This window comes from Jeotgalibacillus proteolyticus (assembly GCF_002926065.1).
In the GTDB taxonomy this organism is placed as follows: domain Bacteria; phylum Bacillota; class Bacilli; order Bacillales; family Jeotgalibacillaceae; genus Jeotgalibacillus; species Jeotgalibacillus proteolyticus.
Genome location: NZ_PREZ01000001.1, coordinates 1 through 230,686, shown reverse-complemented (window position 1 = coordinate 230,686; position 230,686 = coordinate 1). Strand labels below are relative to the sequence as shown.

At 40.3% G+C, this 230,686-nt stretch carries 240 protein-coding genes, 1 pseudogene, 2 riboswitches and 2 other annotated features (1 of these 245 cut by a window edge); of the genes and pseudogenes, 174 read left to right on the top strand and 67 right to left on the bottom strand.

Annotated elements, in window-relative coordinates:
* The 55 genes from C4B60_RS01205 to C4B60_RS00935 all read left to right on the top strand — a co-directional run.
* On the top strand, nucleotides 1–3,968 hold the 3' portion of the coding sequence (locus C4B60_RS01205) for a PolC-type DNA polymerase III (RefSeq protein WP_104055907.1). Its footprint begins 352 nt before the window's first position; 3,968 of the gene's 4,320 nt are visible here — the last part of the coding sequence; its start codon lies beyond the left edge, outside the window; its stop codon occupies nucleotides 3,966–3,968.
* Between the two features lie 136 nt (nucleotides 3,969–4,104).
* Nucleotides 4,105–4,575, top strand: coding sequence for a ribosome maturation factor RimP (gene rimP, locus C4B60_RS01200; protein WP_104055905.1), 471 nt, complete (start codon nucleotides 4,105–4,107; stop codon nucleotides 4,573–4,575).
* Nucleotides 4,576–4,609: 34 nt separating this feature from the next.
* Entirely contained in the window at nucleotides 4,610–5,734 is a 1,125-nt protein-coding gene (gene nusA, locus C4B60_RS01195) for a transcription termination factor NusA (protein ID WP_104055903.1), read from the top strand.
* A gap of 15 nt (nucleotides 5,735–5,749) precedes the next feature.
* The gene (gene rnpM, locus C4B60_RS01190) at nucleotides 5,750–6,028 is read left to right on the top strand and encodes an RNase P modulator RnpM (protein WP_104055901.1); all 279 of its coding nucleotides are present in this window, start codon (nucleotides 5,750–5,752) and stop codon (nucleotides 6,026–6,028) included.
* Nucleotides 6,025–6,333, top strand: coding sequence for a YlxQ family RNA-binding protein (locus C4B60_RS01185; protein ID WP_104055899.1), 309 nt, complete (start codon nucleotides 6,025–6,027; stop codon nucleotides 6,331–6,333). The genes rnpM and C4B60_RS01185 overlap by 4 nt, the downstream gene beginning before the upstream one ends.
* 13 nt (nucleotides 6,334–6,346) lie before the next feature.
* Complete coding sequence (gene infB / locus C4B60_RS01180) at nucleotides 6,347–8,545, top strand: translation initiation factor IF-2 (RefSeq protein WP_104055897.1); 2,199 nt, start codon at nucleotides 6,347–6,349, stop codon at nucleotides 8,543–8,545.
* Nucleotides 8,545–8,823, top strand: a complete 279-nt coding sequence (locus C4B60_RS01175) for a DUF503 domain-containing protein (RefSeq protein ID WP_104055895.1) — start codon at nucleotides 8,545–8,547, stop codon at nucleotides 8,821–8,823. The genes infB and C4B60_RS01175 overlap by 1 nt, the downstream gene beginning before the upstream one ends.
* 38 nt (nucleotides 8,824–8,861) lie before the next feature.
* Complete coding sequence (gene rbfA, locus C4B60_RS01170) at nucleotides 8,862–9,209, top strand: 30S ribosome-binding factor RbfA (RefSeq protein ID WP_104055893.1); 348 nt, start codon at nucleotides 8,862–8,864, stop codon at nucleotides 9,207–9,209.
* Nucleotides 9,210–9,322: 113 nt separating this feature from the next.
* Nucleotides 9,323–10,240 carry a tRNA pseudouridine(55) synthase TruB gene (truB, locus tag C4B60_RS01165; protein WP_104055891.1) on the top strand — a complete coding sequence of 306 codons (918 nt, stop codon included), beginning with the start codon at nucleotides 9,323–9,325 and terminating at the stop codon, nucleotides 10,238–10,240.
* A 14-nt stretch (nucleotides 10,241–10,254) separates the two neighbouring features.
* Nucleotides 10,255–11,205, top strand: coding sequence for a riboflavin biosynthesis protein RibF (gene ribF, locus C4B60_RS01160; RefSeq protein WP_104056627.1), 951 nt, complete (start codon nucleotides 10,255–10,257; stop codon nucleotides 11,203–11,205).
* A gap of 129 nt (nucleotides 11,206–11,334) precedes the next feature.
* Nucleotides 11,335–11,604 (top strand): 30S ribosomal protein S15, encoded by a 270-nt coding sequence (gene rpsO / locus C4B60_RS01155; RefSeq protein ID WP_104055889.1) that lies wholly within the window; start codon nucleotides 11,335–11,337, stop codon nucleotides 11,602–11,604.
* Between the two features lie 193 nt (nucleotides 11,605–11,797).
* The gene (gene pnp / locus C4B60_RS01150; protein ID WP_104055887.1) at nucleotides 11,798–13,921 is read left to right on the top strand and encodes a polyribonucleotide nucleotidyltransferase; all 2,124 of its coding nucleotides are present in this window, start codon (nucleotides 11,798–11,800) and stop codon (nucleotides 13,919–13,921) included.
* Nucleotides 13,922–14,098: 177 nt separating this feature from the next.
* The gene (locus tag C4B60_RS01145) at nucleotides 14,099–15,340 is read left to right on the top strand and encodes a M16 family metallopeptidase (protein WP_104055885.1); all 1,242 of its coding nucleotides are present in this window, start codon (nucleotides 14,099–14,101) and stop codon (nucleotides 15,338–15,340) included.
* A 106-nt stretch (nucleotides 15,341–15,446) separates the two neighbouring features.
* On the top strand, nucleotides 15,447–15,752 hold the full coding sequence (locus tag C4B60_RS01140; RefSeq protein WP_104055883.1) for a YlmC/YmxH family sporulation protein: 306 nt from the start codon (nucleotides 15,447–15,449) through the stop codon (nucleotides 15,750–15,752).
* 17 nt (nucleotides 15,753–15,769) lie between these two features.
* Entirely contained in the window at nucleotides 15,770–16,651 is an 882-nt protein-coding gene (gene dpsA / locus C4B60_RS01135; RefSeq protein ID WP_104055880.1) for a dipicolinate synthase subunit DpsA, read from the top strand.
* Between the two features lie 24 nt (nucleotides 16,652–16,675).
* Entirely contained in the window at nucleotides 16,676–17,269 is a 594-nt protein-coding gene (locus C4B60_RS01130; RefSeq protein WP_104055878.1) for a dipicolinate synthase subunit B, read from the top strand.
* Nucleotides 17,270–17,344: 75 nt separating this feature from the next.
* Nucleotides 17,345–18,424 (top strand): aspartate-semialdehyde dehydrogenase, encoded by a 1,080-nt coding sequence (locus C4B60_RS01125; RefSeq protein WP_104055876.1) that lies wholly within the window; start codon nucleotides 17,345–17,347, stop codon nucleotides 18,422–18,424.
* 42 nt (nucleotides 18,425–18,466) lie between these two features.
* Nucleotides 18,467–19,672 (top strand): aspartate kinase, encoded by a 1,206-nt coding sequence (locus C4B60_RS01120; protein WP_167578546.1) that lies wholly within the window; start codon nucleotides 18,467–18,469, stop codon nucleotides 19,670–19,672.
* 5 nt (nucleotides 19,673–19,677) lie between these two features.
* The gene (dapA, locus tag C4B60_RS01115) at nucleotides 19,678–20,571 is read left to right on the top strand and encodes a 4-hydroxy-tetrahydrodipicolinate synthase (protein WP_104055872.1); all 894 of its coding nucleotides are present in this window, start codon (nucleotides 19,678–19,680) and stop codon (nucleotides 20,569–20,571) included.
* A 193-nt stretch (nucleotides 20,572–20,764) separates the two neighbouring features.
* Complete coding sequence (locus C4B60_RS01110; protein WP_104055870.1) at nucleotides 20,765–22,432, top strand: ribonuclease J; 1,668 nt, start codon at nucleotides 20,765–20,767, stop codon at nucleotides 22,430–22,432.
* Between the two features lie 94 nt (nucleotides 22,433–22,526).
* Complete coding sequence (locus tag C4B60_RS01105) at nucleotides 22,527–24,899, top strand: FtsK/SpoIIIE family DNA translocase (RefSeq protein ID WP_104056626.1); 2,373 nt, start codon at nucleotides 22,527–22,529, stop codon at nucleotides 24,897–24,899.
* Nucleotides 24,900–25,346: 447 nt separating this feature from the next.
* Nucleotides 25,347–26,072 carry a GntR family transcriptional regulator gene (locus C4B60_RS01100; RefSeq protein WP_104055868.1) on the top strand — a complete coding sequence of 242 codons (726 nt, stop codon included), beginning with the start codon at nucleotides 25,347–25,349 and terminating at the stop codon, nucleotides 26,070–26,072.
* A 55-nt stretch (nucleotides 26,073–26,127) separates the two neighbouring features.
* Nucleotides 26,128–27,210, top strand: coding sequence for a BMP family lipoprotein (locus C4B60_RS01095; RefSeq protein ID WP_104055866.1), 1,083 nt, complete (start codon nucleotides 26,128–26,130; stop codon nucleotides 27,208–27,210).
* A gap of 212 nt (nucleotides 27,211–27,422) precedes the next feature.
* A complete protein-coding gene (locus C4B60_RS01090; protein ID WP_104055864.1) occupies nucleotides 27,423–28,958 on the top strand; it encodes an ABC transporter ATP-binding protein in 1,536 nt (511 codons plus the stop codon).
* Nucleotides 28,951–29,994 (top strand): ABC transporter permease, encoded by a 1,044-nt coding sequence (locus tag C4B60_RS01085; RefSeq protein ID WP_104055862.1) that lies wholly within the window; start codon nucleotides 28,951–28,953, stop codon nucleotides 29,992–29,994. Before C4B60_RS01090 ends, C4B60_RS01085 begins: the two co-directional genes overlap by 8 nt.
* Nucleotides 29,994–30,950, top strand: a complete 957-nt coding sequence (locus C4B60_RS01080) for an ABC transporter permease (protein WP_104055860.1) — start codon at nucleotides 29,994–29,996, stop codon at nucleotides 30,948–30,950. The genes C4B60_RS01085 and C4B60_RS01080 overlap by 1 nt, the downstream gene beginning before the upstream one ends.
* 158 nt (nucleotides 30,951–31,108) lie before the next feature.
* A complete protein-coding gene (gene yfmF, locus C4B60_RS01075; RefSeq protein ID WP_425331138.1) occupies nucleotides 31,109–32,386 on the top strand; it encodes an EF-P 5-aminopentanol modification-associated protein YfmF in 1,278 nt (425 codons plus the stop codon).
* A 1-nt stretch (nucleotide 32,387) separates the two neighbouring features.
* Complete coding sequence (yfmH, locus tag C4B60_RS01070) at nucleotides 32,388–33,692, top strand: EF-P 5-aminopentanol modification-associated protein YfmH (RefSeq protein WP_104055856.1); 1,305 nt, start codon at nucleotides 32,388–32,390, stop codon at nucleotides 33,690–33,692.
* Nucleotides 33,685–34,404 carry an elongation factor P 5-aminopentanone reductase gene (ymfI, locus tag C4B60_RS01065; protein ID WP_104055854.1) on the top strand — a complete coding sequence of 240 codons (720 nt, stop codon included), beginning with the start codon at nucleotides 33,685–33,687 and terminating at the stop codon, nucleotides 34,402–34,404. The genes yfmH and ymfI overlap by 8 nt, the downstream gene beginning before the upstream one ends.
* Nucleotides 34,405–34,505: 101 nt before the next feature.
* Nucleotides 34,506–34,763 carry a DUF3243 domain-containing protein gene (locus C4B60_RS01060; RefSeq protein WP_104055852.1) on the top strand — a complete coding sequence of 86 codons (258 nt, stop codon included), beginning with the start codon at nucleotides 34,506–34,508 and terminating at the stop codon, nucleotides 34,761–34,763.
* 201 nt (nucleotides 34,764–34,964) lie between these two features.
* Nucleotides 34,965–35,756 (top strand): YmfK family protein, encoded by a 792-nt coding sequence (locus C4B60_RS01055; RefSeq protein ID WP_104055850.1) that lies wholly within the window; start codon nucleotides 34,965–34,967, stop codon nucleotides 35,754–35,756.
* Between the two features lie 19 nt (nucleotides 35,757–35,775).
* Entirely contained in the window at nucleotides 35,776–36,648 is an 873-nt protein-coding gene (locus C4B60_RS01050) for a helix-turn-helix domain-containing protein (protein WP_104055848.1), read from the top strand.
* An 83-nt stretch (nucleotides 36,649–36,731) separates the two neighbouring features.
* Nucleotides 36,732–37,310, top strand: coding sequence for a CDP-diacylglycerol--glycerol-3-phosphate 3-phosphatidyltransferase (gene pgsA / locus C4B60_RS01045; RefSeq protein ID WP_104055845.1), 579 nt, complete (start codon nucleotides 36,732–36,734; stop codon nucleotides 37,308–37,310).
* Between the two features lie 11 nt (nucleotides 37,311–37,321).
* Nucleotides 37,322–38,578 (top strand): competence/damage-inducible protein A, encoded by a 1,257-nt coding sequence (locus tag C4B60_RS01040; protein ID WP_104055843.1) that lies wholly within the window; start codon nucleotides 37,322–37,324, stop codon nucleotides 38,576–38,578.
* 242 nt (nucleotides 38,579–38,820) lie between these two features.
* The gene (recA, locus tag C4B60_RS01035) at nucleotides 38,821–39,864 is read left to right on the top strand and encodes a recombinase RecA (protein WP_104055841.1); all 1,044 of its coding nucleotides are present in this window, start codon (nucleotides 38,821–38,823) and stop codon (nucleotides 39,862–39,864) included.
* 247 nt (nucleotides 39,865–40,111) lie between these two features.
* Nucleotides 40,112–41,674 (top strand): ribonuclease Y, encoded by a 1,563-nt coding sequence (gene rny / locus C4B60_RS01030; protein ID WP_104055838.1) that lies wholly within the window; start codon nucleotides 40,112–40,114, stop codon nucleotides 41,672–41,674.
* A 116-nt stretch (nucleotides 41,675–41,790) separates the two neighbouring features.
* The gene (locus tag C4B60_RS01025) at nucleotides 41,791–42,591 is read left to right on the top strand and encodes a TIGR00282 family metallophosphoesterase (RefSeq protein WP_104055836.1); all 801 of its coding nucleotides are present in this window, start codon (nucleotides 41,791–41,793) and stop codon (nucleotides 42,589–42,591) included.
* A 103-nt stretch (nucleotides 42,592–42,694) separates the two neighbouring features.
* Nucleotides 42,695–42,955, top strand: a complete 261-nt coding sequence (locus C4B60_RS01020) for a stage V sporulation protein S (protein WP_104055833.1) — start codon at nucleotides 42,695–42,697, stop codon at nucleotides 42,953–42,955.
* Between the two features lie 286 nt (nucleotides 42,956–43,241).
* Nucleotides 43,242–44,786 carry a tRNA (N6-isopentenyl adenosine(37)-C2)-methylthiotransferase MiaB gene (gene miaB / locus C4B60_RS01015; RefSeq protein ID WP_104055831.1) on the top strand — a complete coding sequence of 515 codons (1,545 nt, stop codon included), beginning with the start codon at nucleotides 43,242–43,244 and terminating at the stop codon, nucleotides 44,784–44,786.
* Nucleotides 44,786–45,220, top strand: a complete 435-nt coding sequence (locus C4B60_RS01010; protein ID WP_104055829.1) for a YlbF/YmcA family competence regulator — start codon at nucleotides 44,786–44,788, stop codon at nucleotides 45,218–45,220. The genes miaB and C4B60_RS01010 overlap by 1 nt, the downstream gene beginning before the upstream one ends.
* A gap of 364 nt (nucleotides 45,221–45,584) precedes the next feature.
* A complete protein-coding gene (adh, locus tag C4B60_RS01005; protein ID WP_104055827.1) occupies nucleotides 45,585–47,105 on the top strand; it encodes an aldehyde dehydrogenase in 1,521 nt (506 codons plus the stop codon).
* A gap of 139 nt (nucleotides 47,106–47,244) precedes the next feature.
* The gene (locus C4B60_RS01000) at nucleotides 47,245–47,589 is read left to right on the top strand and encodes a hypothetical protein (RefSeq protein WP_104055825.1); all 345 of its coding nucleotides are present in this window, start codon (nucleotides 47,245–47,247) and stop codon (nucleotides 47,587–47,589) included.
* A gap of 164 nt (nucleotides 47,590–47,753) precedes the next feature.
* Complete coding sequence (cotE, locus tag C4B60_RS00995) at nucleotides 47,754–48,296, top strand: outer spore coat protein CotE (protein ID WP_104055823.1); 543 nt, start codon at nucleotides 47,754–47,756, stop codon at nucleotides 48,294–48,296.
* Nucleotides 48,297–48,481: 185 nt separating this feature from the next.
* The gene (gene mutS, locus C4B60_RS00990; protein ID WP_104055821.1) at nucleotides 48,482–51,058 is read left to right on the top strand and encodes a DNA mismatch repair protein MutS; all 2,577 of its coding nucleotides are present in this window, start codon (nucleotides 48,482–48,484) and stop codon (nucleotides 51,056–51,058) included.
* Nucleotides 51,059–51,087: 29 nt separating this feature from the next.
* Nucleotides 51,088–52,932 carry a DNA mismatch repair endonuclease MutL gene (mutL, locus tag C4B60_RS00985; RefSeq protein ID WP_104055819.1) on the top strand — a complete coding sequence of 615 codons (1,845 nt, stop codon included), beginning with the start codon at nucleotides 51,088–51,090 and terminating at the stop codon, nucleotides 52,930–52,932.
* Between the two features lie 75 nt (nucleotides 52,933–53,007).
* On the top strand, nucleotides 53,008–53,271 hold the full coding sequence (locus C4B60_RS00980) for a hypothetical protein (protein WP_135122084.1): 264 nt from the start codon (nucleotides 53,008–53,010) through the stop codon (nucleotides 53,269–53,271).
* A gap of 136 nt (nucleotides 53,272–53,407) precedes the next feature.
* The gene (locus C4B60_RS00975) at nucleotides 53,408–53,626 is read left to right on the top strand and encodes a hypothetical protein (protein WP_104055815.1); all 219 of its coding nucleotides are present in this window, start codon (nucleotides 53,408–53,410) and stop codon (nucleotides 53,624–53,626) included.
* Between the two features lie 87 nt (nucleotides 53,627–53,713).
* Nucleotides 53,714–54,277 carry a glycerol-3-phosphate responsive antiterminator gene (locus C4B60_RS00970; protein WP_104055812.1) on the top strand — a complete coding sequence of 188 codons (564 nt, stop codon included), beginning with the start codon at nucleotides 53,714–53,716 and terminating at the stop codon, nucleotides 54,275–54,277.
* Between the two features lie 168 nt (nucleotides 54,278–54,445).
* The gene (locus tag C4B60_RS00965; protein WP_104055809.1) at nucleotides 54,446–55,270 is read left to right on the top strand and encodes an MIP/aquaporin family protein; all 825 of its coding nucleotides are present in this window, start codon (nucleotides 54,446–54,448) and stop codon (nucleotides 55,268–55,270) included.
* A 12-nt stretch (nucleotides 55,271–55,282) separates the two neighbouring features.
* Nucleotides 55,283–56,773 carry a glycerol kinase GlpK gene (glpK, locus tag C4B60_RS00960; protein WP_104055806.1) on the top strand — a complete coding sequence of 497 codons (1,491 nt, stop codon included), beginning with the start codon at nucleotides 55,283–55,285 and terminating at the stop codon, nucleotides 56,771–56,773.
* Nucleotides 56,774–56,958: 185 nt separating this feature from the next.
* Nucleotides 56,959–58,638: a glycerol-3-phosphate dehydrogenase/oxidase gene (locus C4B60_RS00955; RefSeq protein WP_104055804.1), complete on the top strand. Its 1,680-nt coding sequence runs from the start codon at nucleotides 56,959–56,961 to the stop codon at nucleotides 58,636–58,638.
* Between the two features lie 16 nt (nucleotides 58,639–58,654).
* Nucleotides 58,655–59,590, top strand: coding sequence for an alpha/beta hydrolase (locus C4B60_RS00950; protein WP_104055802.1), 936 nt, complete (start codon nucleotides 58,655–58,657; stop codon nucleotides 59,588–59,590).
* 74 nt (nucleotides 59,591–59,664) lie between these two features.
* Nucleotides 59,665–60,588, top strand: a complete 924-nt coding sequence (gene miaA, locus C4B60_RS00945) for a tRNA (adenosine(37)-N6)-dimethylallyltransferase MiaA (protein ID WP_104055800.1) — start codon at nucleotides 59,665–59,667, stop codon at nucleotides 60,586–60,588.
* Nucleotides 60,589–60,639: 51 nt separating this feature from the next.
* Complete coding sequence (gene hfq / locus C4B60_RS00940; protein WP_104055799.1) at nucleotides 60,640–60,876, top strand: RNA chaperone Hfq; 237 nt, start codon at nucleotides 60,640–60,642, stop codon at nucleotides 60,874–60,876.
* Nucleotides 60,877–60,973: 97 nt separating this feature from the next.
* The gene (locus C4B60_RS00935; protein ID WP_425331144.1) at nucleotides 60,974–61,903 is read left to right on the top strand and encodes an AAA family ATPase; all 930 of its coding nucleotides are present in this window, start codon (nucleotides 60,974–60,976) and stop codon (nucleotides 61,901–61,903) included.
* A 28-nt stretch (nucleotides 61,904–61,931) separates the two neighbouring features.
* On the opposite strand, the gene C4B60_RS00930 is transcribed toward C4B60_RS00935, so the two are convergent.
* Nucleotides 61,932–62,549 (bottom strand): trimeric intracellular cation channel family protein, encoded by a 618-nt coding sequence (locus tag C4B60_RS00930; RefSeq protein ID WP_104055797.1) that lies wholly within the window; start codon nucleotides 62,547–62,549, stop codon nucleotides 61,932–61,934.
* Nucleotides 62,550–62,752: 203 nt separating this feature from the next.
* On the opposite strand from C4B60_RS00930, the gene hflX reads away from it, so the two are divergent.
* The 5 genes from hflX to C4B60_RS00905 all read left to right on the top strand — a co-directional run bounded on the left by hflX (nucleotide 62,753) and on the right by C4B60_RS00905 (nucleotide 67,928).
* Nucleotides 62,753–64,012, top strand: a complete 1,260-nt coding sequence (gene hflX, locus C4B60_RS00925; protein ID WP_104055795.1) for a GTPase HflX — start codon at nucleotides 62,753–62,755, stop codon at nucleotides 64,010–64,012.
* 11 nt (nucleotides 64,013–64,023) lie between these two features.
* Nucleotides 64,024–65,292 carry a methionine gamma-lyase family protein gene (locus C4B60_RS00920; RefSeq protein WP_104055793.1) on the top strand — a complete coding sequence of 423 codons (1,269 nt, stop codon included), beginning with the start codon at nucleotides 64,024–64,026 and terminating at the stop codon, nucleotides 65,290–65,292.
* Between the two features lie 175 nt (nucleotides 65,293–65,467).
* Nucleotides 65,468–65,863 carry a MerR family transcriptional regulator gene (locus C4B60_RS00915; protein WP_104055791.1) on the top strand — a complete coding sequence of 132 codons (396 nt, stop codon included), beginning with the start codon at nucleotides 65,468–65,470 and terminating at the stop codon, nucleotides 65,861–65,863.
* 31 nt (nucleotides 65,864–65,894) lie between these two features.
* A complete protein-coding gene (gene glnA / locus C4B60_RS00910) occupies nucleotides 65,895–67,229 on the top strand; it encodes a type I glutamate--ammonia ligase (protein ID WP_104055789.1) in 1,335 nt (444 codons plus the stop codon).
* Nucleotides 67,230–67,712: 483 nt separating this feature from the next.
* Complete coding sequence (locus tag C4B60_RS00905) at nucleotides 67,713–67,928, top strand: hypothetical protein (RefSeq protein WP_104055787.1); 216 nt, start codon at nucleotides 67,713–67,715, stop codon at nucleotides 67,926–67,928.
* A 105-nt stretch (nucleotides 67,929–68,033) separates the two neighbouring features.
* Here the strand turns inward: C4B60_RS00905 and lexA are convergent, their stop codons facing one another.
* Nucleotides 68,034–68,654, bottom strand: a complete 621-nt coding sequence (gene lexA, locus C4B60_RS00900) for a transcriptional repressor LexA (protein WP_104055785.1) — start codon at nucleotides 68,652–68,654, stop codon at nucleotides 68,034–68,036.
* A 162-nt stretch (nucleotides 68,655–68,816) separates the two neighbouring features.
* Between lexA and yneA the strand changes: the two genes are divergently transcribed.
* The 6 genes from yneA (at nucleotide 68,817) to C4B60_RS00870 (ending at nucleotide 73,130) form a co-directional block, all read left to right on the top strand.
* Complete coding sequence (gene yneA / locus C4B60_RS00895) at nucleotides 68,817–69,149, top strand: cell division suppressor protein YneA (protein ID WP_104055782.1); 333 nt, start codon at nucleotides 68,817–68,819, stop codon at nucleotides 69,147–69,149.
* A 28-nt stretch (nucleotides 69,150–69,177) separates the two neighbouring features.
* Complete coding sequence (locus C4B60_RS00890; RefSeq protein ID WP_104055780.1) at nucleotides 69,178–69,828, top strand: YneB family resolvase-like protein; 651 nt, start codon at nucleotides 69,178–69,180, stop codon at nucleotides 69,826–69,828.
* Between the two features lie 61 nt (nucleotides 69,829–69,889).
* Complete coding sequence (locus C4B60_RS00885; RefSeq protein WP_104055779.1) at nucleotides 69,890–70,123, top strand: DUF896 domain-containing protein; 234 nt, start codon at nucleotides 69,890–69,892, stop codon at nucleotides 70,121–70,123.
* A 166-nt stretch (nucleotides 70,124–70,289) separates the two neighbouring features.
* Nucleotides 70,290–72,296 (top strand): transketolase, encoded by a 2,007-nt coding sequence (tkt, locus tag C4B60_RS00880; RefSeq protein WP_104055777.1) that lies wholly within the window; start codon nucleotides 70,290–70,292, stop codon nucleotides 72,294–72,296.
* A 57-nt stretch (nucleotides 72,297–72,353) separates the two neighbouring features.
* Nucleotides 72,354–72,812: a GNAT family N-acetyltransferase gene (locus C4B60_RS00875; RefSeq protein ID WP_104055775.1), complete on the top strand. Its 459-nt coding sequence runs from the start codon at nucleotides 72,354–72,356 to the stop codon at nucleotides 72,810–72,812.
* Between the two features lie 96 nt (nucleotides 72,813–72,908).
* Nucleotides 72,909–73,130 carry a YneF family protein gene (locus C4B60_RS00870; RefSeq protein ID WP_104055774.1) on the top strand — a complete coding sequence of 74 codons (222 nt, stop codon included), beginning with the start codon at nucleotides 72,909–72,911 and terminating at the stop codon, nucleotides 73,128–73,130.
* A 227-nt stretch (nucleotides 73,131–73,357) separates the two neighbouring features.
* Here the strand turns inward: C4B60_RS00870 and C4B60_RS00865 are convergent, their stop codons facing one another.
* Nucleotides 73,358–73,699: an avidin-fold protein gene (locus tag C4B60_RS00865; protein WP_104055772.1), complete on the bottom strand. Its 342-nt coding sequence runs from the start codon at nucleotides 73,697–73,699 to the stop codon at nucleotides 73,358–73,360.
* Between the two features lie 206 nt (nucleotides 73,700–73,905).
* Between C4B60_RS00865 and C4B60_RS00860 the strand changes: the two genes are divergently transcribed.
* Entirely contained in the window at nucleotides 73,906–75,663 is a 1,758-nt protein-coding gene (locus C4B60_RS00860; protein WP_104055770.1) for an ABC transporter transmembrane domain-containing protein, read from the top strand.
* Nucleotides 75,660–77,459: an ABC transporter ATP-binding protein gene (locus C4B60_RS00855; RefSeq protein ID WP_104055768.1), complete on the top strand. Its 1,800-nt coding sequence runs from the start codon at nucleotides 75,660–75,662 to the stop codon at nucleotides 77,457–77,459. The genes C4B60_RS00860 and C4B60_RS00855 overlap by 4 nt, the downstream gene beginning before the upstream one ends.
* Nucleotides 77,460–77,538: 79 nt before the next feature.
* Here C4B60_RS00855 and C4B60_RS00850 read toward each other — a convergent pair whose 3' ends face one another.
* Nucleotides 77,539–77,727: an aspartyl-phosphate phosphatase Spo0E family protein gene (locus C4B60_RS00850; protein WP_104055766.1), complete on the bottom strand. Its 189-nt coding sequence runs from the start codon at nucleotides 77,725–77,727 to the stop codon at nucleotides 77,539–77,541.
* A 264-nt stretch (nucleotides 77,728–77,991) separates the two neighbouring features.
* Here C4B60_RS00850 and C4B60_RS00845 point away from each other — a divergent pair, with 264 nt between their 5' ends.
* Nucleotides 77,992–78,702, top strand: coding sequence for a cytochrome c biogenesis CcdA family protein (locus tag C4B60_RS00845; protein ID WP_104055764.1), 711 nt, complete (start codon nucleotides 77,992–77,994; stop codon nucleotides 78,700–78,702).
* Nucleotides 78,703–78,770: 68 nt separating this feature from the next.
* Nucleotides 78,771–79,253 (top strand): CcdC family protein, encoded by a 483-nt coding sequence (locus C4B60_RS00840; RefSeq protein WP_104055762.1) that lies wholly within the window; start codon nucleotides 78,771–78,773, stop codon nucleotides 79,251–79,253.
* Nucleotides 79,254–79,280: 27 nt separating this feature from the next.
* On the opposite strand, the gene C4B60_RS00835 is transcribed toward C4B60_RS00840, so the two are convergent.
* Nucleotides 79,281–79,709, bottom strand: a complete 429-nt coding sequence (locus tag C4B60_RS00835; RefSeq protein ID WP_104055760.1) for a DUF2621 domain-containing protein — start codon at nucleotides 79,707–79,709, stop codon at nucleotides 79,281–79,283.
* Between the two features lie 138 nt (nucleotides 79,710–79,847).
* Nucleotides 79,848–80,000, bottom strand: coding sequence for a hypothetical protein (locus C4B60_RS21320; protein WP_167578545.1), 153 nt, complete (start codon nucleotides 79,998–80,000; stop codon nucleotides 79,848–79,850).
* Nucleotides 80,001–80,217: 217 nt separating this feature from the next.
* On the opposite strand from C4B60_RS21320, the gene C4B60_RS00830 reads away from it, so the two are divergent.
* The 12 genes from C4B60_RS00830 (at nucleotide 80,218) to C4B60_RS00775 (ending at nucleotide 95,560) form a co-directional block, all read left to right on the top strand.
* The gene (locus C4B60_RS00830) at nucleotides 80,218–81,363 is read left to right on the top strand and encodes an exonuclease SbcCD subunit D (RefSeq protein WP_104055759.1); all 1,146 of its coding nucleotides are present in this window, start codon (nucleotides 80,218–80,220) and stop codon (nucleotides 81,361–81,363) included.
* A complete protein-coding gene (locus C4B60_RS00825) occupies nucleotides 81,360–84,491 on the top strand; it encodes an AAA family ATPase (protein ID WP_104055756.1) in 3,132 nt (1,043 codons plus the stop codon). The genes C4B60_RS00830 and C4B60_RS00825 overlap by 4 nt, the downstream gene beginning before the upstream one ends.
* A gap of 113 nt (nucleotides 84,492–84,604) precedes the next feature.
* Nucleotides 84,605–85,183: an SCO family protein gene (locus C4B60_RS00820; RefSeq protein ID WP_104055753.1), complete on the top strand. Its 579-nt coding sequence runs from the start codon at nucleotides 84,605–84,607 to the stop codon at nucleotides 85,181–85,183.
* Between the two features lie 84 nt (nucleotides 85,184–85,267).
* On the top strand, nucleotides 85,268–86,707 hold the full coding sequence (locus tag C4B60_RS00815; RefSeq protein ID WP_104055751.1) for a phospholipase D-like domain-containing protein: 1,440 nt from the start codon (nucleotides 85,268–85,270) through the stop codon (nucleotides 86,705–86,707).
* A 167-nt stretch (nucleotides 86,708–86,874) separates the two neighbouring features.
* Complete coding sequence (locus tag C4B60_RS00810; protein WP_104055748.1) at nucleotides 86,875–88,398, top strand: glycine betaine uptake BCCT transporter; 1,524 nt, start codon at nucleotides 86,875–86,877, stop codon at nucleotides 88,396–88,398.
* 165 nt (nucleotides 88,399–88,563) lie between these two features.
* The gene (locus C4B60_RS00805) at nucleotides 88,564–89,226 is read left to right on the top strand and encodes a lytic transglycosylase domain-containing protein (RefSeq protein WP_104055746.1); all 663 of its coding nucleotides are present in this window, start codon (nucleotides 88,564–88,566) and stop codon (nucleotides 89,224–89,226) included.
* An 11-nt stretch (nucleotides 89,227–89,237) separates the two neighbouring features.
* Nucleotides 89,238–89,924 carry a thermonuclease family protein gene (locus tag C4B60_RS00800; RefSeq protein ID WP_104055745.1) on the top strand — a complete coding sequence of 229 codons (687 nt, stop codon included), beginning with the start codon at nucleotides 89,238–89,240 and terminating at the stop codon, nucleotides 89,922–89,924.
* The gene (locus tag C4B60_RS00795) at nucleotides 89,921–91,435 is read left to right on the top strand and encodes an amidase (protein ID WP_245153837.1); all 1,515 of its coding nucleotides are present in this window, start codon (nucleotides 89,921–89,923) and stop codon (nucleotides 91,433–91,435) included. Before C4B60_RS00800 ends, C4B60_RS00795 begins: the two co-directional genes overlap by 4 nt.
* Before the next feature lie 239 nt (nucleotides 91,436–91,674).
* Nucleotides 91,675–94,386, top strand: a complete 2,712-nt coding sequence (gene acnA / locus C4B60_RS00790) for an aconitate hydratase AcnA (protein WP_104055742.1) — start codon at nucleotides 91,675–91,677, stop codon at nucleotides 94,384–94,386.
* 156 nt (nucleotides 94,387–94,542) lie between these two features.
* Nucleotides 94,543–94,677 carry an FbpB family small basic protein gene (locus tag C4B60_RS00785; protein WP_104055740.1) on the top strand — a complete coding sequence of 45 codons (135 nt, stop codon included), beginning with the start codon at nucleotides 94,543–94,545 and terminating at the stop codon, nucleotides 94,675–94,677.
* A 117-nt stretch (nucleotides 94,678–94,794) separates the two neighbouring features.
* Nucleotides 94,795–95,247, top strand: coding sequence for an acyl-CoA thioesterase (locus C4B60_RS00780; RefSeq protein ID WP_104055738.1), 453 nt, complete (start codon nucleotides 94,795–94,797; stop codon nucleotides 95,245–95,247).
* 1 nt (nucleotide 95,248) lies between these two features.
* On the top strand, nucleotides 95,249–95,560 hold the full coding sequence (locus tag C4B60_RS00775) for a hypothetical protein (RefSeq protein WP_104055737.1): 312 nt from the start codon (nucleotides 95,249–95,251) through the stop codon (nucleotides 95,558–95,560).
* Nucleotides 95,561–95,584: 24 nt separating this feature from the next.
* On the opposite strand, the gene C4B60_RS00770 is transcribed toward C4B60_RS00775, so the two are convergent.
* Nucleotides 95,585–95,878, bottom strand: a complete 294-nt coding sequence (locus tag C4B60_RS00770; RefSeq protein ID WP_104055735.1) for a HesB/YadR/YfhF family protein — start codon at nucleotides 95,876–95,878, stop codon at nucleotides 95,585–95,587.
* A 91-nt stretch (nucleotides 95,879–95,969) separates the two neighbouring features.
* Between C4B60_RS00770 and C4B60_RS00765 the strand changes: the two genes are divergently transcribed.
* Nucleotides 95,970–96,224, top strand: a complete 255-nt coding sequence (locus C4B60_RS00765; protein ID WP_104055733.1) for a hypothetical protein — start codon at nucleotides 95,970–95,972, stop codon at nucleotides 96,222–96,224.
* Nucleotides 96,225–96,284: 60 nt separating this feature from the next.
* Here C4B60_RS00765 and plsY read toward each other — a convergent pair whose 3' ends face one another.
* Complete coding sequence (plsY, locus tag C4B60_RS00760; RefSeq protein WP_104055732.1) at nucleotides 96,285–96,887, bottom strand: glycerol-3-phosphate 1-O-acyltransferase PlsY; 603 nt, start codon at nucleotides 96,885–96,887, stop codon at nucleotides 96,285–96,287.
* 130 nt (nucleotides 96,888–97,017) lie between these two features.
* Here plsY and C4B60_RS00755 point away from each other — a divergent pair, with 130 nt between their 5' ends.
* The 5 genes from C4B60_RS00755 to C4B60_RS00735 all read left to right on the top strand — a co-directional run bounded on the left by C4B60_RS00755 (nucleotide 97,018) and on the right by C4B60_RS00735 (nucleotide 101,506).
* On the top strand, nucleotides 97,018–98,325 hold the full coding sequence (locus tag C4B60_RS00755) for a purine/pyrimidine permease (protein ID WP_104055730.1): 1,308 nt from the start codon (nucleotides 97,018–97,020) through the stop codon (nucleotides 98,323–98,325).
* A gap of 83 nt (nucleotides 98,326–98,408) precedes the next feature.
* Nucleotides 98,409–99,380, top strand: coding sequence for an ABC transporter ATP-binding protein (locus C4B60_RS00750; RefSeq protein WP_104055729.1), 972 nt, complete (start codon nucleotides 98,409–98,411; stop codon nucleotides 99,378–99,380).
* A gap of 4 nt (nucleotides 99,381–99,384) precedes the next feature.
* The gene (locus C4B60_RS00745) at nucleotides 99,385–100,032 is read left to right on the top strand and encodes an ABC transporter permease (protein ID WP_104055727.1); all 648 of its coding nucleotides are present in this window, start codon (nucleotides 99,385–99,387) and stop codon (nucleotides 100,030–100,032) included.
* A gap of 119 nt (nucleotides 100,033–100,151) precedes the next feature.
* Nucleotides 100,152–101,066, top strand: coding sequence for a glycine betaine ABC transporter substrate-binding protein (locus C4B60_RS00740; protein ID WP_104055725.1), 915 nt, complete (start codon nucleotides 100,152–100,154; stop codon nucleotides 101,064–101,066).
* A 26-nt stretch (nucleotides 101,067–101,092) separates the two neighbouring features.
* Nucleotides 101,093–101,506 carry a CoA-binding protein gene (locus tag C4B60_RS00735; RefSeq protein ID WP_104055723.1) on the top strand — a complete coding sequence of 138 codons (414 nt, stop codon included), beginning with the start codon at nucleotides 101,093–101,095 and terminating at the stop codon, nucleotides 101,504–101,506.
* Here the strand turns inward: C4B60_RS00735 and C4B60_RS00730 are convergent.
* From C4B60_RS00730 to C4B60_RS00720, 3 genes are all read right to left on the bottom strand, one after another.
* A complete protein-coding gene (locus C4B60_RS00730) occupies nucleotides 101,503–103,017 on the bottom strand; it encodes a recombinase family protein (protein ID WP_104055721.1) in 1,515 nt (504 codons plus the stop codon). The genes C4B60_RS00735 and C4B60_RS00730 overlap by 4 nt on opposite strands.
* The gene (locus C4B60_RS00725; RefSeq protein WP_104055720.1) at nucleotides 102,941–103,525 is read right to left on the bottom strand and encodes an ImmA/IrrE family metallo-endopeptidase; all 585 of its coding nucleotides are present in this window, start codon (nucleotides 103,523–103,525) and stop codon (nucleotides 102,941–102,943) included. Before C4B60_RS00725 ends, C4B60_RS00730 begins: the two co-directional genes overlap by 77 nt.
* 128 nt (nucleotides 103,526–103,653) lie before the next feature.
* Nucleotides 103,654–104,004 (bottom strand): helix-turn-helix domain-containing protein, encoded by a 351-nt coding sequence (locus C4B60_RS00720; protein WP_104055717.1) that lies wholly within the window; start codon nucleotides 104,002–104,004, stop codon nucleotides 103,654–103,656.
* 150 nt (nucleotides 104,005–104,154) lie between these two features.
* Between C4B60_RS00720 and C4B60_RS00715 the strand changes: the two genes are divergently transcribed.
* The 33 genes from C4B60_RS00715 to C4B60_RS00560 all read left to right on the top strand — a co-directional run bounded on the left by C4B60_RS00715 (nucleotide 104,155) and on the right by C4B60_RS00560 (nucleotide 125,702).
* Nucleotides 104,155–104,376, top strand: coding sequence for a helix-turn-helix domain-containing protein (locus C4B60_RS00715; protein WP_167578544.1), 222 nt, complete (start codon nucleotides 104,155–104,157; stop codon nucleotides 104,374–104,376).
* Between the two features lie 70 nt (nucleotides 104,377–104,446).
* A complete protein-coding gene (locus C4B60_RS21810; RefSeq protein ID WP_280632251.1) occupies nucleotides 104,447–104,569 on the top strand; it encodes a hypothetical protein in 123 nt (40 codons plus the stop codon).
* 46 nt (nucleotides 104,570–104,615) lie between these two features.
* Nucleotides 104,616–105,122 (top strand): helix-turn-helix transcriptional regulator, encoded by a 507-nt coding sequence (locus C4B60_RS00710; RefSeq protein WP_167578543.1) that lies wholly within the window; start codon nucleotides 104,616–104,618, stop codon nucleotides 105,120–105,122.
* Nucleotides 105,123–105,345: 223 nt separating this feature from the next.
* A complete protein-coding gene (locus C4B60_RS00705; protein ID WP_104055713.1) occupies nucleotides 105,346–105,558 on the top strand; it encodes a hypothetical protein in 213 nt (70 codons plus the stop codon).
* 54 nt (nucleotides 105,559–105,612) lie between these two features.
* Nucleotides 105,613–105,954 (top strand): hypothetical protein, encoded by a 342-nt coding sequence (locus C4B60_RS21230; RefSeq protein WP_135122083.1) that lies wholly within the window; start codon nucleotides 105,613–105,615, stop codon nucleotides 105,952–105,954.
* A gap of 195 nt (nucleotides 105,955–106,149) precedes the next feature.
* Entirely contained in the window at nucleotides 106,150–107,001 is an 852-nt protein-coding gene (locus C4B60_RS21315; protein WP_104055709.1) for a hypothetical protein, read from the top strand.
* Between the two features lie 2 nt (nucleotides 107,002–107,003).
* Nucleotides 107,004–108,260, top strand: coding sequence for a replicative DNA helicase (locus tag C4B60_RS00690; protein ID WP_104055707.1), 1,257 nt, complete (start codon nucleotides 107,004–107,006; stop codon nucleotides 108,258–108,260).
* Nucleotides 108,232–108,696 carry a hypothetical protein gene (locus C4B60_RS00685; protein WP_104055706.1) on the top strand — a complete coding sequence of 155 codons (465 nt, stop codon included), beginning with the start codon at nucleotides 108,232–108,234 and terminating at the stop codon, nucleotides 108,694–108,696. Before C4B60_RS00690 ends, C4B60_RS00685 begins: the two co-directional genes overlap by 29 nt.
* A 15-nt stretch (nucleotides 108,697–108,711) precedes the next feature.
* The gene (locus tag C4B60_RS00680; RefSeq protein ID WP_167578542.1) at nucleotides 108,712–109,095 is read left to right on the top strand and encodes a replication terminator protein; all 384 of its coding nucleotides are present in this window, start codon (nucleotides 108,712–108,714) and stop codon (nucleotides 109,093–109,095) included.
* Nucleotides 109,096–109,118: 23 nt separating this feature from the next.
* Nucleotides 109,119–109,826: a hypothetical protein gene (locus C4B60_RS00675; RefSeq protein ID WP_104055704.1), complete on the top strand. Its 708-nt coding sequence runs from the start codon at nucleotides 109,119–109,121 to the stop codon at nucleotides 109,824–109,826.
* Nucleotides 109,827–110,432: 606 nt separating this feature from the next.
* A complete protein-coding gene (locus C4B60_RS21310; RefSeq protein WP_167578541.1) occupies nucleotides 110,433–110,600 on the top strand; it encodes a hypothetical protein in 168 nt (55 codons plus the stop codon).
* Between the two features lie 111 nt (nucleotides 110,601–110,711).
* Nucleotides 110,712–111,482 carry a DNA-methyltransferase gene (locus C4B60_RS00665; protein ID WP_104055700.1) on the top strand — a complete coding sequence of 257 codons (771 nt, stop codon included), beginning with the start codon at nucleotides 110,712–110,714 and terminating at the stop codon, nucleotides 111,480–111,482.
* A gap of 28 nt (nucleotides 111,483–111,510) precedes the next feature.
* A complete protein-coding gene (locus C4B60_RS00660; protein ID WP_104055698.1) occupies nucleotides 111,511–111,711 on the top strand; it encodes a hypothetical protein in 201 nt (66 codons plus the stop codon).
* Nucleotides 111,712–111,798: 87 nt separating this feature from the next.
* A complete protein-coding gene (locus tag C4B60_RS00655) occupies nucleotides 111,799–112,263 on the top strand; it encodes an ArpU family phage packaging/lysis transcriptional regulator (protein ID WP_342365022.1) in 465 nt (154 codons plus the stop codon).
* Nucleotides 112,260–112,802 carry a tyrosine-type recombinase/integrase gene (locus C4B60_RS00650; RefSeq protein ID WP_104055694.1) on the top strand — a complete coding sequence of 181 codons (543 nt, stop codon included), beginning with the start codon at nucleotides 112,260–112,262 and terminating at the stop codon, nucleotides 112,800–112,802. Before C4B60_RS00655 ends, C4B60_RS00650 begins: the two co-directional genes overlap by 4 nt.
* Before the next feature lie 271 nt (nucleotides 112,803–113,073).
* A complete protein-coding gene (locus tag C4B60_RS00645) occupies nucleotides 113,074–113,736 on the top strand; it encodes a hypothetical protein (RefSeq protein WP_104055692.1) in 663 nt (220 codons plus the stop codon).
* A gap of 169 nt (nucleotides 113,737–113,905) precedes the next feature.
* The gene (locus tag C4B60_RS00640; RefSeq protein WP_104055690.1) at nucleotides 113,906–114,124 is read left to right on the top strand and encodes a hypothetical protein; all 219 of its coding nucleotides are present in this window, start codon (nucleotides 113,906–113,908) and stop codon (nucleotides 114,122–114,124) included.
* A gap of 78 nt (nucleotides 114,125–114,202) precedes the next feature.
* Entirely contained in the window at nucleotides 114,203–114,499 is a 297-nt protein-coding gene (locus C4B60_RS00635) for an HNH endonuclease (protein ID WP_104055688.1), read from the top strand.
* Between the two features lie 77 nt (nucleotides 114,500–114,576).
* Nucleotides 114,577–114,930, top strand: coding sequence for a P27 family phage terminase small subunit (locus C4B60_RS00630; protein WP_104055687.1), 354 nt, complete (start codon nucleotides 114,577–114,579; stop codon nucleotides 114,928–114,930).
* 22 nt (nucleotides 114,931–114,952) lie between these two features.
* Nucleotides 114,953–116,647: a terminase large subunit gene (locus C4B60_RS00625; protein WP_104055685.1), complete on the top strand. Its 1,695-nt coding sequence runs from the start codon at nucleotides 114,953–114,955 to the stop codon at nucleotides 116,645–116,647.
* Between the two features lie 7 nt (nucleotides 116,648–116,654).
* Nucleotides 116,655–117,866, top strand: coding sequence for a phage portal protein (locus C4B60_RS00620; protein ID WP_104055683.1), 1,212 nt, complete (start codon nucleotides 116,655–116,657; stop codon nucleotides 117,864–117,866).
* Complete coding sequence (locus tag C4B60_RS00615) at nucleotides 117,859–118,452, top strand: HK97 family phage prohead protease (protein WP_104055681.1); 594 nt, start codon at nucleotides 117,859–117,861, stop codon at nucleotides 118,450–118,452. Before C4B60_RS00620 ends, C4B60_RS00615 begins: the two co-directional genes overlap by 8 nt.
* Nucleotides 118,424–119,878, top strand: coding sequence for a phage major capsid protein (locus C4B60_RS00610; RefSeq protein WP_104055678.1), 1,455 nt, complete (start codon nucleotides 118,424–118,426; stop codon nucleotides 119,876–119,878). Before C4B60_RS00615 ends, C4B60_RS00610 begins: the two co-directional genes overlap by 29 nt.
* A gap of 21 nt (nucleotides 119,879–119,899) precedes the next feature.
* Nucleotides 119,900–120,100: a hypothetical protein gene (locus tag C4B60_RS00605; RefSeq protein ID WP_104055676.1), complete on the top strand. Its 201-nt coding sequence runs from the start codon at nucleotides 119,900–119,902 to the stop codon at nucleotides 120,098–120,100.
* Nucleotides 120,100–120,393: a hypothetical protein gene (locus C4B60_RS00600; protein WP_104055673.1), complete on the top strand. Its 294-nt coding sequence runs from the start codon at nucleotides 120,100–120,102 to the stop codon at nucleotides 120,391–120,393. Before C4B60_RS00605 ends, C4B60_RS00600 begins: the two co-directional genes overlap by 1 nt.
* Nucleotides 120,380–120,700 (top strand): phage head closure protein, encoded by a 321-nt coding sequence (locus C4B60_RS00595; RefSeq protein ID WP_104055671.1) that lies wholly within the window; start codon nucleotides 120,380–120,382, stop codon nucleotides 120,698–120,700. The genes C4B60_RS00600 and C4B60_RS00595 overlap by 14 nt, the downstream gene beginning before the upstream one ends.
* A 16-nt stretch (nucleotides 120,701–120,716) precedes the next feature.
* Nucleotides 120,717–121,172: a hypothetical protein gene (locus C4B60_RS00590; protein ID WP_104055669.1), complete on the top strand. Its 456-nt coding sequence runs from the start codon at nucleotides 120,717–120,719 to the stop codon at nucleotides 121,170–121,172.
* Between the two features lie 26 nt (nucleotides 121,173–121,198).
* Nucleotides 121,199–121,537: a hypothetical protein gene (locus C4B60_RS00585; protein ID WP_167578540.1), complete on the top strand. Its 339-nt coding sequence runs from the start codon at nucleotides 121,199–121,201 to the stop codon at nucleotides 121,535–121,537.
* Between the two features lie 17 nt (nucleotides 121,538–121,554).
* Nucleotides 121,555–122,157, top strand: a complete 603-nt coding sequence (locus tag C4B60_RS00580) for a hypothetical protein (protein WP_104055665.1) — start codon at nucleotides 121,555–121,557, stop codon at nucleotides 122,155–122,157.
* Nucleotides 122,158–122,209: 52 nt separating this feature from the next.
* A complete protein-coding gene (locus tag C4B60_RS00575) occupies nucleotides 122,210–122,545 on the top strand; it encodes a hypothetical protein (protein ID WP_104055663.1) in 336 nt (111 codons plus the stop codon).
* Nucleotides 122,546–122,622: 77 nt separating this feature from the next.
* On the top strand, nucleotides 122,623–122,838 hold the full coding sequence (locus C4B60_RS00570; protein WP_135122081.1) for a hypothetical protein: 216 nt from the start codon (nucleotides 122,623–122,625) through the stop codon (nucleotides 122,836–122,838).
* Nucleotides 122,839–122,842: 4 nt separating this feature from the next.
* Nucleotides 122,843–125,017 carry a phage tail tape measure protein gene (locus C4B60_RS00565; RefSeq protein WP_104055659.1) on the top strand — a complete coding sequence of 725 codons (2,175 nt, stop codon included), beginning with the start codon at nucleotides 122,843–122,845 and terminating at the stop codon, nucleotides 125,015–125,017.
* Nucleotides 124,998–125,702: a distal tail protein Dit gene (locus C4B60_RS00560; protein ID WP_167578539.1), complete on the top strand. Its 705-nt coding sequence runs from the start codon at nucleotides 124,998–125,000 to the stop codon at nucleotides 125,700–125,702. Before C4B60_RS00565 ends, C4B60_RS00560 begins: the two co-directional genes overlap by 20 nt.
* Before the next feature lie 168 nt (nucleotides 125,703–125,870).
* Here C4B60_RS00560 and C4B60_RS00555 read toward each other — a convergent pair whose 3' ends face one another.
* The gene (locus C4B60_RS00555; protein ID WP_104055656.1) at nucleotides 125,871–126,497 is read right to left on the bottom strand and encodes a hypothetical protein; all 627 of its coding nucleotides are present in this window, start codon (nucleotides 126,495–126,497) and stop codon (nucleotides 125,871–125,873) included.
* A 58-nt stretch (nucleotides 126,498–126,555) separates the two neighbouring features.
* Between C4B60_RS00555 and C4B60_RS00550 the strand changes: the two genes are divergently transcribed.
* The 6 genes from C4B60_RS00550 to C4B60_RS00525 are packed head-to-tail and all read left to right on the top strand — an operon-like array spanning nucleotide 126,556 to nucleotide 134,922.
* Entirely contained in the window at nucleotides 126,556–132,318 is a 5,763-nt protein-coding gene (locus C4B60_RS00550; RefSeq protein WP_104055654.1) for a phage tail spike protein, read from the top strand.
* 14 nt (nucleotides 132,319–132,332) lie between these two features.
* Complete coding sequence (locus tag C4B60_RS21585; RefSeq protein WP_209020046.1) at nucleotides 132,333–132,797, top strand: hypothetical protein; 465 nt, start codon at nucleotides 132,333–132,335, stop codon at nucleotides 132,795–132,797.
* A gap of 33 nt (nucleotides 132,798–132,830) precedes the next feature.
* On the top strand, nucleotides 132,831–133,094 hold the full coding sequence (locus C4B60_RS00540; RefSeq protein WP_167578538.1) for a hypothetical protein: 264 nt from the start codon (nucleotides 132,831–132,833) through the stop codon (nucleotides 133,092–133,094).
* A gap of 54 nt (nucleotides 133,095–133,148) precedes the next feature.
* Nucleotides 133,149–133,463, top strand: a complete 315-nt coding sequence (locus tag C4B60_RS00535; RefSeq protein WP_104056623.1) for a hypothetical protein — start codon at nucleotides 133,149–133,151, stop codon at nucleotides 133,461–133,463.
* A 5-nt stretch (nucleotides 133,464–133,468) separates the two neighbouring features.
* Nucleotides 133,469–133,735, top strand: a complete 267-nt coding sequence (locus C4B60_RS00530; protein WP_104056622.1) for a holin — start codon at nucleotides 133,469–133,471, stop codon at nucleotides 133,733–133,735.
* A 2-nt stretch (nucleotides 133,736–133,737) separates the two neighbouring features.
* A complete protein-coding gene (locus tag C4B60_RS00525; protein WP_104055651.1) occupies nucleotides 133,738–134,922 on the top strand; it encodes an N-acetylmuramoyl-L-alanine amidase family protein in 1,185 nt (394 codons plus the stop codon).
* Nucleotides 134,923–134,961: 39 nt separating this feature from the next.
* On the opposite strand, the gene C4B60_RS00520 is transcribed toward C4B60_RS00525, so the two are convergent.
* Both C4B60_RS00520 and C4B60_RS00515 read right to left on the bottom strand, forming a co-directional pair.
* Nucleotides 134,962–136,047, bottom strand: coding sequence for a HEPN domain-containing protein (locus C4B60_RS00520; RefSeq protein WP_135122079.1), 1,086 nt, complete (start codon nucleotides 136,045–136,047; stop codon nucleotides 134,962–134,964).
* Nucleotides 136,048–136,058: 11 nt separating this feature from the next.
* Nucleotides 136,059–136,400, bottom strand: a complete 342-nt coding sequence (locus tag C4B60_RS00515) for a hypothetical protein (protein ID WP_104055647.1) — start codon at nucleotides 136,398–136,400, stop codon at nucleotides 136,059–136,061.
* A 360-nt stretch (nucleotides 136,401–136,760) separates the two neighbouring features.
* Between C4B60_RS00515 and C4B60_RS00505 the strand changes: the two genes are divergently transcribed.
* The 4 genes from C4B60_RS00505 (at nucleotide 136,761) to C4B60_RS00485 (ending at nucleotide 144,420) form a co-directional block, all read left to right on the top strand.
* Entirely contained in the window at nucleotides 136,761–137,117 is a 357-nt protein-coding gene (locus C4B60_RS00505) for a hypothetical protein (RefSeq protein ID WP_104055644.1), read from the top strand.
* Between the two features lie 1,386 nt (nucleotides 137,118–138,503).
* Nucleotides 138,504–140,477 carry a DNA topoisomerase IV subunit B gene (gene parE / locus C4B60_RS00495; RefSeq protein WP_425331136.1) on the top strand — a complete coding sequence of 658 codons (1,974 nt, stop codon included), beginning with the start codon at nucleotides 138,504–138,506 and terminating at the stop codon, nucleotides 140,475–140,477.
* 5 nt (nucleotides 140,478–140,482) lie between these two features.
* A complete protein-coding gene (gene parC, locus C4B60_RS00490; protein WP_104055638.1) occupies nucleotides 140,483–142,912 on the top strand; it encodes a DNA topoisomerase IV subunit A in 2,430 nt (809 codons plus the stop codon).
* Between the two features lie 71 nt (nucleotides 142,913–142,983).
* Complete coding sequence (locus C4B60_RS00485; protein ID WP_245153836.1) at nucleotides 142,984–144,420, top strand: alanine/glycine:cation symporter family protein; 1,437 nt, start codon at nucleotides 142,984–142,986, stop codon at nucleotides 144,418–144,420.
* 90 nt (nucleotides 144,421–144,510) lie between these two features.
* On the opposite strand, the gene C4B60_RS00480 is transcribed toward C4B60_RS00485, so the two are convergent.
* The 3 genes from C4B60_RS00480 to C4B60_RS00470 all read right to left on the bottom strand — a co-directional run bounded on the left by C4B60_RS00480 (nucleotide 144,511) and on the right by C4B60_RS00470 (nucleotide 146,198).
* Nucleotides 144,511–144,852: an ASCH domain-containing protein gene (locus C4B60_RS00480; protein ID WP_104055634.1), complete on the bottom strand. Its 342-nt coding sequence runs from the start codon at nucleotides 144,850–144,852 to the stop codon at nucleotides 144,511–144,513.
* Nucleotides 144,853–144,863: 11 nt separating this feature from the next.
* Nucleotides 144,864–145,874, bottom strand: coding sequence for a GDSL-type esterase/lipase family protein (locus tag C4B60_RS00475; RefSeq protein ID WP_104055632.1), 1,011 nt, complete (start codon nucleotides 145,872–145,874; stop codon nucleotides 144,864–144,866).
* Nucleotides 145,875–145,961: 87 nt separating this feature from the next.
* Entirely contained in the window at nucleotides 145,962–146,198 is a 237-nt protein-coding gene (locus tag C4B60_RS00470; protein ID WP_104055630.1) for a hypothetical protein, read from the bottom strand.
* Nucleotides 146,199–146,406: 208 nt separating this feature from the next.
* Here C4B60_RS00470 and C4B60_RS00465 point away from each other — a divergent pair, with 208 nt between their 5' ends.
* The 4 genes from C4B60_RS00465 to C4B60_RS00450 all read left to right on the top strand — a co-directional run bounded on the left by C4B60_RS00465 (nucleotide 146,407) and on the right by C4B60_RS00450 (nucleotide 150,916).
* Nucleotides 146,407–147,258: a gamma-glutamylcyclotransferase family protein gene (locus C4B60_RS00465; protein ID WP_104055629.1), complete on the top strand. Its 852-nt coding sequence runs from the start codon at nucleotides 146,407–146,409 to the stop codon at nucleotides 147,256–147,258.
* A 293-nt stretch (nucleotides 147,259–147,551) separates the two neighbouring features.
* The gene (gene proC, locus C4B60_RS00460) at nucleotides 147,552–148,394 is read left to right on the top strand and encodes a pyrroline-5-carboxylate reductase (protein WP_104055627.1); all 843 of its coding nucleotides are present in this window, start codon (nucleotides 147,552–147,554) and stop codon (nucleotides 148,392–148,394) included.
* Nucleotides 148,395–148,473: 79 nt separating this feature from the next.
* Entirely contained in the window at nucleotides 148,474–149,601 is a 1,128-nt protein-coding gene (gene proB / locus C4B60_RS00455) for a glutamate 5-kinase (protein ID WP_104055625.1), read from the top strand.
* A 52-nt stretch (nucleotides 149,602–149,653) separates the two neighbouring features.
* Nucleotides 149,654–150,916, top strand: a complete 1,263-nt coding sequence (locus tag C4B60_RS00450) for a glutamate-5-semialdehyde dehydrogenase (protein ID WP_104055624.1) — start codon at nucleotides 149,654–149,656, stop codon at nucleotides 150,914–150,916.
* 35 nt (nucleotides 150,917–150,951) lie between these two features.
* Here the strand turns inward: C4B60_RS00450 and C4B60_RS00445 are convergent, their stop codons facing one another.
* The 3 genes from C4B60_RS00445 to C4B60_RS00435 form a co-directional block, all read right to left on the bottom strand.
* Nucleotides 150,952–152,430 (bottom strand): dihydrolipoyl dehydrogenase family protein, encoded by a 1,479-nt coding sequence (locus tag C4B60_RS00445; protein ID WP_104055622.1) that lies wholly within the window; start codon nucleotides 152,428–152,430, stop codon nucleotides 150,952–150,954.
* A complete protein-coding gene (locus C4B60_RS00440) occupies nucleotides 152,431–152,811 on the bottom strand; it encodes a DUF1499 domain-containing protein (protein ID WP_104055621.1) in 381 nt (126 codons plus the stop codon). It abuts the gene before it with no gap.
* A gap of 123 nt (nucleotides 152,812–152,934) precedes the next feature.
* A complete protein-coding gene (locus tag C4B60_RS00435) occupies nucleotides 152,935–153,252 on the bottom strand; it encodes a hypothetical protein (RefSeq protein ID WP_104055619.1) in 318 nt (105 codons plus the stop codon).
* Nucleotides 153,253–153,338: 86 nt separating this feature from the next.
* Between C4B60_RS00435 and C4B60_RS00430 the strand changes: the two genes are divergently transcribed.
* The 6 genes from C4B60_RS00430 (at nucleotide 153,339) to C4B60_RS00405 (ending at nucleotide 159,007) form a co-directional block, all read left to right on the top strand.
* Complete coding sequence (locus C4B60_RS00430; RefSeq protein ID WP_167578537.1) at nucleotides 153,339–153,869, top strand: C39 family peptidase; 531 nt, start codon at nucleotides 153,339–153,341, stop codon at nucleotides 153,867–153,869.
* Between the two features lie 166 nt (nucleotides 153,870–154,035).
* Complete coding sequence (locus tag C4B60_RS00425; RefSeq protein WP_104055615.1) at nucleotides 154,036–155,343, top strand: homoserine dehydrogenase; 1,308 nt, start codon at nucleotides 154,036–154,038, stop codon at nucleotides 155,341–155,343.
* Entirely contained in the window at nucleotides 155,340–156,401 is a 1,062-nt protein-coding gene (gene thrC, locus C4B60_RS00420) for a threonine synthase (RefSeq protein ID WP_104055614.1), read from the top strand. The genes C4B60_RS00425 and thrC overlap by 4 nt, the downstream gene beginning before the upstream one ends.
* Complete coding sequence (thrB, locus tag C4B60_RS00415) at nucleotides 156,398–157,315, top strand: homoserine kinase (protein ID WP_104055613.1); 918 nt, start codon at nucleotides 156,398–156,400, stop codon at nucleotides 157,313–157,315. Before thrC ends, thrB begins: the two co-directional genes overlap by 4 nt.
* A gap of 134 nt (nucleotides 157,316–157,449) precedes the next feature.
* Entirely contained in the window at nucleotides 157,450–158,190 is a 741-nt protein-coding gene (locus C4B60_RS00410) for a phosphatase PAP2 family protein (RefSeq protein WP_104055612.1), read from the top strand.
* Entirely contained in the window at nucleotides 158,138–159,007 is an 870-nt protein-coding gene (locus C4B60_RS00405) for an SDR family oxidoreductase (protein WP_104055611.1), read from the top strand. Before C4B60_RS00410 ends, C4B60_RS00405 begins: the two co-directional genes overlap by 53 nt.
* Nucleotides 159,008–159,064: 57 nt before the next feature.
* On the opposite strand, the gene C4B60_RS21305 is transcribed toward C4B60_RS00405, so the two are convergent.
* Nucleotides 159,065–159,229 (bottom strand): hypothetical protein, encoded by a 165-nt coding sequence (locus C4B60_RS21305; protein ID WP_167578536.1) that lies wholly within the window; start codon nucleotides 159,227–159,229, stop codon nucleotides 159,065–159,067.
* 75 nt (nucleotides 159,230–159,304) lie between these two features.
* Complete coding sequence (locus tag C4B60_RS00395) at nucleotides 159,305–159,517, bottom strand: hypothetical protein (RefSeq protein ID WP_104055609.1); 213 nt, start codon at nucleotides 159,515–159,517, stop codon at nucleotides 159,305–159,307.
* Between the two features lie 151 nt (nucleotides 159,518–159,668).
* Between C4B60_RS00395 and C4B60_RS00390 the strand changes: the two genes are divergently transcribed.
* The 6 genes from C4B60_RS00390 to C4B60_RS21300 all read left to right on the top strand — a co-directional run bounded on the left by C4B60_RS00390 (nucleotide 159,669) and on the right by C4B60_RS21300 (nucleotide 162,686).
* A complete protein-coding gene (locus tag C4B60_RS00390) occupies nucleotides 159,669–159,950 on the top strand; it encodes a hypothetical protein (RefSeq protein WP_104055607.1) in 282 nt (93 codons plus the stop codon).
* Nucleotides 159,951–160,183: 233 nt separating this feature from the next.
* Nucleotides 160,184–160,384 carry a cold-shock protein gene (locus C4B60_RS00385; protein WP_104055605.1) on the top strand — a complete coding sequence of 67 codons (201 nt, stop codon included), beginning with the start codon at nucleotides 160,184–160,186 and terminating at the stop codon, nucleotides 160,382–160,384.
* Nucleotides 160,385–160,496: 112 nt separating this feature from the next.
* Nucleotides 160,497–160,541: riboswitch (PreQ1 riboswitch) on the top strand.
* Between the two features lie 104 nt (nucleotides 160,542–160,645).
* On the top strand, nucleotides 160,646–161,308 hold the full coding sequence (gene queC, locus C4B60_RS00380; RefSeq protein WP_104055603.1) for a 7-cyano-7-deazaguanine synthase QueC: 663 nt from the start codon (nucleotides 160,646–160,648) through the stop codon (nucleotides 161,306–161,308).
* A complete protein-coding gene (gene queD, locus C4B60_RS00375) occupies nucleotides 161,305–161,742 on the top strand; it encodes a 6-carboxytetrahydropterin synthase QueD (protein WP_104055602.1) in 438 nt (145 codons plus the stop codon). Before queC ends, queD begins: the two co-directional genes overlap by 4 nt.
* On the top strand, nucleotides 161,742–162,482 hold the full coding sequence (gene queE / locus C4B60_RS00370) for a 7-carboxy-7-deazaguanine synthase QueE (RefSeq protein WP_104055600.1): 741 nt from the start codon (nucleotides 161,742–161,744) through the stop codon (nucleotides 162,480–162,482). Before queD ends, queE begins: the two co-directional genes overlap by 1 nt.
* A 30-nt stretch (nucleotides 162,483–162,512) precedes the next feature.
* A complete protein-coding gene (locus C4B60_RS21300; protein WP_167578535.1) occupies nucleotides 162,513–162,686 on the top strand; it encodes a hypothetical protein in 174 nt (57 codons plus the stop codon).
* Between the two features lie 34 nt (nucleotides 162,687–162,720).
* Here the strand turns inward: C4B60_RS21300 and msrA are convergent, their stop codons facing one another.
* A complete protein-coding gene (msrA, locus tag C4B60_RS00365; RefSeq protein WP_104055599.1) occupies nucleotides 162,721–163,245 on the bottom strand; it encodes a peptide-methionine (S)-S-oxide reductase MsrA in 525 nt (174 codons plus the stop codon).
* A gap of 193 nt (nucleotides 163,246–163,438) precedes the next feature.
* Between msrA and C4B60_RS00360 the strand changes: the two genes are divergently transcribed.
* Entirely contained in the window at nucleotides 163,439–164,371 is a 933-nt protein-coding gene (locus tag C4B60_RS00360) for an LCP family protein (protein WP_104055597.1), read from the top strand.
* Between the two features lie 40 nt (nucleotides 164,372–164,411).
* Here C4B60_RS00360 and C4B60_RS00355 read toward each other — a convergent pair whose 3' ends face one another.
* The gene (locus tag C4B60_RS00355) at nucleotides 164,412–164,564 is read right to left on the bottom strand and encodes a lmo0937 family membrane protein (protein ID WP_209020045.1); all 153 of its coding nucleotides are present in this window, start codon (nucleotides 164,562–164,564) and stop codon (nucleotides 164,412–164,414) included.
* Nucleotides 164,565–164,715: 151 nt separating this feature from the next.
* Between C4B60_RS00355 and C4B60_RS00350 the strand changes: the two genes are divergently transcribed.
* From C4B60_RS00350 to speD, 6 genes are all read left to right on the top strand, one after another.
* The gene (locus tag C4B60_RS00350) at nucleotides 164,716–165,198 is read left to right on the top strand and encodes a GNAT family N-acetyltransferase (RefSeq protein ID WP_245153856.1); all 483 of its coding nucleotides are present in this window, start codon (nucleotides 164,716–164,718) and stop codon (nucleotides 165,196–165,198) included.
* 15 nt (nucleotides 165,199–165,213) lie between these two features.
* A complete protein-coding gene (locus C4B60_RS00345) occupies nucleotides 165,214–165,621 on the top strand; it encodes a sporulation protein (protein ID WP_104055594.1) in 408 nt (135 codons plus the stop codon).
* 99 nt (nucleotides 165,622–165,720) lie between these two features.
* Nucleotides 165,721–166,350 (top strand): metal-dependent hydrolase, encoded by a 630-nt coding sequence (locus C4B60_RS00340; protein ID WP_104055592.1) that lies wholly within the window; start codon nucleotides 165,721–165,723, stop codon nucleotides 166,348–166,350.
* Between the two features lie 210 nt (nucleotides 166,351–166,560).
* On the top strand, nucleotides 166,561–169,353 hold the full coding sequence (locus tag C4B60_RS00335; RefSeq protein WP_104055590.1) for a bifunctional diguanylate cyclase/phosphodiesterase: 2,793 nt from the start codon (nucleotides 166,561–166,563) through the stop codon (nucleotides 169,351–169,353).
* Between the two features lie 13 nt (nucleotides 169,354–169,366).
* Nucleotides 169,367–171,007: a thiamine pyrophosphate-binding protein gene (locus C4B60_RS00330; protein WP_104055589.1), complete on the top strand. Its 1,641-nt coding sequence runs from the start codon at nucleotides 169,367–169,369 to the stop codon at nucleotides 171,005–171,007.
* A 223-nt stretch (nucleotides 171,008–171,230) separates the two neighbouring features.
* A complete protein-coding gene (speD, locus tag C4B60_RS00325; protein WP_104055587.1) occupies nucleotides 171,231–172,052 on the top strand; it encodes an adenosylmethionine decarboxylase in 822 nt (273 codons plus the stop codon).
* A gap of 48 nt (nucleotides 172,053–172,100) precedes the next feature.
* On the opposite strand, the gene C4B60_RS00320 is transcribed toward speD, so the two are convergent.
* Nucleotides 172,101–172,226, bottom strand: coding sequence for a small acid-soluble spore protein P (locus C4B60_RS00320; RefSeq protein ID WP_104055585.1), 126 nt, complete (start codon nucleotides 172,224–172,226; stop codon nucleotides 172,101–172,103).
* 131 nt (nucleotides 172,227–172,357) lie between these two features.
* On the opposite strand from C4B60_RS00320, the gene C4B60_RS00315 reads away from it, so the two are divergent.
* The 4 genes from C4B60_RS00315 (at nucleotide 172,358) to C4B60_RS00300 (ending at nucleotide 175,534) form a co-directional block, all read left to right on the top strand.
* A complete protein-coding gene (locus C4B60_RS00315) occupies nucleotides 172,358–172,621 on the top strand; it encodes a YtzC family protein (RefSeq protein ID WP_104055584.1) in 264 nt (87 codons plus the stop codon).
* Nucleotides 172,622–173,346: 725 nt separating this feature from the next.
* Nucleotides 173,347–173,931 carry a DUF6241 domain-containing protein gene (locus C4B60_RS00310; protein ID WP_104055582.1) on the top strand — a complete coding sequence of 195 codons (585 nt, stop codon included), beginning with the start codon at nucleotides 173,347–173,349 and terminating at the stop codon, nucleotides 173,929–173,931.
* Between the two features lie 26 nt (nucleotides 173,932–173,957).
* Nucleotides 173,958–175,055, top strand: a complete 1,098-nt coding sequence (locus tag C4B60_RS00305; protein ID WP_104055581.1) for a metallophosphoesterase — start codon at nucleotides 173,958–173,960, stop codon at nucleotides 175,053–175,055.
* A 44-nt stretch (nucleotides 175,056–175,099) separates the two neighbouring features.
* Complete coding sequence (locus C4B60_RS00300) at nucleotides 175,100–175,534, top strand: DMT family transporter (RefSeq protein WP_104055579.1); 435 nt, start codon at nucleotides 175,100–175,102, stop codon at nucleotides 175,532–175,534.
* Nucleotides 175,535–176,037: 503 nt separating this feature from the next.
* On the opposite strand, the gene C4B60_RS00295 is transcribed toward C4B60_RS00300, so the two are convergent.
* The 4 genes from C4B60_RS00295 to C4B60_RS00280 all read right to left on the bottom strand — a co-directional run bounded on the left by C4B60_RS00295 (nucleotide 176,038) and on the right by C4B60_RS00280 (nucleotide 178,935).
* The gene (locus C4B60_RS00295) at nucleotides 176,038–176,238 is read right to left on the bottom strand and encodes a hypothetical protein (protein ID WP_104055577.1); all 201 of its coding nucleotides are present in this window, start codon (nucleotides 176,236–176,238) and stop codon (nucleotides 176,038–176,040) included.
* A 14-nt stretch (nucleotides 176,239–176,252) separates the two neighbouring features.
* Nucleotides 176,253–176,696: a hypothetical protein gene (locus C4B60_RS00290; protein WP_167578534.1), complete on the bottom strand. Its 444-nt coding sequence runs from the start codon at nucleotides 176,694–176,696 to the stop codon at nucleotides 176,253–176,255.
* A 27-nt stretch (nucleotides 176,697–176,723) separates the two neighbouring features.
* Complete coding sequence (locus C4B60_RS00285) at nucleotides 176,724–177,602, bottom strand: CvfB family protein (RefSeq protein ID WP_104055574.1); 879 nt, start codon at nucleotides 177,600–177,602, stop codon at nucleotides 176,724–176,726.
* A gap of 91 nt (nucleotides 177,603–177,693) precedes the next feature.
* Entirely contained in the window at nucleotides 177,694–178,935 is a 1,242-nt protein-coding gene (locus C4B60_RS00280; protein WP_104055572.1) for a DUF4139 domain-containing protein, read from the bottom strand.
* 138 nt (nucleotides 178,936–179,073) lie between these two features.
* On the opposite strand from C4B60_RS00280, the gene C4B60_RS00275 reads away from it, so the two are divergent.
* Entirely contained in the window at nucleotides 179,074–180,258 is a 1,185-nt protein-coding gene (locus tag C4B60_RS00275; RefSeq protein ID WP_104055570.1) for an LL-diaminopimelate aminotransferase, read from the top strand.
* A 31-nt stretch (nucleotides 180,259–180,289) separates the two neighbouring features.
* Here C4B60_RS00275 and C4B60_RS00270 read toward each other — a convergent pair whose 3' ends face one another.
* On the bottom strand, nucleotides 180,290–180,670 hold the full coding sequence (locus tag C4B60_RS00270; protein WP_104055568.1) for a PadR family transcriptional regulator: 381 nt from the start codon (nucleotides 180,668–180,670) through the stop codon (nucleotides 180,290–180,292).
* A 174-nt stretch (nucleotides 180,671–180,844) separates the two neighbouring features.
* Between C4B60_RS00270 and pepF (C4B60_RS00265) the strand changes: the two genes are divergently transcribed.
* Complete coding sequence (gene pepF / locus C4B60_RS00265; RefSeq protein ID WP_104055567.1) at nucleotides 180,845–182,668, top strand: oligoendopeptidase F; 1,824 nt, start codon at nucleotides 180,845–180,847, stop codon at nucleotides 182,666–182,668.
* Nucleotides 182,669–182,790: 122 nt separating this feature from the next.
* Nucleotides 182,791–184,614 (top strand): oligoendopeptidase F, encoded by a 1,824-nt coding sequence (pepF, locus tag C4B60_RS00260; RefSeq protein ID WP_104055565.1) that lies wholly within the window; start codon nucleotides 182,791–182,793, stop codon nucleotides 184,612–184,614.
* A gap of 30 nt (nucleotides 184,615–184,644) precedes the next feature.
* Here pepF (C4B60_RS00260) and C4B60_RS00255 read toward each other — a convergent pair whose 3' ends face one another.
* The gene (locus C4B60_RS00255) at nucleotides 184,645–185,247 is read right to left on the bottom strand and encodes an alpha/beta hydrolase (protein WP_104055563.1); all 603 of its coding nucleotides are present in this window, start codon (nucleotides 185,245–185,247) and stop codon (nucleotides 184,645–184,647) included.
* A 187-nt stretch (nucleotides 185,248–185,434) separates the two neighbouring features.
* Here C4B60_RS00255 and C4B60_RS00250 point away from each other — a divergent pair, with 187 nt between their 5' ends.
* Nucleotides 185,435–187,039: an ABC-F family ATP-binding cassette domain-containing protein gene (locus tag C4B60_RS00250; RefSeq protein ID WP_104055561.1), complete on the top strand. Its 1,605-nt coding sequence runs from the start codon at nucleotides 185,435–185,437 to the stop codon at nucleotides 187,037–187,039.
* Nucleotides 187,040–187,080: 41 nt separating this feature from the next.
* Here C4B60_RS00250 and C4B60_RS00245 read toward each other — a convergent pair whose 3' ends face one another.
* Entirely contained in the window at nucleotides 187,081–187,545 is a 465-nt protein-coding gene (locus C4B60_RS00245) for a YkvA family protein (RefSeq protein WP_167578533.1), read from the bottom strand.
* Between the two features lie 194 nt (nucleotides 187,546–187,739).
* Here C4B60_RS00245 and C4B60_RS00240 point away from each other — a divergent pair, with 194 nt between their 5' ends.
* Nucleotides 187,740–188,030, top strand: a complete 291-nt coding sequence (locus C4B60_RS00240) for a DUF3817 domain-containing protein (RefSeq protein WP_104055557.1) — start codon at nucleotides 187,740–187,742, stop codon at nucleotides 188,028–188,030.
* Nucleotides 188,031–188,078: 48 nt separating this feature from the next.
* Here the strand turns inward: C4B60_RS00240 and C4B60_RS00235 are convergent, their stop codons facing one another.
* Together C4B60_RS00235 and C4B60_RS00230 are read right to left on the bottom strand one after the other, a co-directional pair.
* Nucleotides 188,079–188,258 (bottom strand): hypothetical protein, encoded by a 180-nt coding sequence (locus C4B60_RS00235; protein ID WP_104055555.1) that lies wholly within the window; start codon nucleotides 188,256–188,258, stop codon nucleotides 188,079–188,081.
* A gap of 123 nt (nucleotides 188,259–188,381) precedes the next feature.
* The gene (locus C4B60_RS00230; RefSeq protein ID WP_039809180.1) at nucleotides 188,382–188,582 is read right to left on the bottom strand and encodes a cold-shock protein; all 201 of its coding nucleotides are present in this window, start codon (nucleotides 188,580–188,582) and stop codon (nucleotides 188,382–188,384) included.
* A gap of 365 nt (nucleotides 188,583–188,947) precedes the next feature.
* Between C4B60_RS00230 and C4B60_RS00225 the strand changes: the two genes are divergently transcribed.
* Entirely contained in the window at nucleotides 188,948–190,069 is a 1,122-nt protein-coding gene (locus C4B60_RS00225; RefSeq protein WP_245153835.1) for an AI-2E family transporter, read from the top strand.
* A 19-nt stretch (nucleotides 190,070–190,088) separates the two neighbouring features.
* On the opposite strand, the gene C4B60_RS00220 is transcribed toward C4B60_RS00225, so the two are convergent.
* Together C4B60_RS00220 and C4B60_RS00215 are read right to left on the bottom strand one after the other, a co-directional pair.
* The gene (locus tag C4B60_RS00220; protein ID WP_104055553.1) at nucleotides 190,089–190,448 is read right to left on the bottom strand and encodes a DUF1033 family protein; all 360 of its coding nucleotides are present in this window, start codon (nucleotides 190,446–190,448) and stop codon (nucleotides 190,089–190,091) included.
* A gap of 133 nt (nucleotides 190,449–190,581) precedes the next feature.
* Nucleotides 190,582–190,887, bottom strand: a complete 306-nt coding sequence (locus C4B60_RS00215) for an ArsR/SmtB family transcription factor (RefSeq protein WP_167578532.1) — start codon at nucleotides 190,885–190,887, stop codon at nucleotides 190,582–190,584.
* 298 nt (nucleotides 190,888–191,185) lie between these two features.
* Between C4B60_RS00215 and C4B60_RS00210 the strand changes: the two genes are divergently transcribed.
* Together C4B60_RS00210 and C4B60_RS00205 are read left to right on the top strand one after the other, a co-directional pair.
* Nucleotides 191,186–191,851 (top strand): 5-bromo-4-chloroindolyl phosphate hydrolysis family protein, encoded by a 666-nt coding sequence (locus tag C4B60_RS00210; RefSeq protein WP_167578531.1) that lies wholly within the window; start codon nucleotides 191,186–191,188, stop codon nucleotides 191,849–191,851.
* Entirely contained in the window at nucleotides 191,827–193,011 is a 1,185-nt protein-coding gene (locus tag C4B60_RS00205; RefSeq protein WP_104055547.1) for a toxic anion resistance protein, read from the top strand. The genes C4B60_RS00210 and C4B60_RS00205 overlap by 25 nt, the downstream gene beginning before the upstream one ends.
* A gap of 307 nt (nucleotides 193,012–193,318) precedes the next feature.
* On the opposite strand, the gene C4B60_RS00200 is transcribed toward C4B60_RS00205, so the two are convergent.
* Together C4B60_RS00200 and C4B60_RS00195 are read right to left on the bottom strand one after the other, a co-directional pair.
* A complete protein-coding gene (locus C4B60_RS00200; RefSeq protein WP_104055546.1) occupies nucleotides 193,319–195,232 on the bottom strand; it encodes a vWA domain-containing protein in 1,914 nt (637 codons plus the stop codon).
* Between the two features lie 11 nt (nucleotides 195,233–195,243).
* Entirely contained in the window at nucleotides 195,244–196,125 is an 882-nt protein-coding gene (locus C4B60_RS00195; protein ID WP_104055544.1) for an ATP-binding protein, read from the bottom strand.
* A 183-nt stretch (nucleotides 196,126–196,308) separates the two neighbouring features.
* Here C4B60_RS00195 and C4B60_RS00190 point away from each other — a divergent pair, with 183 nt between their 5' ends.
* Complete coding sequence (locus C4B60_RS00190) at nucleotides 196,309–197,106, top strand: ion transporter (RefSeq protein ID WP_104055542.1); 798 nt, start codon at nucleotides 196,309–196,311, stop codon at nucleotides 197,104–197,106.
* Between the two features lie 86 nt (nucleotides 197,107–197,192).
* Here C4B60_RS00190 and C4B60_RS00185 read toward each other — a convergent pair whose 3' ends face one another.
* The 3 genes from C4B60_RS00185 to C4B60_RS00175 form a co-directional block, all read right to left on the bottom strand.
* The gene (locus C4B60_RS00185) at nucleotides 197,193–197,654 is read right to left on the bottom strand and encodes a Rok-like winged helix domain-containing protein (protein ID WP_104055540.1); all 462 of its coding nucleotides are present in this window, start codon (nucleotides 197,652–197,654) and stop codon (nucleotides 197,193–197,195) included.
* Nucleotides 197,655–197,764: 110 nt separating this feature from the next.
* Complete coding sequence (locus C4B60_RS00180; protein ID WP_104055538.1) at nucleotides 197,765–197,968, bottom strand: DUF6501 family protein; 204 nt, start codon at nucleotides 197,966–197,968, stop codon at nucleotides 197,765–197,767.
* Nucleotides 197,969–198,381: 413 nt separating this feature from the next.
* On the bottom strand, nucleotides 198,382–198,978 hold the full coding sequence (locus C4B60_RS00175; RefSeq protein WP_104055536.1) for a DedA family protein: 597 nt from the start codon (nucleotides 198,976–198,978) through the stop codon (nucleotides 198,382–198,384).
* 224 nt (nucleotides 198,979–199,202) lie between these two features.
* Between C4B60_RS00175 and sda the strand changes: the two genes are divergently transcribed.
* A complete protein-coding gene (sda, locus tag C4B60_RS00170) occupies nucleotides 199,203–199,337 on the top strand; it encodes a sporulation histidine kinase inhibitor Sda (protein WP_104055534.1) in 135 nt (44 codons plus the stop codon).
* 150 nt (nucleotides 199,338–199,487) lie between these two features.
* On the opposite strand, the gene odhB is transcribed toward sda, so the two are convergent.
* Together odhB and C4B60_RS00160 are read right to left on the bottom strand one after the other, a co-directional pair.
* The gene (gene odhB, locus C4B60_RS00165) at nucleotides 199,488–200,768 is read right to left on the bottom strand and encodes a 2-oxoglutarate dehydrogenase complex dihydrolipoyllysine-residue succinyltransferase (protein WP_104055532.1); all 1,281 of its coding nucleotides are present in this window, start codon (nucleotides 200,766–200,768) and stop codon (nucleotides 199,488–199,490) included.
* A 27-nt stretch (nucleotides 200,769–200,795) separates the two neighbouring features.
* Nucleotides 200,796–203,618 (bottom strand): 2-oxoglutarate dehydrogenase E1 component, encoded by a 2,823-nt coding sequence (locus tag C4B60_RS00160; protein ID WP_104055530.1) that lies wholly within the window; start codon nucleotides 203,616–203,618, stop codon nucleotides 200,796–200,798.
* Between the two features lie 295 nt (nucleotides 203,619–203,913).
* On the opposite strand from C4B60_RS00160, the gene C4B60_RS00155 reads away from it, so the two are divergent.
* On the top strand, nucleotides 203,914–204,318 hold the full coding sequence (locus tag C4B60_RS00155; RefSeq protein ID WP_104055528.1) for an Hsp20/alpha crystallin family protein: 405 nt from the start codon (nucleotides 203,914–203,916) through the stop codon (nucleotides 204,316–204,318).
* Here C4B60_RS00155 and C4B60_RS00150 read toward each other — a convergent pair.
* The 12 genes from C4B60_RS00150 to dapF form a co-directional block, all read right to left on the bottom strand.
* Nucleotides 204,299–205,717, bottom strand: coding sequence for a sensor histidine kinase (locus C4B60_RS00150; RefSeq protein ID WP_104055527.1), 1,419 nt, complete (start codon nucleotides 205,715–205,717; stop codon nucleotides 204,299–204,301). The genes C4B60_RS00155 and C4B60_RS00150 overlap by 20 nt on opposite strands.
* Nucleotides 205,714–206,397 (bottom strand): response regulator transcription factor, encoded by a 684-nt coding sequence (locus tag C4B60_RS00145; protein WP_104055525.1) that lies wholly within the window; start codon nucleotides 206,395–206,397, stop codon nucleotides 205,714–205,716. Before C4B60_RS00145 ends, C4B60_RS00150 begins: the two co-directional genes overlap by 4 nt.
* A 24-nt stretch (nucleotides 206,398–206,421) precedes the next feature.
* Nucleotides 206,422–206,706, bottom strand: coding sequence for a 4a-hydroxytetrahydrobiopterin dehydratase (locus C4B60_RS00140; protein ID WP_167578530.1), 285 nt, complete (start codon nucleotides 206,704–206,706; stop codon nucleotides 206,422–206,424).
* A gap of 130 nt (nucleotides 206,707–206,836) precedes the next feature.
* Nucleotides 206,837–207,631, bottom strand: coding sequence for a tryptophan synthase subunit alpha (trpA, locus tag C4B60_RS00135; RefSeq protein WP_104055521.1), 795 nt, complete (start codon nucleotides 207,629–207,631; stop codon nucleotides 206,837–206,839).
* On the bottom strand, nucleotides 207,624–208,829 hold the full coding sequence (trpB, locus tag C4B60_RS00130) for a tryptophan synthase subunit beta (protein ID WP_104055518.1): 1,206 nt from the start codon (nucleotides 208,827–208,829) through the stop codon (nucleotides 207,624–207,626). Before trpB ends, trpA begins: the two co-directional genes overlap by 8 nt.
* A 13-nt stretch (nucleotides 208,830–208,842) precedes the next feature.
* On the bottom strand, nucleotides 208,843–209,442 hold the full coding sequence (locus C4B60_RS00125; RefSeq protein ID WP_104055516.1) for a phosphoribosylanthranilate isomerase: 600 nt from the start codon (nucleotides 209,440–209,442) through the stop codon (nucleotides 208,843–208,845).
* Complete coding sequence (gene trpC, locus C4B60_RS00120; protein WP_104055515.1) at nucleotides 209,439–210,239, bottom strand: indole-3-glycerol phosphate synthase TrpC; 801 nt, start codon at nucleotides 210,237–210,239, stop codon at nucleotides 209,439–209,441. Before trpC ends, C4B60_RS00125 begins: the two co-directional genes overlap by 4 nt.
* Entirely contained in the window at nucleotides 210,239–211,258 is a 1,020-nt protein-coding gene (gene trpD / locus C4B60_RS00115; protein WP_104055513.1) for an anthranilate phosphoribosyltransferase, read from the bottom strand. The genes trpC and trpD overlap by 1 nt, the downstream gene beginning before the upstream one ends.
* A gap of 38 nt (nucleotides 211,259–211,296) precedes the next feature.
* Entirely contained in the window at nucleotides 211,297–211,866 is a 570-nt protein-coding gene (locus C4B60_RS00110) for an anthranilate synthase component II (RefSeq protein ID WP_104055511.1), read from the bottom strand.
* Nucleotides 211,863–213,251: an anthranilate synthase component I gene (gene trpE / locus C4B60_RS00105; RefSeq protein ID WP_104056619.1), complete on the bottom strand. Its 1,389-nt coding sequence runs from the start codon at nucleotides 213,249–213,251 to the stop codon at nucleotides 211,863–211,865. The genes C4B60_RS00110 and trpE overlap by 4 nt, the downstream gene beginning before the upstream one ends.
* A 72-nt stretch (nucleotides 213,252–213,323) precedes the next feature.
* Nucleotides 213,324–213,540, bottom strand: a binding site (T-box leader).
* Nucleotides 213,541–213,571: 31 nt separating this feature from the next.
* Nucleotides 213,572–213,814, bottom strand: a binding site (T-box leader).
* 41 nt (nucleotides 213,815–213,855) lie between these two features.
* Nucleotides 213,856–214,596: a YwaF family protein gene (locus C4B60_RS00100; RefSeq protein ID WP_104055509.1), complete on the bottom strand. Its 741-nt coding sequence runs from the start codon at nucleotides 214,594–214,596 to the stop codon at nucleotides 213,856–213,858.
* A gap of 41 nt (nucleotides 214,597–214,637) precedes the next feature.
* On the bottom strand, nucleotides 214,638–215,636 hold the full coding sequence (dapF, locus tag C4B60_RS00095; protein WP_104055508.1) for a diaminopimelate epimerase: 999 nt from the start codon (nucleotides 215,634–215,636) through the stop codon (nucleotides 214,638–214,640).
* Nucleotides 215,637–215,746: 110 nt separating this feature from the next.
* Here dapF and C4B60_RS00090 point away from each other — a divergent pair, with 110 nt between their 5' ends.
* A complete protein-coding gene (locus C4B60_RS00090; protein WP_104055506.1) occupies nucleotides 215,747–216,019 on the top strand; it encodes a hypothetical protein in 273 nt (90 codons plus the stop codon).
* A 61-nt stretch (nucleotides 216,020–216,080) separates the two neighbouring features.
* On the opposite strand, the gene C4B60_RS00085 is transcribed toward C4B60_RS00090, so the two are convergent.
* The 5 genes from C4B60_RS00085 to ribD all read right to left on the bottom strand — a co-directional run bounded on the left by C4B60_RS00085 (nucleotide 216,081) and on the right by ribD (nucleotide 220,981).
* A complete protein-coding gene (locus C4B60_RS00085; protein WP_104055505.1) occupies nucleotides 216,081–217,373 on the bottom strand; it encodes an NCS2 family permease in 1,293 nt (430 codons plus the stop codon).
* Between the two features lie 169 nt (nucleotides 217,374–217,542).
* The gene (gene ribH / locus C4B60_RS00080) at nucleotides 217,543–218,013 is read right to left on the bottom strand and encodes a 6,7-dimethyl-8-ribityllumazine synthase (RefSeq protein WP_104055503.1); all 471 of its coding nucleotides are present in this window, start codon (nucleotides 218,011–218,013) and stop codon (nucleotides 217,543–217,545) included.
* A gap of 12 nt (nucleotides 218,014–218,025) precedes the next feature.
* Entirely contained in the window at nucleotides 218,026–219,219 is a 1,194-nt protein-coding gene (locus tag C4B60_RS00075; RefSeq protein ID WP_104055501.1) for a bifunctional 3,4-dihydroxy-2-butanone-4-phosphate synthase/GTP cyclohydrolase II, read from the bottom strand.
* A gap of 13 nt (nucleotides 219,220–219,232) precedes the next feature.
* Complete coding sequence (ribE, locus tag C4B60_RS00070) at nucleotides 219,233–219,883, bottom strand: riboflavin synthase (RefSeq protein WP_104055500.1); 651 nt, start codon at nucleotides 219,881–219,883, stop codon at nucleotides 219,233–219,235.
* Nucleotides 219,884–219,889: 6 nt separating this feature from the next.
* Nucleotides 219,890–220,981, bottom strand: a complete 1,092-nt coding sequence (ribD, locus tag C4B60_RS00065; protein ID WP_104055498.1) for a bifunctional diaminohydroxyphosphoribosylaminopyrimidine deaminase/5-amino-6-(5-phosphoribosylamino)uracil reductase RibD — start codon at nucleotides 220,979–220,981, stop codon at nucleotides 219,890–219,892.
* A 117-nt stretch (nucleotides 220,982–221,098) separates the two neighbouring features.
* Nucleotides 221,099–221,236: riboswitch (FMN riboswitch) on the bottom strand.
* Nucleotides 221,237–221,623: 387 nt separating this feature from the next.
* Here ribD and C4B60_RS00060 point away from each other — a divergent pair.
* Complete coding sequence (locus C4B60_RS00060) at nucleotides 221,624–222,391, top strand: J domain-containing protein (protein WP_104055497.1); 768 nt, start codon at nucleotides 221,624–221,626, stop codon at nucleotides 222,389–222,391.
* 153 nt (nucleotides 222,392–222,544) lie between these two features.
* Nucleotides 222,545–222,847, top strand: a pseudogene (locus C4B60_RS00055) (DNA/RNA non-specific endonuclease); the annotation flags it as partial.
* 151 nt (nucleotides 222,848–222,998) lie between these two features.
* Here C4B60_RS00055 and C4B60_RS00050 read toward each other — a convergent pair.
* Nucleotides 222,999–224,015, bottom strand: a complete 1,017-nt coding sequence (locus C4B60_RS00050) for an RES domain-containing protein (protein ID WP_104055495.1) — start codon at nucleotides 224,013–224,015, stop codon at nucleotides 222,999–223,001.
* 326 nt (nucleotides 224,016–224,341) lie between these two features.
* Between C4B60_RS00050 and C4B60_RS00045 the strand changes: the two genes are divergently transcribed.
* Nucleotides 224,342–224,626, top strand: coding sequence for a hypothetical protein (locus C4B60_RS00045; RefSeq protein WP_104055493.1), 285 nt, complete (start codon nucleotides 224,342–224,344; stop codon nucleotides 224,624–224,626).
* Between the two features lie 61 nt (nucleotides 224,627–224,687).
* Nucleotides 224,688–226,154 carry an ApeA N-terminal domain 1-containing protein gene (locus tag C4B60_RS00040; protein WP_104055491.1) on the top strand — a complete coding sequence of 489 codons (1,467 nt, stop codon included), beginning with the start codon at nucleotides 224,688–224,690 and terminating at the stop codon, nucleotides 226,152–226,154.
* A gap of 342 nt (nucleotides 226,155–226,496) precedes the next feature.
* Here the strand turns inward: C4B60_RS00040 and C4B60_RS21580 are convergent, their stop codons facing one another.
* The 6 genes from C4B60_RS21580 to istA all read right to left on the bottom strand — a co-directional run bounded on the left by C4B60_RS21580 (nucleotide 226,497) and on the right by istA (nucleotide 230,554).
* Nucleotides 226,497–227,243: an N-acetylmuramoyl-L-alanine amidase gene (locus tag C4B60_RS21580; RefSeq protein WP_209020044.1), complete on the bottom strand. Its 747-nt coding sequence runs from the start codon at nucleotides 227,241–227,243 to the stop codon at nucleotides 226,497–226,499.
* A 1-nt stretch (nucleotide 227,244) separates the two neighbouring features.
* Nucleotides 227,245–227,511, bottom strand: coding sequence for a holin (locus C4B60_RS00025; RefSeq protein WP_104056618.1), 267 nt, complete (start codon nucleotides 227,509–227,511; stop codon nucleotides 227,245–227,247).
* Between the two features lie 5 nt (nucleotides 227,512–227,516).
* Nucleotides 227,517–227,831, bottom strand: a complete 315-nt coding sequence (locus C4B60_RS00020; protein ID WP_104055488.1) for a hypothetical protein — start codon at nucleotides 227,829–227,831, stop codon at nucleotides 227,517–227,519.
* A 91-nt stretch (nucleotides 227,832–227,922) separates the two neighbouring features.
* A complete protein-coding gene (locus C4B60_RS00015) occupies nucleotides 227,923–228,213 on the bottom strand; it encodes a hypothetical protein (protein ID WP_104055486.1) in 291 nt (96 codons plus the stop codon).
* A 32-nt stretch (nucleotides 228,214–228,245) separates the two neighbouring features.
* Nucleotides 228,246–229,010: an IS21-like element IS643 family helper ATPase IstB gene (istB, locus tag C4B60_RS00010; RefSeq protein ID WP_104055485.1), complete on the bottom strand. Its 765-nt coding sequence runs from the start codon at nucleotides 229,008–229,010 to the stop codon at nucleotides 228,246–228,248.
* Nucleotides 229,010–230,554 carry an IS21 family transposase gene (istA, locus tag C4B60_RS00005; RefSeq protein ID WP_104056617.1) on the bottom strand — a complete coding sequence of 515 codons (1,545 nt, stop codon included), beginning with the start codon at nucleotides 230,552–230,554 and terminating at the stop codon, nucleotides 229,010–229,012. Before istA ends, istB begins: the two co-directional genes overlap by 1 nt.
* Nucleotides 230,555–230,686: the final 132 nt, after the last annotated feature.

The following is a 230,686-nucleotide window of genomic DNA, read 5'->3' as shown; positions in this document are numbered from 1 at the left end:
TATCCAATCAAATGCCGGTGGTCAACGGAAATCGGCTTGTCGTGAATGTTTCAAACGAGACAGAAGGCATGCAAATTAAAAATAAATATGCGGACATTCTTTGCCAGGCGTTCTCGAAATGGGGATTTCCAAGCTTATCCCTTCAAACTGAGGTAAACCAAAACCAATCTACTGCCGAATACGATGCGTTTGTAGAGTCCAAGAAGAAAGAAGAAGAGGAATGGGCAAAACAGGCAATTATTGAAAGGCAGAAGATGGAGGATGCCAAAGCTCAAGGGGAAGCTCCAAGTGGTCCTTTATCAATCGGATACTCTATTAAACCTGATGAACCGGTTGAAATCCGTACAATCCAGGATGAAGAAAGAAAGATTGCCATTCAAGGCCTGATATTTGATGCAGAAGTAAAAGAACTGCGCAGCGGCAGATCACTTTTAACCTTTAAAGTTACGGATTATACAGACTCTATTTTGGTCAAAATGTTCTCTCGTGACAAAGAGGACGCTGCTATTATGCATACGGTTAAAAAAGGCATGTGGGTCCGGGCAAAAGGATCGATTCAAAATGATACCTTTGTACGGGACCTCGTTATGATTGCCTCTGATGTCATGGAGATTCAACCAGATCTAAGACAGGATACAGCTAAAGAAGGCGAGAAAAGAGTTGAGCTTCATCTGCATACACCAATGAGCCAGATGGATGCGGTATCGTCCGTATCTGCTCTTGTTTCCCAAGCAAAAAAATGGGGACACGAAGCGATTGCGATTACTGATCATGCAGTGGCTCAATCTTTCCCTGAGGCTTACGCTGCCGGACAAAAAAACGGTATTAAAATTATATATGGAGTGGAAGCCAATCTTGTAGATGACGGTGTTCCTATTGCTTATAATACGGCTGACCGTTCATTGGAAGAAGCAAACTATATTGTATTTGACGTTGAGACAACAGGACTCTCTGCTGTTTACGATAAAATCATTGAGCTGGCTGCAGTCAAAATACACGGCGGTGAAATTGTTGACACCTTTGAACGCTTTGCAAACCCGCACCATCCGCTATCAGCTACGACGATTAATCTGACTGGTATAACGGATGATATGGTCAGGGATGCGCCTGAAATTGAAGACGTCTTAAGGGATTTTCACGAATGGGCAAAAGACGACATATTAGTTGCTCATAACGCCTCATTTGATATGGGATTTTTAAATGTCGGCTACCGTAGAATCGGTCTTGGCAAAGCAGCTAATCCTGTAATCGATACGCTGGAGCTGGCGAGATTTTTACATCCGGAAATGAAAAATCACCGGCTAAACACATTGGCGAAAAAATTCGATGTGGAATTAACCCAGCATCACCGTGCCATTTATGATGCTGAAGCAACTGGCTATATCCTTGTGAAAATGCTTAAAAAAGCACAGGAAAGAAGTATCTTTAACCACAACCAGCTGAATGACTACATGGGAGCAGGGGACGCTTATAAGCGGGCACGGCCTAATCATGTCACATTGCTTGCTTCAACTCAGACCGGCTTAAAAAATCTCTTTAAGCTCGTTTCGATTGCTCATTTAGAATATTTTTACCGGGTGCCCAGAATTCCGCGCTCTGTATTGCAAAAGCACCGCGATGGAATTTTGATTGGTTCCGGCTGTGATAAGGGTGAAGTATTCGAAGGGATGATGCAAAAATCGCCTGAAGAAGTGGAGGACGTTGCTTCCTTCTATGATTATATTGAGCTGCATCCTAAGGCTGCTTATAAGCATTTAATCGAACTTGAATTAATACGCGATGAAAAAAATCTTGAAGAGATTATGAAGAAGGTCTCTGATATGGCGGACAAGCTGAATCTGCCTGCTGTAGCGACTGGGAATGTTCATTATCTGAACCCGAATGACAAGGTGTACCGGAAAATTCTCATTTCGTCCATGGGAGGAGCAAATCCGCTGAATCGTCATGAACTCCCGGATGTCCATTTCAGAACCACAAATGAAATGCTTGAGGAGTTTGCATTTCTCGGTGAGAAAAAAGCAAAAGAGCTCGTTGTGGAAAACTCCAATAAGATTGCAGGACTTATAGAGGATCTTAAACCGATAAAAGATGATCTTTACACCCCGAAAATTGAAGGGGCAGATGAAGAAATGCGGAATATGAGCTACTCTATGGCCCGGAGCATTTATGGCCCGGAGCTTCCTGAAATAGTGGAAGCCAGGCTTGAAAAAGAACTCAAAAGCATCATCGGGCATGGATTTGCTGTTATTTATTTAATTTCTCATAAACTTGTTAAAAAATCATTGATCGATGGATATCTGGTAGGGTCCCGGGGCTCAGTTGGCTCATCATTTGTTGCGACAATGACGGAGATTACTGAGGTTAATCCGCTGCCGCCTCATTACGTCTGTCCTGAATGCAAAAAATCGGAATTCTTTGATGATGGTTCTGTCAGCTCAGGCTTTGACCTGGAGGATAAAGACTGTTCTGAATGCGGAATTCCGCTCATTAAGGACGGTCAGGATATCCCCTTTGAAACCTTCCTTGGCTTTAAAGGAGATAAGGTTCCCGACATTGATTTGAACTTTAGCGGTGAATACCAGCCGGTAGCGCATAACTACACCAAGGAGCTGTTTGGGGAAGACTATGTATATCGCGCAGGAACTATAGGAACGGTAGCCGATAAAACCGCATTTGGATACGTTAAGGGCTACGCAGGAGATCGTAATCTTCACTACCGGGGAGCAGAGGTTGAAAGACTGGCACAGGGATGTACCGGTGTAAAACGGACAACCGGACAGCATCCCGGAGGAATTATTGTTGTTCCGGATTATATGGATATCTATGATTTCTCACCAATACAGTTTCCGGCAAATGATAGTGAGTCTGAATGGAAAACAACGCACTTTGACTTTCATTCGATTCACGACAATTTATTAAAGCTCGATATTTTAGGTCATGATGATCCGACAGTGATCAGAATGCTGCAGGATTTATCAGGCATCGATCCAAAAACTATCCCGACAGACGATCCTGAAGTAATGAAAATCTTCAGCGGGACTCAATCACTTGGCGTTACAGAAGAACAAATTATGTGTAAAACCGGAACGCTTGGAATTCCTGAATTTGGTACAAGATTTGTGCGCCAGATGCTTGAAGATACGAAGCCGACTACTTTTTCTGAACTTGTTCAGATTTCAGGATTATCACACGGGACAGATGTTTGGCTTGGCAATGCGCAGGAACTGATTCATAACGGTATTTGTGAATTGTCAGATGTAATCGGGTGCCGGGATGATATCATGGTCTATCTCATTTACCAGGGACTTGAGCCTTCTCTTGCATTTAAAATTATGGAATTTGTTCGTAAAGGTAAAGGGCTTACGCCTGAGTGGGAAGAGGAAATGAAGAAAAATAATGTTCCAGACTGGTATATTGACTCGTGTAAAAAGATAAAATACATGTTTCCAAAAGCCCATGCTGCAGCATATGTTTTAATGGCTGTGCGTATTGCCTACTTTAAGGTTCATCACCCAATCCTTTATTACGCTGCTTACTTTACAGTCAGAGCTGAGGATTTTGATCTTGAGGCAATGGCTGCCGGATCTCAGGCGATCAGATCCAAAATAGATGAAATCAATGCTAAAGGACTCGATGCCTCACCGAAAGAAAAAAGCAGTCTGACCGTTCTAGAGCTTTGCCTTGAAATGGTTGAGCGCGGCTTTTCCTTTAAGCAGGTGGATTTATATAAATCCGATGCAAAAAACTTTATCATTGAAGGAAACACGCTTATACCTCCATTTAATGCAATTCCCGGACTTGGAACGAATGCAGCGCTAAACATTGTCGCTGCAAGGAAAAATGGAGAATTTCTTTCTAAGGAAGATCTCCAAAAAAGAGGAAAAGTATCTAAGACCATTATTGAGTATCTGGACTCACAGGGCTGCCTTGAGGGATTGCCTGATCAGAACCAGCTGTCCCTGTTCTGATCCATTTGCAACAGTGCGCAATATATGGTATTATACTTTTGGAAATACTACTGATAACTCTGACGTCGAAAGAGTGGGTGCCGCCCGCTCTTTTGTGTTGTTTCAGACATTTTTCAAAGAATAATGGAGGAAACGGATGAGTAAAATTACTGAACTTACAGAGCAATTGGCAACCCCTATTCTGGAAGATATGAACCTTGAACTTGTTGATGTTGAATTCGTAAAAGAAGGCTCCAATTGGTTTCTGCGCCTTTATATAGATAAGGAAGCCGGCGTTGATATCGAGGAATGCGGCCAGGTCAGCGAAAAGCTCAGCGAGAAGCTGGATGAGCTCGATCCGATTCAGCAAAACTACTTTTTGGAAGTCTCTTCTCCAGGAGCCGAACGGCCTTTAAAAAAGGAGAAAGACTTTGAAAGAGCAATAGGGAAAAATGTTCATGTTAAAACCTATGAACCAATTGACGGACTTAAAGAAATTGAAGGGGTACTTGCCTCCTATGACGGTTCAGCTCTTACGGTTGACGTCATGATTAAAACACGAAAGAAAACAATAACAATCCCAAAAGAAAAAGTTGCAAAAGCCAGACTTGCTGTTTCCTTTTCTTAATTAATGAAGGGGCTTGAAGGGAGATGAGAAATTAATGAGTACGGAATTATTAGATGCTCTTGTATTTCTTGAAAAAGAAAAAGGAATTGATCGTGCAGTTTTAATTGATGCGATTGAAGCTGCATTGGTTTCTGCCTATAAGAGAAACTTTAACCAGGCTCAAAACGTTCGGGTTGATCTTAACCTGGATAATGGCTCTATGAGAGTATTTGCAAGAAAAGAAGTGGTTGATGAGGTATTTGATTCAAGACTTGAAATCTCCATAGAAGATGCACAGGAAAAAGACCCGGCTTTTGAGGTTGGCGATATTTTGGAGCTCGAAGTAACACCGCGTAATTTTGGACGCATTGCAGCTCAGACAGCCAAACAGGTTGTAACACAAAGGGTGCGTGAAGCAGAGCGGGGGATCATTTACACGGAATTTGTGGACAGAGAAGATGACATTATGACTGGGATTGTTCAGCGTCAGGACCATCGCTTTATTTATGTTGCTTTAGGCAAAATTGAAGCACTTCTTCCTCTCAATGAGCAAATGCCCAATGAATCCTACAAACCTCACGACCGTATTAAAGTCTACATTACTAAGGTAGAACGTACGACAAAAGGACCTCAGATTTTTGTTTCAAGAACTCATCCGGGTTTATTGAAGCGTTTGTTTGAAGTGGAAGTGCCGGAAATATTTGATGGCACAGTTGAAATTAAATCGGTATCACGTGAAGCGGGAGACCGTTCGAAAATTTCTGTACATACAGAAAATAGTGAGATCGATCCGGTTGGCGCATGTGTTGGCTCTAAAGGCACACGCGTCCAGGCGATCGTGAATGAACTTAAAGGCGAGAAAATCGATATCGTTCAATGGTCGGAAGATCCGACGATTTTCGTTGCGAATGCGCTCAGCCCTTCTAAAGTCGTGGATGTACAGGTAAAGGAAGAGGACAAGGCAACAACCGTTGTAGTTCCTGACTATCAGCTTTCTCTGGCCATTGGAAAACGCGGTCAAAATGCCCGTCTGGCTGCTAAGCTTACCGGCTGGAAAATTGATATTAAAAGCGAAACGGATGCGCGCGAAATGGGAATTTATCCGCGTGATGACCAGCCTTTATTTACCGATGAAGAAATGGATCAATCCTTTACCTATTCGGACGATGATATCGAATAAGGGGGACAGACTGCCATGCCGTCTAAAAGAAAAGTACCGCTCAGAAAATGTATTGCAACAAACGAAATGAAAGAAAAAAAAGAAATGGTACGGATTGTCCGCTCAAAAGAAGGCGTCGTATCCATTGATTTGACAGGGAAAAAATCAGGACGCGGAGCTTACCTTTCAAAGGATAGAACCGCCATTGAAAAAGCCCGCAAAAAAAATATTTTAGCAAGCCACTTACAGGCAGCAGTAGATGATTCAATCTATCAGGAATTGCTTGAATTAGTGGAAGCGGACCAGGTCAAATGAGCCAGCCTAAATGGATGTCATTGCTTGGTCTTGCGACTCGAGCAGGAAAAGTGATTTCAGGAGAAGAATTGGTCATTAAGGAAGTCAGAAACCGCAAAGCAAAATTAGTTTTGCTAGCTGAAGATGCTTCCGGAAACACTGCCAAAAAAGTTACTGACAAAAGCCAGTATTACGGGGTACCTGTACGGCAGGTAACAGACCGATACACGCTTGGTCATTTGATTGGCAAGGATGCCCGAGTCACGATTGCGGTGATGGACCAGGGCTTTGCTAAAAAGCTGCTTGCACTGCTCGATGAATCTTAACGGGGGTGAACGAATGAGTAAAACACGTGTATATGAATACGCAAAAAAACAAAATGTCACCAGTAAAGAAGTAATCGATCTATTAAAAACGATGAACATAGAAGTAAAAAATCATATGGCAACATTAGAAGGAGAGGCGATCACGAAATTGGATGCTTCTTATAATAAAGGAAAATCAACTGCACCCAAAACTGATTCAAAAAATAAACCGGAAACTAAAACTGCTAACCGGACTCAAGGCAGCCAGCAGCAGGCCAGCCAGGCAAACCGCGGAGGCCAGGGCGGTTCTCAAAATAGAGGTCCTCAAACCGGGGGCAACAGAGGCGGACAAAACCAGGCCGCCAATAAAGGCCGTGCCGGTGGTCAGCGCAACAATAACCAAGGAAATCGCGGAGGCAAAAACCGCAACCAAAAATCAAAAACTCCTTATCAGCCAGCTCCAGTGAAACAAAAAGAGCTGCCGGAAAAGATTACGTTTGTGGAATCCCTGACTGTAGCAGAACTTGCAAAAAAATTGCACCGCGAGCCTTCAGAGGTTGTAAAAAAATTATTCATGCTTGGAGTAATGGCAACAGTTAACCAGGAATTGGATAAGGATGCAATCGAGCTTATTTGCACAGATTATGGGGTAGAGGTAGAAGAAGAAATTCTTATTGATTCTACCGATCTTGAAACGTATTTTGAGGAAGAGCAGGATGCAGACGCTCAGGTTGAACGTCCTTCGGTTGTTACGATCATGGGGCACGTTGACCATGGTAAAACAACGCTTCTTGACTCCATCCGTAAAACAAAGGTGACTGAAGGAGAAGCAGGCGGAATCACGCAGCATATTGGTGCCTACCAGGTCGAAGTGAATGATAAAAAAATCACATTTCTTGATACTCCGGGTCACGCAGCCTTCACTACGATGCGAGCTCGAGGCGCAAAGGTAACAGATATTACGATCCTTGTGGTTGCAGCAGATGACGGCGTGATGCCGCAGACTGTAGAAGCAATCAACCACGCGAAAGCAGCAGAGGTGCCGATTATTATTGCTGTTAATAAGATGGATAAACCTTCTGCAAATCCTGACCGTGTGATGCAGGAATTGACAGAGCATGGTTTAGTTCCTGAAGCATGGGGCGGAGACACCATTTTTGTACCTGTGTCTGCATTAAATGGCGAAGGAATAGACAATCTATTAGAGATGATCCTGCTTGTCGGGGAAGTCGAAGAATATAAAGCAAATCCAAAACGCCGTGCGCTTGGAACGGTTATTGAAGCAGAACTCGACAAAGGAAGAGGATCCGTTGCAACCCTTTTAGTTCAGGACGGTACTCTTCAGGTTGGAGATCCTATTGTAGTCGGCTATACCTTTGGACGTGTCCGAGCTATGGTCAATGATCTTGGCAGACGTGTTAAATCTGCAGGTCCATCGACTCCTGTTGAAATTACAGGACTTAATGATGTACCTCAGGCAGGCGACCGTTTTGTAGTGTTTGAAGACGAGAAAACCGCCCGTTCCATCGGTGAAACAAGAGCCCAGCAGGCTCTTCAGGCTCAGCGCGGAGAAAAAACACGCGTAAGTCTTGATAATCTGTTTGAGCAGATGAAACAAGGTGAAATGAAAGACCTTAATGTAATTGTTAAAGGGGATGTGCAAGGCTCGGTTGAAGCTGTCGCAGCATCACTTTTAAAAATTGCTGTAGAAGGCGTAAACATTAAGATTATTCATACTGCAGTAGGGGCTATCACAGAATCAGATATTACATTGGCAGCAGCATCAAATGCCATCGTAATCGGATTTAATGTCCGCCCGGATGCCAACGCAAAACGCGCAGCAGATGCTGAGCAGGTTGATGTACGTCTTCACCGGATTATTTACAAAGTAATTGAAGAAATTGAAGCAGCAATGGAAGGGCTTCTTGATCCGGAATTTGAAGAAAAAGTAATCGGCCAGGCTGAGGTTAGACAAACCTTTAAGGTATCTAAGGTCGGTACAATCGCAGGAAGCTATGTGATTGAAGGGAAAATTACAAGAGACAGCGGAATCCGTTTATTGCGTGATGGTGTCGTAATTTTTGAAGGTGAACTTGATACACTGAAACGCTTTAAGGACGATGCTAAAGAAGTAGCAAAAGGCTATGAGTGCGGTATTACCATTAAAAACTTTAATGACGTAAAAGAAGGCGATATTTTTGAAGCCTTCGTCATGGAAGAGATTAAACGATAATGATTGCCTATGCGGAATGCGAATTTAAAATCGAACATTCCCATTCCTTGAAGGAAAAGCGGGCTGTGCTGCAGCGCGTTCTTTCAAGGGTAAAAAGGCAGTACAATATATCCATTGCTGAAGTCGACCATCAGGATGTGTGGCAGAGAACAACAGTTGAACTTGTGGCTGTTGCTTCTTCAAAGCATGCAGCCGAAAGAGAAATTCATCGTGCAATAAAGCTGATGGAATCCTTTCCTGAATGGGAGGCTGTCTCGATTACGATCGACTTCATGTAAATGGGTATTTTACCATTTAAATGAGAGGTGAACGTTAAATGTCGTTACGATCGAACCGCGTTGGAGAGCAGATGAAAAAAGAACTCGGTGATATCATTGGACGCAAAATAAAAGATCCAAGAATTGGTTTTGTCACTGTAACAGATGTAGAAGTAACAGGCGATCTTCAGCAGGCTACCGTATATATTACGGTGCTTGGTGATGAAGAACAGCGTGAAAATACATTACGTGGACTTGCCAAAGCAAAAGGATTTATCCGATCAGAAATCGGACAGCGAATCCGTTTGCGGAAAACACCGGAGCTTTTATTTGAGTTTGATGAGTCCATTGACACAGGAAACCGGATTGAATCGCTAATTCGTGATTTAAAAGAGCGGGACCAATAACAGCAGGAGCAGCAGGCTGCCCGAATTTTCGGGTAAGAAGTGACAGTCACTTCTCGTGTCCGCTGCTCTTTTTTTATTGCTTAATCAGCTCTTAAAGAAAGGAAGAATGAAGGATGAATGGAATTCTCCCAATTTGGAAGGAGCCCGGATTAACCTCCCACGACTGTGTGTTTAAAGTCAGAAAGCTGCTAAAAATGAAAAAGGTGGGCCACACCGGAACACTTGATCCGGATGTCGATGGGGTTTTACCGATATGTCTTGGCAGAGCAACGAAGATTGCAGAATATATTACCGATTCAGGAAAGTCGTACCGTGCAGAGGTTACAATCGGAAGCTCCACTGCAACCGAGGATGCAAGCGGGGAGGTTATCAGCCGGAAGAAAGTAGAAGAAAATTTCACATATGAAGATCTCACAACAGTACTAAGCTCTTTTGAAGGTCAGATTAAACAAACTCCACCGATGTATTCAGCAGTTAAAGTGAACGGGAAAAGGTTATATGAGTACGCCAGGCAGGGAATTATGGTAGAACGCCCAACCAGGACAGTCCAAATTAACCGGATCCGACTTGTTGAAAATACATTACTGAAAAAACAACAGGAACTCAGCTTCTCAATCGATGTAGACTGCGGAAAAGGCACCTATATCCGGACACTTGCTGTAATGATTGGGGAGAGGCTTGGGTATCCGGCCCATATGTCTAAGCTGACACGCACCTCTTCAGCAGCGTTTACAAAAGAGAATTGTGTGACGTTATCACAGCTTGCAGAACTTGCAGAGGATTCTAATGCATTACATAAATACTTAAGGCCTCTTGAGGAAGGGATTTCTCAATTGAAGAATCTTACTATTAGTGATACAGTAGCAAGTAAAGTTAAGAATGGAGCTGTGCTTTCTATGCCTGAGGATTGGACTGCCGACTATGGTGAACCGGTGGTATTAACTTATCAGCAAAAAGCACTCGCTATTTATCACCTGCATCCATCCAAAGAGGGTCTTATTAAACCGGTTAAAGTTCTTTGGGTAGATTGAGAAAGGAATCATCCATGAAGGTCATCACTTTGCATCATCCCCATTCAATGAATCAGCATGATTTTCCGGAGCTATCCTTGGCGCTCGGTTTTTTTGACGGTGTTCATCGCGGTCATCAGACCGTGATTCAAACTGCAAAATCGTATGCAAGGGAGCACGGGCTAAAAACTGGAGTTATGACTTTTGATCCCCACCCTTCAGTCGTATTGAGCACGAAAAAAAAAGAAGTAGATTATCTAACTTCGATAGAACGTAAGCTTGAGCTTTTTGCAGAGCAGGATGTGGACTACGCCTTTGTGGTTCGTTTTACATCAAGTTTTGCAAGCCTTGAACCCCAGCAGTTTGCTGACCAATATCTCATTGCTTTAAACGCGGCTCACGTAACAGCCGGGTTTGATTATACGTATGGAAAATTTGGACGCGGTACAATGGAGACTCTTCCATTTCATTCACGCAATAAATTTACATGGACTGCAGTGGGAGAAATTAAGGACGAGGAAGAAAAAATAAGCTCAACCCGTATCCGCAGGATATTGAAGGAAGGAAACGTGGAAGAGGCAAATCGTCTGCTCGGTTATCACTACCAGCTTGAGGGTCTGGTCGTGCATGGGGATAAAAGAGGGCGTAAAATTGGTTTTCCAACTGCTAATATACAAATAAACCACGAACTCCTGGTGCCTTCTACAGGCGTTTATGCGGTCAGACTTTTCGTTCACGACCGCTGGATTGAGGGAGTTTGTAACATTGGCTATAAACCGACATTTAATTCCCCAGATCATAAGGTACTAACTGTGGAGACCCACTTATTTAATTTTAACGAAAACATCTATGGTGAAAAGATAAAGGCAGAATGGCATGTACGGATTCGCAGTGAGAAGAAATTCAATGGCATTGAAGAGCTGGTTGGACAAATTGAGCGCGACAAAGCTGCAGCGATAGATTATTTTAAGCAGCTGGATACATAAGTTGCAGTGTATTCTGTATTATGATATTATAGAAACGCATGATCATGAACCATTGCTTGGCAAGTCGATTACTCCAACGATTGCTCGGGAATTGGGGATTAAACTACTATTATAGGAGGGCTATTTAAAATGGCTATTACACAAGAACGTAAGAACGAACTTATTCAGGAATACCGTACTCATGAAGGTGACACAGGTTCTGCAGATGTACAAATTGCGATCCTTACTGAAGAGATCAACAACCTGAACGAACACCTGCGTACACATAAAAAAGACCACCACTCACGTCGTGGACTTCTTAAAATGGTAGGCCGCCGCCGTAACCTGTTGACTTACTTGCGTAATAACGAAGTATCTCGTTATCGCGAGCTTATCAACAAGCTTGGACTGCGCCGATAAGAATGAATGTGAAAAGCGGGACTTGTCCCGCTTTTTTATTAGCAAAAAAATATGTTGATTTTATTTTATAACGGATCATGTGATAGTAATTGTAAATCCTACATATTGAGCTTGCACAAATAGTGCTTTCATACATGAATTGAGTTTAAATAACTGGAAAAGGTAATTGCGATAATAAGAAAGGGGTTATAGTATGGATCAAGAAAAACAAGTATTCTCCATGGACTGGGCTGGCAGACAATTGTCCGTTGAAGTTGGACAATTTGCTAAGCAGGCAAGTGGAGCAGCGCTTATTCGATACGGGGATACAGTCGTTTTAAGTACAACTGTAGGATCTAAAGAACCAAAGCCTTTAGACTTTTTCCCATTGACCGTTAATTATGAAGAGCGTATGTACTCTGTCGGTAAAATTCCGGGAGGCTTCATCAAACGGGAAGGAAGACCGAGTGAGCGTGCTGTTTTAGCAAGCAGACTCATTGACCGACCAATCCGCCCGCTATTTCCTGACGGGTTTAGAAATGATGTTCAAATCACCAGTATGGTAATGAGTGTGGACCAAAACTGTTCTTCTGAAATGGCTGCTATGTTTGGGTCATCTCTTGCATTAAGCGTTTCTGATATTCCATTTGGCGGTCCAATTGCAGGTGTTACTGTTGGACTAATTAATGGAGAATTCATCATCAACCCAACGATTGACCAGCAAAATGAAAGCCAAATGGAACTGATCGTTGCAGGAACGAAGGATGCGATTAATATGGTTGAAGCCGGGGCATTTGAAATCCCTGAAGAAACCATGTTAGAAGCGATCATGTTTGGCCATGAAGAGATCAAAAAGCTGATTGCTTTCCAGGAAGAGATTGTAGCTGCAGCCGGGAAAGAAAAACGTGAAATTCCCCTTATAGGTCTTGATGAAGAAATCGTTTCACGCGTAGCCCAAATTTCTTCAGAGAAATTAAGTGCAGCAGTACAAACGCAGGAAAAGCAGGCAAGAGATGAAGCAATCTCTGCAGTGAAAAAAGAAGTGCTGGCTGTTTATGAGGAAGAAGAAGCCGAAGAAGGAACGTTAAAAGAAGTAAAAAAAGCACTTGATAAGATGGTAAAAGAAGAAGTCCGCCGTCAAATTACGCAGGATAAAATCCGTCCGGATGGACGTAAGCCCGATCAAATTCGTGCCCTGTCTTCTGAAGTTGGAATTCTTCCAAGAACTCACGGCTCCGGATTATTCACACGCGGACAGACTCAAGCGCTGAGCATTGCAACACTTGGTGCGTTAGGTGATGTTCAAATTATTGATGGACTTGGTATCGAAGAGTCTAAACGCTTTATGCACCATTATAATTTTCCGCTGTTCAGCGTAGGCGAAACCGGCCCTATCAGAGGGCCTGGACGCCGTGAAATTGGACACGGAGCACTTGGCGAACGGGCTTTAGAGAAAGTGCTTCCGGATGAAAAGGATTTTCCTTACACGATCCGTCTAGTTTCAGAAGTTCTTGAATCAAATGGCTCGACTTCCCAGGCGAGTATTTGCGCAAGCACACTAGCAATGATGGATGCCGGTGTTCCTCTTAAAGCCCCTGTAGCAGGTATTGCAATGGGTCTGGTAAAATCAGGTGAAGATTATACCATTTTGACTGACATTCAGGGAATGGAAGATCACTTGGGAGACATGGACTTTAAAGTAGCCGGGACCTCAAAAGGTGTAACTGCTCTTCAAATGGACATTAAAATTGCCGGACTTACCCGTGAGATCCTGGAAGAAGCACTTCTGCAGGCTAAAGAAGGCAGAATGCATATTCTCGATTCAATGCTTGCGACAATTCAGGAGCCTAGAGCTGAGCTTTCAGACTATGCACCAAAAATTATTCAGCTTAGCATCAATCCGGATAAGATTCGCGACGTGATCGGGCCGAGTGGTAAAAATATTAATAAAATCATTGAAGAAACAGGCGTTAAGATTGATATTGAGCAGGATGGAACAGTGTTTATCGCTTCCACCGATTCTGCGATGAATAAGAAAGCCAAAGAAATTATTGAAAATATGGTTCGTGAAGCAGTTGTAGGAGAAGTTTACCTCGGCAAAGTAAAACGAATTGAGAAATTTGGCGCATTCGTAGAAATCTTCAGCGGAAAAGATGGCCTTGTTCATATTTCCGAGCTTCAGGAAGAACGGACCAATAAGGTAGAGGATATACTTTCACTTGGAGACCAGATTGAAGTTAAAGTAACTGAAATCGATAATCAGGGCAGAGTTAACCTTTCCCGTAAAGCTGTTATTCGTGAAAAACGTGAAAAAGAAGAGAAATCAAGCCAGTCTTAATAGTACCATCACCGGTTAAGCAAAAGCTTTAACCGGTTTTTTTGAATGAATTTTCTTATCTGTTAAAAATTAAGCGAAAAACAATGAAATCATCCCATAAACGTAGTAAAATGGGATGTAGGTTTTCAGACGGAAGCAATTGTACCGTCATTGTATATTTAAATAGGAGATGTTTTAATGATTACTCGTCATACTTGCCCAAACGGATTACGTATCGTTTTAGAAAAAATTCCTACTGTCCGTTCAGTAGCAATTGGAGTATGGATCGGTGCAGGTTCTAGATATGAGAATGAAAACAATAATGGGATCTCTCACTTTTTAGAACATATGCTTTTTAAAGGAACAAAAGAACGTTCTGCACGGGAAATTGCTGAAGCGTTCGACAGCATCGGTGGTCAAGTTAATGCTTTTACTTCAAAGGAATATACCTGCTATTATGCAAAGGTGATGGATAACCATAAATCTCATGCACTTGAAGTGTTAGGTGATATGTTTTTTAACTCTGCTTTTGATGAAGGGGAGCTTGAAAAAGAAAAGAACGTTGTTTTAGAGGAAATCAAAATGTATGAGGATACACCGGATGATATCGTGCATGATCTTCTTGGAGAAGCGGTTTACAATACTCATGCATTAGGCTATCCCATTCTTGGGACAGAGGAAACAATTCGGAATTTTGATCAGAAATCATTAAAAAATTATGTACATGACATGTACACACCTGATCAGATTGTTGTTTCTGTTGCGGGAAATGTTGAGGAATCCTTCATAAACGAAATTGAAGCTCTTTTTGGATCTTATCAGTATCCGCAATCCAATAAAATCGAATTAACCAAGCCGGATTTCCATAAGCGTCATTTAATGAAGAAAAAAGAAACTGAACAGGCGCATCTTTGCTTTGGATTTGATGGATTGCCGCTTGGCCATAAAGACAGCTACAGCTTAATCGTCATGAATAACGTTCTTGGCGGCAGCATGTCTTCAAGGCTGTTTCAGGACGTACGTGAAGAGCGGGGGCTTGCCTACTCGGTGTTCTCCTATCATTCAGCCCACCGCGACAGTGGAATGCTGACTGTTTACGCAGGCACCGGTGCAGAACAGCTTGAATCACTTTATGAAACTGTTCAGTCCACTCTAACCTCGTTCAAGGATACCGGCATGACCCCAAAGGAGCTTCTTTATTCCAAGGAGCAATTAAAGGGGAATTTAATGCTTGGGCTTGAAAGTACAAATGCCCGTATGAGCCGAAATGGAAAAAATGAGCTTATGCTTGGCTACCATCGTACAATGGACGAAGTGATTGATCTGATCGACAGCGTTACACTCGATTCTGTTAAAAGAATGGCAGATCAAGTATTGACAGATGAATTTGCTGTATCCTTGATTTCCCCAAATGAAGTAAAACCTAAATCCTTTGCTTAACTAAATTATTCAATTATATAGAAATGTAACAGATCAAAACTCTAAGGTGTGAACTCATCTTAGAGTTTTTTTTTCATACAATTTAGTAAGGAAGGGGTTGAATGAAATGAAATTAAGCGAATTAAGCGGCAAGGAAATTATTCATATTCAGCGTGCAGAGCGGATGGGTGTCTTGGGTGAGACAGACGTGGAATTTGATCCGGTAACGGGAGCTGTAAAGTCTGTGCTTGTGCCGCTTGGCCGCTGGGGAGCTTTTTCAAAAGGCCAGAAGGAATTAGCGATCCCCTGGCAGTCGATCAGGACGATTGGGGATGAAATGATTTTAATTGATCAGGCTGAACATGATCAAGGGTCACAGTCAGCTCAGGTTTTACATACAATAGAACAGAAAGAAGGGCAGATAGAAGAATAGTGAAATGAGTGAGCTAGATGACAGAAACGTCAAGCTTAGAAAGCTGCAATATAGCGATTATTGGTGGAGATGCAAGGCAAAAAGAAATTGCCCACCACTGCCAGATGCATGGAGCAAATTTAATGGTGGTAGGGTTTGATCAGCTTGCCTTAACAGAACCCGGCTTTACAAAAATGGAAAGTCATGAACTACCTTATGAAGAGCTGGATGCCATTGTTTTTCCCGTTAGTGGTGTCGGGGAAGAAGGTGCCGTCCGCTCTTCGTTTTCAAGTAAACCATTGACGCTGGACCTTGATCTGTTTCGTAGGCTAAACCCTACATGCAAGCTTTTTTCAGGGATTCAAACTCCATGGCTGGACAGCTTGAATAGACCGGTAGTGTATTTAATGGAGGAAGATCAAATTGCAATTCAAAATTCAATACCGACTGCTGAGGGAGTGATCTGGCTGCTGTTGCAGCATACGGACCATACCATACACGGATCCACTATTCTTGTAACAGGGTTTGGCAGAATAGGGATTACAATTGCCAGTCGTTTGAAAGCACTAGGGGCTAAAGTTTTTGGAGGAACTGCAGACAGTGGTGAAAAAGCAAGAATGCTCGAGATGGGTATTGAGCCGGTTGACTTAAGTAAAATAGATAAAAAGCTTCATCAATGCGATGCGTGGGTTAACACTATTCCTTCAGATAAGGTGTTTCCATTAGAAGTAATCAGCAAGGTATCCCACACTTGCATCGTTATTGAGCTTGCTTCCGGTCCAAAAGCTATTGATCAATCAATCGCTGATTCCATTGGGCTGCGTTACATTGATGCTCCCAGCCTGCCGGGTATTATCGCTCCGAAAACAGCAGGTTTAATTTTGGCTTCTGCTATTATCGAGCGCCTAAGTCTTGAATAAACCATATTCATTAGGAGGACAATCATGACACTTAAAGGAAAAAGAATTGGTTTTGGGCTGACGGGCTCTCATTGTACCTATCATGAGGTATTTCCGGAGATTGAGAAACTGATTGCCCTTGGAGCGGAAGTTCAGCCAGTAGTCAGCTATACGATGCAAACGACAGATACCCGCTTTGGGGAAGGGGAAGAATGGATTAAAAAAATCGAAGAAGCTACCGGTCTAAAGAGCATTCGGACAATCGTCGACGCAGAACCGCTTGGTCCTAAAATTCCGCTGGACTGCATGGTTATCGCCCCATTAACCGGGAATTCATTAAGCAAGTTTGCAAATGCTTTAACTGATTCACCGGTTTTAATGGCTGCAAAAGCTACTCTGCGCAACGGCAAGCCGGTTGTAGTGGGTATTTCTACAAACGACGGGCTCGGTTTAAATGGTGTCAATATTATGAGGCTTATGGCAGCAAAGAATATTTATTTTGTTCCTTACGGTCAGGACGATCCTATTAAAAAACCTAATTCTCTTGTTGCCCATATGGAGCATATTGCTGAAACAATCGAGCATGCACTTGAAGGCAGGCAGGTGCAGCCTGTACTCAAAAGTGCGCCGCTAAAGTAAAAGAGATTGAGTATAGTAGACAAAAAGTGATACAATGTATTTTACGAAAACATACATTGGTGCTTTATTAGTCTAATGCGGCAATGGATACAAGCAGGAAGGGGATTTTCCGTGAAAAGTAAGGGATATCATGTAGCAATCGTAGGAGCAACAGGTGCAGTTGGTACACAAATGCTGTCGATATTAGAACAGCGCCAATTTCCAATAGAGAAATTAACATTACTATCCTCTGCAAGATCAGCAGGTCAGACACTTCGCTATAATGATCAGGACATAACAATTCAGGAAGCAACACCTGATAAATTTCAAGGGGTGGACATCGCCCTGTTTTCAGCAGGAGGAAGTATCTCTAAAAAGCTTGCTCCAGCTGCAGTTGAACATGGGGCAATTGTTATTGATAACACAAGCGCATTTAGAATGGACGAAGGAATTCCACTCGTTGTTCCTGAGGTCAATGAAAAGGATCTGCATGATCATAATGGGATTATCGCAAATCCTAACTGTTCCACAATCCAAATGGTCGTCGCACTTGAACCGATCCGTCAGGCTTTAGGTCTTAAGAAGGTTGTTGTATCAACCTATCAGGCAGTTTCTGGTGCCGGCAAAAACGCCATAGATGAAATGAAGGAGCAGTCTCAGTCTATCTTAAATAATGAGGAGCCAAAGGCACAAATACTGCCGGTTAAATCTGCTGAACGCCATTTTCCGATCGCGTTTAATGCAGTGCCTCAAATAGATGTGTTTGATGAAAATGGCTATACGTTTGAAGAAATGAAAATGATTAATGAAACCAAAAAAATTATGCATATGCCAGAATTAAAGGTTGCAGCTACATGCGTAAGACTGCCGGTTGAAACTGGTCATTCAGAATCTGTCTACATCGAAGTGGAGAAGGAAGGAAAAACAGTTTCGGATATTCATAATCTGCTTGAAAAAGCCCCAGGAATTGTGCTTCAGGACTCTCCGCAGGATCAGCTTTACCCAATGCCGAGCACGGCAGCAGGCAAGCTTGAGGTGTTTGTAGGCAGGGTGCGTCAGGATTTAGATGAAAAAAATGGATATCATATGTGGATCGTTTCAGACAATCTGTTAAAGGGTGCAGCGTGGAATTCTGTCCAAATTGCTGAAAGCTTAATTAAACTAGAACTCGTCTAATTGATTTATTCCTTCCGCTGCAAGAAAGCGAGGAGTTCTGCTTTGAGTATAATCGTACAAAAATTTGGAGGCAGCTCATTAACATCTTCTTCGCTTAGGGAACAGGCGGTCGTGCATGTTCAAAAAGCAGTTGAAAAAGGTAAAAAATCGATTGTTGTTGTTTCCGCTCAGGGCCGTTTTGGAGATCCTTATGCTACGGATACACTTCTATCGCTTATTAAGGAAAAAGGGGAAGCCATTATTCCGTATGAGCAGCAGGCGTTGTTATTAACCTGCGGCGAGGTGATCTCGGCAGTTGTTTTTTCACACGAACTGGCAAAGGCGGGCATTCCCTGCCAGGTAATGACCGGCAGGGAAGCCCAAATTATTACAGATGACCACTATCGTCACGCAGCCATTACAAAGGTGAGCGGCGATCCGTTTATTAAAGCCTTTAAAGAGGTGGATGTTGTCGTTGTCACCGGGTTTCAGGGAGTAACAAAGCACGGAAAAGTTACTACCCTTGGAAGAGGCGGAAGCGATACTACAGCATCCGCTTTGGCCTGCAGTGTTAAAGCAGATGCATGCTATATTTATACCGATGTGGAAGGGGTAATGAGCGGAGACCCGACAATCGTTGATGAACCGACTACTCTTTTATCTATTACCTATGATGAAGCTAGTCATATCGCTTATCAGGGAGCAAAGGTGATTCACCCTAATGCAGTGGAATGGGCGAAGCGATACCGAATTCCCTTGTGGGTCGGTCCATTAGCAGGCAATAAAGGAACATGGGTGGGTAAACAAAACTCCCGTCATTCACAAAATGTTATTCAGTCCATATCGGCAATAAAAAAACTTGCACAAATTCGTGTTTCAGCTTTTGATTATGATAGAATCTTTCAAATGGTTGCCCAGCAGGAAATCAGCATTGACCTGATATCGATTCATCCGCATGAAGTGCGGTTTACGATAGAAGAGAAAAATGTAAAATATGTAAAAACACTGCTCGAGGAGCAGGGCTTTCACCCTGAAGTCATCGAGCATGTGGCGAAAATTGCTTTAATCGGTGAAGGAATGAAAGGTAAACCCGGAATCACTTCTACTATTGTAACGACTCTTGCCCAGGAAAAAATACGGATTCTGCAAACAGCTGACAGCCACATGACCTTTTGGGTCCTTGTTGATGAACAATATGCTGACCAGGCACAAAAGCGCTTGCATGAACAATTTATCTTACCATCATTAACTACAAGCTTACAGGAGTGAACGAAATGAATTTTGGACGTGTTTCAACCGCAATGGCGACGCCTTTTACTCAACAGGGCGCTATTGATTTTGAGCAGACAACGAAGCTGATTAATTATTTATTGGACAATGGAACTGAATCCCTTGTCATTGCAGGGACAACAGGAGAATCTCCTACACTTAGCAGCCAGGAAAAGATTGATTTAATTAAACACACTGTAAACGCAGTAAACGGAAGAGTGCCTGTTATCGCCGGTACGGGGAGCAATAATACAGAAGGCTCAATCGAATTATCTAAAAAAGCAGTGGAAGCCGGGGCTGACGCTATTATGCTTGTTGCCCCTTATTACAGCAAACCAAGTCAGGAAGGACTGTATCAGCATTTCGCTGCCATCGCAGAAGAAGTCGATGTTCCGGTTATGATCTATAATATTCCGGGAAGATCTGCTGTTAATATTCTTCCTGAAACCATTATACGCTTATCGTTAATTGATAATATTACAGCAGTTAAAGAAGCAAGCGGCAGCCTCGATCAAATGACTGAGATTCTGTCAAACGTTAAGAAGGATTTCCTTGTGTACAGCGGTGATGACGGCTTAACACTTCCCCTGCTCGCCATCGGCGGCCACGGTGTAGTTTCAGTAGCCTCCCATGTAGCAGGAAATGAAATGCAGCGGATGATTACCGCGTTTGAAGAAGGAAGATTCCAGGAGGCAGCTTTTATGCATCAGCAGCTACTTCCGGTTATCAGAGCTCTTTTTGCCCAGCCCAGCCCGGGTCCTGTTAAGGTTGCTCTTTCAGACCAGGGAATTGACTGCGGGAGTTTGAGGCTGCCTTTAGTTCCTTTAGTCGAGGCAGAGAAAGAAAGTCTTCGTGCAGTTCTTGAACATTTTAGCCAACAAGTAAATCAAACGAAATAATAAGAATCATCTGGGTGTTCTTTGTACTCAGATGATTTCTATTTTTACATAATGAAAAAATACGAACAATAAGAGTATCACACCCTTATACTTAGTGTACACTGACAATTAACGTGTACAGTTTGAATTTGATCGAGTATAATGAACACAACTGTTTAAAGAACGGGAAAAAGACATATAGGAGGAAATGGGATTGTCTAAAGTAATAAACGAAAAAATAAGAATCATCCCACTCGGCGGAGTAGGAGAAATTGGCAAGAATATGTATGTAATTGAAATTGATGAAGATTTATTTATTATTGATTCAGGACTAATGTTCCCTGAAGAAGAAATGTATGGTATTGATATTGTTATTCCGGATTTTAATTATATAGAGGCTAATAAAGATAAAGTAAAAGGGATCTTTTTAACACACGGACATGACGATGCAATCGGATCGCTTCCGTATCTTCTTGAAAAAGTGAAAGCCCCTGTATACGGCTCAAAGCTGACTGTAGCTCTTGCTAAAGCCGGGTTAAAAGATTATGGATTTAAAGAACGTGTTAAGTTTTTTGTTGTGCATGAAAAAAGCAATATGAAATTTGATACTGTTAATGTGACGTTCTTCCAGACGACTCACAGCATCCCTGATTCACTTGGAATTGCCATTCATACTTCCGAAGGTGCAATCGTCCATACAGGAGAGTTTAAATTTGATCAATCTGCAAGGGGCGGATATGCATCTAATATTGGCAAGATGGCCAAGCTTGGTGAAAAGGGAGTTTTCGCGCTGCTTTCTGACAGTACAGAAGCGGAAAGACCAGGGCATACCCTTTCAGAAACAGTAGTTGAAAACCATGTAGCATCAAGCTTTAATAAAGCTAAAGGCAGAATTATTGTTACATGTTATGCTTCAAATCTCATTCGTATACAGCAGGTTTTTGATGTCGCTCACCGCACAGGAAGAAAAGTAGCCGTAATTGGCGAGGCAGTAGAAAAGGTTGTTAATGTTGCTTCCCGTCTTGAGCATCTTACGTATGAGGAAGATACACGAATCGATCCTAACGAAATTAATAAATACAATAATGATGAAATTGTTATTATTCTTTCAGGAACACATGATGAGCCTTTTAAGGTAATGGAAAGTATGGCAAATCAGACCCATCAAGTTGTAAATATTCAGGAAGGAGATACGGTGCTTATTACCTTTACTCCATCTCCTGGTATGGAAGTTTATTTATATCGCTCCGTAAACGAGCTGACTAGAGCAGGAGCGAATGTTTTAACCTCCAGTAAAAACGTTCATGTCTCCGGACACGGAAGCCAGGAAGACCTTAAGATGATGATAAATCTGATGAAGCCAAGATACTTCATTCCAATTCAGGGTGAATACAGACATCTTATTACCCATGCAAGAATTGCTGAAGAAACCAGCGTACCCCGCTCTAATATTTTTATTGCCGATAAAGGCGATATTGTTGAATATACCAGTGGAAAAATGAAGATGAGCGGCCGTGTCCAGACCGGAAATGTCCTGATTGACGGCAAAGGTGTTGGAGATGTTGGAAACATCGTACTACGGGACCGCAGACTTTTATCTCAGGATGGGGTATTACTGGTTGTTGTGACGTTAAACAAAAAAACAAAATCAATTGCAGCCGGACCGGAAGTAATTTCCCGTGGTTTCGTCTATGTTCGTGAATCGGAAAAGCTTATGGATGAGTCAACAACACTTGTCCGTAATATTGTAGAAAAAAATGTTGAAAACCGTACCTTTGACTGGTCAAGCATTAAACAGGAGATTCGTGATTCACTTAATCACCTTCTTTATACAAAAACGAAAAGAAGACCGATGATTTTACCAATCATAATGGAGGTTTGACCAACAGACTGAGGTCGCCGTTTATCTTAAGAGCAAAGCAGGCAGGCATCATTTGTCTGCTTTCTTTTTCAATTACACGATAGTGGGTGATTATGTGGCAGCAACAAAGCCAAAAGCGTCTGCTAAACAAAAGCGGGCGCCATCAAAAAAAAGAAAATCTAAAAAACAAACAACTCCATTGGCTTATGAGATTGCAGGAATTGGATTTATCGCACTTTCATTAATCACCATTTTTCAATTGGGACCTGTAGGCAGGGCATTGACCACTGTTTCCACCTATTTGGTTGGAAACTTTCAGCTTCTTTTGCCGGTTTCAGTTATCGCTATTTCCCTTTACTTAGTTATTTATCGGACACTGCCTGATTTAACACATAGGGTGGCAGTTGGAATCTTTTTAATTCTAGGAAGTATTTTTCTTTTTTCCCATGTCCTGTTTTTTGACCAGCTTGCAGAAGAGGGACTCCTGCAATCGTCAAGTGCCTTCAGGGAAACACATCAAGAATTAATAAAGAGTGAAACGACAAATGTAGGGGCGGGTATGACCGGTGCGCTGCTATATGCTGTTTTTCATTTTCTGTTTGCCTCAACGGGCTCTAAAATAGCTGCTATTGCCTTACTGATGGCTGGTATCATTTTAATGTCCGGGAGATCGCTTGGGTCTGTTATCAAAGCAGTTGTTACGTATATAGCTACATGGTTCAAAGATACGTGGCTCGCCTTAAAAGAGGAACTGCAGGATAAAAGAGATCAGAAGAAAGAACAGAAAAAAGCTGAACAAATTGCCAGAAGAAGCGGAAAACAGCAAGCGGCTGCCATAGATCCGGACCAAACCTCAGAAGGGGATGAAAAGGATGAACTTATTCTTCCTCGGGAAGATGATTCCTTTGAGCCGCTTATTTCAAGTTTTGCTGAAAAAGTAACGCATGAAGAGCCTAAAAAGCCCGAGCCTGAAGCTCCTCAAAAAGAAGAGCAGGAAATCGATATTGATAAGCTTGCAGACGCAGCAGCCGGAGTTGTGGAAGTGGAGAATAAGGATTATATCCTTCCTAAAATGGATATCCTTTCTCTCCCTCCGCATGCCGATCAAAGCAATGAATATAAAGCCATTCAAAAAAATGCTTCGAAGCTTGAAAAAACCTTTCAAAGTTTTGGTGTAAGAGCAAAGGTTACACAGGTCCATCTCGGCCCTGCCGTTACCAAGTATGAAGTGCATCCTGATGTAGGTGTTAAGGTCAGCAAAATTGTAAATCTAAATGATGACCTGGCACTCGCACTCGCCGCAAAGGATATTAGAATTGAAGCACCTATACCAGGGAAATCAGCTATAGGGATTGAAGTGCCGAATTCTGAAGTAGCTATGGTTTCGTTGAGGGAAGTACTTGAAGCGCAAAGCAAAGACCGTGATTCTGCTAAATTGCTGATTGGACTTGGTCGGGATATAACCGGTGAGGCAGTCGTTGCAGAATTAAATAAAATGCCGCATTTATTAGTGGCAGGGGCGACAGGAAGCGGAAAGAGTGTATGCATTAACGGCATTATTATTTCGATTTTAATGCGGACAAAGCCACACGAAGTCAAGCTGATGATGATTGACCCTAAAATGGTGGAGCTGAATGTTTATAACGGGGTGCCGCATTTACTTGCACCGGTTGTAACCGATCCTAAAAAGGCGTCTCAGGCGTTGAAAAAAGTAGTGAGCGAGATGGAGCGGAGATATGATCTTTTCTCTCATACAGGCACTAGAAATATTGAAGGATACAATGATCATGTCAAACGATTCAATGATAAAAATGAAGAGAAGCAGCCTCTGCTGCCCTATATTGTCGTCATTGTAGACGAGCTGGCAGACCTTATGATGGTGGCTTCTAATGATGTCGAGGATGCTATTACACGGCTTGCCCAAATGGCAAGAGCAGCAGGTATCCATTTAATTATTGCCACTCAGCGTCCATCAGTAGATGTCATTACAGGCGTGATTAAAGCAAATATTCCTTCAAGAATTGCGTTTGCAGTGTCTTCCCAGATCGATTCTAGAACCATTCTGGACTCAGGCGGAGCTGAAAAGCTTTTAGGACGGGGAGATATGTTGTTTATGCCAATTGGTGCAAATAAACCTGTCAGGGTTCAGGGTGCTTTCTTAAGTGATCAGGAAGTAGAAGAGGTTGTGAACTTTGTTATTGAACAGCAGAAAGCCCAATACCAGGAAGAGATGATTCCTGAGGATATCCCGGAAAAGTCGGTAAATGAAGTAGAAGATGAATTATACGATGAGGCAGTATCTTTAATTATTGAAATGCAAACCGCTTCAGTTTCGATGCTTCAGAGAAGATTTAGAGTAGGCTATACTAGAGCTGCAAGATTAATTGATGCAATGGAGGATAGAGGCGTAGTAGGTCCCTATGAAGGGAGTAAACCGCGGGCTGTTCTTGTTTCAAGACAGCCGGAAGATTCCGGCAGCCAAATGTAATCGATTAAATTAACAGGATAGAAATAATGAAACGAGCCTGGGACATAATACTAATTTTAGAATTGGATAAAGGAGGTTGAGACATTTGTCTCAACCTCTTTTTTTATAGGAGAGAAAGTTAGACATTCGAGGTCTGACCTATATACAAGTTATCAACAATTGAGTTATACTATTGGTATCGCTTTCAAAAAAGAATATTGAGAATTATTAATTAGGAAAAAGTAAAATATTATCCTTTTTATAGGTAATGTAAGGGTTTTCTTTAATGAAAAACGAGGTTTACTGTCATATTTTTAATATTTCTGTAACTGCAACGAAAGAATTATCGACAAAAATCTACAAAACTATTCCTTTTCATTTCGAAAAGTGTTATAGTATTTTCGATTAGTAGGAATGAAATACATCAGATGTCTGATGTCTTAAAAGAGTGTGGTGGTGGTTCCGTTTATGACAATCAAGACAGATAATAGACACCTTTATCTCCAGGTGATCGATCGTCTTAAAAAAGATATCGATAAGGGAGTTTACAAAGAAAAAGAACGTCTCCCTTCTGAATTTGAACTTTCTCGCCAATTAGGAATAAGCAGAGCGACTCTTAGAGAAGCACTGCGAATTCTCGAGGAAGAGAATCGAATTGTCAGACGCCATGGAGTAGGCACCTTTGTCAACGCTAAGCCGCTATTCACTTCTGGGATTGAACAGTTGTACAGCGTAACGGAAATGATCAAAAAGGCTGGCATGGAACCGGGTACTGTCTTTCTCAGCTCAACTAACCAGGGACCGACAAATGAGGATTTATCGCGCTTTTCCTGCGCGCCTGATGATGAATTGACTGTTATCGAGCGTGTCAGAACGGCAAATGGAGACCCTGTGGTGTACTGTGTGGATAAAGTTCCTGCGGCTTTAATGCCTGCATCCTTTACCCATGAAGATGGCTCGATGTTTTCTTTGTTGGAGGAGAATGGGAATTTTTATATTTCCCATGCTGTAACCAGTATTGAACCTGTTGGCTATCATGAGAAAGTATCACCTATTCTTGAGTGTGAGCCTGAGACAGCATTGCTCGTTTTAAAACAGCTTCATTATGATGACAAGGATCAGCCAATTCTGTATTCCGTCAATTATTTCAGGGCAGACAGATTCAATTTTCATGTAGTACGAAAACGTGTGTAATACAAATTGAGCATTCCTACTAATACACGAAAATCATTTTGGGGGGTAACTGTAAGTGAAAAAGCGTAAATTTGGTTTAGCTCTATCCATGGTTCTTGCAGCAGGTACAATTCTTGGAGCATGTGGCAGTGACGACAATGAGTCATCCGACGGTTCAAGCGGAGGCGGGGATGACGCTGCTTCAAATGATTTTACAGTTTCAATGGTAACCGATACTGGTGGAGTTGATGATAAATCTTTTAACCAGTCAGCCTGGGAAGGTCTTCAGGCTTTTGGCGAAGAGTACGACCTTGAAGAAGGAACAAATGGATACAACTATTTCCAATCAAATAATGACGCAGACTACGTAACAAACTTTAACACTGCAGCTCGAAGTGAATTTGATCTTGTATTTGGAATTGGATTCCTATTAACAGAGGCTATTGGGCAAGTAGCAGCACAGCAAACTGATACAAATTTTGCCATTGTAGATGACGTAGCAGAAGGCGACAACGTTGCTTCTATTACATTTAAAGAGCACGAAGGCTCTTTCCTGGTTGGTGTTGTAGCAGGACTAACGACAGAGTCCAATAAAATTGGCTTTATCGGCGGAGTTGAGTCTGATCTTATTAATAAATTTGCAGCGGGCTTCCAAGCGGGTGTTGAAGCTGTAAACCCGGATGCACAAATAGATATTCAATTCTCAGGTGACTTCAATAATGCTTCCCGCGGTCAGCAAATGGCTGCTGCTATGTACGGTTCCGGCACAGATGTAATTTATCATGCTGCAGGCGGTACAGGCAACGGAGTATTCACTGAAGCGAAAAACCTTAAACAGCAGGATCCGGATCGCCAGGTTTGGGTAATTGGGGTTGACCGTGACCAGGCTGAAGAAGGCGCACTGACTGCAAACGGAGAAGAGTACAACGTAACATTAACTTCAATGGTTAAACGTGTGGATATCGCTGTTCAGGATATTTCTAAACGTGCAATGGATGGAGACTTCCCTGGCGGTGAAGTGATTGAATACGGAATTGAAGAAGGCGGTATTTCAATTGCTGAAACACAGGATAACCTGACACAGGAAATTCTTGACGAAGTAGAAAACTACAAGCAGCAAATTCTTGATGGTGAAATTGAAGTTCCTTCAACACGTTAATAATAAAATTTCATATGGGGAATGGAAGGCCGGTTGATCCGGCCTGAAATTCTCTCTTTTTTTTGGTCAATAATTACTTTTAATTAAAAGAATATTAACTGAAGATGAGAAAATCTACTCGTTTTCATTTAGTATTTTTTAAAACTTTAAACAGAAGTCAGACCTCAATCAACCGACAACTTTCGGTACGACAATAAAAGGAGTGAGACCGGATGGATTATGTAATTGAAATGCTGAACATCCGCAAAGAATTCCCAGGGATTGTAGCAAACGATAATATTACGCTGCAGCTTAAAAAGGGTGAAATACATGCGCTTTTGGGAGAAAACGGCGCTGGGAAATCCACTTTAATGAACGTTCTCTTTGGGCTTTATCAGCCGGAAAAAGGAGAGATACGCGTTAAAGGGGAAAAAGTAAACATCACAAGCCCGAATATCGCCAATGATCTGGGAATCGGAATGGTTCACCAGCATTTTATGCTCGTTGACACCTTCACGGTTACTGAAAACATTGTGCTTGGTATGGAGCCTAAAAAAGGGTTTACGATTGATATGAAGAAAGCAGAAAGAGATGTTAAGGAAATCTCTGACCGCTATGGACTGCGTGTTGATCCAAAGGCAAAAATCGCTGATATTTCTGTAGGGATGCAGCAGCGTGCTGAAATTTTAAAAACGCTTTACCGAGGAGCAGAAATATTAATTTTTGATGAGCCGACAGCTGTTTTAACACCACAGGAGATCAAGGAGCTTATTCAAATATTCCGCACGTTAATTGCTGAAGGTAAATCAATCATTCTGATTACTCATAAACTGAAGGAAATTATTGAAGTATGTGATCGCGTTACAGTGATTCGGAAAGGGGTAGGCATTGACACACTCGATGTGGAAGGTGCTACTCCAAATCAGCTTGCAAGTTTAATGGTAGGAAGAGAAGTATTATTCAGAACCGAAAAAACAGAAGCTGAACCTAAAGATGTGGTGCTTCAGATTTCAAAGCTGAATGTTAACGATGCCAGGGGAGTCAGAGCTGTAAGAGATCTTGATCTGACTATTCGCGCAGGTGAAATTCTTGGTATAGCAGGGGTTGACGGAAATGGGCAGACTGAATTAATTGAGGCAATTACTGGTCTTACAAAAATATCCTCAGGTTCTATAAAGCTTAGCGGAAAAGAGCTATCAAGCTACAAAACTAGAAAAATTACTGAAGCTGGAGTAGGCCATATCCCACAGGATAGACATAAACATGGACTCGTTTTGGATTTTCCGATTGGAGACAATATGGTTCTACAAACGTATTACCAGCGACCATATTCTAAATTAAGCATGCTGAATAATAAAGAAATTAATAAGCAGGCAAAAAAACTAATTAATGAATTTGATGTAAGAACACCATCCGAGTACACCCAGGCCCGTGCATTATCCGGCGGGAATCAGCAAAAGGCCATCATTGGGAGGGAAATTGACCGTGACCCGGATCTGTTAATTGCTGCACAGCCTACCAGAGGTCTTGATGTAGGGGCAATTGAATTTATTCATCAGCGCTTAATTGATCAGCGCGATAAAGGAAAAGCTGTTTTGCTTTTATCCTTTGAACTAGATGAAATTCTAAATGTCAGTGACAGAATCGCTGTAATATATGAAGGAAATATTATTGCCGTTGTGAATCCTAAAGAAACAACTGAGCAGGAGCTTGGTCTGTTAATGGCCGGTTCAAAGAAGAAGGAAGAAGGTGACATCAAGCATGTTTAGTCGTACGCAGACTATCTTAATACCCGTTATATCCGTCGTATTAGGCTTATTGATCGGGGCTGTCGTTATGCTGGTTTCCGGGTATAATCCTATCGAAGGCTATAGCGCGCTTTTGAGGGGGTCGCTTGGTGATTCCTTTTATATCGGAGAAACCATTCGCCAGATCACTCCATATATTTTTGCCGGACTTGCGGTTGCTTTTGCCTTTAGAACCGGGCTATTTAATATCGGCGTTGAAGGCCAGCTTTTAGTAGGCTGGATTGCTTCAGTATGGGTCGGACTTGCATTTGATCTGCCGAAAATCATACATCTTCCTATGGCTGTCCTTGCCGGCGCTATCGCCGGAGCGTTATGGGCTTTTATACCGGGCTTGCTTAAAGCAAAGCTCCGCGTCCATGAAGTAATCGTTACGATTATGATGAACTATATCGCACTTCATCTCGTTAATTATCTGGTCCGCTATGTTATTTCAGATCAGCAAAATACAACCAGCCGAGTCCCGGAATCAGCATCGCTTAAATCACCTTTTTTTGAAGCGCTGACTGAATTTTCAACAATGCACTATGGTATATTTCTTGCTTTGGCTGGAGCCATTATTTATTACGTTATTTTGGAAAAAACCTCAACAGGATTTGAACTGAGATCAGTTGGCTTTAATCAGAACGCATCTCAGTATGCAGGTATGAATGTTAATAGAAATATTATTTTATCAATGGTCATCTCAGGTGCTTTCGCAGGTCTTGGCGGAGCAATGGAGGGTCTTGGAACATTTGGTTATGCTTTTATTCACGGAGCGTTTTCAGGTGTAGGATTTGACGGGATAGCTGTAGCCCTTTTAGGTGGAAACGTAGCAATTGGCGTAGTGCTTGCTGCAGCACTTTTTGGTATTTTAAAGCAGGGAGCTTTAATTATGCCGCTTCAATCCGGTGTTCCGACAGAGCTGGTTGAAATTGTTATCGCGATTATTATTTTCTTTGTTGCTTCAAGTTACATCATTGCCTACTTGCTGCAGCGCTTTAAGAAGGGGGCTCAATAATGGATATTCTAACAGCAATTGAAATCTTAGTGAAATCCATGCTATTTGCTTCTGCCCCGCTTATCTTTACTGCACTGGGCGGTGTCATCTCAGAACGGTCAGGTGTCGTAAATATAGGACTTGAGGGTCTGATGGTTATTGGTGCCTTCTCAGCGGTTGTATTTAATATAACGTTTGCATCAGCATTCGGTGCAGCTACTCCTTGGGTTGCCTTATTAATTGCGATGGGGATTGGAGGATTATTCTCCCTGATCCATGCTGTCGCATCCATTACATTCCGGGCAGACCATGTAGTGAGCGGAGTTGCCATTAACTTTTTAGCGCTTGGTCTTGGGGTTTATTTAGTTAAGGCATGGTATGGTGCGGGGCAAACCGCAAAAATTCCTGAGCCTTTGTATTATCAGAGAATCCCTTTACTTTATGATATACCGGTCATCGGGCCGATTTTATTTAATAACTATGTGACATCTTATCTCGCGATTTTTGTTGCTGTACTCGTATGGTTTTTATTATTTAAAACACCATTTGGTCTTCGTTTGCGCTCAGTTGGGGAACACCCTCTTGCAGCAGATACGATGGGGATCAATGTATATAAAATGCGCTATATTGCAGTAGTTTTATCCGGAGTAATGGGCGGACTTGGCGGCGGCGTTTATGCGCAAACCATTACGCAGGATTTCAGTGCATCCACTATTACCGGACAAGGATTTATCGCCCTTGCAGCTGTCATTTTTGGTAAGTGGCATCCGCTTGGTGCGATGGGAGCAGCTCTGTTTTTCGGACTGGCACAAAGTCTTGCTATTATAGGTTCAAGCTTCCCATTCCTTGCAGATGTTCCGAACTGGATTTTACTATCTGCTCCATATATTCTTACAATTCTTGCCCTTGCAGGATTCATTGGACGTGCTGACGCGCCTAAAGCAGTAGGTACTCCATATATTAAAGGGAAAAGATAGGGGATTAACTAAAGAAAAAGCACCGGCTTCCGGTGCTTTTTCTGCGTTTAACATTGCTTGCAGCTTGTGAGTAGAGTTCATTAGAATGTATAGTGGAACCATAGAATATAAATACTAAGATTTGGTGGCGGTATGTGATAGCTGCTAGAAGGAGCGAAATGATGACAATTCAACCAAAGACTGTTAAGAATGAAGGCTTTTCTATTCATACGATTGAAACGAAGCAGTTTAAAACAAACCAGGTAGTTGTAAAATTCCGTGCACCTTTGCAAAAAGAAAATGTAACTGCACGTGCACTGCTGCCCTATATTTTGCAAAGCAGAACCAAAAGATGGCCGACTACAGCTTCATTTCGAACTCATTTAGATGATTTATATGGAGCGACTGCCAATGTAGATGTCACAAAAAAAGGTGAGTCCCATATCCTCAGCTTTTCTGTAGATATAGCAAATGAACGTTATTTAAAGGATACAACTCCTTTAACAAAAGAGGCATTTACGGTCTTAGCTGAAATCCTGTTTAATCCTTTGACTGAAGGAGACGGCTTTTCTGCTAAAGTGGTTGAGCAGGAAAAAAGATCACTTAAACAGCGTTTGGAAGCAGCGCGTGATGATAAAATGAAATATGCAACGCAGCGCTTAATTGAAGAAATGTGTGAAGGAGAGCCATTTGCTCTTCATCCAAATGGGTTGATCGGCGAAATTGATGCACTAACACCTGAAATTCTTTATCAGACCTACAAACAAATGCTTTCTGAGGATGCGATTGATTTATATGTAGTTGGAGATGTAGAGCATGAGGATATTCTTGAGTTTTGTCAGGAATTGCTCCCCTTCCAAACAAGACCTCCTTATGAAAATGAGAATAAAACCTCCGTCCAAAAAGCTGAGTCAAAAAAAATCGTTGAAAGGCAATCTGTTAAACAAGGAAAGCTCAATATCGGGTACCGTACTGAAACGGTTTATGGCGATGAGGATTACGTTCCGCTGATTATGATGAACGGAATTCTTGGCGGTTTCCCCCACTCAAAGCTTTTTATTAACGTTAGGGAAAAGGAAAGTCTCGCTTATTATGCTGCCAGCAGAATTGAAAGCCATAAGGGCCTGATTTTTATCATGTCAGGAGTTGATCCCGGTAAGATCGACCGTGCTTCAACGATTATACAGGAACAGCTCTCAGCCATTCAGGAGGGCTCCATTTCAGATAAAGAGGTTGATCAGACGAGAGCGGTAATGAAAAACCAGATGCTTGAAACGCTCGACGCAGCGAGAGGGATTATTGAGGTATTGTATCAAAGTGATATTTGCGGTAATCCATTTACGATTGACGAGTGGTTTGAAAAAGTCGAAGCTGTCACAAAAGAGCAAATTATAAATGTGTCAAAAAAGATTATGCTTGATACTACGTATATTTTAACTGGAAAGGAGGAGGCGTAAAATGGAAAAAAAGAAATATGACCAGCTTCAGGAAGAGCTTTATTTCGAAAAATTGGAAAACGGGCTTTCTGTTTACGTGCTGCCAAAACCGGAATTCAGTAAAACCTATGCAACATTTACTACAAAGTACGGTTCGATTGACGACCATTTTATTCCCCTTGGCGAATCGAAATTAGTGAAGGTGCCAGATGGGATTGCCCACTTCCTTGAGCACAAAATGTTTGAAAAAGAAGATGGTGATGTATTTCAGCGCTTTAGTGAAAAAGGTGCTTCAGCTAATGCATTTACTTCCTTTACCCGAACAGCTTATTTATTCTCAAGCACTTCAAATGTAAGTGAAAATCTTTCCACACTGATTGACTTTGTGCAGGCTCCTTACTTTACTGAGGAAACGGTTGAAAAGGAAAAAGGGATCATCGGCCAGGAAATTACGATGTATGATGATAATGCAGACTGGAGATTGTACTTTGGGGCAATCCAGAATATGTTTCACCATCATCCTGTTAAGGTTGATATAGCAGGCACAGTTGAGTCCATATCAAAAATAACAAAAGACCATTTGTATCAATGCTACAATACGTTTTATCACCCTTCGAACATGCTGTTATTTGTTGTGGGCTCTGTAAACCCTGAGGAAATCGTTAAACAGGTGCGTGCAATCCAGGATGGAAAATCATTTAAGCCCCAGCCACCGATTGAACGTCACGTTGAAGAAGAGCCATCTCATGTTTTTAAAGAGCATGCTCAGCTTAATATGGATGTACAGGTGCCAAAATGTATGATCGGCATGAAGGCTTCAAATGTTGATTTAAAAGGGGATGCCCTGCTTCGTCGCGAGCTAGCTGTCAATGCGGCGCTCGATATCCTTTTTGGCAGAACTTCAGAGAACTATACTTCACTATTTGAAGAAGGGTTAATCGATGACAGCTTTACGTTCGATTTTTCACAGGAGCAGGGATTTGGTTTTGCTCTGCTTGGAGGAAACACAAGAAATCCGGATAAGCTGACAGAAACGATCAAGTCCATTTTAACGAGAGAGGCCCAAAATTCCACGATTACAGAAGAGCAATTAAATTCTGTAAAACGAAAAAATATAGGGGGATTCCTGCGCTCATTAAATTCACCTGAATTTATCGCAAACCAATTTACCCGCTATGCTTTTAATGATATGGATTTGTTCGAGGCGGTCCCTGCTCTTGAAACCCTGACCAAGGACGATATTGCAGCAGCTCTATCTGACCTTGCAAGACCTGAGAAAATGACCAGCTTTTATATTCTGCCGAAGGAAAAAGAGGAAAGTGAATAAACGAATTCTCGTACTTGGAGCAAGTGGAGGAATTGGAAGGGCTATTGTTAAAAACCTCGCTGAGGATGGATGGACGGTTTATGCTCAGTATTTTACTAATAAAGAAGCCGTTCTTTCTTTAATGACCGAATCTTCATATGAAGGCGAAGTAATTCCTGTATGGGCAGATTTGAATTTTTCCGGCAGTACAGATAAATTGCTTGAGCAGGCGGGTGCTGTTGATGCTTTTGTTCATGCAGGAGGAGATACATTTGAAGGAATGCTTGAAGAAACACCCGATCAAAAAATGGATGAACTATGGGCCATTCATCTTTATGAGCCTGTAAGAATAATTAAAGCGATTCTTCCGTCCATGAGGAGAAAAAGGACCGGATCAATCGTCTTTATCTCATCCATTTTTGGAGAAACAGGAGGATCTTATGAGGTCATGTACTCAGCGGTAAAAGGAGCGCAGATTTCATTTGTAAAAGCGCTTGGAAAAGAGCTTGCACCTTCAAATATCCGTGTGAATGCTGTAGCACCTGGAGCTGTTGAAACTCCTATGCTCAGCGGGTATGATTCAGCTGACCGGGAGGCAATTGAAATGAATATACCTCTTGGCCGCGTCGGAAAACCTGAGGAAATTGCAAAGGCCGCGATGTTTCTTTTAGGAGATGAATCAAGCTACATTACCTCCCATGTTTTATCAGTAAATGGCGGCTGGTATGCATAATGTATAGAGCTTCTTTCTTAAAGCATACTAAGTAACGGGCGCAGTTTCATTAGTAAAAATTGCATCCTTACATTAAGCTGATAAAAGAAGGAGGAAAAAACATGTCTGTTCTTGAAAACTGGCAGCAATGGAAAAGTTTTTTAGGTGACAAGGTCATCCATGCGCAGGAAGGCGGTATGGAGAAAGGCAAAATGTCTGAAGTTGCTTTTCAAATTGGTGATTACTTAGCAAAAAATGTTGACCCTAAAAATGAGCAGGAGCGTGTACTGGCTGATCTTTGGTCTGTAGCTGATACAGAAGAGCAACATATGATCGCCAATCTTATGATCCGTTTAACTGGACACAGCAGCGCTCATTAAAATTTGTTTACTTGCAAAAAGAGAGGAGAAATCCTCTCTTTTTTGTTTGCAAAGCAGCTTTAAGTGAAATTATGGGATGGAATATCCCTATTTTCACTCGTTCTTTTGGTTTCCCTTTTCTAATACTGTAAAATGATTTATTATTAACCATATACACCGGTTATAGCGAAATTAGTCGTTTTTTAAGAAGGAGATGAACGTATGCAAAAAAAGGAATGGTATTTAGAGTATGAAATTCAAAAAAACAGGCCCGGTTTGCTTGGCGATATCTCCTCACTGCTGGGTATGCTCAAAATTAATATTATTACGATTAATGGCGTCGATGAAGGCAGGCGTGGTATGCTTTTATTAGCAAGGAATGATGAACAGATTGCACGGCTTGAATCGATCATCAGCACGATGGATACCATTCAGCTGACTAAGCTTCGTGAACCAAAATTAAGAGACCGGCTTGCTGTACGGCATGGACGTTATATTCAGCGTGACGCTGACGATAAAAAAACGTTCCGTTTTATCCGGGATGAATTGGGACTTCTCGTTGATTTTATGGCAGAGTTATATAAACAGGAAGGCCACAAGCTAATCGGTATTCGGGGAATGCCGAGAGTAGGAAAAACTGAATCCATTGTAGCTGCGAGTGTTTGTGCGAATAAAAAATGGCTGTTTGTCTCATCAACATTATTAAAGCAGACCATCCGTGATCAGCTAATTAAAGATGAGTACAATGAAAATAATTTATTTATTATAGACGGTGTTGTGTCGACAAGAAGAGCTAACGAAAAACATTGGCAGCTCGTCCGTGAGATTATGAGAATGCCTGCAATCAAGGTAATTGAGCATCCGGATGTGTTTGTAGAAAATACAGAGTATTCAATGGACGATTTTGATTATATAATTGAACTTCGTCATCATCCTGAAGAGGAAATTACATATGAGATGGTCCCGAAAAATAATATGTTCAGCAGCTCCGAATTCGGCAGCTTTGATTTTTAAGTATTGGTAGGTGTAAACATTGACAGAACTAGGCAAACGCTTGAGGGAAGCCCGTGAAGAAAAGGGCTATTCACTCGAAGAAGTACAATCTTTAACAAAAATCCAAAAAAGATATTTACAGGGAATTGAAGAAGGAAATTATTCAATGATGCCTGGTTCATTTTATGTACGGGCATTTATCAAGCAATACGCAGAGGCGGTGGGGTTAGACCCTAACGAACTTTTTGAAGCTTATTCAAACGACATTCCTTTAAACCATGAAGAGCAGATACCTGTTCATTTAACACGTGCTCAAACGAAAAAAACTGGAAACAGCTCTTCAACCATGTTCAGCTTTCTGCCAACTGCGATTGTCGTTGTATTTATAGTAGGAATCTTATTTGTAGCTTGGGTCCTGTTTCAAAATATTCTTTCAGAAAATAATGACGTGCCCAACGGAACTGATGAAACTGAAGAATCAGTTGACATAGATCAGCAGAATGAAGCCGTAAACGGGGAGGAATCCGCTGAGGAGCCTGCTCAATCCGATGAAGAGCAAAATGAGGAAAATACAGAGGCTGAAACTGAAGAGTCCATCTCTATAGAAAATATAGGCGTTGAGGGACCGACTACAACTTACCAGATCAGTAATGCTGATGAGCTAGAGATTACCATTACTTCCCCTGACACATGGATTGGCATTACCGATGAAGCCGGAGGTTCTCTTGCAGGCCAGCCGGTGGGAGAAGGGGATACATTTACATTTGACGCTTCTGAATATGACTGGTTCCGTATTCGGGTCGGCAGCACTGCAGGGACTGAAGTGCAAATCAATGGAGAGGCTGTTGAGTACGGTATTCCTGCAAACGAAGTAACAACTCAAAATATGATTTTTGAAGTTGAAAACGAGTAGCTAAAAGTTTTAATCAAGCAGAATAGTCATCCGCGGTGATGGCTATTTTTTTGCTAAGAGGTGCAATGAGGAGGAACAGACGCGTGAATATACCAAATAAAATAACGATCTCCAGGATTTTGCTTATACCATTATTTATGGTTATTATGCTGATAGATTTTGGATGGGGCGCCTTTAAGCTTTTAGGGGCTGAAATTCCAGTAAACCATTTTATCGGAGGGCTGATTTTTATCTTCGCTGCTTCCACTGATTGGGTCGACGGGTTTTATGCAAGAAAGTACAACATGGTAACCAATCTGGGGAAATTTTTAGATCCGCTTGCTGATAAACTGCTTGTTTCAGCTGCCCTTGTTATATTAGTAGAATTACAAATGGCACCTTCCTGGATAGTGATTTTAATCATCTCCCGTGAATTTGCGATTACCGGACTAAGATTGGTTTTAGCGGGCAGCGGCGAGGTGCATGCGGCTGCGATGCTTGGAAAAATTAAGATGTGGATGCAGATTGTTGCCATTTCAGCTCTATTGCTGCATAACGTGGTATTTGAAATGATCGGAATTCGATTTGATCTTATTTCTTTATACGTAGCAGCTATTTTTACAGTGTGGTCAGGTGTTGATTATTTTGTGAAGAACTGGGATGCATTCCGTCATTCTAAATAAGGGGCGATTAGATGTATGCTGAAATTATTGCGGTAGGCTCTGAATTATTATTAGGTCAAATTGCAAATACAAATGCTCAATTCATTTCTCAGCAGCTGGCTGAATTGGGAATCGATGTGTATCGACACCGAGTTGTGGGCGATAATGCAGATCGTCTTTTACAGGAAATACAAGAGGCTGAAATGCGTTCAGATCTGGTTATCCTGACAGGAGGTCTTGGACCAACGAAGGATGATCTGACAAAAGAAACAATGGCAGCACACACAAACCGGAAGCTGGTCATGCACGAAGAATCTCTTTTAGCCATCTCAGAATATTTTAAAGCTGCAAACCGTGAAATGACTGACAACAACAAAAAACAGGCGATCGTTCTTGATAATAGCACCGTATTTATCAACAGACACGGTATGGCACCTGGTATGCTGCTCAGACATAATAATACTGTCTTTGTCCTTCTTCCGGGGCCTCCTAGGGAAATGAAGCCGATGTTCCAATTGGATGCAGTACCGGAGCTGCTATCGATTTTCAGTGATGGCAAGCCTGTGCGATCGCGGGTTTTACGTTATTTTGGAATCGGAGAAGCTGAGCTTGAAACAAAAATAGAAGCGTTAATTGATGCACAGAAAAATCCTACAATAGCGCCGTTAGCATCTGATGGGGAAGTGACCCTGCGATTATCAGCAAAGCATGAGAACAAAGAGACGGCGGGTTCAATGCTTGATAAAACAGAGGAAAAAATAAATTCAATTGTCGGCGAATTTATGTATGGTAAAGACGATGAAACACTATTAAATAAAGCATTTTCGTTATTGTCTTCCACAGGCAAAACGATTGCCTCTGCCGAAAGCCTGACAGCAGGCATGTTTTCATCGCAAATCGCTTCTTTGCCGGGAGCCAGCGCCGTCTTTAAGGGCGGAATTATTTGCTACACCAACGAAAGCAAGCGCGATTTAACAGGGGTTAAAGAAGAGACATTGTTAAAGTACGGTGCTGTAAGTGAGCAATGTGCTAAAGAGCTTGCAGCAGGGGTAAAAAAATCACTTAACTCTGATATCGGCATTTCTTTCACCGGGGTCGCTGGACCTGACTCTTTAGAGAATAAGCCGGCAGGAACCATCTGTATTGGTATTGCCATGGACAACAAACCCCCTATTGCAATTTCCCTATCATTAAAAGGGGAAAGGAATTATACAAGAATTAGAACGGTTAAACATGGCTTATTTCAATTGATCCGTTTGCTCGAAGATAGAAAACCTCCGCTGAATTAAGCCGGAGGTTTTTTTAAAAAATTTTTAAAAAGTGAATATGCTTTTTTAAGAGCGAATAGGAGAAAAAAATTAACAAACTCTTTATAATTAATAGAGAAATCGATGATAAATTGCTCAATAAAAAAAGCGAATAAATGTTCGCTTTTTGCTTGTTTATTAGAAGTAAAAGGAGTATAGTAAAGTTAGGTTATGAGATACCAGTCAATACAAGAATGGTAGATCAGATAAAAGGAGGAATTTATGTGAGTGATCGTCAGGCAGCCTTAGATATGGCGCTTAAACAAATTGAAAAACAGTTCGGAAAAGGCTCGATAATGAAGCTGGGTGAAAAAACAGATAGAAATCTTTCAACTGTATCAAGCGGTTCAATCGCATTAGATGCGGCGCTTGGAGTTGGCGGATACCCGCGCGGACGGGTAATTGAAATATACGGTCCTGAAAGCTCAGGTAAAACAACTGTAGCCCTTCATGCTATTGCAGAGGTGCAGTCTAATGGCGGGCAGGCTGCATTCATTGATGCTGAGCATGCTCTTGACCCTGTCTACGCAAGTAAACTGGGTGTTAATATTGATGAGCTGCTGTTGTCTCAGCCGGACACAGGTGAACAGGCTCTTGAAATAGCCGAGGCACTTGTTCGAAGCGGAGCTGTGGAAATCATTGTTGTCGATTCTGTAGCAGCCCTTGTTCCAAAAGCGGAGATTGAAGGAGAAATGGGAGATTCCCATGTAGGTCTTCAGGCGCGCCTTATGTCTCAGGCGCTTCGAAAGCTGTCAGGAGCAATCAGCAAATCAAATACGATTGCTATTTTCATTAACCAGATCCGTGAAAAAGTTGGTGTAATGTTTGGGAGCCCGGAAACAACACCAGGGGGCCGTGCACTTAAATTCTATTCTTCAATCCGTTTAGACGTGCGCCGTGCTGAAACATTAAAACAGGGAAATGAAATGGTCGGGAATAAAACCCGGATTAAGATTGTTAAAAATAAAGTTGCCCCGCCATTCCGTATTGCTGAAGTTGACATTATGTATGGAGAAGGTATTTCCAGAGAAGGCGAAATTATTGACCTTGGCTCAGAAGTCGACATTATTCAAAAAAGCGGATCATGGTATTCTTATAATGGGGACCGGCTTGGACAGGGACGCGAGAATTCCAAACAGTTTCTTAAAGAAAATCCTGCTCTCAGACAGGAAATCATGCTGAAAATCCGTGAATATCACGGAATGGATGTGGACCGGAATGCACCGGCAGAAACAGAAGAAGAGAACTTAAGTCTGCTGGAAGATTAATTCCGCTATCCTGCAAAAGGACAAAGAGGCTCGCCTCTTTGTCCTTTTTTTCGTATTAAATAGATTGCAAACTGGGATAATTTGTTGAGACCCTTGACAATGAAAATATGCAGACTTAAAATTAACATTGTATATTTTACATTTTTATTTCGATTAACAAGTAAATTGCCTGGCCTTGTATAGTAATTTATACTAGCCGACAAAAGGCAGGATCTGAACATTTGAATAGCAAGGGGAGGTGAATACGATGGAACCAATTACTGTCATCATCTCCATTTTGCTTAGCATTATCGTCGGTGTGATTGTTGGTTATTTGATTCACAAATTCATGATGGATGCGAAAATCGGTGGTGCAAAAGGCTCTGTAGACCAAATTCTTGAAAACGGAAGACGTGAAGCAGAGGCTCTTAAAAAAGAAGCACTATTAGAAGCGAAAGATGAAAATCATAAGCTTCGTTCAGAGATTGAAGCTGAACTTCGTGAGCGAAGAAACGAATTACAAAAGCAAGAAAATCGTTTAATGCAGAGGGAGGAAAACCTCGATCGCAAGGATGATTCGCTAAATAAGCGCGAATCAATGCTTGAACGCAAGGATCAATCCTTGCATGAACGACAACAACATATTGAAGAGATGGAAAGCAAAGTGGACGAGATGGTTCAAAAGCAGGAGCATGAACTTGAACGTATTTCCAGCTTAACTCGCGAAGAAGCTAAGAGCATTATTCTTGATCAGGTAGAAAAAGAATTAGCTCAGGATATCGCGATTATGGTGAAGGAGCAGGAAAATCGGGCTAAAGAAGAATCAGAGAAAAAAGCCAGGGAGCTTCTGTCACTTGCAATTCAGCGTTGTGCAGCAGATCATGTTGCAGAAACGACAGTTTCCGTCGTGAATTTACCAAACGATGAGATGAAAGGACGAATCATCGGGCGGGAAGGCCGGAATATTCGGACACTTGAAACGCTTACCGGAATTGATCTTATTATTGATGATACTCCAGAAGCAGTTATTCTTTCCGGTTTTGATCCAATTCGGCGCGAGACAGCCCGGATTGCATTGGAAAAGCTGGTTCAAGATGGAAGGATTCACCCGGCACGAATTGAGGAAATGGTTGATAAGGCTCGCAGAGAAGTGGATGAATACATCCGTGAGATCGGCGAACAAACCACCTTTGATGTAGGTGTCCATGGACTGCATCCTGATTTAATTAAAATCCTGGGTCGCCTGAGATACCGTACAAGCTATGGTCAAAATGTGTTAAAGCATTCTACTGAAGTTGCTTATCTTGCCGGCCTGCTTGCTGCAGAGCTTGGGGAAGACGAAACACTTGCAAGACGTGCAGGACTTCTTCACGACATTGGGAAAGCAATTGATCATGAAGTGGAAGGAAGCCACGTTGAAATTGGCGTCGAGCTTGCGACGAAGTATAAGGAGCATCCGGTTGTCATTAACAGTATCGCTTCCCACCATGGGGATTACGAAGCAACATCAGTTATTGCAGTTCTTGTAGCTGCAGCAGATGCGCTATCAGCAGCGAGACCTGGTGCAAGAAGTGAAACACTTGAGAATTATATCAGACGCCTTGAGCGCTTAGAAGAGATCTCTGAGTCATATGAAGGTGTTGAAAAATCATTCGCTATTCAGGCAGGACGGGAAATTCGTATTATGGTCAAGCCGGAGCAGATTGATGATCTTACAGCGCATCGCCTTGCCAGAGATATCCGAAAGCGAATCGAAGAAGAGCTTAACTATCCTGGACATATAAAAATTACAGTCATCCGGGAAACAAGAGCAGTAGAATATGCAAAATAATCAAGAGGCAATGTGATTCCTGTCACATTGCCTTTTTATTATTTTCATTCGTATGCTATTCTAATACCCGGGTATACGATTCAATTGAAAAAACGATTTGGAAAGAGGAAAATAAAATGAGAATATTATTTATAGGTGATATAGTCGGATCTCCGGGGCGGGAGATGGTTGAAGAGTATTTGCCCCAGTTAAAAGAAAAATACAGTCCTGACTGCACAATCATTAATGGTGAAAATGCAGCGTCAGGAAGAGGGATAACGGAGAAAATTTACCGTCAGCTTGAATCAGCTGGAGGAGAAGTATTCACCTTAGGGAACCATACGTGGGATAACCGGGAGATTTTTCAGTTCATTGACCAGAGCCATAATATGGTCAGACCTGCAAATTACCCAAAAGGAGCACCGGGAAAAGGCATGCAAATTATATCAGCGGGCAGCAGTGAAATTGCTATTATAAATGCCCTTGGCAGGACATTTATGAATCCGGTGGATGATCCGTTTCCTGTCGTTAAAAAGCTTGTGGAAGAAGCAAAAAGGCATACTCCCTTTATTTTTGTGGACTTTCATGCTGAGGCAACAAGTGAAAAACAGGCGATGGGCTGGTTTTTAGATGGTAAGGCATCGGCGGTAGTCGGAACCCACACCCATGTACAGACTTCTGACAACCGAATTTTACCCGGAGGAACTGCTTATTTATCGGATGTTGGAATGACCGGTCCCTATGATGCTATTCTCGGAATGGAAAAAGAAGCGGTGCTTAAGCGCTTTACAACAGGACTGCCTTCCCGGTTTGAGGTTCCTAAAACAGGCAGGGCCATACTCAGCGGCTGTTTGATTGACCTTGACCGTAAATCTGGAAAAGCCGTATCGATTGAAAGGATTCTTATTAACGAAGATCATCCATTCGTGTCGAATTAACAGAAGTCTTTTAGAATTGCATAGGACGCCTCTTCTTTGAATATAGTTAATGGAAATCATCACATCCATGGTGTGGTAGTTGATGTTAATGAGGAGGTACACAATGGACGTCCTGAAGGTATCATCACGATCAAATCCAAACTCTGTAGCAGGAGCACTTGCCGGGGTGCTTCGCGAGCGGGGGATGGTAGAAGTACAAGCAATTGGAGCAGGCGCGCTTAATCAGGCAGTAAAAGCAGTTGCCATCGCCAGAGGATTCGTTGCTCCGGGCGGAGTGGATTTAATTTGTATTCCGGCATTCACAGACATCAAGATTGACGGTGAAGATCGTACGGCAATGAAACTGATCATTGAACCAAGATAAGGAATACCGTTTTGTCTGCAAAAAGAATGAAACGCCAAAAAGAAGGAGGCGATCCAGCTTCTTTCTTTTTGCTGTGTATGTAACCTGAATTACCATTTACTTATAGTATATTTTTAAGGAAGAAAAGGAGATATTTCGACAAAAAAGACGTGACTATTGTATCTGATGTAAAGACCCTATATACTAAAGGGACGTATGGTTCTAAACCATTTATATTGTTTGTTGCAGAAAACTAGAGCTTACCAGGAGCTTCTGTTTTTTGTTTTGATAGAAAGGGGATTTTCTCATGAACGAAGAGCAGCGTCTTGCAGGGCAAAAAGCCTCCGTAACACCTGCCAAGGGCACGAATGAAAAAGATTACAGTCAATACTTTCAAACGGTTTACAGCCCGCCTTCTTTAAAAGATGCAAAAAAACGTGGCAAAGAAGAAGTTGCCTACCATAAAGATTTTACGATTGATCCTGCCTATGCCGGCATGGGGAAAGGCCGTAAATTCTATATCCGCACTTATGGCTGTCAAATGAATGAACACGATACAGAAGTAATGGCAGGTATCTTCCTGCAGCTGGGTTATGAACCAACCGATACAACAGCAGATGCAGATGTGATTTTGTTAAATACATGTGCCATTCGAGAAAATGCCGAGAACAAGGTTTTTGGTGAAATCGGCCACTTAAAGCCGTTAAAGCTTGAACGTCCTGATTTACTTATAGGGGTTTGCGGTTGTATGTCTCAAGAGGAATCTGTTGTAAATAAGATTCTTAAAACCCACCAGCATATCGATATGATCTTTGGAACGCATAATATTCACCGTCTGCCTAACATCTTAAACGAGGCTTATTTGAGCAAAGAGATGGTCGTTGAAGTCTGGTCAAAAGAAGGGGATGTCATTGAAAACCTTCCAAAAGTCAGAAAAGGGGCAATTAAAGGCTGGGTAAATATTATGTATGGCTGTGACAAGTTCTGTACGTACTGTATCGTTCCCTACACCCGGGGGAAAGAACGAAGTAGAAGACCTGAGGATATTATCCAGGAGGTCCGCCATTTAGCCGCTCAAGGCTATCAGGAAATAACGCTTCTTGGACAGAATGTTAATGCATACGGCAAAGACTTCGAAGATAACACTTACGGCTTAGGTCAGCTGATGGACGAGCTCCGAAGCATCGATATTCCGAGAATACGTTTTACCACAAGCCATCCAAGAGACTTTGATGATTATTTAATCGAGGTACTTGCTAAAGGCGGAAACTTGGTTGAACATATTCATTTACCGGTTCAGCATGGCTCTTCCCAAATATTAAAATTAATGGCACGAAAATATACAAGAGAGCATTTTATTGAGCTTGTCGGGAAAATCCGCAAAGCGATTCCGAATGCTGTTTTAACTACTGACATCATTGTCGGCTTTCCGAATGAAACAGAGGAGCAATTTGAAGAAACCCTCTCGTTGTACAAAGAAGTCGGGTTTGAGACTGCATTTACGTATATTTACTCTCCCCGTGAGGGAACGCCTGCTGCTAAAATGAAAGACAATGTTCCAATGGAAGTTAAAAAGGAACGGCTGCAGCGATTAAATAATCTCGTAAATGACATGTCCAATGCAGCACTGAAAAAGCTTGAAGGACAGGTTCTAGAGGTTCTGGTGGAAGGGGAAAGCAGAAAAAATAAAGACGTTCTTTCCGGCTATACCAGAACGAGCAAGCTTGTAAATTTTGCAGCACCAAAGGATGTTATTGGAAAGTTAGTGAAAGTAAAAATAACGGAAGCTAAAACATGGAGCCTGAATGGTGAAATGATTGAGGCAGTAAAGCCGGCAGAGGTGAATGTATAATGGAAGAGCGTTACACCAAAAAGGAAATTATTGCAAAAGCAAGAGATCTTGCGAAAATGATTACTGCAACAGAAGAAGTGGATTTTTTCAAACGGGCTGAAGCTCAGATTCAGGAGAATCAAAAAATCCGCGAAAAAATTGCAAGCTTAAAAAGCCTGCAAAAGCAAGCTGTTAATTTTCAGCATTACGGAAAAGAGAAAGCTTTAAAAATGATTGAAGAGAAGATTGTTAAAATAGAAGCTGAAATTGATGAGATTCCAATTGTTCAGGAATTCAAGCAATCACAGGTAGAAGTGAACGATCTTCTTCAAATGGTAGCCAATACAGTATCGAATTCTGTTACAGATGAAATTATCCGCCAAACAGGCGGAGACGTTTTAAAAGGTGAAACAGGGGCTCAAGTACGCAAAGGCGGAAGCAGCAGCTGTTCATAATAAAAAGAGGATGGGACCAAACGATTATTTTATAAACGTGAGGTGAACGGAGCGGAAGGGGGCGATTCCTGCGGGAGGAAGCGGGAGCTTGAGATCCACTTGCTGTAAACAAGTTAGCTCAAGCCCCGCCCCGCGGAAAGCGTCCCCCTGAAGCGCAGTGAACCGGGTTTAAGAGGGTGAGACACATTTGTGCCACCCCCTTTTTTTGTCTAAATACGTATGCTGAAAATTGACAATCATTTGAATATTTGATAAAAAGGAATAGTAATCTCTTTTTTTATGCAGAATGTAAGCGATTACATTTTTGGGAGGTGAAATATACGCAAGAAGCAGTACCACACTATAAAAAAGGCAGGGATGAAAAATGACATATGCTAACCCTAATACTGAAGGAGCAATCGTTCACTACAAGGAGCGTTATGAAAACTACATAAATGGAGAATGGGTGCCTCCAGTAAACGGAGAATATTTTGATAACCCGTCACCGGTGAACGGAAAAACGTTTACGCAAGTTGCAAGGTCAACTGCTGAAGATATCGAAAAAGCACTTGATGCCGCCCATAATGCAAAAGATGCCTGGGGAAAGACATCTGTTACGGAGCGCTCAGTCATTTTAAATAAAATTGCAGATCGCCTGGAAGAAAACCTGGAGATGCTGGCTGTTGCTGAAACATGGGAAAACGGTAAAGCAGTTAGAGAAACCTTAAACGCTGATATACCGCTTGCGATTGATCACTTCCGATACTTTGCCGGTGTTATCAGAGCTCAGGAAGGAAGCATTGGAGAAATTGATAACGATACTGTAGCCTATCATTTTCATGAACCGCTTGGAGTTGTCGGGCAGATCATCCCGTGGAATTTTCCTATTTTGATGGCTGTATGGAAGCTTGCTCCCGCTCTCGCAGCAGGAAACTGTGTGGTACTCAAGCCAGCAGAGCAAACACCGGCATCCATTCTGCTCTTAACTGAGCTGATCGGTGACCTGCTGCCTCCTGGCGTTGTAAACATAGTAAACGGTTTTGGTCTTGAAGCCGGGAAGCCGCTTGCTTCAAGCAACCGCATTGCCAAAATTGCGTTTACCGGCGAAACGACGACAGGAAAAATGATTATGCAATACGCGTCGGAAAATTTAATTCCTGTAACACTTGAGCTTGGAGGAAAATCACCTAATATCTTCTTTAGGGATATCATGGATGAAGATGATGATTTTGTGGATAAAGCGGTGGAAGGCTTATTGATGTTTGCTCTTAATCAGGGTGAGGTATGTACTTGCCCGTCCCGTGCTTTAGTTCACGAAGATATATTTGACCGGTTCATGGAAAGAGTTGTAGAACGGGTCAAAGAAATTAACACCGGAAATCCCCTAGATCCTAATTCCATGATGGGTGCTCAGGCCTCTACTGAACAGATGGAGAAAATACAATCCTACCTTCAAATCGGAAAAGATGAAGGGGCTGAGGTTCTTGTTGGAGGTAATATTAATCAGCAAGAAGGAGAAAATGCTGACGGATATTATATTCAGCCAACCATTTTTAAAGGCCGTAATGACATGCGTATATTCCAGGAGGAAATTTTTGGACCAGTGCTGTCAGTCACGACGTTTAAAACAGATGAAGAAGCACTTGCAATAGCCAATGACACGCTTTACGGACTGGGTGCAGGTATATGGACCAGAAATGTAAATACAGCCTACCGCTTTGGCAGAGGCATTCAGGCAGGGAGAGTCTGGACTAACTGCTACCATCAGTACCCTGCGCATGCTGCATTTGGAGGCTATAAAATGTCCGGAATCGGACGTGAAAATCACAAAATGATGCTTGAGCATTATCAGCAGACAAAGAACCTATTAGTCAGCTATAGTCCAAAGAAGCTTGGTTTCTTCTAAAATACTATCCAAAAGCCGTTTCAATCCCTTCTTTGACACGGCTTTTTAACTGATACTTGTACATTAACAATCTACAAAGCTGTTTTATTTTTTGAAGGATAGGGTAATAAAGAAAAAAATGCCGGAAGGGTGATAAACGATGGATCATCATATACAAGCCTATTTTAAAAGTGAAAATGATGCTGAATCAGCAGCTGTTAAGCTTAAAAAGATTAATACAAGAGATGAATTAATTGACTCCATTCCAGGAGGTGGCAGAGAGGTTTTTGTAGTTCCTGCTTTTAATTTTACTTCAGGTGCAACTGCATCCAGTCCGGGGATGATCCCGGCAGCATTAGGAAAAACAAACCGTAATTCATCAGAAAAGTTCACACATATTCTGGAATTTAAAATATCATCAGAAGAACTGAGTGAAGCGCTCGATATCCTGGGAACAACCGAAGCGCATATTGATGAGGAGAGTGCTAAACAGTTTAATGAATAAATTTTTATTTGAGCGGGCAAATCGCCCGCTCTTTTTGTATGCGCGCATTTAATTCCCACACCGTTAAAGAGAAAGTTAACAACTTTCAATGAAAAATTATAGGTTTTCGCACATTCCCTGTCCTTCGTGCATAGGATAAAAGGAAATGAAAGGAGGCCGCATGAATGTCGGAGTACAGAGAAATTATTACGAAGTCCGTCGTGGCCAAGGGCCGAAAGTTTACGAAGTCTCATCACAACATTCAACCCCCTCATCGTCCAACAAGTATTCTAGGCTGCTGGATTATCAATCATAAATATGATGCAAAGAAAATTGGTAAAAAAGTTGAGGTCCATGGTACGTTTGACGTAAATCTTTGGTATTCTAATCACGAAAACACAAAAACATCTGTCATCATTGAGAATGTTTCATACAAGGACATCATTAAACTGAAATACCGTGACTCGGATTACCATGATGACAATGAAATCATTGCACGAGTTCTTCAGCAGCCGAATTGTCTTGATGCCTCCATATCGGACCAGGGATCAAAGATCGTTGTACAAGTTGAAAGAGAAATATTAGTGGAATGTGTAGGTGAGACAAAAATGACGGTCATTTTCCATCGTGACGGGATAGAAGATGATTGGGATGATGATTTTGAAGACGATGAAATTGATGACATTAAAACGGATTTTCTTGATTTTGAGGAATCCAAAAAGAAGTAAGCCAGGTGGCCTCCACCTGGTTTTTCTTTATGTCTTAATGAGCGCAAGTATTTCCTTAAATGCTTAAGCAGTACAACCCTTAAATCTTTAAAAATTGCCTTTAAATATAAGCGGGTGACAAGAAGAGCTTTGTTTCGTTATGCTATACTAGAAAGATGATATTGGTTAAAGAACGGAGTCAGAAAATGAAAACTTATACCCCTATGATACAGCAATATTTAAAAATTAAGGCAGAGGTACCCGATGCCTTTTTATTTTTTCGCCTTGGCGATTTTTATGAAATGTTTTTTGATGATGCATTAAAAGCCTCAAGAGAGCTTGAGATAACGCTAACAGCAAGAGATGGAGGCGTTGAGGAAAAAATTCCAATGTGCGGTGTCCCCCATCATTCAGCTGCCGGCTACATAGAGCAATTAATTGCGAAAGGGTTCAAGGTAGCAATATGTGAGCAGACTGAGGATCCCAAGCAAACAAAAGGTGTCGTGAAAAGAGAAATTGTCCAAATGATTACACCGGGAACAGTCATGGAAGCCAGAAGTCTAGAGGAAAAAGAAAATCACTACATAGCCGCTCTTACCGGGTTTGAGGACGGGTCCTTCTCTATTGCCCATCTGGATCTTTCAACCGGTGAATCGAAGGTTACGCTAGTTGAAACACTTGAAGAGTGTATTCATGAACTTGTTACGATTCAGGCGAGAGAAATTGTTCTCTCATCAGAAGAAAATCCGGAAATAGAAAAAATGCTTCGCGAAAGAAATATCCATTCTTTTTCAATCATGGATGAGTGCAGTGAAGAACCTGCTTTTAAGGAAGTACTTTTGGATCTCAAACAGGAAAAGCTTACAAATGCAATGTGCAGGCTGCTTCACTATACGAAACTTACTCAAAAACGGTCCCTGGATCATTTACAGGCTGCAGCTCCCTATCAAATTGATTCTTTTCTTCGAATGGATCCGAATTCCAAACGAAACCTTGAATTGACGGAAACAATCAGAGGGAACGGGAAGAAAGGCTCGCTTGTGTGGCTTCTTGATGAAACAATGACTGCTATGGGCGGGAGACTTTTACGAAGATGGATTGACCGTCCGCTCATTAATCGCACCGAAATTAATTTTCGCCTCAGTGCTGTTGAAGGGTTCATTGAGGCTTATTTTGAACGCCAAACGCTAAGAGATGCATTAAAGGAAGTTTATGATTTAGAAAGATTGGCAGGACGGGTTGCTTTCGGCAATGTGAATGCAAGAGACCTTGTACAACTAAAAAAATCTCTTCAGCAGGTGCCGCTGATTCAGCAAACGCTGACTCAAACTGAACACCCGGAGATCGGTAAACTGGCTGATAAAATGGATCCGTGCAAAGACCTGGCAGAAATGCTTGAAAAAGCAATTATTGATCAGCCTCCGTTAGGTCTTAAAGAGGGAAACTATATTAAAGATGGATACAACGCTGAGCTTGATCAGTACCGGGATGCGGGCAGAAACGGAAAAACATGGATCGCTGAGCTTGAGCAGAAGGAACGTCAGAAAACAGGCATTCGCTCACTTAAAATTGGCTATAACCGCGTGTTTGGCTACTATATAGAAGTGACAAAAGCAAATCTTGGTGCGCTGCAGGAAGGGATGTATGAAAGGCGGCAGACTCTTACAAATGCGGAACGCTTTATTACACCTGAGCTAAAGGAAAAAGAAGAGCTGATCCTTCAGGCGGAGGAAAAGTCTACAGAACTTGAGTACAGGCTGTTTCAGGAGTTAAGGGAAATGGTTAAAAATGAAATTCCCCGTCTTCAGACGCTTGCTCAGGAAGTGAGCAGACTCGATGTCCTGCAATGCTTTGCGACAGTCAGTGAAAATCAGAGATATGTAAAACCTGAATTTAATAACGACCGTACGATTTTGATAGAAGAAGGGAGGCATCCGGTGATTGAAAAGGTCATGGATGCTCAGGAATACGTTCCAAACAATTGCAAAATGAGCAAGGAATGCGAAATGCTGTTGATTACAGGACCAAACATGTCAGGTAAAAGTACGTATATGCGCCAGGTCGCATTAACCGCTATTTTAGGCCAGATAGGCTGTTTTGTTCCTGCAGAAAAGGCAAACCTTCCTATCTTTGACCGTATCTTTACCCGGATTGGAGCAGCTGATGATCTTGTATCCGGTCAAAGTACATTTATGGTTGAAATGCTTGAAGCAAGACACGCGCTCGCTCATGCTACTCAAAATAGCCTGATTTTATTTGACGAGATTGGAAGAGGGACGTCCACTTATGACGGAATGGCTCTTGCACAGGCAATTATTGAGCATGTGCACAACAAGGTAGGCGCAAAAACTCTTTTCTCCACTCATTACCACGAGCTTGTTGATCTTTCAAAAGAGCTTGAGAAGCTTGTTAATGTTCACGTAGCTGCTACAGAACAGGATGGTCATGTTGTGTTTTTGCATAAAATCAAAAAGGGCCCGGCAGATAAGAGTTACGGCATCCACGTAGCAAAGCTTGCCAATCTTCCTTCCCCGCTTATTGAACGGGCAAATGAATTACTTAAGGGCTTTGAAGCTCCTTCTGCTAAGCAGGAATTACGTGAACAGGATACTGTTGGGCAGCTGTCTCTTTTTGGGGAAGTGAAAGAAAAGAAAGTAAAAAAACAAAACCAAAGCCGCATTCAGCGGGAGGTTTTAAATTTAGACGTACTTGAAATGACGCCGTTAGAGGCGCTTAATGAACTATATCGGCTGCAAAAATTAGCCAAAACGGAGACGAATTAAAATTTTCCTAATAAAGTAGGTGAAAAGAAATGGGAAGGATCCATCAGCTTAATGAATCTTTAGCAAATAAAATCGCAGCAGGTGAAGTTGTAGAGCGTCCGGCATCAGTCGTTAAAGAGCTCGTTGAAAATGCGGTGGATGCCAACGCTACCGTTATTGAGATTGATCTTGAAGAAGCGGGTTTATCAGCTATCAGGATTAGAGATAACGGTGATGGGATTGAAACAGAAGACATTCTGCTGGCATTTTCCCGTCATGCAACGAGTAAAATTCAAAATGAACATGATTTATTCCGAATTCGCACGCTTGGCTTCAGAGGCGAAGCGCTGCCGAGTATCTCATCTGTTTCTAAGATTGAGGTCACAACCTCTACAGGCGAAACCGGAGCTTACGTGAAGCTTGAGGGAGGAGAGGTTCTTGAGCAAAAACCGGCTCCGCTAAGAAAAGGAACAGACATTCATATAACTGAGCTTTTTTACAATACACCTGCACGGCTTAAATATTTAAAAACGATTAATACTGAGTTAGGAAACGTGACAGATATTGTCAACCGGCTTGCACTGTCCCATCCTGAGATCTCATTCCGTTTACGACATAATGGCAAGCCTCTTTTAAAAACCAATGGAAAAGGCGATGTTATACAGGTTATTGCATCGATTTATGGAGTTGGCATGGCGAAGAAAATGCTGCCTTTTAAAGAGGAGTCGCTTGATTTTAAAATTGAGGGCTGGGCTGCTCTTCCTGAAATGACTCGTGCGTCCAGAAACTATATCTCAGTGCTCGTAAATGGCCGTTATATCAAGAACTATGCCATTGCTAGAGCCATCCAGGCGGGGTATCATACCTTATTGCCAATTGGACGGTTTCCTATTGTCCTGCTATCCATAAAAATGGATCCTGTTCTGGTGGATGTTAATGTGCACCCTTCAAAGCAGGAGGTGCGATTTAGCAAAGAGCAGGAACTGATCGAACTGATTACCAGGGTTTTAAAAGAATTGTTTAAGCAGCAATCACTTATCCCCGGAGGCGAAATAAAAAAACCAGCGAAGGTAAGAGAAACTTCAGAACAAACTCAATTTACCTTTGATTTTCAATCCCAGCCAGTGAAGGCGTCTTTACCAGAAGCTGAAAGATTGCCTTTTAAAGAACAGGAAGAAGAATTGAGAGGGATTGAAGAAGTTCAGGAGGAAAAAGAAGCTGAATGCTTTTATGCCAGACCTGATACTGAAGATGCAATTACCGTAAATGAACCGCCTGAAAAATCTCAGGCTCCCGCTACGGCAGAAATTGAAAGAGTCCCTTCACTTGATGCAATTGGACAAATGCACGGGACGTATATATTGGCCCAAAATGAAAATGGTTTGTATATTATTGATCAGCATGCTGCCCAGGAAAGAATAAAATATGAATTTTTCAAGGAAAAGGTAGGGCAGGTGGAGCCAGAGCTTCAGGAGCTGCTCATGCCTTTAACGCTTGAATACTCAACAGACGATAAAATTAAAATTCTTGAAAATAAAATTTTACTTGAGGATTTAGGCGTATTTTTAGAAGAATTCGGACGAAACGGGTTTATAGCCAGATCCCACCCTGTGTGGTTTCCAAAGGGACAGGAGCAGGAAATCATAGAGGATATGATTGAGCAGCTTCTTGAAATGAAAAAGGTCAGTTTAAAGAAATTAAGAGAAGAAGCTGCGATTTTAATGAGCTGTAAAAAGTCGATTAAGGCAAATCATTATTTGCGTAAAGAAGATATGCAGCAGCTTTTAGAAGATCTCAGAAAAACAAATGACCCTTTTACCTGCCCTCATGGAAGACCCATTATTATTCATTACACGACCTATGAGATGGAAAAAATGTTTAAAAGAGTTATGTAAGTTCAGGGTCATTACCCAATTTTGTTTAATATACTTTAAAAAGGGTATTGAATAATGCCCTTTATTTCTGTATAAATGATTTCATGCTGGGTATTCAGAATTTCTGGAGGGGTGGCAGTGGATAAAATTCCTGAGAGCAAATCTTTTTTTTCACCCTCTATTAAGGTAAGCGGGGAAACATTTCCTGTAGAACTCACCGAATATAGAGATTATTTTGTACTGTCAGCAAAAATTAATGGAGAAAAAGTTGTTGCTGTGCCGGGATTTGACATCAGGATGATGAATGATCAGCTCCACCGGAATATCTTATATTATATAGATCAAAAAGATCAGCTGTAGTGCCTGTTTATTAACTAAACAGGCGCTTTTTTATGAGCAAAGATGATTTGATAAATAATAAAAGTCATACCTGGAATAACATTTTAATATAATGGGTATTCAAAAAGTAAATTGTTTTATGAAAGGGGGTCGCCTAATGAAACTTCAGGAAAAAAAACTGATCCTTTTAACCAGACTTTTACTCATAATAGGCGGAGTTTCTACGCTTTTTTATTATTTAAATTCTTTTCACATTACTGTATTATCAACGGTCTTTTTAGTAACCTCAATCGTTTCATTTTTTGCACTCATCATTGTAGGGATATTGCTTATTTACCGGTCCTCTCATACACCTGCAGAAAAAAGATATCTTTAATTCTCCGTTGTACTGATGTTATTTACTCAAAATTATTATATTATTTAAAGCAGAGCGGGTACGGTATAGAAAGGAGCAGTACGAAATATGGCATTTAACGACCAGCAGCTGCTGCCAGCTATCAGATCAATGAAGGACTTTGATAAATTACTTAATTATAATTACAGGTATGGGGTTTTTCTGGACCTTCATATAAGCATGCTGAAAAGCGTTTATGAATACGCAAGATCAGAAGGACGGGAAATGTTCTTGCACATGGATTTAATACATGGTCTCGCAAATGATGAGCATGCAACAGAATACATCTGTCAGACGATTAAACCTTATGGAATTATTTCAACGAGAAGCAAGGTTATTCAAAAAGCAAGGCAATTGAAGGTTCAAGCAATTCAAAGAACGTTTGTTATTGATTCAAATGCTTTGGACAGAAGTATCCAGCTTATCCAAAAAACCGATCCTGACTATATTGAGTTACTGCCTGGTGTAGTGCCAAAAGTAATTGAGCGGGTAAGTGAAAAGACCGGGAAGCCAATTATAGCAGGCGGTCTGATTGATACACCAGAAGAAGTGGAAGCCGCTCTATCTGCAGGTGCAAATGCAATCACGACTTCCTCTCATATTCTCTGGAAACATTTTTCTGTTAATAAATAATAATAGAAACGGTTGACAGCGTTTTCATAAGCTGTTAAGCTAGGTTCAAGTTAATATTCTGTGCAGAGATGAAGAGACTCACATGTACTTTTACCCGATAAAGGGTAAAGTCTGTGAGTTTTTTTGTAGAAATTAATTGGTAAAAATTTACTAAATGGAGGAACAATTATGGGAGGATTTTTAGCAGAAATTATTGGAACAGCAATACTGATCGTGTTTGGTGCAGGTGTGTGTGCAAATGTAAATTTAAAGAAATCTTTCGCCTTTAACGGCGGGTGGATTGTGATTGCTTTTGGTTGGGGCCTTGGAGTAGCAATGGCTGTTTATGCAGTTGGCCAGTTTTCCGGAGCCCACTTAAACCCGGCAGTAACACTGGGTCTGGCTTTTAATGGGGACTTTCCATGGAATGAAGTTCCTTCTTATGTGATTGCTCAAATGATTGGGGCAATCATCGGTGCTTCAATTATTTGGATGCACTTTCTACCTCACTGGAAAGCGACGGAGGACCCTGCCACTAAACTTGGTGTATTCTCAACAGGTCCGGCAATTCCTCACTTTTTCTCAAATCTATTAAGTGAGATTATCGGCACATTTATTTTAGTGCTGGGGATTCTATCAATCGGAGCAAATGAATTTACAGAAGGACTTAATCCATTTATCGTGGGGATGTTAATTGTTGCAATTGGCTTATCTCTTGGCGGAACAACTGGATATGCGATCAACCCGGCAAGGGACCTTGGACCAAGAATTGCCCATTTTATTCTTCCTATTGCAGGAAAAGGGCCATCAAACTGGGGCTATTCATGGGTGCCGGTACTGGGGCCAGTTCTTGGAGGATCATTAGCAGGTTTATTTTACCGAAGTGTATTTATGGGCGACACCACCATTTGGCTTTTTATCATGGTTGCAGTTACAGTGGTTTGCCTTCTGCTAATGTTGGTTATTGATAAAAGAGAAACACAGCATAAAAAAGAAGAGCAGATATCTGCCTAAGGAGGAATTGGAATGGAAAAGTATATTTTATCGTTGGATCAGGGTACAACGAGTTCAAGAGCAATTTTATTTAACAAAAAAGGTGAAATCGTTCAGGTTTCCCAAAAAGAATTTCAGCAGATCTTTCCAAAGCCAGGGTGGGTAGAGCATAATGCCAATGAAATCTGGGGATCGATCCTTGCGGTTATTGCTTCAGTTTTGTCTGAGTCAGGAGTCAGCGCAAAGCAAATTGAAGGAATTGGCATTACCAATCAGCGTGAAACGGCTGTTGTTTGGGATAAGGACACGGGCGTCCCGGTATACAATGCAATTGTATGGCAATCCAGACAAACAGCAGGAATATGTGAAGAACTAAAAAATCAAGGACATAATGATACTTTCAGAGATAAGACTGGTTTATTAATAGATGCCTATTTTTCAGGGACGAAAGTAAAGTGGATCCTTGACAACGTAGAAGGTGCACGCGAAAAAGCAGAAGCAGGAAAACTGCTGTTTGGTACAATCGACACATGGCTAATTTGGAAGCTTTCAGGCGGAGAGGCTCATGTAACCGATTATTCTAATGCTTCGAGGACGTTAATGTATAATATCTATGATCTGCAGTGGGATGATGAACTGTTGGAATTACTCGATGTCCCGAAGTCTATGCTTCCTGAAGTAAAGCAATCCTCAGAAATTTATGCCAAAACAGTAAGTTATCATTTCTTCGGCGAAGCAATTCCAATTGCGGGAATTGCCGGAGACCAGCAGGCAGCACTTTTTGGCCAGGCGTGCTATAAAGAAGGAATGGCTAAAAACACATACGGCACCGGCTGCTTTATGCTAATGAATACCGGGGAAAAAGCTGTTAAATCAGAGCATGGCCTGTTAACGACTCTAGCATGGGGGATCGACGGGAAAGTGGAATATGCACTTGAAGGCAGTATTTTTGTAGCCGGCTCTGCTATTCAATGGCTGCGAGATGGATTAAGAATGCTAAAAACCGCCCCGGCAAGTGAGGATTATGCCAAGCGGGTTGATTCAACAGAAGGAGTTTATGTAGTGCCTGCATTTGTTGGGCTTGGAACGCCGTATTGGGACAGCGATGTAAGAGGCGCGGTGTTTGGTCTTACAAGAGGAACCTCAAAAGAGCATTTTGTTCGTGCTACACTTGAATCCTTGGCTTATCAGACTAAGGATGTACTAGATGCAATGGAAAAAGACTCAGGAATTAAGTTAAGCAAACTTCGTGTTGATGGTGGAACTGTTAAAAATGATTTCCTTATGCAATTCCAAAGCGATCTATTACATGTACCGGTTGAACGGCCGGTCATCAATGAAACCACTGCACTGGGAGCAGCCTATTTAGCTGGACTTGCTGTTGGTTATTGGGAGAGCAGAGATGAAATTGCTGATATGTGGAAAGTGGAAAAAGACTTTGACCCTTCAATGGAAGAAGAAAAAAGTGAAGAGTTATATTCAGGCTGGCAAAAAGCTGTGAAAGCAGCTATGGCTTTTAAATAAAAGCCGAATATGGTATAGTGTAATTAAGTTAATAAACGGGTAGAGAAACAGAGAGGCCTGAATTCATTATGAATATAATTGTTCATAATGTTTTCGGTCTCTCTTTTTTATTGTTTACTAAAAACATTTTTATTGCTCTATTCTTTTATTGAAATGGCTAAGATATATTTTAAGGAGGATTTTAAATGACGAACTTTTCAAGTACAAATCGTGAGGAAACACTTAAAAAAATGGAGAATGATGTATATGACATTATTGTCATAGGCGGTGGAATTACCGGTGCAGGAATCGCACTTGATGCAGCTACGAGAGGTATGAAGGTTGCAGTTGTGGAAATGCAGGATTTTGCCGGCGGAACATCCAGCCGATCCACCAAGCTTGTTCACGGTGGCCTTCGCTATTTAAAACAATTTGAAGTAAAGCTTGTAGCAGAGGTGGGAAAAGAAAGAGAAATCGTTTATGAAAACGCACCTCATGTTACAAATCCTGAATGGATGCTGCTGCCAATTCATAAAGGGGGAACTTTTGGCAAGTTCAGTACGTCGGTTGGACTGCGGGTATACGATTATCTTGCAGGCGTGAAAAGACAGGAAAGACGAAAAATGCTCAGCGCAGATGAAACAAGTAATAAAGAGCCGCTAATTAAGAAGGATGGTCTTCGCGGTGGCGGGTACTATGTTGAATACCGCACAGATGACGCGAGACTGACGCTTGAAATTATTAAAAAAGCAGTTGAGTCAGGAGCAGACTTCGTTAATTACGTAAAAGCTGAACGGTTTACGTATGATAAGAAGAAAATTTCAGGCATTGAAGCTACTGATCAAATAACCGGGAAAAAACATATCCTTATGGGACGTAAGGTAGTCAACGCAGCAGGCCCATGGGTTGATGATGTAAGAGATAAAGACTATTCAAAAAATGTAAAACAGCTTAGACTGACAAAAGGAGTACACCTGGTGCTTGATCAGTCTGTGTTTCCGCTTAAGCAGGCCGTATATTTTGATACACAGGATGGCCGTATGATGTTTGCAATCCCTAGAGATGGAAAAGCTTATGTAGGAACTACCGATACTTTTTATCATAATTCTGAAGATACTGCTAATCCTAAAATGACGGTTGAAGACAGAAACTATATACTGGATGCCATACATTATATGTTCCCTGAGGTCAGCGTAACTGCTGATGATGTAGAATCCAGCTGGGCTGGGGTAAGACCGCTTATTTATATTGAAGGCAAAGACCCTTCAGAAATTTCCCGTAAGGATGAAGTGTGGGAGCATGACAGCGGCCTGATCACGATTGCAGGCGGGAAGCTGACAGGGTACCGCAAAATGTCTGAGCATGTGGTTGATCTTGTCGCTAAGCGGCTGAAAAAAGAAACGAAACAGGCATTCGGTCCTTGTAAAACAGAGCATTTACCACTATCCGGGGCTGATTTTGGCGGCTCGAAGAATTTACAAGCGTTCATCAATCAAAAAGCAGAAGAAGCTGTTCAGTTTGGTTTAACCAGAGAAGAAGGGAAAGCTTTGGCATCATTCTATGGGACAAACGTAAATAAATTATTTACAATTGCTCATGCTGCAAGCGGACTTGAATTTCATGCACCAATGACTCCTGCTGTTTATGCAGAAGTCGTTTATGCCATTCAGGAAGAAATGGCCGTTAAGCCTGTTGACTTCTTTATTAGAAGAACAGGAAGATTATATTTCGATCTTGATTGGGTTATAACCTACAAAGAGCCAGTAATGAAAACGATGAAAGCATTGCTGAAGTGGGATGAAGAAACATATCATTCTTTTGAAAAGGAATTGGATAAAGCAATAAATGATGCAGTAATTCCTGTTGATTTAACTGCCCGCACGTAAATAGGAGGTGTGTGTATTGGAAGGAAGCTTTTTTAGAACATCTGACGGGATTGATGTCTATTTATGCACATGGCTTTCAAAAACTAAAGATGTAAAAGGTGTGGTCCAGCTTGTTCATGGCATGGTAGAGCATATAGACCGTTATGAAGAATTTGCTGAATTTCTTACGCAGGAAGGCTATCATGTAGTCGGTCACGATCAAAGAGGCCATGGACAAACAGCCGAGCGAAATGGCAGGCTCGGCTACATAAGTGATGGCGATGGTTTTTTAAGGATTGTAAATGATGTAAAGGAAATTAATATTAACGCACGGGAAAAATACAATCTTCCTGTTTACTTAATTGGCCACAGCATGGGATCATTTGTTGCGCGAAGAGTGATTCAGCTATATCCAAATTTAGTTGACGGGACTATCCTGATTGGAACCGCAGGACCTGCGGGATTTGCAGGTGAGATTGGGAAAGTGCTGGCCAAAGCTTCATCCATTATTACATCGCCTGAAGCTCCCGGAAAAATCTTAAGCCAATTAACATTTGGCTCTTATAACAAACGCTTTAAACCGTGCAATTCTCCGGTGGACTGGCTGAGCCGTGATCACACGGTAGTGGAACGATATTTAGAAGACCCATTATGCGGTTTTATCTGCTCCAATAAGTTTTATCAGGATTTGTTTTCAGGAATTTCTGTCATAAACAGAAAAAAAGAAATAAAAAAAATACCTCAATCGATGCCAATTTATTTAATCAGCGGTTCCGCAGATCCTGTCGGCAAAGATGGAAAAGGGGTATTTATCGTGGCAAAACAGCTGAAAAAAGCAGGCATAGAGGATGTTGAGGTTCGTCTTTATGAAGATGGACGCCACGAGTTGCTTAAGGAATCAAACCGCCAGCTCATTTTTTTAGATACACTTCAAAAGCTTGAAACGTGGACTGGAAAAAATAAAGCAATTTAGCCTGAAATCTTTTTCATTGCTATGGTTCGTGATATGATCATTATTCATTAAGTAATGAAAGATGTGACGCTAAAGTGGAAAAAACAAAAGTCATAGCAATAGTAGGACCAACTGCCGTTGGAAAAACTGATGTAAGCATAGAGGTCGCAAAAAAATTAAATGGTGAAATTATAAATGGGGACTCCATGCAGATTTACCGTACACTTGATATTGGAACTGCAAAAATTTCCCCATCTGAAATGAACGGAATTCCGCATCATCTGCTTGATATAAAAAATCCTGATGAATCATTTTCTGTAGCGGAATTTCAGCAGCTGGTAAGAGAGAAGATTAATGAAATCAACACGAGAGGGAAGCTGCCTGTTCTTGTTGGCGGAACGGGTTTGTATGTGCAGGCGGTTTTATTTGATTACCAGTTTGCAGGTGAAGGCAAAAACGAAGAAATTCGCACATCGCTTGAAGAAGAAGCAGAAAAAAAGGGGATAATGTCTCTTTATGACCGCTTAAGTGCCATTGATCCTAAAACAGCTGAAACGATCCACCCTAATAACCAAAGAAGAGTTATAAGAGCGCTTGAAGTGTACTATTCAACCGGCAAAACACCTGCAGAATGGCAGGCGGCTCAAAAAAAAGAATCTGTATATGATCATCATGTAATCGGTCTGACAATGGAACGGGAATATTTATACAAGCGCATAAATGAACGGGTGGATCTGATGCTGAGCCAAGGATTGCTTGAAGAAGTCCAGGCTCTCCATGATTCCGGATTGCGCAATGTGCAATCCATTCAGGCAATTGGATATAAGGAGCTCTACAGTTATTTAGATGGAGAGATTACCCTTGCTTGTGCGATTGAACAGTTAAAACAGAATTCCAGAAGGTACGCAAAAAAACAGCTGACCTGGTTCCGCAATAAAATGGATATTGAATGGTTTGACCTTACTCAGGGAACGATTGAAAAAAAACAGAAGATCTTAAGGTTTTTAGCAGGAAAATAGACATAGTTAGAGAATATATAGTTACTAGAGACCACTGGAGGAGGCTTGGAAATGAAGCAAACGATTAATATTCAGGACCAGATTTTAAATCAGCTCAGGAAAGATGGCACCTATGTAACTGTTTTTTTATTAAATGGATTTCAAATTCGCGGGCAGGTAAAAGCGTTTGATAATTTTACTGTACTGCTTGAATCAGAAGGCAAACAGCAATTGGTATATAAGCATGCGATCTCAACATTTGTTCCTGCTAAGGCAGTTAAAATACAAACAGGTGATGGAGAAAAGTAAAAAGTGCTCCTTAGCGGAGCGCTTTTTCTTTGCTCTAAAACATACAGCACATACATATACTTTAGGGATTTGCGTTTAAAAGAGTGGGGTGAATCGATTGACCCGGCAGATCAGCAGCGATAAAAAAAATCAGATTAAACTGGTCATCCAGTCCGGTGCTGAAAAAACACTGGAACGAACACTTGAACCGCCTTTGCATCCGATTTGGAGCAATATAGAAAAAGAGTTCAGACAGCTTGTCGGGTTAGTAGAGGTTAAAGAAATGATCAAGCATATCGTTGCCTGGAGTATAATAAATCAAAAAAGAAAGGAAGCGGGGCTTAAAGCCGACCACCATGCTTTGCATATGCTATTTCGCGGCAGCCCCGGTACTGGAAAAACAACAGTTGCAAGAATAATGGCGCAGCAGCTGTGCGAGTTGAAAATCCTCTCAAAGGGCCACTTAATCGAAGTGGAACGGGCAGACCTGGTTGGCGAGTACATCGGCCATACAGCAAATAAGACCCGGGAGCTGATAAAAAAATCTCTTGGAGGGATTTTATTTATTGATGAGGCATACTCATTGGCGCGCGGGGGCGAGAAAGATTTTGGCAGAGAAGCAATAGACACGCTTGTTAAGCATATGGAGGACAAGAAAGATGATTTTATCTTAATTCTGGCCGGATACGGAAGCGAGATGGATACATTTTTAAGGCTTAATCCGGGATTAAAAGGAAGGTTTCCTCACGTTGTCACGTTTCCGGATTATACGGTTGAGGAATTAATCGAAATCACGAGAAAATTTTGCAGGGAAAAGGAGTTCTCTTTAACCGGAGCTGCTTTGGACCGGATTACGTTTCATCTCAGGAAGGCTGTCGCAAACGGAAGCTCCGCTTTAAAGGATAATGGCAGATTTGTACGGAATATAATTGAGGCAGTTATTCGCGCCCAGGCAGTGAGGCTGCTTAAGAATCAGATGTATTCCAGGGAAGATTTAATGCTGCTGACTGAAAAAGATGTGATTGAGGGTTTGAAAGATAAAGAATAAAACCTGCACAAGATCCTGTGCAGGTTTTTTATTTTGCTTCATCCAAAGATTGAAGCTTTCTGAACGGCAGGCGCCATTTGTATACATAAGAGCATACACGCAGACCGGTTGTTAAAACAAATAAAGCATAAAGCTGCCAAGGCTCTGAAGCAGCACCGATTCCTACTGCAAACCCCGCAATGATGGCCCAGACTGCATAAATCTCAGATCTGAGTACTAGTGGCTTTCTTCCGGCAAGAAGGTCTCTTACAATTCCACCGCCGCTTCCGGTCAAAACAGCTGCCACAATTACAGCACTCATCGGATGGTCCATAGCGACAGCATAAAGCGCCCCCTGTATAGCAAATGCGGAGAGTCCCATGGCGTCAAAAAAATTTCCCCATCTTCTCCAGTGCTTCAATAAGTTATTTGGGAACAAAAAGACAGCAGTAATAGATAAAAGAGCGATCTGAAAAAACATCCCCTGCTCCCATAAAGCGGAAACCGGTACTCCAATTAATAAATTCCGTATGGCTCCTCCGCCAAAAGCGGTTACAATTCCTAAAATATATACACCTAAAATATCGTATTCTTCTTCCATCGCAATAATGGCGCCTGACACTGCAAAAGCAATCGTGCCGATAATGCTTAAAACCTCCCAGGTCATATAGACGTCACCTGGCCTTTCCTCAACAAATAAAACCTTCATGATTGTACCATGATTTGATGAAAACACCACGTTTTTTACGGGCTAATTAAGGGAAAAATGAAAAATAAATGCTATTTTATCCTTCAACTGGCTATAAAGCGTTACGAACCATGAATTATGGTAAGATAATTAGAGATTTTACATGGAAAGAAGGAATCTAATTGCCACATAAAGAGACCATTAAAGAAAAAGCAATTCTTGTAGGAGTGCAATTAAATCAAACAGATAGTCATATTGAACAGTCTCTTGAAGAATTAAAGGCTTTGACTGAAACGGCAGGCGGCGAAGTAGTTGCAATCTTAACCCAAAACCGTGATCGTATTCATTCAAGCACGTATATCGGTAAAGGGAAAGTAGAAGAGCTTCAGGCAATTGAAGAAGAGTATGAACCGGATCTTATTATTTTCAACAGCGAGCTGTCTCCGAGTCAAAACCGCAATTTATCGAAAGTTTTAGGTGCCCGGATTATTGACCGCACTCAGCTGATTCTTGATATATTTGCAAAGCGTGCCCGTTCTAGGGAAGGTAAGCTTCAGGTGCAGCTTGCCCAGCTTGAATATATGCTTCCAAGACTCTCAGGTCAGGGAATCGAGCTATCAAGACTTGGAGGAGGAATAGGAACAAGAGGTCCCGGTGAAACGAAGCTAGAAACAGACAGAAGACATATTCGAAATGAAATAGCTGAAGTAAAAAGACAGCTTCAGCAGGTAGTAAAACACCGGAGCCAATATAGAGAGAGAAGAAGAAAGAATAATGTCTTCCAAATTGCATTAGTAGGTTATACAAATGCCGGTAAGTCGACTCTTTTTAATCGTCTTGGTGAAGCTGACTCCTTAGAAGAGGATCAACTATTTGCAACACTTGATCCGATGACGAGAAAATTGAAGCTGCCGAGCAATTATTCGATCTTAATGACCGATACGGTAGGGTTCATTCAGGACCTTCCAACCTCCCTGATCGCATCCTTCCGTTCTACTCTAGAGGAGGTTAATGAGGCAGACCTGCTGCTCCACGTAGTAGATGCCTCCCATCCTAATTATATTGAGCATGAAAAAACTGTTCATCGGCTATTTAAGGAGCTTGAAATGGATCATATCCCTCAGCTCACCGTTTATAATAAAAAAGATGCAATTACGGGAGATTTTGTTCCTTCACCGAGTGAGAACTTTATCAAGATTTCAGCACTGGACCCAAGTGATCTACATGAGCTGAAACAGGAAATTGAGCGTTTAATGATCGAACAAATGGTTCCGTTTGATGTTCAGGTTTCCTCAGATGAAGGAAATTTAATCGCGCGACTTAAAAGAGATGCAATCATTAAGGATCTCTCTTTTATAGAAGAAAAGGATCACTATCATATTTCAGGCTATATTTTTAATGATCATCCAATTGCGGGATCTGTCAGCCAGTCGAAAGAATAAAGGAGTAAATTATGAGTTCTTATTTAAAACATCAGGATCTTCTTGTCCCTCTTCTGAACGAAGTGGAGGAAAAAATTAATCCTCAGCATAAAAAAATCGAAAAAATAGCAGAAGAGAATCAATATAAAGTATTGAATGCATTTAGGGAATGCAGAGTAAGCGACAGCCATTTCACACCGTCTACTGGCTATGGATATGATGATGCCGGGAGAGATACACTGGAAGCTGTATATGCAAAAGTGTTCGGTGCTGAGGATGGCCTTGTCAGACCTCAGATTATTTCCGGCACACACGCGATTGCTATTTCCTTATTTGGCGTCCTGCGTCCTGGCGATGACCTTCTCTATATTACCGGGAAACCATATGACACGCTCGAGGAGATTGTCGGGTTAAGAGGATCAGGCAATGGCTCTTTAAAAGAATTTAACATTGGATATGATCATGTTGAACTGGATCACCGCGGTAAAGTGGACATCGAAGAAGTGTTTAACAAAATCACCCCGAAAACAAAAATGATCGGTATTCAGCGTTCAAAAGGCTATGCGATGCGGCCTTCTTACCGAATAAATGAGATCAGGGAAATGATTGATCAAATTAAAAGTGTTTATCCATCGATCATTATCTTCGTAGATAATTGCTATGGTGAGTTTGTGGAAACGCTTGAACCAACTCAGGTTGGAGCAGATCTCATGGCCGGTTCACTTATTAAAAACCCGGGAGGCGGAATTGCAAAGACAGGCGGATATATTGTCGGCACAAAAAATCTCATTGAGAAATGCTCATACCGGATGACCTCACCGGGTATCGGGGCAGAAGCTGGTGCAAGTCTATATTCACTGCAGGAAATGTACCAGGGCTTTTTCCTCGCACCCCATGTTGTATCACAGGCATTGAAGGGTGCTGTGTTTACAGCTGCCCTTTTGGAGAGAATCGGCATGAAAACAATTCCTTCCTGGTCTGAGGAAAGAACAGATTTAATTCAGGCAGTGCAATTTGATGATCGGGAAAAGATGGTGGCATTTTGCCAGGCGATACAGTTTGCTTCACCAGTAAATGCCCAGTTTACACCTTATCCTGCTTATATGCCCGGATATTCAGACGATGTAATTATGGCAGCGGGTACTTTTATTCAAGGTGCGAGTATTGAGCTTTCAGCCGATGGTCCGCTGCGTCCGCCTTATGCAGCTTATATTCAAGGGGGACTGACATATGAGCATGTAAAAATAGCAATATCTACAGCCATTGACAGTCTGATAGAAAGCGGCAGGGTCACTCTTTAAAGATAAAAAATAATAATTACTCATTTTTATGCATAAAGTGTTAGAATGAAGGGAATGGAAGAAGTGGAACAACGGAAGTGTAAATTTCACGTTAGAAAAGCTAACATAATATTGACACCTTTTATTACATGCGATATGATTAGTATGTCGATGGGAAATGAAAGGAGATTATTTAATGGGAGGCAGTGAAATTAGACGAACGATGCCTTTATTTCCAATAGGAATCGTAATGCAGTTAGCGGACTTAACAGCTCGCCAGATTCGATACTACGAAGAGCATGAGTTAATTTCGCCTGCTCGAACGGAAGGGAATCGCCGATTATTTTCGCTAAACGACATTGATAGGTTACTAGAAATCAAAGATTTATTGGAGCAGGGGATTAACATGGCGGGAATCAAAAAGATTCTTGCTGTGAATCATATGGAATCAGCAGATAGTGATCTTGTTGCTAAAAAGCCGGAGTTATCCGACGAACAGCTGAGAACCCTTTTGAAGAAAGAAATGCTCAGCCCGGGTAAAATCAGCCGTTCGAGCTTACGCGCAGGCGATCTGTCACGCTTTTTCCGATAATCACTACATAAAAACAGGAGGAATTTAAACAATGAGTAAATATTCACGCGAAGATATCATGAGATTAGCAAAAGAACAAAACGTAAACTTTATCCGACTGCAGTTTACAGACATTCTGGGCACGATCAAGAATGTAGAAATTCCGGTTAGTCAGCTTGAAAAAGCGCTTGATAACAAAATGATGTTTGATGGCTCATCAATCGAAGGTTTTGTTCGTATTGAAGAATCTGATATGAATCTTTATCCGGATTTAGATACTTGGGTTGTATTCCCTTGGACTGCAGGTGATGGAAAGGTAGCTCGATTAATCTGTGATATTTATAACCCGGACGGCACGCCGTTTGAAGGGGATCCCCGCAACAACTTAAAGCGTGTACTTAAAGAAATGGAAGAACTCGGCTTTACTGACTTCAACCTCGGACCTGAGCCTGAATTTTTCCTTTTCAAGCTTGATGTAAATGGAAACCCAACACTTGAGCTTAATGACAAAGGCGGCTACTTTGACTTAGCTCCTACTGACTTAGGCGAAAACTGCCGACGTGATATTGTTATCGAGCTTGAAGCAATGGGCTATGAAATTGAAGCTTCCCACCATGAAGTAGCACCGGGACAGCACGAAATTGATTTTAAATATGCAGATGCTGTTACAGCATGTGATGATATTCAGACATTTAAACTTGTAGTAAAAACGATTGCCCGTAAGCATGGTCTGCATGCGACGTTCATGCCAAAACCATTATTTGGAGTGAATGGTTCGGGTATGCACTGTAATATGTCTTTATTTAAAAATGGGGTTAACTCATTCTTTGATGAAAACGCATCTCAGCAGTTAAGTGAAACAGCTATGCAATTCATGGCTGGTACACTAAAGCATGCTTCAGCATTTACAGCTGTTACAAACCCTACAGTTAATTCATACAAACGTCTTGTACCTGGATACGAGGCACCTTGCTATATCGCATGGTCTGCACGTAACCGAAGCCCGCTGATCCGAATTCCTGCATCACGCGGACTGTCAACACGCGTAGAAGTACGTTCAGTTGACCCGGCGGCAAATCCTTACCTTGCAATGGCAGTGCTATTAAGCGCAGGGCTTGATGGAATCAAAAACAAGCTTACTCCGCCAAAAGCAATCGACAGAAACATTTATGTAATGGACAAGGAAGAAAGAGAAGAAGCGGGCATTAAAGATCTGCCTGGAACTCTTTTCTCCGCTCTTGAAGAATTGAAGAAGGATGAAGTCATCATCAATTCCCTTGGCGGACACATCTTTGAGCATTTTGTTGAAGCAAAAGAAATTGAATGGGATATGTTCCGTACGCAAGTGCACCCTTGGGAGCGCGAGCAGTACCTGGAAATGTATTAATTAAAAAATCCTTAGAGCTCAAAGCTCTAAGGATTTTTTATGTAGTTAAAGTATCAAAGACGGATTACTCACTTTTGTTGTGTTTAACAAAAAAAAGCCCTGAAATAAACAGTTTCCTGCTTACTTAAGGACTTAATTCATGAAGGATGATTTTAAAATCTGTTAACTGACTGAATACTACTGCTTCAGTCTACGTTTTAAGCGACGGCGCGTAGGTTTTTTTATGCTTTTCTTTTCCAGGAGCTTTGCATCTTCCTCAAATCGCTGTCTCGCTTCGGTATAAAGGCACCGCATGGAAATCTCCCTCCTCTAAACCATCCTCTAGTATATGTATAAACTTTCTATATTCTGCTAAAACCTTTTTTTAAGAAATAATATAAAAACTTTTTAATATGTTCGCAAAGCTGTCATCCTCGAGGAAGAAAGAATCTAGATAACAATGATACAATAAGGAACAAACATGGTTTAAGGGAGTTTTTGTTGATGAAAGAAAGAAGGCGGTATAGTAACTTAAGATTAGGGAAGCTGTTTTTGGCTGTAGTACTGGCCGTAGTGCTCCAGTCTTTAATTCTGGGCATGATTGAAACGGAGCTAAGTGCTTTTTTGGAGTTTATTCTTTATGCTATTTTATTTACGATCATTTATGGAATTATTTTCAGCTTTGATTTTAGAAACTCTGAGGATAAGGACAGGTCATGATGAGACACCGGTAAAAACCGTGTGTCTTTTTTTATGAATATTTATAGTCGCGCGGGAATAGGCTTGAAAAGACAATAAAACCGGTTTTAAACCGGCTTTATTGATTTAATGAACCTGTCTGTAAACACCGATAACTTTTCCGAGGATGGTGACTGAATTTAAAATGATAGGGGCCATAGAGGAATTTTCAGGCTGAAGCCTAACATTATTTTGTTCCTTGAAGAACCTCTTCACAGTTGCTTCTTCCTCGTCTGTCATTGCAACAACGATATCGCCATTATTCGCTGCCTGCTGCTGCTTTACAATGACAAAGTCACCGTCCAGAATCCCTGCTTCAATCATGGAATCCCCCATAATCTCAAGCATGAAAACTGCATCATCAGACGACGCTAGGCGCTCAGGCAATGGAAAGTACTCTTCTACATTTTCAATTGCTGTAATAGGAGAACCGGCGGTAACTTTACCAACGAGTGGTACATTAACGACACGCTGAGTAGGAATGGCATCCTCTTCAAGGCTGATCACTTCGATCGCTCTCGGCTTTGTGGGGTCGCGTCTGATAAGCCCTTTGCTTTCGAGCCTGGCAAGATGACCATGAACCGTTGAGCTGGAAGCAAGTCCTACAGCGAGACCAATTTCACGGACAGAAGGCGGATAGCCTTTATCGCGAACTTCTCTTTTAATAAATTCAAGTATATCAAGCTGTCTTTTTGATAGTTTTTTCACGAGAAACACCCCTTCTTTTTATCCAATTCTTACCTGTATTATATCATGTAAGGGGCAAAAATACAAACATAAGTTCGAATTTTAGACTTGACCCAAAACAAGCGTTCGGTTTATACTAGATTCAAGAAAAGCGAACAGATATTCGGTTTAGGAGGCGTTTCTATGCGAACATTTATTGGGAAAAATTCATTTGTCATTTTATTCATTGTTATAGCTCTTATATTTGGTTACTATTTAACTTCCGCAATAACGAAAGACTCTCATAGCAGCATGGTAAAAATAGAGGTTCAGCAAGGTGATACGCTCTGGAGTCTATCAAGAGAGTATGCAGAATCACTCTCGATGACGGAAAATGATTTTATTGAATGGGTAGCAGCAGCCAACAATCTAAACTCCTATTCCATAAATGAAGGAGAAGGACTCGTGCTTCCAATTGAAGAACAGCATATGGACCTGTTCCTTCACGACGAGGTTCAATTGGCTTCAGAGGAGTAGAAGAAGATAGTAAAAGGGGTCGCTTATGATGGAAGTGATTATTTATTGCCGGGTAAGCACGGAAAAAGAAGCACAGGAAACTTCTTTGAAAAGGCAGGAGGAAGAACTGCTTGAGCTCGCTTCCCGCAGCGGATATACCGTAAAAGAAATAATAAAAGAACAGGCAAGCGGGTTTGACCTGGACAGAGAGGGAGTATTTCTCCTTCTTGACCTTATCCGATCCTCCAAAGTTGAGGGTGTGCTTATACAGGATGAAACCCGTATTGGAAGAGGTAATGCCAAAATAGCGCTGCTTCATACTTTAATGAAGGAAGGCGTTACGATTTTTTCTGTCAGCCATAATGGAGAACTCCAGCTGTCAGAATCAGACACCATGATTCTCCAGATTGTCAGTATGGTCGAGGAGCATCAGCGTAAGCTTCACAATTTAAAAATTAAGCGCGGAATGAAACGGGCAGTAGAGCGAGGATTCCGGCCGGAGAAAAACCTTAAAAATAAAGGAAACAAGGAAGGGCGCGATAAAAAACCTGTGCCTGTTGAGGAAATTGTCCGCTTGAGAAAGAACGGTCTGACTTTTTATGAAATCGGTGCGACTTTAAGAGGGCTCGGACATGATGTTTCTAAGGCGACTGTCCATCGACGCTACAGGGAATACGTGGATAATACACCTTCCTTGTAAAGTTTCTTCATTTTTTGTACGATTATGAGTAATCGTTCAGGAAGAGAAAGGGTGGATAGGCTTGTTATCTCAAAAAAAACTGACAAGAATTAATGAATTGTCACATAAAGCTAAAGGCAAGGGATTATCAGAAAAAGAGCTTGCAGAGCAAAAGACGTTAAGACAGGAGTATTTGGCTGCTTTTAGAGGGTCAATGAAAGATACAATCGAGCACGTAAAGGTTATTGACCCTGAAGGAAAAGATGTAACTCCCAAAAAAATTAAAGATATTCAGGATCGGAAGCGCCTGCACTAATAAAAAGCCGCACTTTTTTGCGGCTTTTTTATTTTGTAATGTGAATTCTTAATTGAACTCTGATGCTGATTTTGGAATTTAAGATAAAACATATGAAGATGTTTGTACATCTGTGGTTTTTTGCGTACAATAGTAACATATTAAGAGGATAGAAAGGATGTCATACATGTTTAATAAGATTGATGACTTAGCAATTAATACAATTCGCACGATCTCAATTGATGCTATTGATAAAGCAAATTCTGGTCACCCGGGCTTGCCAATGGGGGCTGCACCGTTTGCCTATACTTTATGGACCCGTTTTATGAATCATAATCCAAAAAATCCGGATTGGTTCAATCGGGACCGTTTTGTTCTATCCGCAGGACATGGGTCAATGCTTTTGTACAGCCTGCTGCACCTTTCCGGCTACGATCTGTCAATCGAAGAATTGAAAAACTTCCGTCAATGGGGATCAAAAACACCAGGACACCCTGAATATAAGCATACAGCTGGTGTAGAAGCAACTACTGGTCCACTTGGTCAAGGCTTAGGTATGGCCGTAGGTATGGCAATGGCTGAACGTCACTTAGCCGGTAAATTCAACAAAGAGGGTCATGACGTTGTAGATCATTATACATATACACTATGTGGTGATGGAGATTTAATGGAAGGTATCTCTTCAGAGGCAGCATCTTTGGCTGGTCATTTAAAGCTGGACAAGCTGGTTGTTCTTTATGATTCCAACGATATTTCTTTGGATGGAGACCTTGACCGCTCATTTTCAGAAAGCGTAAAAAAACGCTTTGAATCCTACAACTGGCAATATATCCGTGTAGATGACGGAAATGATATCGGAAATGTTGCTGATGCAATTGAACAAGCTAAAGCAGATACAACAAGACCAACAATGATTGAAATTAAAACCATTATCGGATTTGGTTCTCCTAACAGATCAGGTTCTTCTAAAGTACACGGTGCTCCGCTTGGCGCTGATGAAACTACTCTTGTTAAAAAAGCATACGAGTGGCTGTATGAAGAGGCTTTCCATGTACCGGAAGAAGTGTATGAGCGCTTTGATGAGCTAGTGGTTCAAAAAGGTGATAAAGAAGAAAAAGAATGGAACGACCGCTTCGCAGCATACAAGGAGGCTTATCCTGAATTAGCAAAAGAACTAGCTGATGCAATTGAAGGAAAACTTCCAGAAGGCTGGGAAGATTCGCTTCCAGCCTTTGAAGAAGGAAAAAGCCTTGCAAGCCGTGCCTCATCAGGTGAAGCTGTAAATGCACTGGCTAAATCTCTTCCAACTCTATTTGGAGGATCTGCAGATTTAGCAGGCTCGAATAATACAATGATGAAAGAAGAAGAAGACTTTACTGCTGAGACACCTGACGGCCGAAACATTTGGTTTGGCGTCCGCGAATTCGCCATGGGAGCAGCGCTGAATGGAATGGCTTTACACGGAGGGCTTCATGTATATGGAGGAACATTCTTTGTCTTTAGTGATTATGTTCGCCCGGCAATCCGCCTTTCAGCACTTATGGGCGTTCCGGTAACCTATGTTTTCACTCATGACAGTATTGCAGTTGGAGAAGATGGTCCAACGCATGAACCGATTGAACAGCTTCCATCACTTCGTGCAATGCCTGGTCTTTCAGTAGTAAGACCTGCTGATGGAAACGAAACTTCAGCTGCATGGCGCCTGGCGATCGAAGCAACGGATCATCCGACTGTTCTTGTGCTCACACGCCAAGGTCTTCCTACACTTGCGAATACAGCAGAGAATGCTTATGAAGGAGTAAAGAAGGGGGCATATATTGTTTCCCCGGCTCAAAATGAAACAGCTGACGCTTTATTACTCGCATCAGGCTCTGAAGTAAGCCTTGCAGTGGAAGCACAGCAGGCACTGCAAAAAGAAAATATTGATGTAGCAGTCGTTTCTATGCCTTCATGGGACCGGTTTGAAAAACAATCAAAAGAATATAAAGAATCTGTCCTTCCTAAAAATGTTAAAAAACGTCTCGGAATTGAAATGGCTTCTCCACTAGGCTGGGAGCGCTATACAGGAGATGAGGGCGATGTCTTAGGAATTAATACATTCGGTGCATCTGCTCCAGGTGCAACTGTATTAAAAGAATACGGCTTCACGGTTGATAATGTAGTGACAAGAGTTAAATCTCTTTTACAGGCGTAATACAAAAAAGCTGGAGACGCTGCTGTCTTCAGCTTTTTTGTGAAATGAGGGATAGAAGTGATCGATCTTTATCGGGAAAAAGAAGAAGATTATTCACGATTTCTGCACTTCCTTAAAATGGCTGATGACAATGAACAGGAAATTAATTCCTATATCAAAACCGGGTCGTTATGGAGTATCAGGGATCAGGAGTCTATTATAGGTGCTGTTTTGTTAATTCCTTATGGCAACTCTGGGCTGGAAATTAAAAACATTGCCTTAGCAGAGGAGATGAGAGGAAAAGGAACAGGAAAAAGCGTTATTGAACGGATAGTCCAACTGGCAAGGAATGAAGGGTACAAAAAGCTGCTTGTAGGCACCGCAAATTCTAGTATTGAAACGATCATATTTTATCAAAAATGCGGTTTCAGAATGAAGGAAGTTAAGCAAAATTATTTTTCTCATTATGAACCGCCGATATTTGAAAGTGGTATACAAGTATTGGATATGATAGTCTTTGAATTACTAATTAGCTGATTTAAACTCATTAAAAAGGAAAGAGAAAGAAATCATTGTATATTCTAGTTTGATCTTGTACACTTTTATAGAGAGAAATGATAGGAGGAAAGAAAGATGGAATTATGGCTTGCGATTGTTTTAATTGTCGTGGCTTTGCTAGCAGGTGTTGCGCTTGGATTCTTCATCGCCCGTAAGTATATGATGACGTATCTTAAGAAAAATCCGCCAATCAATGAGCAAATGCTTCGAATGATGATGATGCAGATGGGAATGAAACCATCCCAGAAAAAAATCAACCAAATGATGAGCGCTATGAACAAGCAGCAGTCTAAATAATCCCTATTACATTTGGGTTTAATATTAGATAAGAAGCAATTATAAGAAAAGTGAGCTGGACTAAAGGATAAGCAGCAACTCCTTTCATACACTTTTTTTATCCCTGCTTTTATCTTTCATCAAGATAATCTGAAACCGCTTTTTTCAACCGGGAACATTACCGGTTGAAAAAGCGGTTTTTTAAGTTGATGATCCGGTTAGATTGTCTTTTATGGCAATGGAAAATATTAAAGCACTTCTTCAATAACTGACGTCCCTTCCGCCTGGTCACGATCCTGCCATTTCCATTTTTCATGCAATCTGATTCTGCCATCCTCGAGCACCTCTGGAGTGGAATAACATTGACCTCCTCTAATCTCATTTTTTGTATTTACATGGTTGTATTTGAAATTCAAGTTGCCTTTGTTATCTACAATCCCAATTAACGTCCCTTTTACAATTTCACCACCACTATAGCTTGCTGATAGAATATGGCCCTCCTGTGTGTACTCAAAGAAAGTTTTTGAAGAAACCTCACCATTTGATGAGTTATCAATTGAAACAAATTTTTTCCCATTAAAATTTAGCATTTTTATCCCCGCCTATAAATTCTGAATATTGTTGATATAGTATCGTAACTGCGTATTAACTTCAAGAGTCTTTTAAAATACTTTTTCTTTGTAAAATTAGCAGAAAAATAAATCTTCTCACATCATACGTTATTTGGTAAGATATTGAGGTTGTCATAGTAATTATTTACATATCTAATAAGCTCATGATTAGGAGAGGAGAAGCGATGAGAGTATTTCTTTATTTAATGTGGTTTTTTAAGCAGGAGAAAAAAGCCTATGTAACCGGCATCCTTTTGTTGCTTCTTGTAGCTTTTTTGCAGCTTGTCCCTCCAAGACTAATTGGCGTTGTCGTTGATGCAATTAATAATGAGACACTTACTTCAGCTGATTTAATTAAATGGATGACTCTATTATTATCATCTGCTGTCGGGATGTATGTGCTGCGCTATATTTGGAGAGTGATGATTTTTGGATCTGCTGTTAAATTAGGACGCCAGCTAAGAGAAAGACTTTATAAGCATTTTACCCAGATGGCTCCTCAATTTTATCAAAACAGGCGTGTAGGAGATTTGATGGCGCATGCCACAAATGATTTGAGTGCAGTCCAGCAAACAGCGGGAGCGGGCGTGCTGACGCTGGTTGATTCGCTCGCTACCGGGCTTTTTGTCATCGCCGCTATGGCGATCACCATTGACGTGAAGCTAACTTTGATTGCCTTGATTCCGATGCCTTTTATGGCAATTCTAACTAATTACTATGGAACCCTTTTACATAAGAGATTCGGAGTCGCTCAGGAAGCATTCTCGGATTTAAATGATAAAACCCAGGAAAGCATTTCAGGAGTGAAGGTGCTGAAAACATTCGGACAGGAAAAGGAAGATATTGAATCGTTCAGTTCCCTGTCAAAGGAAGTTGTGGATAAAAATATAGCTGTAGCCCGCGTAGACTCTTTATTTGATCCTACTATCGCACTTGTAGTCGGTGCTTCATTTTTTCTCTCGATCTTTTACGGAGGACAAATGGTTGTAGCAGACGAGTTAACAATCGGACAGCTTATCTCTTTTACGACTTATTTGGGCCTTTTAATTTGGCCGATGCTTGCCTTTGGATGGCTTTTTAATATCGTTGAACGGGGGCGCGCTTCTTATGAGCGTGTTGAAGCATTGCTAAATCAGGATATTGATATAAAAGATAAGCCAAATGCAATTGCTGCTCCGCCGAAGGGTGAAATACTTGTAGAAATTGATGACTTCACATTTCCGGGAAGCAGTACGCCTTCTTTGAAAGAAGTACATTTTACACTAAATAGAGGAGAAACACTTGGAATTGTCGGTAGAACGGGAGCGGGGAAAACAACAATTTTAAAATTACTCATGCGTGAATTTGAAGGCTACGAAGGTAAAATTATGATTGATTCAATATCAATAGATGAGTATTCAAAGAGTGCTTTACGTTCCTCCATAGGCTATGTGCCACAGGATCATTTTTTGTTTTCTGCTTCCATTAAAGAAAATATTGCGTTTACGAACCCTGCACTTTCTCAGTCAGAAATAAATAGAGCAGCAAGCCTCGCCCATGTACACGAAGACATTTTAGGTTTTTCATCGGGCTATGATACAGTGGTTGGGGAAAGAGGAGTTTCGCTTTCAGGAGGGCAAAAGCAGCGTATTTCAATCGCCCGTGCATTAATTATGAATCCTGAAATTCTGCTTTTGGATGATTCGCTGTCTGCTGTAGATGCAAAAACAGAAGAAGCGATTTTATCTTCTTTAAAAGAAACAAGAAACGGAAAAACAACCATCATTACTTCCCACCGTTTGAGTGCCGTCCAGCATGCTGACCTCATCATTGTCCTGGACGAAGGGATGCTTGTTGAATCAGGGAGTCACGAGGTGCTTATGAAACAAAAAGGCTGGTATTACGCAATGTATATGAGGCAGCAGCTTGAGGATCTGGTGGAGCAGGGAGGTCATGCAGAATGAAAAACGCTAATCAGCCTGTACTGTCAGGTAAAGAACAATGGAAAATACTCGCTCGGCTCCTAACCTACACAGCACCTTTTAAAAAGCAAATAGCCATCGCTTTTATATTGCTGCTAATCATGATCGCAGGTGATGTAGCGGGGCCAATCTTAATTAAAGTGTTTATTGATGACTTTTTAACTCCGCGTACCTTTCCATATGAACCCTTGGTGGCACTTGCTTCTGCTTATATAGTCATTCAGGTCGGCAATGTATTCATCACTTATTTTCAGCTGATGAAATTTCAGGAAATTGCACTGAAGATCATTCAGCAGCTGCGTGTCGATGTATTCTCGCGCGTTCAAACGCTTGGCATGCGTTATTTTGACCAGACACCCGCCGGTTCGATTGTTTCAAGAGTAACGAATGATACTGAAGCGATAAAAGAAATGTTTGTAAGTGTACTGGTCGGTTTTATTCAAAGCGCATTTTTAATCGTTGGCATTTTTATCGCCATGTTCATTTTAAATGTCAGACTGGCATTATTTTGTCTTGTGATTTTACCGGTTATTTTTTTAATTATGAAAACCTATAGGAAATACAGCTCGGTTTTTTATCAGGATCTTAGGGAGAGGCTGAGCCAGCTTAATGCGAAGCTTGCGGAATCTCTCTCCGGCATGACCATGATTCAGGCTTTTCGTCAGGAAGAACGAATGCAAAAAGAATTTGGTGATACAAATCAGCATCACTATAATGCCGGCATGAAAAACATTAAAATTGACGGTCTGCTGTTAAGGCCTGCCATTGATCTCGTTTATGTACTTGCTTTAATGATTGTTCTGAGCTTTTTTGGTATAACTTCCTTCAGCGCTGCCGGAGGCATTGAAATAGGTGTATTGTATGCTTTTATTAGCTATCTTGATCGCTTCTTTGAGCCAATCAATCAGGTTATGCAGCGTTTATCCATCTTCCAGCAGGCCATTGTTGCAGCGTCACGTGTGTTTTTGCTGTTAGATGAAAAAGAAGCAGCTCCTAAGCAGGAAAGAGTAGAAAATGCACATATTTCAAAAGGGGAAATTGAGTTTAAAGATGTTACGTTTTCCTATGACGGAAAACAGGATGTGCTAAAAAACATTTCCTTTACGGCGAGGCCGGGTGAAACCATCGCTCTCGTCGGTCATACAGGCAGCGGGAAGAGCTCAATCATTAATCTTTTGATGCGGTTTTACGAATTTAATAACGGACAGATTTTAATTGATGGAGTTTCGATAAAACAGTTTAAAGAGGAAACGCTTAGAGAGAAAATAGGGCTTGTGTTGCAGGATCCTTTTTTATTTTTTGGAACCATCACAAGCAATATTAAATTATATAATCAATCCATTTCACAGAACGATGTTAAAAAAGCTGCAGAGTTTGTACAGGCACACACATTTATTGAAAAGCTGCCGGATCAGTATGAACAGAAGGTAGTGGAAAGAGGAACAACTTTTTCAAGCGGTCAACGGCAATTAGTTGCTTTTGCACGAACAATTGCTGCGAGTCCGAAAATTCTGGTCTTGGATGAAGCTACAGCTAATATCGATACAGAAACTGAAGAAGCAATACAAATTGCCTTAGAAAGAATGAGGAGGGGCAGAACGACCATTGCGATTGCCCACCGGCTTTCAACTATTCAGGATGCAGAGCTTATTTTAGTGCTGCATCAGGGTGAAATTGTAGAGAGGGGAAATCATCAGGAGCTGTTAAAACGTAAAGGTCTTTACCATAAAATGTACCTGCTCCAAAATGGATTGGCGGAGGAACAGGAAATTAGTTAACCCGGAAAATTAAAAAGCAAACAGGTGCTGACAGCATCCTGTTTGCTTATTTTTGTAAATAGTCAGAGTATGTTTCCGGTTATGCTTGCGCCAATGGTGAACTTGGGGAACAATTCGAATACAAGCGGTCATAACGATTCAGTAAGTCATCAAGCTCCTGGGAATACTGTATTGCCGAGGATGAGGTAAGACCTTCCCGGCTTACCACATAAATCAGCATTTGTCTTTTCTCTTCAATTTGTTTGAGCAGCCTGTACTGGTCAGCCATATCGGATGTCCTTTCGATGAGCTACAGACTTTCTAACTCATACAGTTTTTGTAATTAATGTAACTTGTAGTCTATTATACAAAAGTAAAGATAAAATTTCAAAGTAAAACTTCACTAAACATCCTTTGTTCAGTAAAAATCTGCAAATCATTTCATAATTTAAGGAGGACACAAAAAGTTTGAAAATCCTAAAGTGCTTTTTTGAAAGAAGGTTTGATAAGATAGAAGTGAATTAGTTTTTGGGGAAGACCTATAAGGAGGTATATTTTGACGGACTTAAATTTATTTATCGCGTTTGGAGCAGGTTTTTTAAGCTTTATTTCTCCTTGCGTCCTGCCTTTATATCCCGCATTTTTATCTTATATCACCGGAATGTCCGTAAAGGAGCTCTCGAAGGAAAACGGTATGATGCAAAAACGAAGTCTTCTGCATACATTGTTTTTTCTATTGGGTTTTTCACTCGTTTTCATCGCTATCGGATTTTCAACTTCCTGGTTTTATGAATTTTTTGTCACCTATCAAAATCCTATTCGTCAGATTGGTGCTATTTTGATCGTGTTTTTTGGTCTGATGATAGTAGGACTGCTTACACCGGGCTTTATGATGAGAGAGCGCCGATATGAATTTAAGACGCGCCCGGAAGGTTATATCGGGTCCTCGCTGATTGGTCTTGCTTTTGCAGCCGGCTGGACACCATGCATGGGGCCGATACTTGTGGCTGTGTCTACGCTCGCAGCAAGCAATCCAGGATCGGGTATGATTTATATGATCAGTTACTTTTTAGGTTTTGCCATTCCTTTTTTTGCACTGTCCTTTTTCCTTGGCCGTTTAACGTGGATTAAACGCAATAGCAGGAAGATTATGAATTTCGGCGGCTGGGTTATGATCAGCATGGGAATCTTACTATTCTTTGATGGATTAACCTATATTATCCAAATTTTATCGCCTTTATTTGGAGATTTTCAAGGCTTTTAAATTCATTTTTACAAAGAACCTTTTCTTCTATATAATAAGAGTACTATTGTAAAGAGGTGGAGTCTGCAATGCTCTTAGTCTGGTCTACTATAGCAGCTGCCTTTATGGGGATTGCGGTTCTCGCTATTCGTATGAAAGCAGCCAAGCGCCCTGTTACTCCAAGGAAAATTATTTTGCCTCCGTTATTTATGAGCACAGGGGCTTTAATGTTTGTTTTTCCTGTTTTTAGGGTAACACCCCTTGAATTTTTCGAGGCATTAATTGTCGGGATGATTTTCTCAACGGTACTTATTAAAACGTCAAAGTTTGAAATACAAAAAGAAGGCATTTTTTTAAAACCGTCAAAAGCATTTCCTTTTATCTTACTCGGTCTGCTTATCTTTCGGGTAATCATGAAAATAGTGCTTAGCTCAACCATTGATATTGGAGCATTGAGCGGAATGTTTTGGATTCTTGCATTTGGAATGATTGTTCCGTGGAGAATCGCCATGTATATTCAATATCGTAAGCTGACTGGGAAAGATGCTAAAGAAGCATCCCAATTCGCATAAAAAAACCGTCTCAAAGGAGACGGTTTTTTATGCGAACAAATCTTCATACCCACCGAGATCGATATTGAGCTCGTCCATTTTTTTACGCAGGAATTTATGGTCCCTCTTAGGGGTAGCGATAATATATCCTCTGATAATCAGGTCCATATCAATCTTCTTAGCTCTTTCCTTAAGAGCCAGCTCTCCAATTTTTCCTGCTATTTTTTGTTTGGCGACATCTCTGAATAATTCAGGCACGGGACTGACCAGATCCTCTAAAAGATCAAGTTCCTTTCTATTCCACAAATGGATTGTTTCTTTTACATAATGCTCTTCCCAATCCAAATCGGATTTTCCATCTTGTTTTGGCATTCTTTTAAGGAATTTTCGAAACATGAAAAACCCGCCGATCGCAAACAAGCTAACAAGCAGAACAACCCAGAACAATATAAACCATAAAAACCAACCTTCGAGCACGGTGATTCACCTCAACGTTAATCCATTATTATTCTATTATTATAATGGAGTCAGCAAAGAACAGCAAGGCTTCAGATTACCTTACGAATTTAAAAAGACCCGGATTTTTCCGGGTCTTTGTTTATCTCCGCAGGCTGATTATCGTTTAATTTGTCGATAGCCGAGGGAAACGAGCTGGTGTAAATTCTCGCGACGAATGTTATAGAAGTTTTGATCGTCCGCCGTAACCGTTACATAATCGTCCGCTTTCTGCTGAACATCCCTCATAAGACCGTCTTCAACTTTACGCATGCAGCGTCCCTCCTTTTAAAATGTATATTAATATTATCTGAAAATTGGAAAAAGTACATCCGACAAAAGTATGAATTTTTATTCGATTTAAATTATAAAAACACAAACAAAGATTGGATCACGCTCCTTTTAAGCCGCTTTAGCAGCTAAATTATCAACCGCATAACCTTTTTTGATATACTACGGGGAATGACTTTTAAAATCGGGGGATTAAAAAATGAAATTCATACATACTGCTGACTGGCATCTTGGAAAGCTGGTTCATGGAATATATATGACTGAAGATCAAAAACTAGTACTGCAGGAATTAATCACAATCATAAAAGATGAAAAGCCCGATGCATTAATTATTGCAGGAGACCTTTACGACCGTTCAGTGCCGCCTACAGAGGCAGTCAATCTGTTAAATGATACATTATACAAAATTAATGTTGAATTAAATGTCCCGGTCATTGCCGTTTCTGGAAATCATGACAGTGCTGAAAGGCTTTCCTTTGGCTCATCATGGTATAAAAAATCAAATTTATATATGACTGGCAAATGGCAGCCGGATTCTGATTTTATAGAGATAAAAGGAGTGCGTTTTTATGCAGTGCCATTTTGTGAACCTGGCCCAATAAGAGAATTATTAAATAATACAGCGATAACATCTCATCATGCCGCAATGAAAGCGATTGTCGATCATATTGCTGAAGGGATAGATCCTACAGTTCCGAGTGTTTTGATAGGTCATGCGTTTGTGCTGGGAGGAAAAACGACTGATTCAGAAAGAACTCTTTCTGTCGGTGGGACAGGCTGTGTTGGAAGTGAGCTTTTTTCTCCATTTTCCTATACAGCACTCGGCCATTTGCACAACCCGGATGCCATTAAGCATGAGAAGATCCATTATTCGGGTTCTCTTATGAAGTATTCTTTTTCAGAAGCAAAACAGAGGAAGGTAATTAAAATAGTGGAAGTCCATGAAAATGGGGAAGTCAACGTAGCAGAAAAGCCGCTGAGTGCAAAAAAAGATATGAGGGAGCTTAACGGCTATCTTGAGGAGCTGCTAGACCCCGCATTTTATACGAAGCAAAAGTGCGATGATTACTTAAAGATTACGCTCCTTGATGAAGGGGCGTTAATCGATCCGATGAGCCAATTAAGACAGGTTTATCCAAATGTTCTTCATCTTGAGAAGAAAACAGCTATTCGGGATCAAAAGAACCGTAACTCTGCCCAACTGAGTAAATCAAAAGGAATGACAGATATTGATTTGTTTAAGGATTTTTACAGCCAGCTTACAACAACTGACTGGTCTTTGGAGAAAGAGAAAAAAATCATGTCTATTATGAGTAATGCAGGAGGAAGGGAAGAGCAGGGATGAAGCCGATTAAACTAACCATGCAGGCTTTTGGACCATATGCAAAAGTCGAAGAAATTGATTTTAGGGAGCTTGAAAACAGAACAATGTTTTTAATTTCCGGTAAAACAGGTTCCGGAAAAACGACGATATTCGATGCCATTGCATTTGCTATTTATGGCAAAACCAGCGGGGAAGAGCGAAGCGGATCAGACCTTAGAAGCCAATTTGCAACCCCGGCACTGTCAACAGAGGTTTCTCTTTTATTTTCCTTAAAAAATAAAATCTATAGAATAATTAGAACTCCTCAGCAGGAAAAGAAAAAAGCGAGAGGCGATGGGTACACGACGGTTAACAGTAAAGCAGAATTGTATGAGCTCATACACGGAGAGGAACGACTGCTTGCCGGAAATGTCAGAGAAGTAGAAGAAAAAATAAAACAAATCATTCAGCTGGATTTTCATCAATTTAAGCAGATTCTGATGATACCACAGGGTGAGTTTAGAAAACTCCTTGTCTCAGATAGTAGAGATAAAGAACAAATTCTTCAGCGTCTTTTTCATACCGAGATTTATACCTCTTTCCAGGAAAAGCTGAAGGTCGAAGCAGGAAGCCTTAAAACCGCAGTCGAAAACTGCCGCCAGGAGCGCTTAACCTATTTTAGCGCTATTGACCCTCTTCAAAATGAAGAACTTAAAGAACTGCTTTTGAATGAACCAATGCATGAAAATCATGTGTTAAAACTAGCAAAAGACTTAGTAGCAACTCAGAATGAACAAAAAATCAAGTTAAATAAAAGCGTAACAGAAGGTAAAAAGAATCGAGATCACTTAATTCAGGACATTGAACGTGCCGTCTATTTAAAAAATGCATTCAGCCAGCTCGAAGAATTAAAAGTATTATACTCACAGCTTAGTCGGAAAAAAGGAGAGATTTCTGAGAAAAAGGACCAGATTGATCGAGCGAGAAAAGCTGAAAAAATCTGGCCGATTAAAGTAAATTTAGATGAAAAACGACAAAAGTTAGAACAGCGCACAAGGGAAATTGAGGATTACAGGAAATCCTTAAGAATAGAAGAGGAAGCGTTAAAAACAGCCAAAGAAAAATTAGATCGTTTAACCAGACAAAAAGAATCAATTGAACAAAAAAAACAAAGTCTGCAGGAACTAGAAGCACTAGCGGAAAAAATTCAGGAACGGGCTGCAATTGAAGGGCAGCTTCTTGGTCTGAAGAATGAGGGGATCAAGGAAAAAAACCTTTTAACCAAGATGGAAGCACAAAATGAAACGTTGCAAAAAGAGCTAAAACAGTTAGAAACGGCACTTTCACTCTATCAATCTTCAAAGTTATCTTTATCCGAAAAAAAACAGGAGCTTCAAAGCTTGCAGTTTATCCTTCAAACCACTGAACGGGCTCAAAAACTCGAGAAAAATCTTTTAACGCATGAAAAGAAAATTAGCGAGCTGCACGAAAATCAAAAACTAAATGAAAAAAGAGCAGCTCAACGACTGGAAGAGAAAAAACGGTTAGATAAACAATTTATTTCTTCCCAGGCTGTGTATTTATCACAGCAATTAACCTTAAACGAACCCTGCCCGGTGTGCGGCTCACTTGAGCATCCTTCAAAAGCTTCGGGAGAAATAATTGAAGTAACTGAACAGGAGCTTACCAACGGAACACAAAGGCTTCAGGAAGCAATTGCATTAAAGGATCGCGGTGAAGTAGAACTTAAAAGCCTGCAGCAGCGGGTTAACGAACTTTATGAAGAAAAACAAGAGCTAGTAGTTGAAATAAAAAAACAAAATCTTTCTTTTGAATGGACGGATGTTAACGGCTTAATTACCTCGCTAAAAGCTGAAATCCATTCAGTTAAAAAGACCATTGACCAGACAACAAAGGAAATAATGGAAGAAAAGAAGACTCAGGTTAAGAAATCAGAAAAGGAACAGGAGCAGGAAATTCTGATTAAAAACATATCCCAAGCTTCAGAAAGTGTTCAGGCAAAACGTGAACAGTATATTGAAATGCAGGGTGATTTCAAACGGCTGAGCAGCAGCATTCCCGAGCGGTATCTCGATCAAGACTACTATTTGAGTGAACGCAAAGAGTTAATAAAATCAATTAAAGAATATGAGGAAGCACTCCGTAAAACAGAAGAAATCGTCAATGCATTAAAGGATAAGTGTCTTTCGGTTGCCAACCGGCTGCAGCAGACGATTGATGAGCGCGAAAAAGAAGCTTCACAGGCCGATGAAGTAGCACTTGCCTGGATAAAATCGATTAAGGAGCACTCCTTCGGCTCAGAGGAAGAAGTACAACTTGCGAAAGTCAGCGAATCCATGCTTCATGAACTCGAACAAAGCGTTCAGCAATTCGAAAAAGAATTTTTCGCGACTGGGCAGGAACTGAGCAGACGATCGAAAGAACTGGAGAGTAAAAGCGAGCCGGATTTACATGTTTTGGAGGAAGAGCTTGCAAAGGTGGAAGAAAGGCTTGCAGAGCTTGAAAAAGAGCTTCAGTATATAAGCTCATATATAGAAAGACACGAAGGATTGCTGGATCAAATTGAAAGCAATAAAAATAAAACAGCTGCTCTTGAAAAGGAATATGAATTGGTTGGACATTTGTCTGATATGGCAAATGGGAAAAATCATTTAAGAATCACTTTTGAACGGTATGTGCTTGCTTTTTATTTGGAGGATATTCTGACAGTGGCTAATGACCGACTGAGCAAAATGACATCCGGGCGCTATCAGCTGCTGAGGAAAGTGGACAAATCAAAAGGGAACGCTCAAGGTGGGCTGGAGCTTCTGGTTTTTGATCAATATACAGGGCAGGAGCGTCATGTGAAAACTTTATCAGGTGGAGAAGCATTTAAAGCCTCTTTATCTTTGGCACTTGGTCTGGCAGATGTAGTTCAGGCATATTCGGGCGGTGTTTCTCTTGAAACGATGTTTATTGATGAGGGATTTGGAACACTTGATCCGGAATCTCTCGACCAGGCGATAGAATCCTTAATGGAGATTCAGCACAGCGGCAGGCTGGTCGGAATTATTTCGCATGTGCCTGAGCTTAAAGAACGAATCGATGCACGGCTCGACGTTGAATCTTCAAAGACTGGAAGCGAAACATCCTTTGTATTTGTTTCCTGAAACGTGTCACAAAATCTACATCTTCCTTCCCTGCAGACCGTTGAAGACCGATAAGTATATCTGTAGCATTAATTATTGAATAGTGGAGCTAGTACAAAGGAAGGATGATTGAAATGAAAAAGATTTACGCATTAATCACAGGTGCAGCAGTATTTTTACTTGCAGCCTGCTCTGGCGGTTTTGAGGGAAATATGGAAAAAGAAATTCAGAATTTTTCATACACGAATCAGCAGAATGAAACCGTTGATCTTAATGATATTAAAGGCACACCTGCACTTGTAAATTTCATTTTTACAAATTGTGATACGGTTTGTCCCCCTATGACATTTAATATGACCGAGGTGCAGGCTGAGTTGGAAGCGGAGGGAATTGAGGACTACCGGATTATTTCCTTTAGCGTCGACCCTGAAAATGATACTCCTGAGGCATTAACAGAATTTATGTCTTCTTATGAACTGAATGAAGAAAAATGGGATTTTTTAACCGGCTATTCGCAGGAGGAAATTGCGGATTTTGCGCTTAACTCCTTTGAAGCCATTGTGGCAGATGATCCAAACTCTGACCAGGTAATCCACGGAACCAGCTTTTATTTAGTTAATAAAGAAGGGACAGTCGTGAACAGCTATAACGGCATAAGTGATGTTAAAGTAGATGAAATCGTTGCTGATGTAAAAGCTGTAAGTAATGAATAAAGCAGTGAAACTTGTCAAGTTTTGTCGATGCACATACAATAATGTTGAGCTGGGAAAACTAGAGAGCAGTTAGGAGGTGTTTAGTTGTCAACAGAGAAGAAACATTGGAGTAAAAAAAAGAGATTTTACGCAAGTATATTTATTCTTATTTTCTTCTTACTTCTAACCTACCATCAATATAAGCCTCTTCCGGATGGGGTTTCTTATGAAGGGGAAGAACATCAGGCAGAGGCAGTGTCCTTTTATAGGGATCTTACTTATTCAAAAGACGATGAAACCGAGGTCGATCAGGAAATTTTCGATCGGGTTGCAGAGGTAATTGAAGAAGCAGAGGAATTTGTCATTATTGATATGTTCTTATTTGACGGCAGGGTAAACGAAGAAAAAGGATATCCGGATTTAACGGAAAATCTGACAGATCAGCTTGTAGAGAAAAAAAGACAGTATCCCGACATGCCTATTGTCTTCATTACAGACCCCGTAAATACCGGCTACTATTCATATGAAAATGAGTGGCTTGATTCAATGGAAGAGGAAGGAATTGAGGTTGTTTTTACTAATCTTGACCCTTTGCGTGACCCGACACCCTTATTTTCAACAGCCTGGCGAATGGGCCTTCAATGGTTTGGCCAGAGGGGGCAGGGATGGCTTCCAAACGCCTTTGTAGAAGATGGCCCAAACATGACCGCACGATCCTATTTAATGATGGGCAACGTTAAAGCTAATCACAGAAAAGCAGTCATCACAGAAAAATCAGGGATGGTTCTTTCTGCAAACGCCCACAGGGAATCCGGTTTTCACAGTAATGTAGCTTATGAAGTAAGTGGACCAGTCATTCAGGATATGATCAATGCTGAGCAAGCTGTGTTGAATTTTTCGGACAGCTCCATTCAATTACCTTCGTACTCCAGCTCAGATAACCATCAAAGCAATATAACCGTTCAATACACGACGGAGGGAAAGACATGGGAGAAATCTCTGGAAGCAATTGCACAAACAAAACCGGGGGATGAAATCTGGATGGCCATGTTTTATTTGTCTGAGAGAGATATCATTACTGAGCTGATCGATGCAGCTGAGCGGGAAGTAGAGGTGTTTCTGATTTTGGATCCTAATGAAACAGCTTTCGGCAATAACAAAAGCGGGCTGCCAAACAGGCCTGTTGTTAACGAGCTGCTGGAGGGTGATGCAGAAGGAATTAATGTCAGGTGGTACGAAGTCAGAGAAGAGCAGTTTCACCCGAAAATGCTGATGATAAAGTCCGGTAATGAAGGGCAGATTATCAGCGGTTCGACCAACTTCACAAAACGGAATCTTGCTGATTATAATCTTGAAAACAACATTATTATTAAAGCGCCGATGGACGCTGAAGTAATGAAGGACACAGATGTTTATCTAAGAGATCTGTGGACAAATGAAAATGGTTTTTACACCGTGGAATCTGACAAGTATCAGGATACTCTTTCCTTTTGGCAAAGAGGCGTTTATTACATTCAAAAAATATTAGGTCTAACCACCTATTAGCTTGATATAAGCCTGGTATAGCAGTATAGATAGTTTTTTTGAGCTCCTTTTTTAGAGGTATTACAGTTGAATTAAATTTTGTAACATGTTAGGGTTATCCTCGTGTCTTTTAAGAGCAAATCAGACAATGGTGTTTAATGTCTACCATATTAAGAAAGGAGAATTATATGAAAAAGGTATCGAAGGTATTTTGGATCACACTGACTCTTGTATTAGCAGCTACTGTGTTTGCAATCATTTCTCCAACAACATTCGAATCAGCGACTGCAAATTTCCAGGCATTTATAACCTCAACTTTTGGGTGGTATTACTTAATCGCTGTCACTGTCATGGTTATTTTCTGTATTGTACTTGCCGTAACACCGATTGGCCAAATACGTCTGGGGAAACCGGATGAACGCCCTGAGTACTCTACTGGGTCTTGGTTTGCGATGTTATTTAGTGCAGGGATGGGGATTGGTCTTGTATTTTGGGGGGCCAGTGAACCGCTATTGCATTTTGCTTCAAATCCGCCGCTTGCCGAGGCAGGAAGCGATGAGGCATTAAAAGATTCGATGCAATATACATTTTTTCATTGGGGACTTCATGCGTGGGCCATTTATGCAGTCGTTGCATTAGCGCTTGCTTACTTTAAGTTCCGTAAAGGAGAGCCTGGTTTAATCTCTGCTACCCTTGTTCCGCTGTTTGGTGAACGTATGCGCGGAGGTCTAGGCACGGTAGTAGACGTTTTAGCAGTCTTTGCTACAGTAGTAGGTGTGGCAACTACTTTAGGGTTTGGTGCTATTCAAATTAATGGGGGGCTGTCCTATTTACTCGGTATCCCGATTAGTTTCTGGTGGCAGGTTCTAATTATTGCTGTGGTTACAGTTCTTTTCTTAATTTCAGCATGGACAGGCATCAGCAAAGGAATCCGCTATTTATCAAATACGAATATGGTTCTTGCTGTAACCCTTATGGTCATCATGCTGATAATCGGACCAACGATGTTAATTCTAAATTTATTTACAAATTCATTAGGATCCTATGCTCAAAACCTTTTAGAAATGAGCTTCAGGATCGCTCCGCTTGATGCTGAAAATCGTTCATGGATCAACGATTGGACTATTTTTTATTGGGCTTGGTGGATCTCGTGGTCTCCATTTGTAGGAATATTTATTGCCAGAGTTTCAAGAGGACGTACGATCCGGGAGTTTATGGCAGGCGTGCTTTTACTGCCATCCCTAGTCAGCTTTTTCTGGTTTTCAGTATTCGGATCAAGTTCAATCAATGTTCAAAAGCTGGGTATTATCGATTTAACAGGACTTCAAACTGAAGAGTTGTTATTCGCAGTGTTTAACGAATACCAGCTCGGTGCAATTCTCTCTGTTGTAGCGATCCTGCTAATCAGCACGTTCTTCATTACATCAGCTGACTCAGCTACTTTTGTACTTGGTATGCAGACAACCTATGGCTCGTTAACCCCTTCAAATTCAGTTAAAATGACATGGGGTCTTGCCCAGTCTACCGTTGCTGTTATTTTATTGTCAGCCAATGGGCTGCAGGCACTTCAGAATGCCTTAATTATAGCAGCATTGCCATTTTCCTTTGTCATGATCCTGATGATGATTTCAACTTATAAATCATTAAATCAGGAAAGGAAAGATCTTGGTTTATTCATTACACCGAAACGAAAAGATAAAAAGCTTAAATAACATAACACCGGCACCCTGATTTTTCAGGGTGCTTTTATTTTTGATTTAAAAAAGTGCTGCCCAAACAGCTAAAATCACTATCACTGTTATGTGAAGGTTCACAAGGGTGCAAGGATTCGGTACAATGAAGAAGTATTAATTGGGGTTTAAGTAAAGGAGTCTGGTATGAAACCGAAAAAAAGAAAAAAGAAGCAGAAAAAAGGAAGAATTTTAAAGGGGTTTCTAACTTTCCTTGGAATAATCGTAACGCTTGTGGCAATATCAGCTTATATGCTAGCCCAAAACAAGGAATTTAGCGGAAAAGCGGCTGATTGGCTGGAACAAGCAGGAGCACCTGTAGAACTGACGATTCCGGAAGAATATATAGATATTTATCAACGAGCTGAAGATGAGTACGGAGTACCGTGGACTCTCCTTGCTGCGCACCATCGAGTGGAGACCCGATTTTCAACTATGGAAACAATGGTATCTCCGGTTGGTGCAGAAGGCCATATGCAGTTTATGCCATGTACATTTGTCGGGTGGAGCCATCCTACCTGTGAAGGCTTAGGACAGGGTGATATTCCGGAGAATGAACTGACTGATCTGGCTGTTATCGAGGAGTTTGGCGGTTACGGCGTAGATGGAAGCGGAAATGGAAAAGCAGATCCGTGGGATATTGAAGATGCCATCTTCAGTGCGGCTAATTACCTTTCACAAAACGGTGCGGCAGATGGTGATTTCAGACGTGCTATTTTTAAATATAATCATAGTGATCAATATGTAGAAAATGTCATGTCTTATTTTGAACAATATGAAAAAGAATATAATTTACAAGATGGAGAGTAAGAGGCTGTGCGATGAAAAAATTTTTGCTTATTATTGCAGCATTAGGTATGCTTGCAGGCTGCAGCCTTAATGGTGATAACGACTTATTAACAGCTCAAGTAGTAAATGTAGTAGACGGGGATACAATTGATGTGGAGCTTACCGATGGCTCTGTAGAACGGGTGCGGCTTTTATTAATCGATACGCCAGAGACGAAGCATCCTCAATTGGGCGTTCAGCCATTTGGTCCTGAAGCCGCGGAATATACTGAAAAGCATTTGACTGGGGAGAAAATTCAGCTTGAATTTGATGTAAGTGAGAGAGACCGGTACGGCAGGGTTCTTGCATACGTGTGGCTTGATGATTCTTTATTTAATGAGAAGCTGATCAGTGAAGGTCTGGCACGTGTGTCGATTTATCCTCCTGATATTAAATATGTTGATGAATTTGAACACATTCAGGAAATAGCCAGAAGAAAAGGTGTCGGAATTTGGTCTCTGGAGAACTATGTTACTGATAAAGGCTTTCAAAGAACGAAGAAGGAAGCCAATAACCCTCCTCAAAAAGATGGGTGTTTAATTAAAGGAAATATCAACTCAAAAGGTGAAAAAATATATCATATTCCTTCATCAAGGTATTATCAAAACACGATTCCCGAAGAATGGTTTTGCGCTGCTGAAGAAGCTGAGAAAGCCGGGTTTCGCGCACCAAAAAATTGAACCTTTTACCATGCAGAAATGGAGGCGGTCTCTTGTCAAACGAGCTGCTCAATTTAGATGCTACAGGGCTTGCTGAATTAATTAAAAAGAAAAAAATCAGTTCAAAAGAAGCTGTTAGTGCGACGATAAGCAGGATAGAAGAAGTTAATCCTGAGATTAATGCAGTGGTAGCGGAGCGTTTTGAAAAGGCACTGAACGAAGCTGAGCAAATCGATCCCGAAAAGACATTTGCAGGTGTCCCTATCTTAATGAAAAATATATCCCAGGCAGTGAAGGATGAAAAATTAACCGGCGGCTCAAGACTGCTTAAAAATCAAACGGCAAAAGAAAACAGCCATTTTGTTAACTCCATAATGAAAGCCGGGTTTATCGTTATTGGACACACAAACACACCTGAGTTTGGTCTGAAAAATATTACAGAACCAACGCTTTATGGTCCTACACGCAATTATGTAAACCGGGACCACTCTCCAGGAGGCTCGAGCGGGGGAGCCGCTGCAAGTGTGGCAGGGAAAATGGTGCCTCTTGCAGGAGCAAGTGATGGCGGCGGTTCTATTCGAATACCTGCTTCCTTTAGCGGTCTTATCGGATTAAAGCCGACCCGTGGAAGAACTCCGGTTGGCCCGGGGGCAGGAAGACAGTGGCAGGGGGCAGCGATCGATTTCGCTCTCACTAAATCTGTAAGAGATACGGCGGCATTACTTGATGAAGTCCAAACCTACCAATTAAGTGCTGCGTTTAATACCGCATTATTTAATGAAGGTTATCTAAACTTTATTAATAATGAAGAAAAAAAACACTATAAAATCGGCTTTTCCACTGTTTCCCCAGTAGGAACGCCCGTTAGTGAGGCTGCTGTCACGACGGTAATGAACTTAGCAGGCTGGCTAAGTGAGCAGGGACATGCGGTTGAAGAAGCGCACCCTGAAATAAACGGGCGTCATTTGATGGAGCAGTATTATTTAATGAATGCCGGTGAAATGGCAGGGGTAGTAAGTACTCTTGAAAAAGCATATAACCGTAAATTAACCAGTAGGGATATGGAAATTGAATCCTGGGTTCTTGCTGAAGCCGGAAAAAAAGTCACAGCAGGCGAATTTTCGATGAGTCTGGCAGCATGGGATCAGGCAGCTCAACAAATGTTCAGATTTCATGAGGAATACGATTTCTATTTAACTCCCTCAACAGCGTTTTCTGCACCTGAAATAGGAGAACTCACGCCAAATCAGGAGCAAATTGAAAAGCTCCTTCATGTAAGTTCAATGGATGCTGGCTCACAGCAGGAGCTTATCTACTCCATGTTTGAACCGAGTTTAACTTATTCGCCCTTTACTCAACTTGCCAATTTGACCGGACAGCCCGGGATCAGTCTCCCAACAGGAATAGACTCTCTTAATCTTCCGATCGGAGTTCAACTCATGACAGCGAAAGGAGAAGAGCATTTACTTCTAAAGCTTGCTTCAGAGATCGAAAAAGCAGGACTGTTTAAAGGTCCAATCAATAAAGATTAATATATAAATATAATGAAATTCACGAGGGAATTAAGCTGGTCTAATTGAGAACCATTCTTAATTCACTCTTTTTTTCTTTAGCTAAAGGATAATAGGAAATACCATAAGAATAACTTATCATCATGCATAACTTTCTTGATATTTACTTATCATCAGTAGTGTATTAAGATAGTATTGTGCGCTTGTAGTTACATACAAGAATCTTTTAAAAATTGAAACTTTGTAAAGGGGGAGAAAAGATGGCTAATCAAGACATCTTTCAAGCTAAAAAGTCTTTTGATCTTGAAGGTAAACGCTATCATTATTATGAACTAAAAGCCCTTGAAGAAAAGGGACTGACAAAAATCTCAAAACTTCCTTACTCGATTCGCGTTTTGCTAGAATCAGTACTTCGCCAGCATGACGGCCGGGTAATCAAAGAAGACCACATTAAGAACCTTGCAAACTGGGGCTCTAAGGATGTGCAGGATTCAGAAGTGCCATTTAAGCCTGCGCGTGTTATTCTACAGGATTTTACCGGGGTTCCGGCAGTAGTGGACCTTGCCTCATTACGTGATGCTATGTCTAAAATGGGCGGCTCCCCGGATAAAATTAATCCGGAAATTCCTGTAGACCTTGTTATTGACCATTCCGTTCAGGTTGATAAGTATGGTACGTCAGATGCTCTTCAGGTAAATATGGACCTTGAGTTCGAAAGAAATGCAGAGCGTTATGAATTCCTGAGCTGGGCTCAAAAGGCATTCAATAATTACCGTGCGGTTCCGCCTGCAACAGGAATTGTCCACCAGGTTAATCTGGAATATCTTGCGAATGTTGTCATGAATGTAACCAACGCTGAAGGCGAAACAGTTGCATTCCCTGACACACTTGTAGGTACGGATTCTCATACAACCATGATTAACGGAATCGGCGTTCTTGGATGGGGTGTTGGAGGGATCGAAGCTGAAGCAGGAATGCTTGGCCAGCCATCTTATTTCCCAATCCCTGAAGTTATCGGCGTCCGTTTAACCAATGCACTGCCGCAGGGAGCTACAGCAACAGATTTAGCTCTTAAAGTAACACAGGTACTTCGCAGTAAAGGTGTGGTAGGTAAATTCGTTGAATTCTTCGGTGAAGGGGTATCAAGACTGCCGCTTGCTGACAGAGCAACAATTGCTAATATGGCACCTGAGTATGGCGCAACCTGCGGATTCTTCCCGGTAGACAAAGAATCACTTGACTACATGCGCTTAACAGGACGTGAAGAGTCAGATATTAAGGTTGTAGAAGAATATTTAACTAAAAATGATATGTTCTTTACTCCGGATAAAGAAGACCCGACTTACACGGATGTAGTGGAGCTGGATCTTTCTTCAATTGAACCGAATCTTTCAGGACCAAAACGTCCTCAGGATTTAATTCCTTTATCCGATATGCAAAAGGAATTTCATAAAGCACTAACCGCTAAAGAAGGAGTTCAGGGCTTTGGACTTGAAAAAGCTGAAGTGGATAAAGAAGCAGTAGTGGAGTTTGATAATGGTGATGTGGCCCCAATGAAGACGGGAGCCATTGCGATTGCCGCAATTACAAGCTGTACTAATACTTCCAACCCATATGTAATGCTTGGAGCAGGACTTGTAGCGCAAAAAGCAGTTGCACTTGGCATGAATGTACCGGCGTATGTAAAAACATCATTAGCGCCAGGATCTAAGGTCGTTTCCGGTTATCTGCGTGATGCCAAGCTGCTTGATCCCCTTGCTTCTCTTGGATTTGACCTTGTAGGCTACGGCTGTACAACTTGTATCGGAAATTCAGGTCCGTTGCTTCCTGAAATTGAAAAAACTATTTCAGAAAGTGATTTACTGGTTTCTTCTGTTTTATCCGGGAACCGAAACTTTGAAGGACGTATTCACCCATTAGTTCGTGCTAACTACCTTGCATCACCACCACTTGTTGTAGCATACGCACTTGCAGGAACGGTTGATATCGATCTTCAAAAGGATGCGATCGGAAAAGACAAAGACGGCAATGACGTCTTCTTAAAAGACATCTGGCCAACAACTGAAGAAGTAAATGAAATTGTTAAAAAGACTGTTACACCTGAATTATTCCGTGAAGAGTATGAGCGTGTATTTGATAACAATGAGCGCTGGAATGCGATTCAGACAAATGATGATGCACTATATGCTTTCTCTGATGATTCAACTTATATTCAAAATCCTCCATTCTTTGAGGGACTAACGGAAAAGCCTTCAAGCATACAGGGGCTTGATGGTCTTCGTGTAGTAGGAAGATTTGGCGATTCTGTAACAACTGACCATATTTCACCAGCAGGAGCCATCGGAAAAGACACACCTGCCGGCAAATACCTGCGTGAAAATGGCGTTGCGATCCGGGACTTTAACTCTTACGGTTCACGCCGTGGGAACCATGAAGTTATGATGCGCGGTACATTTGCCAATATCCGTATCAGAAACCAGGTGGCGCCTGGAACTGAAGGCGGCTATACAACCTACTGGCCAACCGGTGAAACAATGGCGATTTATGATGCATGTATGAAGTATCAGCAGGACGGCACAGGACTTGTTGTCCTTGCAGGTAAGGATTACGGAATGGGCTCTTCACGTGACTGGGCTGCTAAAGGAACAAACCTTTTAGGCATCAAAACAGTTATTGCTGAAAGCTATGAGCGTATTCACCGTTCAAATCTTGTGTTTATGGGTGTATTACCGCTTCAATTTAAGAAGGGGGAAAATGCCGATACGCTTGGATTAACTGGACGTGAAACGATTTCTGTTAATATTACTGATGAGGTTAAACCGCGTGATATCCTAACTGTTACAGCGACTGGTGAAGACGGCAAGGTAACTGAATTTGATGTTCTTGCACGTTTTGATTCTGACGTAGAAGTAGACTACTTCCGTCATGGGGGTATTTTGCGAATGGTTCTTAGAGACAAACTTTCTTCATAAGAAATTAAAACACCGGGAGATAGCTCCCGGTGTTTTTTAATGCGGATCGCCACCAGAAATATAAATAAAAAACCTTTTTAAATTGTCGAAATTTTTACTCTTTTTATGTTTAAAAAGAATCAATCTGTGCGATACTAGGAATAGGAGGTGTGCTACATGAGAGTAAAGGGTAAAACCCTTCAGGAGTTAGTCGCTGAAAACCGTTCTGAAATTCAAAAGGATCCAATTAAAATGGATCTGATTGAGGATCGTCTGGAGAAAAAATGGCTGGCAGGGCAAAAAAGAAACTAAATTAATGGTGCATTCTGTCCAGCCGGATAGAGTGCTTTTTTATTGATTTCAGCCTTAGAGTACTGTACGTCTTTATGGTAAACTAGGTAAAAGGCTGGAAAGGATTGATAAATATTTATGAAAGTTGCTGAAAAGACTATCGAAGTCCGATATGCAGAAACTGATCAAATGGGCGTCGTTTATCACGCAAATTATTTAGTCTGGATGGAAATAGGAAGGACCTCGTTAATTGATTTATTGGGCTTTCGCTATGCAGAAATGGAAGAAGCGGGGATATTAGCGCCAGTGATGGATATCCAGATTTCCTATAAAACTCCTGTAAAATACGGAGAAAAAGCACTTGTACGAACCTGGATTGATCATTATGACGGCTTAAGAACCCATTATGGATACGAAATCTATAATGAATCAGGAAACCTTGCAGCTGCCGGTATTTCCAAGCATGTATGTGTAAAAAAAGATTCCTTCCGGCCAATTTCAGTTAGAAAGTATTTTCCCGAATGGCATGAGGCCTGCGAAAAGCATAAAAAGCCGGAGGTCGAAACTCCCGCTAATGAATTGAGGTATTAAGTTGGCTTTTGGAATAGATAAAAAAAAGCTAGCTGACTGGAAAAAGGCGATCGACAGCGGAGAAATTGCTTTTATTACTCATTATTGGCTGGACTCCCGTTTTCCTGAAGCAAAAACCGTCACCAAAGCGGGAGCGAAGGATCTTGACATGCTTGCCAGCTGGGGAGAAAAATATGGGTTAAGAAAAGAATGGATTCATATTCGAAAGGACGGATATTCCCATTTTGATTTGCTTGGAGATCGTCAAATTGACATACTGAAAAAAGAGGGTCTTAATGATCATTTGATAAAATTCGGATTAATAAAAGAGTGACAGCGCAGCTGCCACTCTTTTACATTAGTTTTTACTGTAATCGTAGGATGGGCCGTCAGAGCTTTCGTTGTAATTGACCTCAAGATCATGGTCATCAAAATACCATACATCCTGTTCTTCTATGAAAAATGTAATGCCGTTTTCTTCACGGGTTACTGCTGCCTCCATGGGCTCATCTTTACTGACCCCAAGAGAGAATCCATCCTGGACCTTACTGGAACCGCCGTATTTAACGAAGAAGCGAACATGATCACCTTCTTTAATCATCATTTCATCCTGAAACCATTTAACTGCCTCTTTTGATAGTTGAATGTTCATTTCGCTCTCTCCTTCCTTTTATCAACAAGCTATTTTTATTATAATAGATAGTATGAATTAAAAACAAACCTGAGCCTTGAAAGGAGTAATTATGGAAAAAAGACTGTTTTTATGGATTGGAATCGCTGTTTTCGGAGGTATGGCGCTGCAGAATGTTCTTCAGCTGCATGGTTTCTCCTATCATATGGAAGCTGGAATCTTTACACTTGTGGCAGCTGCGGTTTATACCGGTCTGGTGCTGCTTCGAAAGAAAAACCGGGGACTGACATTGGCTATAACCGGAGCCCTGGGTGTTTTATCGCTGGTAATGGTCTTTATGGCGGGCACAATTTTTCCCGGTCATTAAAATCACAAAAACCTCGTGCAGCCTGCACGAGGTTTTTATTTTTGCATGAAATGAATTTTTTTAAGATATTTTCTTTTTACTCATCCACGTAATTTTTGGTTCTGTTTTATCACGGATCCGCTTAATATTGCTTCTGTGCCTAATGATGACAAATGCCGTCATGACAGAAACTATGGCCAAAAGAGCGAGGTCATCCGTGAAAATAATGGTGTATAACACAGCAAAAATACCTGCTGTCATGGAAGATAAGGATACATAGTTAGAAAGATACAGGACGATCAGAAAGCAAAGAACAACTAAAACAAATAAAAGTGGAGCGTAACCAAGCAGCACTCCGGAGGAAGTAGCTACAGCTTTACCGCCGCGGAAGTTTGCAAAAATCGGGAAGATATGTCCGATTACTGCTGCGATTCCTGCAATAAGCATCAGCTCTTCTTTACCTGCAAATAAGGCAATAAGAACAGCTGCTGTTCCTTTTAAAATGTCCATTACCGTAACAACAGCTCCAGCTTTAACGCCAAGAACCCGGAAGGTATTTGTGGCACCTAGATTACCGCTGCCAAAATCCCTTATATCCTTATTATAAAACGTTTTCCCGATCCAAAGGCCGGATGGAATTGAGCCAATTATGTAAGACAAAAGTATAATTCCTGTTACAATCATAAGGTAACTCCTTTTTCTTATATAGATAGAATTATTTTACCATGAAAGCTGGCTGAAAAGTTGCTTTTCTTTTCATAATCATATTCATACATAATTACAAGAATGCTTGCTTTGTAAAGGGGAATTTAAAGTGAAATTAGTTATTAGTTCTTTTCAGTGGTTTGTTTTTATTATTGCTGCATCAATTGCTGCACCAATCGCGATTGCAGCAGTATTTCAGCTAGACCCGGCTGAGACAGCAGGTTTTGTCCAGCGAACGATGCTTGTCCTTGGGGCAGCAGGGATTGTACAGGTTTTTATTGGACACAAGCTACCGATCAATGAGGGACCCGCCGGTTTATGGTGGGGTGTTTTTGCCATTTATGCTACTTTCAGCGGCATCATCTATTCCTCTCCTCAGGAGTCGCTGCAGGTTCTGCAGTCAGGCCTGCTTTTAAGCGGAGTCTTTTTTGTTCTGCTTTCTTTAACGGGTATTATTAACAAGATCACCTCTTTGTTTACACCGGCAGTTACCTTTACCTATCTGATGCTGTTGATTTTTCAATTAAGCGGCTCTTTTTTAAATGGAATGGTGGGATTGCCCAATCAGGAAGGTACGGTACAATTTTGGGTGATGGCAGGGTCATTAGTGACAGTATGCATTACGTTTTGGCTGAGCGGGCATAAGGTGAAATGGGTTCAGCGCTACTCAATTGTTCTGGCAATCGGTATTGGCTGGGCGGTGTTTGCTTTAGTAGGAGAAGCTGCTTTTAATTCTTCTCCAAATGGACATCTTTTTTCCCTGCCGGAGTTTTTTGCTTTCGGCGGTCCATTGCTTGACAGCGGAATCGTTGTTACTGCTTTTTTTATCACTTTCTTATTAACAGCAAATATGGTTGCTTCTATCAGGGTTATGGAGTCAGCTTTATCGGAGCATTTTGGTGAGAAGCCTGCTGCACGGTACCGGCAGGCAGGTTATGCAGCAGGAATAAATACCATTTTCAGCGGTGCAGCTTCAGCCATCGGGCCTGTTCCCATAGCAGGTGCAGCAGGTTACGTTGTAGCAACAAAATCACCCGACAGAAAGCCTTTTTGGCTGGGGTGTTTGTTAGTAGTCCTGACTAGCTTTATTCCGTTTATAACGAATGCATTAGCTCAATTACCTGCAGCGGTTGCCTTTTCTGTAACCTTTGTAATCTTTACGAATATGATCAGACTGGCCTTTATGGAATGGAATAAAGAAAAAAATATCGATCGTGGATTAACAGTCATCGGTATTTCCCTGCTCGTTGGAGTAGGTTTGATGTTTGTTCCTTCATCAGCTTATGCCGGGCTGCCCGTGTGGATAAGCTCAATTTTATCCAATGGTTTAATCAGCGGAACAATTACCGCTGTTATTGTTGAGCAATGGCATATTTATTATAATAGGCGGAATAATAAGATAGCTGATAATAGTTAAGATTAAATAGTTGTACTAATTGTGTTTACCGTTGTCACAGTAGGGAATCTATAGTTAGTAAATATTACTCAGGTGGTGAATATATGATCACGTTTCACAACGTTAAAAAAACCTTTGATGATGGTACAGAGGCGATCAAAGGCATTGATTTACATATTGATGAAGGAAAGCTTGTTGCTTTAATTGGACCGAGCGGCTGCGGCAAGACCACAACCATGAAAATGATCAATAAATTGATTCAGCCCACATCAGGTAAAATCACCATAGAAGGCAAAGACATAGCACATAAGAAAGATGTAGAGCTAAGACGGAATATAGGGTATGTCATACAGCGGATCGGCCTGTTTCCTCACATGACTATCGAGGAAAATGTAGGATTGATACCGAAATTAAAGGGACGCAAAAAAGAAGAATACAAAAAAAAAGTAGACGAACTGCTTACACTTGTAGGCCTTGAACCCTCAGTTTTCAGGAAGCGGTATCCACTTGAACTGAGCGGCGGGCAGCAGCAGCGGGTTGGCGTAGTCAGAGCCCTGGCGGGAGAGCCGCCTATTATCCTGATGGACGAGCCTTTTAGTGCACTGGATCCTATCAGCAGGGAACAGCTTCAGAACGAATTAAAGGATTTGCAGAAGACGATTCGTAAAACGATTGTCTTTGTCACACATGATATGGACGAAGCGCTTAAGGTTGCGGATGAAATTGTCGTGATGAAGGACGGGAGAATTGAGCAGATTGCCACTCCTAAAGAACTGATTGAAAATCCCGCAAATGAATTTGTCCGCTCTTTCATCGGAGAAGAACGTATTCAGTCGAATTTGAATCTCGCGTCACCTGAGTTTAAAAAGATCACATCCATAATGGAGCCGGCAAAAGTGGATTCAGATTTAAATCTTCCTTCTGTAAATGCAGAATCGACTTTAAAGGAAACTGCTCTATTAATGCTTACGCAAAATGTTAACCAGATGCTGGTCGAGAAGGACGGAAAAATTATTGGAATGATTCAGAAAAACGAGCTATTAAGTGCCTTAGCGGGACTTGGGAAGGGGGCTTAAAGAGATGGACGTCGTCCAGGCATTCTGGGAAACAGTAGTGCAGCGTCAGGATCTTATAATCGATAGAACACTCCAGCACTTATATTTATCATTTTCAGCTATTTTTATCGCTATCATCATTTCACTGCCTCTTGGCATCTTTATTTCGAGAAAACAAAAAGTAGCAGAATTTTATATTGGAATCACGGCCGTGTTTCAAACAATTCCAAGTCTTGCTCTTTTCGGATTTTTAGTGCCGATCGTCGGTATAGGCTTTGAAACAGCCTTAATTGCCTTAATTATTTACGCGCTTTTGCCGATTTTGCGAAATACATACACAGGGATCACCGGGGTTGACCAGGCGATAATTGAAGCAGGAAAAGGCATGGGAATGACCAGCTCCCAGATTCTTTTTAAGATTGAATTACCTCTTTCTTTGCCATTTTTAATGGCAGGGATCCGCACAGCAACAGTACTGACAGTTGGCGTTGCAACGCTTGCTACCTTTGTAGGAGCCGGAGGACTTGGTGATGTGATTTGGAGAGGGCTTCAATCCTATAATAATAATTTAGTTCTTGCAGGAGCTATTCCTGTAGCACTTTTAGCTCTGTCATTTGATTTTATTTTGAAGCTTCTTGAAAAGAAAGCAACGCCAAAAGGACTTAAGCAATAAACAGAGAAAAGCTTTGTGAGTGGCAAAAGAGCATAATTTATTGACTCCCGGTTATAGTAAACGGGAAAATAAACATTGAACGTATTCAGTGAATACTAACTTATGAAAAGGGGTAAACAATGAACATATCAAAAGGACTTTTACTTACTGCAGCGGGTACAGCCATTTTACTTGCAGGCTGTAATACAGGAGGAGACGGGGCGGAGCGTGATTCAAGCGAGCCAATTGTTATTTCCGGAAAACCCTGGACAGAGCAGTATATTCTCCCGCATATTCTTCAGCAGTATATTGAGCATCATTCAGATTATGATGTTGAACTGCAGGAGGGCTTAGGAGAAGTAGCGATTTTACAGCCTGCTATGGAAAATGGGGAAATTGATCTTTATGTAGAGTATACTGGCACAGGGCTAGAAGCTGTATTGGATGAAAGAGCAGAAGAAGGCGAATCAAGTGAAAGTATTTTGGATCGCGTACGTCAGGGATATGAAGAAGAGTTTAATATCACATGGCTTGAGCCTTTAGGCTTTGCTAATGATTATACGATGGCGTTTTCAGAGGACGCTGACTTTCAAGCCTCTACTTATTCAGATCTTGTAGAGCTTTCAAGCGAATTAACATTTGGTGCTCCACACGCCTTTTATGAACGCCAGGGAGACGGCTATGATGCTATTGTAGAAGCCTATGGCTTTGACTTTGCACAAACAGAAAGCCTTGATGCTAATATCATGTATCAGGCAGTTCAGCAGGGACAGGTTGATGTCATTCCTGCTTTTACAACTGACGGGCGTATTGAACGCTTTAATTTACAGACCACTGAGGATGATCTTGGCTTCTTCCCTAAATATGATGCGGCCCCTGTTGTTCGTCAGGATGTACTCGAAGCCTACCCGGAGCTTGAAGAAGTACTAAATGGATTAGCCGGGCAGATCTCAGAGGAAGATATGCAGGAAATGAACGCAAAAGTAGATATTGATGGTGAAGATTACGCAGCAGTTGCAGAAGAATTTCTTCAGTCAAAAGGCTTGTTAGATTAATTCAAGTTTGAAAAGGATGTGTCAATATGATTGAAAATCCAAGCAGAGAAAACATAGGTGCACTGTTAAAACAGGCTAAAACGATTGCCGTTATAGGTTTAAGCGACAATCCATCAAGAACTTCCTATGGTGTTTCAAAGGCAATGCAGGATGCCGGCTATAAGATTATTCCGGTAAATCCGACGATTAAAGAAGCGCTTGGTGTTAAGGCAGTGTCTTCACTCAAAGAAATTGAAGAAAAAATCGACATTGTAAACGTATTTAGACGATCAGAATTTCTTCCTGAGCTTGCTGAAGAATTTCTACAGACCGATGCTCCGATATTCTGGACCCAGCTTGGGGTAGTGGACGAAGAAGTATTTAACAATCTTTCCGGGCAGGAAAGAACGGTTATTATGGACCGTTGTATTAAGGTAGAGCACAGCCTAAGCCCCCTTTAAATATAGGGGCGTCCTCTAGGGGGCGGAGGGTCTGCGATCACTGGTATATCAAGCAATTGAGCGTTTAAGTCGAGTTGTAAAATTAGTTTGTCTTGATAAAGAGTTGCTGTAGGAAATAGCCTACCCATGACCATTAGTTGTTGTTCAGGAGTAGTTTCTCTTGAATATTCATGCGCCACTTCTAAATACTCGTATAGGTAATCAATGTTATGCTCTTCCTTTTGGAGGAGCATATATTTTTGTTTCAAACTAGCGTATTCTTTCTCGAAAAATTCTAATTGAGTGTCTATTTTCTTCCTTCTATCGGCCATCTCATTTTTAGAGATAACTTGATCTAAGTATAAGTCTAATAAACGATCAAGCTTGTTTTTGTTCGTATTGATTTTTGTTTGGACATCTTTCATGCTTGTTTTCATATCCTCGATGTTTCCTTCAGATCTTCCCATTTCTAAATAATCCATTAAAAACTCTTTGCCACTCAGAAGTTCAGTCAATAGATCTTTTATTTTTGACTCAACACGTCTTACATTAAAATGTGTTTTATAATTTCTGCAAGGGTGTTCGCGTTCCCTTAAATTGTGCTGCAGATAATAGCGAGGTTTATCTTTATTACCCCGCTGGACTAATACCATTTTTAAGCCACAGTCTCCACATCTTATTTGTGTTAATCTCAGGATATTTACATCTTTACGATGATTTTCTTTAAAGTAATAAGAACTCTGTCTTTTAGAGCGTTGAGATTGAATTTCTACATAAGTTTCTTTAGACCTTAGAGGTTCATGGGCATCATCAAAGGTTATTATTTCACCGTCTGCAAATTCTTTCTCAATAGTTCCATGATAAAATTTAGAACTTAATCTTGAACGCACTAAAGACTCATTCCATGACTTGCCAGACGGTGTTTTTGCTCGTTTAGTTATTTCTCGTGCAATTTTTCTCAAACTATAGCGCTTCTTTAAATATAAATCATCAATTAACGGAATTACCCATGCCCACTCCGGATCAACCTCAAACTGTTTTGTTGTTTTATTATATTTATATTCAAATGGACCACTTCCGAATGTTTTTCCTTTTCTAATAGACTCCTTTTTACCACGAACCATTGCTCTTACTAGTGATCTTCTTTGTCGCTTAGCGATTATATTTTTAAAATCAGAGATCATTTCATGATCTTCATTCGTTAAATCAGTGATAATTCCCGGTTCAGCAATTTTAACTTCATTGTCCCTCAAGACTCCTTTTAGTATTTCCCATTCCATAGTATCTAAGCGAGAGAGGCGATCCTGTTCCACCACTAAAACAACATCTATTTTTCCATCTTCTACAGTATCAATAAGCCTGGTTAAATCTTTTTTCTTTAGTTTTCCACCCGACTCAACATCTTGATAATAATCAGTAATAGTCCAATTTTGGTTTTCTGCATACTTGGTTAACTCAAATCGTTGAGCACTTAGTGAGAATCTCTTTTCCTGAAGCTTGGTTGATACACGGATATAAATCGCACACCGCATCTAAACACTCCTTTCTCAATAAATGATCTTGCTCTGTTAGTTTCTCGCTAAAACTTATATGATTCTTATAAGCTTTTTCTTGTTGCTGCCAATCTCTTAACCGTTTATCAGCTATTTCATGGTTAACAAAAAACAATGAAGCAATTATGCCTGCAGCTTCTTGACGATGCCGAGGTAAGGTAAGTTTTTCTAGCATAAAAGTAGGAATACAAAAATGTTCAGCAAAACTATCAGCTTTCCACTCTTGAAAATCTCTTAAATGGCTCGGTAAAGTAAATTGGTTTCCAGCATGATATAAGAGGTGGCAAAGCTCGTGTGCAAAGTCCCAATGTTGCTGACGCTTTGTTAAATACTTATCTAAATACATTACTTGAATACCATTCTTATTTTTTATCGCCTGACTCGAATATTCCCAATACTTTAGCCTTATTCCTAGCTTGCAAGCGATTAAATCCATTTGAATATCCTCGGGACCTAATATCCCTAAATAAAGCATTAACTCCTTCACTCGATCCTCCAGACTGTTATAACTTCTCACTTGACCACCCCTTATGTATAATCTAGTTGCAAACGTATGTTCGTATATTATGATAAAATAATAGCCCAAAGATGGGCTTTATTGCAAGTACTTGTTATTTATTCATCATCTTTCAAAGCTTCCCAAACTTTTCTAAGTCGTCTAAGTCGTTCCTCATCCGTTTTAGGCAGCTCTTTGTACCAGACCTCTAACTCCGGGTCATTAGCAAATGCCAGGAATTCCTCTTCTTCTTTATCAACAGGATTCTGATTATTATCTACCCCAAGTAAATAGTCAGTACTCACTTGAAAAAAGTTAGCAAATTTTTTTAATGTATCATAATCAGGCTGCCGAAAATTTCTTTCATAATTAGATACATTCTGATTAGGGATTTTTAAGCGTGAGGCGAGCTCTTTTTGGCTAATACCTCTTTGTTCTCTTAAGTTTCTTAATTTTGATCCGAGACTCATTATTCCTCACTCCTTTATACATATTGTATATGATTCCCCGATATGAAGAAATAATATATACAAAAAGTATAATTTACTGTTGACTTATACGAAATGAAGAATTATTATTGAGATACAAGTTCTTCGATTCGTATAAAGCGAGGTGAAATTGTGAAAATTCATTCCAATATTGAACACATTAGAAAGTCGAAGAGAATAACCCAAGTTGAGCTTGCGAAAAGATTAGGTATACCGTTTCAAACGTATAATAATTATGAAAAAGGCAAACGTACACCTTCTCCTGAAACAATTTTCAAAATCTCAAAAGAATTAAAAGTACCGATTGAAAAATTTTTTGAAGAGAAAATATACGATTCGAAGAATATTTCTTAAAGTGATTATAATTCTTATCTTTCTCACATCTCTACACCAAAATGTGAGAACTGAAAGGAGGTGAAATAAGGTGCCTAAGCAGTTTTATAACGCAGCAGAAGTTAAACAAATGAATAGGTGTAAAACCATTCGCACTGCTCATTACCGCATTACAGCCATGAACAAAGAATTGAAGAAAATACTTGATGTTTAAAATGCAGGTAAAAAGAATTATTGGATAGGAGTTGAAAGAATTGAATATGAAAAATCCGATAAAAGGGCTTCGGGACCGAATGGGTATTAACCAGGAGGAATTAGCAACGGAAATTGGTGTGGATCGCAGTTATATTTCTCAAATGGAGACTGGAAAAACTCCGATCACTAAAAATGTTGCAGAAGATTTGTTATATACCTTTGATGATCCAGCCTTGTCAATGCAGCTGCTTCATCAGTTCTCTGATGGAGTAACTCCGGTGGTTTTAGGAGGAAAAGGTCTTAGATCAGATTTGTTAGCTTTGGAACAATTGGTTGTCAGAGAAGCACTTGAATTGATTCAGAATCTTAGTGACACATGCTTTCTAAAACCTCCTGAATATATAACGAACGATGATCGGGACAAAGCCAAAATTACATTGGAAGAGTTATCAGATGTAGAGGTGGCAGTTGCAAATTTAAAAATGAAAATAGCCACTGACTATAATTTGTCATTGAAAAAGGTGACAAAAGGAAGGGGCTTAACATGGAAAGTACGTGGATGGATAAGTTAAAGACCCGTTGCAGCAACAACGAGTCTCAGAAGGTCGAACAATTCAAAAATAACTTACTTCCAGTTTATAAGATTTCTCAGCAAAAATCAAGAAGGGGAGGGGTCTTATAACATGGATATCATTTTCACTGGAATGTTGGCAGGATTTCTAGTCGTTGGAGCTTATAGCATCATCACTTTATGGATAAGAGATTGCTGGACTACTAAAAAAGAGGTGCTAAACGATGAGACAACCCCCTATTGATCGTGAAGTCTTAGAACAACGTATGGCTATACCTGTGTTATTAGCAGAGCTTTCTTATAAGAATACTGAGAAATCTGTCGAGCTAATGCGTGAGTGGGGAGAGAAGAAGCTTCCTATTACCCCTATGTATGACAAAATCGTCACTGAAATTGTTAAATGCCATAACAAAAATAATACAGAGGCTCATGCCTGAGTGGAGGAATAACATTGGGAATTTTTAAATCTTTCATGAAACTCTCTGATTCATATGAAACCGGAAAGGCAATTGGATCTGGCCGGTATGTTCAGCATAAAGCTAAAGGTAAGTTGCAGTCTGCTGGAATTAAATCAGCTAAAAGCATGTTTAAAAAATTCTAAGGCGGTGTTTATTTTGAAAACCATTATCGAAAGCAAACAATTAGCTAAGAAAGCCATGGGTGATCTTTCAATTTTGACTCCATACGAAAAGGATAAGCTCCTTCAAAATATTATTTTCACTGCACATGTAAAGGGTTCTGTTTCGGTTGGTGCTATTGAAAAGGCAATTGACGAAGCCGTAGGAACTTCACAAGCTGAAAGCCCAGTTTTGTATGCAGTAGGGTCTAGGTAGTTCGAATGATTTATCACGTTGATTTCGCTGTCAAGGATGGCTCTAACATAAGGACCATCCAGACAGCGTTAATTTACGCTATGAACGTCTCTGAGTGCAAAGAACAGGCGATTGAGATCAAGAGTAAAATATCCTCTTCAAATGAATTGGTAATGTTTATAGAAGAGCCTATATAGCTTTGAAAGGGTGATTAAAATGAGTAAATATCGTCAGGTCCAGGTCAGCTTTTGGCAAGATGCATTTGTCCTTGAGCTTACACCAGAAGAGAAATACTTTTACATCTACCTGATGACCAATAGTAAAGCCAATCAGATTGGCATTTATGAGCTGCATAAAAAGATTATGGAGATTGAAACCGGTTATAACCGTGAAACAATCGAAAAACTTCTTCAACGATTTATTGAGTATGGAAAAGTGGATTACAGCAAATCTACAAAAGAGTTATTTTTAAAAAATTGGGCGAAATACAACTGGAACAATAGCCCTCTCGTCGTGAAAAGGGTCGAGGAAGAGCTTGAAAAGGTCAAGGAAATTCCATTTGTAATTGAATATGCTAGAACCGTTGAGGCTCTAAAGTCCGATACGGTATCTATACAGTATCCTAACAGTATAGAAGGTCTATACAAACAAGAGATAAGAGATAAAGAGAAAGATAAAGAGAAAGATAAAGAGAAAGATAAAGAGAAAGAGAAAAAGAAAAAAACTTCTCTTCACAATTTTTCAAGTTTTGACCTTTCCATGGCTAAATTACTTTATCAAAAAATATTAGAGCATAATCCTAATGCTAAACAACCTGATTTACAAAAATGGGCTAATGCTTGCAGATTAATGCGTGAAAAAGACAATCGCCCTGAAAAACACATCCAGCGAATGATTGAATGGACGCAAGCCAATAGCTTTTGGCATACCAACATCCTTTCCATGGATAAGTTGAGGACTAAATACGATCAGCTGGAAACACAAGCAAGGGCAGATAAGAAAAATACAAGCTCGTTCATTTTCACACCCGCAGCTGTTTCGGAAGCAGAATTGTCACTGGAGGATTAGCGATGAACGTTGAACGAAGCGCTTTAGGAACTCTGATTAAGCATAATTATTTTTTGAAAGAAACTGAACTTCGCCCCGATCATTTTGAAGATCCAACCTGCAGCATGATTTTTAAGCACATAAGAAGTGCTTTCGACAAATATGGTGAGACTGACATTATCATGCTGATTGAAGAAATGAGCAGTAAAGATCCTCACACCCTAGAAGTGTATGAGGCATCAGTAGCTGTCGCAAATGAAGAACTCTTCGAAAAATACGAGTTAATCATTATTGAAAAGTGGAAAAAGCGTGAGTTTAAGAGATTGACTTTACAAGCCCACGAAGAAAATTGGGAGATAGAGAAACTTAGAACTAGGCTTGATCAGTTAGATCAGAAAAAGGTCAACGATCACCACAGTGTTAGTGAAATACTGGCAAGCATGTATGAAGATCCCTTTACCGAAAGGGAAGTGGATCAGGGTGCTCCTTCAGGGATTAAGAAATTAGACCTTATGACAAACGGCTTTCAAAACAGCGAATTTACAATTATCGCTGCACGGCCATCCATGGGGAAAACGGATGTACTTAATAAAATCGCTCTTACTGCCGGGTATCAAGGCAAATACCTCCCCTGTATCTTCTCACTAGAAATGTCAGCTAAAGCACTGGTGAAGAGAATGATTGCGTCTGAAGGTCATTACAACCGGAACAAGCTAAGGGACCCATACAATCTTCTAAATGATTCTCAGAAAACATTGTGGTCTACAACAATCGGGAGAATTGATTCAAGTAAAATTCAACTATTTGATGATGCCACACAAACTTTATCTGATATTCGAAGAAAGCTCAGAAAGCAGGTACATGCTTTTCCAGAGAAAAAACCTCTTGTCTTAGTGGACTACTTAACTTTAATCACGCCTGAATCAAATGGGTTCAGTAAACATGATGAAGTGGGGGCTATTTCAAAAGGGCTTAAGAAAATCGCAAAAGAATTTGATTGTCCGGTCATTGCTCTTGCTCAACTGACCAGGAGTGTTGAGTCGAGAATGGATAAACGCCCTATGAAAAGTGATTTAAGGGAGTCAGGCAGCCTTGAGGAAGATGCAGATGTAATCATTTTTTTGTATAGGGATTCTTACTACACGAAAGATGATAAAGACTTCTCCTTTGAGTTTATCTTGGACAAACAGCGAAACGGTCAAACTGGAACAATCAAAGCCTTTTACTACAAAAATAAAGGAGTGATAACAGATGCGGACATTTCAGTCAGTACTCAGTGAAGCCATTATGTATGATCAACAGAACATTACGTACATGATCGTGGCCCTACGTAAACAAAACTTGATTAGCATGAATGACCAGTACAATCCTGAAATTTTTCAGGAGGTAGATGAAAAAATATACGCTGCTGAAAAAGAACGCGCACTTTTCACTCGTAAATCTGTTAAACCATATGCGTGCAAAATCACAGAAAACAAGTTCGTTTTTGTGCTAGCTCATAACAAACAAGATGCTACATATGCAGCACAGGATTATTCAGGAAAGAAAGTTACAAAAATATTCTTGTATGACTTGGATTATGGTTTAACCAAAGGAGAAACTTTTACATCTTTTCGGGAGCTTAAGAAGTATCATGATCATTTTCCAGTAGTGGTAGGTGATTATGAACCAAGAATGTATCAATCAGCATTGTCAAATAAAAAAATAGCTAACTAATTGGAGGAATGGAATATGAAAAACATTATCGATCTTAATACATTTGCTGAAGGCGCCTTGGCAGAACGATTTAATCGCGAAATGCAAAGAGCAATGGAAAATATCGCTGATCCTAACACCAAGCCGGAATTAAAGCGAAAGGTGACTATGACTGTCACTTTAGAAGGTGACGAGAAAAGGGAAGTTATCTCAACCGACATCCAGGTCAAGACAATTCTAGCACCGGCTAGAAATGTTATTGGAACGCTGATTCTGGACCGTACCGAGAACGGAAAAGTAACAGGAGCAGAACTTAAGTCAGGAATCAAAGGTCAAACCTACATAAATGATGATGGGGACCTGGCTGACGATCGTGGCGAAGTCATTGACTTTAAAAATAAAAAATCTAAATCAAACTAATAAAACCTTGGGGGAATGTTGAAATGATTAAAGAAGCGATGCAGTATATTTTATCAATCGGTGGAACGGAAATAAAAAAAGAAAATGGTCAGACTTTTTCAACTCAAAAACTTTATCAGGTTGCTGCACCTACAGTAAAGGCAATTGGACTTAATACTCTTAAAGGGGTGGTTGATTACCTTAAGTCAGAATTTGATGGTAAAGAGGATATTATTCTTCACGTGATCAGTCCTACAGAGGTCGAGGTTCTTTCAGGGCTCAATACTGATAAAGAGCGAAATGTTTTTATACGTTCACAGGCATTGACTCCACATATTGCATTCGACAGATTTCATAATGCTGAAGAATTTAATATCTTAATACAATCCTGCTTTGTCAAAAATGAGGATAGCGAAATTGTACTGCAGGTTGTAGGAAATATTAAAGAAGAAAACGTGGGTACCACTGGTGATGATGGAATTTCTCAGACAGTCTCAGCAAAAATAGGGGTTGCCACTGTCTCTACAGTTAAAGTTTCTAACCCTGTTCAGTTGGCGCCACGTAGAACATTCGTTGATGTGCTTCAACCAGAGAGTGATTTTGTTTTCAGAATGCAACAGGGTCCAAGATGTGCGCTATTTGAAGCAGATGGAGGACGTTGGAAGCTTGAAGCAATGAATAACATTCGCTTCTATTTTGAAGAACATCTTGATGAAGAAATAACTGCAGGAAGAATTACGGTTATATCATAACCTGGTTTCTAAACAAAAATTGAATATTATTAGGTATTTAGAAATACTACAAAATTTAATAATCCAACAACAATAATAAAAACGGATACAAGAATTGATATGAAGATAAAAAATAATTTTAACATGGCTATACCACACCTCCAATAGTCATTATTTCCAAATGTCTAAATAAAAAACTGATTAAAAAAATTTTAAAAGAAGTTATTAGGGCAGTATTGATGAGTTGCATTCAGGAAACAGAAAATAGGTAAAGGAAGGAATAAGGTTACTCAAATAATGAAAAATGATCCCAATAGGGAAGAGGCACAGCTATGTGCCTCTTCATTTTCTAAGATGAAGGCAGAAATTTATTACCGTAATCGTAAAGGACATTATTCCATACTCCTTAGATTGAATTATGAGCTGTATCTAAACCACGTTATGGATCGGATTAGACCAGAAATATGGACTGGAGAGATTATGGTGCTTTGTGTAAAGGAGGAAGCAGAATGACTGACTTTATTTTAAAAGTGATCCAGGAAGCCGAGAGACTTGCAAAGGACGCCCATAAGTATCCTGATCTTCACAGAATAATTGAGAATCCAAGCAAAAGGTAGGAGGGTGAAGATGATACTAAGAAAAGCAGTTACTCTTTCAAATGAATCGATGGCCCAATCATTCAGACAGGATCTACTGGCTGCCGGTATTACCGAAAACAAGCAGGGAAAGCGAGTTCAGGACATGGATTATTATGAGCTGCGGAACCTAAAAGCAATTACTGCTTTAACAAAATAAGAAAGTTGTAAAAATAAAAATAAGAGGCTCGAAAAACAAGCCTCTTATCCCTTCAGTAAGAGAACATTTGTTCCCCTTTTGAAACTATAACATACTGAAAGGGGAAAAGAAATGAGAATTGAGAAAAATACTATTTATAATTTGGATTGTTTGGAGGGAATGAAGTTAATTCCCGAGAAATCAGTGGATCTCATTCTATGTGATTTACCTTATGGTACCACTAGATGTTCTTGGGATGAGATCATCCCATTCGAACTATTATGGGAACAATACAAACGGATCATTAAAGAAAACGGAGCAATTGTTTTGACTGCCAGTCAGCCCTTTACAACTAAATTAATCGCATCAAATTTTAAGTGGTTTAGGTATGAATGGATATGGAAGAAAGGAGAACATGTAACTGGTTTTCCAAATGCAAATAGAATGCCTATGAAGAACCATGAAAATATTTGTGTGTTTTATAAAAAGTTACCTACCTACAATCCACAAGGGATAATGAAAATTAAACCCAAAGCGGTTAAAAGAGATCCAGCTATGAAAGTTTTAGGAGAGAAGAATGAAACATTAAAGAAGCCTTATTTAGTTAAGTATAAAAATTATCCGAAATCAATAGTAAATATACCGAGAGAAAGTAAAACTTTTCATCCAACTCAGAAACCAATCGATCTGTTTGAGTATATTATCCGGACATATACCAGAGAAGGCGAAACTGTGTTAGATAATTGTATGGGTGGATTTACTACTGCCATTGCTTGTGATAACACAAACCGTAATTGGATAGGATTCGAAATCCAAGAAGAGTACTGTATAAAGGGTTCTAAAAGAATCAACGAGAATAGAAGTAAATTGGGTTTGATTAATATTAATATAGTAAAAGTTTAAGTACTTTGGGTAAATTGGGGGGCTTTACTTGAAAAGGATTAAGAAATTAAATCATAATGGAACAGGCTGCATTAGTCTTGATATAATAGATTATAACAACTGTGCCATCATTATCACTGATGGAAAAGCCTCATACATAGAGGTCTATGATCATGAAACGATTTCAATTAAAAATTACAAGGGAAAAATCACCGGATTTGAATTTCAATATAAAGAAAATCTAACTTAATAGTCCTGGCCAGAACACTGGAGGACACAAACTAAGAGATACTCTCTTAATTTGTGTTCTTTTTTATATTTTAAAGGGGGAGTAATGATGTCAATTCAATTTATATTACCTGAAATTGATCGTGCAAATACCCGGAAAGCAGTAGAGGAAGCTTTGGAAAAATACAGAATAGCTTCCCTTTCAATTCAAGTTGATCTCTTGCCTCAAGTCACACAAAAATTCAGTTTAATTCCTGCCTCTTATACTGGGTTAAATCATTCTTCCACTGAAAATACGGCACTGAAAAATATTGAATCAGAATATCAGGAGGTCCAACGGAATCGTTATATGGATTTTATTATGCGTTCTGTTAATCGTCTAAGTATGGCGGAGAGACAAATCATAATAAAACGTTATATCCAAGATGAAGAGATGTATGATTATGAAGTGTATAATGATCTTGGAATGAGCGAAAGTAAATATTATCGGCTTAAATCAAGAGCGTTTTATAAGCTGGCCTTTGCTATGAAAATAGAAGTTTATGGACCTACAGAGCAGGTGGTGTCCTCATGAATTTCGTACAGCCAATAAGAGACCTTGAGAAGATCGAAGACATTAAAAGGTTCTTAAAGCAGAGAAGCGAAAGGAATTACATGCTATTTGTTGTAGGAATTAATACGGGTTTAAGAATATCAGACATCCTTCAATTAAAAGCTGGAGATGTAAGAGAGATGCACATTATTCTTAAAGAAAAGAAAACAAAGAAAAGAAAGTGGATCCGGATCACACCCTCATTAAGGCGTGAGCTGAATCCTTATATTGAAGATATGAAGGATCATGAGTATCTTTTTACAAGTCGCCAGGGGGATAGTAAGCCTATTGGTAGGAACATGGCTTATAAAATCTTAAGGGAAGCTGCACAGCATCATAAGCTAAGAGACATTGGAACACATACTTTAAGAAAGACATTTGGTTATCACTTCTACTTACAGAATAAGAACGTGGCAATGCTTATGGACATCTTTAACCACTCTGAAGAGTCTATTACCCTAAGATACATAGGAGTGAATCAGGACGTCTTGGACAAGGCTATGAGCACATTTAAAATATAAATCATACTCATTCAAAAGGAATGGGTATTTTTTTATGCTCAAATTATAAAAAGGATTTTCTTATACACTGAATAAACTTAAGTTATAGGTATAACATGAACATAAAAAAGTGAGTGTGTAACTCATATTAAGAAGTAGAGCAAAGCTAAGGGAGAGAAGGGGTTGAAAGATTCAATAAGTTAAACAGTATATTAGATATGTGTAACTGAAGGAAAGTATAGTAAGCTAAATAAGAGAAACGATTCATTTATATTTACTTCAGGAGGATAATATGAAAATTAATCTAACGTTCTTAATAGGTTGTTCATTTATTATGTTAGCTACCTTGAGAGCAACAGACCTAGTAGATTACCATGGTTCATTTGTAAGTAGTATTGCCCTAGCAGGTTTATTTTTTTTAATTGCAGATTTAATTTCTGAGAGGATTAAATTTGAAGATGAAATATTAAACGAATATAAAAAAATGGAGAATCATATCAAGAAGGTACTTTTTTTAATGAAGGGAAGAATACGTAATGAAAAAAGGTTGGAGATTGAAAGTAATTTAGATACTATCCAAAAAAAAATTGATTCAACTAATGAATATAGACTTTTAAAGTTTTTAATCTTTTCCCTTTATATGCTTGCAGTTATGTCTATAGTCGTATTTCCACAGTTAACCTTAGTGAAAAGTATAAATTCTGAAGGTTATGGACTTATAGGTGACTTTACAGTATTGCTAGGACTTGGCATTACTCTAATTTTAGCCCATATCAGAGATGAAATATCAAACGGTCTTGAAGGTGTGCATAAGAGATTTGAAGGGATTAAAGCTTATCTTACAGAACTTATTGTAGAGGAACTTACACATCACTACACCTCAAACCTGAACGATATTTATGAAGATGACCGTAGTCTTAATGCGGATCGTGATGAAAAAATGAAAGAAAAATGACAGAATAAAAAATGACCAATTGGAAATGACCATGTTATATTGATAGCATGAGATCGATTGAAAAAGAAACGGGAGGCGCTCACTTTGTGTGGGTGCCTTTTTAATTATTATAGTGACAATCTTTTCCATTGAGGTTATTATAAAATAAAGAATGGAGGTGATATTTGAAATGATGACCAGCTTTTTTTTAACAGGACCAAATGATACATTGGAAAGAAAAATTGAGGAAATCAAAAGGGAACATGAGAGAATAAATCCAGATTATAGAGCGATTGTCAAAGTTGTCAGTTCTACAACTGAAGGTTGCGCTTCCGGGACAACAATGCATTATTATAATTTAGATTTAGTACATTTAGATGATCTTAATGATGAAGATGTTGATGAATAATAGATATAGAGGTTAAAGCCATATCCAAAAAGATGTGGCTTTTTATGTTGTTTTTAAAAACAAAGCAGGTGATTTACCTTGAACTTCTACAAGACTACCAAGTGGATTCGCAAACGATCCATCATTTTAAAGCGTGATAAGTATGAGTGTAGAGAATGCAAACGATATGGAAAGGTTAGAGAAGCTAAAGTAGTTCACCATATCTATCCATTAGAAATCTTTCTTGAGCTTGCTTTGATAAACATTAACTTACTCAGTCTTTGCAGCACTTGTCACGAATCAATGCACATCAGGAAGTCACACGAGCTCACTAGAAAAGGAATCGAGTGGACGAATAGAATTGGTCCCCCCCACTCTCTAAAAGCCGAAAAATAAAACACAGGGACCGGAGGGGGGAACTCTTTCCAATAGAGCGAGCACGGGAAAAACTTTTTTTCGGGAGGTGAAGGCGGTTGTCAAAAATTCCAACAAAGGAAACAATCAAAAGAAAAACGATCGAGGATATGAAAGCGTTGAAAGTCCACAAACCCCAGTATAATCGGCTAATCACCATTTATGCTGAGTTAATGCACCAGTACCTTTTATTGAATAAACAGTTCGAAGATGAGGGCTATCAATACGAAAGTTCTTCGGCTGCAGGGAGTGCAAAAAAATCCCCAATTGTTGCAACCCTGGAAGGATTGAGAAAAGATATTCTTGCATACTCCGATCGCCTTTGCCTTAATCCGAAAAGTGCTATCGATTCTAAAGGAAATGGGAATGATAAAACTTCAGGACTGGCGAAAATTTTAAGTGGCCTCGACTAAATTCAAAAACTATGATCTGGTGATGGAGTATGCAACCAGCATCGTAGAGCGAAGAAAACTTGCCAATAAAGAAATCATTCAAACGTGTAATAGATTTTTGGGGGATTTGAAAAATGAGAACTATGACTTCAATCCTAAAGATGCGGAATTTGTTATCGGCATAATCGAAAAAACGTTCGTCCATCAAAAAGGAGAAGACATGGAAGGTTATCCTTTACGGGGTAAGCCTTTTTTGTTACAGCCATGGCAAAAATTTGTTGTTTATAATTTGCTAGGATTTTTCCATACAGGAACGAAGAGAAGGAGATTTAAAGAAGCTTTTAACATGCTTCCCCGTAAGCAAGGTAAAACTCCATTTATGAGCGCGCTATCTTGGGGTCTTGGACTGTTAGAAAGAAAATCTGGTGCTGAAATAGTCATAGTCGGAGCGCAATTAAAACAAGCATTGCAAAGTTTTAACTTTCTTAACTACAACCTGAAAAATATGGGCGAAGAAAAGAACTTTCGTATACTTGATAACAACCAGGAACATAGCATCAGTGGTGATCTCGGTGATGGCTATTTGAGAATCGAAACAATAGCAGGCAACAGTGATCGAATGGACTCTTTGAATACTTTAGTTCAAATACTGGACGAGCTGCACCTTTATCGAAGTGCAAGCCAATACAATACTATCAAGGAATCAGGCAAAGCATATCGAAATAGTTTATGCATCGGCATAACTACTGCCGGTGACAATATGAACAGTTTTTGCTACAACCGGATGATTTATTGTCAAAAAGTATTAGATGGAATCGTGAAAGACGAACAACTATTTATCTTCATAGCAAAAGCTGATGCAGATCCTGATAGTGGGAATGTGGATTATACCAGTGCTATAGAACACGAGAAAGCAAATCCAAATTATAATGTTTCTGTTTCTGGTGAAGAGTTGATGAGTGATGCTATGCAAGCTCAAAATGATCCACAACAAAGAAAAGCATTCTTAGCAAAGTCATTAAATATTTACACCTCTGCTTTGAAGGCTTATTTCAATATTGATGAGTTTAGAAACAGTAACAAAAATTACTCCTGGACACTTCAAGAATTGGCGAAGCTGCCTATTGATTGGTTCGGTGGTTGCGATATGGCTAAACTCCATGATTTAAACGCAACAGGTTTATATGGTTCTTATCAAGGGGTGGATATTGCAATTACACATGCATTCTTCCCCATCACTCAGGCTTACATTAAAGCAGAAGAAGATAACATTCCTCTATTTGGTTGGAAGGAAGACGGATGGCTTACAATGCCAAATACACCAACAGTTGATCAAGATGATCTAGTAAAGTGGTTTATCATGATGAGGGATAGAGGATTTAAGATTAAACAAGTTGGTTTTGATAGAAAGTTTGGTCAAGAGTTCTATTTGAACATGAAAGCGAAAAGATTCAATATAGTGGATCAGCCACAGTATTTTTATAAAAAATCACAGGGGTTCAGGCGAATTGAACAAAAAGCAAAAGACGGTAAATTTTACTACCTTGGTTCTCAGGCCTATGAATATTGTGTGCAAAATGTGCAAGCCATTGAAAAAACAGACGATATGATTCAGTACGAGAAGGTAATGCCAAACCAGCGTATAGATTTATTTGATGTCAGTGTATTCGGAGCTGTCCGGATGCTTGAGAGTTTGGAAAAATCAAATTCAGCAGCTGCTTGGCTTAAAGGGGGGTGAATAATGAATGGGGTCAAAAAGAAGGTCAAAAAAGAATAGAATTGATAATCAAACACGTTCCTCTGAGTCTACGCAATCACCTGTAGGATTTCTATTATCCACTGATGCTTATGACACGCTATGTGTTCCGGGATATACGAGGATAGCTGACAATCCAGAAGTTAAAATAGCAGCGCATAAGATTTCCGAACTGATTTCTTCTATGACCATTCACTTAATGCAGAACACTGATAAGGGAGATGTGAGAGTTAAAAATGCTTTGTCACGAAAGATAGACGTAAATCCTTACAGCTTAATGACTCGAAAAGCGTGGGTTTATAACATTGTTTATACCATGCTGATTAACGGGGAAGGAAATAGCGTTGTCTACCCACAATTTAGAGATGGGTTAATTGATGAGTTAATCCCTCTCAAACCTTCAAAAGTAAATTTCATTGAAACTGATTTTGGTTATCGTGTGGAGTATGGTAGTCATTCTTATAATTATGATGAAGTACTTCATTTCACATTGAATCCAGATCCTGAAAAGCCTTATATGGGTCAAGGTTATAGAGTTGTCTTAAAAGAAATAATTAGGAATTTAAGGCAGGCAGTAGCAACAAAGAATAGTTTTATGAGTGGTAAATACATGCCCTCTCTTATAGTTAAAGTTGATTCGTTAACGGCAGAGCTTGCAAGTGAGGAAGGGCGAGATGCTGTTTTTGATAAATACTTACAGTCTAGTGAAGCAGGTAAGCCCTGGATCATACCTGCAGAAATGTTAGAGGTGGACCAAGTTACACCTTTATCTCTAAAGGACTTAGCAATAAACGAAGCAGTCGAACTGGATAAGAAAACAGTAGCAGGCATATTTAATGTTCCTGCTTTTTTTCTTGGAGTTGGCGAGTACAAAAAGGACGAATATAACAATTTTATCAATTCTACAATCCTCCCCATTGCCAAAGGAATGGAACAGGAAATAACACGGAAACTGATTCTCTCAGAGGATTGGTTTTTTCGATTTAACTCAAGAAGTCTTTATGCTTATGACCTAAATGAATTAAGGCAGTTAGGCGAGTCCATGACACGTAACATGGCGATGGGTAGAAACGAATGGCGTGATTTAGTTGGGTTCAGCCCTAGAGAAGATATGGAAGAGTTACTTGCTTTGGAGAACTTCGTTCCGGCTGATCGTCTTGGGGATCAGGCAAAATTGAAAGGTGGTGAGAACAATGAATGAACGTCAGATGAGAAGTTTTGAAGTGGATCTGACAACCAGGGCGGAACCTGAACATGGAGAAATGATTATAGAAGGTTATTTCGCTCTTTATAATTCTGAAACGGAATTATGGCCAGGAGCTTATGAAGAAATTGCACCTGGAGCATTTGACGGAATTACTGCAAATGATGTTCGTGCTCTCATCAATCATGACACGGGAAAAGTATTAGCCCGGACGGCTTCCAATACTTTAATCCTTCGGGTAGATGATAGAGGTTTGTGGGGGCAAATTCGGATTAATGAAAATGATTCAGAAGCCGTGAATCTATACCAACGTGTGAAGCGTGGGGATGTGGATCAATGTAGTTTTGGGTTTTTGGTTGAAGAAGAATCTTCTGATTATCGGGATGATGGCACTGTGAAGTGGACTTTGGTAAAAGTGGATGTGGTAGAAGTATCCGTAGTTACTTTTCCAGCTTATGCAGATACGGCAGTGGCTGCACGTCAAAAGGATATGAAGGAAGATCAACAGAGAATGCTTGAAGCAAGAAAAAACAAAGTAAGGGAGAGATTGGGAAATGGCACTAAAACAGTTAATGCTAAATAAAAAGATTGTCCAACGGAAGAAGCTGCTTGAAGAATTACGAGCAAAAGATGAAGGGTTTACTACTAGATCTGCAGAACTTGAGGCGGCAATTGAAGAAGCAGAATCGGATGAAGAAGTCACAACTGTGGAAGAAGAAGCAGCGACTTTTGAAAGTGAACAAACTGACCACGAAAACCAAAAATCTAAGCTTGAAGGTGAAATTCAAGAATTAGAAGAAGAATTGGAAGAGTTGAATAAAAACGCACCAAAAAATAAAGATGATGAGAAACGTTCTACAGCTGCATCAGTTCAAAAAAGAACGCAATCGGGGGAGGCGAATGGAATGAAAGTGAACAAAGGTTTTTTTAAAGGGATGGAACGTTCTGCAGCAACCAATTTTGTAGAGAGTAAAGAGGTAAAGCAATTTCTTGTAGATGTTCGTGAAGGTAACATTCTTTCTGAAAAACAGATGAAAAAAAGAAGTGTTGAAGGAGCTGAACTGGGTATTCCGGAAATTGTTCTGAACTTGATTCGTGACAACCTACACCGTTATTCTAAGCTAATTAATCGTGTGAATCTAAGACGCCTCAAAGGGAAAGCACGGCAAAACATTGTTGGGGATATTCCTGAAGCAATCTGGACTGAAGCCTGCGGCAAGTTGAATGAGCTTGATCTTAAATTTCACCAGATTCAAATGGATGGTTACAAAGTCGGTGGGTTTATTCCAATTTGTAACGCGACACTTGAAGACTCTGATTTTGATCTTGCGAACGAAATTTTAGACGCACTCGGCCAGGCGCTTGGACTTGGTGTTGATAAAGCACTTCTCTATGGGACCGGTGTAAAGATGCCAGTTGGAATTGTAACTCGTCTGGCGGAGACATCAAAGCCGAATTATTGGGGGCAAAACGAAAAGGAATGGGTAAATCTTTCAACCACTAACATTGGTCAGGTTAATGATGAAGATGCAAAGAAATTTTTTGCTGGTCTTGTCCGATTTAGCGGTAGAGCAAAAGCGAACTATGGCAATGGTACAAAGTTCTGGGCTATGAACGAAAATACTTATACAGAATTGCAGGCAAGAATGGTTGAATTTAATGCTGCAGGCGCTATCGTTTCAAGCATTAACGGTACTATGCCGGTTGTAGGTGGGGAGATTGAAATCCTACCATTTATGGCTGATGGAGATATTGTGGGAGGGTATGGGTCCCATTACATTTTGGTTGAGCGATCCGGCTCTACATTTGCTGTTTCTGAGCACGTTCAGTTTATTGAAGACAACACGGTGTATAAAGCTACCTCACGCTATGATGGGCGGCCAATCACCGGTAATGGATTTGTAGCAATGAACATTACTGGTCAGTCCCCGACAACATCAGTTACATTCGCACCAGATGAATCTAATGAAGTAGCCCCTGAAGTCGATGAAGAGCCAGAAGGCGCTTAAACAATAGAAAGGGTGATTTAGATGCCTAAATATGAAGTGATTAAAGACTTCACTGATCAACAAGATAATAACCATGTTTACCGAGCAGCCAGGGACAATAAACCGGGGGACAAGTTCCCTCGAAAGGGAAAAGTGAAAAAAGAAAGAATTGAAGAGCTTCTGTCTTCAGAGAATAAACGTGGAGAACCATTAATCAAAGAAGTTAAAGAAGGCGATCATTAATGTCTTATCAGAAAGAAGTTGTATTACCTTTAATTAAGCAACGCATAGGTATTCGGTCAGACATTAGAGATACGTATATTGAATCGATTATTGCGGGTGTTGAAAGTGAGATGAAGAAGAAAGGTATCCTGGTCAATAAGGAAGATCAATCACATATTATGTTTATTGTTGATTTTTCTACCTGGCGTTATCAAAACAGAGATACCATGGGCGATACACCTCGACACTTGCAGTACCGATTGAAAGAACTATATCTTCAAGCATCGGTGGCGATAAAAAATGACATTCGATGATGAATTAATATTAGTCGGTACAACTGAAGGTGAAAACCCAATGGGAGATCCAATAACCATCGATACTCAATCGGTGGTTTTTTGTAATGTCCAATCGACAACTAGATCAGAACATTACTCAGCAGCAGCCAATGGCTTGAAACCTGAAATTGTTTTTGTCGTGAATGTCTATGAGTACAACAAAGAAAAAGTTGTTATATATGACGATGATCAATACAACGTTTTAAGAACTTATCAACCTAAAAAGTCAAAAGACTTGTCTGACTTTGAAACAATTGAATTGGTTTGTGAAGGATTAAATAGTTAAAAAGGGGTGAAGGATTATGGCATTACCGAAGAGTGTCACGAAAGTTGATCGACAAGGTGGAGTAACCTTCATCTCTAATGTAGATCGAGTTAATCATACGTTAGATGAATTATGTCGGGCTGCATTGCGTGATACAGCTAAGTTAATACGCAGACAATTGATTATTAAGCTTAAAAAATTACCAGGTATGGGCGGGAGTAAAAGGATCTATACTTCCACTCAATACTGGAATCGCTCGAGATCGAAGGATTTACAAATGGGATTTAAAGCAGATGCTTGGTATGGAGCTCGAAGCGAGTTAGGCACACACGGTTCTCCTGCTCGTGGGATCCTGAGAGGAACTGTTTATGAAAATATTGACCAAATACAGCAGATTCAAGCTAAGTATTTAAGTGGTTTAAGTGCTGAAAATCCTTCACTTTCCGGTACTTCTGAAGGTGATTATAAAAGTCCTAATGGAGACGAGTCATGATAAAACTCAGATCGCATATAAACTCATTGCTTAAGACTTTTAATCCGCGAGTTTATTATCAGACTCGTTCTGCATCAGCTGCATTCCCTTATATCATTTATAGTTTCCTGCCTTCGTTCACTGAAGAGGAACTGGAAGTATTACCGTTGGACATTGACATTTGGGATAACAAAACTGATACCACAGAAATAGAAGAGTTAGCATCACAGTTGTGGAAGGACCTCAGACAATATCATCATATTGATAAGGATATGCAGTTTGTTATCTACCGTCAAAGTCGTATGCCTGAATTAGATGAAGCTGAAACTGGTTTAAGAAGAAGAAAATTAACATTTCATATAAGGTATTTTGATCGAACAATATAGTAAGAGGAGGAATTGAAATGCCGAAAAATTACAGTGGGTATACTGCGAAAACAGTTAAAAATCTATTATTGAACGCAGGAGCATTTTTTGTGGATTTTGATGTAAAAGAAGATACCTTTGACACTGCAGTTAGCAGTGGGAAATTACTTGGAGCTACTCGTGGAGGAGGCTCGTTTTCAGGCGTTCCAGAACTTCGAAGTATTGAGGTCGATGGAGTAAAGGGGAAGGCGCAAGGGTTGCAAACCATTGATTCTTGGGAAGTGAAAATGACTGCTAATGTACTTGAAGTAACAAAAGAGGGATTAGCTTATGCTTTAACTTCTGGTGAAATTAATACTAGCGATGATGATAAGTACGATATTATTACAGCTAAAAATAGTATTGATTTAACTGATTATATTTCGAATATCACTTTTGTGGGAACTAAATCAGGAACTGAAGCCCCAGTAATCATTCAAATCTATAATGCCTTAAATACTAATGGTTTAACGTTGCAGACTCAGGACAAAGGAGAGGCTGTAATTGCAATGGAATTTGAAGGGCATTTCAAAGAGGGGAAACTTGATACACCACCATTTAAGATCTTTTATCCAAGGGTAGTAACTGAGGCTTCTAACTAACCAGCATCCTTTTACAGGGTGCTTATTTTATTTTGAAAACGGAGGGATACAATTGAAAGTTAGTACTGAACAAGCCTTTGATATGCTGCCTCACGCAGCAGACATTTATACCAAACTTAATGTAAGGGATTATTTGCAAAAGAATGTTTTTAAGCCAAAGAAAGGTGAAAGTACATCTATTGCGAAAAAGTTAGCAGGGGCTGACATGATAGCTTATATCTTGAAAAACTTACCCAAAGCGAAAAGTGACTTCTTCCATATCATTGCAATATTTGAGAGTAAAAAAGTTGAAGAAGTAAAAAGCCAACCATTAACACAAACAATGGTCTCAATTAAAGCGATTATCACGGATAAGGATCTGATGGATTTTTTCAAGGAGTCTGTCTAGTTGGGTACGAAGAATCGTTAATGATTTTTCATAAATACTATTCTCTTGATTTTGTCATGAAGATGAGACTCAGACAGATGAGCAGGTTATTACTTGAAGCACTGTTGAAACAACAAAAAGAAGAGGCTTATCAACTTTATTTAGCTTTGCGTCCAAACATGACGGAAGAAAACTATCAGACCTTTGATGAATTTTACGAGCCTCTAATAAACAATGAAGAAGTTGAAAATAAAACGTCAGGCGAAATTTTAAGCGAAGTTAAAGACTTACTGAATTCGCATACCTGGAGGTGAGAGGATGGAGATCTTTAAGCTTTTTGGATCCATCATGGTAGATTCTGATGGGGCTGAAAAATCGATTTCTAAGACTGGTAAAGAAGCTGAGGGACTAGGCTCAAAGCTTGGAAATGGGATTAAAACAGCCGCAAAGTTTGGGGCTGCATTGGTCGCAGGAGCAACAGCGGCCATAGGTGGAATGGTTGCGTTAGGTTTACGAGTTGGTAATATGGCTGATGAAATTCTTGATCTTAACTCCATCACAGGTATGTCTACAGAAGAAATTCAGAAATGGCGGAAAGTGGCTGAGGTTGCTGGAGTTGGTGCCAATTCAATGACGAATGCTTCACAAAAGCTTACCAGAAGCTTAGATATGATGTCGGAAGGTACCGGCAAAGGTGCAGAATCACTTGCAAAGCTTGGCTTTTCTTTTCAAGAAATTGAAGCTATGTCAGCTGACGAACGAATGAATGTTTTAACTGAAGCTCTGGCCGGGGTAGAAGATGAAACAGAACGTGCACGGATCGGTACTGATTTGTTCGGTGGTTCCTGGAAGGAAATTGCACCAATTGTCGCCATGGGTGCGGATGAAATGAAGAAGGCAAAAGATTCAGCGAACATAATTTCTGAAGATGATTTGATTAAAGCGAATAATTTCCGTATTGCAGTCGCAGATATGAAAGATCAAATGGGCTTTTTTGTTACTCAATTAGGTATTGCAGTGCTTCCGATCTTGGAAGTGCTTTTTAATTGGTTTGGATCCAAAATGCCAATGATCAAAACTTTTTCAGAAAATGCAATCAATGGAGTCATTACAGTAGCGAGTAATCTAGGCGATTATTTCACAGGGAATTTATTGCCTAAATTAAATGCCTTGTGGGAATGGGTACAGCCTTATTTGCCTTTAATAAAAGATTTCTTTTTTGATACATTCCGATCAACGATGGACCTGCTTTCTGAATTTGGTAGTTGGTTGTATGACAAAGCAATTTCCAGGCTACAGGAGTTGTGGGATTGGATTTCTCCACACATGCCCATGATTAAAGATGCATTTGCTACAGCTTTTCAGGCAATGCAGGATGCAGTATCAGACACGATTAATTTCATTAGGGATTTAACCGGCTGGTTTGAAGATCATTGGTCGATTGTAGAGCCGATTTTAATTGGGATAGCTGCAGGAGCTGCAGTATTTCAGGTGATTACTACTGCCATGGCATTATATCGTGGCACAATGATACTAGCTACAGCTGCACAAATCGCATTTAATACAGCATTGACTATTAATCCAATTGGTCTCATTGTTGTGGCAATTGGCTTGCTAGTCGCGGCTGGTGTGTATCTATGGCAAAACTGGGATGTAGTGAAGACGAAGCTGAATGAATTGTGGTCAGCAATGACAGGAAAATTCACCGATATAAAAAACAAAGTAGTCGCAAGAGTGACGGAGCTTGCTGTCTCAGCCGTGGCAAAATTTGAAGAACTGAAATCGAAGGCTACAGCAAAGGTAGTTGAATTAGCTACTGGGGTTGTATCTCGTTTTCTTGAGCTGAAGAACAATGCCTCAAAGAAGGTAAATGAATTGAAGACAGCCATTGTGAATAAATTTCAGGAAGCGAAAACAGGAGCTTCGAACAAAGTCAATGAGTTGAAAAATGATGCTGTTGCAAAATTTTCAAGTATTCTAACCTCTGCTAGAGAAAAGTTTAATGCAGTGAAGTCAGCCATTATGACGCCCATTAATAATGCTCGTGATGCCGTCGGGAGAGCAGTTGAAAAGATAAAGGGATTCTTCACCGGAATGAAGTTATCCTTACCAAAGATCAAAGTGCCTAGCTTTAGCTTAAAAAATTGGTCAAACAACCCAATAGATTGGATTGGCAATATGCCTAAGATCGCAATCAATTGGAACGCAAAAGGTGCTCTCTTTACAAAACCGACTGTGTTTAATACTCCTATGGGGCTGCAGGGATTCGGGGAAGCTGGTCCCGAGGCGGCATTGCCTTTAACAGAATCCGTGTTAGGGATGATCGGAAGGAAGATAGCTGACACAATGGAACCTAAAGAGGTCCCTGAGGATTCAGACATCATCATTCACAATACAATTGTTTTAGATGGAAAAGTGATAGAAGAAAGCGTGACTAAAAGACAAAAAAGAAAGACTGGAAGGAGGACGCCTCGTGATAAATCTATCCTTTAACCGAGAAAGAAAACCGATTTTTCTTGTTAAAGGCAGGAGGAAGGCTCCTTTTTCTCCTATCTCCAGGAATATTAGAAAATATAAAAAAGGTCATCGGTTAGTTTCTACCGAGACGGAGCTATTAGAAATACTTCAACCTTTCGCGTTTGAGGCGTCCAATGATGATGATGAATTAGCTTTTATGGATGAACTATCAGAATGGCTTGTGACAGAAGAAATTTGCCCCTTGCAATTTGATGATGAGCCGGGAAGAACTTATCATGCAGTGGTGCAAAATACAATTGACGATTTCGAAAAAATAGGATCATATAGGGTTGGGACGATTCAATTTTTAAGTTTTTATTCTACTGGGGAAAGCCATAGCCTGGCTCTAGGAACGAGCTTTAATCCTTTTACTATTAAAGGAAAAAAGAAAACACCTTGGACAAGCAGAACAACATTCACTGTTCCTCAATCATCCTTTACCTTGGAGAACAATCTGGGCGGCAAGGTCGTTTTAAAATATAACTTCGTCGGCGGTGACGTTTTAGAAATTGATTATGATAAACGTAAAGTCATGCTCAATGGTAATGCCCTGCAAGTTGCTTTGCAGATTCAGTCAGTATGGTTTGATCTCAAGCCAGGGCAGCTGCAGCTGAAGGCAAGTCATGCGACTACACTCAGTTACATGGAAAGATTTTATTAGGAGGAACCGTTTATGATTGACGACTTTATCAATCTCACTCAAGGTCAATTACTAATAAAATATTGGTGGATATGGGGTGGACTTATAGTCATTTTTCTCATCTCAAAAATCAATGATAAGGTCAAATGAAAATTTCTTTTAAGAATTTTATATTAATTTCTTTAAATTTTAGATCAAACAAAATTTTGAGAATTCTTTACCTAACTTTGATAATTTAACATTATCATGTAACGCATTATCTCTAGCTCCAAGATGAACATCTCCCGAATAAGTTTCTAAAAAACCAAAATTACGAAGCTTATTAATAGAAGCAAGAATAAAGTACGGGTCGTTAGATCGTCTGTTTCTAATTCTAGAGATTGGCGTTAAATCATCTTGATCATATAGAAGAACTAGCATTTCAACGTTAATTTCATTTAGATCGTCCAATGTTTCCGTGAAAAAATCAAATTGGTTAAATGAGTGAGCATTAACTCCGTTTAGAATGGAGTTAAGAAAAAGTTTTTGGAAATTTCGTCTTTTCATTTCTCTTGCTTCTCTTTCAACTTTTCTACAAACTTTTTCAATAAGCATTGTAAGGTATTCATCATCGTGCTTAGCAGTTTTTAATGCAGTAGTTAGCTCAGAATCAAGTCGCTCTAATTCTATTGCTATGACTTCAAAGAACTTGTCAATTCTCTCAGCTTCCTTCTCTGCTTTAACTGAAGAGTAAATGCCTGAGAAAACCCACCCCACATAGGGGAGTTTGCCAATGCCAGATGCAACAACTTCATTAAACATATCTTTTTTATTCACCTATCTCACAACCTCTCTACTAATCTAGGAATATAATACCATAGGAAGGAGGAAACCAATGTCAGAGTTATATATTTTTAACCAAGACGATAAAATAATCACAACATTAACCGAATCCACAGGGCTTATCAGTACCTGGTTTAAAGATCATTTAAACCTCGTACCTGATGAGCCTTTTATATTCACTGTGGAAGCAGACACAGAGGAAGCCAAGCACGTTGTAGAGGAAAATCAAGTGGTCTTTCGAGATAAAGAAGGAGACTTTCGCCTTTTTGTTATCAAGGAATTAGATGATAGTGATCGTGAAGAAGGTCCAATGACAATCGCAACGTGTGAGCCTGCTTTTATGGAGCTTAAAGAGCATATTGTAGTTGATCGGCGCTTTGTGGATCAGACAGCTCAAACAGTATTAAATGCCGCGCTTCAAGGCACACGATGGAGTGGAGAAGTAGAGGCTGATCTTGGCAGAGAAACAACAAATTTTTATTACGTTTCTGCTGTGGATAGTGTGTGGAAAACTCATGAAATATGGGGCGGAGACATTAAAGATGTCGTCGAATTTGACGGCAATGAAATTACTGCCCGAAAGATTAAGTTGCTGCAGCGTCTTGGAGTGGATCGCGGTCACCGGTTTGATATTGATCATAACATTGATGAAATACAGCGTACGGTTTTATCCTACCCTGTTACTGCTCTGTATGGTCGTGGTGCTTCATTGCCAATTGAAGATGATGAAGGCAACGAAACTGGTGGCTTTACAAGATATATTGACTTTGCAGAAGTGGAATGGAAAAAATCAAACGGTGATCCGGTTGATAAGCCTCGTGGTCAGCAATGGGTTGGGGATCCGGAAGCTTTACAAAAGTATGGCAGAAAGAATGAAGGTAAGCTGCTCCCCAGGGAAGCGATTTTCTCTAATCAGGATTATGAGGATCCAGCTCAGTTGTTATCCGCCACATGGGACCAGCTGCAGGTCTCCAAAGATCCAGAAGTCCACTACCGGTTATCGGTACATTTACTCGAAACCATTGCCGGCTATGAACATGAGAAAGTAAGCTTGGGTGATACGTCCCAGGCCATTGATCGTAATTTTAGTCGTCCTATTGAAATTCAATCCAGGGTGATCGGACTTGAATATGATGTCCTAGATATTGAAGGAACTGCAGTAGCTGAAATGGGTCAGTTCTTATCAGTTCATGACTATGATGATCGGCTGGAGCGAGTCATTGGAACGATTAACGATAACCGGGGTAAATGGGAGCAGGATAAAAAAGTTAATTTGGACAGCTATCCGGACATTCCCCCGGCTATGCCAGCTAATGTTGTAGTGGTTGGCGGCTTCCAAGTCATACAGCTTTATTGGGAGCTTAATACAGAGCTGTATTTCCGTCATTATGAAGTCTATGCCTCACGGGTCAGTGGCTTTGTTCCAGATGCGCAACACTTGATTTATAAAGGCACACTCAATGCCTTAGCCCATCCGGTAGAAACAGATGAAGTTTGGTATTACCGGATCCGTGCAGTTAATTTTCATGGCCGGCCATCTGAATTTACACAGGAGTACCAGGGCAGCTCTATTCGAGTGATTTCTGAGGATATATTGTTTGGTCCTGACATTGCTGCAGAACTTCGAAAGTTAGGTGACATAGTAGCTGATGGATCACTTAGCATTAATAAGTTTAAAAATGAGACATTAGAAGCTATTCAGGAAACAGCCCGGCAGTATACGGATGCAGAAATACGTGAAACTGAAAATGCTTTTAATCGAGAACTGGCCGATAAAGCAGGCATTAATTATGTGGATGGACAATTTGACCTGGCTAACAGTAATCTGCAAAACAGGGTAAGTGAGATTAACCAAGACCTAGCCAAAAGAGCTGGTCTTTCTTACGTTAATGGAAGATTTGATTTAATCGACAGTGATCTAAACAAAGCGCTTGGTGACATTAACTTAATAACGGGTGATCTATCCGGGCTTGATACAAGGGTGGCTGTACTCCAAGATACGGCAGTTAATCTTCAAACGAGAGTCGGTAATAGTGAAAGTGCTCTTGCAGCTGCAGGCGGTCGGATAACTTCCATTGAAACCGATATCAACACGATCGAGGGAACACTTGCTGTTACGATTGATCAGTTAGCGAATGTGGATGGGGTGCTGAGTAGCCAACAAACACAGATTAACGCCAATGCTCAAGCCATTACGATTAAAGCAGATCAGGAAGAAGTAGACACACTTACGGGTACAGTAAGCGTGCTGGGTTCTGAACTATCTGTACAAGCAGGGCTGATTGGAGCGAAAGCTGAAGCCTCAGAACTAATTACGGTTGATAATCGGGTGACCGGAGTTAGAAATGACCTGTCTTCTCTGCAAGTAAGAGCTGATGGCATATCAGCTAATGTTAGTACGTTGAGAACTGATTTTGATGGATTAGAGTTTGGTGGACGGAATTTCATCCTAAATTCAACCTTCAGCAAACATCGAGAAAATTGGGGCTTCGGTATGACAGCACAATTTATCGACAATATGATAAATGGTTTGCCAGGTGTTGTGTTAAGTAGACAAAGTTTTACGGGTGATTCAAGAGCGTTTTTATCTCAAACAAGAAGTTTACACTTGCAAGTCGGAGAAAAATACACATATTCAGGATGGTTTTACATTGATTCTGATATACCACTTGATGTTATTAATTCTAGTTTCTTTATTAGAACGTATGCAGAAGGCACAAGCGGAACATTCATTGATTTTATAAATCAACAAGTGAATTTATCGAATTACGATTATGATAAATGGTACTTTTTCGAAAGAACTGGTGTTATACCAGAAGGTTTCGAAGGTACTTCAGATGTTAGATTTGCATTAGGAAGAAATGGAAAAATAAGATTGTCTGGCTTAAAATTTGAAAAAGGTAGTAAAGCAACTGATTGGTCACAAGCTCATGAAGATGTTGATGATTCAATTAATGCGGTTCAATTTTTCGCGTCAGGGATAGAACAAAAAGCTGACTCAATCGCCTTAAACGTTACGTCGCTTTCGCAGACCGTAAATGGTCATGCTGCTTCGATTACTAACGCGCAAACGTCAATCACTCAGTTAAACAGCTCAATCACGAACAAGGCTGAAAGATCAGAAGTGACAACCGTTGACGGGCGCGTAACAGGGGTTAGAAATGATTTGTCGGTGCTGCAAGTGAGCGTGAATGGTATATCGTCGTCTGTTACATCATTGACAAATGATTTTAACGGGCTAGAATTTGGCGGGCGGAACTATTACACAGGAACGACAAAAGATTTTAGAAGCGTTACTTTTAGCGGATGGGATAATTATTTTAGTTATGTGAATATCGGAGAGGAAACGCCTTTTAAAACAGGGGATAAAGTGACAGGCAGAATGTTTTTGAAACCTCAAAACCATCCTGTTACTATTCATTTAGAGTTCAGAAACGAGACAACATACATCAAACAGTCTTTTGGAAACTATATAACCGCAGGTTATGAAGGTTATAGCATAGTAACGACAGATATTCCAACAGGTGCAACAAGAATGAGGTTATCTATCCGGCATAATAGCGGATCAACGACGACAAACACGGTTCAATACAAAGAAATGAAGTTAGAAAGAGGTAATAAACCGACAGACTGGACGCCCTCACCAGAAGACACAGACGCGGCAATATCAACCGTCCAGAGCTTCGCGTCCAGCGTGGATCAGAAAGCAAATTCAATACAATCAAGCGTTACATCCTTGATTCAGACTGTTAACGGGCATTCGTCTTCCATTTCAAGCGCTCAGTCATCAATCACTCAGTTAAACGGTTCAATAACTGCAAAGGCTGAGCAAAGTCAAGTTGATACTATCGAGGGTAAAGTTTCCAGTGTTCAAAGTGATTTAGCTTCATTGACAGTAGGTGTAAATGGTATTTCAACAAGTGTTTCAGCTTTGAGAAATGATTTTGACGGACTGGAAATAGGCGGGCGTAACCTTGCACCTAACTCAACAGGAAATTACGGATTAGGGAGCGGATTGACCGGTTGGCGGACAATTAATACAGGGGGCATCCTCAGCGTAGAGGAAGGATTAAACGGCAATAAGTCTTTAAGTCGTTCAATTACAGCGGGTTCAGGTGGGCTTTATACACCATTCGGAACAGTGGCTGGAGGACAGAAGTATACTGTTTCCTTTTGGGTTAAAGTAGAGAAAAGCGCATCTGTATCTCATCTATTAAAATTTAGAACTGCTTTAGGCGTTGAATCAAACCCTATTCCCGCGCTTAGTAGAACTATTAGTCCTGACAAATGGGTACTATTTGTAACAACATTTTTAGTTCCTGAGGATATTGTTCTAGCTGCAACAACACCGAGATTATCAGCAGGGGCAGACGCTTACCCTATAAGAATGTGGATCACGCAATACAAAATGGAACGTGGAGAAAAAGCGACAGATTGGACACCAGCACCTGAGGATATAGAAAATCGATTTTCATCCACAGAAACATCCATAAATCAGTTATCTACTGAAATAGGATTAAGAGCTAGACAAACAACCGTTGACAGTTTGACTGGAAGAATGTCAGATGCTGAATCTACCCTGCTAATTCAAGCAGATCAGATTTCATCCAGGGTAACACGTAACGGCATTGTCTCCGCAATTAATCAAACACCGGAGTCCATAAAGATTAATGCAGGCTTAATTGACCTTATTGGTGATGTCTTTATCAATAATGGCAGGGCGGTTATTTCTAATTTGGCTGTTGGCACAGCTGCAATTGCAAATGGTGCGATAACGAATGCCAAACTTGGCACTGCCATAATAGGAGAGGCCCAGATACAAACTGGTGCCATTACAAATGCCAAGATAGCTAATGCAGCCATTGACAGCGCCAAGATCGCTAGTGTGGATGCCGTGAAGATCAATAGTGGATTAATCACTGGTACAGAGATACGTACAGCAAGCACGCAAAATTACTTGTTTCTGCGTAATCAAACCTTAGATTTTATCAATGGGAACTTGGTTAAAATGAGAATCGGTTTTATGGATGAAAATAATAATGTTGCTGCAGAACCATATCTCACAATGGGAGCAGGTAATTCAGTAGGTCGCGACAAAATGCATATCGAAAAACAGACCGGTTATTTCTCTATGATTTATACACCGGGTAACAGTGGTCAAAGTAGCTTGAGAATGTCAAACGAAGGTAATGCAGAGCTCCAAGCCCGAAACGATCTTTATTTAGGTGGAGGGCGCATTATCGCAAGAACTCAGATTATTAGCAACGATGGAAGTGATTATTACATTAATGGTAGTGGTGGACTCACGACAACATTAGCAGCAAGACCATTAATCGCGGGTGGTTTGAGATCAAGTGGCACGAATCTTTATTTGGCAACTGGTGTTGGGCAGACTGGTGAAGTACGAGCAACGGATGCGAATGGCTATGCTGCAGGAGGTACCATCTATTATGTCCCTATGAGAGCAAGAAGCTTTCCAACGAGTACTTCGTTAAGAGAAAACAAAAGGGATATTGAGGTCTTCAAAGAAGATGCTTTATCTGTAATAAAAAATGCTAAAACATACCTGTATCGGATCAAAGATGATCCTACGGGTTATTTGCAGTTAGGTTTGATGGTAGATGAAACGCCTCGTACTATGCATGGAGAAGCTGGCGACAGCATTGAAATGTATGCTTTAGGCTCTTATCTATGGCGTGGTCAGCAACAAGCTGCTTATAAACTTGATGAGCATGAGTATGAGATCAACATGCTTAAAATGGAAAATCAGTTACTGAAAGCAAGGATCAAAAAACTAGAAAACGCTGCAGCGTAAAAGGAGAATGCAAAATGAAATTTCACATTGAAAACAGCAAGATTAATGGAGCTATTAACTTACTATCGCAATTGAGCTTAAAAGGTACAAATTCACGTCACCGATCAAAAATGATTAAAGCATTATCAACTCACTTAAAGGAGGTGGGAGATGATGAAAAAGAAATTTTGAAGCAGCATTGTCGCCTGGATGAACATGGAGAGCCGAAGAAAACGGCAGATGGTAGAGCATGGGATGTTAAAGACCTAAAAACCTTTGTAAAAGATCGTGATGAACTGTATGCAGAAAAACTGATCTTGGAAGGCGGAAAGGCTTGGGGTTATCTTCGTACTGTAAAAGACATTCTTTTAGAGTGTGAAATGGAATGGTCCGGAGCTGATGCTGAAATCTATGATTACCTTTGTGACGAGTTCGAACGAATTGAAGAAGAAGGATTGCAAGAAGAAACTAAAGAAGAGTCAGAGGAAAAGAGTGCCTAAACGGGCGCTCTTTTTTTACTATAAATAAGGAGAGTGTTAAAGATGGGATTAGTTGAAAAATTACAGATTAGAGTGAGCAATATGCAGTTTGTGGATGTAGAAGAAGGTCAGGTGGTCCATGTACGATTTAATGCCACTGACGCTCAACAACAGATCAATATGAATGGATATGTTGTAGCTACCACACAAGAATTCTTCTCAAGTAGTACATCATCTGAAGGGATCACAGAGCTTGTAAGAGGGAAGATCCTGGCCAGACTTGGAGAACCAGCAGAGGAAGAGAAAGAAACTGAATAGATGAAAGGACTCGGCAATTACGCCGGGTCCTTACTTGTATTAAAGGGGGATTCTATGGAAATAGCGCAGGAAATTGCTAATTCACAAGCAGTGTGGGCTTTTTGTTGCATTATCTTAGCTGCAGCTGTCATTCGGGAAATGCGTAAAGAAAATATAGAGAGAGAAAAAGAACTGAAAGAATCCAATTCGGTGGCCAGGGCAGAGGCCCAGCGAAGAGAGGAACGGTTATTAAATCATTTAGATCGTTCTAATGAAATTCAGCAACAAACATCTACTGCGCTTCAATCCATACAGAGAACAATGATCACCATTGAAAGCCGTGTAGACCGCGTGGAGAAAAAAATATATCGAAAGCGAGAGGATCAATAATGGAAATGGAAGCTGTATTATTATTTGCAAGTATCCTAGCACCTATGGTTTTAGCGTTAATAGAGGTAGCAAAGAAAACAGGACCTATACCGAAAAATTTCATTCCACTCATTGCCCTAGCAATGGGTATTTTTATTGGCTTCGCAGCGAGTCCATTTACCGACTTAGACAGCACGTTACGCATGTGGGCTGGTGGGTTTGCCGGTTTATGTGCTACAGGGCTTTTTGAGATTGGAAAGAAGAGATCCGGATTAACAAAGGAGGCTGAATAACTATGTTAGATATACGAGATAGAGGACACGGACCAAATACGTATCCACCAAGCAAAGGCGTACCTCAAATGCCAGAGTTTTCATTCAACAATGCCGTAGTAAGTTACGCAGCTCAAATACTCGGAAACAAAATAAAAGGTGAAGAAGCTCAGTCTGCTACTGCATTAGACGTGCCACTTGTCACAAGAACGAATAGATATAATGCTGCATTTAGAGCAGCTAAAGATGCAATAGGTTCCTCCCATCATGCAAACTGGAACGACAATCCTTCTGTTAGAGGGTTTGGCGTTTTTTATTGGCACAATAACCCCAAATCTAAGAGGCTTGCTGAAATGTATCTTGCTGAATATAAGAGGGAGTTTCCAGATCTTCCAATTTGGGGTACCGGATTGTTTGCTTCAATGCCTGGATCATGGACAAACTTCCATATGACTAGGGTGCCCAATTACCCGGCGGTCTTAGTAGAGTGGGGCTTCATGTCCAGCCCACAAGATCTTAGATTGTTAATGTCGGACGATTATCGAAGACGTTGCGGAAAAGTAGCTGCTAAAGTCACGTGTGCCTGGTATGGAATTCCGTTTGTAGAAGGCGGAAAAGTTGTTCCGATTAAACCAGCTCAAACAATTCAGCCGGTTGTTGATAAAGCACCACCTGCAGTTGGTCAGGAAGTTGTCCATTTACCTCCAGCTGCTTCATCATGGAGACTTTACCCAACAAACAAGGCTCCTGTTAAAGGGAATGAGATGGCTTTCCTTAACCCTGCTAAGTTTGGAGGACTTTCATACACGATAATTGCCCGTCCGCAGGCGAATGTTGTTACGATTCAAACTTCCCAATTTGGCAAAGGGAATATCTTTGTTGGGCCTGGCACCGGAGCAACATTCTCAAGTAATCAAACTTCTCCAGCAAAACCATTGCCTAAAAAGCGTTTCGTGAAGTTGCCAGCTAGATCAGGAGGAGTAAACAATACTTCATGGGCTTTGTATCATCTAAACAAACCACCAAGACGCTCTCCTGCTTCTAATATTAAATTAGAGCTTAATCCTCATAAGTTTGGCGGGCTAGAATATGAGGTGCTTGGTAATCATTCTGACTTTGTAAATGTCGTAAAGATTAAATCGGCACAAGCTGGCGAGGGTTGGATCTATGTTGGCAAAGAGACAGGTGCTAAGTTTGAAACTAGATAATGAATACCCCTCTACCTAAAGGTAGAGGGGTAATTTTAATCAATTTTCAGTACTGTACTTTTTAATTTTCAATCCTTCTGGTATAAAATCATACCTTTTTAATTTTTCATGAATCAATTCGCTATTAGATTGATTTGAATAAATTTCTTTAAAAACTTGGAGGTCAGCTAACCCGTCTTTATTTAGATACTCTTTTTCAACTAATATATCAGAAATATAGTTTCTGAACTTTACATAACCGTCATATGCTTCAGCTGCCTCTTGATTATTAACATGATAATGTCCATTGTGTACAATACTGTTTCTTAACTTATAAGTGTTTTTGTACCATATTTTTGCGACTGGGTGATTTTCGAACTTGAGTTTCACACCTAATTTTCGAGATAAATTTTGTTCGATTAACAATCTGAATTGTTTCTTTTTAATTTCCTTTAACTCCTTATCAATTTCTTCTTTTTGCTTGCTTTTTTTTTCACCGTCTTTAACTATTATTAATCGAAGTGTATTACGAATAAAAATTTCAAATGAAGTTTGAAGTTCAATAACAGCAGATACAAAGTCCTCAGTTTCAATAGAATGTTTTGCATTGGATAGAAATCTTTCCACTAACCCAAATTCCGGATGTTTTTCCCATGTAGCTAATGTTTGTTGAGCTAGTTGTAGTTTCACATCAGGTAACTTTTCAACTTGTTGTATCAATTTCATAGGGGAAGTTATATAAGGATAAACCTCTCCATCAATCTCTATTTCAAGAAAATCAGGCAAATCGTAAATACTTAAAGTGTTTATATAATTTAGATTATAAGTAAACCTTAGTGCTGATAAAAAATCATTTGTGTATCCTAAACAGTTGTATAGCACCCCACTCAAAATTTCTTGGACTTCGTCGGGTATATTCTTACCATCGAATATGTATGTGATTTTTAGTTTAGTGTTCTTAATTTCTTCATAGTTATCTTTATCTTCTGAAACATAAAATGTATCTTCTGCAAACTCGATTTGGAATGCTTTACTTTCGGTTTTATCAAAATTTTCGTAGTAACTAACTATTTTGTGTTCTAGTTCAATAGGCAGAATATAAGGTAGGGGGATTTCTATGTGCGCTTTCAATAATTTCACCTCCATGATTATTAATATTAATTAAAAAAATATTCACTTCTCTCTCCACAATAAGATCCATAATTCAGCATCTGGGAATTGTAGTAGTCAATAAAAGAGCCTGCGTGATAATGGTTGCTCATTAAGAATTCCCGAATTTTAAAAAGAGTTTCCCTGTCAATAAAGATGGCACTAATACCAAACTCTAGTTCTTTGAACTTTTCATCTCTTGGACGAATTATGATCATAGGGTTAGTAAATCTATTATTTAACTGTCTTGTTGAAATAAGGATATCGGCTTTTAAAGGATCAAGTGAAGCCTGGACGTACTTAATCATACCAAACACGAAAGAAACATTTGGTGTAGAATCTCTTAGCATAAATTCCCTCCTTTTAGATATTAATGTTATTTTACCCTATTATTTTACAAGAAAGGACATAATTTTTTCGCGATATGTCGTTAAATATGTTTAAAAAAGGAACATTTGTTCTATTATATAGTTAAAGGGGGGAACGTAGATGAGAGACAAACTATTTAATGCATGGAAGCGCCGGCAACTTATAGACATAATCTACATGGATTCCAAAGGTAAAGTGAGTAAACGCAGAATTAAGATTAGGAAGGTAACAGAAGAATCATTTGTAGCTTACTGTTTTATGAGGAAAGCCAAGCGTACTTTTCATATTGATAGTGTTCTCTCGTTTGTCCCTGTAATTCTAAAAGAAAGAGCTGTTATATAATGTTTACCGAAAATGAGATAATTACTTCTATAGAAAACAAAATTCCATTATTGTTAAATCAATACCCATCAATCCGATCTATTGCGCTCTATAAAAGAGAAATTGATTCATATATAGTAGGTTTTGGATACGAGTGTCAGGATTATGAACGGACCTTCCAAATATACCGCAAATTTAAACTAACCAATAAAGGTTATAGATTTGAATCAGATTATATAGTTTCTTATGAGGCAGGAGGAAGCCGAGGATTTTCTCAGGGATCCAGGTCATTTGCGGAAGCATATGAGGTTTTCAAAGACTTTCCATCAGGAACAGCTTACATGTCCAGTAAGACAGGGTTCTTTTTAGAAGAATAAAACCCACTCATTTTAGAGTGAGTTTATACGTCTTGACAATGTTTTGTCTTTTAAAAACTTTTGATTCTTTTCCATATAATCGAGATGGAAGGATCAAGATTAAAAAGACAGATTGTAATTGATGTGGTAAATCCTAATAAATGTTCTATACTATAGAAGAAAGGCGTTCAATTAAAGAGGTTTTACAATAGTATCTATTAAAGTGGAGCACGCTTTGTCCAGATAATAAAGATACGTTTACTTCTAAAAACTCATATCGGAAAACAATATTATGCTCTTCCTCCGGGAGGAGCATATTTTTTTAGGCCTAAAAATAGCAAATGAATTTGTAAATGATTGAAATAATTAGTGGGATTTTCTTTTTTAAGGAGTTACTTTATAAAATAAATGAGTGAACATTAGTAGTGAAAGGGTGAAGGCCTGGATGAAGGTTCTTTTTTTAGTTACGTATATAGTAAGCTTAGCTGGATCCATATTCTGGAACCATATTAATGTTTATACTTGTAAACGTATTATCAGAACCACTGGTCACTGAGAGTGGGCTTACCAGTGGAGGAAATGGTAATCCAGGTCTTTTCCCTGTTGTTTTTTTATATCCGTTTTTAATCTTTTTTATATATGGAACAACAGTAATCCTCAAAAATTGGATATCATATAAGTTTATCACGAAAAATTTGTATTATCTTTCAGTTGTCAGTTTCTTTGGTGTCTTGATTAGTTCAATTAGTGTGTATTACAGAGCATCAAAATTTAGATACTTTATAGTCCATAAAAATTCGTCATTTACTGATGTGTCACAAATTAGCCTGCTAAACACCTTTTCAAATTCAATATTTTTTAATTTTTTCACGTTTCTACTGGTGATCATTCTATCCTTGTTTATAGCAAGTACATGGGTTTTATTAAAAACTAAAAGAGATGAGATTAAAATTAATTAAGGAGAACATAATGGAATAGTTAAAGCCCTTTACCTAAATTGGTAAAAGGAGAAATACGGTAAATAAGGGGAGTTAATAGGGGTATTCTCTAAGGTGGAGCCACACGATAATAAGATAAGAATTAAGCCTGTCGTCATCGCGCCAGGCTTTTTTATGCCGTTTTCTGGACAAAAGACATAAATAACCTTCAATAAATTGTCATATAGGGGGTTAAAGAACAATAATTTCATGCAAAATGCTGATAATATAATGTTTTTTTCCTCAAATCTAATTTAAATGCTATGATGATAGAAGGGATAGACTGCGGACGTAGTGTAATCTGAATGCGAAATTTTCAGAGATAAATTTGAAAAACACCGTATACTCGGTATAGAATATGATGGGGAAACGTGAATACTTATGATACAATGTAAAAAAAGAACATATGTTTGTATAGTTTGGAAGGGGAATGTTTGTGGTTAAAAAAGCAGCATTTGAGTACAATGATGACGCAATTCAGGTATTGGAGGGACTCGAAGCAGTCAGAAAGCGTCCGGGTATGTATATCGGCTCAACTGACTCACGCGGCTTACATCACTTAGTTTATGAAATTGTAGATAATTCTGTAGATGAAGCACTTGGCGGCTTTGGTGATTCCATAAAAATTATTCTTCATGAAGATGACAGTGTCTCAGTCAGAGATTTCGGGAGAGGGATGCCAACAGGTATTCACCGCTCAGGAAAACCGACGCCTGAGGTCATTTTTACAATACTTCATGCAGGCGGTAAATTTGGCCAGGGAGGCTATAAAACAAGCGGAGGTTTGCACGGTGTTGGTGCTTCTGTCGTAAATGCCCTTTCGGAATGGCTGACTGTAACGATTCACCGTGATGGATTTATCCATGAAATGAGATTTGAAAATGGAGGCAAGCCGGCAACCTCTTTGGATAAGATAGGAAAAACAAAACACACCGGAACCTTAATTCACTTTAAGCCTGACCCGACAATTTTTAGTGTTACTCATTTCAATTATGAAACCTTAAGTGAAAGACTTCGTGAAAGTGCTTTTTTATTAAAAGGCTTTAAAATCGAGCTTGTGGATGAACGCCATGATAAAAAAGACATTTTTCAATTTGAAACAGGCATCGAAGCCTTCGTTTCATATCTCAACGAAGAAAAGGATGTCCTGCATCCTGTTGTCTCTTTTGAAGGAGAACATGATGGAATTCAGGTGGATTTTGCTTTCCAATTTAACGATGGATACTCTGAAACGATCTTATCCTTCGTAAATAACGTACGGACAAAAGACGGCGGAACACATGAAGCGGGTGCGAAAACAGCTGTAACACGTGTATTTAATGAATACGCCAAAAAAGTGAACCTTTTAAAAGAAAAGGATAAGAACCTTGATGGAGCCGATATAAGAGAAGGCTTTGCGAGTATCATTTCTATCAGAGTCCCGGAAGAAATTCTTCAATTTGAAGGTCAGACAAAAGGAAAGCTTGGGACTACAGAAGCAAGATCTGCTGTTGATAATGTAGTTGCCACTCAACTTCTGTACTTTTTAGAGGAAAATCCGGAAACCAGCACCTCCCTTATTAAAAAGGCAATCCGTGCGCAGCAGGCGCGCGAAGCAGCACGGCGTGCACGTGAGGACGCACGTAATGGGAAAAAGCGAAAAAAATCAGATACAATCCTTTCAGGTAAACTGACGCCAGCTCAATCAAAAAATGCTGCACGAAATGAACTCTACCTTGTGGAGGGAGATTCTGCTGGAGGCTCTGCCAAGCAGGGACGCGACAGGAAATTTCAGGCCGTATTGCCGCTGCGCGGTAAAGTTATTAATACTGAAAAGGCAAAGCTTGCAGATATTTTTAAAAATGAAGAAATTAACACGATTATTCACGCGATCGGCGCTGGTGTCGGGGCGGACTTTGAAACAGACGATGTCCAGTACGATAAGATTGTTATTATGACAGATGCCGATACTGACGGTGCTCATATTCAGGTTTTACTGCTCACATTTTTCTATCGCTATATGAAGCCGATGATTGAAGCAGGACGTGTTTATATTGCACTTCCTCCACTTTATAAAATAAGTAAAGGAAGCGGAAAAAAAGAAGTCATCGAATATGTGTGGACGGATGATGAGCTTCCTGATGCGATTAAAAAAGTAGGTAAAGGATATATGCTGCAGCGTTACAAAGGGTTAGGAGAAATGAATGCTTCACAGCTATGGGAAACAACGATGAATCCTGAGACAAGGACTTTGATTCGTGTGAAAATCGATGATGGCGCCCGCGCTGAACGGCGTGTGACTACTTTGATGGGCGACAAGGTTGAGCCCCGCCGAAAATGGATCGAAGCAAATGTGGCATTTGGCCTTGAAGACGCTCAAAACATCTTAGATAACGAGCAGATCATGGTTTCTGAGGAGGACTAAAAGGGATGACAGCTACAGAACGATTTCAGGACCTCCCGCTAGAAGAGGTATTAGGAGATAGATTCGGAAGATACAGTAAATATATTATTCAGGAACGTGCACTACCTGATGTGCGGGACGGATTAAAGCCGGTTCAGCGAAGAATTCTCTACGCTATGCATTTTGAAGGGAATACACACGAAAAAGGATTTAGGAAGTCTGCGAAGACAGTCGGTAATGTAATCGGTAATTATCACCCGCACGGTGATTCGTCTGTGTACGAGGCAATGGTCAGAATGAGCCAAAACTGGAAGGTTCGGAATATGCTTGTTGAAATGCACGGTAACAACGGCAGTGTGGATGGTGATCCGGCTGCAGCCATGCGTTATACTGAAGCACGGCTGTCCCCTATAGCAGGAGAGCTGTTAAAGGATATTGAAAAAGAAACAGTTGAGCATATTTCCAATTTTGATGATACCTCTGTAGAGCCGACTGTGCTGCCTGCAAGGTACCCAAATCTCCTGGTTAACGGATCAACCGGAATTTCTGCCGGCTACGCGACAGAAATTCCGCCGCACCATCTCGGAGAAGTAATTGACGCAACAATCATGCGCATTGATAATCCGGCTTGTACGATTGAAGATCTTATGACCGTTATTAAAGGGCCTGATTTTCCTACAGGCGGAACAATTCAGGGGATTCAGGGGATCAAAAATGCTTATGAAAAAGGTAAAGGGAAAATTGTTATCCGGGGAAAAGTGGATATTGAAGATGTCCGAGGCGGTAAGCAGCAGCTTGTTATAACTGAAATTCCGTATGAAGTTAATAAAGCAAACTTAGTAAAGAAAATGGATGAATACCGTGCAGAGAAAAAAGTGGAAGGGATTGCAGAAGTCCGCGACGAGACGGACCGGACCGGTCTACGCATCGTTGTCGAATTGAAAAAAGAAGCGGATGCAAGCGGCGTTTTGAACTTCCTTTTTAAAAATACTGATCTGCAAGTTCACTATAATTTTAATATGGTAGCTATAAATAAAAAAAGACCGATGCTTATGGGACTTGCGGGTCTGCTTGATGCTTACATTGATCACCAGAAGGAAATTGTGGAAAAAAGAACGAAGTACGATCTAGAACGTGCGGAGAAACGCCAGCATATTGTCGAAGGTCTAATTAAGATGCTTTCAATATTGGATGAGGTTATAGCAGAAATCAGGGGCTCCAAGGATAAAAGAGATGCTAAGGTAAATCTGCAGGAGCGTTTTTCGTTTACTGAGCCTCAGGCAGAAGCCATTGTTTCTTTGCAGCTGTACCGTTTAACTAATACGGATATTACCGCCCTCCAAAAAGAGTCGGAAGAGCTTGATAAGCTGATTACTGAGCTTCAGGCGATATTAGCGAGTGAGAAAAAGCTTACAGCTGTTATTAAGAAGGAACTAAAAAGCATCCAGAAAAAATATGCAGATAACCGACGTTCAATCATCGAAGACCAGATAGAAGAAATAAAAATTAATATGGAAGTATTAATTGCCAGTGAAGACGTCATTGTCACGGTGACAAAGGAAGGGTACGTGAAACGTACTTCCCAGCGTTCTTATGCCGCTTCAAATGGGCTCGATTTTGCTATGAAGGAATCAGACAGACTTCTTGCGAAAATTGACGCCAATACTACAGATGCTCTGCTTTTATTCACGAATAAAGGAAACTATATATATGCACCGGTTCACCAATTGCCTGATATCAGGTGGAAGGATTTAGGGCAGCATGTAGCAAGCATGGTTTCATTAGACAAGGACGAGCAGCTGATCAAGGCAATGCATGTTGATGAATTCAAAGAAAATCAATACTTAATTTTCATCACGAAAAATGGTATGGTGAAAAAATCTGAGTTTTCTCTGTATAACGCCTCGCGTTTCCTTAGACCACTCGTTGCATTAAATGTAAAAAAAGAAGACGAGCTCGTTGAAGTCCTTTTAACAGAAGGTAAAAGTGACTTGCTTTTATCTACAGCTGGCGGGTATGGGCTCCGCTTTAACCAAGAGGATGTCAGCTTAGTCGGACAAAGAGCGGCTGGAGTTAAAGGAATCAACCTGAAAGAGAATGATACCGTTGTAAGCGCCCTTGAAGTAAAAGAGGACGATCAGGTGTTTATGGTTACGCAAAGAGGAGCAGTTAAAAAAATGGCTGTCAGCGAATTTGATCTCAGCTCAAGAGCAAAAAGAGGGCTGATTATGCTTAGAGAACTGAAGAAAAATCCTCATCGTGTAGTTAATGTGTTTGTCTTATCAACTGAGTACAATCAAGTTATTGTTGAAAGTGTAAAAGGAATCAGGACCCATATAAATCCTGCTACTTACCGGATAAATGACCGTTATTCTAACGGATCCTTTGTTATAGACGAAACAGAAACAGGTAAAATTAACAGCGCATGGCAGGAGTTTGGGGCACCAAACGTTTAATATGCAAATATTAGGGAATGGGAGAAGGTAAGTTTCTTCTTCCATTTTTTTTATTAATAGGAGTGATTGAATTGGAGTTAGGTTATTTATTATTTGTAGATCAGGTAGATAGAATTGCTACTGCTTTAAACGGCTTTTTATGGGACTACATACTGATTATTGTTCTTATTGGCTGCGGGTTGTATTTTACAATTCGAAGCGGGTTTGTTCAATTCACCCGAATGGGAGAAATGTTCAAGCTACTTACTGAAAAATCGACTATTTCCTCTGGGGACAGAAGGGGAATATCTCCCTTTAAAGCGTTCACTATTTCAACTGCTTCCCGCATCGGGACCGGAAACCTGGCCGGTGTGGCGACAGCGATTTCTCTCGGGGGTCCAGGAGCTATCTTCTGGATGTGGGTTATTGCATTAGTAGGTGCTGCTTCCGGCTTTGTTGAATCAACTCTTGCCCAGGTTTATAAGATAAAAGACAAAGACGGCTTCCGCGGCGGTCCGGCTTATTACATGGAAAAAGGATTAAACGCCCGGTGGATGGGAATTATTTTTGCAATCATTATATCCATTACTTTTGGTCTGGTCTTTAATTCCGTTCAATCAAACACGATTTCGTTTGCTCTTGAAGGGTCCTTTGGCTGGGATCGTACGGTTGTTGGAATCGTGCTGGTAATTTTAACAGGAATTATTATTTTTGGCGGGGTTAACAGAGTAGCAGCTGTTACAAGTACTGTCGTTCCAGTGATGGCTGTACTTTATATCCTCCTTGCACTTTTTATATTAATTACAAATTTAAGTGTAGTACCAGAAATGTTTGGGATTATTTTCAGCAATGCATTTGGATTTACCGAAGTGGTTTCAGGCGGTATTGGTGCTGCAATTATGAATGGGATTAAAAGAGGATTATTCTCAAATGAAGCCGGTATGGGTAGTGCACCAAATGCAGCAGCTACTGCAGCAGTTACACACCCTGCTAAACAGGGGCTATTACAGGCACTTGGTGTCTTTGTAGATACGTTAATCATCTGTACAGCTACCGCTCTTATGATTATTATGTCAGGAGAATATTTAAACGGAAGCGACGGAATTCAGCTGACGCAGGATGCAATTGCTGTTCATGTAGGAGGCTGGGCCTCTGTTTTTATCAGTATTGCGATCTTCCTGTTTGCGTTCAGTTCAATTGTAGGTAACTATTATTATGGTCAAACAAATATTGAATTTATTAAAGAAAATAAGCTATACCTAAACATTTACAGAATTATTGTGATGGGAATGGTGTATTTTGGGGCAGTTCAGTCATTCGATGTTGTTTGGAACCTTGCGGACGTATCGATGGCAACGATGGCTCTGATTAACTTAATTGCGATCAGTCTTCTTTCCCCGCTTGCCTTTAAAGTGCTGAAGGATTATCAGCGCCAGCGTAATCAAGGAATAGATCCGGTATTTTACAAAAATAGTATTCCCGGATTAAAGAATGCTGACTGCTGGGACGATGGTCCGGAAGAAAAGTAATGGGATCAGCATTGATTTGAATACAGAAAGGACCTCACAAATTAGGCATGCCTAACTTGTGAGGTCCTTTTTTCTAGTTCATTAACGCTTTTATTTAGCCTTTAACGTAATGGCTACTACACCCATTTTCTTTTCCTGTTTGGGGGAATAAATTTTATACGTTCTTTCCATCATTTGATCGATTGTGCGGTCAGCTGCATCCATAAGACTGGCAGGAATCTCTTCATATAATTCCCGAAAAGTCGCATACTTTTTTATGCCTGTGACGACTCTTGTTAACGAAGTTTTTTGTTCGGGTACTTTGATAAAATAAATGGTATCCCCGATCTTAATCTTTCTTCTTTTTTCATCGAATAGTCTTACTTCCACCTTTTTTCTGCCATTCTTCATTGAATCAAACGGTTCCTCAAACAACCCCATAACATGTTCCATTTTCTCTCCTTTTACCCTAAGAGAAAGCTGTAATTAACCAGGGAAGGTGCTGGCTTCGGCCCTAGAGCTGCTCCTTCAAAGTCTTCTACTTCATCAGGGGCAGTATCTTCCTCCTGCAAACTGTCTTCTGGAGTGCTTTCTTCATCAGGAACGACAGCTTCATTCCCTGCTTCCACATCGGGCTCATCCATCGTCATTCCTGACTCATTCATAAGCTCCTCAAGGAAAGGAGACATTCCCGGGTTTGGAGGGATGTCCCCTTCAGTTGCCTGAATTCCGGGAGTCACCTGATCAAAAAACGAATTTGCCATTGATAGATAGCCCAGCTGATTCGGGTGGACATCTGTCGGGTTTGGAACATATTGAAGACCATTCTCGTCAAACTGTTCAGCTACATCAATGAATGTTATGTCTCTGTTTTCGGCTTCATTTTGAATGATTTCATTTACAAGTGACAGCATTTTTCTCACACCCTGCTGCTGCGTTTCAAGAACGTTTGGATAAGGGAAGTAGTATCCGACTGCATAAATTTCGGCGGTAGGATTAATCATTTGAATTTCATCCAACAGCTCTCCATATTGGATTCTCATCTGATTTAAGATGAAATTAGCGGTCATCTGGTTGAATTGAACGGTTCTTCCACCTGGATCCTGCTGAACAAGGCCAAGAACATTATTCGCACCCGCTGAAAGGGTTATTAATGTAGCCTGTTCAATGCCATTGCGCACTTCTTTTTCATCAAGCAGGTCCAGGATATTATCTGCTGCAAATCCCGGAACAGCAAAATCCTTTGAAAATGCTGCTAATAATCCCTGCTCTGAAAGCTTAGCAGCGATAATATCCGTGTACCCTGCATCTAATTCGTTATATGGTGTGGCGCCTGCTGCAATTGAATCACCGAGTGCCATGTATACCTGAGGGGTGGTTATTTCAGCCTTTACTGAGTTTGCGCTGGATAGTGGGAGCGACAGGAAACAAATAGCCAGTCCTATTTTACCTGCTTTTTGTAAGCTTTTACTCATATTTTTTCAAGCCCTTTCTATAATGGAAGAAAACATAACCATTGATTTTTATCCCGTCTTTTATTAGGGTTTACATTAGTTGTGTTTTTACGTACTGCTTCGCCTTTTCTTATATGCTTCAATTGTATCAAGTTCTTCATTAATAAGGTACTCCATTTCCTGGAGGTGCTTTTTTGCCACCACAGGGTCACGTTCGTTCCATTGAACTTGTCTGACAAAATAAAAGGTGCGGATTTTAGAAAGGACTACTGTTGAAGCAGGGAAAAGGTCAAAATAAGCTCTGATTCTACCTCTGCCAGCGTATGTCCATCTGATTAGTTTCATTTTCATCACCAGTTAAACTATAGCACGAACATCTGTACGCTGTCTTTTTTTAATCGGTAATCAGAGGATAAAAAAGAAAAAATTACATGCACGAAAATTGGTGGTTTTTTTATTCAGGGCTGAAGCAGTCAGAAGACATGTTAAAATTTTCAGTTACATAATGCTTTAAATGGCTGAATTCATAGTTAATCGAAAGGAAAGGTAATGAATGTATATTTTTGTTTATGGCACCCTCAGGAAATATGGAACGCATCATGCACTGCTTGAAAAAGAAGAACTAAAGGCGTCCCAGGCATGGACGCTCGGAACTATTTATGACTCAGGCAAAGGATACCCGTACTTTATAAATGAAGGAAAAAAACGGGTCTACGGGGAATTATATGATGTTTCAGAAAACACACACGATAAAATTAGAAATATGCTTTCTTTGCGGAAGGAGAAGTTTTCTGAAGCTGCCCTCTCTGTGTATACTGATCATCTTGGCAGCGTTACAGCAGCTGCCTTTGTTCAGACAAAAGAAATTACAGATGGCTTATCTCCTTTAACCTATGGGGACTGGATCGTTCACCTGGAGCTTGATCGGGAGGAGCATTATTATTTTGCTTATGGCTCCTGTATGGATAACGCACGATTTAAACTGGCGCAGGTCGATCATCTATTTGCTGACCGGATCGGAGGAGGAGTCGTTGACCGCTTAGAAATGAATTATTCACTATCTGTCGAAGATGGAGGAAGAGCCAATCTTATAGAAACAGGTAACAGCGGTGAAGGAGTTGTGTACCGAGTAGGTAAAGAGGCGGTTGATTATCTCTTTTTACGTGAGGGAGTAGAGATTGGACATTATCGTCCGGCATTTGTTGATTTGAAGGTTAAAGATAAAGTGTATGAGAAATGTATGACCTTTATCGTAAATGATCCCGTTGAGGAAAGTGCACCGCCCCTTCATTACGCAACAGAGATTATTAGGGGATCCTACGGGGTTGTATCTGACAGCTACCATGAAAAAATGATTAAGGATCTTAAAGAAAAATTTAATTTAACTCTTTCTGAGGACGGCTAAGCCGTCTTCTTTTTTATGTCTTTAGATGAAAAAGCCTTACATGGCGGTATTTAGAAAATATATGCAAGATCAAATTTCCTCATATATCACACTCACAAGTCCTATAACCGTAAAATATCGCATTTTAAGAAATTAAACCCCTGTGTTAACGCTTTCACTTTAAATAACACTCTCTAACTCACTACCTCCCCATTTACCCTTGATGAAATAACTACAAATGGTACGATATTTAGCGTGATAAAAATTGAGCGAACAAAAGACCGAACACATTTGCAAAGGGAGATGGTGTAACAATGTCAACGAATCTAAGAGTAGCATTTATCGGAGCAGGTAATATGGCTGAGGCAATGGTTTCAGGAATTGTCCAGACAGGAATGCTTGAGCCGCATCAAATTACTGTGACAAATAAAAGTAATGAAGATCGACTGCTGGAGCTTCACAATTTATATGGAGTTCAGGGAATTAGACGTGACAAGGTTCAACTGTCTTCCTACGATTTTATTTTTCTCGCGATGAAGCCAAAAGATGCTGAGGCTTCATTACGTTCGATCAAGGATGAGATTAATAAAGACCAGGTAGTCATGAGCGTTCTTGCGGGTATTTCAACTGATTTTATGCAGGAGCATTTAAATGAAGGCCAGCAGGTCGTCCGCGTCATGCCGAATACATCAAGCATGCTGCGTGAATCTGCTACAGCTCTTGCACCGGGAGAACAGGTCACGATGAAAAATATAAAGCTTGCTAAAAGCCTATTAGCCTGCATCGGTGAGGTTTATCTGATCGAGGAAGATCAAATGGATTTATTTACAGGAATTGCAGGCAGCGGTCCAGCTTACTTCTATTATTTAATGGAGCATATTGAAAAAACAGCTTTCGACCATGGCATGGATGTATCGCAAGCGAGAGAAATCGGGGCACAAACGATTCTCGGCGCTGCCAAAATGATTATCGAGCGGGAAGAAACGCCAGCGGAGCTTCGTCATAATGTAACTTCTCCAAATGGAACAACTGCTGCAGGGCTTGAAGCACTGGCAGATAACGGCGGAGGAGAAGCCATAAAAGCTGCGATCGAAGGAGCAATGAACCGTTCGAAAGAAATATCAGAAGAACTTCAGCGCACACCTGTTGCATATTAAAACAGCACTTATAAAAAATTTATTTACTGTAAAAAGAGATTTGATTAATGAAAGCTAATCTATAACTAGGAGTGATAGTATGACATCGGATAATCAAAAAAGAATCGTCATTAAAATTGGAAGCAGTTCTTTAACTAGCCTATCAGGAGATATCAGCAGAAGAAAAATTCAAAGTTTAACCGACCAGGTGGCTGAGCTGAAAGATCAGGGACATGAAGTTGTTCTTGTATCCTCAGGAGCGGTTGCTGCAGGTTACCGGACATTGGGCTTTGTAAACAGACCAAGTTCATTGCCGGAAAAACAGGCAGCAGCAGCTGTAGGCCAGGGGCGTTTAATTGAAACGTATTCTGAGCTGTTTTCTTCTCACGGATATGCTGCTTCCCAAATTTTAATTACAAGAAGCGATTTTTCCGATGAAACAAGATACAACAACGTCAGAAATACGATAAATGTTCTTCTTGAAAGAGGAATTGTACCAATTGTAAATGAAAATGATACCGTGACTACTGACCGTCTCCGTTTTGGGGACAACGATACTTTGTCTGCAAAGGTAGCAGGCCTGGTTGCGTCAGATCAGCTTATTATTCTTTCTGATATAGATGGATTGTACAATGCAGATCCAAGAAAAGATCCATCTGCTTCATTGTTAAAAGAAGTTTCAGAAATTACACCTGAGATTGAAGATATGGCTGGTGAACCCGGCTCTTCTGTCGGTACTGGCGGAATGAGATCAAAAATAGATGCGTTCAAAATCTCTATGGCATCAGGAATTCCTTCATTTCTTGGAAAAGCAGGTGTACCGCAAATTCTGGTGGATGCTGTTAATGAGGAAGCAAGAGGGACATATTTTGATGTAAAAGAGCCTGAACTAAATCTTGATCATTACAGACAGTGGATCGCGTTTAACTCAGGTCCTGAAGGGGAAATTTTAATTCAGGACGATGCAAAAGAAACCATTATTAATGAAAAAGGAAATCTGCTTCCAAGCCAGATTTATCAAATTAACGGCTATTTCAAAAAAGGGTCCGTTGTACGAATCATGGACTTGAACAATGAAAAATTAGGGCTAGGCGTTGTAAATTATTCCTCTAAAGATCTTGAAGAATTCCAAATGAAACAGGAAACAAACCAGGAGGATGCCAAGGCTGCTATGTTAAATGAATCGTTTGTGTGTGAGCTGGAGGTAGCAATTCCAATCGGAGTATAAAGCTCAAGTCAATTGAAGAAACAAGCTTAAAAACCTTTCTAGGAGTGAGATGATGTCAACTACTATTGAACCTGTAAATGTTAAAGCACAAGCTCAATTAGCTCAAAAAGCGTCCAAGGAGCTTGGACTGCTCTCAACCGAAGAAAAAAATGACGCACTCTATACTATTGCTTCTGCTCTTGAGGAGAATACAAACTCCATTCTTGAAGCAAACGGAAAAGATCTTGAAAACGGCCGCGAAAAGGGCTTTGATGATGCCTATATGGACCGTCTTTCGCTTGATGAAAAGCGTGTAAAAGAATTTGCTGAAGGACTGCGTCAGGTAGCGAAATTAGATGATCCTTCAGGAGAAATTGTGTCCGAGTGGACGCTTGTAAACGGACTTGAAGTTCAAACAATCAGGGTTCCATTAGGTGTTATCGGCATGATTTATGAAGCGCGGCCAAATGTAACGGCCGATGCTACGGGTCTTGCGTTGAAATCAGGAAATGCCATCGTGTTAAAAGGCGGTTCGACTGCTATTCATTCAAACCGTGCAATTGTCGGTGTAATGAAGGAAGCTTTGGCTTCAACTAAAATTTCACCCGATGCAGTGCAATTTATTGACAGCACAGACCGCGCTGCAACAGAACAGCTTTTCACCATGAAAGAGCATATTGATGTGCTTATTCCGCGCGGCGGAGGAAAGCTTATTCAAGCCGTTGTTAACAATGCCACGGTGCCGGTGCTTGAGACAGGTGTTGGAAACTGCCATATTTATATCGATAAGGATGCAGATCCAGAGAAAGCAATTAATATCTTTTTAAATGCTAAAACTGACCGCCCTGCAGTGTGTAACGCTGCTGAGACACTGATCGTGCATGAGGAATTTTTAAATCAGCATGAGGACAAGCTCGTTACAGCTCTGAAGCAGGCGAAGATTGGCATCTACGGGGATGAAAAAGCAGTAGATAGAATTCCTGGGGCGTTTCCTGCACAGGAAGAACACTGGGCTAATGAGTTTTTAAGTCTAGATACAGCCTTTAAGATTGTCGATCATATTGATCAGGCGATTGACCATATTGACACTTACGGAACAAAGCATTCTGAAGCAATTGTGACTGAAAACAGCGAAGCAGCAAAGCGTTTTAAAGGTCTTGTGGATGCTGCAGCTATTTATCATAATGCTTCTACACGCTTTACTGATGGCAGCGCATTGGGCTTTGGTGCTGAAATTGGCATCTCAACTCAAAAGCTGCATGCCAGAGGACCAATGGGTCTGCCTGCACTTACAACGATTAAATATGTAATGAACGGCAATGGACAGATTCGATAAAAAAAAGACAGCTGCAGTGCAGCTGTCTTTTTTGTTTAATGATTTTTATGGAGCTTCTCCTCATATTCAAATGAAGCTCCTTTTTTCATTAATGATAGCGTATATTTTAAATCAAAGAATTTTTTGGTCAGCTTTGGAAGTGGACCTTCAAACAGCTTTTCTCTCCAGTAAAGATCAGCAGCTTTTTGTATAGCGCCCGCTTTTGTCGGATATGCATAGACCGTTTGCGACAAACTGGATATTTTCTTCTTATTCTTCATCGCAAACACCACTACATGCATCCATTCACCTGCTTCCTTCCCTGCAGCATGCGCTCCAAGGATATACCCTTTTTTATCCGTTAAAATTTTCACAAAGCCCCTTGAAGAATGAGCGGTTATGAACCGGTCGACTTCGTCGAGATGTGCTCTGAATACTTTGTATGATGCGCCTGATTCTTTAAGCTGCTGTTCCGTTCTTCCAACATGAAATAGTTCCGGGTCCGTAAAAGTTACCCAAGGAGTAAAGTGATGGTCGACTGAACGCTTTGTACCAAATAAAGCATTTGTAACGACTGTTTTAGCTTCTTCGCCTGCAGCATGGGTGAAAGGCAGTGTTTCAATCACATCTCCTACAGCAAAAATATGCGGCTGAGAGGAACGGAAGGAGGAGTCTGCTTCTACAAAACCATTTTTCATTGCAACACCCGCTTTTGCCAGCTGTAAAGAATCAAGATTGGGCTTTCTTCCTGCGGAAATTAGAAGAGTATCAACAGTGACAGATTCGCCATTATCAAGTGTAATAATAATTTTTCCGTTATTATTTTGGGCTTCTGTAACCTTTGCATTAAAACGAATTGATAATTCGTCCTTCAACACATTGTACATAAAGGTTGAAATATCCTTATCCTCTTTCGTAAAAAGCTGATCGGAATGTTCAAACACTGTCACATTACTGCCAAGCTTCGAAAATGCCTGGGCCATTTCCATGCCGACAGTCCCGCCTCCGATAATGCCCAGTTCAGAAGGCAGTGCATCAAGATCAAAAATACTTTCATTCGTTACAAAAGGAACTTCTTCAATCCCTTTAATAGCAGGGATCACTGGAGAAGAACCTGTAGCAATAATGATTTTCTCTGCAGTTATAACATCATGATCTCCGATTTGAATTTCATGCGGCGAAAGGAAAGAAGCCTTTCCAAAATAAACATCCGCCCCAAGGTCAATAAAACGCTGTGTATTATCCAGCTTTTGAATACGATCCTGAGCAGATTTTATATGCTCTTTTACCGATTCAAAATCTACTTCACCGGATAATGAATAGCCAAACTGAGCAGAAGCCTGCTTAACGGTATGTACTTTGTCAGCAGCATCTATTAATGCTTTAGAAGGAACACAGCCATAATAAAGACAATCACCGCCCAAGCTGCTCTTTTTTTCAATTAAGGCTGTTTTTGCCCCAAGACTTGCACATCCAGCAGCTGCTGTCATGCCTGCAGAGCCTCCCCCTATTACGACTACCTGATAATGTTCCATTCAATCCGCCCCCAAATAAAATTCTGCTATTTTTTCCATTCTTTTTCGATTTACTCCAAAGTCATAGCTGCCAAGCCTTGATTCAGATCTGAAATGAATCAGTTTATTCTTTTCATCAAAAAGAAACTCGACATCATCCTTAAACCGTAATACCTTAGTTTTTGTCACCGCATGAATATAATCCTCAGCAGATGTTCTAATTTCAGCGTCTTGTTTGCCTGTAAGAATCAACATGATTTTTTCATGTGACTCCTTAAGAGACCCTTTAAAAGGCAAAGGGTTCATTTTTTTGTCCTGCTGATCTGTTTGGGTTGAGACGGAGTTCTTTTTACTCGAGAGAGCCAGCAGTCTGCCTTTTCGTATTCTGTTTTTTTTGCTCATTTTACCTGCTCCTTCCTTAATACCTAATGTCTCACCATACCCTTTTGGACCTTTCTATTAAACTGTAAAAAAACTCTTCTATTTTATGAAAATAGAAGAGTCTGTGAAATATCTGAATACTCACTAAAAATAGTCATAATATGTTACGATAGTGAGAATCAAAAATAAAAGTGTGTAAAAAAAGCTTGCATACAGAATGAGGGCGGGATAAGCATATACTTTTTGTTCGTCAAACTGAACGGTTTCTGTTCTACTGATCGATATCGGCCTGTTCACCTTAGCGTAGTTGCTTGGTGATGTAAAAAGACGTATAAACACAATAGCGATAAGGCCCGCAAGAACTGACATTTCAATGAATGCTGTATTAAAGAGAACCATTAAAACAAAATTTAACAGGGCAATTAAGCCTGCTGTACCGAAAAAATTAATCGCTTTGACCAATATATTGCACACCTTTCTGATTAACTTTCTTTATTTTCCCACATTATTATTGTGGATTCTACTTTCTTTTAGGAAGGGGGGATCTTTTGAGTTCAAGAAATATCATCCGGCATGTACAGGGGTTTAACCAGTATGAAGCAGAGCTTTCAGGAAGAGGAAGAAAATCTGCTTGCGGTCCGGCTACAATGGCTACAATCATAAACTATTATCGCCCATCAAAAGAGCAGCATTCTAAATGGCTAAGGAAGTGGTATAAGGAATCAAAAGCCAACTGGCTTGGGCTTTCTGCTAAAAAAATGATCAGATCCTTATCGGTGTATGGGACTCCATCAAAAATTCCCTCTAAAAGAATGTGGAGTGAGTATCGGAAGGAAATTGATCATGGGAGGCCGGTAGGAATTAAATTTGATCAATGGTTTTCATTTAAATGGTTTTCAACGCATTACCGGTACAGGTACCATTGGGTAACTGGAATCGGTTATGAAGAGCAAGATGAAAAGAGGTATCTGCTCGTTTTGGATAATGGTACAAAAAAAGAAGTCATCCGCAAAATCGATTTCACACAAAATGCACCCATTCTTTCAATGATAGCTTTTCACCATCAAGATAAATCCTGATAAGAACAGCATACTGCAAGCGATTTCAAAAAAATGAAAGCTAGGAAAATATGAAAAGTTATGATTTTCGGGTTGTCACAGCCCGTGGCAATCGTTATAATTGTCCGTATATAAAATACAAATGTCCTTCGTATAAGTACATGCGCAAGGTGGAAGCAGGTGCCCTATGACAAATAACAAAGATCTTACAATTGGAATGCTTGGATTCGGTACAGTTGGCAGCGGTGTTGCTACGATGATCCGTGATAATGAAAAAGAACTCACTCAACGATTAGGAGTGAAAGTGAATATAGGAAAAATTGTTGTCCGCGACCTGGATAAAGAACGTGGTACACATGTTGATTCAAGCCTTCTGTGTACAAATGTTCATGACGTTATAAACGATCCATCCATCGATGTAATCGTTGAAGTGATGGGCGGGATTGAAGAAGCGAGAGATGCCATTGAAAAGGCACTCAGAGCACGGAAGCCTGTTATTACTGCCAATAAAGATTTAATGGCTTTGCATGGTCATTCTCTATTACACCTGGCTCATGAAAATGGCTGTGATTTGTATTATGAAGCAAGTGTAGCGGGAGGGATTCCAATTATCCGCACGCTTGAAGACGGCCTGGCTTCTGACAGAATTTCCGGTATTATGGGGATTGTGAATGGAACGACTAATTATATCCTGACAAAGATGAAGGAAGAAAATTGGTCCTATGAAGAAGCACTTTCAAAGGCGCAGGCACTCGGCTTTGCTGAAAGTGACCCTACTTCAGATGTAGAAGGACTTGATGCAGCAAGAAAGATGGCCATTTTAGCTACACTTGCATTTTCGATGGAAGTGCATCTTGAAGATGTTGCTGTTACTGGGATGACAAGCATCACAACAGAAGACCTGCAGCTTGCTGAGCAATTCGGCTACAGCGTTAAGATGCTTGGATTTGCAGAAAGAGATGCTGAAGGCGTCGATGTATCGGTTGAACCGGTTTTCCTGACTTCATCTCATCCGCTCGCTGCAGTGCGAAATGAATACAATGCGGTCTATATTTACGGTGATGCAGTCGGAGAAACCATGTTTTACGGTCCTGGTGCCGGATCAATGCCAACAGCCACTTCCGTCGTCTCAGATATTTTAGCAGCATGCAGAAATTTACTTCTAGGTGTTGGCGGCATGAGAAGCCATGATCCGATGAATACCCGCCTGATCAAAGGAGAAGAAGAGCAGCATGCTCAATTTTTCCACCGGCTATTGGTGAAGGATGAAATTGGCGTATTCTCTGAGCTGACGTCAATTTACAGCAGACATCATGCAAGCCTTGGTTCTATTATTCAAAGACCGGGGGAAAAACCTGAGGAAGCAGAAGTTATTTTAATCACGCATTCCATTTCAAGAAAAAATCATAAAGCGATCATCGATGAATTAACTGCATCAAATTCGGTTAAAGAAATTATTAGCCAGTACCGTGTGGAAGGAGGGACTAAATCATGAGATGGAAAGGATTAATCGAAGAATTTAAAGAGTGGCTTCCAGTAAGCCCAGCGACGCCTGATGTCAGTCTATTAGAAGGCGATACCCCTCTTATTCCATTAATTCACTTATCCAATGAATGGGGGATTGACCTCCATGTAAAACTGGAAGGGGCAAATCCTACCGGTTCGTTTAAAGACAGAGGCATGGTAATGGCTGTAGCTAAGGCAAAAGAAGAGGGCAGTAAAGCCATCATCTGTGCATCAACAGGCAATACCTCCGCTTCTGCTGCCGCGTACGGGGCAAGAGCGGGGCTTCGCACCATTGTGGTGATTCCAGATGGCAGAATTGCATTGGGCAAGCTGGCCCAGGCAAGAATGTACGGAGCAGATATCGTTGCTATTGAAGGTAATTTTGATGATGCGCTGACACTAGTAAGACGAATTAGCGAAGAAGAAGATATTACACTCGTTAATTCAGTTAACCCGTACCGTCTTGAGGGACAAAAGACAGCTGCTTTGGAGGTCGTCAAACAGCTTGGCAAAACACCGGACATCCTGGCGCTCCCGGTCGGAAATGCAGGGAATATTTCTGCTTATTGGAAAGGATTCACTGAAAATCAAAATAAAAATGGCGGTGACCTGCCTAAGCTTTTAGGTGTACAGGCAGAGGGTGCTTCCCCAATTGTTCAGAATAAAATAGTGGAAAACCCGGAAACAGTTGCTACAGCTATCCGTATCGGGCACCCTGCAAGCTGGAAGCTGGCGCTTGAAGCGTTAGAAGAATCTTCAGGTGATATTTTAGCCGTGTCGGATGAAGAAATCTTAGAGGCTTACCAGCTGATTGCAAAAAGAGAAGGAATATTTGCAGAACCAGCATCCTGCGCACCAATTGCAGGACTGAAAAAAAGAATAGAAGCCGGCCTTATTGAAAAGGGCAGTACAGTTGTAGCTGTGCTCACAGGAAACGGGCTAAAGGATCCTGAAACGGCAATAAATACTACGAATATGGAGCCTGTGAAAATAAAAGCCAATATTCATGAACTGAGAACTGAACTTAAGGGAGGGGTAACGCAATGACATTTGCTCCTTTTCAAGTCCGGGTTCCAGCAACTTCAGCTAATTTAGGACCGGGATTTGACTCGGTTGGGCTTGCTTTGGAGATTTATCAAAGCACAATTGTCATTCCCTCATCCCAATGGACGATTGAATATGAGGATCTTTCTCATGATGAATTGCCGGTTGATGATAATAATTTAATTATGTCAACTATAAGAAAAATAGAAAAGCTTTATAATCGAACGGCTCCAAAGGCTCGTTTAACTGTTAAATCCCATATTCCGCTTTCGCGGGGACTTGGCAGCAGTGCTGCTGCGATTGTAACAGGCATTATGGCAGCAGATCAGCTGATGAAGCTTTCATTAACGGAAGAAGAAAAAATTAATATAGCAGCTCAAATAGAGGGGCACCCTGACAATGTAGCAGCCGCTTTAACCGGAGGGCTTTCCATCAGCCGCTTCAATCAATACGAAGTGGATTCGATTAAACTAGCGCCTGCTCAGGTTGGCGTAGCGATTCTTGTTCCTTCATTTGAGCTAATGACCTCTTTTTCAAGAGGTTCTATTCCTAAGGATTATTCAAGGCACGCAGCTGTGGCATCAAGCTCAGCAAGCAATGTTATGATTGCTGCACTTGCGCAAAATGATTGGAGCCTAGCCGGAAGAATGATGCGTTTGGATGAATTTCATGAGCCCTACCGTGAAAAATGGATTAACTTTTTTAAAGAAATAAGGGATAAAGCTTTGACGCTTGGTGCATACGGCACTGCCATCAGCGGAGCAGGACCTTCAATTATCCTGTTTTCACAAAAAGACTTACTTTCTACCATTTCAGCAGAATTAAAGGCATCATTCTCAGATTATGAATGCCTGATAACAGCGATTGATTTCACAGGAGCGGTTGTCTCCCCTGTCTACCTAAAAGAAAATGTATAATGCAGCCTATCTGCTAAGAAAGTGTAAATTTAATTAAACGAACTTACAGCCACCTGTAAATAGGTGGTTTTTTTTATGGGAAAAAAGGGAAAGACTTAGTAATCAAGACGTCGCTTGATTTTAGGAGGTGGGAAGTGAAATGGTCTAGAAACCAGCTAGCAAAAGGATTAAAAGTAACGATCCCGGTCGGCGTAATTGTCCTTGGGCTTCTTTTATTCGTTGAAATAGCTGATGAGCTTATAGAAAAAGAAATTTATGTATTTGATGACGCTGTAATTTCAGCAGTCCAGCAGTCCATTTCTCCCACTGTAACGCAGATTGCTACATATATAACGTTTTTAGGAAATGCCGGAACGCTATTTGTCTTTACTGTTCTTTTAATGACAATTCTGGTGTTGCTTAAACGATTTGCTTTAGCAATATTTATAGGCGCAGTCAATTTAACGGGCGGAGGACTAAACTGGGGGATGAAGGCACTATTTTCCCGTGACAGACCCGCATATGAAGTGTTAATTGAACAAGGTGGCTACAGCTTTCCAAGCGGACATGCCATGAGCGGTCTTATTTTTTACGGCTCTTTGGCTATTGTTCTCATCCTGTTGCTGGACAAGCTGTGGAAAGGAACTATACTTTCGTTCATTTTATCCATCATCATATTTTTCATTGGACTTTCAAGAGTTTATTTAGGAGTACATTACCCTTCTGATATTGTCGGAGGATTTGCTCTTGGCATTGTATGGTTAACTCTGTGCTTTAGTATTTATTTAGTTTTTCTTGCACTAAGGAGACGAAAAGATAAAAAGAAAAAAGGAGAGATTACTAATGGAATTCGATCAGCAGCAGAAAGGCGGACAGCCCGCACAGCATCAAAATAAACAACCAGGTGAAACGGACTCGATGAATCCTGAACCAATTCATAATGATCCAGACTATAAAGGGTCAAACAAACTGGCAGGAAAAGTGGCGTTAATAACAGGAGCTGACAGCGGGATTGGAAAAGCAGCTGCTATTGCTTATGCAAAAGAAGGAGCAGATGTTGCCATTGTTTATTTAGATGAACATGATGATGCGAAGGAAACAAAGGAAGAAATCCAGCAATATGGTGGGAAATGTCTCTTATTGGCAGGTGATGTAGGGAATGAAGAATTTTGCAAGCTGGCAGTAGAAAATACGGTTAGTGAGCTCGGTGCTCTTCATATTCTTGTTAATAATGCAGCAGAGCAGCACCCGCAGGCATCAATTGAAGAAATCTCTACAGAACAGCTGGAAAAAACCTTCCGAACGAATATTTTTTCAATGTTCCATCTGGTAAAAGCAGCACTGCCGCACTTAAAAGAAGGAAGCGCCATTATCAATACCGGATCGGTCACTGCTTATGCAGGCAATGAAACATTAATTGACTATTCATGTACAAAGGGAGCGATAGCCACATTCACACGTTCGCTTTCAAAATCATTGATCAGCCGGAAAATACGCGTAAATTCGGTTGCACCGGGTCCTATCTGGACGCCGCTGATCCCATCAACCTTTAGTTCTGATAAGGTGGAGGAGTTCGGCACTGATACCCCAATGGAAAGACCAGGTCAGCCGGCAGAGCTTGCTCCTGTTTATGTATTATTAGGCTCAGATGATTCCAGCTATATGACAGGACAAACGATCCATATAAATGGAGGAAAGTTTGTAACAAACTAAAGATTCTCCATATGAAAATCCCCCGGAAACATTTCCGGGGGATTTATTATTTACCTATTAAGATTCGTCTACAAACTCCCAGCCATCCTCGCGGTGCTCGGATAATTCCTGAACTTCATCTTCCTTCAAACCAGATTCCAGAAGCTGATGTGCCTTGACATGACCTGCTTTTGTTATATGATCATTTTTGTAGGGTAGATCTTCATGTTCAATTCGGTCCATCATTTCCACCTCCATGAAGTAGGAGCTATTCTCCTGTATTTTATCATAAATACACAAAAATATGCAGTTCACATGCTACTTCGAAGGGTTCATTTTCTCAGATGAAGACGACTTCTGTGTTTCTGTTTTCTTTTTTTCATACTTTAAATCCTGCTTTAAATCCTCTACTGGAATAGGGTCTGTCATTTGTTCATCCTCGAATTTATCCAGCAGGCTTTCTTCCTCGCTATCTATCCGGTCAGGCTGTTGATATTTATTTGATGTACGGTCTTTTTTATCTTTTGACATCTATACCCCTCCTTTATTCTATATATTCCCATGAAGAACTGCCCTAAACATAGCAAAAAACTTAGTAGCAACTCGAATACAAGAATAACCGGTTTAAAATACTCGTCAGAAGGGAAGCTATAAACTACGAACAAATTAGGAGGAATATAAAATGGCACTTAAACGTTTTGCACTATTGGGACTGGGAGCTGCAGGTTATGCTTACTTTAAAAACAAGGATAACCGTGATAAAGCGACAGTTGCTTTTAATGAAACTAAAGGAAAAATCATGAACCTGGTAGATCAGGCTAAACAATCGATGAACGACAGTGAAAACAAAAGCACGGATTACAACCTGGAGGACGAAAAAATGATGGCAGAAGGAGCCCAAACCTCTGTGAATTATTTTAATGAAGATCAGCAGGATCAAGATCCCCAGAATAAAAGCTCATAATCGTGTAAGAAGAGGATCTGCTTACCAAAAAAGCAGATCCTCTTTTATTTAAACTCCACCTAATTTGACATCTCGAACTGTTTAAAGTAAAATGTAGTAAGACAATGTTTGTATATAAATGCGACTTTCACTTGGAGATAAAGCGAACTTGAAAAGCTTTATCATTGGGTGATTATTTTTTTTAATTGATTTTCAGGTGGTTTGGACTAAGGTTCGTGAAGGGAGACTTATAAATGTTTCAACGTAAACCAACAGAAGAGGTTGTTAAAGAAGAAACTGCAGTCTGGGAATGTTCATCCGATGAGTGCAAAGGCTGGATGAGAGCCAATTTTTCAAGTCATGGCGAAGGTTCTCCAACCTGTCCGATCTGCGGAAGCAATATGGAAGAAGGAACACGAGTGCTGGAAGTTATTCCAAATCCACGAAAATTTTAATTTGCGGCAGCTACCCTGAGTTGGGTGGCTGTTTTTGTTTGTAATAGCAGTATTCAGTCCAAAATACACAAAGGTACGTACCTATGCTATACTCGGATAGATAGAATTGGATTAAGAAGAGGTTCGCGACCATCCCTCTATAAAAAACTAGGGACTATAGAACATTTTCTTTTGGTGTGTTTTATAGTACTATGTGCAACTCGTGAACTCCTTCTTCTTTCAGACGGTTACCGCAATCGTAAAGAGAAAAGGAGATTTTTTATGAATAAAAACCGTAAAGCGCTAGTTGTTTTCAGCGGCGGACAGGATAGCACCACATGCTTGTTTTGGGCTAAGGCTAACTTTGAAGAAGTAGAGGCAGTAACGTTTGAATACGGCCAGCGTCATTATCAGGAAATTGAGGTTGCAAAATCCATTGCAAATGACCTTGGAGTAAGACATCATGTGTTAGATATGAGTCTGCTCAATCAACTTGCTCCATCTGCCCTGACCAGGAAAGATCAAAAAATAGAACATGATGAAGGTGAGCTGCCTTCTACCTTTGTTCCCGGAAGAAACTTGCTTTTTATGTCCTTTGCAGCTGTTTTGGCAAAGCAGATTGGTGCAAGGCATCTTGTGACCGGTGTGTGTGAAACCGACTTTAGCGGATATCCTGACTGCAGGGATATTTTTATCAAATCATTGAATGTCACCATTAATTTATCCATGAGTGAAGACTTTGTCATTCATACCCCTCTCATGTGGCTGAATAAAGAGCAGACATGGGAACTGGCAGACCATCTGGATGCATTAGAATATGTGCGTGATCGCACATTGACATGTTATAACGGCGTCCAGGGAGAGGGATGCCGGGAATGCCCTGCTTGCCTTTTGCGCAATCAGGGGATGGTGAACTATTTAAACAGAAAGGAGGAGAAAATTTGATTCAGCAAATTTACCCTTCCCCTTCACATGAATTTTCCTATGAATTAAATAAGGATTTTCAATTTGCAGCTGCGCATTATGTTCCCCATGAAGCGGCTGGAAAATGCCAAAACATACATGGACATACGTATTTTGCAAATATCACCATTGCAGGAGATCAATTGGATGAGTCCGGTTTTTTAGTGAATTTTAAGACAATAAAAGAATTGCTCCATGACCGTTTTGATCATGGAATCTTAAATGAGGATGAGCTTTTCTCTGATAAAGATGAAACGAGATTTCCAACGACAGAAGTAGTGGCCCGTATTATGTATGAGGTCATTCAGGAATATCTAAATACGACTATAAATAAACCTCAATGCCTTCAGGTGTTTCTTCGTGAGACACCAACAAGCTATGTTATTTATAGACCTAAGTCAGGAGGTCTTTTATAATGCAGCAAGTAAAGGAAAAGAAATTTCCTGTGCTGGAAATATTCGGTCCTACTGTGCAGGGAGAAGGCATGGTCATTGGACAGAAGACCATGTTTGTCCGAACTGCAGGCTGTGATTACAGCTGTGCCTGGTGTGATTCAGCTTTTACTTGGGATGGATCGGCTAAAGAAGACATACGCCAGATGACAGCAGAGGATATCGTAAATGAGCTGCGTCATACCGGAGGAGCTTCTTTTTCCCATGTAACGATCTCAGGCGGAAATCCTGCACTTTTAAAGAACCTTGGAGCACTTGTAGAAGCGCTTCATAACCAGCAGGTGGAAGTTGCACTTGAAACGCAGGGGAGCATATGGCAGGAATGGTTTTTGGAGATTGATGACTTAACGATCTCCCCAAAACCCCCAAGTTCTAAAATGAAGCCGAATTTACATGTTTTAGATGATATTTTAGAGCGGTTGCAAAACCGTCCTAAATCAGCTTATTCCTTAAAAGTGGTTATTTTTGATGAGGGGGATTTGGAGTTTGCTGAAAAACTCCATCATCGTTATCCGAATGTTGCTTTTTACGTGCAGACAGGCAACGATCAGGTTCAGGAAGAAAACAACGAACGATTGGTATCAGATCTTATAGGAAGATATGAGTGGCTGATTGAGAAGGTAATGGAGCGCGACACACTGAACCGGGTGCGTGTTCTTCCTCAGCTGCACACTTATGTTTGGGGGAATAAACGTGGAGTATAAGATGGTAATAAACAAAAGAGGCTGTTCTGCATGTCTTTAGGACTTGGAATGCTTTTAACGCTTTTTGCCGTGATATTGTTTTATTGGCAGTATAAAAAGAAGAATATAGACAGAAATGTCATTCTGCTTTTTTCTGCTTTTGTTCTTGGACTGGTTGGTCTATGGATGATCTTTGATTGGATTATCATTAAAACCTGGATATAAAGAAAAAGGTTCGCACATTTTGTGCGAACCTTTTTTAGCGCCAGTGCTTTGAAATAAACTCGTTTCTTCCTGATTGTTCACGATCCTTTTTATATTCATCGGGATTTTTTTTATAAAAGTCCTGATGATATTCCTCTGCTTCATAAAATTCTGCTGCTGGAAGTATCGGGGTGATGACCGGGTTTTTATATTTGCCGCTTTCCTCTAGATTTTTCCTTGATTGCTCTGCAAGCTGTTTTTGCTCTTCATTATGGTAAAAAATACTTGCCCGGTAAGAAGTGCCTCTATCCTGAAATTGCCCCTCATCATCTGTAGGATCAACCTGCTGCCAGTAAATTTCAAGCAGCTTCTCATAAGGAAAGATGGACGGGTCAAACAGTATTTCAACAGCTTCCTGATGCCCTGAATTACCTTCTTTGACCTGCTCATAGGTAGGATTTTTAATTTCTCCTCCTGTGTAGCCTGAGCGGATCTGTTCAATCCCATCAAATTGATCAAAAGGTTTAACCATACACCAGAAGCAGCCTCCTGCAAACGTTGCTTTTTGTAATGAACTCATACTCAATTCCTCCTGACTGACAATCATGACTATTTGCGTATTTTACCATCTTTACGTGATATTCACTACTAAACAATCCTAAAAACTGTTGCAAACATATAAAAAGGAAGGTAAAGTGTAACAAATTATGTGTGCATTTCGTCAGATAATTTTAGAAGGTTGATTGAAATCTTATGTAATTTTAGGAGGCACTATGCAAACAAGACAGCAAAGAAGAAGAAAAAAGCTGAGAAAAGGCCGTTTGTTTTTCGCTCTATTTATTATATTTGTTCTTATTGTAACGGGTTTTTCAACAACTCAGTATTGGCTTGGAACACAAATCTCAAAGGAAGCTAAAGGACTTGATTATACCTTTGATGAAGATTTTAACGGGGTAAAATCCCAAGACGGTAAAGTAAATGTTCTTCTAATCGGAGTAGATAGCAGAGGCGAGGAGAAGTCAAGATCAGATTCAATGATGATCGCTCAGTGGGATGGAAAAAAAGACGAGATAAAAATTGTTTCTTTAATGCGTGATATTTATGTAACCATTCCCGGTTATCAGAGTTATAAGCTGAATACAGCCTTTTTCCTTGAAGGACCGGAGCTGCTTAGAAAAACAATAAAAGAAAACTTTGACATTGATGTCGAGCATTATGTCCTGCTTGATTTTGCTGCTTTTGAAAACATGGTAGACGCTTTAGCACCAAATGGTGTAGAAATCGATGTGGAAAAAGCAATGTCAGAAGAAATAGGAGTAAGTCTTGAGCCGGGAGTTCAAAAACTAAGCGGCAAGGAGCTTCTTGGCTATGCCAGATTCCGTAAAGATTCAGAAGGTGATTTTGGACGGGTTAAAAGGCAGCAGCAGGTTATAGAAGCTGTAAAGAACCATGCTGTGAGTCTGAATGGCATTATAAAAGCGCCTAAGCTGCTCGGTGTTGCTCAGCCTTATATTCAGACAAGCATGACCAACTCAAGGCAGCTCGAGCTTATGAGCAGAATTTTACTGAGCGGGGGAGCAGAAATAGAACGCTTAACCATTCCGATAGAAAATGGATATACTACGGCTTCCTATCCAGGGATAGGCTCGGTTTTAGAGCCTTTCTGGGATGAAAACATTGAGGCTTTAAAAGAATTTCTTGAATAGAAAAACAAAACGCCCCAAGTGATGGGGCGTTTTGCTATGTCTACATCTTCTTACGTCCTGTAATTAAGTTGAAAATAACTAATACAATTGCTACGACGATTAAGATATGAATAATACCGCCTGCAATATCTAACAGGAAACCTGCGAGCCAAATAATAAGTAAAATGACAATAATCCACCAAAGCAGTCTCATCTTCTGCACCTCCCCGACTATTCAATAATGTTTCTAATCATACTCTACCCCAACAATCTGCAATATAACCCTAAAATGAATGTGAAATATCAATAAAAAGATATAGTACAATACAATAAAGGAAATAATAAAAGGAGGATAAGAATTGAACATGATAATTAAAATAGCTGTGGATGCGGCAATTCCTGTTCAAATTATTAAGTCTGCTGCTTATTGGCTGGTTCAGCAAGGCAATCTTCAATGGGAGAGTTATTTACTTGGTGAAGAAGATGACATTATCAAGAAGGCTGTTAGGGCGGGTGAAACCTTTCTTGTTTATAAAGATAAGCTTCCTGCTGCAACCTTTAATTTATCTGTAAATCAAAACGATTGGGACAAAGGACTATGGGGAGAGAAAAAAGATCCTGCGTATTATCTGCACCGGGTTGCAGTAGAACCGGATCATATGGGAAATGGAATAGGGGAAGCAATCCTGCATGCTGCGGAAAGAAAAGCACGCAGGGACCAAATTCCTTTGATTCGACTTGATTGCGCTCAGCTTAACCGAAAACTCAATACTTTTTACAGTAAAAACGGGTACAAAAATAGAACAGCAGTAAACGGTATGAATTTATACGAAAAAATTTTAGCTTAAGGAGGCAAACTTAAAATGTTAGAAAAATTCTTTTCTTCAATAGGGTTTGAAGGGGTAGAGGTCAAAACGGTTATCCATCAAAAAGTGTTTTCTCCGGGTGATACGATAAATGGTACACTGCATATCCAGGGAGGTCAGTCTGACCAGCAGATAAAAGGAATAAAACTGATTTTATTTGCAGCTCATAGTGAAGAGGTAAGAGAGGATAGTGATTTTTCCTATTATGATGAAGAGCTTAGCCGTGCCGATATGAAGGAAAAAATGATGATCTACGCTAATGAAGAAAAAGAATTGCCGTTTCAAATGACTTTAGCTGAACATCACCCAAAAACCTCCGATACAATAAAGACTTACATTGAAACCAAGGTTCTTGTTCATAATGGAGTGGACCCAACAGACAAAGATTTTATTATTATAAAGTAGGACTTTAAAAGCAAAATATGAGGTTTTCTGGCTATAGGATCATATGTTCGGTATAATGAGAGTGTAACAATCTTATTGTAGAAAAAAGGATGGTAGAAGATGAAAGGAACATCACATGCTCTAGTGGGTGCAGTAGCGGGATTGGGGATAGCGGTCTGGCAGGAAACGGCTCCTGCTGCAACTGGTCTTTTAATAACATTAGGCTGTATATCAGCCCTGGCACCCGATTTAGACACAAACGGAAAGCTCTCAAACAGAATTTCTCTCCATCGAAAATGGCTCTGGTTTACGCTTGGTGCAGTAGGGGTGTTATTAGGTACATATAGTCTGATCATGCTTGATAATATACTTCGTCTTATCGGTGTTGGAGTTGCATTACTGCTCATCATTGTACCAAGGTACATTATAAATCAGCGCTTTATGATCTTTTTATCCGGTGCAGCCCTGATATTTTTTGGTGCTCTTTGGGAGGAAAATTGGGTCATTTGTTTTGGTCTATTCACAGCAGTATCAGCATTCCTTCCCCACAGAGGTCTTACCCATTCGATAGTGGGGCTTATAACCTTTGGCGGGATTTCCTTTTTGCTGGAAGAAAGTCTGGGCATTCAAGGTATTATTTATGCATGTACTGCAGGGTATTTAAGCCATCTTATATTGGATATGAAATGCCTCCCATTCAATAAAAAAGGCGTCAAGTGGTTTCAGCCTCTATGGAAAAAAGAATTTTGATTGAAACAGTCTTTTATAAGACTGTTTTTTTTAGATTAATATTTTATTATTTTAAGGAATGATTTATAGTAAGAATAAGGTTTGTCGAATTTTATGAGAATTTACAGAAATAGGTCTTTTTGTAGAAAAAATCGCAAAAATTTGATAAAAAATAAAACATTATGTCTACAGGACGATATAGTAGATAGAAGGAAGAAAGGTGGAGTGCCTATGTACCCGGATCGATATTCACGCCTAGCAGAAATTACAAAAATGATCCATACCGAATTGGATAGGCGGTCAGTCCTTTTACAGGTCGTAAAAGCAATATCAGAGGAAATAGTCCGCTGTGACTCGGTAGGAATTTATCTTCCTATCGAACAAAATCGTTTTCAGGGGTATGTAGGAAAACCGGATCATTTTAACGGAATCACTTTAGACAAGATGATTATTGATCTTGAACATGATAAATTAGCCCAGGAAATTGTCGACACCAAAAAAGCAATTTATATCCCTGACACTTCTAAAGATTCAAGGCCTGACCCAAGACCAATTGAACTTTTTAAAATAAAATCACTGTTTGGCATGCCGATTCATTTCGAGGAATCTTTATACGGGCTTGTGTTTTTATTTGATTATGAATCGCCACTTCATCTAACGGATGAGGAAGTAGAAGCACTCGAATCCTATGTGCTGATGGCTGCAGTTGCAATAAGAAACGGGGAGCTGCTCGAAAATTCCAGGAAGCTCGTTGAGGATAAGCAGCTGTTATTGGACGCAACAAAATCACTTGCAAGCTGCAAAACGATAAAAGAAGTGCTTGATACCAGCTTTATTTTTATGGGTAAAGCGTTAAACAATAAAAACGTAGCAGCACATTTAAGGAATTTCAAGTCAAAAATTCCGCTGCCGCAGAAATTGAGCCAGGAAAGTCAGTGGAAAGAAGAAGATTGGAAAAGAACCCATGAAGAGGTTAACCTTGATTTTACCTCAGACCCTGTATTTAACGAAGTAATCAGGACAAAGAAAGCCGTCTTAATACCGGATGTTTCAAGGGATCCCAGACCTCATCAGGAGGCTGTTGAACGGTTTGGTTTTAAATCAATGTACGTCATCCCAATGGTTTCAAGAGGTGAAGTACTTGGAACACTTGGCGTTGTTGAATTTTCCGGGCCAAAAAGCTACTCGGAATCACAGCAAAGGCTTGCGGAGTCTATTGCTGATGCTACAGCAAGCGTGCTCGATAATCTTCTGCATCTCGATCAGCTGGAAGAAATTATTGAAGCAAGAACGTCTGAATTACAGGAAAAAAATGAAATATTAGAACAAATGAATGATGACCTCAGACTGCTTGGCCGTAAAAATGAATCCATTTTGAACTCAGCAGGAGAAGGCATATACGGATTAAACGGTTACGGTGTCATTACATTCTGCAACCCGATCGCTGCCTCTCTTCTTGGATGGGAAGTTGAAGAGATGGTTGGGAAACATCAGGATGAAATCATTTCGCATTTTAACAAAGAAGAAATGCTGTACAAAGAAGAATCTTCGCCGATTCATTTATCCCTTTTAACTAATGAAAAGATTCACTCATTCCAGGAAAAGTTCGCCCGAAAAGATGGAGAAATTATTGACGTTGAATACGTTTCTATGCCGATTCAGGATAACGGCATCCATAATGGGGTGGTCGTTACGTTCAGGGATGTGACAGAGCGAAAGCAAATGGAAAGAAAAATTCATCATCAAGCCTATTATGATGCCCTTACTCATTTGCCTAATCGCAGCTATTTAGTTCAAAAAATGAAAAAAGCAATTAAAGAAAGCGATGAACACGGTTCCAAAGTAGGAGTTCTGTTTTTAGATCTGGATCGATTTAAGTTAATTAATGATTCACTAGGACACAAAATTGGAGATATCGTCCTTCATGAAGTGGCTGAGCGGTTCAGAACACTTATTTCTGAGCGGGTTACAGTAGCACGGCTTGGAGGAGATGAATTTATTATTTTGGTTGAGGAGGTTAAACACGCGGATGAGCTTGGTGAAATTGCAGCTTTATTTATCAAGCGGCTGAACGAGCCGTTTAGAATTCAGGGAAATGAACTTTTTACTAATGCGAGTGTAGGAATCAGCGTGTTTCCTGATGATGCAAAGGATGAAGATGATCTGATCCGAAATGCTGATACAGCGATGTATGTAGCTAAAGAGCAGGGCGGAACTTATCACTATTTTACAAGAATGCTAATGGAGCAAAACATCGAACGCTCGAATTTGTTAAATGCACTTTATGTGGCTATTGAAAGAGATGAACTGGACGTTGAATACCAGCCAAAGGTGGATTACCGACAAAATAAGATAGTAGGTGTTGAAGCCCTTTTACGCTGGAACCATCCGGAATGGGGAAATATTGCTCCGGATAGGTTCATCCCGATTGCTGAAGAAACAGGAATGATTTTAAAGCTTGGCGATTGGATCCTAAAACAGGCTGCGACTCAGCAAAAGCTATGGCAGGATAACGGATTCACCATTACTATGGCTGTTAATTTTTCAATGCGCCAAATTCAGCATCCAAGATTAGTGGAGACTGTGCAGTCAATTCTTGAAGAAACAGGAATGGACCCCTCTAATTTAGAGATAGAGCTCACAGAGCATACCTTAATTCAATCAAAGCATGTAGCCAAACTTTATGATTTAAAAAACCTCGGGCTCAGCTTGTCACTTGATGATTTTGGAACCGGCTACTGTTCTTTGCGTTATATTAAGGATTTTCCAATAGACACAATAAAGATTGACAGGTCATTCGTCGAAAACATGACACATGAACCTCATATTATGGCTCTGAATTCCACAATCATTTATTTGGCCAAGCAGCTTAATTATGATGTCATCGCTGAAGGTGTAGAGACTAAGGAACAGATCGATCATCTTATGGACGGTGGTTGCCACCTTATGCAGGGATATTTCTTTAGTAAGCCTGTTTCTTCAAATGAATTATTTGTTCTTTTAAAGAATGGACTAACAAAATAGAGAAGGTGACGTTATGAAAAACGCAGGGCATATTATTGATTATTTAATACAAGGGGAAGTAGAGTATTTATTCGGTATTCCAGCAGGGTCGGTTAATGCAATTTTTGATGAGCTTTATGACCGCAAGGAATTAACGCCTGTTGTTGCTAAGCATGAAGGGGCTGCCGCTCTTATGGCAGCGGCTTATGCAAAGTACTCCGGAAAGCTTGGTGTTGTTATTGGCTGCAGCGGCCCTGGTGCAATGAACCTTGTAACCGGTGCAGCAAATGCACAAAGAGAACAAATCCCTTTGCTTATCTTAACAGGAGCGGTTCCGCTTTCAACAATGGGGTGGAATGCCTCTCAGGAATTAAATGCCGAACCTGTCTTTAAGCCGGTTACAAAATACAGTAAAAGAGTTGAAAAACCTGAGGACCTTTTAACAGAGCTTCATAAGGCAGTTCAGATGGCTTTAGAAGGAATCCCTGGTCCGGTCCATCTGGCTCTTCCGATCGACGTTCAGCTGCAGCCGGCACAGCAGGTTGAACTTCCTCCATTCCCAGCCTTTAACACGCTTGGTGCAAAGCAGGAGGAAATTGAAAAAGCAGCTGAAGTGATGAAAGGAAAAAAAGGAGTACTCTTCCTTGGGAACGGCTCCAGAAATTCAGTAGCAGAGGCATTGGCATTGGCTGAAAAGCTTTCCTGGCCTTTTGTAACAACACCTCAGGCTAAAGGACTTATCCCTTATGACCATCCGCTGCATAGTGGTGTCTATGGATTTGCCGGCCATCCTGGCGCAGTGAAGCTTGTCCACGAAGGAGACCATGACATATTATTGATAGCTGGCTCAAGCCTTGGAGAGACAGCAACTAGCAACTATCAGGATCTTTTAACAAAAGACAGAACGATTATCCAAATAGACAGGGACCAGAGTGTATTTACCCGCAAATATAAAATTGATTACCCTTTAGAGGGAGATTGTGCGTCTACCATTAAAGATTTGCTTGCTTTATTGCCTGAAGCTGAACAGATTATTGAGGGAGCAGGTGTAACTCCGGCTGTTGAAATAATTAAACCTGAAAAAGTGCAGAAATATGACACAAAAACGGTTCTGCCGCTGCTGCAATCGATGCTTTCTGATAAAACGAGGTATACAGTTGATATAGGTGAATTTATGTCCTATGTAATTCATTATATGGAAGTGAAAGAATCCCATACATTTGATATCAATGTTCATTACGGATCAATGGGAACAGGAATTGCCTCAAGCCTTGGACTGGCATTAGCAAAACCTGAAGAACAAATCGCCTGCATTACAGGAGATGGATGCTTCTTTATGCACGGGATGGAAATCCTTACAGCTAAGGAATACAATTTGCCAATTACCTTTATTGTTCTCAATAACTCTCGTCTTGGAATGGTTCATCATGGGCATTCACTTCAATATAAAAGAGTACATGAGCGTTTTTCACAGTCTTTCACATCCATCGCTTCAATCGTCGATGCTGTTAACATACCCTCACTTGTTATTACAAGCCTTGAAGATTTTGATCAGGAAGCACTCAATGATCTGCTGAAATATAAAGGACCACGGCTCATTGAAATTAATTTGGTCGATAACTCAGTACCGCCAATGGGAGACAGGGTTAAATTCCTTTCATCATTTTCAAAGTAACTTAATACTAAGTAGCAACTCCGAATAAGAAATATAAATTTTAAAAAAACACCGAATAAAATTATCGGTGTTTTTTTAAATTTTAGTCAACTAATAATTAGTCATTTTAGGATGAAAATGTTATGATAGGACGCATAAATTTATCAAAACCTTAATCGTTTAGCTGTTTAGCGAAAGGGTATCATACAACTAAACAAATGCACTGCATAAAGGAGTTTTTGGCATGAAACTTTCACAGGAAAAAAGAATACAGCTTCATGAATTTAATAATCTGACTAAATCATTAAGTTTCAATATGTACGATATATGCTACACAAAATCAAAAGAGGAAAGAGAAGCGTATATAGAATATATTGACGAACAATATAATGCAGATCGCCTGACAAAAATATTGACGCATGTAGCTGACATTATTGGTGCTCATGTGTTAAACATTGCTAAGCAGGATTATGTACCGCAGGGAGCCAGCGTAACGATTCTCGTATCAGAAGGACCTATTGTAGAGGTTCCTACCGATCATTTTGATGAATCACCCGGTCCGCTTCCATCTATTGCCACTCTTCAGCTTGATAAAAGTCATATAACTGTTCACACATATCCTGAATACCATCCGCATGAAGGGATCAGCACATTCAGAGCAGATATTGATGTGTCTACATGTGGTGAAATATCACCACTGAAGGCGCTGAATTATTTGATTCATTCCTTTGACACAGACATTATGACGATGGATTATCGCGTCAGGGGCTTTACAAGGGATGTCGACGGTCAGAAGCTGTTTATTGATCATGATATCAATTCAATCCAAAACTTCATTCCTGAGGAGATTAAAGACGAATATGACATGATTGATGTGAATGTTTATCCTCAGAATATCTTTCATACCAAGTGTAAGCTTAAGGACTTTGACTTAAATAATTACCTTTTCGGATATAAAAAGGATAAATTAAACGATCAGGAAATTAATGATATAACAAGGAAATTAAAAATAGAAATGGATGAAATTTTTTACGGGAAAAATCTTCCTGAAAATTTGAAGTCATAAACAAAAAGCTCTGATCCTACGTGGTCAGAGCTTTTTTACTTTGATTCCTTATAGGCTATTTTTATTTGAATGGTTTTGTCTTGTATGATTTTTATTTTTCACCTTATGAGAACCGCTTAAAGGCTTTGGCTGACCTGAATCGTTTCCTTTATTGGTTTCTTTATTCCCGCTCATTTGATCACCTCCGGCAATAGTTTTTGCCTGGTGGATTATTTTATTCAAACAGCTGCAAAAAAATTGATAAGAACTACACAGAGTGACCATACTAGGAGAATGCAGAAGAAAAAGTGAACAGGAGGGTATGTATGGCGACAAGAGATTCCATCGAGGCATGCCTTAGTCAATGTGAAGAAGTGATTCTTTTTGCAAAAGAGGAATACAAAAAAGCCTCGCTTCAGGAGCATGATAATGATGACGCATTTGCACAGTGCCAGCTCGATCTTGAAAAAGCAAGCATGGACTTGGAAAAAATACTTAAATCAGCTAATCATCAGCAGGAAGATATGCTTCAAAGAAAAAGACTTCAGATCCAGGAACTTCAAAATCAAATGATATTACTACGACACTGACAAAAAATCCTTCCTGGTTAAAGGGAAGGATTTTTACTGCTGCCTTCGCGGAAAAGGTTGCATGAATAAATGGAGGCTAAAATAGCACGACTCAACTCGAAGGGATAGGAGAGAATTGCCTACGGAGAAAAGGGCAACAAAAACAAAAATAAAAACAAAGAAATAAGCATTCCCGAATTTGCTCTTTAGAAAGAAAACAAGTTAAATGTGAGGTTATATCAGCAAAATAGCAGGATCTATTCATACATGGATTAGCAGAAATTAGGAAGATTGTACGCCACTGAAGAAAAAACTTGTTATGAAACGGTTTTTAGTTGATGCTTTGACTGTGAACGGTGGCTCACAGCCTCCAATATAAATAATTTATCCTGAGAAGTAAGCATGCGCCAGCTTTTTACTTTAATTTTCATAATAAAGTTCCCCCTTATAAAATTGAGTAAAACTACTGTTCATTCACTGTACTCCTCTTTACCTGAATTATTCACAGTTGAAACAACAAATATTTCTACATAATTTTTGGCGTGTTTAATTAAATGGCAATTTTCGAACCTCTTAGGTACATGATATGTTTCATTTCCATTGAATATGTTTAAAATGACGGATTTTAATTTAAATTCAATCATTATGTAAGATCCACACGTTTAAATAGAGTAAGATTAACTTGTTTCCAGCCTCTTTTTTCTATACGATAGATTTATAGAAAATACTGTCAGGGGGTTCATTTTATGACAAAAAAGAAATTACTTATCATAGCAGGAGCCTTTGTTTTGTTAGTCGGGCTTGCGTGGGGGACTTATGAATGGCTGGATCGATCTGAGGAGATAAGCGAAGAAAAAGATCATTCACATGCATCTGCCCCTAATTCAAACGCGAAAGAAGACTCGGAAGATGAAAGAGCTGCAGCAACAGGTGCCATTACAGATGAGGAGCTTGCAAAATTTGAAGAAGAAGGGTTAAATCCTTTTAATGGTAAGGTAACAAAAGAAGAAGCAGCTGATTATCAGATTCAGGATTACATCCACGGTATGTCTCATCAGAAGGTAAAAGCCAAAGAAAAATGGGGCTATTACGAGATTCACCCGGTGCGGATACAGTGGCTGTTAGAGGCTGTAGAAGAGAGCAATAATATTAGTTCAGGCAATGCAGCAACGTATAAAGCGATTCTTCAGCGCTGGGAATCCGGTGATTTTTCTCAGGTAGATAAGGACCACAACACCATTTGGAGGATGCAGGATGGTACAATTGGAGAAGCAACCGGTATTTTAACACCTGAACAGGAACAGAAATACATCGATAGCATGTCCGATTAATTGGCACTGGAAAGGACTATTTCTTTATGACGTTTTTGCAGATACTAGCAATCTTATTTTCATTATTATTGTATGGCGCTTTATCTTTTTATATTGGCTATAACGGCTGGAGGTGGCTTAAGTCATCTCCAATCAGGATTAATAAATATGTTTATATTCTTCTTATACTTTTCTTAACATCTTCCTATGTGTTTGGAAGACTATTAGACGCAGTTCTGCTTGAACTGATTGGAGGCTTCTGGTTTGTTGTTGCGGGCTACAGCCTGATTCTTCTTCCTGCAGCAAACATGATCGTCTTTTTCTTAAAAAGAAAAAACTATACCTACAGTACATATTGGACCGGTGTATGTGTAATTGCCTCCTATCTATTTATTTTTGGATACGGATCTTTTAACGCCTGGAGCCCGACTGTTAGAAATTTTGACCTAACTGTAGAAAAAAATGCAGAAATTGATGAACTTAAAATTCTTGTCGTGTCGGATCTTCATTTAGGAACAATTGTAGGAAATGAGCATCTAAAGCGTTTGACTGCTTTATCTGAGGAAATAGCTCCTGATATGATCCTCATGCCCGGAGATATCATCAATGATGATATAGCCCCGTACCGGCAAAAAGGGATGGGAGAAGAGCTGGAGAAACTGGAGGCGCCACTGGGGGTATTTGCAGTACCAGGCAATCATGAATACTACGGCGGTGATCTCAAGGAAATTAAAATTGATCTGGAACAGGCAGGAATTACTGTTTTAATGGATGAAATCGAAACGGTGAATGGTATGTATATTGCAGGGAGAAAAGACTTAACGGATCCTGAAAGAGCATCAGTCGATGAACTGCTAAACGACCTCAATTCAAGTCAGCCGATTATTTTGCTTGATCATCAGCCAGTTGAAATTGATGAGGCTAAGGACGGGGGAGCAGACATTCTTCTCTCCGGGCATACGCACCGGGGTCAGGTAGCTCCGGCTAATATTATCACCAGCATGATTTATGAAAACGATTGGGGATACTTAAAAAAAGATTCCCTGCATTCTTACGTTACGTCAGGTTTCGGTACATGGGGACCGCCGCTGAGACTTGGCAGCAGAGCTGAGGTTATGGTTATAAACGTAACTTTTGAAGATTAATCTCATTTATTAGCAGTCGATGCAGGCAGAAGGGGAGTCGGTTTATGAAATGGATCTATTTATTGCTTGCCATAGCAGGCGGAATTGCAGTTGGCATACAGGCGGTCGTAAACGGTGGTTTAGGGAAAAGGATCGGTGTTGTAGAGGCTTCTTTTATGTCATTTTTAATTGGTACTGCTGCATTATTTTTTGTTGTTCTTTTTTTCGGCAAAGGCAATTTCCTGGCGATTTCTGAGGTGCCAAAAAGCCAGTTGATCGGCGGACTGCTTGGCGCTTTATATGTATTAATTATGGTGCTGACAGTGCCTAAAATTGGTGTGACTGCTGCATTTTTCTCCATAATTGCCGGTCAGATTTTTATATCTGTCATTATCGACCATTTTGGATTATTCGGCGGGCAGGTATTTCCGTTGGACGGCAGAAAAGCAGTTGCATTATTACTAATGCTCGGATCAATCTACTTATTTAATTATAAATAATGAATTGCTAGTTAAAAGCTACTATTAATCAATAGCAAAAATCCCTGGCTATAAATTGTAAATTAGTCAGGGATCTGAATTCAGCCAATAGCAATTCAATACAAATAAAACATGTTGATCGATTTAAACTGATAAAAAAATTAATAGGATAAAATTATGTTAAATGATTTTATGAATATCACGTAATCAGCTGCAGCAATTGTATAGCGCATGAATGATCATTACTAAATAAGATAGACGTTATAAATTTTGTTTAAAGTAAAATCGCTAAATTGATAATATCGAGCAGCTTTAATTAGCTGGCAAACAGATTCAGATAGGTTTTAAGTGGGGGATATACGATAAAAGCTTTGATAATCATATTCCTATTATTTTTTCTTTTTAGTTTACATAATATATATTATAGGACGAACTATAAAAGTGTCTTTATTTATCTCATATCATAAGTAAACTTCAAATAATGAGACAGAATTTTAAAAAAAGTGAAATTACATTATGTAATTTCACTTCAGGCTTTGCTGCCTCTCATCATGGAGTTTGGCAATTTGATACCGGCGGATCGCAATAAAAACATTAATGACACATATGAATCCGAGTAATGCAGCCATTGCTGTTTCTCCTCGAATGATATTTTGAACGGTCCAGAATCCTGTTAAAGCTGCAAAAATGATATTCACTGCAATCATTGCCGGTTGAAATCTCATTTGCAAGCCTCCTTTTATTTTAAATAAAGTCCCTGTAATCCGTTTTGTTCCAATCTGGTCAAAAACTCGTCCTCTAATTCAAATAATAGCTGCAGCGCTTCCTCCTGTACCACTTTCTTCTGCTTGATCAGTTCTTCTACCTGATTTCTTGCTAAAAGAGCTGCAATCTGGTCGGGTAGAATTTCCTGTTCATACGTTCTTATTCCCTGATCAAATTCCTGCTCCATTAACGGAGTTGGAAAATATTCCTTGAACTCTTCGTCATACTCAATATAATCGTCTAATCCCGCTTCTTTTGCATAAGAAAATAAGAGCTGTTCCGCTGCTGTAAATTCAGCATCGGTTTCTTCTGGCGTTTCCTTCATTGAATGAAGTACTAAGTCCCCTAGATAAAATGCCTGCAGGATCTTTTTATACTGTTCCTTCGTTACTTCAATATTGATATTCATCAATTTCATTCCTTTTAGTTAGGGTTATTCTTTTTTTCATACGTTTTCTTGTAGAAGAAAGGTTTTACCTTCTGCCTGCTTAATTTTCTTTTCCTTATAAAGCCTTCCAAGGGCCCGTTTAAACGCTGCTTTGCTCATACCAAATGTATTGTAGATATCTTCCTTATCACTTTTATCGCCATACGGCATTTCCCCGCCATGTTCAATTAAATAGTCAAAAATGATCTCAGCATCATCAAGCATTTTATCCTGTTTACGCGGGATCAGTGATCCATTTAACGTGCCATCGTCTTTTACTCCGATTACCCGTACGGTCACTTCCTCGCCAAGTCTCGGCTCTTCATAGCGTTCACTTTCATGGACAAAACAAATATACCCTTCATCAGTGAGTAAAAATGTGCCGACTCTGAGCAGACGATAAGGTCTGGCTTTAAGCTCTTTATTATGAAGATCCTCTGATTCAGCACGTGCTGAGAGAACCTGTACCATTTCCTCAGTAGCGAGCCTAGCAAACATATTGCCGGCACGGTCTGTTCGAAGTGTTACATATAAATAATCGCCCGTTTGTGGCCATACATGTTTAGCAGCAGGCAGATCCATCGCGACAACAGTGACTTCGCGTGAAATCCCGATATCCAACGCCGCTCCGTCCCGATCATTTACTTTTATCACCTTTGCCCATCCGTATGTACCTTTGCGAATCTCAGGTAAATTCATTGATGCAACCGTTCTTCCTCTACGGTCAGCATAAAGGAAAAATTCATATGTTTCTCCTATATGCAAATCATCTGTCACTTCAGACTGATTGATCGGAAATTCCTCAGATCCGCGTTTAAGATAATAGCCAAATGGTGCTTCACGATCCACAGTCAGTCTTTGGACCGTTCCTGTAATTGATTCTTCTCTTTCATTCATAACATTTCCTCCTGTATTGCTCTATTGTTTGTTTAATCTACCATGAACACGCCTTGTTGTATAGGTTGATGGCACAAATGACTGAGGGGATTTACACTCTTTTATTAGTATTGGGGTATTTAAGAGTGAAAAGAACCGATTTTGTTTCTCCCGGCTTGAGTACTACACTTATTTTAAGCTCATTTGCTGTTTTATCTGTGACGGGATCTGACGTTTTTGCAACCTCCCACACCTGGTGATATACAGGCTGCGTGATGATAATTTCTGCATCCTGATCTTTTCTGTTCGTCAGCACATATCGATGCTCTTCAAACATATCTTCCCCGCTCATATAGCTTTTTATAAGATCATAGACAGAATCGATATCGTTAGCTCTGCCTAGATGAGAATGAACCAGTTTGTCCTTTGGTGTATATGGAAAGCTGTCTTGCCCTGCAAATAGCAATTGTTCAGGCAATTGATAATAAAAGGTAATAACTCCTTTTGCGAGTGGAACCTCACTACGATGTTTCCATTCGATTTCTGTCTCCGGGTGTTCCGCCTGAGGCGTTGCCACATAATATAATCTATAAGGTGTATCCAGCTCAATATAAGGGATCATTTTAGTATGTTTATTGGGAAGTGAGGTGTCAAAAGGAATGGTATATAAATGCAGCTCACCAGCTCCCTCTTCGCTGCCTTCTTCTCCAAGCTGTTCACTGCTTGCCATCTTCATAAAAGACTCATTTGGCCGCTCTGGTTTCCCCCGAAGGCGTTTTACTTCACCTGCAATAACCTGAAGAGACAGATTTTCCAATGTCGTCCCGGAATGGTTCTCTATCGCAATGGTTCCTTTTAAATGGAGCTCACGATCTTGAAGGATTGCTATATACCGAGCACTCCAGCGGATTTTGTTTACAATGTAAGTAAGCGTGGCAGTTTTTGGCCAGTCTGTTTGGTTCAGCCGTATAATAAACTGAGGCTGATTGCTGACTGACTCAGGCATAGAGAGGATCGCGATTTCTCCTGAAGGGTTTAAGTATATTTCGTTTGTCGTCATATGCTCAAGGATGAGGTCAGGATCAGAGGCAATCAGCCGGTATCGTTCTTTCTTTTCGCCCTTTAGGCCAAATAAAATAACCTCGCCTTCCATTTCTTTTAAAATTGCCCGTTCATTTACGCCGACAGGAGGCTTAATCGTCCATTCTAAAGCTGTAAGTCCGGTGAGAGTAAGACTTAAGGGATCCATTTGATTTGGGAAACCGGTTAAAAGAAGCCACTCGGCTGGAGCATCAGACAGATTGCGCTTTTCCGTTACAAGAGCAAAGTCTCCTTCATAGACAACTAAATGCATCGATTCACGGGCTGATTCGTTTACATGTTCGATAATCGACCTCTCCTTTTCGGGATTATTTTTCTATTGTCTCACTTTTTGATACAATATTGAAGATTCACCAAAAAAGTACTTTACATAGGAATGAGGAATGCATGGATGGAGTTTACACACGCAAGACGTATGGCAGGCTTTAAAACGCTGATTTTCAGTGAGCTTTCTGCCTATAAACAGCTAAAGATAAGTGAAGGCGCCGAAATGATTGACCTGAGCATAGGCAGCCCTGATCTTGCTCCTCCAGCTTTTATAAGAGATTCGATTTCTTCGTTATCCAAGCAGGAGGATCATTACGGCTACACATTAACCGGCATTAAGGAATTTGACGAGGCGGTTGCTGTATATTATAAAAAACAGCATGATCTTGAAATTGACCCTGTAAGCCAGGTCATGCTTTCAATGGGCTCACAGGATGCATTGGTTCATTTGCCGATGGTATTTTCAAATCCCGGTGATTATATACTCGTACCTGATCCAGGCTACACGGCATATGAAACCGGAATTTCAATGGCTGAAGCTGTACCTTATTATATGCCGTTAAAAAGGGAAAATGGATTCTTGCCTGATTTATCTAAAATACCCGATGAAGCAGCGAATAAAGCCTCGATTATGATCTTAAATTTTCCCGGCAATCCCGTTCCTGTCCAGGCGACGCTTGAGTTTTATGAGGAAGCCATCCGATTCGCCAAAAAGCATCATATCTTGATTGTTCATGATTTTGCCTATGGCGAGCTCTACTATGACGGAAAGCGCCCGATAAGCTTTCTTTCAGTACCCGGCGCAATAGATGTTGGAGTTGAAACAAATTCATTATCAAAAAGCTTTAATATGGCAGGCTGCCGTGTCGGGTACCTTGCAGGAAATGCCCAGGTGATCCAATCTGTCCATCAGATGAAATCAAATCTTGATTACGGTGTATTTAAACCGATTCAGATTGCTGCAGCAAAAGCCCTATCTGAAGGCGACTGGTACGGCGAAGAAGCAAGAGCTGTCTATCAAAACCGGAGAGATCTGTTTATACAGGGGGCAAAAAGCTTTGGATGGGATATCCCTGCTCCTGAAGGGGGAATGTTCGTCTGGGCTCCTGTACCGGAAGATATGACGTCAATGAATTTTTGTCAGCTTTTAATGGATGAAGCACATGTAGTCCTAACCCCTGGTCACGCATTTGGTCCGAGTGGTGAAGGCTATGTGAGAATTGCACTTGTTCAAGACGCGGAATTACTGCTTAAAGCAGCGGAAAGAATTCAAAAACTGGAATTATTTAAAACACCTGCAAATCAATAAAAAAAGGGGAAAACGCATGTCGTTTTCCCTTTTAATATACCGTTTTTATTATTGTTTCAATAATTTTTTTCTGCTCTTCAAATAAAGGCAGGAATTGCTTTTTCATCAGACCGAATTCATCCTTCCCCTGATCTGTCAGGCGGTACCAGTAAACCTTTTGCCGTTTTTTCTCATGGGATTTATAATCATCGGTTCGATGAAGCAGCCCCTCATCAGTCATATCATGAAGCGCATCAAGCAGGGTGCTTGGGGCAGGCTCCCAATTCCCCCCTATTTTCCTGAACTCACTCTTAAAATGTTCACTGATCATGCCGGAATGCCGGATAGATAATAAATGAAGAATATAAAACTTTGTAAATTGAGAAGCGCTCATATTTAAAGCAAATTTTTTCGGATTATTTTTACTGCTCATATGTACCGTCCTCCATCTCCAAAACTATGATTCTTTTCTTTATTTTACCACGTTTTTACCCCCTTCGTCACTAAAAACGATCATACGTTCTCTACAGCTGATTTTGGCACTTTCCCCTTCTCCTGAAAATTCTGTATACTGAAGGTTATTACATTTTGCTGAAAGGATGATATTTTGTCAGGACCTGAGTCTTTACCTTCAAAACGATTAACCAGAAATGAAATCCCAAAAGAGAATGCCTGGGACCTCTCTCCTCTTTTTCCGACCACTGAACATTGGAGCAAGGCAGCGGATGAACTGGGAACAGAAGCTGACAGGCTTACCCGTTTTAAAGGTACGCTGCAACACGGAAAAGAGCGGATCTACTCATGCCTTAAGGAATATGAAGCTGTTTTGATCAAGTTAAACCATGTTTTTCTACATGCACGGCTGATGTATTCAACCGATGGAACCAACGCGCAATATCAAGCGGATTTTTCCCGCGCCGCAACCATTAATGCAAAGGTAAAAGGAAAGCTTTCTTTTATTAAATCAGAGTTATCATTGCTTTCAGATGAGGAATTAGACGAGCTGAGTAACGATCACACCATGAGAGAATTCACCTCTTTATTTAGGGAGGTTCTTTCATTTAAGCCCTACCTACTGCCTCAGGAAACTGAAAAGGTACTTGCAGATCTTGGGCAGGTGCTTGAAAGCCCTTATTCGATTTATCAACGCAGTAAAATGTCTGATATGAAATTTGATGAGATTAAATTAGACAATGGCGTTACACTTCCTAATTCCTTTTCTTTATTTGAATCTCGCTATGAATTCTCTGCTAATATAGAAATCAGAAGAAAAGCGTACGCGTCCTTCTCTAAGACACTCACCAAATACAGTCACACATTAAGCGCAGTCTATGAAGCGGAAATTCAAAAACAGGTGGCGTTAGCTAAATTACGTGGATTCAATTCAACCACTGAAATGCTTTTACATAATCAGCAAATAAGTTCTGCTGCGTATTATCGGCAGCTTGATGTCATACAAAATGAGTTGGCACCTCATATGAGAAAGCTGGCTCGTTTGCGGAAAAAGGTACTTGGTCTGGATAAAATGACTTTTGTGGACTTAAAGGCTCCCCTCCACTCTTCCAGCCTCCCACCTGTTACATTTGAAGAGGCTGCATCAGTTGTAAAGGAAGGTCTAAGTATACTCGGTCCCGAATACAGCAGCATTATAAATGATGCTCTAACTCAAAAGTGGATTGACCTTGGAGATAATATCGGTAAATCTACAGGCGCCTTTTGTGCAAGCCCCTATGGCGTACATCCTTTCCTATTAATGACTTGGGCCGGGACGACTAGAAATATCTTTACGCTTGCTCATGAATTAGGTCATGCAGGGCATTTTTATCTAGCTTCCCAAAATCAAAGCTTTATGAACAGCGATTGTTCACTTTATTTTATTGAATTTCCGTCTACTTTAAATGAGTTGCTAGTAAGTAAGCAAATACTCAAGAGTAGTAAGAATGATCAAATTAAAAAGCAGGTTCTCCTCCAGATGATTGGCACGTATTATCATAATTTTGTCACCCATTTACTTGAAGGTGAAATGCAGCGAAGAATTTACAGTCTTGCTGATGAAGGAAAAGCTATTAATGCTTCCCTGCTTAACGGTGAGATGAAGGCGGTATTAACATCGTTTTGGGGTGATGCGGTTGAAATCGATAATGATGCAGCAATGACCTGGATGAGGCAGCCTCACTATTATATGGGCCTCTACCCTTACACCTACAGTGCCGGATTAGCTGCATCAACTGAAGTAGCGCGTTTGATCGAAGAAGAAGGAGAACAGGCTGTAGAGCAATTTCTTCATGTTTTGAAAGCTGGCGGAACGAAACCTCCTCTCGAACTGTTAAAGGAAGCGGGTGTTGACATGACATCCGCTGAAACGCTAAAAAAAGCAGTGCACTTTGTCGGTCATCTTATTGATGAGCTCGAAAGAAGCTTTTCGAAGTAGATTGGATTACCAGGGTTCATACGTTTTATGAGCTTCTTTCTCTTATTTTACAATAGGCAATTGTTTTATAATTCTGTATACTATTTAGTGTACCTAAATAAATTCAGGAAGGATTGATTGTATTGAGTACAGCAGGCACATCCTCTAAGCGCCCTGCAAGAAATGAGGTCGCAGCAGAGCTGAAATGGGATTTAACAGATCTATTTTCAACTGAAGAAGCGTGGGAGGCTGATTTAAATGAGTTAATACCTGCTTCTGAAAAGCTTGCTGCCTACGAGGGCACGCTGAATCAAGGAAAAGAACAAATTATCTCCTGTCTAACCGAATACGAAGAATTAATCATAAAGTTCATCCGGGTTTCTACATATTCAACATTAAAGTATTCAGTGGATGGTACGGATAAGGATAATCAGATTAATGCATCACGTGTTGGAGCGGTAAGTGCAAAAATAAGCAGCCGACTTTCATTTATTCAATCAGAGTTGTCTTTGTTATCTAATCAAGCATTAACAGAATTGCTTGAGGATGATGGAATAAAGAGATTCCGCTCCATGCTTGAAGAGCTTCTTGCCCAGAAGCCATATCAACTGTCCCCGGAAACAGAAAAGGCACTAGCAGCACTCGGCCAGGTGTTAAATAGTCCTTATGCCATTTATCAGCGCAGTAAAACATCTGATATGACATTTGAGGATATTCTGCTGGAAAGTGGGGAGGCTCTGCCAAACTCTTTTGCGCTGTTTGAGGACCGCTACGAGTTTTCAAAGGATACAGAAACAAGAAGAAAAGCCTATGAATCTTTTTCGGCTACTCTTAACAAATATGAAAACACCTTTGCGGCCGTCTATGAAACGGAAGTAACCAAACAAGTAACACTTTCGAAGCTCAGAGGGTTTGATAGTGTTACGGATATGCTTCTTCACTCCCAGCAGGTAACAAAAGAAATGTACCATAATCAATTGGATGTCATTCAAGATGAGCTGGCGCCTCATATGAGAAAGCTTGCCCGCCTGCGCAAGAAAGTGCTTGGACTTGATAAAATGACCTTTGCCGATTTAAAAGCTCCTCTTGATCCGGATTTTAATCCTTCAACGACGTTTGAAAATGCCGGAAAAGTAATTTTAGACTCGCTTCAGGTAATGGGACCTGAATATCTTGATATCATGCAAAAAGGATTAAAGGATAACTGGGTTGACCTGGCTGATAATATTGGAAAATCAACAGGTGCCTTCTGCTCAAGCCCTTATGGTGTGCATCCATACATCCTTATGACATGGACTGATACGATGCGCGGAGCTTTTGTATTAACGCATGAGCTTGGCCATGCAGGTCATTTTTATCTCGCAGGAAAAAATCAAAGCTACTTAAATACACGCCCGTCAAGATATTTCATCGAAGCGCCTTCTACAATGAATGAACTTTTGCTTGGACGCTATCTATTAAGAACGACAGAGGATAAACGGATGAAGCGCTGGGTTATTTTGCAGTTCCTTGGCACGTATTATCATAATTTTGTTACTCATTTGCTTGAGGGCGAGCTTCAGCGGAGAGTGTATCAGGCAGCTGACGAAGGGAAAGCGCTGAATGCTACTTTATTGCGTTCCTATAAGCAGGATATTTTATGTTCTTTCTGGGGTGATGCTGTAGAAATCGATGATAATGCTGCATTAACCTGGATGAGGCAGCCGCATTATTATATGGAGCTCTACCCGTACACCTACAGTGCAGGTCTTACTGCTTCAACAGCCGTCTCCAAGCTGATTGAAGAAGAAGGCCAGCCGGCTGTTGACCGCTGGCTTGAAGTATTAAAAGCAGGTGGAACAAAATCTCCTCTTGAGCTTTTACAGCATGCAGGAGTTGATATGTCTACTGCTGATCCGATAAAAAAAGCAGTAGCCTTTGTGGGAGAGCTTGTAAATGAGCTTGAGAAAAGCTATGTAGAAGAATAGAAAAAAGGCGTCCGGTAGCGGACGCCTTTTTTAATAAGTTTTATTGTACCATTCCTTGGCGTGATAAGCTTCTTCCTGAGTCAGCTGATGCCCCTGGCTGTGCCAGAAAACCTCAACCTCAGCTCCTGCTCCCTTCAGCAGGGATTCAAGGTCAGTTGTTTCTTCAGGTGGACAGATCGGGTCATTGTCGCCCGCTGTAATTAGCACATTGATTGCACTTGAGTCTGGTAAATCTAGTCCTCTAATCGGTACCATAGGATGGTGGAGAACAGCTCCCTTTAATGCATTCTCATAGTGAAATAAAAGGCTCGCTGCAATGTTCGCACCATTTGAATAGCCGACAGCAACCACATTGTCACGCTCAAACCCATATTCAGAGGAAGCTTGATCTAAAAACTCATTCAGCTTCTTTGTTTGAAGCTTCAAATCCTCTATATCAAAAACTCCCTCTCTCAGTCTCTTGAAAAAACGGGGCATTCCGTTTTCTGATACCTCACCCCGTACACTCAAAATGTTTGCTTCAGGGTCAATCAGCCCGCCAAGTGACAGCAGGTCATTCTCCGTTCCGCCTGTTCCGTGAAGTAGTAAAAGCGTTGGTCTTTTTGAAGATCCTTCTTTAAAAATATGCTTCATATTCTCAGTCCTTTCTCTCCTCTTTAGCATTGCCTATACTAGCCATTATAATTAAATACGAATGATCTTTCAAATTTAAATATCTTAAATTCAAGATAATCGAATATTAAATCCATGTAAATTTATGCATCTTCCCTCGTTTAATGATATAATTTATAGATACGTTTGTGTGATGGAGGGAAAATGAATGATTCAAGTAACAGATGTCAGCTTGCGATTTGGTGATCGGAAGCTGTTTGAAGATGTAAATATTAAGTTTAACCCAGGCAATTGCTATGGTCTTATCGGTGCTAACGGAGCGGGAAAATCCACGTTCCTTAAAATACTGTCCGGTGAAATTGAAGCTCAAACAGGAAATGTGTCCATGGGACCAAATGAGCGTCTTGCCGTTTTAAAGCAAAATCACTTTGAATACGAAGAGCAGGAAGTAATGAATGTCGTGCTCATGGGCCATGCCCGTCTTTTTGAAGTAATGCAGGAAAAAAATGCGATTTATATGAAAGAGGATTTCTCGGATGAAGACGGCATTAAAGCAGCTGAGCTTGAAGGTGAGTTTGCTGAAATGAACGGTTGGGAAGCTGAGTCTGAAGCGGCAATCCTATTGCAGGGCCTTGGCATTGCTGAATCCATGTTTACGAAAAGAATGGCTGAGCTGACCGGATCTGAAAAAGTAAAGGTCCTTTTAGCACAGGCTCTATTTGGAAAACCGGATGTGTTGCTGCTGGATGAGCCGACAAACGGTCTTGATATCCAGGCAATCCAATGGCTTGAGGATTTCCTGATTAATTTTGAAAACACTGTAATTGTTGTATCCCACGACCGTCACTTCCTAAACACGGTATGTACGCATATTGCGGATCTTGATTTCAGTAAAATTCAGATTTATGTAGGAAACTATGACTTCTGGTATGAGTCAAGTCAGCTTGCACAAAAAATGCTGCATGATCAAAATAAGAAAAAAGAAGAAAAAATTAAAGAGCTCCAGGCGTTTGTGGCGCGTTTTAGTGCGAATGCCTCTAAATCAAAGCAGGCTACATCTCGTAAAAAGTCGCTTGAAAAGATTTCACTTGATGACATCAAGCCATCATCACGTAAATATCCTTTTGTGAATTTTGAGATTGAGCGAGAAATCGGCAATGATGTTCTACAGGTAAAAGATCTATCTAAAACCATTGATGGCGTTAAGGTATTGGATAATGTCAGCTTTACAATGAATAAAGAAGATAAAATTGCCCTTGTTGGAACAGATGAAATTGCTAAAACAGCTCTGATGAAAATCCTTATGGGTGAAATTGAGCCGGACAGCGGCAGCTACAAGTGGGGCGTTACGACTTCTCAGTCATACTTCCCTCACGATAACAGCGAGTATTTTACCGGAAATGAATCAGATCTTGTTGACTGGCTGCGCCAGTACTCCCCTAACGACCAAAGTGAAACCTTCTTAAGAGGCTTCCTCGGCAGAATGCTTTTTTCAGGTGAAGAAGTCCGGAAAAAACCAAGTGTCTTATCCGGAGGAGAAAAAGTCCGCTGTATGCTGTCCCGGATGATGCTTAAGCAGGCGAATGTAGTGGTTCTTGATGAGCCAACCAATCACCTTGATCTTGAATCGATTACTGCTTTAAATAACGGGCTGATCAACTTCAAGGGCGCCATGATCTTTACTTCACATGACCATCAGTTTGTTCAAACGATTGCGAACCGCATTATTGACATTAAGGATGGAAAAATTACCGATAAGCAATTAAGTTATGATGAGTTTCTTGAATGGAATAAAACAAAAGTTTCTTCTTGAAAAGGAACAATTTAAATGCAAAAACATATAAAAGACCCTGCTTACTGCGGGGTCTTTTTGCCTTTAGAAAACTTTCGAATTATTTTAGCTGCTGCTCCTTTTTTCATTACTTTATCGGATAAACCTGCAATCTCGTTTACTATTTTGAGGCTGTCCTCGTCTCCTGCCCAGTGATCCCGGATAACGGCAGGGGAAAGATTATTAACTAGACCCTGAAGTACGAGTGAAGCAATAATTAAATCATCAATATAGCCGCCAGGGCCAATAACCCCTTCCGGAATTAAGTCAAATGGTAGAATAAAATATCCGATGGCGCCAACGATTAATGCTTTGTCCTTTTTACCTGCCCTTGGATCCTTCGCTACATTGATTAACAGATAAAACACATCCGGAGCAAACAAAAGGTATTTAGCATATTTATGATTTTTTCCTGTTTTCGTTTTTAGCCAGTTGTCTACTTTATCCCGCAGGCTATGATAAAAATCTTCGTTTTGCTGTTTTTCCATCCTTCTCATCCTCTCAGCTATCCTTCTATTATCTCTATTCCCTCTATTCTTTACCTTATAAACTAAATGCCTTTAAACTGTCGGCTCTTCAATAAGCTTGAGTATCCTTGTCGATCTCGTGAACTGATCCCTTTTTTAGCAGACTTCTGCTAAACTAATAAAAGGATAAGATATTGCCGCAGGAGGAACTTGTTATGTTAAAAACACCAATTGGACGACTTCGCTTTATGGGGTTTTTTGAAGGATTTTCTTTATTAATACTAGTGGGACTTGCGATGCCGCTTAAATACTGGTTTAACATTCCGGAAGCTGTAACCGTTGTCGGTTCAATTCATGGATTTTTATTTGTTATTTACTGTCTTGTGATTGCTTATGTAACCTATAAAGTCCGCTGGAAATGGCACTGGCCTGTCCTTTCTTTTATCGTTGCCTTTATTCCTTTTGGAAATATAGCGCTTGATACACAACTGAAAAAATTCGAGTAAATAAAAATTCATCGTCTGCTGACGATGAATTTTTTAGCAGAGAAATCCTTAAAACCAGAAGGGACGCTTTCTTTCTTGATCAGTACCTTCAGAACTCTCTTCGCTTTTTTCAGCCTTTTTTTCTTCACGGTCTTTATGGAAGTTCCAAAAAGAGTCAAATGGATGTCTTCTTTCTTCTTGTACTTCTTCCACTTCTTCCACTTCCTGTTTCTTTTTTTGACTGGACATGCTCCTCACCCCTTTTGAGGTATAGTATTCAAAATAGGGGGCGCTTGCGTGGGCACACACCTAACACGCCGGAAACGTGAAAAAAGCCATCCCCTGTTAGGGAATGGCTTTTTATATCAACAATTACAGTTTTACAACGTTAGCTGCTTGTGGTCCACGGTTACCTTCAACCACTTCAAACTCAACCTGTTGGCCTTCGTCAAGTGATTTGAAGCCTTCTCCTGTGATTGCAGAGAAGTGTACGAATACGTCGTTTTCTCCTTCAACTTCGATGAAGCCGAAACCTTTTTCTGCGTTAAACCATTTTACTGTACCAGTTTTCATAATGAAAAACCTCCAAAATATTAATTGACAATATGCAAATTTACCAAAAAGAAAATTCACATATTACGAAAAGTACCGTGCGTTCCGATCACTTTTTGTAATATGTGAATCTCAACTTGCAGGTAATTTTGCTATTGACTTGTTATCCTTATTATACAACCTTCACTGCAAATGTCAAATGGAATGTGATGAATTTTTCCATATTATCTGACTTTTGACTTTTTGGCAAGGCAAGTGTTGCCGTGTGTAAAAACTGGTCCCCTTCGCTCTCACTTTGAATACTTCCCCTATGAATTATTAGCAAACAGACTGCTTCTAGGTTAAGATAGATTCATAAAAGGTATTTTTTTCATGGAGGGATTTATTTGGCAGAGCTTGCGAAGTCTAAGTGGTTTAGAATCGGGTTTGGCATTATCACAGTACTTCTTATTATTTATTTAATGAATCTTGTCAGCTTCATCTTTACACCTATTACGATCATTGTCACCACCTTATTTGCTCCGATTGCAATAGCGGGTGTTCTTTATTACCTGCTGCGGCCGGTTGTAAATTTACTTTCAAAATACGTACCGCGCGGCCTATCTATCCTTGTCATCTATTTATTAGGGATTGGACTTATTACCGGTCTGGTTTTCATTGTAGGACCAACACTATCAGAGCAGTTCAATTCATTGGTAGATAATATCCCGGCAATAATTGATGAGCTTGCCCAGGTGGCAATCAATATGCAGCAGTCAGATTGGTTCCAGAATTTCCAGGAAAGCCAGGATATCTCCTATCAGGATATTGCAAGCCAGGGGGGCGAGTACCTTCAGAGTGCATTAAACTCAATCGGCTCCAATATTGTATCCTTCTTGGGAATTTTAACAAGCATTGCAATCGTGATCGTTACCATTCCTTTTGTGTTATTTTATATGCTGAAGGATGGGCAAAAGCTTCCTGAACAATTTTTACGTTTTACACCGGAAGAGTTTCGTCCGGAAGGCAGCAAGGTTTTAGAGGATATGGATATTGCTTTAAGCTCTTACATACAGGGACAAATCATTGTAAGTGTTTTTGTTGGAGTGCTTCTGTATTTCGCTTATTTAATTATCGGGCTTGAATATTCACTTGTGCTTGCCATTGTTGCCATGCTGACGAATGTCATCCCATTTGTCGGTCCTTTTATCGGAACTATTCCTGCTTTAATTGTCGGTTTTATCGATTCACCTTTAACCGCTCTGATGGTTTTAATTTCAGTTATCGTTGTACAGCAGCTAGAAAGCAATTTGATTTCCCCTCAGGTTATGGGGAAGAAATTAGCCATTCACCCTCTGACTATAATCTTTATCTTACTTGTAGCCGGCAGCTTTGGCGGACTGCTCGGATTAATACTTGCTGTACCGACCTACGCTGTAGGAAAAACGATCGTTGTAAATACCTATCGCTTTATCACAATACGAAATCGGTATAATCAGCGGAGAGTCAAAAAAAACCAAATGGTTTAATAAAAACGAGTGAGGCAATTTAAGCCTCACTCGTTTTCCCGTTTAAGATAGAATTAAAAAACTTCACTTCTTCAGAAGACATATGAGTGCTGATAAAGGGTTCTCCCTTATATAGAAGTAATAATCCATGATAAAGCTGCAAATCATCATCACAAGCATCGCAAAACAGCAATTCTTCCTTGTCCCAAAATGCAATTTGTGTTCCCCTTTTCACACGCACACTAGGGTATTTTTTAGCCATCGTGGATACTTTATCCTTAAAAAAACCAAATGCCTCATTTTTATCTTTGAATGTCCATTCCTGTAAAATATCCTCCTGCCAACCTTCGAGAAACCACCATGGTTCTGCATCACTTTTGGTTTGTATGATATTCCACACTTATAGACCACCTCTTTAACAAGTTCTACCGATATTTTATAGAAAAAAAAGAAGGAATGAAATTGATTTGCTTAAGAAATTATTTCCTGTTCCTTTTTTATGAAAATAGCGTGAACTTTTAGAAGTGTACCCATTATAAGCTTTGATTCTGTTCAACCATTGGAGCAATTAACTGAAGCACTAGAGAATAACTTTCACCCTGTTTATCCAGCTGATATAAAATTCTTTTCCCCTGCCTTTTTTCAGTAATTAATTTGGCATCTTTTAATTTTTTAATATGCTGGCTGACCAATGGCTGGCTGATCTTAAATAAATCAACAAACTGCGAAACAGTCCATTCCTCTTCAGAAAGTTTTTTTGCCATGACTAATCTTGTTTTATCCCCTAATAAACGGTAGATCTCAGCAAGTTCATCAACCAAGTAGTGATTTTTACTCATGAACAGCACCTCACTTCCCATAAAACAAATAATATTGCATTGATAATTGGTTATTCTGTCCTATTATATACCTACTTCAATTGAAAAAGCTATAATAATTGGTAAAATTTATTCTCTAAATAGTCTTTTAAAACTAGACGTTAGATGACGATAGCCGAGGCTTGCTATCGCATCGATAATCAGAGACAATATAAAGGTATCGGAAGTAGTATTTGTTTATAAAATGCAGGTAAAAATGAAACTAAATCCCTCGTCCGCTCGTAAGTATAAGACAAGCCATTATAAGGAGTAGATGATAATGAGAGATTTTTTATATTTCATGGCCAGAATCGGTATTGCTGTTCCACTGGCACTGTTAGCCTGGATCATACCCTTGTCATTCTTTAATGTAAACGGCTGGGTGGCTTTAGGAATAGGAATTGCAGGCGGAGTCATTCCCTATTATGTGATTAAGTGGTTCCAGCACAGATCTATTCTCAAGTCTTACGGCTTAAGCTCTCAGGAATATGAATATATACAGCAAAATTTAACAGAGTCACAAAAGAAAATATCACGGCTTCAGGGAAAAATATTTCAGGTTCGCTCCCTTTCTGCTATGCGTCAACTAAATGATCTTGTAAAGCTTTCAAGACGAATCTTTACAATTGTTAAAAAAGATCCAAAACGGTTTTATACAGCCGAACGGTTTTTCTTCTATCATTTAGACTCGGGTGTGGAGCTAACAGAAAAATATACCATGCTTGCAGCGCAGCCAATTAAAAATAAAGAGGTGCTGACTTCTCTTGAGGATACGCGCAAAACTTTATTTGAATTGAATTCCTCCATCGAAGAGGAACTAATGAATGTTCTGTCTAATGATATAGATAACTTAAAAATTGAGCTTGATTATGCTAAACAGTCAATGGACCGTGAACAGCATTCAAGGAAGGGGATTTCAGAATGGAACAAAACAGGCAGCCAGTGAAAGTACAGGAAAAAAACACAACGATAGACGATCTGCTCGCAAACCCTTTTGGAGAAAATGAACTGTCTCCTATTGAGGATACAGCATATGCTGAACAGTCATCGAAGCGTCTTGTAGATGTGATTCCTGAAAAGGATCAGGAACAGGCCAGACAAATCGCGCAGAAGATTGACCCTTCTGACCATCAGTCTATTTTGGAGTATGGAACTGCTGCTCAGTCAAAGCTCTCAAATTTCTCCCACTCTATGCTCGACCATGTCCAAAGAAAAGATGTGGGACCAGTTGGAGATATTTTAAAAGAATTGATGGATAGGCTTGAGCAAATTGATCCTGAGGAGCTTTCTGATCAAAAGAAAGGCGTTATTTCAAAGCTTTTTAACAGAGTCAGCAGATCAGTTAATGAAATATTGTCAAAGTATCAAAAGCTTGGTGCACAGGTTGACCGCATCAGTATAAAGCTGGATCATTCAAAGAAATCACTCATGGATGATATACAAATGCTTGAGCAGCTGTATCAGCAAAATAAGGATTATTTTCAGGCATTGAATATTTATATTGCAGCTGCAGAAATAAAACGTGAAGAGCTTGAACAGAAGACACTTCCAGAGCTCCGCAAAAAAGCAGAAACCAGCAATGATCAAATGGCATACCAGGAAGTAAATGATATGATGCAGTTTATTGACAGGCTCGATAAACGCCTTCACGATCTGCAGCTAAGCAGGCAAATTACGATACAAAGTGCCCCGCAGATCCGAATGATCCAAAATATTAATCAGGCACTGGCAGAAAAAATCCAGGCGTCCATTCTTACTGCTATCCCGCTTTGGAAAAATCAAATTGCCATTGCTCTCACCCTGTTTAGACAGCAAAGAGCAGTGGAAGCTCAAAAGCAGGTTACAAAAACAACCAATGAATTGCTGCTCAGAAACTCTGAAATGCTAAAAACTAACAGCATTGAAACGGCTAAAGAAAATGAACGGGGCATTGTTGATATCGAAACCTTAAAAACTACGCAGGCAAACCTCGTTTCAACCCTTGAAGAAACCCTCCGCATCCAGCAGGAAGGAAGGGAAAAACGCCGACAGGCAGAAACAGAAATTCAGGCAATGGAAAGTGAATTAAAACAGCAGCTGCTTCAGCTGAGGGACAAAAAAAATTAAACACAAAAAAGCACCGCTTCCCTTGTTGGAATGGTGCTTTTTTATGTGTTCATTTTCATCTGGTGGACGATGAGCTTTCTGATTAAAACCATTTTAGCCATTTTTTCTTTGTGAATTTCCACTGGTTTCTATTTACTTTGGTATTGTGGCGATTCAGCTCTTCCATTCTTGCCTGATGGGCAGCGGTTAAGTAGTTATTCATTGTTATCATCTCCTCTTCTTCTGCTATCCTCATTGTAGACAAAAGAAGAAAAAATAAAACGGAGACTGGGAATGAATCTGTCTCAGCCTTAAGATGGAAATATCATTAGATACTTTTGTATAAAAGGCGTTTTAGGAGCGGGAATAAAATATCCGGCAGCTCTTCTATTTTAGGGATAAATAAACTGTATTTACCGTACATATTTTGAATAACGTCCTTTTGGGATTCCTGAATTTCCTCTGTAGATAGAAAAACGTTCATGACTTCTATTCCATGTTTACGTGCCTGAATAATGGCTTCATGGGTGTCCATAATCCCGTTTTGCTCATAATTCATGGCTGCAGGCTCTCCGTCAGAAAAAACAAGCAGAAAGCGGTTTTTCTCAGCCCGCTTTGTCAGTCTTTCAGTCATATGCCTTATTGCATAACCATCCCGGTTATCCTCCTCGGGTTTTAACTGCATCACAGCAGCTCCTGAGGAAGAATGAATTGAATCATTATAAGGGATGACTGTTTTAAAATGATTCGGCTGGCTTGTTTCGCTTGCCCGGTCGGTATCCTCCCAAAAGCCGACAATCTCGTGTGGGACCCGAACTGATTTTAATACTTCATGAAACAAAATAAGGCCTTTTCTCGTTTCCTCCATTTTATCCTGCATAGATGCTGAACAATCCAGTAAAAGCGTAAAGGTGGCATCAATTTGTGGGGATTCTTCATCCTTTTTATAAAATACTCTAGGCTGCTCTTCAGTAAAATAAGGCACCAGCTGCTTACTTAGGCGGCCGAACACCAATCGGTTTCTTGGCTGAATTTTTTTATGGTCAAGTGTTTTCTCTATAATTTTTTGAAGCTTTTTCTGAAGAAAGGAAATTTCTTTTTTAAAGGAATCGTATTTACGCTGATTCTCAGGTGTTATAGCGGAAGCTGTTTCATAGACCGGATAAGCATGCCGGTTTTCTCTTCCGTAATTTTCACCGCTGCCTTCTCTTTCTTCTTCCCTGGATTCATCTATATCGCCTTTGAAGTCATTATGGGAAGATTTTCTGCTTGCTCCCTGAACCATCCCTAAAGCCTGATCTCCTTCATCACCTTCTCTTGCAGCTTCTCCTTTAATATTCGTTTTTGTCCCCTGCTCCAGGTCAAACTGCAGGAAGGAATCACCCTTTTCTTCACTTTCCCGGTGCCAGGTTTGAAATTCTTCTTCCATAACTTCTTCTTCCCCTGTTGCTTTCTCTTCTGCTTCATCGTCATTTTGCAGCGGATCACGGCGCTTCAGTTCGTCAAAGGTCAGGCTTTCCTCCCACTCCTGCATCGTTCGTTCAGGCAGATGAAAGTATTCATTTAGCATATCCTTTTGCAGGATATCCTCTAAAACTTCTACAAGCTCTAAACAAATCTTTGCGGAATCACCAGTAGATGCAGAATCAAATGAACGCTGGATCTGCAGGTTAATGAAAGGCCCGGCTAAATTAATTTCTTTCTGAATAGCAGGCCAGTCCGTTATCGGGGAACGGGCATGCAGCAGCATGTATAAAAAATTAAATAATGCATCAGTGTGCACACCCTTTACAAGATGCACTTTCAGTTGAGATTCAAAATATTTAGTATAGATGGTTCTTCTTGCTTCAAAAGCTTTTTTAGTTCCAGGCCTTTCTCTTTTCACTATTTCTTCTAACCTTGCATCCTCAATCATCATAAATAACTGCTTTGAAAAAGAATAAAGCGGGCTATTTTTCATCTTATTTATATACCGGTTAATTTCTTTTACATCGCTAAAATGATTCGTTCCAATAGCACGGATGAAAATGTCAGAGGTAAGACCAAGCCATTCTTCTTCAAGCGTGCGATGATCCCAGAAATGACTGACCAGAACTTTTTTATTTGGTAAATCAAAATAATTTAATGGACCGTATTCAACATCCATATCTTTTATCTTAGTTAATGTTTTTGCCAAATCAATTAATTCCATCAGCTGAAACGAATTGATATTTTCATCGTTAAATTGGATAAATCGCTGCATAGCTCTCTCTCCTACTCGAAAATGGTCTGAGCGGCGTTACGGATTGCCGCTTTTTCACGTTCATCCTCCACTTTCTCCACAATGCCTCTTTGTATAGCGCGCAATGGCGGCAGATAAACGGCCAAATCACATGTATCGATCAAAGCTCTGATCGAAGCTGCCTCCTCAGATACCTGACCGTTTTGCACCTGAACAAGAAGGTCTTCTGATAGCTGAATAAAACGTGAGATTAAGGTTGAATCCTTCAGGTCGCTTTGTGCGGTAATGACCTTTCTCAATGTTTCCCCTTGAATATACGGGACATCAATCACAATAAACCGGTTTTTAAGTGCTTCATTTAACGGAACTGTTCCAACATAGCCTTCATTAATCGCGGATATAACACCAAATCCTTCTTTAGCTGTAACCGTTTCATTCGTAAAAGGGTTCGTTATCGTTCTGCGATAATCAAGCACCCCATTTAAAATAGGAAGTGTTTCGGGCTTTGCCATATTGATTTCATCTATATACAGCAGCTGACCCTTTTTCATTGCCTGAATAACCGGCCCTTCCACAAAAGTAATAGAGGATCTTCCATCAATCTGTTCGATCGTTTTATAACCAAGCATGGCCTCAGCATCTAAATCAATTGAGCAGTTAATGCTGTACATGGGCTGGTTAAAAAGCTCGCTTATCGTTTCAGCTAGCTTTGTTTTTCCTGATCCGGTCGGCCCTTTTAAAAGGACATTTTTATTTAACGCAAGACTGATCACAGCATCTTCTAGAATACTCGTATCCGTAGAAGTATATCCACCCCGTCCAATTCTCACTTGATCAGTTGCGTCATACTCGCGGCTTCTGCGTTTATCTATAATTGTCATAATTGATTCAGGCAGCTGGTCCAATACATTCATTATCGTTCATCCTCACTTCTTCTGAATATCTTGATCCTTTATTCTACCTTTCGCTTAGAGAGACAATCAACTATTATCCCTTTTTGGATAATTGATCAGTTATTCGTACTGAGAGATGACAAGGCCTGAGCAATCCCGTAAAATGAATTTTGGGAATACGTGAGGGGAGAGAATAGAAAAAGTATGCATGCAATCAGAAAAAGGTGTGCGTTGTTAGCAGACCATCCAAAATTTACAAGTTTAATTATTGCCTTAATTTTAATTAATGCCGTCCTGATCGGATTTGAAACCTATCCTTCAGTTTATCAGAAGTTCTCCAGTTGGTTTATCATTGCCGATCAGCTACTGCTTTGGCTTTTTACCATTGAGATCATCATCAGGCTGGCTGGAAGCCGTTCTTTAAAGTCGTTTTTTAAAGAGCCCTGGAATATCTTTGATTTTGTTATTGTCGCAAGCGGTCATTTGTTTGTTGGAGGACACTATGTGACGGTTTTGCGGATACTGAGGGTCCTCAGAGTGCTGCGGGCAATATCAATCATTCCATCTCTTCGGAAAATGGTTAACGCCTTATTAAAAACCATTCCTTCAATGGGCACGATTATGCTTCTATTAGGTATTTTCTTTTATATTTATGGAATTATAGGCACAACACTGTTCAAATCCATTGCACCTGAATATTTCGGTACACTTCACGCATCTTTATTAACCCTGTTCCAGGTAGTAACCCTTGAATCATGGGCAAGCGGAGTAATGAGGCCAATTTTAGCTGAGGACCCTGCATCCTGGTGGTTTTTTGTAACATTTATTTTATTAGGGACTTTTGTGATTTTTAATCTATTTGTTGGTGTTGTGGTGACGAATGTGGAAGAAGCAAATGCGGAGGAGAATCCATCTCCAACAGAACGGAAACTGATAGAGGTTCAAAAGGAATTGGAAGAAATAAAACAATTGATAAAAAGCCAAAACAAAAACCAGCAGTAAAAATAAACACGTTTTGCCAGGTCAAATTAACAAAAAGATAACAAAAACCCTCTAATTTCTTCATTAAATTAGGGGTTTTTATTTGGTTAAGAGTCTTTCTCAAATATGTATAACCCGCGATCAAGCTTTCGGACCTGCTTGTCTTTTCGTTGAATGGTTTTCATAAAAGTCGTCATATTAGCTACTTTAAACCCGGTTTCATTTAAAATAAATTCCTGTATTTCAGTTCCTTTAACAGGCTGCAGACGCTCTTTTAAAATTCTAAAAGCCGCTTCATGCATTTGTCTTGATTTGCCAATCTTTTTAGGCTTTGTCATGCGAATACCGCTTTTGCGCACTGGTTCAGCTGAATCAAGGGCAGAACTGATCGGTACAATATCAGCAGAGCCTCCATATTCCAACTCTCCGACTGCAGATTCAGAAGCATCTAACTCTCTTAAACGTTCAAGGATCGTCTGGCGTTCTCTTCTAAATTCTTGAAGAATTCTCTCTTCTGCATCCGCCATTTGCTCCAGGCGAATTTTAAGAGCAGTTCTTTCATTAAACATAGGCCACTCTCTCCTTCCTTTAAATTGTATAAATTTATTATAATAGTTAGAAATCTAATTGGAAAGACGCTAAACTGAAATTATTTAATAAAAAATGGAATTTCGTTTACCTAAATTTCTCTAAAATAATCTTTGTAAAATCCTCCCACTTTCCCTGTATTATCAATAATAAAGATAAATTCTTCTGTTTCGTTTTGCACATTATATGTTTTACCAGTTGTTAAAACATTATTCACTACATATTTAGCAGCTTTGTCATGAACGCATACTACCTGCTTTTGTGCCTGCCTGGTGCTCCATGCAGTATGAATCATATTCCTCACTCCTTCCCGTTGTTATGAGTATATCGTTAGAAATGAGCAGTTTCAAGCACATTTCAATCATTTTATTCTTCTTTTATGTTATTTTAAATAAATTTTACACATTCATTTCTTTTCCTGCTTATAAGGGTACTCCTTGCATGCTCAGACCCCTTCTATGGACCCCTGACAGCTTCTAAAACGCATGAAATACTTAATTGCGTAAAGTATACTTGTTAAGTGAGAAATGCTCTTTTAAGTAATTTATCAGTCAGTTTTTTAAAGTTAGAGGAATTTATTGACTTTTGACGATTCAGTTGGTCATTTTAAAAATTTTAAATAAGTTTATTTGAATTTTTTTATTAGGAGTTGCTACTAAGTATAAAGAAAGCGTCTAAATAGATTTTAATTAATGATTTTACCCTCTTTTAAACGCCTCTTTCCTTCCTGTTGGATTTTTTAAATTGCACAAAAATAATGACTAAACCTACTATGATGGCTCCCGCAGGCACAAAATATTTCAGGTTGTCTATAATTTCCGGATAGATCAGAGGAAAAGATCGTCCAATCTGAAAATAAATAAATGTCCAGATTAAAGCAGCTGAATAAGCAAATAAACAGAATTTCCAAAATTCATGCTTAGCTAATCCGACGATATAGGGCATCGCCCACCTGACACCGGGAATAAAGAAACTGATCGCAATTCCTGAGCTGCCAAATCGGTTGAGCAATGAAGTTCCCTTTTGCCAATTTGAAAGGTAGCGGGACTTCTTCAGAAACCGTTCTACTCTCGGTCCAAGCAGCCTTCCAATCCCATAGGCAGCTGTAGCGCTTGAAATAAGACCAAAATAAGTAGAAAAAAAAGCGATCATAGGATTATAAGAAAGCTCTGTTGTAATCATCCCTGCAAATGAAGCAGCTAGTTCATTCGGAAGCGGCAGTCCGAAGAATAAAAGCCAGCTGAATAAAAACATGCTTAAGTAGCCGAACCGTTCTGTTAATTCATCAAAAAGAGCGGTATCCATTCTTTTATCATCTCTCCTGACCGTTTGATCTTACCAATAATTAAGTTAACAATATTATATCCAATCCGGAGAAGATCGCCTAATTATAATGTAGAACTATTACTGATGATACATTTTTATAACAAACCGGGTTATGGGTTGAATAAAGATAAGGTAACCTGCTATACTTTGGTTAATGGAATTATTAGAATATTCCATTATCATTTGAAGGAGGTCTGATAACGATGAAAATTTTAAGTAATGAGCAGCTGATGGCAGCGTATCGTGACGCAGAAAAGCATGGGGAACAAGACACTCAAAATATCCTTCGAAAAGAAATTAAAAAACGCGGCATCCATTCAGGAAGAAGTAAACGATAATAGTCTACATAACGTGTAACCCAATTGGGTTGCACGTTTTTTTATAAGAAAAAGCCGGCTATTAGCTGAAATGGATCCTGATAGTTGATTTGAGGTTCAACTTTTAGGATGCATTCCACTGCAAGCCGACTTGTTACTAAATGCTTGTTATTACCCCTGCAATAATAAATCCTCTGGATTTTCTAATAAGTTCTTCACCATTGCCAGGAAGCTTACCGCTTCTTTTCCATCAATAATTCTGTGATCATAGGACAAAGCGATATACATCATTGGGCGGTTTTCCATCTTCTCAGCATCTATCGCTACAGGACGAAGCTGGATCGTATGCATACCTAGAATTCCAACCTGAGGTCCATTTAAGATCGGCGTTGACAGTAATGAACCGAATACGCCTCCGTTAGTAATGGTAAAAGAACCGCCTTGAAGATCACTTAACTGAAGCTTTTTATTTTTCGCTTTTTTAGCAAGCTCCACAATTTCTCCTTCAATTTCTGCAAAGCTTTTGCGGTCACAGTCTCGAACGATCGGAACCACCAGACCATCTTCAGTTGACACCGCTACTCCAACATCATAATACTGTTTCAGCACAACTTCGTCTCCATCGATTTCTGCATTTACGTATGGATACTTTTTCAGTGCTGCCACTACTGCTTTCGTAAAGAAAGACATGAAGCCCAGTCGTACATCATTTGTTTCAAAAAACTGATCCTTTTTACGCTTGCGCAGATCCATCACTTTTGTCATGTCGATTTCGTTGAATGTCGTCAGCATCGCTGCTGTCTGTTGAACTTCAACTAAACGATTGGCAATAGTTTGTCGGCGTCTCGACATTTTTTCACGAATGACAGGTTTTGTATCTTTTTTCTTTTCCGGCTCTTTTTTGGCTGCAGGCTTTGATTCCTGCTTCTGCTCTTGTTGCACCGGTTTGGATGAGTGAGATTCTACATCCTGTTTTCTTACGCGTCCCATCGGATCCGCAGCGGATACCTGGGAAAGATCAATGCCCTTTTCACGTGCTAATTTGCGGGCAGCAGGCGATGCAATCGTTCTTTCTTTTTTCTGACTATCAGACGTTTCTTCGACAGTATCAGATGGTTCTTTCTGAACCTCTTCTTTAGGAGCTTCTTCTTTGGAATCTTCTTTTTTAGGCTCTGCGGAAGTATTGCTTTCACCACTATCACCTGAAGAAGCGGCATCGCCAGCCTCCACAATAGCAATGACCTGGCCAACTTCAACTGTGTCGCCTTCTTCTGCTTTTAATTCCTGAATTACGCCAGCTTCTTCTGAAATAACTTCTACATTTACTTTATCCGTTTCAAGCTCTACAATGTATTCCCCTTTTTCAACCTGTTCACCTGGCTGTTTAAGCCACTGTGCAATCGTTCCTTCTGTAATCGATTCTGCTAATTCCGGTACTTTAATTTCTGCCACTGAGACTTCCTCCTCTATTGGATCGATCTATTGCTTAGTAACCGCTGATGTAAGAATTCTTGTTTGTTCTTTCTTGTGTACAGTAGGATCTCCCTCAGCCGGGCTGCTTCTTCTGCGTCGTCCAATATATTCAACATTTACATCTTCAGGAGCGAGCACTTTCAGCCTTGGCTCTACGAATGTCCATGCCCCCATATTTTTCGGTTCTTCCTGAATCCACTTAATCTCTTTTAAGTTAGGATAACGGGCAACAATTTCTTTTACATTATCCATTGGGAAAGGATAGATTTCTTCAATTCGGATAATGTGCAGCCAGTCATTATTTTCTTCTTTTGATGCTCTTTCAATCAAATCAATTCCTACTTTACCTGTAGAGAACACTAGGCGTTCCACCTTGTCATGCTGCTGGCCATATTCTTCATGCTCAATTAACGGCTTAAATGATCCTTCTGTAAATTCATTCACCGTTCTTGAAACCAGCGGATGGCGAAGAAGGCTTTTCGGCGTCATGATAACTAACGGACGAACCTCTTCACGCTCTAATATCGAAGCCTGTCTTCTTAAAATATGAAAGTACTGAGAGGAACTGGTCAGATTTGCTACAGTCCAGTTGTTTTCTGCTGCAAGAGTAAGGAATCGCTCCATTCTTGCGGAAGAATGCTCAGGTCCCTGCCCCTCGTATCCGTGTGGAAGCAGCATAACAAGACCAGACTTTTGGCCCCATTTTGCCCTGCTTGAAGAAACAAACTGATCAAACATTACCTGTGCCATATTTGCAAAATCACCGTATTGCGCTTCCCATAAAACCAGGGTTTCAGGAGAAAACACATTGTACCCATATTCAAATCCGACAACTGCTGCTTCAGTCAGCGGGCTGTTATATACAACGAACGAGGCATTTGCTCCCTCAATTTGGTGCAGAGGAGTAAGCTCTTTACCCGTCTTTTCATCATGAAGAACGAGATGGCGGTGAGCAAATGTACCGCGCTGTGAATCCTGGCCGCTTAAGCGGATCGGAACGCCGTCCTGCAAAATTGCACCAAAAGCAAGAGTTTCAGCGTGAGCCCAATCAATTTTACCTTCTTTTGTAAACGGATCTTCCCGTCGTTTCAGAATTTTTTCAAGCTTTTTAAATACATTAAAGTCAGTCCATTTAAGCAGATCTTCATTCATTTTCTTTAAGCGATCAAGCTCGACTGACGTCGTAATATCAACAAGCGGATCGACGACTTTATCAGGAGGATCCATCACAGTGTCCGGGTCCTTATCAGATTTCGGAACCGAATCATATGCTTTTTGAAGCGATTTGAGATTGGATTGTTTAAGCTCATCCGCCTCTTCCTCAGAAAGCAGTCCTTCTCCTACTAGCTGGTCCTGATAAAGCTTTCTTACATTGTCATGCTTTGTGATCAATGTATACATTTTAGGGTTTGTTACCATCGGCTCATCCATTTCGTTATGTCCGAAACGGCGGTAGCCGATTAAATCTATAACAAAATCCTTGCCGAATTTTGAACGATATTCATACGCCATCATAGCAGCAGCCAGGCAGGCTTCAGGATCATCAGCATTTACATGAATAATCGGCACTTCAAAGCCCTTTGCTGTATCTGACGCATATTTCGTTGAGCGGGAATCAAATGACTCTGTTGTAAATCCGATCATATTGTTGGCAATAAGATGGATTGAGCCTCCAGTATGGTAGCCTCTAAGCTGGCTCATATTCAGCGTCTCAGCAACAATCCCCTGTCCGGGAAAAGCAGCATCCCCGTGAATCATAATAGCCAGTGAGGATTCGGCAGTAAGACTTGGATATCCTGCCTTTGTGCGATCCTCCTGTGCAGCTCTCGTGTAGCCTGCTACGATAGGGCTGACTACTTCTAAATGACTCGGATTATTCGCGAGAGTGATTCGAGTTTTAGCAGAATCTTCTTTTTTTACTTTCCGGTCTGCTCCCAGATGATATTTTACATCCCCTGTCCAGCCATATGTAATGCCAATCGAGCCTTCAGAAGGAATCAGGTCCTTGCTCGGGGAGTGCTGGAATTCAGCAAAAATCATTTCATAAGGTTTTTCAAGCACATGGGCTAAAACGTTCAGCCTTCCTCTGTGGGCCATTCCGATATTAATGGATTCTGCGCCTTTTTCAACAGCAGCCTGAATAATTTCATCCAGTAAAGGAACCATTGTATCCAGTCCTTCAATAGAGAAACGCTTTTGCCCTACAAATGTTTTGTGCACAAAATTTTCAAAGCCTTCAACCTGGATCAGTCGTTTAAGCAGCGACTTTTTCTTTTCAGTGTCGATTGATTCATCCAGTGTTCCAGCCTCAATGTAATGTTTCAGCCATTCTTTTTCTTTCTTGTCATGAACATGTGCATATTCAAACGCAATGGATTTTGTGTACATCTTTTTTAAATATTCAATCGCTTCAAATCCGTTTGTTACTTCATCAACTGAATTGGCAATGAGAACATTTTCAGGGATTTTCTCAAGATCCTCCTGTGTAAGTCCGTATGTTTCCAATTCAATCCGGTTACTGTCTTTTTCACGGTCGTTAAGGGGGTTGATATCAGCTGCAAGATGTCCGTATGCGCGAATAGCATCCGCCAGCTGCACAGCTGCAATGACCTTGCTGTAATCTGTACCCTCAATTTTCACTTCAGCAGAAGCTTCTGCTTTAGTTGATTGAGACACAGGTGATCCGTGTTTTTTAAAGTAAGCCTGCAACTCTTCGTCAACCTGAGACGGGTCTTCCTGGTACAGATCATACATTTCGATCATATAGCCAAGATTAGGACCTGAAAAACTCAAGCTGGATAAATCCTGCTGTTCCGACTGTTTTCTCATCTTGAAAACCTCCAACATGTAGGACATTTTTACCTGCGTATTCAGCGAGATGTAAAAATGCTATGTAAAAATAGTAATAATTGTTTCTAAAACGCTTACAGACACATTTTATCACTGTAAAGGAACGAGTTAAAGCCTTTCGTGCTATTTTTTCGAAATTTTAGAGATAGACTCGAAATATGAATCTCTATTCATTATTCAGCGCCTTAAAAGCTTACCCTTTCTAAGGTTAAAGCCTTATTTTTAGCATATAAGAATCCGTTTGAGCATATATGAAAGAATAGGGGGTGAGGAAATGGACTTTTGGCAATCACTTTTCCCAAAGACCAACTCCCCGCAGGATTGGCAGGAGTGGCTGAAGGATTATATGGACCAGTCCTTCAAAAACCAGAATATCCCCTTTGATCCTGCTTCAAAGCCCTCTTCTCCGGAACCTGAATATGTCTTATTTGAGACATTCCATTACATATTTATTCATATACGCATTCATGATCATCCGCTCCAGTCCATAAAGGTGCACCACAGCTTAACTCAAGCCGCTGTTCAAATTCCCGATAAGCCAATGATAAAAATACCGCTTCCTTCCCCTATTTCAAAAAAAGGGGCCAGTGCAGAAGCAAAGGATGGTGTACTGGAAATCCGCCTTTCAAAAAATCAGCAGCAATTTGAAATGGAGCTTCCTATTGATTCAATTGATTAGGAACCACAGGCAGTTTAATTGTCATGGTGGTTCCTTTTTGTGGCGTGCTTTCAACTGTAATTTCAGCTTTGTACAGATCCAAGAGCTTTTTGGCGATCGAAAGCCCCAGTCCATTGCCTCCATGTTCTCTGCTGCGTGCTTTATCCACTCTGTAAAACCGGTCAAAAATGTTTGGTATATGTTCTTTAGGTATTCCCGCTCCTCTGTCTTTTACAGCAATTTCAAATACTGGACCGTTAAGCAGGGTTTCAATAGTAACCGGCTCTGAATCCGGAGAGTACTTCAGCGCATTTTCCACGAGAATAATTAAAATCTGCTCAAGATGAAGTGAATCTATTTTGACCACTGTCTCATCAGGAGAAAAATTTCGAATCAGCTCTCTAGCCGGATAAATTTCCTGTATTCGGATAAGAGCAGACTCAAGCACTGAATGCGGCTTTGCGAAAGCTTCCGGATAAATGCCTACTTCACGGTCTGTCTTTGACAAAATAAGAAGCTCATTGACAAGCCGTTTGATCCGGTCAATTTCCTGAATGGAAATACCAAGAGATTCTTCTAAAACGGAGGGATCATCCTTCCCCCAGCGGTTTATTAATGATAAATGTCCTTCAATAATCTGGATGGGCGTTCTTAGCTCATGAGAAGCATCTTCTACAAATTGTCTTTGTTTTACAAAAGCGGATTCCAATTCTTTCATCATCTCATTAAAAATTTCAACAAGTCCCCCAACCTCATCCTGTACTACCGGTACATCCAGCTGCTTTTGAAATCCTTCTTTCTGCGTTTTACGCATCGCATGCCCCAATGCAACGACCGGTGAAATAAATCGTCCGGATAAAAGATAAGCGACAATCCCGCTAACAACAAGCGCCAAAAGGCCAAGGATAAAGGATAGCAGTACCATATAGTTCTGCATGGAATTGTACCTGGTTAACGGGTGAATGACCTCTACAAACCCATTAAACTGCTGGGATCGAATTGGGGATCTTCCAATCAGGACCTCGTGATTATTCACCCTGCTCCGTTCAATTTCCCTTCCAGTAACAGGAGCAAATGGAATGGAAAGAGAAGCCGTTTCGTTTTGAATGGTAAAAAGCTCGAAACCATCACGATTATATAGCCGGATTGTCTGACCTTTTTCATAAACCTGCTCAAGAAGATCCCGGCTTTCATACACATCCTCGAGTGTAATACCCGGCCCCCTGCTTTCATAAAACGCGGATAAGTCGTTTAATATCCCCTCAACAGAAGCTTCCTCCTCCTGAATCATCCACTGGCTCATCGCGATAATAAGGATTACGCTAAAGAGAATGAAGGTTAGAAAAATTGTAGCTCCCCCGGAAATTGTCCACTTCCACCTCAAAGATAAACGATTCCAGAAATCCTCGAGTTTTTTCATATCCTCATCACATAGCCTGCACCGCGCACAGTCTCAATTAAGCTTTGCTCTCCAGGTATATCAATCTTATGACGAAGGTGACGGATATACACATCTACGACATTCGTCTCCACTTCTGAATCGTAGCCCCAAACACGTTCAAGAATTCTGTCTCTCGTTAGTACCACGTTTTCATTTTCTACAAGCATCCGAAGAAGGTCAAATTCTTTTTTTGTGAGTGAAATTTCGCTTCCTGCTTTTTCGACTCTGTAGGAATCTGTGTTTATTATCAGATCCTTATGCTCCAGTACAGATGCTTGAACAGACTGAACGGCATCACCTGTCCGGCGGGTTAATGCGCGCATTCTTGCCAGCAGCTCCTCTATGGCAAAGGGCTTAACAATATAGTCATCTGCCCCGCTGTCAAGCCCTGACACCCGGTCCATGACTCCATCCTTTGCAGTGATCATAATCACCGGAGTACTTTTAGTTTGACGGATTCTTCTGCATACTTCCATGCCATTTAAAGAAGGGAGCATAAGATCAAGTAAAACAATGTCAAATGTCTCCTCCAGAGCGATTGTAAGACCCTCTCGTCCATCCCCAGCAACCTTCACAGAATATCCCTCGTGCAAAAGCTCAAGCTCAATAAATCTTGCCAGATTCTTTTCATCTTCTACAACTAAAACTTTTTTTTCCATACCCGGTACTCCTTACTTAGAGACTTAAGAGTAATAAATGCGTTCAGCAGCATGAGCTAGAGCAAAGTCTGCTTCAGTAAGCCCTTTTGTATCATCTGCTTTAATTTTTATCATAACAGAATCAGCATTAATAAGGATAACCGGATAATGAGTTCTGCGCTGTGCTTCATTTGCAATCGCAGAAGAAAACTCGACCCCTGAAAGATACTGGTCAAAAGGATACCTTTTTTGAATCGCCCCATCCTCATTTATTTCCCAATTTTCTAAAGTTGATAAGCGGTCACTGATTTGTTTAACTGATAATGTCATGGGGCTTCCTCCTTTTTTACTTATCATCCTTAACTATATTCTCTTTTTTTTAACAACTAAACTAAATAAATCTAACAGAATATAGAGAAAGCTGACTTTATTAAAAGTCAGCTTCATTCGTGAATATATTTTATATGGCTGTATTCTCAGTCCCAACCGCAGCCTGGATAAGCTCCTTAATTTCTTCTTTTTTCTTTTGGTGAAGCAGGTCCACAATTCTGCTTCCCACGATCACGCCATCTCCAAGAGAAGCAATTTCCTTTACCTGATCGGGAGTAGAGATTCCAAATCCTGCAAGAACCGGGACGCTGCTATGTTTTTTCAATGTGTAAATGAAGCTTTCCAGCTTTTCGCTGACAGCTGATCTGGCTCCTGTAATGCCTGTCACGGTAACAGCATATAAAAATCCTTCTGATGCTTTAGCCAGTCGTTTAACCCGTTCCTCAGGGCTTGTCAGCGTCACAAGCTGGATAAGGGCGATATCTGTCTGGTTCATATGCTCTTCAATCAGGGATCTTTGTTCAAGCGGTACATCCGGAATAATAACTCCATCCACTCCCGCTTCCTCGCTGTCTGTAAAAAATGTGGTTAAACCGTATTTAAAAAGCGGGTTTATATAAGTCATTAAGACAATCGGCACATGAATTTCTGAGCGTATTGCCTTTAGCTCAGCCAGCACCTTTTTAACCGTTGTTCCATTTTCTAACGCACGAATTCCCGCATCCTGTATCGTCGGTCCATCTGCAACAGGATCTGAGAAAGGAAGACCCAATTCAATAACCGTAGCACCTGCTTCCTGAAGAAATAACAGCTGGCTCTTCAGATCATCTAATGAGGGATCTCCAGCCATAATATAGGGCACAAATGCTTTATTTCCTTCATTTACGGTGTTTTCAATTGCCTGCTTTATCGTTTGTTTACCCATTGTCACGTTCCTCCAGTGCACTTTTTACAGTCACAACATCTTTGTCTCCTCTGCCGGACAAACAGACTACAATAATCTGGTCCGAAGATGCACCTTTTGCAATCTCCACTGCATGGTGAATAGCATGTGCAGATTCAAGAGCAGGAATAATGCCTTCTTTTCTTGACAGCAGCTCAAGTGCATCGAGCGCTTCCCCGTCTGTTACAGAGGTATATTGTACTCTTTTTGTTTCATGCAGAAAACTGTGCTCAGGACCAACACCCGGATAATCAAGGCCGGCCGAGATGGAATGTGCTTCCTGGATTTGTCCGTCATCATTTTGAAGCAGGTACATCAACGAACCGTGCAAAATCCCTACATCACCTGCTGTTAACGTGGCAGCATGCTTTCCTGTTTGAATTCCTGATCCCGCAGCTTCAACTCCGATTAACTCAACGCCTTCGTCTTCTATAAAAGGATAAAACATGCCCATCGCATTGCTTCCACCGCCGATGCAGGCAACGATCTTGTCTGGCAGACGGTTTTCTTTATCCAGAATCTGCTGCTTTGTCTCTTTCCCTATGACGCTTTGAAAATCCCGAACCATTTTCGGAAACGGATGAGGGCCTAATACTGAACCGATAATATAATGCGTATCCTCTACATTGCTGACCCAGTAGCGCATCGCTTCATTTACCGCATCCTTTAGCGTTCCGCTGCCATGAGAAACACTGATGACCTTAGCGCCGAGAAGCTCCATTCTGAAAACATTTAGCTCCTGCCTTCTGATATCCTCTTGTCCCATAAAGATGACACATTCAAGATTCAACAGCGCGCAGACAGTTGCTGTTGCGACACCGTGCTGACCCGCACCTGTTTCGGCGACGATTTTTTTCTTGCCCATTCTGACTGCAAGAAGAGCCTGGCCAATCGTATTATTGATCTTATGAGCTCCTGTATGATTAAGATCCTCACGTTTAAGATAAATTTTTGCCCCACCAAGGTGCCTCGTTAAATTCTCAGCAAAGTACAGCGGATTTTCTCTTCCTATATAATCTTTCAGATAGCCCTCTAAAAGCTCATGAAAGGCTGGGTCCTTTTGAGCTTCGTCATAGGCCTCCTGCAGCTCAAGCACTGCCTGCATTAATGTTTCCGGAACAAAACGGCCGCCAAATTGACCGAATTGTCCATTTTGATCAGGTTGAGTATAAGTTGTCATTAGTCGTCCACTCCTAAGCTTTCGCTGCTTGTATGAAAGCATTTATTTTATCAATATCCTTAATACCGTCCGTTTCAACCCCGCTTGAAACATCTACAGCATAAGGCTGAATTGTTGAAACGGCTTGGACTACATTATCTGCATTCAGTCCGCCTGCAAGAAATAAGGGTGAGGACTGGTGGGTATCTTGTAAAAGCTCCCAATCAAATACCTTGCCACCGCCGCCTTTATATTCAGTGGCCGGCGCATCGACTAAATGATAAGAAACAGGATAAAAAGCCGTTTTTTCTATATCTTCACGTGTTTTGATACTGAAAGCTTTCATGACCGGTTTTTTCTGCTTCAGACAAAATTCCGGCGTCTCCTCCCCGTGCAGCTGGATAATATCAAGTCTGCCCGCTTTAACGGCAAGGTCGATTTCTTCCTGACTGGGATTCACAAACACACCTACCCGTTTTACATCTCCAGGTACAAGAAGGGCCAATTTTTCTGCCTGTTCAAAAGTGATTCTGCGTTTACTCGGCGCAAATACAAACCCTACGTAGTCGGCGCCTGCTAAAACGGCCGCTTTTACATGCTCAGGCTCCTGAAGTCCGCAAATTTTCACTTTCATGACCTCTCCCCCTGTAAAGGCACCTGAAGAGAGTGCAAAAGGCCGCCTGCATCGTCTGATTTCATTAGAACCTCTCCGACAAGCACTCCGCTTGCCCCAGAATCACTGGCAATCTTTGCTTCTTTTTCGGTTAAAATACCACTCTCGCTAATAAAATGGATCTCATTTAACGGCATTTGAGCTGCAAGCCTTTTACTTATTTCGAGGTCCACCTCAAATGTTTTTAAGTTCCGGTTATTCACACCGATCAGCTCAGCCCCTAAATTAAGGGCTCTAGTTAGCTCATCTTCATCATGAACCTCAACAAGCACTTCAAGACCAAGCTCTTTTGCCTTGTTAAATAAAGCTGTCAGTGCTTCCTGCTCAAGAGCTGCTACAATTAATAGGATGATGGAAGCTCCCGCTTTTTGGGCTCTTTCGATCTGGATTCCATCAATAATAAAATCCTTGCACAAAACCGGTACGGAAACCGCATTAGCTACATTTGTCAAATCCTCCATCGACCCTTTAAAAAACTGTTCATCCGTCAAAACAGAGATAGCAGATGCTCCGTTTGATTCATAAAGCCTTGCCTGTTTCACAGGGTCGATGCCTTCGTTAATGATCCCTTTAGATGGTGATGCGCGTTTTATCTCGGCAATCACACCTAAACGCGTTCTGAGATCGAGTGAATCCTTCAGGGTGACTTTTTCTGTCTTCTCTCCTTCTTTTGTTAAAAGAAGAGATGGGTCTCTCTTGATATCTTCAACCTCAAGAGCTTTTTGCTTCAGTATTTTATCTAAAATAGTTTCAGTCATCAGGCTAACTCCTTTTGCTTGCTGAAACTGATCAGCTGATTTAATCGCTCAAGGGCAGAACCGGAGTCAATACTCTTTGCTGCCAATTCAATACCTTCCTTCATAGAGGAAGCAGTCCCGTGAGCGTATAGAGCGAGACCGGCATTTAATAAAACCGTATCCCGGTAAACTGATTTTTCTCCGGTTAAAACAGACTGAAGAATACGTGCATTTTGTATTGAATCTCCGCCTTTAATCTTTTCATTTGAAACAGGTGCGAGTCCCACTTCTTCCGGCTTGAGCGTAATTTCGTTAATTTGGCCGTTATCAATCACAGCAAGATAATTTTCACCTTCAAGAGAAGCTTCGTCCATATGGCCAGCACCGCTTAAAACAATTCCCCGCTTTCGGCCAAGACGCACAAGGGCTTCTGCCATTGTAGAAAGCATTTCTCTTCTATAAATGCCGACAATCTGTGTATCCAGGTCAACCGGGTTGGTTAAAGGGCCAATTAAGTTAAAAATAGTCGGTACCCCAAGCTCTTTTCTTGCTGTCATTACTTTTTTAATTCCCGGGTGAACGTGAGGGGCAAATAAAAAGGCAATCTTGTTTTTAGCTAACAGGTCACTAACTTCTGACTGTGAAAAATTAAGCCGTACCCCAAGATGTTCAAGCACATCAGCGCTCCCTGTTTTGCTTGAAATGCTGCGGTTGCCGTGCTTTGCAATCGGTACGCCTGCTCCTGCAATGACAAAAGCTGAGCACGTGCTGATGTTAAAGCTTTGCGACCCATCTCCGCCAGTGCCGCAGTTATCCATAATGTTTTCAAAGGGAGCATCAATTTGAAGGGCATGCTTTCGGATTACTTTTACTAAGCCCACAATTTCGTCAGCCGTTTCACCTTTTTCTTTTAATGCAAGTAAAAATTCTTTAATTAATCCGTTATCAGTTTCTTCATTAAACAGTGCTTCACTGGCTGTCATCATTTCGCTTTCCGTGAGGTGAACACCAGACTGTACTTTCTGTAAGATCTTTTTCATCTTCTCCACTCTCCTATCTCTTCTCTGCTGCTTACGCTTTACTCTGCTAGATAATGCACTGACTGTCTGATTAATTCTTTTCCTCTGTTAGTGCCGACTGATTCAGGGTGAAACTGAAGACCGAGTACCTTAAATGATTGATGCTTCAAGGCCATTATTTCCTGATCATCAAGGGAAGTTGCAATTTCTTTAAGCTCATTCGGAAGTGTTGAGCGATTAACAATCAATGAGTGATACCGCATTACTTCAATTGGTAATGAGCTGCCAAACAGATCCGGCGCTTCGTGCTCAATAAGTGAAACCTTCCCATGCATGATGTTGTCAGCGATATCAATCTCAGCACCGAATGCATAGCCAATTGCCTGATGACCGAGACAAATGCCGAGTATCGGAATTTCAGCTCCAAGCTTTTGGATCATCTCAACACATATTCCAGCTTCAGCCGGGTGTCCTGGACCCGGTGAAATCACGATCAGTGAAGGATTGCATTCTTTAATCTGTCCGAGTGTTATTTCATCGTTTCGAACGACCTTTACCTCATCAACTTCTCCTAAGTACTGATACAGATTGTACGTGAAGGAATCATAATTATCGATTAACAAAATCATGATTTCACCTCCAGAAGAGACCGGGCTTTATTTAATGTTTCCTGAAACTCAAGCTCTGGAACAGAATCATAAACAACCCCTGCTCCTGCCTGGACATGTGCGGTTTGGTCTTTAATTACCATCGTCCGGATCGCCAGGGCAAAATCGAGATTGCCGTCAAATCCTACATAACCGACAGCGCCTGAGTACACCCCGCGTTTCACTGTTTCAAGCTCGTTTAACAGCTGCATAGCTCTGATTTTCGGCGCTCCTGATACGGTACCGGCAGGCAATGTTGATACCAGTGCTTCAAGTCCGCTCATTTCTCCTGCAAGCTTCCCTTTAACCTCCGATACAATATGCATCACATGCTGATACTTCTCCACTGTCATATATTTTGTCAATTCAACAGTACCAATTTCACACACCTTGCCAAGATCGTTCCTGCCAAGGTCCACAAGCATCCGGTGCTCAGCAAGCTCCTTCTCGTCCTTTAAAAGCTCTTCTTCAAGCAGTTGATCTTCTTCCTCGGTTGCCCCTCTTTTTCTTGTCCCGGCAATCGGGTTAGTGGTTACATCTCTTCCCTCCACTTTTATAAGGCTCTCTGGTGAAGCCCCAAGCACCGTATAACCGTCAAACTGAATGAAAAACATATAAGGAGAAGGATTATCCTGCCTTAGCTTGCGGTAAAAGGAAAAAGGCGAGCCAGTAAAAGGAGCGCTCAGTCTTTGAGATAAAACGATTTGAAAAATATCTCCTCTTTTAATATGAGATTTAGCTATTTTCACGGCTTCAAGAAAATCCTCATGTTCAATATTCGATGTGTACTCTAAAATAGAAAGCTGATCAAGATCTGCTTTGATGCTTCCGTAATCAGTTAATTGTGAGAGCACCTTCTCAAGTTTCACGTCAAGCTCTTCGTCTGAATAATGACCCTCAGGATTTAAAACCGTAATCGTTACCTCATAACGCTTATGATCGTACATGACAATCGTATCGTAAAACATAAGGTGAACATCCGGCATCTCAAGCTCATCCTTTGGAATCGCGCCGATATCTTCATATAGCCTGATCGCATCATAGCCGATATAGCCGATGGCCCCTCCTGCAAATGGGTGGCCTTCTGGAGGAGTAATCTCCTGAGACTTTAAAAGCTTCTCCAGCACTTTAAGCGGCTTATCCTCTTTTGTGAAGGAGGTCTTTTTTACATAATTAGAAAATGTGGTTTTATTCCCTTCTCCGATAAGCTCTGCATAGGGACTTGCTGCGATAAATGAATATCTTCCGGACTCCTTATGCTTTAAGGAGCTTTCGAGCAAGCATTTTTTCTCACCCTTCAAGCTTTGAAAGATTGAAATAGGGGTTAGGGAATCTCCGTTTATTACTGCTTTTCTCGCTCTTCTCATCTCTTCTTTTCTCAACTTAAACACCTCTTTAACATGACTGTAATAAAAAAACTCCGTGCAGAATTAATCTGCACGGAGGACGGGATCAACCCGCGGTACCACCTCACGTTAGAGCCTGAATCAGACTCTCACCTTAGGATCCTGTAACGGGGATGAATCGTCTGCTTCTACTTTATTTCAAAGCAACTCTCATGGGCCCATTCAAGCTAAACGCTCTCCTGCTCGCACCGTCCGCAGGCTCTCTGTGTCAGCGTATTTTAGCTCTACTCTTCCCAATCGTTGATGTTTCCCTATAAAAAAAAGAGCCTACCTGTCCTATTGTAAAGGACGGGAAGACCCGTGATACCACCTTTGTTGGCTTTAATCTTAAAGCCCGCTCATTGCAGGAAGTTAATCACACACTCTCCTGCCACTTATATCGTAAGTGATCCGCCTGTGCCTACTTAAACTGAGTTCAGCAAGGTGCTCCAAAGTCCATTCCACAGCACTCTTTACTGGTTCTCAGCAGCCACCAGCTCTCTAAAAAAGACGTGCAGTGTACTATTCTTTTTCATCGCGTTAAGTTTTTGATTGTTTATTATATTAGTATGAACCCCTTTTAATGTCAACCGGAAAGAACATTATTTTCTGAAATCTTTTGATTACCAACCTTCAAAAGTCCGCGTCCAATTAAATACGTAAGAAAGAAAAAGATAAGGGCACAGACCTCTAGCTGAATGATATAAACCCAGCCTTCTCCAAAAAAAGAAAGTGCTGTATCAGATGCCGGCGGACCGGATAAAAAGAAATAATTTGATCCGAGTTTTTTATTGATAATCGCTACAGGAACAGCGAACGCGTTTAAGATAAGAAAAGCCCAAAGGATGGAGCGCAGCTTAAGCTCCCATTTATCCCTGTAGAGGATATAAACGGCTGTAATTGGAATAGCGATATGCTGCAAAAAGAATTTCCAGTAAAAATAATGAGGAAATCCGTAAGCTAAGTCAGGTGTCATAAGAGCAAGTACAGGCGGGAAAAAAGCAACGTAAAAGAAAAAGTAGAAAATAAATTTGTTTCTTTTAAATAAAAGATACAGGCCAAAAAAAGTACTGAATGAACAAAGCTGAATCGGTATAAAATATTTCGCATCCCATATTCCAACAGAAGCAGCCCAAATTTGATAGGACAATTCCGATAAAATAAGAATGGAGGCCAGGATCCATATGATCAGCTTATGAATTCTTTTGGATAAACGCTGCCGGAAATTTAAAATGGATGCAAAAAAGCTTATGAAAAAGACACCGATCATTACAATATGACTAATAGAAAAAAGCTCAAATGAGACGAATTCAGTTGGTGAAAACACACGTACCTCCTCCGTTTCATTTAAGCTTATGCATAGCTGGGTTAGTTATTGACTGCTGCAAGCTTTGAAGATAAATATTCCTTTGCGGCCTGGGCCATTCGCTGATAAATCAGCTCCTCATCTGTCCCGGAAAGATGAGCTGTGTTCACAATTTGATTTGACCCTTCATCAATGTTTGCTTCATAGTAGTCCGTAAATGTCGCGTTGCCAATTAAATCGATATGGTCATAGCGGCCTTCATTTTTATTGATTACACATTTTACACGTCCACCGTCATTGTAGACGTCAATTGGAATACCAGCCTCGCTTCTTTCAAGAATGACCTCCACAAGACTTGAAGAAGACATCGCCGTTCCGCATGCATTAGTAAATCCGACGCCTCTTTCGAACGTCCGTACAAAAATTTCGTTTTCACTAAACGGCACAACAAAACTTACGTTTACCCCGTCTTTAAACCATTCATTTTGGGAGTTGAATTTCTCAGCCATTTCTTTTTGAAGGCTGCCTGAAAGCACTTCTGCATCTACATGTGTAATTAAATGCGGATTAGGGACAGCCAGAGCTGAAAAACGAAGAGAATGATGCCACTCCGGTACCGGCTGATTAATTAATGTTTCACTATCCATTTCTAAAGGAAGTGCATCGAGGTTAAATAAAATAGGCGATATTTCTACTGCATAGGTCGGAATGTCCTCGTATAACGACTCCACTTTTTCCACTTGTAATGTTGCTTTTAACGTCTCAACACTGAATTTATTAAGACCATCACGTTCAGCTATATAGCGGGCTGCACAACGCAGACCGTTTCCGCACATCGAAGCTTCTGAGCCGTCTGAGTTAAATACTCTCATTTTTGCCTGAGCATTTGTGCTTTCAGAAATGTACAATACACCATCAGCGCCTATAGACGATGTTCTATTGCAAAGGGTTTCCGCTATTTGTGCACGGTCTTTATCTACTAGTTTCAAGGAGCTGTTCTCTTCATCGAATATAATAAAATCATTGCTTGATCCATGACATTTAATTAAAGATAGTTTCATAATTTATTCCCTCACGTTTCGAATGTATTGATATTAGGTTGCCATATTCTCATTTTTTTCGCAAGATTGATATACTAAATACATGACCAGTTTAACCTGAGGTGAGCACAATGTATGAAGACTTCCGCTTTTATTTTGACGTGGACAAGGTTGAAAAACTAAATGATTCTTACGTAGTGTACGTGAAAACGCGCATCCTGGATCATGAGAAATTCGATTATTTTGAAGGGGTTATTAGAGTTGAGCTTAATCCTGTCGGCATCTATCCAAAGCCAGGGGATATTGCCCGGGCGGTTTCGCCAAAAAACCTGCGAGGGAAATTAGGCTCAGAGCTAAAACGCTATATAAAGCCGCAGAGAAGATTTTTATATGAACTGGCTTAGTATAAGTCAACTTTCTTAGCATACTAAGAAGACCATCTTTATAAAAAAGATGGTCTTTTGCTTATATAAATGGGATGAAATGCAAAATGAAGTAAAGTAAAAACAGAGCTGAAATAATCAGTAGCGGTATTGATACTTCCTTTGCTCTTCCCATAATGAACTTCATAAATGGATACAAAATGAATCCAATAGCTATCCCGTCAGCAATGCTGAACGTAAAAGGAATCATTACAATCAGCATAATGGCTGGAATCGATTCAGTAAAATCCTCAAGATTCATATGACGCATGTGCTGAATCATCAGAATGCCAATAATAATTAAAATAGGGGCAACCGCATGATCAGGTATATAGCCCATATACGGAATAAACAGGGCGGAAGCTAGAAACAGCACACCTGTTGTCAGGGCGGTAAGTCCGGTTCGTCCTCCTGCTGCCATCGCGGCCGTTGATTCCACTGTCGAAACTGTCGGGCTCGTTCCAAGGAACCCTGAACTTAATGCTGATAATGCATTTGCTTTTAAAGCAGGTCCGTAGGCTTCCGGTCTTTTAATAAAAGAAACATGCCCATGAACTAGTCCGATGTTTTCAAATACCAGGACCATAGTCAGAGAAAAGATCCCGATCCAAAATGGAATGTGGAGCCATTTATCAAAGGATAGCTGAAACCAAATAATTGATTCTCCTGTGATTGAGGTTTGGCTTCCCCCTGCCGGCTGAATTCCAAGCACAAAAGCAAGAGCGGTGCCAAATAAAATGGTCCATAAAAAATGTCCTGGAACGTTTTTCACAAACAAAACTAGTGCTGCGATCAATGTAATGATTGTAGCCAAAGCAGCAGGCTCTGCAAAGTCACCAATGGCAATGAGTGAGTTTTCACCCTGAACAACCATTGAACCTTTTTCAAGCCCGATGAGCAGTAAAAAGAAGCCGAGACCTACAGTGATCGCATCCTTTAAGGATTGCGGAATCGCCTCGCTTAAAATTCCTGAAAGCTTTGTAAACGCCACGATAACAAAAAGCATTCCGGAAACAGCAACGATTCCAAGTGCCTCCTGCCACGTAAAGCCCATTGCATGAACGAGCGTGTACGTGAACATGGCGTTAATGCCCATTCCCGGCACCAGGATGATTGGCGCATTGCCGATAAACGCCATTAATAGACAGCCTAATGCACAGGTCAGAATCGTTGCAATTACCGCTCCTTCAAACGGCATACCTGATTCTGATAAAATCAATGAATTGACCGCGATAATATACACGATCGTAAAAAACCCTACTGCCCCAGCCATCACTTCCTGTTTTACAGATGTGTGATGTTTGGTTAAATCAAAAAATCCTCCTAAAGTTTTCATATAATGCCTGCCTTTGCAAGCGCCCTCTCCCTACCCGCTCAACCTCAAAACGAGGCCAGCCACAAGATGTTATTATACTGTCCATAAATGAAAATGTCATTAAAAATGTGACGAGAAAGGTTTTTTGACAAAACAAAAAGCCAGTGGTTAGCTGACTTTTTGTTTTGTCTTACGCATCCATGCTTTTAAACAGGCTTGCCATTTCAATGGCAGCAATTGCTGCTTCCCAGCCCTTGTTGCCTGCCTTTGTACCGGCACGTTCGATAGCCTGTTCGATTGTATCTGTAGTTAGGACGCCAAAAATAACGGGCAGCCCTTCATTTAGCGCAATATTAGCGACCCCTTTTGCCACCTCTCCGCTGACATATTCAAAGTGGGGAGTAGCTCCGCGAATAACGGTGCCAAGGGTGATAACTGCATCATATTTGCCTGACTTAGCCAGACGCTGTGCAACAACAGGGATTTCAAATACGCCTGGCACCCATGCCACTGCTACATCCTCTTCCCGCACCCCATGTCTTCTTAGCGCATCTTCTGCTCCTCCAAGAAGCTTGCTCGTAATAAACTCATTAAATCTTCCTACTACAATCGCAACCTTAAGATCAGTTCCTACTAAATGTCCTTCATACGTTTTTTTCATATCCATTTCCCCCTAAAATTTCAGCATATGGCCGAGCTTTGATTTTTTTGTTTCAAGATACTTTGCATTCTGTTCTTTCGTTGGCATTTGAAGCGGGACCCGCTCAACTACCTTTAAGCCGTAGCCTTTAACCCCAGCGATTTTTCTTGGGTTGTTTGTTAAAATTCTCATATTCGTTACCCCTAAATCCTTTAGAATCTGGGCTCCGATTCCATAGTCCCTCAAATCAGCTGCAAACCCCAATTTCTGGTTTGCTTCCACTGTATCAAGACCTTCTTCCTGGAGTTTATAAGCTTTTAATTTGTTGACAAGACCGATCCCGCGCCCCTCCTGCCTCATATATAATAGAATGCCGTTGCCTTCTTTTTCAATCTGAGAAAGCGCAGCATGCAGCTGAGGTCCGCAATCACAGCGGTTTGAACCGAACACATCACCGGTTAAACATTCAGAATGCACCCGGACAAGGACGGGGTCAACCGAGGAAATATCTCCTTTAACCAGAGCCACATGCTCCTGTCCTGTAAGTGTTTCTGTATAGGCGACAGCCTGAAAATTACCGTATTCAGTCGGCATTTGTACAGCCACTTCACGCTGGATTAATTTTTCCTTATTTCTTCTGTACGCAATTAAGTCCTGAATCGTAATCAATTTTAAATCAAATTTATCAGCCAGTTCCTTTAGCTGAGGCACGCGGGCCATCGTACCATCTTCTTTTATGATTTCACAAATCACACCGGATGGCTTCGCGCCTGATAAAACAGCCAGATCTACAGCTGCTTCAGTATGCCCTGCCCGTTTTAACACACCGCCGGGCTTCGCCACCAGCGGAAAGATGTGGCCTGGACGGTTAAAATCGGAACCTTTAGCCTCAGTGTTAATCAACTCCCTAACCGTTAATGCACGCTCCGGGGCACTTATGCCTGTTGTTGTATCAATATGGTCCACACTAACTGTAAAAGCAGTCCCGTGGGAATCAGTATTTGTGTCTGTCATAGGTTTAAGCTGAAGCTCATTCGCTCTTTCTTCTGTAATCGGAACACAAACAAGTCCCCGTCCTTCTTTAATCATGAAATTAATGGTTTCTGATGTAATGTTTTCAGATAAGGCAACAAAGTCCCCTTCATTTTCCCTGTCTTCATCATCAACCACGATAATAACCTTTCCTGCCTTCAAATCATCAATTGCATCCTCTATGCGATTAAACATCCGGCTGTCCTCCCTAGTCCATAAATCCATATTTTTGTAAAAGAGCTTCGTCTACTCCTTTTTTAAATGGAACAGCTTTTGGCTGAACGAGCCTGTGAATGTATTTGGCAATCATATCACATTCAATATTCACAAAATCTCCAACCTTCTTCTTTCCTACCACTGATTCTTCCACAGTCTGAGGAATCAGCGAAATCATAAAGGCAGATTCTTCTACATCAAAAATAGTAAGTGACGTTCCGTCTACTGCTACCGAGCCTTTTTCAATAAAATACGGCATCAATTCGGGCTCAACATCAATATAAATATATATTGCATTTTCTTTTTGCTGTTTCGAACGTATTTTTCCTGTTCCATCAATATGGCCTGAAACAAAATGTCCTCCAAATCGGCCATTTGCCGGCATCGCACGCTCCAGGTTAACTTTCGAGCTGACCTTCAACTGATGAATGGTCGTTGTTTTAACAGTTTCAGGCATGACGTCAACTGTAAATTGATTATTTGTGAATCCAGTTACAGTGAGACAAACCCCATTCACTGAAATACTGTCTCCAAGGTGAGCGTCGCTAATGACCTTTGGACCGTCAATTGTCAGCACACTCGACTCTCTTCCTCTTTTAATGGAAACAATACTTCCTACTTCTTCAATTATGCCCGTAAACAATTCTGTTCACCCTCTTTCCTCAAGCCTTGCAAGAAGCTTCAAATCACGCCCCAAAAGCTTTACTTCTTCAAAAATAAGCCCGGGAGCTTCATTCATGACCTCAACACCCGTTCCATTAAAAACTGATTTTGCCGAAGCATTCCCGATAATTTTCGGGGCCATATAAAGTATTAAACGATCAAAAAGCTTTTGGTCCAAAAAGGCTCCATGAACCTTCGAACCACCCTCCACATAAACGGAGAGTATTTTCTCATCCCCAAGGACGGATAACAGCTCGGGAATTTCAATTGACTCCTTCTCCATTCTTAAAACCCGAACATGGTCTGCTTGTGTAAATTGTGACTCTCTCTCCTGTGAAGCCCCTTTTCCACAAATCACCCAGGTAGGCGCAGCGCCATCAGTAAGTACTTTAGCTGAAGAATCAATGGACAATTGTGTATCCAGAATAATTCTAACGGGGGAAATGCCTCCGTTTGGCAGGCGGGTAGTGAGAGCGGGATCATCTGCTTTAACCGTATTTGATCCTACAAGTATCGCATCATGCAAATGACGGTCAAAATGCACATCCTCTCTGGCTTCTGTAGATGTGATCCATTTACTATCGCCGCTTTCAGTCGCAATTTTCCCATCGAGTGTCATCGCAGCCTTTAATGTAACAAACGGCTTTTTCGATTTCATATGGTGAAAAAAAAATTCGTTTAATTGAAGTGCTTCTTCCTTTAATACAGCCGTTGTTACCTCAATGCCAGCATCCTCAAGCTTACGGATGCCATTTCCTGAAACAAGCGGATTTGAGTCCACAGAAGCGATCACCACCCGCTTCAAGCCTTTTTCAATAATTAAGTCCGCACATGGAGGTGTTTTCCCGTAGTGGGAACAGGGCTCAAGCGTCACATAAATAGTTGCTCCTTCAGCCTCATCACCAGCCTGCTTTAGAGCATTTACTTCAGCATGGCCTTCTCCTGATTTCAAGTGAGCCCCCATTCCTACAGCCCTGCCGTCTTTTACAACCACAGCACCTACTGCTGGATTTGGGGAGGTTTGTCCCAAGGTGCTTTTTGCCATCTCAATCGCAAGCTTCATCCATTTTTCATCCATACAATCATCCTCACACAACAGGCATTGTTAAACCGCCAAAAAGCCCCCTATAAAATCCATATGGGGCTTTTGAAAGCATAGTTAAATAAGCGTCTACTAATACAGGTTAGTACAACGCATTTCCTTCTCTCATCCAGACTATCACTGTCGGCTTTGGAGTTTCACCAAATCCACCGGCATCGCCGGGTCACGGACTAAGGACACATAAGGTCCATCACCGCCGGTAGGGACTTGCACCCTGCCCCGAAGGATTACTGATTCAATTGTGATACTATTATGTCGGATTAAATACTGTTTTGTAAAGGTTTTTGTCTTTGCCTTCCCTGTGCCTCCTTGTCCATTCTCGTCCCCAATTTTGAATTTCGTTCCCATTTCGTCCCCAAATTTAAATATAGTAATTGCTCATAATTCTGAGCTATAGAGATTTTAAAAAATTTTTTAATACCCTCTAGAGTTTACACTATAGAATTTCAATAAACCGAATATTAATTTTTAAAATATTATTTGTCCATTCGATAAATAAAATTTATTAATTTTTGAAAATTATATTGTCTATTTACATATTTTTCTTTATATTTAGGTTGTATGTAATGCAAAATATTAATATTGCAGGTAAAATAACCTATTGAAGGAAGGCCTAAAATGTATATTCTGTTTGCTTGGCTAGTTTTTTGGGATTATCATAATGAAAAAGACGAAGACAAAAGAAATAATCAATTAGCTAAATTACTCCCGTTTTTATTATTCTCTCAAATCACGTTTTTAATTGGTGTGTTGCTAATACTTTCATTACTTGATAATCAGTCCGATGAAGTAGTATCTTTAATGGGAATTTTATTATCAATCGTTGGTGTAATTCAATTCTTTTTTCAACAAAGTGTGTGCTACAATGCTTTTCAAAAAAGTTCGAAGATAAAATCATTAAAGAATTCTACTAAAAAGACTATTTCTTTGATGGGTAACTTATCAGTATTAGTAGTAGGTGGACTTATCCTGGAATTTGAAGAGATCATCAGTGATTTTTATAAAGGATATGAAGAAGACAGTAGAAATAAGAATGAAAATAGCACTCATAGCAATTATTACGGAGATAGGAACGGTAGTAAAGCTTATAAAGAAAGTACTGGAAATAATGACTATGAAGATAGTACTTATAGTAATAGTTATGAGGAGGATAATACTAATAGTAATACCAATGATTACAAGAATGAAACTAATAATTTAGAACATATTTATATTAAGTATGAATTACCTTTAGATACAGATGTAACTACGATAAAAAAACGATTTAGAACCTTAGCAAAACAACTTCATCCGGACATGCCACAAGGTGATGAAAAGTTATTTATCGAACTTAGGGAAGACATGTATTTCTTGATGGACTATCTTAAATTAAAGGCAAGCGCTTAAAATTTGAAGAAGGTAAAAGCCAATGTGAAAAGATCTTGGCTTTTACTTTTTTTACTCCATTATTAATCTTCTCCTAAAACTAAATCCGCTAAAGAACTCCTGTCTGGTCTCCTATCTATGATCTAAGATTGTAGAACTACTTTGAGGATAGCAATCCCTTCAAGTTATCAATATACCTACACTTTAATGGGTAATGTGATAGTGGATACTCTTGATAATTTAAACCCCAACGGAGTAAACGAATCACTCGGTCTGACAGAGAGCGAGCCAGCTTAGTCTGCTGAATCAACTGAAACTGGTAAAGAAGGTGATGTGTCGAGTGTGGATACAAACGGAAATGGCCTAGTAACAATTCAGGAAGCAAAGGATGCAGGTTTCACAATGCCGATCATGAGCGACCACTGGCTTTACCCATACATGCGTGATAATGATGGAGACGGCATGGTTGGTGAGTAATTTTAAGTATAAAGTGATAAGTACCTCCCTGGCCCTCTTCACCTCTACAACTTGATCTAAGCATGACTTTCATTTGCACAGCACTCTTTTCTTTTAATATGTACTTCTTTTCTGAAATACAATCAGCTTCACTTTGCAATCAGATAGTGATTTAGAAAAACCTAGTCAAATCATCTGTATCTCTATTTGAATCATTTTTAGGTTCGAATATAAAAATTTTAGGGTTACTTAATGCCTCTACTGCCTGCTCGTTAGAATTAAAAATAACAAGATTACTACCATAAGATCTACTTGAAGAGTATATAATACCTTTAAATCCTGCTTGCCTTGCACAATCAGCAATAAAATTTGTCATAAAATACTGAGGTCTCCATTTGCTTGATCTATCTTCAACCTTATCAAATATAAAACGTGAAGCTAAGAGCGCTTGAATTACTTCATTCTCTGTAGAGTTTAATCCTGACCACTCATGCCTCAAATCAAGTATGTCTGTCAATTTACTTGTTTGAGAATATTCTTGAATCCAAATTAATGAAGCATCATTAGGATTATCAAGTGTTTCAATCATTGCTAATTCTTCATCTTCAGCCAAATACAAGACACTTTGTCCTTGATGATGAAATCTTCCACCTGAGGATAGACCAATTTTAGGAGCAGTCATATCAGACTTTTCGAAAACCTTAGGTTCAGTTACTTGCCTAGCTCTAGACCATTTTTGAGGATTTAAATTAATCGATTCTACTTTTCTTTTTGTTATTTCCTGATGTATTTTTTTACCCATTGGATGAGATAGTGCAAGAGATGGGTATTTTTCTAAATGTGAACGAAAATCACTTAATTTATCAGCAAATCGAGAAATTATTTTTTGATATTTTTTTTCTTCTTCCAATATGGTTTCATCTTCTGTACCAGCTACATCAAATATATCAAAATCTTCCCTACCACAGTTAGGACATTTTAGGTGTGCCGCAATATCTTCACGGTATTTTTCTGGACAATTTAAACTTTCAAGAATTTCCTCGACTGTCGTTTCATTGCCCATTATCCAAATATAATCACCGCCATCATAGGGTTGGCAGGTAACACAATATCTTAATTTGAGCTGAGCTTTATCTTTAAATTTCTCTGCTCTTTTGTTGAGTTCGGGTAAATAATCTTGGGAATCCACTTAAATCACCTTCTCTTTCATGAGATTTTAACTTTTCTTTTTGTTATAATACTCTAACACATTGCTAAAATTAGAGATAAGTAAAAAGACAATTATTAGTAATTTTTTTTACTATAAAAGCACATTTTGTAAAATTGCAGTAAAAAGGGAAAGCCGCATGATTCAATTCAGACTAGCCTATATTACTTACAATAGAAAAACATATGACAGAAACTATTAGATGTAAAAAATTGATTTGATCGGAAGGTTTATCAGTTACTCCTCACACAAAAAGTGTTTTGTTTGGTAAAGGCTTATTAACATTTTGTTTTAAAGGAGGAGTTTTTATGCTTTACTTTAAATTTGATCTTATCGAACAGGGATATACTGACGAGGATTTAGAAATTATCGATTTGCATTTTTCCTTTACAGTAACCGAAGATGACTACGACTTAATTACATTGTTCAAAAATGAACCTGAAATTCTCGCGTATTTAGATCTTTTAAATAAGGAAGGTGATCCTAAAGAATTAATACAAGATCATGAGTTTGTTATTCAATTAAATCATGGTAAATGGGCTATTTACGATGAGGAACTAGATAGAAAAGATACACTCGCTCAAATGGATTGATTTGTAGAACTAACCCTACCATATACAGATTGAATTAAATTTGAAGGGATGTATAAGGATAATGGTAAAGAAGAAATTAAAAGATCATTCACTATTTGATGAATTAGAATTAAGAGGTAGATGGGGTTTAAATGAGGAAGAACTAAATGTCATTGGATCTCTGAATTATTCTCAGAATAAAATTGAACTTGATCTCGTAGGTACTTTAAAACCAGTTGACCATTCCTTAATCGGTGCATTCACACAAGATGATTCTTCCTTCTTAACAATCTACGGTATTGCAGAATCAGGAGAGAGAATTAGTTTACTAAATTGTGCTAAGACAAATTCTACAACTAGATTCAATGGGATAAGTGTAGAAAAATATGAGGTTGATGATGCAATAGTTGGGACTGAGTTCATTAATAACAATTACAAGTTTAAATTCATTACGTTTTCTACTAATGACTTAGGAATCTGGTCTGGAATAAATAGAATTAATAATGACCATATTATGTCACAGGAAAATGACCAAGTATTTTCTCAGACGGTTGATCTTGCAAAAATAAAACAAAACTTATTGGAATGGCCAATTGAAAAATTCGGCACCATACTAAAAGAGAACTACATGTTGAACATTTCTGGGACTGAAGAAAGAAATCAAATTTATAACTACAAATTTCTGTTTCAATATGAATTAACTCGAGATCAGGAGATGGAATCTTTAGATTGGTTTGTTCAGAAAATATATTCATTAAAAAGTTTGCTAACTCTTCTAATCGGTGCCCCTCTATTTTTTGACAATATTAATATCTACGGGGATTACCTTGATAAAGAGCAAAATGGAAAGCAGTACAGAAAAAAATTTAAAGTATTACATAGACAGCACGGATCTTACAATGAAATGAAACTTAAACGGAGTAAAATACTATTAACATTACCGGAAATTAAAGACTTTTCAAGCTTAATATCCTTATGGTTTGAAAAAGAAAATGACTTAAGAGTTTTAGTAGACTTTATTAATGGTGATCATTATAATTCTATGTCTGCTGAAAATGTATTTTTAAATATAGCTCAAACGGCTGAAATTTTTCATAGAAGATTCTCAGGAGAAAAGTTAATGACCACAGAGGAAAAAGATGATTATTTGAGTAAGAGAACAAAACTTATTGAATACCTAGATTTAGAATTTGATAAAGATTTTGCTACACTAATCAAAAATAGAATATCTAATCCAGATGCTTTTTCTCTTAAAGACCGATTAACATCTTTAATCTCTAAGCTAGATTTAAAGACTATTAGGACTTTCATCGGTGATACTAATGAGGTTAAATCATTCATTAAAAATATTGGAGATCGAAGAAATTACCTAACTCATTTAGATGAAGAGAGATATAAAGATAAAATTAAAAGTTCAGATATTGACCTGATCCTTGATACTCACAGATTGAAGGTTATAATGATCATTCATGTACTCAGTGTGTTAAATGTTCAAGAGGTAGATTCATTTAACAAACTGCAGTCTATTTATAGTTATCTTAAAAAGTAATACATGCCCCCTCAATTCACTAGAAAGAGGGGGTTTTTTGTGTGGTGTAAAGGCCCCGATGTGGAAGTCGAAGGGCTTAAAATTTATCTTAACGACTTATTTTTGTTAGTAATAGTGAGTTTTGCGATGCTGTCCCACTATAATTATAAATACCATGTTGAGCAGCCAATCTCGCACGGTTATTGTAGGACGAATCTAACTTCATACGGTTCATGTAGTCGACTATGCCCTCTCCTGCTTGTGGCTTTTGCCGACTTGATGCTACAGGAATTGAAACACCAGATCTACGATTCACTTCAGCGCGCACTTTTTGATATTCTTCAGCACTAATACCAAGGGACTTTATGCGGTTATTGTGACCATTACCATGTTTTTTATCGAGAACTTCCTGAGCCATTTGAGTGATTGATTTAGAAGCAGCTTGACCGGTACCACTTTGCAAGATTTTAGTAAAGATGTATTTTGTTCTGCTGTTCCTCGGTAATTAGCTATACCATATTGAGCAGCTAACTTCTCTCGGTTGGCAAAAGATGAATCTACACCATTTTTACTTAGCCAATCCACAATGCTGTTCGATACTGTAACATTCGGTGTAGTCGAAGCATTTGGTGGATTAGAAACATGAACAGGCCCTTTTCCATCGCCCAACCGTGCGCGTACTGTATTCATATTGATACCTGGGCAAGAAGTGTTTGTTCCTGAAAATTCGTTATGGCCAATCACTCTCGATGCAGAAAGACCAAATACTTTCCTGGCATTTTCAGCTCGCTCTTCAAATGCTTTTTCTTGTGCAGCTGTAAAAGAACCATTACCAACTAAGCAAATATTATAGATATTTGGATTATAGTTTGCTACACCGTTTGTAATTTGATCATAGTCATAACAACGTTGGACCGTTCCATCGCGAAGAATAATCTCATGATACCCACCGGTCCCCCATCCTCTTACACGTCTCCAGTGATCCATAAACGAATCGAAGTTTCCTTGTTCGGTAGCTGAGTGGTGACGGGCAATGTGTGTAACTCTGGATATCGATCTTCTGTTATTACTGAACGGAGTGCGTGCTCGTAAATCTTGAATGTTTGTCATGTTAAATGTCCTCCTTTGTTAGTCCGGATCTCTTCTTTCCAATTTCAAAAAGCCCGGTAGCACTTAATCCTGCAAAGCCTCCGGCCCACATTCGTAAAGTGGTGTCTAAATCTGTAAATGGACTTGCTGCGAAGCCAATAAAAATACCCATTGCCAGGGCAATGAGTGGGAGAAGGTTTTTCGGTATTGGTCCTGTTTTCTTGGCTACTTCGATTAAAGCCAAAACAATAGGCGCTAAGATCGTTGCGAATAACAATACAGCTTCTATTTCCATTATTGATCCTCTCGCTTTCGATAGATTCTTTTCTCCACCCGATCCACTCTGCTTTCAATGGTAATCATTGTTTTTTGAATGGATTGCAGTGCATTTGATGTTTGTTGCTGTATATCATTCGATCGATCCAAATGGTTAAGTAGCCTTTCTTCCCGTCGCTGGGCTTCTGCCCTCGTAATTGCATTCGATTCTTTCAGTTCTTTTTCTCTCTCTATGTTTTCTTTTCTCATTTCCCGAATAACAGTTGCGGCTAAGAAAATGCAGCATAGCGTCCACACTGCTTGTGAGTTAGCAATTTCTTGTGCAAGTTGCATTGAATCCCCCTTAGAAATAAAAGTATATTAGGTCTTACACCTCCTTTGTTGCATAAATAAAAGACACTCCATTGTTGAGATGTCTTTAAGATTATTGCTTTGTTATAACCGTTCTTTTTGAAAAATCCACCCAAATAAGATTAGGGATCTGATGTTGTATTGCAATTTCTTCATTTAATTTATTTTGTTCCTCTAAAACGACTTTTTGCAACTTAAGATCTTCTAACTTATCATAACTATCAAAGTGAATAGATTCTAATACATCGTCTGCAGTTACATGCTCAGGTATAATCCCTGAAGATGGTTCAATTAGATAATCGCGCTTAAGAACTTGCACTACTTGTACAATAAAAAAATACAAGGGTACTTTTGTAGACGTCAAGTCGAATTTTACACTTTTTGCTCGTTTCCTTTTTACACTTTTGCTGAAAAAATGCTTTTCCGGTTTTTCATACGATGACTCTCCTCGTTTTCACCACCATGGATGACTTCCACACGATGAAGTAAGCGATCTAAAATAGCTGTTGTAATCCCTTGATCACCAATTAAATTACCCCATTCATCTGGACTTTTATTTGAAGTCAGGATGATCGAACTTCGTTCGTATAAATGATTAATCAAATGAAAGAACAAGTTTGCTTCTCTCTGATCCATGGCCATATACATTAAATCATCGATGATCACAAGATCGGCATTTCTCATTCTTTTGAGTTGAACTTTAGATTTATTCAAATATTCTTCTGATTTTAGTAGCTGCACAAGTTCACCCATTGTAGCGAAATAAACATTGAACCCTCTGTATACAGCTTCAAGTCCAAGCCCAATTGCGATGTATGTTTTTCCAATGCCGGGGGGACCTAGAAGAATTAAATTGTACTGTTGCTCTAGCCAGCTTAATTCTCGAAGTTGAGAAAGCTGACGAGCCGTCAGAACGTTTTGTCCTTTCAACTCAAACTCATCTAACGACTTCACGAAAGGGAAGCGTGCCCATTTCATTCTCTTTTCAAGGCTTTTCGCTTCACGTTTGGCTAATTCATATCGAGTGATAGACTCTAAAAATTCCAAGTAGGTCCATGATGCTTTTTCAGCTTCGCGAAGAAGCTGTGGCAGCTCCTCCGCAGTCTCTGATAAACGTAACTGACGGAATAGATCTTGTAGTTCATGTACAGTCTTATTCATCAGCTTCTACCTCCTAAAATGCTGGTATAGGCATTTAGAGAACGGGTAGAGGCTTTGATATGAGAATGTTTTGGTAGAATGGTATGCAAGGATTGTACCTCTTCATTTGGTCCGTCTCGCAATGTATCAAGGTGATGGGCAATATCACGAAAATCATTCGCATTGTATAATTTCTCTGTCAGGCACTTGGTCAAAACAGTATCAATTAACGCTGGATATCGTTGAATGATCTTATTGATAATCACAAATTGATCTCGACGATACCTTGGGTATCTTTGACTAATCTCATCTAAATAAGTAGTTGCCTGAATCTGATCTTCAAAGTAAGAGATGAGGTGTTGCTTAAACTCTTCAACCCCTTTGGAGCGATCACGGGTATGATGACGGTTTTGAATAAGTTTTCCTTTTTCTAAGCTAATCATATGCTCGGCAATGACATCACCTTTTGCTTCTCTGCGAATGACAAGGGTCTGATAATCTTCGTCCTTCACTTCAATCCACACAAGATTTTCACTCATTGTTTGATAAGTCCCTAATGGGACGGAATAACGGTTTGATTTGTATCGGATCGTATTGTCCTTGCTTACACTTCTTGTTATACTTTGGTTATTGGTACTTTCATATGAAAGTAATGAAGAGACTGGCTGTAAGTGTTGCTTTTCGAGGAGAAACACTTCTGCTGGTCTTTTTTTCGTTGTCTGGTGAACCTTATGGTTTCCAGTACGTACGAGCCATTGTCTTGCTCGTTCATTCCAGTCTTCTATGTCGCTAAACACACGACTGTCTGAGAAATTGCCTTTTACGTATTTCACTACATTTTCAATCATACCTTTAGATTCTGGGTCAGCTCTTCTGCACAGATAAACGTTAAATTTTCGTTCATTTACATAGCTTTGAAACTCAGTTGTTAAAAGCAGCTGTCCCGCATTTTCACTCACTGCGATCAAGTTATCCTGGTCATAGACGATTTCTTCTGTTCGTCCTCCATAGAACTGAAATGCATTTTCATGGCAGCGAATCGCATCTCTTGTGGTGAAAGGATGGGTCTGCCATTCCGTATATTTTTGTCTGGAGTGGGCCAATACAAAGGCAATAAAGTACAGTTTGATTTCTTTGTTGTCAGTCGTTTTCTGTCTTGTGATCCCCCAGTCGACCTGAAGTTGTTTACCCATCGGTTGTTCTGGAACAGCTTCGTATTGACGGACAGTAACCTCTTTCTCAATCTGATAGACTTCTCGAATATCTTTCACATACGCTCTCATCGTACTTTCACCGACCAGGAGGTCGGGATATCTCTCCAAAAGCCAATCATAAATTTGGGCACTACTCAAGTGAGGATACTCTTCCAGCCAGGCTAGTATCCAGTCTTTATAAAGATCTAGTTTTTTCTTCTTCCCCAAAGGCTGCTCCGTGTATGTTTTTGCTTCCTCAAATGTCATGCCTAAATACTTATAGACAGTCGGTCTTGAAATCTTCAGCTCCTTAGCGATTTGTGCTATTTTAAACTTTCTCTTATGTAATTCATGAATCTTTATGTATAACACTAACTTCTCCTCCAAAATCCTAACCTCCAGTAAAATAACGTCACGCTCTATTTTACTAAAGTAGTAGGTTGATTGAGCAAAAGTGTAAAATCCTATCGAGCAAAAACTGTCAACTTTATTCTAGCGTTTACA

Coding starts and splice junctions, on each gene's coding strand:
- adh (WP_104055827.1), top strand. CDS start 45,585: ATGACATATGCTAACCCTAATACTGAAGGAGCAATCGTTCACTACAAG.
- parC (WP_104055638.1), top strand. CDS start 140,483: ATGACAGCTACAGAACGATTTCAGGACCTCCCGCTAGAAGAGGTATTA.
- C4B60_RS00360 (WP_104055597.1), top strand. CDS start 163,439: ATGCAAACAAGACAGCAAAGAAGAAGAAAAAAGCTGAGAAAAGGCCGT.
- C4B60_RS00825 (WP_104055756.1), top strand. CDS start 81,360: ATGAAGCCGATTAAACTAACCATGCAGGCTTTTGGACCATATGCAAAA.
- C4B60_RS21585 (WP_209020046.1), top strand. CDS start 132,333: ATGAAATTTCACATTGAAAACAGCAAGATTAATGGAGCTATTAACTTA.
- C4B60_RS00830 (WP_104055759.1), top strand. CDS start 80,218: ATGAAATTCATACATACTGCTGACTGGCATCTTGGAAAGCTGGTTCAT.
- C4B60_RS21300 (WP_167578535.1), top strand. CDS start 162,513: ATGTCTTTAGGACTTGGAATGCTTTTAACGCTTTTTGCCGTGATATTG.
- yneA (WP_104055782.1), top strand. CDS start 68,817: ATGCGAACATTTATTGGGAAAAATTCATTTGTCATTTTATTCATTGTT.
- C4B60_RS00275 (WP_104055570.1), top strand. CDS start 179,074: ATGGAGTTTACACACGCAAGACGTATGGCAGGCTTTAAAACGCTGATT.
- C4B60_RS21310 (WP_167578541.1), top strand. CDS start 110,433: ATGATACTAAGAAAAGCAGTTACTCTTTCAAATGAATCGATGGCCCAA.
- C4B60_RS00140 (WP_167578530.1), bottom strand. CDS start 206,706: ATGACATTATCAGTTAAACAAATCAGTGACCGCTTATCAACTTTAGAA.
- C4B60_RS00915 (WP_104055791.1), top strand. CDS start 65,468: ATGGGAGGCAGTGAAATTAGACGAACGATGCCTTTATTTCCAATAGGA.
- C4B60_RS00310 (WP_104055582.1), top strand. CDS start 173,347: ATGACAAAAAAGAAATTACTTATCATAGCAGGAGCCTTTGTTTTGTTA.
- C4B60_RS00470 (WP_104055630.1), bottom strand. CDS start 146,198: ATGAAACTAATCAGATGGACATACGCTGGCAGAGGTAGAATCAGAGCT.
- C4B60_RS00280 (WP_104055572.1), bottom strand. CDS start 178,935: ATGCATTTAGTTGTCTATGAAGGAGACTTTGCTCTTGTAACGGAAAAG.
- C4B60_RS01025 (WP_104055836.1), top strand. CDS start 41,791: ATGAGAATATTATTTATAGGTGATATAGTCGGATCTCCGGGGCGGGAG.
- C4B60_RS00340 (WP_104055592.1), top strand. CDS start 165,721: ATGAAAGGAACATCACATGCTCTAGTGGGTGCAGTAGCGGGATTGGGG.
- C4B60_RS00930 (WP_104055797.1), bottom strand. CDS start 62,549: ATGACCTGGGAGGTTTTAAGCATTATCGGCACGATTGCTTTTGCAGTG.
- C4B60_RS01020 (WP_104055833.1), top strand. CDS start 42,695: ATGGACGTCCTGAAGGTATCATCACGATCAAATCCAAACTCTGTAGCA.
- C4B60_RS00975 (WP_104055815.1), top strand. CDS start 53,408: ATGAAACTTCAGGAAAAAAAACTGATCCTTTTAACCAGACTTTTACTC.
- C4B60_RS00640 (WP_104055690.1), top strand. CDS start 113,906: ATGATGACCAGCTTTTTTTTAACAGGACCAAATGATACATTGGAAAGA.
- infB (WP_104055897.1), top strand. CDS start 6,347: ATGAGTAAAACACGTGTATATGAATACGCAAAAAAACAAAATGTCACC.
- C4B60_RS00955 (WP_104055804.1), top strand. CDS start 56,959: ATGACGAACTTTTCAAGTACAAATCGTGAGGAAACACTTAAAAAAATG.
- acnA (WP_104055742.1), top strand. CDS start 91,675: ATGGCTAATCAAGACATCTTTCAAGCTAAAAAGTCTTTTGATCTTGAA.
- C4B60_RS00535 (WP_104056623.1), top strand. CDS start 133,149: ATGGAAATAGCGCAGGAAATTGCTAATTCACAAGCAGTGTGGGCTTTT.
- C4B60_RS01145 (WP_104055885.1), top strand. CDS start 14,099: ATGATTACTCGTCATACTTGCCCAAACGGATTACGTATCGTTTTAGAA.
- C4B60_RS01100 (WP_104055868.1), top strand. CDS start 25,347: ATGACAATCAAGACAGATAATAGACACCTTTATCTCCAGGTGATCGAT.
- C4B60_RS01080 (WP_104055860.1), top strand. CDS start 29,994: ATGGATATTCTAACAGCAATTGAAATCTTAGTGAAATCCATGCTATTT.
- C4B60_RS00110 (WP_104055511.1), bottom strand. CDS start 211,866: ATGATTTTGTTAATCGATAATTATGATTCCTTCACGTACAATCTGTAT.
- C4B60_RS00385 (WP_104055605.1), top strand. CDS start 160,184: ATGTTTCAACGTAAACCAACAGAAGAGGTTGTTAAAGAAGAAACTGCA.
- C4B60_RS00355 (WP_209020045.1), bottom strand. CDS start 164,564: ATGAGACTGCTTTGGTGGATTATTGTCATTTTACTTATTATTTGGCTC.
- C4B60_RS00865 (WP_104055772.1), bottom strand. CDS start 73,699: ATGCTAAATTTTAATGGGAAAAAATTTGTTTCAATTGATAACTCATCA.
- C4B60_RS00855 (WP_104055768.1), top strand. CDS start 75,660: ATGAAAAACGCTAATCAGCCTGTACTGTCAGGTAAAGAACAATGGAAA.
- trpB (WP_104055518.1), bottom strand. CDS start 208,829: ATGACAACTTATACTCAACCTGATCAAAATGGACAATTCGGTCAATTT.
- trpA (WP_104055521.1), bottom strand. CDS start 207,631: ATGGGTAAACAAACGATAAAGCAGGCAATTGAAAACACCGTAAATGAA.
- thrC (WP_104055614.1), top strand. CDS start 155,340: ATGAGATGGAAAGGATTAATCGAAGAATTTAAAGAGTGGCTTCCAGTA.
- C4B60_RS01140 (WP_104055883.1), top strand. CDS start 15,447: ATGAAATTAAGCGAATTAAGCGGCAAGGAAATTATTCATATTCAGCGT.
- C4B60_RS00970 (WP_104055812.1), top strand. CDS start 53,714: ATGGCATTTAACGACCAGCAGCTGCTGCCAGCTATCAGATCAATGAAG.
- C4B60_RS00520 (WP_135122079.1), bottom strand. CDS start 136,047: ATGGAGGTGAAATTATTGAAAGCGCACATAGAAATCCCCCTACCTTAT.
- C4B60_RS00525 (WP_104055651.1), top strand. CDS start 133,738: ATGTTAGATATACGAGATAGAGGACACGGACCAAATACGTATCCACCA.
- C4B60_RS00390 (WP_104055607.1), top strand. CDS start 159,669: ATGGCACTTAAACGTTTTGCACTATTGGGACTGGGAGCTGCAGGTTAT.
- C4B60_RS01040 (WP_104055843.1), top strand. CDS start 37,322: ATGTATGCTGAAATTATTGCGGTAGGCTCTGAATTATTATTAGGTCAA.
- trpD (WP_104055513.1), bottom strand. CDS start 211,258: ATGAAAAAGATCTTACAGAAAGTACAGTCTGGTGTTCACCTCACGGAA.
- C4B60_RS00860 (WP_104055770.1), top strand. CDS start 73,906: ATGAGAGTATTTCTTTATTTAATGTGGTTTTTTAAGCAGGAGAAAAAA.
- proB (WP_104055625.1), top strand. CDS start 148,474: ATGACATCGGATAATCAAAAAAGAATCGTCATTAAAATTGGAAGCAGT.
- C4B60_RS00920 (WP_104055793.1), top strand. CDS start 64,024: ATGAGTTCTTATTTAAAACATCAGGATCTTCTTGTCCCTCTTCTGAAC.
- C4B60_RS01060 (WP_104055852.1), top strand. CDS start 34,506: ATGTCTGTTCTTGAAAACTGGCAGCAATGGAAAAGTTTTTTAGGTGAC.
- C4B60_RS00800 (WP_104055745.1), top strand. CDS start 89,238: ATGAAAAAATTTTTGCTTATTATTGCAGCATTAGGTATGCTTGCAGGC.
- msrA (WP_104055599.1), bottom strand. CDS start 163,245: ATGAGTTCATTACAAAAAGCAACGTTTGCAGGAGGCTGCTTCTGGTGT.
- C4B60_RS21230 (WP_135122083.1), top strand. CDS start 105,613: ATGAAACCGGAAAGGCAATTGGATCTGGCCGGTATGTTCAGCATAAAG.
- glnA (WP_104055789.1), top strand. CDS start 65,895: ATGAGTAAATATTCACGCGAAGATATCATGAGATTAGCAAAAGAACAA.
- C4B60_RS01175 (WP_104055895.1), top strand. CDS start 8,545: ATGATTGCCTATGCGGAATGCGAATTTAAAATCGAACATTCCCATTCC.
- queC (WP_104055603.1), top strand. CDS start 160,646: ATGAATAAAAACCGTAAAGCGCTAGTTGTTTTCAGCGGCGGACAGGAT.
- C4B60_RS00785 (WP_104055740.1), top strand. CDS start 94,543: ATGAGAGTAAAGGGTAAAACCCTTCAGGAGTTAGTCGCTGAAAACCGT.
- C4B60_RS01000 (WP_104055825.1), top strand. CDS start 47,245: ATGGATCATCATATACAAGCCTATTTTAAAAGTGAAAATGATGCTGAA.
- C4B60_RS00440 (WP_104055621.1), bottom strand. CDS start 152,811: ATGAGCAAAAAAAACAGAATACGAAAAGGCAGACTGCTGGCTCTCTCG.
- C4B60_RS00665 (WP_104055700.1), top strand. CDS start 110,712: ATGAGAATTGAGAAAAATACTATTTATAATTTGGATTGTTTGGAGGGA.
- C4B60_RS00480 (WP_104055634.1), bottom strand. CDS start 144,852: ATGGAACATGTTATGGGGTTGTTTGAGGAACCGTTTGATTCAATGAAG.
- C4B60_RS00160 (WP_104055530.1), bottom strand. CDS start 203,618: ATGAGAAAACAGTCGGAACAGCAGGATTTATCCAGCTTGAGTTTTTCA.
- C4B60_RS00570 (WP_135122081.1), top strand. CDS start 122,623: ATGAGCAGGTTATTACTTGAAGCACTGTTGAAACAACAAAAAGAAGAG.
- istB (WP_104055485.1), bottom strand. CDS start 229,010: ATGAATAAGACTGTACATGAACTACAAGATCTATTCCGTCAGTTACGT.
- C4B60_RS00090 (WP_104055506.1), top strand. CDS start 215,747: ATGTATGAAGACTTCCGCTTTTATTTTGACGTGGACAAGGTTGAAAAA.
- C4B60_RS00405 (WP_104055611.1), top strand. CDS start 158,138: ATGGAATTCGATCAGCAGCAGAAAGGCGGACAGCCCGCACAGCATCAA.
- C4B60_RS00625 (WP_104055685.1), top strand. CDS start 114,953: ATGGAGTATGCAACCAGCATCGTAGAGCGAAGAAAACTTGCCAATAAA.
- C4B60_RS00150 (WP_104055527.1), bottom strand. CDS start 205,717: ATGAAAAAACTCGAGGATTTCTGGAATCGTTTATCTTTGAGGTGGAAG.
- C4B60_RS00595 (WP_104055671.1), top strand. CDS start 120,380: ATGACATTCGATGATGAATTAATATTAGTCGGTACAACTGAAGGTGAA.
- C4B60_RS00245 (WP_167578533.1), bottom strand. CDS start 187,545: ATGGAAAAACAGCAAAACGAAGATTTTTATCATAGCCTGCGGGATAAA.
- C4B60_RS00320 (WP_104055585.1), bottom strand. CDS start 172,226: ATGAGCGGGAATAAAGAAACCAATAAAGGAAACGATTCAGGTCAGCCA.
- C4B60_RS00345 (WP_104055594.1), top strand. CDS start 165,214: ATGTTAGAAAAATTCTTTTCTTCAATAGGGTTTGAAGGGGTAGAGGTC.
- nusA (WP_104055903.1), top strand. CDS start 4,610: ATGAGTACGGAATTATTAGATGCTCTTGTATTTCTTGAAAAAGAAAAA.
- C4B60_RS00465 (WP_104055629.1), top strand. CDS start 146,407: ATGTATATTTTTGTTTATGGCACCCTCAGGAAATATGGAACGCATCAT.
- speD (WP_104055587.1), top strand. CDS start 171,231: ATGAAACTTTCACAGGAAAAAAGAATACAGCTTCATGAATTTAATAAT.
- C4B60_RS00075 (WP_104055501.1), bottom strand. CDS start 219,219: ATGTTTAATCGCATAGAGGATGCAATTGATGATTTGAAGGCAGGAAAG.
- C4B60_RS00205 (WP_104055547.1), top strand. CDS start 191,827: ATGGAACAAAACAGGCAGCCAGTGAAAGTACAGGAAAAAAACACAACG.
- rbfA (WP_104055893.1), top strand. CDS start 8,862: ATGTCGTTACGATCGAACCGCGTTGGAGAGCAGATGAAAAAAGAACTC.
- C4B60_RS00645 (WP_104055692.1), top strand. CDS start 113,074: ATGAAAATTAATCTAACGTTCTTAATAGGTTGTTCATTTATTATGTTA.
- C4B60_RS00450 (WP_104055624.1), top strand. CDS start 149,654: ATGTCAACTACTATTGAACCTGTAAATGTTAAAGCACAAGCTCAATTA.
- C4B60_RS00655 (WP_342365022.1), top strand. CDS start 111,799: ATGTCAATTCAATTTATATTACCTGAAATTGATCGTGCAAATACCCGG.
- truB (WP_104055891.1), top strand. CDS start 9,323: ATGAATGGAATTCTCCCAATTTGGAAGGAGCCCGGATTAACCTCCCAC.
- C4B60_RS00505 (WP_104055644.1), top strand. CDS start 136,761: ATGTTTACCGAAAATGAGATAATTACTTCTATAGAAAACAAAATTCCA.
- C4B60_RS00350 (WP_245153856.1), top strand. CDS start 164,716: ATGATAATTAAAATAGCTGTGGATGCGGCAATTCCTGTTCAAATTATT.
- C4B60_RS00155 (WP_104055528.1), top strand. CDS start 203,914: ATGGACTTTTGGCAATCACTTTTCCCAAAGACCAACTCCCCGCAGGAT.
- C4B60_RS00610 (WP_104055678.1), top strand. CDS start 118,424: ATGGCACTAAAACAGTTAATGCTAAATAAAAAGATTGTCCAACGGAAG.
- C4B60_RS00745 (WP_104055727.1), top strand. CDS start 99,385: ATGGACGTCGTCCAGGCATTCTGGGAAACAGTAGTGCAGCGTCAGGAT.
- C4B60_RS00085 (WP_104055505.1), bottom strand. CDS start 217,373: ATGAAAACTTTAGGAGGATTTTTTGATTTAACCAAACATCACACATCT.
- C4B60_RS00690 (WP_104055707.1), top strand. CDS start 107,004: ATGAACGTTGAACGAAGCGCTTTAGGAACTCTGATTAAGCATAATTAT.
- C4B60_RS00650 (WP_104055694.1), top strand. CDS start 112,260: ATGAATTTCGTACAGCCAATAAGAGACCTTGAGAAGATCGAAGACATT.
- C4B60_RS00720 (WP_104055717.1), bottom strand. CDS start 104,004: ATGAGTCTCGGATCAAAATTAAGAAACTTAAGAGAACAAAGAGGTATT.
- C4B60_RS00615 (WP_104055681.1), top strand. CDS start 117,859: ATGAATGAACGTCAGATGAGAAGTTTTGAAGTGGATCTGACAACCAGG.
- C4B60_RS00040 (WP_104055491.1), top strand. CDS start 224,688: ATGGTAAAGAAGAAATTAAAAGATCATTCACTATTTGATGAATTAGAA.
- C4B60_RS01085 (WP_104055862.1), top strand. CDS start 28,951: ATGTTTAGTCGTACGCAGACTATCTTAATACCCGTTATATCCGTCGTA.
- C4B60_RS00200 (WP_104055546.1), bottom strand. CDS start 195,232: ATGCAGCGATTTATCCAATTTAACGATGAAAATATCAATTCGTTTCAG.
- C4B60_RS00330 (WP_104055589.1), top strand. CDS start 169,367: ATGAAAAACGCAGGGCATATTATTGATTATTTAATACAAGGGGAAGTA.
- C4B60_RS00680 (WP_167578542.1), top strand. CDS start 108,712: ATGAAAAACATTATCGATCTTAATACATTTGCTGAAGGCGCCTTGGCA.
- C4B60_RS00905 (WP_104055787.1), top strand. CDS start 67,713: ATGAAAGAAAGAAGGCGGTATAGTAACTTAAGATTAGGGAAGCTGTTT.
- C4B60_RS00840 (WP_104055762.1), top strand. CDS start 78,771: ATGCTCTTAGTCTGGTCTACTATAGCAGCTGCCTTTATGGGGATTGCG.
- C4B60_RS00045 (WP_104055493.1), top strand. CDS start 224,342: ATGCTTTACTTTAAATTTGATCTTATCGAACAGGGATATACTGACGAG.
- C4B60_RS00185 (WP_104055540.1), bottom strand. CDS start 197,654: ATGTTTAATGAAAGAACTGCTCTTAAAATTCGCCTGGAGCAAATGGCG.
- dapF (WP_104055508.1), bottom strand. CDS start 215,636: ATGAAACTATCTTTAATTAAATGTCATGGATCAAGCAATGATTTTATT.
- dapA (WP_104055872.1), top strand. CDS start 19,678: ATGAATTTTGGACGTGTTTCAACCGCAATGGCGACGCCTTTTACTCAA.
- parE (WP_425331136.1), top strand. CDS start 138,504: ATGTTTGTGGTTAAAAAAGCAGCATTTGAGTACAATGATGACGCAATT.
- C4B60_RS21320 (WP_167578545.1), bottom strand. CDS start 80,000: ATGCGTAAAGTTGAAGACGGTCTTATGAGGGATGTTCAGCAGAAAGCG.
- C4B60_RS00605 (WP_104055676.1), top strand. CDS start 119,900: ATGCCTAAATATGAAGTGATTAAAGACTTCACTGATCAACAAGATAAT.
- C4B60_RS00980 (WP_135122084.1), top strand. CDS start 53,008: ATGATTTCATGCTGGGTATTCAGAATTTCTGGAGGGGTGGCAGTGGAT.
- C4B60_RS00890 (WP_104055780.1), top strand. CDS start 69,178: ATGGAAGTGATTATTTATTGCCGGGTAAGCACGGAAAAAGAAGCACAG.
- rny (WP_104055838.1), top strand. CDS start 40,112: ATGGAACCAATTACTGTCATCATCTCCATTTTGCTTAGCATTATCGTC.
- glpK (WP_104055806.1), top strand. CDS start 55,283: ATGGAAAAGTATATTTTATCGTTGGATCAGGGTACAACGAGTTCAAGA.
- C4B60_RS00580 (WP_104055665.1), top strand. CDS start 121,555: ATGCCGAAAAATTACAGTGGGTATACTGCGAAAACAGTTAAAAATCTA.
- C4B60_RS00740 (WP_104055725.1), top strand. CDS start 100,152: ATGAACATATCAAAAGGACTTTTACTTACTGCAGCGGGTACAGCCATT.
- C4B60_RS00675 (WP_104055704.1), top strand. CDS start 109,119: ATGATTAAAGAAGCGATGCAGTATATTTTATCAATCGGTGGAACGGAA.
- C4B60_RS00730 (WP_104055721.1), bottom strand. CDS start 103,017: ATGCGGTGTGCGATTTATATCCGTGTATCAACCAAGCTTCAGGAAAAG.
- C4B60_RS00240 (WP_104055557.1), top strand. CDS start 187,740: ATGTTAAAAACACCAATTGGACGACTTCGCTTTATGGGGTTTTTTGAA.
- C4B60_RS00300 (WP_104055579.1), top strand. CDS start 175,100: ATGAAATGGATCTATTTATTGCTTGCCATAGCAGGCGGAATTGCAGTT.
- C4B60_RS00230 (WP_039809180.1), bottom strand. CDS start 188,582: ATGAAAACTGGTACAGTAAAATGGTTTAACGCAGAAAAAGGTTTCGGC.
- proC (WP_104055627.1), top strand. CDS start 147,552: ATGTCAACGAATCTAAGAGTAGCATTTATCGGAGCAGGTAATATGGCT.
- C4B60_RS00590 (WP_104055669.1), top strand. CDS start 120,717: ATGGCATTACCGAAGAGTGTCACGAAAGTTGATCGACAAGGTGGAGTA.
- miaB (WP_104055831.1), top strand. CDS start 43,242: ATGAACGAAGAGCAGCGTCTTGCAGGGCAAAAAGCCTCCGTAACACCT.
- C4B60_RS00305 (WP_104055581.1), top strand. CDS start 173,958: ATGACGTTTTTGCAGATACTAGCAATCTTATTTTCATTATTATTGTAT.
- C4B60_RS21580 (WP_209020044.1), bottom strand. CDS start 227,243: ATGACAAACATTCAAGATTTACGAGCACGCACTCCGTTCAGTAATAAC.
- ribH (WP_104055503.1), bottom strand. CDS start 218,013: ATGAAAAAAACGTATGAAGGACATTTAGTAGGAACTGATCTTAAGGTT.
- C4B60_RS00705 (WP_104055713.1), top strand. CDS start 105,346: ATGAGACAACCCCCTATTGATCGTGAAGTCTTAGAACAACGTATGGCT.
- C4B60_RS00965 (WP_104055809.1), top strand. CDS start 54,446: ATGGGAGGATTTTTAGCAGAAATTATTGGAACAGCAATACTGATCGTG.
- hfq (WP_104055799.1), top strand. CDS start 60,640: ATGAAGCAAACGATTAATATTCAGGACCAGATTTTAAATCAGCTCAGG.
- C4B60_RS00180 (WP_104055538.1), bottom strand. CDS start 197,968: ATGATTCATACTGCATGGAGCACCAGGCAGGCACAAAAGCAGGTAGTA.
- C4B60_RS00530 (WP_104056622.1), top strand. CDS start 133,469: ATGGAAGCTGTATTATTATTTGCAAGTATCCTAGCACCTATGGTTTTA.
- C4B60_RS01130 (WP_104055878.1), top strand. CDS start 16,676: ATGACACTTAAAGGAAAAAGAATTGGTTTTGGGCTGACGGGCTCTCAT.
- rpsO (WP_104055889.1), top strand. CDS start 11,335: ATGGCTATTACACAAGAACGTAAGAACGAACTTATTCAGGAATACCGT.
- yfmH (WP_104055856.1), top strand. CDS start 32,388: ATGGAAAAAAAGAAATATGACCAGCTTCAGGAAGAGCTTTATTTCGAA.
- ribD (WP_104055498.1), bottom strand. CDS start 220,981: ATGGATGAAAAATGGATGAAGCTTGCGATTGAGATGGCAAAAAGCACC.
- C4B60_RS00215 (WP_167578532.1), bottom strand. CDS start 190,887: ATGAGTAAAAATCACTACTTGGTTGATGAACTTGCTGAGATCTACCGT.
- C4B60_RS00395 (WP_104055609.1), bottom strand. CDS start 159,517: ATGTCAAAAGATAAAAAAGACCGTACATCAAATAAATATCAACAGCCT.
- pnp (WP_104055887.1), top strand. CDS start 11,798: ATGGATCAAGAAAAACAAGTATTCTCCATGGACTGGGCTGGCAGACAA.
- C4B60_RS00850 (WP_104055766.1), bottom strand. CDS start 77,727: ATGGCTGACCAGTACAGGCTGCTCAAACAAATTGAAGAGAAAAGACAA.
- C4B60_RS01010 (WP_104055829.1), top strand. CDS start 44,786: ATGGAAGAGCGTTACACCAAAAAGGAAATTATTGCAAAAGCAAGAGAT.
- C4B60_RS00235 (WP_104055555.1), bottom strand. CDS start 188,258: ATGTCCAGTCAAAAAAAGAAACAGGAAGTGGAAGAAGTGGAAGAAGTA.
- C4B60_RS21305 (WP_167578536.1), bottom strand. CDS start 159,229: ATGGACCGAATTGAACATGAAGATCTACCCTACAAAAATGATCATATA.
- C4B60_RS00620 (WP_104055683.1), top strand. CDS start 116,655: ATGGGGTCAAAAAGAAGGTCAAAAAAGAATAGAATTGATAATCAAACA.
- C4B60_RS00295 (WP_104055577.1), bottom strand. CDS start 176,238: ATGAGATTTCAACCGGCAATGATTGCAGTGAATATCATTTTTGCAGCT.
- C4B60_RS01185 (WP_104055899.1), top strand. CDS start 6,025: ATGAGCCAGCCTAAATGGATGTCATTGCTTGGTCTTGCGACTCGAGCA.
- C4B60_RS00020 (WP_104055488.1), bottom strand. CDS start 227,831: ATGCAACTTGCACAAGAAATTGCTAACTCACAAGCAGTGTGGACGCTA.
- mutS (WP_104055821.1), top strand. CDS start 48,482: ATGAAAACTTATACCCCTATGATACAGCAATATTTAAAAATTAAGGCA.
- C4B60_RS00870 (WP_104055774.1), top strand. CDS start 72,909: ATGGAATTATGGCTTGCGATTGTTTTAATTGTCGTGGCTTTGCTAGCA.
- C4B60_RS00475 (WP_104055632.1), bottom strand. CDS start 145,874: ATGAGTAAAAGCTTACAAAAAGCAGGTAAAATAGGACTGGCTATTTGT.
- C4B60_RS00750 (WP_104055729.1), top strand. CDS start 98,409: ATGATCACGTTTCACAACGTTAAAAAAACCTTTGATGATGGTACAGAG.
- C4B60_RS00270 (WP_104055568.1), bottom strand. CDS start 180,670: ATGAGCAGTAAAAATAATCCGAAAAAATTTGCTTTAAATATGAGCGCT.
- rimP (WP_104055905.1), top strand. CDS start 4,105: ATGAGTAAAATTACTGAACTTACAGAGCAATTGGCAACCCCTATTCTG.
- C4B60_RS00735 (WP_104055723.1), top strand. CDS start 101,093: ATGATTGAAAATCCAAGCAGAGAAAACATAGGTGCACTGTTAAAACAG.
- C4B60_RS21315 (WP_104055709.1), top strand. CDS start 106,150: ATGAGTAAATATCGTCAGGTCCAGGTCAGCTTTTGGCAAGATGCATTT.
- C4B60_RS00425 (WP_104055615.1), top strand. CDS start 154,036: ATGACAAATAACAAAGATCTTACAATTGGAATGCTTGGATTCGGTACA.
- C4B60_RS00710 (WP_167578543.1), top strand. CDS start 104,616: ATGAAAAATCCGATAAAAGGGCTTCGGGACCGAATGGGTATTAACCAG.
- C4B60_RS00285 (WP_104055574.1), bottom strand. CDS start 177,602: ATGAATGAAAGAGAAGAATCAATTACAGGAACGGTCCAAAGACTGACT.
- trpC (WP_104055515.1), bottom strand. CDS start 210,239: ATGACTGAAACTATTTTAGATAAAATACTGAAGCAAAAAGCTCTTGAG.
- C4B60_RS00445 (WP_104055622.1), bottom strand. CDS start 152,430: ATGGAACATTATCAGGTAGTCGTAATAGGGGGAGGCTCTGCAGGCATG.
- C4B60_RS00290 (WP_167578534.1), bottom strand. CDS start 176,696: ATGAAATTGATGAATATCAATATTGAAGTAACGAAGGAACAGTATAAA.
- C4B60_RS00175 (WP_104055536.1), bottom strand. CDS start 198,978: ATGGATACCGCTCTTTTTGATGAATTAACAGAACGGTTCGGCTACTTA.
- C4B60_RS00820 (WP_104055753.1), top strand. CDS start 84,605: ATGAAAAAGATTTACGCATTAATCACAGGTGCAGCAGTATTTTTACTT.
- C4B60_RS00125 (WP_104055516.1), bottom strand. CDS start 209,442: ATGAAAGTGAAAATTTGCGGACTTCAGGAGCCTGAGCATGTAAAAGCG.
- C4B60_RS00515 (WP_104055647.1), bottom strand. CDS start 136,400: ATGCTAAGAGATTCTACACCAAATGTTTCTTTCGTGTTTGGTATGATT.
- C4B60_RS00565 (WP_104055659.1), top strand. CDS start 122,843: ATGGAGATCTTTAAGCTTTTTGGATCCATCATGGTAGATTCTGATGGG.
- C4B60_RS00190 (WP_104055542.1), top strand. CDS start 196,309: ATGCATGCAATCAGAAAAAGGTGTGCGTTGTTAGCAGACCATCCAAAA.
- trpE (WP_104056619.1), bottom strand. CDS start 213,251: ATGAGAAGAGCGAGAAAAGCAGTAATAAACGGAGATTCCCTAACCCCT.
- tkt (WP_104055777.1), top strand. CDS start 70,290: ATGTTTAATAAGATTGATGACTTAGCAATTAATACAATTCGCACGATC.
- yfmF (WP_425331138.1), top strand. CDS start 31,109: ATGATGACAATTCAACCAAAGACTGTTAAGAATGAAGGCTTTTCTATT.
- C4B60_RS01125 (WP_104055876.1), top strand. CDS start 17,345: ATGCGGCAATGGATACAAGCAGGAAGGGGATTTTCCGTGAAAAGTAAG.
- C4B60_RS00060 (WP_104055497.1), top strand. CDS start 221,624: ATGTATATTCTGTTTGCTTGGCTAGTTTTTTGGGATTATCATAATGAA.
- C4B60_RS00195 (WP_104055544.1), bottom strand. CDS start 196,125: ATGAATGTATTGGACCAGCTGCCTGAATCAATTATGACAATTATAGAT.
- C4B60_RS00255 (WP_104055563.1), bottom strand. CDS start 185,247: ATGAAGCATATTTTTAAAGAAGGATCTTCAAAAAGACCAACGCTTTTA.
- C4B60_RS00550 (WP_104055654.1), top strand. CDS start 126,556: ATGTCAGAGTTATATATTTTTAACCAAGACGATAAAATAATCACAACA.
- C4B60_RS00250 (WP_104055561.1), top strand. CDS start 185,435: ATGATTCAAGTAACAGATGTCAGCTTGCGATTTGGTGATCGGAAGCTG.
- C4B60_RS00600 (WP_104055673.1), top strand. CDS start 120,100: ATGTCTTATCAGAAAGAAGTTGTATTACCTTTAATTAAGCAACGCATA.
- C4B60_RS00770 (WP_104055735.1), bottom strand. CDS start 95,878: ATGAACATTCAACTATCAAAAGAGGCAGTTAAATGGTTTCAGGATGAA.
- mutL (WP_104055819.1), top strand. CDS start 51,088: ATGGGAAGGATCCATCAGCTTAATGAATCTTTAGCAAATAAAATCGCA.
- rnpM (WP_104055901.1), top strand. CDS start 5,750: ATGCCGTCTAAAAGAAAAGTACCGCTCAGAAAATGTATTGCAACAAAC.
- C4B60_RS00685 (WP_104055706.1), top strand. CDS start 108,232: ATGCGGACATTTCAGTCAGTACTCAGTGAAGCCATTATGTATGATCAA.
- thrB (WP_104055613.1), top strand. CDS start 156,398: ATGACATTTGCTCCTTTTCAAGTCCGGGTTCCAGCAACTTCAGCTAAT.
- plsY (WP_104055732.1), bottom strand. CDS start 96,887: ATGATTGTAACAGGAATTATACTTTTGTCTTACATAATTGGCTCAATT.
- C4B60_RS00315 (WP_104055584.1), top strand. CDS start 172,358: ATGGCGACAAGAGATTCCATCGAGGCATGCCTTAGTCAATGTGAAGAA.
- C4B60_RS00780 (WP_104055738.1), top strand. CDS start 94,795: ATGAAAGTTGCTGAAAAGACTATCGAAGTCCGATATGCAGAAACTGAT.
- C4B60_RS00765 (WP_104055733.1), top strand. CDS start 95,970: ATGGAAAAAAGACTGTTTTTATGGATTGGAATCGCTGTTTTCGGAGGT.
- C4B60_RS00210 (WP_167578531.1), top strand. CDS start 191,186: ATGAGAGATTTTTTATATTTCATGGCCAGAATCGGTATTGCTGTTCCA.
- C4B60_RS01055 (WP_104055850.1), top strand. CDS start 34,965: ATGCAAAAAAAGGAATGGTATTTAGAGTATGAAATTCAAAAAAACAGG.
- C4B60_RS00335 (WP_104055590.1), top strand. CDS start 166,561: ATGTACCCGGATCGATATTCACGCCTAGCAGAAATTACAAAAATGATC.
- C4B60_RS00145 (WP_104055525.1), bottom strand. CDS start 206,397: ATGGAAAAAAAAGTTTTAGTTGTAGAAGATGAAAAGAATCTGGCAAGA.
- queE (WP_104055600.1), top strand. CDS start 161,742: ATGCAGCAAGTAAAGGAAAAGAAATTTCCTGTGCTGGAAATATTCGGT.
- cotE (WP_104055823.1), top strand. CDS start 47,754: ATGTCGGAGTACAGAGAAATTATTACGAAGTCCGTCGTGGCCAAGGGC.
- C4B60_RS00810 (WP_104055748.1), top strand. CDS start 86,875: ATGAAAAAGGTATCGAAGGTATTTTGGATCACACTGACTCTTGTATTA.
- ribF (WP_104056627.1), top strand. CDS start 10,255: ATGAAGGTCATCACTTTGCATCATCCCCATTCAATGAATCAGCATGAT.
- dpsA (WP_104055880.1), top strand. CDS start 15,770: ATGACAGAAACGTCAAGCTTAGAAAGCTGCAATATAGCGATTATTGGT.
- C4B60_RS01090 (WP_104055864.1), top strand. CDS start 27,423: ATGGATTATGTAATTGAAATGCTGAACATCCGCAAAGAATTCCCAGGG.
- sda (WP_104055534.1), top strand. CDS start 199,203: ATGAAAATTTTAAGTAATGAGCAGCTGATGGCAGCGTATCGTGACGCA.
- C4B60_RS00805 (WP_104055746.1), top strand. CDS start 88,564: ATGAAACCGAAAAAAAGAAAAAAGAAGCAGAAAAAAGGAAGAATTTTA.